This is a genomic window from Ruminococcus albus AD2013 (assembly GCF_000526775.1).
GTDB classification, from domain to species: Bacteria; Bacillota; Clostridia; order Oscillospirales; family Ruminococcaceae; genus Hominimerdicola; species Hominimerdicola alba_A.
In genome coordinates this window covers 1,153,431-1,384,116 of the sequence record NZ_JAGS01000001.1, presented here as the reverse complement: position 1 = coordinate 1,384,116, position 230,686 = coordinate 1,153,431, and the positions used below count along the sequence as shown (strand labels likewise).

The window sequence follows — 230,686 nt, the reverse complement described above, 5'->3', positions numbered from 1 at the left end:
GGCGACAGTTCTACCCCGCTGAACGCCTTGTCTGCGGAACCCGAACAATGAAAAATGCTTTCCATTCTCCTTTTATTTCATATTATATATTCCTTCTGACAGACAGCCGAGAGCTATTTCGGCTGTTTTGTTCTTTTTATACGTAAATTTTTTATAAAATGAGTCCTATAATATGGTCATTTGGCTTGAAAATGTCCACTTTGAATGCTAAGAAACACATAAAAATTGGTCAAAAGTGCTATTGACGTGTGTGCTTGACTGTGGTACAATGCTATTGTATCTTTATATCCAAGAATTGTATTTTTAATTCAAGAAAGGAAATGTATAATGAAAAAGTATATAGCAATTTTATGCGCACTTACTATGTCCTGCGCTATCTTCGCTTCATGTGGTAAAAAGGATAAGGATTCCGATAAGGACAGCAAGGCTTCCAAGTCCGGCGATTCAGCAGTTACTACCGAAGATGAGACCTCCGGAAAGGAAGAGGATCCTGCTGAGCATACCCGTACAAAGGCTTTCTATGATTCCCTCAACGATAAGAAGTTCAAGCTTACTATGGTAAATACTTCTGATATGTATGAGGATTCAACTACCACTGTTGAGATGAATGGTGACAACTATCATATCGACATGAAAGAGGGCGGAATGAACGAAAAAGAGGGCGAAAAGAACGAAAAAGAGGGCGAAAAGAACGAAGAAGAGCATTATGAGATTTTCGTTATCGACGGTGTTATGTATACTCTGAACCACAATCTTAAGACGTATTATAAGAATGAAAATCCCGATCCTATGTATCTGAATGTCGAGCCCGGTATGTACACTATGGGTATCGAATCTGACTATGTATTTGTAAGCAGCGAAACAACTGATGACGGCATGATTTGTGAAAAGTATTATGGTCCCGATATGTTCACTGGACTTGTTGCTACAAGTGAAGAGGACGGAAATGCTACTGTTTTCAAGTACTACTATAATGATGATAGCACTCGCCCCGATAAGATCGAGTACTCCACACATGAAATGTTCCAGACCACTATTTTCACAGAATTCTCTTTTGAGGAAGTTGCTATCGAACTTCCCAGTTTGGAAGGCTGGGTAGATGGAAATGATGCTGATGCTGCAGTTGAAGATTATTCTGTTGCTGATGACACTGTTTCTGAAGAGATCGCTGAATGATCTATACGATGTTTTTGATAAAGCAGTGATTTTATCATAAAAATATAATGCGGAGGAAATTTTATCCTCCGCATTTTTTGATGTATGATCATGAATGTAAGTGTGAAACGCGCCGTTTTTTTCTTTGTTGTGGATCGGTGGAATTATTGTCATATTTTTGCTGCGATTAGATTACGGACAATTCCAAGCTTTTTTCAGAATAATAACAATGTCGGTATGATTATCATGAAAGCTATCTGATAAAAGGTAAATATCATGCTCATTTCGATATCTGCTCATTAAGCTTTAATGCTGAAAAATTGAAATAGTTATATACTGATTTATCCAGCTTTCTGCCTGCGCGGTTGCATATATATTCATCGCCATTGATCTCTTTGTTGATGTAAAGATCCCTGGAAGAGTCGTCATTCATGTATTTGCTGTTGATGAGCTCCTTGTACTGATCTTCGGTTACAACAGCTGAAGCATCAGATGAAAGGTCACACATCTCCTTGATATCGCTAAAAGTAAGCTGCTCTGAGCAATATTCCATGTTGTATCTCGCTATTATCGCATCAGGGCGAGAGAAGCACAGCAGTGCGAACATCAGCGTGAATGTCAAAGCGGCTGCACGCATGAAACGAAAATCAGTCTTGAACTGCCTGATTATCACGTACACGAATATCATTGCAGTCAGAACCATGAACCATGTGGTGTAGACGCGAAGTTGGGTCAGCCCGTAATTCTGGATATAAAGCACCATTTTACTGATTGCTGTTGCTGTGATAAGCAGGGTGAAAAACGATATCATCACAGTGTAAAATCTAAGTGCGCGGGGCTTTTCTTCACCTGATTTTTTAGAGAAAAAGTTGATTGCAAATATAACGCCTGCATTTATAAGCTCTATTGCGAAAAGCTCAAAGAATCCGCGCCTTGCGTACTCTGCATAGCTGTAATCAGCAGGAAGTCTGTTTGAAAAAGCTGACAGAAAATAATTCGCCTGTGAAATGAAGAAAAGCACGTAAAGCAAGCATATTGGCGTTACCGAAATGTACACTGCAGTGTTAGATATAAAACGAAGCTTACTGATAAAAGATGTGCAGTTTTCCTCGTTGAGTGCTTTTGTCTTTTCGGGGTGGGTATGTGAATACAACAGTCCGAATAAATACCCGGCAATCGGAGCTGCAGGAATGATCTTACAGATAGCTGGTATAATATTGGAGAAATTTACAAATCCAGAAAGGTTCGTGAGTATTGATTCTACCCCTTTGTCAGCGGACATCAGCAGTCCGCCTACGATCAAGGTAAGCGGGATAGCAAGAATAAGTCCGCCTATGACAGCCTTGATCTTTGCGCCCGATTCTTTTACGTTTACCGTACTTCCGACGGCTGAGAATTCTTTTCCCGAATGGGATATCGGGTTCTCTATCGAACATTTCAGAAGCTCGAATATTGAGAATTTGCCGAAAAGATCTTTTTCAGCGCACACGCCATATACCAGATACGCACCGGCGGGCAGAAGGAATATCATATCGAGCGTTTTGATGAAGTCGTTTGCTGTCAGTGAAAAAACTGTGGAAAAAGCTATTATCTCAGCTGCCAAGATCTTGTGTGAAGTCATGAATTTGTGACCGGTCTTTTTCAGATATCCTATCACCACAGCGAATAAAAGCAAAAATACTCCTGTTGTGAAAAAGCCTGAGGTGTTTAAAATCGCAAACTGCACAACTCCATAGGCGATGATAAATGCTGTTATAGAAAGGATCTTCTCGGCTTTTGTGAAAACTATCTGTTCCTTTTGAATGACTGAGGGATATTCTCCGAAAGGCATCGGCATTGTCTTTACATCAGACTGTGGGACATTATCCTGTCCGTTTATTGGGTTATTGATCTCCATTTTCGTTCCTCCCGATCTTTTTTCTGTCGATACGGCTTGTATATTTATATATCCGTTTGATCGTTCTTCTTTCTTTTGTTCCCTTTATTCTGTACTTTTATTTTCTGAATTCCAGGATATCTCCCGGCTGACACTCCAGTACCTCGCAGATCTTATCGAGGGTGGAAAAACGTACAGCTTTTGCTTTTCCTGTTTTGAGGATAGAAAGGTTTGCTGCGGTGATACCTATTTTTTCTGCAAGTTCGTTTGATGATATCTTCCGCTTTGCCATCATCACATCGAGGTTAACGATTATAGCCATATTACCGCCTCCTCATATTGTGAAATCATTTTCTGATTTCAGTTCGACTGCTTTTTCCAGAACGTTCTTTAAAACGCGGATTATAAGACCGAGGAACATTGCAAAAAAAGCAGGGAAGAGAAATTCAAATCTCCACAGGCTGAAAAATACCATCGTCAGTCCCGCGAAAACGCAGCACCAGGATATTATCCTGAGGCAGAGTGTGTTCTGTGAAATGAAAACTTCGTCCTTGGAAATGTTTGAAAGCAGTTTGTGAAGTGCGGCTACTGCTATCAGTGCGAAAACATCGCATATGCATATCATCGCTGTAACTGCACCTGTAAGATTGCTTTTTATAACTCCGCTGCCTACCGATATCGCGCTGAACCATCCTGCGATTATGTAGGATGTGAACATCAGCACTATCAGCAGGAAAAACATTCCCAATACCAGAAGCCTTGAAAGCTTCAGCGATTTCATTTCTGACCAGCCTGTTAATTCGTTTACCATGGTAATTACCTCCAGATTCTTATTTTGCCCCGGGCGTCCCCTGAGCTTGATTGTATTATAGCATATATAAATGCGTTTGTCAATACTTTTTTATCGAAAAACAGTAATAAATTTTTGCAGCACGAAAAATCAATATCGTTTTATACCGTGAAAACAGACAGATGTATAGGATAAACAATACTTTACAATCGTTTTGAAATGTGCTATAATACTTAAAATTAAAGATGATTCAGCTATAAAATGAAAGGAGAAAACTGATATGTCGGCAATAAAAAATGATGATGTATCTCTTGGGCGGTTCATCAGTCTGGTACTAAGGCATGAACCTTCTGCGGCAGGAATTGAACTGGACAGCGAAGGCTGGGCAGTTGTGGACGACTTGATTCGAGGAGTCTGCGATACAGGAAGAAATCTGGATATGGAAACCCTTGAACGGATAGTCCGCGAAAACAATAAGAAGCGTTATTCCTTTAATGAAGATAAGACCAAAATAAGAGCCAATCAGGGTCACAGCATCGATGTTCATATCGATATGAAGATAATGAGTCCGCCCGATGTACTTTATCACGGGACTTCTGACAGGTTTATTGAAAGTATAAAGGAAAAGGGCATACTTAAAATGTCAAGGCAGTATGTTCATTTGTCTAAGGATATTGACACTGCCGTTAAAGTCGGGAAACGACACGGAAAACCTGTAGTACTTGTCATAGATACAGCTAAAATGTCTGCTGACGGATTTATTTTCCGCCTTTCAGATAACGGTGTATGGCAGAGTGAGGATATTCCGTGGAAGTACGTCGCTGAAATAAAATATCCATGAAAAACAAAAGTACCGCACTATTCAAAGTACGGTACTTATTTTTGTACAGCTATTATCTTACGTAAGCTTCAAGCCTGTATATCGGCATACCCATATCCGAAAAACGCTTTTCGTATTCGGTTACGATATTGCCCTCAAAACCGCTGTTATGCAGGTCGAGGGAAATGTTTTTGAGACCGTAGCCGTTCTCGGAGAACTGTTCCAGAGAAAACTCGAAAAAGTGCATATTATCGGTTTTCTGATGGATCTCTCCGCCTTCGGCGAGGAGACGCTTGTATATTTCAAGAAACTCTCCGTGAGTCAGTCTGTGGTTAGCGTAGGTGTTTTTGGGGTAGGGACAGCTAAAATTAAGGTATATGCGCTTTATGAGTCCCGCGGGGATAAAGCAGTCCAGGTATCTGGCGTTGCCCCTCATGAAGCGTACATTCTCTATGCCCTGTGCGATGACAGCCTCGGCTGCATCGACGATGACATTTGAGCTGACCTCAACTGCAAGGAAGTTCACATTCGGTTCGCGCTTTGCAAGTTCGCATATGAACTGACCTTTGCCGCAGCCGATCTCCAGTTCAACGGGATTATCGTTTCCAAAGATACCGGCGATATCCAGCAGGTCACGGTCGTCCTTTACAGAAAAATCAAGCACATCGCGGTCAAGATAAAGTATCTTATCGCCGCAGGCTGCAAGTCTTTCTTCGAGGTTGCTTTTTCTTCTCATTCTCATATATATTACTTCTCCTTACTGTACAATAAAATGTACTTGGTTATCTTATCTTCTTTTTTTGAAAACAGATGTCCTTCTGCCCTTTTTTAAGTTGTGCAGGAAATAATCCTGATCGGCAGTAACTCTTTTCCATTCGGTGGCAGAGCCTGTCAGCGGGTCGCCGAAGGGATACACCGACAGCATTATCTCCGGCAGACCATTACCGCCATAAAGGGGAGTGACGCGGAAAGTTAACTGGGCGGAAAGCGCATTCAGAAAATCTTCCTTGGTTGAAACTGTGCTCGGGTCGTATTCGGAAAGTTTGATATCGGTGAATTTTACCTGATATATCATCTTGCCGTCAGATTTTTTTACCAAAGGAAGATCATACCTTTCAGGAATAGCTTTTCCGTTTACATTTTTTATAAAAGTAAAGTCAGTGAAGCGAACGATGCCACTGTTCACAGCTTCACCTGAAATAGTTACGCATATGCCTGCATCAGAGGCTGCACCGATATTCTGCATACTGAAAGAGAATGGCAGCTCGTTTATCATGATCTCACCGCAGCTGACCATTTTAAGGCAGGGTTTGCCTGATGCAACGTGGTCGCCTAAGATCTCTTTTATCTCGTTTATAGCTTTGTTATTACTTTTACTCATACTTCAAACAGCACCCTTGTTCCTCCGCAATCGCGGATAGTCAGTATATGGCAGGCGCCATCGCCGAACACTCTGTCCATTTCTGCTTTGAATTCTTCAAGTTTGTTATTTGGCACGAATGCCTGAATCGTTCCTGCAAAACCGCCGCCGTGTACTCTGCACGCGCCTTCGCTGCCCAGTATCTTTTTTGCAAGATACAGCGCAATAGTCAGACCCTGTTCACGGACATTCACAGCCGAAAAGATATTTTGCAAATATGCCAGCGATGAATCGCCGCTTTCGTTTACAAGCTTTAAAAACTCGCTGAATCTACCTTTTTCAAGGGCGGCTTCCTGCTTTGCGACTCTCTCGTTCTCATCGAAGAAATGCAGAGCCCTCAGCACGGCTCTGTCCCCGCATTTTTCTCTTAGTGTGACGATATTCTCCATAACATCGTCCTTTGTTATTTCACGGAGAACTGTTTTACCGAAATGCTCGGCAATGCTCTTCATCTCGGGTGGGATAGCCGCATATTCGGGGGTAAGATCGGCGTGACTGCCTTTGGTATCGATGATGCAGAGCTTGTGACCACTTTCGGAAAAATCATAGTTTACGCACTGTACCAACGGAGCATCCTTGTCTTTGAAATCAATTGTTATCAGTCCGCCTACAGATGAAGCCATCTGATCCATCAGTCCAGAGGGTTTGCCAAAGTGGACATTTTCAGCATACTGAGCGATCTTAGCAATCTCAACATCGTTGATCTTGCCATCGTTGTAAAGTCCGTTAAGTATCGTTCCGATGATGACCTCATAAGCCGCTGATGAGGAAAGCCCCGAGCCCTGTAATACCTCGGAAGTCATATAAGCTTTGAAACCGCCAAGCTTATGACCGTTCTTTTTGAATCCATCAGCTACGCCTCGTATCAGGGCGGAGGAAGTGTTCTTTTCGTTCTCACGTGGTTCTGTATCGCAGATATCAACTACATCGGTAGGGAAGCCCTCGGATTTTACGGTGATATAGCCGTCATCGGCGGGTATTACCGCTGCGATAATGTCAAGTGAAACACCTGCGGCAAGCACGCAGCCAAGATTATGGTCGGTGTGATTTCCGCCGACTTCCGTTCTGCCAGGTGCGCTGAAAAAGAACTCAGGCTTTACACCAAAATACTTTTTGAATTCAACAGCCGCACTCCCGTAGCGGTGAAGCTGTTTTTCCATATTATCCTTGGTGTATATTTTGCCCATTGAAAGAATTTTCATGCTGATATCCTCCGTATTGCTCCGTATCCGTTACCCTTTTTTGTCATTGAAATGACTATCATTGTAATTATACTATATCCCGCTTTTTTTTGCAAGTATTTTTCCTGAATTAATTGACATTTTATCATGTATGTTTTATAATGGTAAAGAAAGGAAAGTGATAAATATGAAAATTCTTATATTGTTGACATCTGTATGCGTTCTGCTAACAGGATGCGGTAAGGTAAACGATAAAGCATCAAATGATGAAGTATCATCCGAAACAGCGACTCCTAGCGGTCCTTGTGTTATCCGTGATTCGGATCACAGTATCGTGACCTCAGACGGACGTATAAGTGAGAGCTTTGAATATTATTTTAAAGGTAAGAATACTGTTGCAGTTGATGTTACTGTCACAAATAACAGCGATAGAGAAGTAGGTATTAACTGTACTCCTCATTTCTGGGCGGAGACCGATCTCACTCCCGAGGACTTCAGTTTGGCATTTACTCAGCCATATCCGTGTACATATATTGATCCAGGGGAAAGTATTGTCGAAACGTATGAGTACTCTGAGCTTGAAGATGGATGGTCGAGTTGTGATATACATCTCAGGCTTTTTTGTGATCTTAATCACGGATATTATGACCCGAGTGAAATGGATTTCGATTTTACTGTAAATTATGATGATGTAGATTGGCAGGATTAATCATTGTATCTTCATATATTGATTTGTTAGATTGTGGCTTTGCTCGGACAATATGATATCTATTCGGCGGTGCAGGATATGCGCCGCTTTTTATTTACGGAAATGCCATTATTTGACTTTTGATATAAAGTTGATCTGTACCTCTTGCAATTTGGGGTGAAATGTGATATAATCAATTTATGTATTTATATTGTATCACGTATTTGTGAAATGAAGGCTGCTGAGAGCAGTCCTGCATGAAAGGAAAGATGGCTATGAAAAAACTGATGCTTGGTAATGAGGCATTTGCCAGAGGTCTGTACGAGGCGGGCTGTAAAGTCGTTTCGTCTTACCCGGGCACACCCTCTACCGAGATAACCGAGGCTGCTGCTAAGTATGAGGAGATATATGCTGAGTGGGCACCGAATGAGAAGGTCGCTATGGAGGTCGCACTTGGTGCTTCCATCGCAGGTGTAAGAAGCTTCTGCGGTATGAAGCACGTTGGTCTCAACGTTGCTGCCGATCCGCTTTATACTGCCGGTTATACAGGCGTTACAGGCGGTATGGTAATCGCTGTTGCTGATGATCCCGGTATGCACTCCTCTCAGAATGAGCAGGATTCCCGTCATCACGCTGCTGCATCAAAAACTATGATGATAGAACCTTCGGATTCCGCTGAGTGTAAGGAATACACCAAGATGGCATTCGAGCTTTCCGAAAAGTTCGATGTTCCTGTTATCGTAAGAATGTCCACAAGAGTTGCACATTCACAGTCGGCAGTTGAACTCTGCGACAGGGAAGAGAGAGAGCCTATACCTTATGAGAAGAACGCTGCCAAGTACGTTATGATGCCCGGCAACGCTATCCGCAGACATCCTGTTGTTGAGGACAGAATGAGAGCTATCGCTGAGTATGGTGAGAACTGCCCCCTCAATACAGTTGAGTACAATGATACCGAGATCGGTGTTGTTACCGCAGGTATCTGCTATCAGTATGCTAAGGAAGCACTGGGCGACAAGGTAAGCTACCTGAAACTTGGTATTGTGAACCCCATGCCTATCAATATCATCAAGGATTTCGCTTCCAAGTGCAAGAAGATAATCGTTATCGAGGAACTCGACGATGTTATCGAAACACACTGCAAGAAGAACGGCATCGAATGTCAGGGTAAGGAACTCTTCGGCTGGCTTGGAGAGATAAATCAGGTCATTATCAGGGATAAGGTACTGGGTATCAAGCCCGAGTTTGATACATTCGAGGATACTGTTCCCGTTAGACCTCCCGTAATGTGCGCAGGCTGCCCTCACAGAGGCCTGTTCTACTGCCTGAGCAAGCTGAAAGTTACCGTATCGGGCGATATCGGCTGCTATACACTGGGTGCTACCGCTCCTCTGTGCGCTATGGATTCCACTATATGCATGGGCGCATCCATATCCGCACTCCACGGCTACAACAAGGCTCTCGGAGCTGACGCTGAGAAGAAGTCCGTCGCTGTTATCGGTGATTCCACATTCATGCACAGCGGTATGACAGGACTTGTTAACATAGCTTACAACGCTACAAATTCCACTGTTATCATACTGGATAACTCCATCACAGGTATGACAGGTCATCAGCAGAACCCCACAACAGGCAAAAACCTCAAGGGCGACCCTGCTGCTGCTGTAAATCTTGAAGAACTCTGCCACGCTATCGGCATCAAGAGTGTCCGCGTTGTGGACCCCTATCACATGGCTGAAACTGAGGCAGTGATCAAGGAAGAACTTGCTAAGGAAGAGCCTTCCGTTATCATTTCAAGAAGACCCTGCGCTTTGCTGAAATACGTTAAGCACAAGCCTGCACTCCACTGCGATCAGGACAAGTGCGTAGGCTGCAAGCAGTGTCTGAAGATAGGATGTCCAGCTATATCCATACATGACGGCAAGATGGTCATTGACCATACCCAGTGTGTAGGCTGCGGTATCTGCACTGAGATGTGCAAGCTGGGAGCTATCAAAGGAGAAGAGTAATATATGTATTTTGATGACGATGACAGCAAGATAGCAGGCGCTGTCGGGGCTGTCATAGGTGCAGCTCTCGGCGTTGGTTTATGGTGTCTTATAGGGCTTCTTGGCAGGATAGCTTTTATAGGCGGTATCGCTATCTGCTTGGGTTCACTGGGCGGTTACTATCTTCTTGGCAAGGGCATGAGCAAGACTGGACTTATCATATCGCTTGTGATTATAGTTCTGGCAGTTTATTTCGCCACAAGGCTCAACTACGCCATATCACTTTACCGTGCTTTTGATGGCGAGGTCTCTTTCGGAAAGTGTTACAGCGGCGTTATCAAGCTGCTTGCTGCTTTTGGTGAGAAGGGATCTTTCTATAAAGATCTGATTTTCGGATATCTCATAACCATCGGCGGCGGATTTATGGCGCTGATGAAACTCGGTGTCATAGATAGCTGATATTTAAGGAGATGAGCTTGACATGGACTATAAAGTAAATATCGTTCAGGAGATATATCATAAATTTGAAGAGTGGCTCGACAGCCTGCTCGATAATAATGATATGCCCGAAGATACAGCGGCTTATAACTTCAACCTCTACGACGAGGCGATGGAGGGCATTGTCTACGGCATACAGATAGTTGCCTGCGACAAGTTCGACCCCGATGACAAGGGCGGCGACTGGGCTTGTCATATGGTGTGGTATTCCGAGGAAGATATTTTCTGTCTTGACTTTTCCGATGAAGAGGACAGCAGCTTTGAATACGTGCAGGCAGTGTTCACGGCGTTTGTGAAGAAGTACCTCGATGAGGGAAAGCACAGAGAGCTTCTTCTTGCTTCCCGCGGGATAGGCATAGGTCATGTTGAAGGCGATCTTGATATAATATATGTTAACAATAAGGAGTTGTAATAAATGGAAACTAAGTCTATAATGATAGTCGGCGTAGGCGGACAGGGTTCGCTGCTGGCTTCAAGGATATTAGGTAATGTACTGCTCTCGCAGGGCTTTGATGTTAAGGTCAGCGAGGTACACGGCATGAGCCAGCGCGGCGGCTCGGTAGTTACCTATGTAAAATATGGCGATAAGGTATATTCGCCTGTTGTTGAAAAGGGCGAGGCTGATATCATAATCAGCTTTGAGCAGCTGGAGGCTGCAAGATATGTTCAGTTCCTGAAAAAGGGCGGTCATATCGTTACATCCACTCAGCAGATAGATCCTATGCCCGTGATCAACGGCACAGCAGTTTATCCCGATGATATCATCGGCAAACTGAAAAAGCAGGGCATCAGTGTTATCGATGTTGATGCGCTGACACTGGCTGAGCAGGCAGGTACTTCTAAGGCTTCAAACGTTGTCCTGATGGGCGTTGTATCCATGAAAATGGATTTCTCCGAGGACGTATGGCAGGCAGCACTTGAAAACTGCGTACCCGCTAAATTCCTGGAGCTGAACAAGAAGGCTTTTGCTCTTGGCAGAGCAGCAGTCTGAATAATATTATCGGATAATTGCAGTCATTTTTCGTAAAGCTTTGACTGCTCAGGTAAACGGCATAAGTTTCGGAAAATTCGGCATTTGTTCGGATAAAGAGAGATTATGTCGTTTACTAAAAACCAAAGCGATTTAGCGGTTTAAAATATCAAATTTCAAATGGAAATAATCGGTAATTTATGGTATGGCATGGAACGTTCATACATATCTTACCAGAAGGAGTTGAAACCAATGGCTGAGAAGATCTATTGGAACAAGGATATCGAGACTATGGAACTCGATAAAATGAAGGCTCTCCAGAGCGAGAGACTTGTCAAGCAGGTAAGACACGTATGGGATCATGTTCCTTACTATCGTGACCTGATGGAGAAGAAGGGAGTTACTCCCGATGATATTAAGAGCATCGATGACCTGCACAAGCTGCCATTCATATCTAAGGCTGACCTGAGGGATAATTATCCAGACGGTCTGCTGGCAGTACCCAAATCTGAGTGTGTTCGTATACACGCAACAAGCGGTACAACAGGCAAGAGAGCGATTGCTTTCTATACCCAGAACGATGTTGATATCTGGGAAAACTGTGTAGCACGTGCTATCACAGCAGCAGGCGGCACTAAGGATGATGTTGTCCATGTTGCTTACGGCTATGGTCTGTTCACAGGTGGTCTGGGACTTCACGGCGGATCTCATAAGGTCGGATGTCTGACACTGCCTGTTTCTTCGGGCAATACCGAGAGACAGATACAGTTCATGCAGGATCTTGGTTCTACTATTCTCTGCTGTACACCTTCCTATGCGGCATACATTGGCGAGACTTTGCAGGAAATGGGTCTTACTCCCGATGATATCAAGCTCAAGGCAGGTATCTTTGGTGCAGAGCCCTGGACAGAGGAGATGCGCAAGCAGATCGAAGAGAGCCTCGGTATAAAGGCATATGATATCTATGGTCTTACTGAGACTTCCGGTCCCGGTGTGGCTTTTGAATGTGAAGAACAGACAGGTATGCACATAAACGAAGACCACTTCATCGCTGAAATAATCGATCCCGATACCGGTGAGGTACTTCCCGAGGGTGAAAAGGGCGAGCTGGTGTTCACAAGCATCACCAAGGAAGCTTTCCCTCTGCTGAGATACCGCACAAGAGACATCTGCATTCTCAACCGCAAAAAATGTTCCTGCGGCAGAACACTCATCAAGATGTGCAAGCCCATGGGCAGAAGCGATGATATGCTGATAATCAAGGGCGTAAACGTATTCCCGTCCCAGATCGAGACCGTTCTGCTGAAGGACTTCAAGGCTCAGCCCAACTATCAGATCGTAGTTGACAGAATAGGTAATGCAGATACCTTTGAGATCAAGGTAGAACTGACAGACGATATGATCGGTGATACCATCAAGTCCGTATCTGAACTTGAAAAGAAGCTCAGCGCTGATATCGTACAGATACTCGGCATAAAGGCTAAGATAAGCCTTGTTGAGCCTAAGAGCATCCCACGTTCAGAGGGTAAGGCTGTCAGAGTTATCGACAAGAGGAAACTGGTATGAGTTGTCTGGGTGTGCTTTTTGCAGTCCCCGAAGATGTTGTCAGAAAACTCGGAGATATGCTATTGGAAGAACGCCCCGAATATATATCCGAGGAACTGGAGGAGGAGTATTTCGAGGAATATCCAGAGCGTACTTATGAACTCGACAAGTCCTGGGATGCTATGCACCGCTTGCTGACAGACGGAACGCTTTCCTTTGGCGGCGAAGAACCTCTTGCAAAGGCTGTGCTTGGCGGTGAGGTACTTTATTTCGATGAAGATCACGATGACTACATCATTACAGCTAAAACTCCCGATGAAGTCAGAAAAGTATATGAAGCTTTGCAGGGTCTTGAAGACAGTGAGATCAGGCGCAGATACTTTGCTATCCCTGCCGATGAGTACGAAGACAAGGGCGAAGAAGACTACGAGTATACGCTGGAATATCTGCAGGATAGTCTTAGTTTTTGGAGATATGCGGCAGAACATGGTCTGTGGGTGCTTTTTACAGCCGACCAATAGAAAGAGATATTAAGGAGACGATTGAATGATCTTAGGTATAGGGGCGGCAGTGTATGCGATACTGTTCTTTCTGATGCGCAAAGATATTCTTGGAAATGGCGCGAAAGGCATCAGAGTATCCGCTTTCCTTGCTGTGATTATATCCATGGTCTGTTGGGTGGTCAATTCCGCAATTTTGGGAAACACTGATCTTTACTCTGCGACCAATTATAGGATCACTGACTATGATCCTGTAAATTTTCCTGCTTTAGTTGTGATATTTTTAGGCACTTTTATAGGTCTTACAGCATCTACAGTTGAAATGGTAACTAAGAGAAAAGCTGATAACCGCAGGATGTTAAAAGAGATGGAGAAGCTTGAAAAAGACGATCTAAATAATCGATAAACAGCTTGCAGATCTTGTGCAATCATCACATCTAACGCTCCGTATATTTGTTGATAATCACATCAAAAAAATCAATCTCCGAAACGTATATATTATGTGAGCGGCAGGTAGCCGCAGAACTGATACAAAACTATTACGGAGAGAACAACAATGATGTGATTTCACGGCGTTGCTGTTTACTATTAAAAGAACGGAGCAGCATAATAAAGACTATCAAAAAAAACGATAAACAAGAAAGAAGGTTAGAACAATGACTATAAAGCAGTTATCTATATTTGTTGAAAACAAGCCCGGCAGACTGTCGGACGTTACACATACCCTCAAAGACGGCAATATCAATATCCGAGCTATAACTACTGCTGACAGCAGTGATTTCGGTATCCTCAGACTTATCGTTGATGATACCGACAAGGCTATCGAGTGCCTGAAAGAGGCTGATTACCTGGTAAAGGTAACAAATGTCATCGCAGTTACCGCTGAGGACAAGCCGGGCGGAATGGCTTCTATCATGAAGACCCTTTACAAGGCTAACATCAGTGTTGAGTATATGTACTCCGCTTTTCTGAATCCCTCCGAGGTAACAGCCTGCCTTATACTCCGCGTTGACAGCAACGAAAATGCTATCGAGGCGCTGACCGATGCAGGTTACAGACTTCTTGCCGCTGACGAACTTACAAAGTTCTGATGTGAAGAAAGGGTCTGATTTTAATTGAAAAAAAGAATATTTGCGCTGATCACCGTTTTAGTTTTGATCACAGTTACAGCTATGCCTGTATACGCCGATATGGGTCCCAAGCCCAGCATTGATCTTACAGTGAAAAATACTCCCGATGAGGATACCTAGAAGGAAGAGGCGCACGCTATGCGATCGTTGCAAATATTCTAAGCTTTGTGCTGAGTTTGCCTATGTGGTTCATTTTAGAGTTTTTTTCAGGATAAGCATATAGTTTACAGGTGCTTCCGTATTAGGGAGCACCTGCTTTTTGTGTGAATAAAATGTTAATCGAAGCTAACATTTATCTTCCTAATATGCTCGAAAACCAACGGGATATATAGGTTTTATTGAATTTGCAATTCACATCATTTATCTCAAATATTACGTATTTACTGTGTATTTTTAGCTTTCGCAGGCAGTAATGCAATTATAAAAATGATATTATATCAGACTAACTATTGAATTGGTTAGCCGCAACTAATCGTTTATTAATATTTCATTAAATTTTCATAAAATCCCTTGACTATTCGTGAAAATGTGCTATTATATATTATGGAGAACGGAAAAGAAGGCTGTTTCTCCGTTAAGGATTTCAAGGAGGTATATTACTATGGCTTATAAGATCAGTGAAGATTGCATCGGTTGCGGCGCTTGCGCTGCTGAATGTCCTGTTGGCGCTATTTCCGAGGCTGATGGCAAGTATGCTATTGACGCATCTGCTTGTCTGGATTGCGGCGCTTGTGCAGGTACTTGCCCTGTTGGTGCTCCTCAGGCTGAGTAATTATTGCAAAAATAATATCCGTTCCGTTTGGAGCGGATATTTTTTTGTCTGTATATTGCGCAATTTAATGATTTTACTATAAACAAGGAAAACGAGCCTGTCTGTTTTTATCGGATAGGCTCGTTATTATATCTCGAATTATTTCGTATTTCGGTTATTAATTTTAGTGCAGCAAAAAACGGCAGTTTCCGAAGAAACTGCCGTTAAAGATCATTCTATTACCTTACAGTAACTTTTATATAGTTCTTAACAGGATTATTAGGTGTCCATTCGCCGTTGACCTTAGCTGCGATTGCGACCCTATAGGTCATGCCGGGTGTCAGGTTCTTGGGAGTGATGTAGCTGAGAGTAGATGCAGGTATCTTGGATGTCTGAACTCTCCACTTACCAGCAAGATATACAGCTATGCCGTAGTTAGTAGCGCCCTTTACAGGTGACCAGCTGAATCTTATCTGGTGATACTGTTCGCTGTATTCTACTTTAACATTGATCACAGGATCATTTGTAGAACTGCTCTCTGTCTTTGTTTTAAAGGTTATAGCCTTTGAGAAATCTCCGCTGTAGCTTCCGTTCTTATTTGCAAGAACAGCTACCTTGTAGCTTGTGCCTGCCTTCAGACCGCTGAAGTTGTAGGAAGTACTTGCTGTTTCAGCAAGCTTGGACCACTTGCCGTTGGTGTAACCGAATACGCCGTACTTGGAAACACCGTCAACACTGTTCCAGCTGATGGAAGCAGTAGAAGTAGTGGTGGATTTGCAGGTAACGGTAGGTTCGGTAGTTTCTTCAGGCTCGTCAAATTCAGGCTTTGAACCGTCAGGCTCAATACCGCCAACAAGCTTATCTCCGCTGTATACGCAGATATTCTCTGTCTTGACTTCTGTACCTGTTGCGAAGAATGCATCATCTACCTCATAGATCTTGAGATCCTTGTAGCTTGGGTCATCGGTAGGATCCCAATTGTCACCGTAGTAAAGACCAACAGTGAACTGATACTTCTTGCCTGAGTTTGCGATGTTGTAATCGTCCCACTTGATCTCGGCATAGTACATATCGTTCATCTTGTCGTACTTGTAAGGACCGCTGATTGTACCGTTAGCGGGAGCGGCTTCTACAGCAGCCTGATCGTAAAGCTCGGAAACCTTGATATTGTTGGGGTCTTTCATACCCTTTGTGCTGAAGTAGTAACGTACTGTAAGATCTTCAACCTTCTTGGTGGAAGCAGTCATTACATAAAGGGAAACCTTGGTAACGCCTGCGCCGTCAGAATGGAGATCATCGATACCGCAGGCTGTTACCCAACACTCATTGCTGGTCGAACCGCCGTTGGAGCCCGAGAATGTAGGCTTGGGAGGGAAGTTCTTGGTAGGAGCCATCTGAGAAGTACCGTAGTACTTGTAAAGACCTGCGCTTGCGCCTACGAAAGCTGCGTTGTAGTCGATAGTAACTTCGTTGTAGATCCAGTCTTTGGTTATATCATTGTGACGATCCTGATTGTCGGGACCACCTGCAAGTGCGCCAAAGAGTACATATCTCTGGGGATCGGGATCTTCACACTTGGTAAGACCTGAACTTGCTCTGTGGTGAGGATACTGTACAGAATTCTCGTTGAAGCCTACGATGAAGCTTCTGCTTCCGTGAAGTTCGTCATCGCTCCATGGCTTAGGCTCACCGTTCTTCTCAGCTGCATTGTTTTCCTCGATACGCTCAAGATAGGTGATATCATTGTTGCCCATGATGTATTCCATCTGGCTCTTAGCCCAGTCACTGTACTTATTGGGCTTATCACCGTTGTACTTGGTGTATACCAGTGCTTCCAGCTGTGCAGCAGTGTTGTAACGTGCACTGCCCCATGTATCCAGCCACCAGTAACCCTGAGGTGTTACTTTACCTACGCCGCCTGTCATATAATTATTTATAGCCTTCTCAACAGACTCCCAGCAGTTCATCTGCTCATAGGGGCTCTTGTTTGCAGCTTTTTTGAATTCCTCAATGAAATCGGGATAAACGTATTCGCCCTTGGTGTAAGGAGTATCTCTGCATATCTCACCGAGTACGCACTGTACTCCGCCCCATACGTCGTTCCAGCAGTGTACATAGCAGGGTGCTGCATAGAAGTCATAGTTGGGGTAGATCTCTTCGAGATACATATGATCGCCGGTTATCTTGTATAGCCAAGCAGCAGCCCAGCAGTAATCGTCTTCCCATTTGCCGGATCTGTAATAGCCCTTAGGACCGTCGCCGTTATCGGAAAGATCCTTAGGATTATCCATAGCGAACTTGAAGAGTGCCTTTGCGTATTTAAGGCTCTTCTGAGCATAGGTCTTGTCAGTGTCCTTGAAGTTCAGATAGTTGATAGCCAGCGAAGCTGCAGCAGATGCTGCATAGTCAGTCTGAGGCTTCTCGGGTGTCAGGAAGAATGCAGATCTTGCCATTTCGTCCATCTCGGGTGAATTCCAGAAACTGTGATCCAGATCACCATCACCTACCTGATAGCAGTGAAGAACGACATCACCGTTCTTGTCAAGGAAAGTACACTTCATAAGGTAGTCGTTGAAATGACGAAGTATGGTCTCGATGTGATCCTGTTCACCGATCTTGATGTAAGAATCACGGAATTCGTAATAACCCCAGCCAACTGTTGAAGCGGCATAGTTCTCGGGCATACCGAATTTAACGTGGTCACCTGCATCGTGGTAACCGCCTGCTACATCAACATAGCCGTCACCGTCGGGGTCAAGAAGACTCTTGTACTTCTTGATCTGTGATTCGGTCAGGTTTACACCTTCCCAGTCCTCGATTGGGTGGAGCGGAACTTTTGAATCATAGGTATGACAATTTCCTCTCCATTCAAAGCGGTTGTTTCCTTCAACGTCATCACCGCACATATTTGCATCGTAGAAGTACATAGAGTACTGCAATGCTCTTGCGAAGTCGTACTTGACGCTTGAAGAATTGGCAAGTGCATCCTTGAGCTCATCAGCTGCATGAACAGCAGGGGCAAAGTATGCCGCCTGACTCAGCACGAGAGACGCACTTGCTGCTGCTGCCAGCAGCCTGTTTCTTAACTTCATGATATTCTCCTCCTCAAAAGATTTTATATTCTGAATCAACAGCACTATCATAAAAGAAGAGCTTTTCCTGATTTACGGTAAAAGTATGGGGCTTTCTTCGCAGATATTGTTATTGATTATCAGACGTTGAATGATTTGATGATACCTGCCGTGTACTTCTGTATATCAATGGCATCAAGTTCGGTCAGACCATCATCGCTGTTATTGACATCGGCATTTTTCAGACCCTGTGCTGATATAGTATACTTTTTAGGAGCAGCAAGATACTGCTTTACAAGCACAGCATCGGATATATCAACTTCTCCGTCACAGTTTGCATCACCGTAAAGCGCTTTAGCCTTTGCAGTCGTGCTTTCTGCTATAGGATAAGTTTTCAGATTGGGAAGCTCATCGAGAGTTATACAATATTCACTTGTATAAACGTCGATGAGATTATCTACAGGATTGTTTTGTTCACTTGTAAGGTAGTTCATATACCAGGGGCAGAAATAGAGCCAGTGAGCCTTTTCATTCACAAGATTTTCGATAGAAGGTATAGAGTCATTTTCAGACATAGTTACCATCTTTTGACCATCGGTACTCTGGACAAGGCTGTAGAATGTTGCGGAGATAGCGCTGAGATTAGGCAGACCGTCTTTGGCGTTGTACTTGTCGCAGCCAACGATATCAACTACATCATCACCAGGATACCATTCCGATGCAGCAGGTGAAGTTGAACCTGTCCATATCCAGATAAGGTTATCCAGACCGTATACATTTGTAAGCTGATCATAAAGCAGACGGTAGAGCTTCTTGCAGGGTTCTGCACCCTCTGCACCCCACCAGAACCAAGCACCCTCGGCTTCGTGGAGAGGTCTCCACAGAACAGGAACATCGGCATCTTTCAGCTTTTTAAGTTCTCCTGCGATAAGCTTTATATCAGCCATGAGAACTTCATTTTCCCATGTACCTTCCTCAAGGGCTTTTGTTATGCTGAAAGTTGTATATTTATCACTTGCGGATTTAACATAGAACGCAATATCGCTGCTGCCTTTTTCGCAGGGAACGTTCCAGTGCCATGTCATAGTTACGATGCCGTGATACTTGTTTGTCCACTCGATAGCACGCTCGGGAGCATCATCTCTCCATGTGGAGGAGGTGCTGTATGCAAGCAGATCGATACCGCGTATCGCTGGCTGTTTACCTGTCTTGTCGAGGATATACTCAAATTCTGCTTCGTTGTCCTTTATAAATACATCGGGACTGTTCCATGAATTATAGTTGTGAGAACCGCAGTACTCCTGCTGACCTGCGATTATATGTTTGCCATACTGGTCACGCAGATAGCTGTAGAGACGCTTTGTGGAATCCGAAGCATTAGGATTTGAAAGTTCGGTTGTCGGTGAAAGGTTTGCGATATGTTCTGGAGCAGGTTCTACCTTTAAATAGTCAAAATAAGTATAGCCCCAGTATCCTTCTAGCTCGATGGTATTCTTTCCCTTGTTCAGCAGAACGATTCCGCCCGAAACTTCTCCGAAAGATTCGTTGTACGGAAAAGTCAGTTCTCCCTGATTAACACCGTTTACGTTGAGATACTGTACTTTTCTGTTTCTGTCGCTCGGCTGACAGTAGCAGAAAGTCAGCTGATAAAGACCTTTTTCGGGTGCGTTGACTTCAACGCTGACAGTAGTACCTTTCTGGTCGAGATAGGAGAAACCTTTTCCCGAGAAATTCGATAGGTCGGTAGCATCGCTCCAGTCTCCTCCGCGTTTAAGACCCTCAGTTCCGTTGGAAAATATCTTTCCGCCGGATGTTTTGCCGTTTTCAAATTCGTAGATCTGAACGTTTCCGCCTGCTGCTGTAACAGGATAAGTTACGGCAGAAGGTACAACAGCCGAGGCAGCTATGATAGCCGCTACTACTGCTGACACTGTTTTTAATACTTTCTTTCTCATCTTCATTTTCATTCATCCCTTCAGAGCACTTGTGTCTGAGATGCTTAAATTATCTTAATCGAAATAATTTAATTAATCTACAGACAAATCATACCATGTAAACTCCATACTATAATATATCACGTTTCGGGGCAAATTGCAATAGTTTCCACAAAAAATTAAATATTTAATATTGCTGATTTAAAAATATTCCAGTCAAAAGTTGCGAATGCTGTAGATCCAATATTTTTTTTCTTGATTTAGAATGCTTAATGCGGCAGTTAAGCTGAGGTGACAACTTAGTATTATAGAATATGTTAATCAGGTGATGTGCCAAAGGTTAATAATAGTAAAAATGTTACGTACAGATATTATTGACAAAATCTGGAATAATATATCATAAATTGAAACCCAGATATCACAAATGCATATCAAAAAATTAATCTACAAATATAATAAAAAATAACACTTGACAACAAATGATGTCTGTGCTATAATTTTTAACAATAACAATAGCGTATACGAAAATAATATGTATAATGGCTGTGTTTAGGAGAAAATGACAAAATTATATGGACTATTCGGCAATTGGATAAGCTCCGATAATATAATTGACAATGTCTGTTTCAGAAAAAACGAATATAAAAATATTAGTCTGGATATAAGAATATTATTGTATTTTAATGTCATGGCGTAAATACTAAAACTGATATATCGGCTTGAAAAAGCGCCATTACTCGTTAATATTTACGCGCTTAATAAAAAGTCTTATATATTGAGTGTTGTCTGATTAGTATACATGACAAATTCCTAAAGATACCTGAGTTATATTATCAGCATATCTTTATGTTGAAAACGGATATTCATTCGGCATATCACGCAGCCATACCTTAATCAAATCGATAGAGTGCACAAGGAATGCACTTTACGAACAGAAGGACACTTCTGTATAATATGAAATATGGGAGACCAATACAGATTGGAGGAAGACGTTATGTCAAGATCGAAGACGATCACCAAAAGATTATTGTCAGTACTGTCATCAGCGGCACTGGCAGCTTCTTGCTTTGCAGCTGCAGGTGGAGCGATACCGGCTGTGACAGCAACCGCTCTTGAAGCGGGACAGGTAGCAAACCCCGTGATATGGGCAGATGTTCCTGACCCTGATATCATCAGAGTAGGAGATACTTACTACATGGTAAGTACCACAATGTTCTTCACGCCTGGCGTTCCTGTAATGAAATCGAAAGACCTTGTTTCATGGGAGATATGCTCTTATGTATATGATACCATGGCTGACGGTGCTAAACAGACCCTCTCAAACGGTCAGCACGATTACGCTCACGGTTCATGGGCGGCGAGTCTCAGGTATAACAAGGGAACATTCTATGTATTTTTTGGAAGCTACGGCACGAATAAATCCTACATATACAAGACTAACAATATCGAAAGCGGCAACTGGACAAAGAGCGAGATAAGCGGAATGTACCACGATGCTTCGATACTTTTCGATGATGACGGAAGGAACTATCTCGTTTATGGCGGCGGCGGAGAGATCAAGATCAAGGAACTCAATTCCCAGATGACAGGTTTTGCATACGGCGCTCAGGAACGCACCATAATCAAAACTGGTCTTTCTGGACTAGCGGGTGAAGGTTCACACATCCAGAAGATTAACGGTTACTATTATGTCTTCCTGATAGCATGGCCAAACGGCAGCGGAAGAACAGAGCTTTGCTATAGAAGCAAGAGCTTGACCGGTTCATTTGAAGGCAAGACTGTACTCAATTCTGGTCTGGGAACTTACGGCTCTGGCGTAGCTCAGGGCGGCATAGTTGATACTCCCGACGGAAACTGGTACGGTCTTCTCTTCCAGGATCACGGTGCAGTAGGACGTATACCTGTTCTTGTACCTGTTACATGGCAGAACAACTGGCCTATGATGGGTGTTAACGGAAAGGCTCCCGTGGTACTTGATATGTCGGGAAATCATACAGGTACACAGCTTGCTAAAGATGATGAGTTCAGTTACAGCTCCAACAAGCTTAAACTTGAATGGCAGTGGAACCATAATCCCGATAATAATTACTGGTCTGTTACCGAAAGACCGGGCTGGCTCCGCCTTAAAAACGGATACACAGCAAAGAGCATTATCCATGCCAGAAATACCCTGACCATGAGGACAGAAGGTCCGTCATGCTCAGGTGTCATAAAGATGGATGTTTCTCACATGAAGCCGGGAGACTATGCAGGTCTTTCCGCTTTCCAGTATAATTACGGAAATGTCGGTGTACGTGTTACCGACAGCGGTGAAAAGAAGATCTACATGGCTACAAACGGCAATTATAACGGCAACAGCGATGTAATGAACAGTTCGGACAAGATCCAGGAAGAAGTATCTCTCAGCAGTAACACAGTATACCTCAAGACTGATTTCCAGTTTAATACCGTTGACAGCAACTACAATGTATCAAATAATATCGATAAGGTAAACTTCTACTACTCTCTCGATGGCGCTAACTGGAAAAAGATCGGCACACAGGTTGGTATGACCTATGACCTGAAACTTTTCACAGGTTACAGAAATGCTATTTACAGCTATGCTACAAAATCCACAGGCGGTTATGTAGATGTAGACTATTTTGACTACGAGCGTGCAGAGTGGAATGCGCCTTCGATTGTTGAACCCGATGCTGATGGCTACTGGATACATGATACTTTTGAAAGCGGAACAGATAAATGGTCTGCAAGAGGAAGCTGTACAGCTTCTGTCAGCTCGAATTCAAAACTTAGCGGTTCTAAGTCACTCAGTTTCTCCGGAAGAACATCTACATGGAACGGCGGACAGAGATCCCTGAGTACAAGTACATTTATACCAGGAAAGAGCTACGCATTCAGTGCCTGCTTTACAAATCTTGATGGTTCTGACACTACCGAATATAAACTAACATTGCAGTACGATCTGAACGGTGAGACTAATTATGCAAAGATAGCTCAGGCTACAGGCAACCGCGGCAAATATGTTCAGCTCTACAACTCCGCATATACTATCCCCTCGGGAGCTACAAACCTTGTACTTGTGGCAGAGACTACTGAAGACACCTGTGATTTCTATTTAGATGAAGTTATCGTAGCACCTGCAGGAACAAAGATTACCGCATCAGGCACCTCAACTGCACAGACAGTTTCAAGCACCTATCTGTTCCACGATACTTTTGAAAACGGTACAGATGACTGGTCAGCTAGAGGCGGCTGTACAGCCGAGACAAGTTCCGATACAAAGTATAAGGGTACCAGGTCACTGAGCCTTTCGGGAAGAACCTCTGCATGGCACGGCGGAATGAAAACACTGAGCACAAGTACATTCGTGCCCGGCAAGAGTTACGCATTCAGTGCCTGCTTTACAAATATACAGGGTTCAGATCCTACAGAATTCAAACTCACATTGCAGTACGACCTGAACGGTGAGACAAAGTATGACAAGATAGCTCAGACTTATGCAAACCGCGGTGAGTATGTTCAGCTCTACAACGCTAAATATACTATACCTTCGGGTGCTGAAAATCTTGTTCTCATAGCTGAGACTACTGAGGAGACCTGCGATTTCTTTATAGATGAAGTTATTGCCGCTCCCGCAGGAACAAAGATCGACGGACCAAAGTCAAATGTAGTTATTGCAAAGGGTCCTGCAAGAGGCGACATTGACCTCGATGGCGAGATCACAGTTATGGATCTTGTTGAACTCAAGAGAGGTATTTCCAAGGGATTTGTAAACGATACTTCCAAGAAGAATGCAGATATCGATCAGAGCGGTACTATCGACAAAAATGATGTATCTTACCTTGAGTCATATCTTTTAGGCAAGATCACAGAATTCCCTGAGTTAAAACCCGAAAAAGAACCTTACAAATACAACTCAAATCTCCAGTACAAAGAAGCTCCGAGCAGCTACTTCAAACAGCCCTCAAAGCACGGTACCGTTGTCAAGGAATACTATAACGGCATCAACGGAAACAATGTTATGAACGTGTATCTGCCCTATGGCTATGACAAATCGAAGAAGTACAATGTCTTCTATCTGATGCACGGTGGTGGAGAAAATGAGAATACCTGCTTCAACGATACTTCCATCGAGATCGACCTTATGCTGGACAATATGATCGCAAACGGTGATATCGAACCGATGATCGTTGTAACTCCTACCTTTAATAAGGCTTCCAGCGCTGATGGAGTATGGGACGAAATGCGCAGGAGCATCATACCGTATGTTGAAGGCAAGTATTCCACCTACGCTAACGGCAATACCAGCATCAGTAGCCTGAAAGCCTCCAGATATCACCGTGCATACGGCGGATTCTCAATGGGCGGCGGTTCAACATGGGCAAACTTCAATAACAACCTTGATATCATTGCATACTTCATGCCCCTGTCAGGTCACTGCTGGGACGGTGCAGGAAAAGTTTTGAGTTCGGCAAGAAATTCCGGATTTAAGAAAAATGAGTACTTTGTTCTTGCAGCAACCGGTACCAAGGATATCGCATATGAAAACATGGTTCCGATGATAAACGAGCTTAAAAAGAATACCGATGTATTTACTTACACAAGTGACTTCTCAAAGGGTAATCTTTACTTCCTTGAAGCGCCCAACAATACCCACTGGTGGGGCTATGTAAGACATTACATCTATGATGCTCTGCCTTATTTCTTCCATGAGGGTCAGTGATACATTTTAGTGCAAGGTTTTTAAGAATAGCTTTATCCCTATATGGTGTGCTATAACAGAAAGGCAGTCACATTCTGGTGTGACTGCCTTTTCGCTTTTTGGGTTTTTTGGGTTTATATTTATTACGTGATCGTTTTTTATTGTAAATCGAAAAACACATGTGATATCTTTAAATATTCACTCGAATTATATAATCGAGCAGATTACAGCAGAAAAAAACAGCGATATGTCTTATGTCTGGCATGTCGCTGTTATTATGGTATTTTTATTCAATCATCAAGTATCTTAAATGTGAATAAAAGCATACGCAATCCGCCGAAAGATATCATCAATTTGCGATATTCTTCATTGGAAACTCTGCCGCCGATGCCCATAAGGTCGTAGATGACATTTGCTTCCTGCATTTTCTGACCTGTTCTCACAAAACCCGCGCGTTCGTAAAATCGAAGCCTGTTCACACGCTGCTGATAGTTTTCATACTTCTTTTCGACTTCCTCAATAGCAAGAAACAGCCGTCTTCCGCCGTATTTTTTACGAGCCGCTTTTAGTATCGCTGTGCCGTATCCTTTCCCGCGCTGATCATCATCAACGGCAAAATAGAATACATAACTGATGTCGAGATAATTCACAGTATACAGAAAACCTATCCATTTATCGCCGTCACGACAGCTGAAAAAATTAACATTCGGTTTTTTAGCGCCCCTTACAAGTATCCTGAAAGGTGCGCGTTCATCTGAGGGAAAAGCTGTATTATAAAGACGCTCGATTTTTTCAAGATCGGATTTGTCGCGTTTTATGTTTATCAGTCTGATATTCATGGCTGTCACCTGCTTTATGTTTTATTATACTTATAGTGTTAAAAATCTTCATTAAAGAAGTCAGTATCTATTCTTTTTACTTTGTACGTAGATATAGTCGAAACACCGAGATCGAATTCTAATTATTATATACAGTATATCATCATAAAATAATAAAGTCAACGGGTTTATACTTTATTTTAGATCATTGCTATGTTATATAGTGGGATTTAAGCTATCAGTATGTGTCTGTTTACGCTTATAAGGAAACCGACGAACAAAATAGTTCGCCGGTCACTTTTTATTTAACTTCTCTGAACAATATTTCATCATTCAGAAAATCACCTATCTTTACTTCGTTATATTCACTGATCTCAACTATGTTGAAAAACCAACCGCCTCCAAGTGGTCTGGTTCTTTCAGGACTGCGATCATATATCTGAGCGGATGTTTCTATTTTATCACTCAGAAAACTGTTCCTTTTTAAAAGTTTCATATTATTTGATGTAACAGACCAATTACCGAGCATACGTATTGTTTCTTCTTCATCTGTATAATATCCTATTTGTGAGAACCAAATATGTCTTCCGTCATTATCTTTAAATTCTCTGACTTCAAGATTCGGTTTGAATGATATATCAAAAGATAATCCATTAAACAGATCGGTATCATTTTTCCTGTCATCAAATGTCATAATGTATTCTTTTTCAGTATCAATATCGCACACAAAAAGATCTTTCTGCAAGGAGTACTGAGTATCTGTACACACAGCAAAGCTTACTGTTCCTCCGCCTTCAAGAAATTCTTTGTCTACATTGGAGATATTATCTTTTTTTTCGGCTATATACATATCAAAAAAAGGTGTATCTTCGATATAGTCTAAACCTTCGCTGTCAAGACCCTCAACAGTCAGTACCATACTGCCGATATTTCCGTCAGAAAGGATGGTGTCTAATGTGATGCGCAAATGTTCGTTCTCGCTAACATAATTCAGTGCAAGACCTTTGTTTTCGAGATAATCTGCGGTGTTCTCATCAAAGTATTCCCTCACTGCTGCTTTGTGTTCAAACTGAGTATACACAGCCCCCGCAGGTATCGCCAGAGCCACAGCGGCGGCTATACCGATAACGAACCTTTGGAGTGTTTTTGTGTTTGAACCGTGCTTTATGATACGCTCTCTTTTTGCTGATATAACGAATCTGTCTTCTATTCCGTTCATTGATCTCAATATATCATTTCCGTTCATGGCTGTACTCCTTTCTTCTCTAAAAATTTCCTGAGCTTTGCTCTTGTTCTGTGAAGAGTAGTTTTGATCTTGCTTGTTGTGAAGCCTGTTTCGCTTGCTATCTGCTCCACACTTTCTCCGAACCAGTACCTCTTGACAAATATATCGCATTTATCCCGAGGCAGTGTGTCCAGAAACTCGTTCAGCAACGCTGAAATAAATTTGTCATCGGTTGAAGAACTTTTGCTTGGATCGGGTATGCACTCTTCCATTTCATGGGTGAGTTCAACAAGTTGTGCCGAGCGTTTTGCCGTCTGCTGTTTCTCAATAATGTTGTATGCTGTGCATCGGCATAGCCTGGCAAGGTAAGAAAATAGATCATCGGGCTTTTGCGGCGGAATAGAATTCCATGCTTTTAAATATGTATCATTAACACATTCCTCAGCGTCACGTATATCGCTTAAAAATCTCTTTGCAAGTCCCATAAGCCTTTTGCCGTAGTGTTTCTCTGTACATTCGATTGCTGATCTATCTCTTGATAGAAACATTTCTACGATCTGATAATCATTTTTATATTCGTCCATTGGCAAACCTCCTTTCTTTCTTCACTATGATAATCAGGAAATGATTTGAAAAGGTTACACTTTTCAGAATAATTTTCTATGAATTCTGAAAGCTGATCAATAGTTTTTTTGAAAAATATATGTGTCGCAGTCTGACATTTTTTTGCTTTTTCTCAAATGCAGACACCAATTTTCCGATCAGTATGATGTTTTGATTTACTTCGCCGGTGATCAGTTACACATCGACAAATTCCCTAAACTGAAATTACAATTCAACATTTTACCATAGAAAAAGGAGCTATCTTTATAAGTTAACTCCTAAATCTTGATATTGAACCTATTTAAGTACTTTTTATAACTCCGAAATAATTGAAATAGTCCTGTGTGCCGGACTTTTTGGTTTTGTTATTATTTATCGATCTTATGTTACAGCTTTGCATCGTTCATTGACCAGCCGTTGTCTCCGTGGTAGATCATCAGCTTTGTCATACCGCCATCAATGCAGATGTTTTCGCCGGTTATGAAGCCTGCCTTGTCGGAGCAGAGAAAAAGCACCATGTTGGCAATTTCAAGAGGTTTGCCGACACGGCCGCAGGGCTGCTGATAAGCATCTGCACCTTTATATATCATGCCGTCCGTTTCTATCCAACCCGGGGAGATCGAATTCACACGTACTTTACCCGCAAGACTGACGGCAAGTGCGTGGGTCAGTGCGGCGATACCGCCCTTTGCTGCTGTGTAGCTTTCAGTCTGCGGCTGACTCATTCTGTCCCGTGATGAAGATATATTGATTATACTTCCGTTGTTGCCAAAATGTGGTGCAAACAGCTTTGAAAGGTAAAAAGGTGCAGTCACACCCACTGATATGGCATACTGAAATTCTTCATAGCTACATTCATCTATGCCTTTCATGTTCGGCAGTGCATTGTTTATAAGAAAGTCGATATGACCGTTTTCTTTGATGACTTTTGAAGCAAAACGTTCTAGTACTGTCTTGTCTGAGATATTACCGACAAAATGATCTCCTTCAGCTTTGTCGATAACGTACACAACAGCTTCGTTTTTTCTGAACTCATCGGCGATGCATTTGCCGATGCCCTTTGCTCCGCCTGTTATTACGGCAATTTTATCATCTTTCAGCAAGAAGACTCCCACCTCTTAGGTGGGAGATGAATTGCGTTCCTTACTCACCGGACTTATCACTTTACTCATAGCATAAAATATTCAGTCGAATAAAATGGAGTGGTTAAAAAACAGTGGATTTGGATAATAAAGCATTTTCTTGCTTTACAAGAGGGGAGATTTTTTACAGGGCGAGAACACACGTTATTTCAGCTGTGGGATGAAGCCCTGTTTTTTTATTTTTTTTAAATTTTCTTGTATAATAATATTGTAGATAATAATTAATAACTGGAGGTCAGACAGATCAAATAATACTACTAATACAACACTATATAACATAAAGCCATAAAAGGAGTGAACACTATGGCAAACAAAGCATTTAAATTCAGAATATACCCAAATAATGAGCAAAAGGTTTTGTTTACCAAAACCTTCGGCTGTGTGAGATTGGTATATAACTATTGGTTATACAAAAGAATCAAGCAGTATAAAGAATATGAGACAACTTTAAGTTACAATGCTTGTGCCAAAGAAATGGCTGAACTTAAGAAAATGGAGAAATACTCATTCTTACGGGAAGTGGACAGCGTATCATTGCAGCAGTCGCTTCGACACCTGGATACAGCGTTTCAGAACTTCTATAAACAGCCCAAAACAGGTTTTCCCAGGTTCAAATCAAAAAAATGTAAAAAGAACAGCTATTCTACTGTTTGTATCAATGGTAACATAGCCTTATCCAATGGATACTTGAAATTACCTAAAGTCGGACAAGTCAAAGTAAAACAGCACAGGAACATTCCTGATGAATATGTTCTCAAGTCTGTGACAGTAAGTCAGACTCCAAGCGGAAAATACTATGCAAGTATTCTGTATGAGTACGAAAACCAAGTACAGGAACAGGAACTACATGACTTCTTAGGGCTTGACTTTTCGATGCATGAGCTGTACAAAGACAGCAACGGCAACGAACCTGCTTATCCAAGGTATTATAGACAAGCCGAAAAGAAACTGAAAAGAGAGCAAAGAAAGCTATCACTCATGCAGAAAGGCTCTAAAAACCGTGATAAACAACGTATCAAGGTTGCTAAAATGCATGAGAAAGTTGCAAATCAACGAAAGGACTTTCTACATAAACGGTCAAGACAGATAGCCAATGCCTATGATTGTGTATGTATAGAAGATCTTAACATGCAAGCAATGTCTCAGGCACTTAAATTCGGCAAGTCGGTTTCAGATAACGGCTGGGGAATGTTTGTAACATTCCTGAAGTACAAACTAGAAGAGCAAGGCAAAAGGCTTGTAAAGATAGATAAATTCTTTGCGAGCAGTCAGACTTGTTCGTGCTGTGGTTACATCAATAAGGAAACAAAGAACCTTGCTATAAGAGCATGGGACTGTCCCGAATGCGGAACTCACCATGACAGAGATGTAAATGCTGCAATAAATATAAGAAATGAAGGTATGCGTATAGCATTAGCATAGCCTTAATCATAAACAAACCGTGGGACACACGGGGTTAGCTCGCTTATGCTTAGTGCATTAGTACTATCGAACGAGAACCGAACTCGCTGAGGTCAGGGGAAGCCCCCGCCTCTTTAGGCGGGGGAGGATGTCACTTTTGAACATTTATCCCTCCGTTTAAATTCTGATCTTGTTATCTATGCACCAAGCGAATCCTTTTGCTGTTCTTATCTCAGGTTCCGTAAAATGGTTGCCCTCGTTCCATTCAAGGACAACACTGATACCTTGTGATTTTAACTTATCATACTGCCTGCGGATATTTTCACCTACAGCAGCCATTACCATATTTCTGGTTTTTTCTTCTTTTTTGCCTAAGCTGAGGTAAATACTATTTGCAGCAGGGGAGTGATTGTCGGTAAAATCTGACCAGTACTGAAACCACACTGAGGGTGAGGCTGCTGCAACAGCAGAGAAACTATCGGAGGTATATCCTGTCCACAAAGCGAAAAGTCCTGCCAGCGAATATCCGCCGATAACAACAGGCACATCTATGTTCAGTGAAAACTGCTTTTTTAGATACGGTATAAGGATTTCTTTGATGTAGGTGAGTGTTCTGTCTGCGCCGTTTCCGAAAGGCTCTTTCCCGAAAACAGGCGGTGCTGTCCATGGGGAAAGTTCGTTGTTCCAGTCAGTTATCTCAAAAGATGAAAATACGAATGATGTGTCGGTAAGTAACTTGATATGTGCGATCTCTTTGTCAAGTGTTTCTGCTTCTCGTTTGTCCACGGGTTGTATCAGCAGATATCGCGGAGTATCATCGGCATAAATGGCACATGGTCTTCCGCCGATAATTGTATTATTCATTTTCTGTATCTGTTTCAATGTGTTCTCCTTTTCAAAGTAAATGTATCCGCTTTTTCGGATATTGTAAAATTATACTATATAATATAGTATCCATCACGATTATAACACAACTGTAAATTTATTTCCAGAGGTAAAACACATAAAATCCGTGTGCTGCTGTTGTATAAATCAGATAGGCAGAACAGCAGCAGGAAATTATGAACCTAAAATAGTTTATAACAGAAAAACACGCCGCAACTCTAAAGAGTTTTGGCGTGTTTTTCATTTCAGGCTGTCATAACTCAGACACTGCCTTTGTAAACGCAGGGACTTGTGAAGACCCTATAGTTTTCTGTAATTACTTTACAGTAACTGTTGCAGTGTGCTTGAGAGATTCAGTTGCAGTCCATGTACCGTTGACCTTTGCAGCCACAGCGACTCTGTAAGTCTTGCCGGGTGTCAGGTTCTTGGGTGTTGTGTAGCTGTAAGTAGATGCAGAGATAGATGTTGTCTGAACTCTCCACTTTCCTGCAAGATATACAGCGATACCATAGTTGGTCGCACCCTTTACCGGCTTCCATGTGAATCTTATCTGGTGATAATCCTCACTGTAATCTACCTTGATTATCTCGGGATAAACGCCGGTAGTATCTTCATAAGATTCGCTCTTGGTAGTGAATGTCAGAGCCTTGGAGAAATCGGAAGTGTATTTGCCATTTACGAATGCAAGAACAGCTATCTTGTAGCTCTTGCTCGGCTTAAGGCTGCTGAAGGTGTAGGAAGTACCTGTAAGCTCGGTGACTTTCTTCCAAGTTCCTTTTTCGTAGCCGAATATGCCGTACTTAGTAGCACCGCTCACCTTGTTCCAGCTGATCTTAGCAGAGTTGGATGTGGTAGAATCACATTTAACAGTAGGATTAACAGATTCTGTATTGTTGCTGGTTTCATCTGCAGCGGTCTTGCCGTTAGGCTCTGTACCCCAGATGAGCTTGCCGTCAGCGTAAAGTGTGATCTTATCGGTGATAGCTTCTGCTGCGTTATCATCATCAAAGCTTACAAGATCGGGATAGCTGTAGTCGTTTGAAGAATCCCACTCGGGATAAACGTACTTATCTGGATCCATCTTTGTTGTAAGAGCAAACTGGTATACACGGCTGCCGTAGAACTTGCAGTCCTTCCAGGTGATCTCAACGTAGTATGTACCCTTGTTGTCGTACTTAACAGGATCGGAAAGTACAGCGTGTGACTTGTTGTTTGAATAACCTGCGACCTGATCGTAGTCGATACGTGCAGTAATGTAGTCGATGTCGTAACCCTTATCCTGGAGTTCCTTGATGTTGAAGAAATATCTTGCCTTGACATCGCACTCAAATCTCGGAGGATCAACTGTTCTGTTGTGAAGAACGACCTTCAGCTGGATACCGTCTTCCTTCTCCTGAGCTTTACCGCCTGATACAAAGTATCCTACAGGCAGCGGATTGCCATCTTCATCGATCTGATCGAAGCCCTTTGCATTTGAGGACATATCGAAGTTCTCGATTATGTGGTTTTCCTTGGCATCTTTGCCGCCCTTGCGTCCATAGTAGTGGTAAAGACCTGCAAGGTCGCCGCAGAAGCCTGCATTATAGTCATCGGTTACCTCGTTGTAGATGTAGTCCTTGGTAACATCTTCGTGATGGTCTTTAAGATCGGGACCGCCTACCAGTGCGCCCCAGAGGGTGTGTACCTGTGTGATAGGATCATCCATGCTCTGTGTAGCTGAGCAGTGTGATGCACGGTGGTGAGGATGGCTTGCGAAGTTGTTGCCGTAGCCTACCTCATAAGCATAACCCATGGGGTTGTTGCCGAGGATGTATTCCATCTGAGCTCTTGCCCAGGGAAGGAAAGTCTCGTCCTTGGTGGTCTTTGCGTATACGCAAGCGCACAGACCTGCAGCTGTGTTGTAACGTGCGGAACCGTAGCCGGATACGACTGCCCAGCCCTTGGGAGACTTAGCAATGAAGTCGCCGCTTGTTTCGCTGATAGGAAGATCAGCTATCTGGTCAGCGGTCATCTCTGTGTTCCAGAGATAGTCATCCATACCGAAGTACTTGTGACCGTGAACAGGTTCATAGCCCCAGTCGGAAGAATCAACATTTTCAGCACAGCCTGACCAGAATTCAAGGTTGTAGCGGAAGATGTACCAGTCACGTGCAGTGTTGGTAACAGGAGCCAGCTTTGCAAATACGCCGCCCCATACTGTATCCCAGCAGTGAACCCAGATGTTCTGCCAGCAGTTGCCTGTATCGGTGATGATACGCTTCATATATCCGGTGTAGGGATGAGCACCCTTATCGTTTGTTGTAGTTTCGTCAACTGCGATGATATCGTTGATATAATCGTAGTCTTCGGTACAATAGTAGAGCCATACAGCAGCCCAAGCCAGCTCATCGTAGTCATAGCTGGAGGTATAGAAGCCGCCGTCATAGCCAAGGCTGTAGCAGTTGGGCACCTTGCCGGGCTCCCAATCCTCAACATGGGTCTTTACCGCGAAATCGTAAAGAGCCTTTGCGTATTTCAGACACTTCTTAGCGTATGCGGGCTCGGTGTCCTTGAAGTTGAGGTAGTTGATAGCCAGCGATGCAGCTGCGCCTGCACACTGATCGGAAGCAGGCATCTCTTCGGTTGCGAAGTAAGCAGGACGCTTAACTGCGCAGGAGGAAGAAGCTACCATTGTATCCTCAACCTGAAGCTCGGGAGGGCACCAGTAGTTATGGTCGTTGTTACCTTCGCCGACCTGATAGCAGTAAGCAATTACGTTATCATCGTCGTCCATGAAAGTAACTTTCATGAAATAATCGTTGATCCAGTGGAGTTCATCCTCAACGTGCTTGTCGAGTCCAAGCTCCTTGTATGAATCACGGAACTCATAGTAACCCCAGCCTACTGTCGAAGCTGAGTAGCTTCCGGGGAGACCGAACTTAACGTGGTCACCTGCATCGTGCCAGCCGCCTGTCAGGTCAAGAGTGCCGTCACCGTCAGGATCGAGGTATTTCTTGTTCTTATCAATGAACTTCTGCGACATATTGACGCCGACATAGAGTGACGGGTCGGTATCGCCGAGGTTTGGCTTGGTTTTACCGTCATCACCTGTGCCAAGTCCCTGATCCTCCTGCAACTGGTCATCAGTCTTACCTTTGTTGACATTGGGCATCGGACTCATAGGCTGAAGCGGGATGTAGCCATCCTTCACATGGCAGTTATTACGCCAGGAGTAATAACCGTCACCTGTTACCTCGTCGCCGCACTTGTTTGCATCATAGAAGCAAAGTGCGAGCTGCAGAGCCTCTGCGTAGTTGTGGTAGTTGTTGGGATTCTCTTTGTCGATCACAGCGGCATCAGCGAGTGTTACTGCATTACCGGTGAGCATCATTGCTGCTGCGGATACGCTGGCTAGTGATCTTTTGAGAAAATTTCCCTTTCCCATTTAAATCTTCCTTTCTGAAAGTATTTTTTGCGGATCTCTCTTTTCAAATCTTCGTAAACGATTTCACAGCCGTCGCAAAAAATCCGGGTAAAAATTTGCGCGGCTGATAAAAGTGTCTATCTCTGAAATGAATAAAGATCTGGATTATGGCAAACGGAGATCATTAGGCTTCTTGTATATCATCACAAAAGTGTATAATATCATAGCATTTTTCTAAAATGACGAGAACGAAATGACTGCTCTTCAGTTTGCCTACACAATTATAATAACATAGAAATAGTCGTATGTAAAGTAAATTCTTGCGATAGTTAATATTTTTGTTAAATTCAAATAATAAGGATTAATGATTAATGGTCAATTTTACAGATATAGATTTTTCTGAAAAGCTGTGATTTACATTAAGTTAATAGTTACATTAAAAAGTGTGCTAAGTTGAATGTATACGCTGAATAAATTCGACTTTCACTTCAACAAAGCTAAAAGTAATCACAACGGCTGAAAAGTGATATTAGTCTTTAGATAACGAGTTAAAAGCCGACAGATTTTTGAAATCTGCCGGCTTTCTTCGCAGTAGTTAACTAAGAATTACCTTTCTGGTTATCTCGCTAACACACCAAATTAATTGGTGTATATCAGAACCAGAAATAATTGATGGTTATCCCTCTCCCCGCCTGCGGCGGGGGAAGGATAACATCAACACGATGACTCATTGTTATATATCACTTTGTGGTGTGTTAAGGGGACAACCATAATTACCTTTGATTCTTAGGTAGAACTGTTTCGATAGCTGTTTGGGGTAATGCCTGTCAGCTGTCTGAACTGGCGCATGAAATATTTTTCGTCTTTATAACCGCATTTGAAAGATATTGCAGGTATGCCTATGGTAGTAGTGAGCAGGAGATATTTTGCCATGGCGATGCGGCTCATTATCAGATCCTGATGGAAACTTATGCCGAAAATATCCTTGTATGTGGCACGAAAATGACCGTAGCTCAGTCGGAAGTCACGGCAGGTTTTCTGAGCGTCCCACTCATTTCCGGGGTCGCGGTACATGGAGTTTCTGACCTGCAGGTAATCATTGTAGTTTGCGTGATGCCGTTTATCGGAAAGTTGTTTGATCTTTAGGTTGATATTTTCGCTCAGACCTGAGATACATTCATCAATGTTTTCTTCTGCAGAGATCAGTCCTGACGTCATGAATATGGTGTCAATGCCTCTCTCCTGAATATAAAGGGGAGAATGGGATATGATTATCTCCAACTTATCCATGATAAGGGTGATATCCTCCTCCGTGAATTGCCCTTCAAAAGCAACGACATACAACTTGTCTGAAAGTTTTCCGCAGAAACCTTTGATATTGGCGGTGATCTGGTTCAGACAATCTGAGATCTCGATATCCAGTCTTACCAAAAGATTTTTCTTGTCGATACGGCTGTCGTCTGAATAGATGCCCGTACGTACCATTATAAGAGGAAGCCTGTCATTTTCGCCCAGCTTTTTACAAGCGTTTGCAAGTTCGTTGGTGAAGCCTTGTTTATTGTAAAGTCCGGTAGCAGTATCATGATACTCTGACAGATTGGTACATTCAAGCAGGGTGTTGATGTCATTTTTCATGCGGAGCACCTGAAGTGCATTAACGGTTATTTTCAGCCACACGATCATTGCCTGATCATAGGTATCGGGTGAGGTGTACCGGAAAATGAAATGTCCGAGTTCCTTTCCCTCTGAAAACAATGGTACGAAAAAGAGAAACTTTTTGTCTTCTGCACCGATAAGTTCAGAAGGGTACAGCTGACCCCTTGTGAAGAAAGCGGGGTTATCCGTGACTTTGTCGGGGCTGATTATGGTGTAACATATCATAGGTTCATTGTTTGAGAAATCTTTTATAGAAGCCTTGTGTGAACGTGTACACCAATCCTCATACAGGCATAGATATATCCCTGAAACATTTCTTATCATGTTGGAAAAGTTCCGCAGAGTTTGTATGTAATCGGAGATGGATCGGCAGGTGACGGCCTGCTGTTCAAATGTTCCGCAGAAATTCATATCGTTATACTTCTTGATCTGTCTTATCTCCACCAGTTCTTCAAGGAGATATTGTTTCTCCATACCGCAGGAACAGGTGTAGCCAGGGATCATGTATCCGGAAGTGTCGATATCCTGCATTTGAGCCCCTGTGAGCTTTGAATAGATAAGTGCTGCGGCTTTTGCACCTATGGCTGCACGGTTGCGCTGATAGGTGGTCAGAACAGGGGAGTGATAGATCCTTTCTCCGATATGTTCATATCCTATTACTGTAAGGTCATCAGGGATAGATATGTCGTGGTGGAAAAGTTTATCAAGAAGTCCGTAAGCCATATAATCATTTGCACATATCACAGCCTGAGGTATCCTTCGCTTTCCGCTTATGTAATCCTCTGCCAGATCTTCACCCGAGGTGTTCCAGAAGTTGCCGTATATCACATTTTCTTCGCTGAATGGGAGACCTCTTTCCATCATGATCTCCCTCACGCCTTCGATACGAAGCTGTGAGGTCTCAAGATCTTCCTGACCTGTCAGTATATCTATATCTCTGATACCGTGTACATCGGTTAGATGACGGGCGATATCCCTCAGATCACTCTTCACATCTGTATTTATACAGGTGAAGCCGTCTATTTTTGCATCTATCATAACAACAGGTACATCAAGAGCCTTGATATGTTCACAGATGCTCTTCTGCATATCGGGATAAATAAGAGATTCATAAGTGACTATAACACCATCGAGCTGTTCGGAATGTACCAGCTCGTAGACCTTGTTTTCCACCTCAACATCTGCATAGTACTCCGAAATATTATATACATTTGAAAATACAGCGATATCCATGTCAAGCTCATCGGCTTTAGATAGTATGCCTTTGAGCAGCTGCCGCTGTTCAGATTCCGACGCTCGGGCGGTCAATACGCCAATGAGCGGGCGTTTGTTAGTATTCATATTCATACCCCTTCTTACCATTTATATATGGTATCACATCTTACACCCTGTGAGCAGATAAATGCACACATGATAGCTTATATTAAAATATACTCCTGTTATTTCATTCATTCTGTCAGCTTATAATTGATTACTAATTATTATTATAGCACATTAATCACAAAAATCAAGAGCAAATCTGCATTTTTTTCACTTAATCTGCAAATAGTAGGTTGAAAATACGCCCTGATTGTTGTACAATATAGTTAGAAAAAATAACAATATGTTATTTTTGATATTTAAATTTTCACACGTTATTCAACGATTTTATTTTTAAGGAGATGGTCTTTTTTATGAAGAAGCATAAGAAAATTCTGGCATCGCTGATGGCTCTCAGCTGTCTGACAACAGCTATGCCGCAGTTAACTGCCCCTGTTTATGCGCAGGAGATCGTTTACGACAGTTTCGAGATCAACTATGATGGTTGGCACGGTACAGACACCTCAATAGAACTTACTGCTGTTGATAACGGCGGTTATGATTCTTCAAGAGGTATGAAGGTCACAGGTCGTACTTCAACCGAGGACGGCGCTGCTTCGTCAAAGGGTCTTTACCTCTTCGGCGGTGTTGATTACGATTATTCGATGCAGGTACTCAGTGAAAAGGATACCACTTTCAAACTCACCCTGAAGTACATTGATGAAGAGACAGATGAAGTGACTGTTGTAACTCTTGACGAAAAGAAAGTCAAGGGCGGCAAGTGGGCTGAACTTACAGGTGATTACAAGGCACCTGAAAACACCTACGAGTATGAACTGACTCTTACTAACGATAATACTGATGATTTCATCTTTGATGATGTCAAGGTAACTGCTGATAAGTCCGCTGCTATAGCTGCTGCAGCTCCTTACGGCAAGGGTCTGAAAGATGAGTTCGCTGACTACTTCCGTGTAGGTAATATCCTGAACGGAAATACAGTTAATAATTCCGCTATCAAGGGCATAATGCTCAAGGATCACAATGCTATCGAGTGCGAGAACGAGACTAAGCCAGACGCTACTATCGTTCAGAACGGTTCTACCGATACCAATGTAAAAGTATCTCTCAGCCGCTGCGCATCTATACTTGATTTCTGCGCAAAGAACAATATCGCTTTCCGTGGTCATACACTGGTATGGCACAGCCAGACTCCCGAGTGGTTCTTCAAGCAGGGATTCAATAACAACAATGGCTATGTAAATTCCTACACTATGGATCAGCGTATGGAAAGCTACATCAAAAATATGTTCAATGCATACGCTACACAGTATCCTTCTGTAAACCTTTACGCTTATGACGTATGTAACGAGGTAATCTATGACGGAACAGCCAATAACGGCGGCCTGCGTCCTACCAACGGCACTAACGGACAGAACGGTTCTTCTGCATGGGTAAGAGTTTATGGAAACAACTCATTCGTTGAAAAGGCATTCACTTATGCAAGAAAGTATGCACCTAAGGGCTGTAAGCTTTACTACAACGATTACAATGAGTTCGCTCGTGATAAGAAAAACTGCATAAAGAACACTATACTTGTTCCTCTGCACAACAAGGGTCTGCTGGACGGTATGGGTATGCAGTCACATATTGATTGTAGTGCATATAATTCTTGGGGTTCAACTCAGGAATACCTCGCTGCAATGGATGATTACCTCAGCCTGGGTATCGATGTTCAGGTAACTGAGCTTGATATCTCCCGTGACGGCGGAAAGTTCTCGGATCAGCAGCAGGCTGATAAGTACAAGGCTATTTTCCAGCACTGTGTTGACGTAAACAAGAGCGGCAAGTACAAGGGCAAGGTTACGCTTGTTCAGGTATGGGGTCCTAACGATAATAACTCCTGGGTTGGTAAGAATAATCAGGGCAAACCTAACTATCCTCTGCTTTATGATGGAAACAATCAGCCTAAGACCGCATATAACTACATAACTTCTATCATTCCCGACAGCCAGTGGGGCGATGGTTCCAAGTTCAACGGCGGCGCTGAAGTTAAGCCTATTGAGCCCAATCAGTACGGCTGGTACTTCAACTGCGGATTTGAAGGTTCTACCGATGACTTCTCCGGAAGAGGTTCTGCAAAGGTAGCTTCCAGCAACACTACTGCATTCGTTGGCAACAGCTCACTGTATGTATCAGGCAGAGAGAGCGCTTGGAACGGTGCTACTTACACACTTAGTCCTCGCGCATTCCAGCCCGGCAATGAATATAGCTTCAGTGCGATAGTAAAGTATACTGAAGGCGACGCAACCGATAAGTTCCATTTCACAATGCAGTATGATGATGCCAGCGGCACCACAAATTACACAAAGATCGCTACTGAAACTGTAAAGAAGGGTGAGTGGACACAGCTTGCAAACACTAACTTCAAGATCCCCTCTGACGCTTCCAATATGCAGATCTACGTTGAGACTGACAGCTCTACAACTTCATTCTATGTTGATGAAGTTATCGGTGCTGTAGCCGGTACAGGTATCAAGGGACCCGAGAAGACTAATACAAATCCCGATCCTGATCCTCAGCAGACTTCCGGCGATACTTATCCTCAGAATATCAGAGTGAACTACAGCGCTCAGTATCATCAGATCCAGTTCACATGGAGCGCAGTTCCCAATGCTCAGAACTACGGTATCGCAGTTTATCTGGCAGGCAAGTGGAGAATCCAGACTCAGTCCATCTCCGGTTCGACCCTGTCTTACGTAACTCCTAAGAACCTGACACCCGGCTTGAGCTACAAGGTAGCTATCGCAGCTAAGGTAAACGGTACATGGGACGTAAATAACGCAATCAAGAACGCAGTTATTGTAACTGTAATCTGATAAGCTGATTCATTTATCTGAATAAAAACAATACGTGGCTGTTGCAACCAAGCAACAGCCACGTATTGTTATAGGTGCTTTAGCGTAAATAAAAAGCTTAGCTGAACATTTCGTCATCAGCTAAGCTTTTATTTGCTTTGGATTGTATAATCCTTTATTATTATTCTACAGAATAAGTAGTTGAATTGTCGCCCTTTGTAATTATGAGGTAGCCATATGCCATATGTGCCTTATCAACATCTTCAACCAGCTTTTTACCAGTTACCTGATCGAATACGGCTTTCTCCTTATTTGAGAATACCATATTCTTACCGATGTATGTTCCTGAAGGCAGCTTAAGTGCGGGTTCATTCTTTTCCCATACCATGAAATCGTAAGTATCGCTTTCCTTGACATAGCTTGCTGTTTCTGAGAAACCATAGTCCTGATCAGCTACGATAACCTTGCCTGTCTCATCGATGATGTCGGTCTTGCCGTCTTCTTTTTCAGCATTGAAGTAACCGGGTATATCAAAGTCTCTGATGGACTTATAGTCTTCCTTGGTTATCTCTGTGCCGTCGAGAGCAAGCAGACCTACTTTGTCTCCGTATTCACCGTTTGTATAAGTGAAGAAACCGTTGCCTGCATATGTAATATTGCCATATTTAGGTTCGAGGACTATGGCACCGTTCTTGTACATGATACCAGCCTTTTTGGTTTCACCATCGTACAGCATGAAGAAATCCTCAGTGGAAGACATTTCGGAGATCGTATACTTTGTACTGAACAGAGGGTTGAGCTCATGGTCATATACAATTCTACCATCTTCTGTCTGACCTACGAGCATATTGTTGCCTACAGTATTATATTCATATCCAAGTTCAAGTACTTTATCCTCAGAGTTAACCCATACTCTATTATTATCATCGTCAGAGAAGCTTACGAGATCACCATATGCACTGTAGTTTGGAGATGTAGTAACAGTAGTGTTCTCAAGATACTTTTTGCTTTCGATATCGTATACCTTCACCTTGCCCTTGTAGAGAACATCTCCATCATTTACCTTAATTGAGAACTGAGTTGCGGTAACGTAGTAGATAGCTTCGTCCTCATTGTCGGTCTCAGCCTCAGGGAAAAATGCTATAAGGAAATGATCATTGAGGGATTTGTAAAGTCCAACACCATTATCAGCAGCCTGTACAATATTACCCTCAGCATCGATAAGACCGGAGTAGATCATACCGTCCTTTTCTACAGAGTATGTGTAAAGATCTGTATGATCGAGTTTCTCAACATTAAAAGCCTTGCCATCAACGAGCTTTTCACCCTTATAGTTACAGCAAGCTATAGTTTTATCATCTATCTTGGAATAGATCAGGCTGTCTGTATCGCCCCAGAAATCGATATCCTTGCTGGAGAACTTTGCAACTTCCTTGAGTTGTGCTGTTTTGAGTTCAGCCTTTTTGAAATCTGCGGGGTCGAACTGGATATCCTCCTGCGCAGTGACTTCGGAGTCTTTCTCTTCTGGAGTTTCCTCTGCAGGTTCTTCATCAGTAGTGGTCTCATCCGCAGCTGTTGTTGTAGCAGCTGTAGTAGTTGTTGTAGTCTCTGCCTCAGATGAATTATCATCTCCGCTGCTGCAAGCGGTCATGCTTACAGCCATAAGTGCAGCCAGCAGTATTGCCAGCTTTCTGCTGTTTTTATTCATTTTGTTTTCCTCCTGTTAATTTTAGGCTGATCATCACTCAGCCCGATAATATAATGTAGTAATTAAATTATATCACACGCTAAAACCATAGTCAACGATTGTAAATAAATATTGTCACAGAATATCAACAATATTTTATTAAATAATGTTTTTATGGATATTTCGCACAAATCGGATATGGTATCGTTTTCCTATTTTCCAATTACTGTCAAGCATTAAGGATTTACCGTATTATGATATTAGAAATAGCTGTTGAAATCACGTCTTCTATACCACAGACCCTATCCATCTTATCTTTGTCGGGAGCATTTCTTAGTGCTTCGATACCTGCTCTCCACAGAACCAGAGTATTTACCTTCGGTGATTCTATCCGCTGTGACAAAGCACTATTGCGGGCGTACATATCAGATATCATCATAATACACTGTGAAGCTATATTTGTCGAGAGAACAAGGTCATTCAGCCTTTTATCCGCAAGCATATGATAGTATTTCCAGTCAGCATTTTTGTCTTTGGTTTTCATATGCTCACTCAATGCAGCAGAAGCTGTATTAAGCTCTTGAATGCAGCTTCCCAGCAATTGTTTCATGGTGTCAAGCAGCATTTTTTCTTTGTATAATTCGATATATATTTTCTGAAAGTTTTCGGTTATTTTCTGAGATTCTTTGTCTGCTTTTTCAGCTTTGTCAATTGAGACGTGCAAAGATGTAAACCTGAGTTTACATTTGCATGGTTGATTTTGTGTTAAATTCAAGTTTAAATAATTATTTTTATAAAGAAAGTGCTGATTTCTCAAACAGATCATTGACATTTGATACGTTGTATGATAAAGTATATAAGGTCGTGCTACCAAAACATGGTCGATTATATTTTTTGAAAGAAGGATAATTAAATTGAAAAATAATTTATCTGGAAGAGTGACAGCTTTGTTAATGGCTTCACTTATAGCTGCAGTATTTTCTGCCTGCGGCAAAGTCGATGATACTGACGAACGTAATGAAGCCGCGGAAACAACAGCATCTGAAACAGTCACAGAAGAATCAACCGATGCAGAAACAGTTGAATCTATTGCAGAAACAACAGCAGTTACAACTGTTCCCGAACCCGTAGTAACATCAAATATCACTTCTGAAACAGCTAAGGAAGATGATTCAGAAGTGGAAGAAAACAATGCGCAGGTCACTGATGACAGGTTTGATCCGTTTATTGAAGGCCTTTCCGAAGCAATACGTGAAGGTTCCATGTATTATGAAGGTCCTGAGAATACTGACAGTGAATCGACCAGCGTATGTCTTGAACTTTGTACCAAAGGCTTCAGCTATACGTTTACCGACATTGACAATGACGGTGAGTATGAACTTTTTATTGGTAATAAATATACTGACAATGAAGGAGTAACATCCTATATGTGTGAAGGATTTGTTGTGATCACCCCAAACGGTGATTATAAAAATCTTGCTTCAAGCTGGACAAGATCAAGCACTGAATACGTTGGCGGTTTATATTTCCACTCAGACGGATCAGGCGGAGCAGCTCTTCATGAAGCAGAAATCTACCGTTATGATCCTTCTACACAGTCTTTGGCGGTAGAAGCAAATCTTGTAACAGATTATGATGAACCAGATCCCAGTCAGCTTCCTATCGCGTATTACACGCTGTACGAAGGAACAATGTGGGACTTTAGGATCAGTGCCAAAGCCAAAGATGATCCGAATGCACTCCACGGTGATGAAGCTCAGAATAAATGGAACGAATATAAGGCAAAAGCTTATGCCGAAAACAATAAGCTTGCTGATGCACAGTGGATAAGAGTAGATATTTAATGAAACCCTGAATACAGATTTGGTCAGCATTCACTTGGAAAGCGATACGCTATCATAGGGTAAAATATAGATACCTGCATAATCTCCTGATTACCAACGAACATAAATATTCGCCCCGTTTCCGTTATAATACGGTTGCGGGGCGATATTATCTCATAACGTATCCATTAAATCGCGGAAAAAACCTGTCCGATTTTGTCATAAATACGTAAGTCCGCACGTTCATCCATTGGCGTAAGCCCAAGATTGATGATGACAAGGGGCTTATTTTTGAATTCATGCACCAAACTAACTGCTGGATTCACCGTAAGTTATGTTCCACCAACGATCAGCATATCAGCCTTTCTGATATAAGCCGTAGCTTTTTCAAGCAGGTGCTTATCCAGTTTTTCGCCGTACAAAACTGTATCGGGTTTGATGATCCCGTGACATATTTTGCATCGAGGTACGCCTTCTGTTTCCAAGATGGCAGATATTTTATAGGATTTATTACATCTCATGCAGTGGCAGTGCATGGTATTGCCGTGCGGTTCTATCACTTTTTTACTTCCTGCAGCCTGGTGCAGGCCATCGATATTCTGCGTAATTATAGCACGAAGTTTTCCTTGTTTCTCCCATTCAGCCAGTTTCAGGTGCGCAGCATTCGGCTTTACGTCATAGCCCATGACCCGCTTATTACTGCAAGGGCAAGTGCGGTATGAATATCGCTAAGGTGTACGTCGTGGAGCTTTCCGAAGCCCAGGTAGAGGGGCTTCTTGACGGCAAGTCCACAAGCTACACATCTAAAGTCAAAAAGACTATTGTCCGCTCTGAGATCGTGGAGAATCTTTATAATGGCAAGATGTATTATCAGTAGAAAACGGAGAGGAGTAAATAAAAACAGCAAGGGTGTCCTTGCTGCTTGAGGTTAGCTCAATACATGATTAGTCAAACGATAATCTTTTATTATACGCTGTCAGAAACCTTCCTGAATGATCTTCGGTGTGTTCAAATAAAAGCCATTGCTCACATTCCTCGGCATAATGCGGATAAGCATTGGCAACAAAGCATTCTATTCTCACACCATTATCCAGTTCAAGAAACAAATCGTTGGACTTACTAATTGATATATTAGTGACTTTTCCGCCAATTATCTGATCCTTATATTTTTCTGTGTTGAACCATTCATCATTGTGTTTACTATCAGTTTGATCCCATGAGTTGTAATCAATCGTTGTTATTATAAGGTCATCTTTTAGAAAAATGCGGGTTAATCCAAGTCCATGCAAAACGAGATTATCGTTGAAACAGAAATCAAGCATTTCACATATGCAGTTAAGACTTTCAAGTCTTTTTCCAACCCAAAGATTTATAAACGCTTTTATCTCTTTTTCCATTTTACAAAATTCCCGATAATGGTTTTATTGAAAAATACTGATCTTTCAAGCGGTCAAACCGTCCCTTTACATACCTTATTATACCAAACCGCACCGAAAAAGTCAATCGCTTGCGGGGCTAAATCCAGAAAGACGAGGAGTGTTCTTTATGAACAATAACCAGCTTGCGGAAGGCTGAAAAGAGACTGCACCGGAAGAAGCACCAAAGAAGTCAAACAGCAGAAAAAAGAAGAAAGATACCTCTGCGGACAAGTCACAGCCCGCAGCCGTGTAATTATATAATATACTGTGACAAAACCGAGGACGAAATAGAAAGAATCGAAAAAGAGTGATTTTGGTAGAAAAAAGGTAGAAATTTCTGGTAGAAGTCAATTATATGATTTCACGGAAGTTTCGCAAAAGCCGTAATACCGAAAGAAAAAGCATATAAAACGAAAAAGTTCATTTAATGCGCTGTACTTTGAGCCGATTTTATGATATACTGTATTTGAATCTGTAACAAATCACGCAGGGAGGTTACATCTTGAATAAACTGAACTTTTTATTTCTGATACTTCTGCTTCCGTTCATCATACTTATTCGGATTATCACCCCGAACAAAGACCGAAGTGGAAGAAAGATGACTGACACCATTGAACGTAAATACCCCAAATGTAAGATCATTAGAATCGATATGCAATACGATAACGAATCGTCTGCCGCAAGTATAGCAGGTAAAGCTAAAAATGTTAAAGGCGCGGTGGTCGCCATTGAAAATAACGAGGAAAGACGTATTTTATATCTCTCCTATATATATAACAACTGGCATATCACCAAGGACGAAACTTACAATGGCTAAGATATCTTTTGAAAAAACGGCAGGAAGAGTGCTCTCCCTGCCGTTTTATATCTGTCTGGAATAATAAGCGGTTTATCTGTATTTTATTCCTTAATTTCGATCCCATGTTTCTTTAGCCTGCTTATCAGCGTTTTGCTTAGATTTTCAGGGCTGTTTATCAATTGTATGAGCTTTAGATTCGGAAATTGAGAAAGCTCTGCATCTGAAACTCTTTTCAGGTCAAAATAATCATCCTCTCCATCCCAGAACGGATAGATCTGACCGTAGATATCATCGCCGCCATCCATAATGATCTCTTCAATCTCGGGGGCAAGAGATGACGGGATCTCTAGTTTCTTAAAATACTCGATGGCAGGTTTGATCGGATCATAGCCTTCATCATCAATATTTATCTCACGGGGCGGATAGCATTTGGCAAACTCATAAATATCGAATTTAGGTTTAAGAAGCTCCTTCTCATACATAAGCACCTGTATGATACATAATTTGAAATTTAAATTATCAAATTTAAGTGCAGGCTCATTGATCGGCTTTAACTCATAAGGGTTGTCAACGATGACTCTCTTGGGTTTCTTTTCTTTTTTTGCAGCATATGAAACATCTATAGTTTTTCCGTCGGGCATAAGATCTTCGATACGTCCATTCTGTTCAAATACTGCTTTTAAGTAATCCTTTGTATCTACGATACGAAGATCACTCAGTTTTTCTTTGCTCCGCTTTGTCAATATCGGATCATATCCGAAACACTGATCGTATTCTGGTTCCCCGAGTTTGTCTACTGCCTCGGAGTACTTTATGAACGTATATTGTTCTTCATTACCATAAGCCTCGAGGCTGCATAGACCTTTAAAGAAATGATCTAGTGACGGCAGGAAAAAATTGTTACGCATATATCTGTAATATGCACACTCCAGACTCCATTTCAACTTACCATCTTTAAAAGTAGTTATAAAAGCAATAATATCTCCAAAAGCAGTAACTATAACAGGAACAGGTTCCTGTTTGTATAATCTCAAAGTGCTTTCTTTATAAAAATCCTTGTAAACATCAGGAGCGATCACCCTGAAATATCCGTTCATGAACGAACCGTATCCATATTCTTTCCAAAACTCGATCCACTCGGAAGGCAGTTTATCCTCATATTTTTTTATAGTCTCAGGGCTTACATCACTCAATTTTTCAAAATCGTCTAAAACCTTATAATCCATTGATTTCTCCTTTTTCAAATGCTGTCAATTTTCCAGTAATTATGTTATTTCTTATAAATGGATCCGATGCTACTAAAGAGCATGGTCAACGCCGATTTCAAGAGTAAGCATATTACTTGTCCTTATTATTTATTATACTGCATCTTCGCCGATAAGTCAATTGCCTATCAACATAAAGCAAAGTATTATACGATTATCATTTTATCTCATCACTTAAAATGTAAGATCGGCAGGGCTATATTATGTTGAAGATTTTTTGCGTTGTTAAGTCATATGTCTCATTGTGGAAATCATATAAATATTTATACATTTGTATGTTTAAACCATACAGCAAACATTAATCCAACAAATCAGCATTCCGATAAATAAAGCGGCAAAGGACTGTTGTCCCTGCCGCTTGTATGTTTCGTTATATTCGGGTAATTGATGATCAGTCGAGATCGGTATATCACGACCGTAACTGCTTTAGCGGGAGCATGAGCTGTTATCCGTTTAAAGCTTATATTTCCCTAATTGTCCTGTGTACGGAACTTGGGACAGGATATTTATTTCGGGGTCACAGTTATCGCATTGCTGAAATCTGTGTTCCATTTTCCATTAAACATAGCGGATACAGCTACCTTGTATTGATAGCCGGCTTTGAGGTCTTTGAGCACATATGAAGTACCTATGCCCTCAGCCAGTATCTTCCATCTGCCGTTTATAAAGCCTGCAACTGCATATTTTTCAGCACCTTCAACAGCGTCCCAGCTGAGTTTTACAGCGTTATTACCCTTTGCATAGGTAACAGCGGGATTGTCTTTTACAGGCTTGAGTTTCGGTGTAACTACGATTGCATTGGAGGGATCGGTGAACCATTCGCCGTTCAGTTTTGTTGCTACACATACCTTGTATTCCTTGCCAGCCTGGAGGTTTTTAAGCACGTATGAAGTACCCTCACCCTGATCTAATATTCTCCATTTGCCGCTTATAAAACCTGCAACTGCGTATTTTTCAGCACCCTTTACATCAGTCCACTGGAGTTTTACTGCACCATCGCCCTTTAAGCAGGTGATCGTAGGAGGAGTGTAGGTGAGTTTGTCTAAGATCACTGTCTTGTTTGTGGTGTAGGTCTTACCGTTCAATTTTACGGCAGCGGTATAAACTTTCTTACCTTCTTTTACGTAAGTCGGACTGGTTGTCTTTGAAGTGATGGTCGCATCAACAGTCTGAACATCTTCGCAGTTCTCACACTTGAAAGTTGCAGTTGCTGTGTGGTTTTTAGCGTCATACTTCCATTCGGGTCTGCCGTAGCTGTGACCTGACGCGGGGATAATGACGTCTTCCTCGTCTACCTCGTTTTGTGCTTCTTCATCGAGATAATACTTATCGTTGTACTCGTCGTACCAGTGTTCGATATTGCCTGCGTTAAGGCAGCCGGCAGGTACTGCATCAACATGGGTAACGGAGACAGGCAGAACGGCATTGAACTCAATTTCAGACATCTGCTGGATATTATCGGTTGTATCTACGATATCATCGATAATAAGCAGATAGTACTTATATTTTATCCTGTTATGAGGAACAGCATAGGCAAATTCCGTATAATTCACAGGCTGTAAAACAGTATCGTCTGTTACCTGATTTACAAGTGACCAGATATCTTCGTCTATGTCTGTAACTTTATGTTCGGTATAAGAAGGAGTGTAATCTGCTGCCGCTTCGCTGTTGCTTCCGTAGATACGCCAGCTTTTCCAGTTTCTGCCCGGGTAGCGTGAAGTATCATTTGCGGTAGTCAGAACATAGTTATGGATAGCAAAAGGCGTATCAGCCTCGAACAGCAGCCAGTCACTGTCTCTGTTTGCATATACGCCTGAGTTTATAACTCTGCTGCACCACTTGGTATTTTGTTTTTTGTCAAATATCAGAAAAAGGTGCTCATCTGAAGGTGTATGGAGGCCCTGACCAGCGTCAATTATGGAAATACCATCATAACCGCTTCCTACGATATCAAACGATCTTGTTATAACGCCCTGATAATCGCCTATACCCGTGATAACAGCTTTATAGTTGCCTGTTTGTTTCGGGGGTGCAGAAAATTCAGTGATTTTTCCGTCGGAATCGGTCTGGGAATAGGAGACGGTGTAATCGATGTCTTTCTGTAATTTTGTGCCGTTAAGTTCTACGGACTGAACTTTGGCTGAGTGCGCTTTCATTGTTACGGTTGCATTTGAAATGCTGATTTCCGATTCAGCGCTTGCCACAACAGAAATACTGCGTGAAAGATCAAATGCGCCTATGTTTGCTGGTACTGCACCACCAACAAGAGTAATTGCCAGCGATGCGGCAGCTAAACGTTTCCATGTTTTGCGAACTTTCATTTTTTCTTTCCTCCTCAAAAATAGATTTATTCGCGGGATACACTGTGTTACCCTAAGAAAAAATAATATGATGAACCTTAACGTTAATTATTATATCATATTCATTTATTTTCATCAAGCAGTTTAATCATTCTATTTATTTTATACACAAATATTTGTGAATAACAATGAATTACATTATTTGGAATTTAGCAAATATGACGAAGTTAATTTTTATAAGGAAAGTGTAATTATATAACAGTCCTGAAAATATCTGATCTTACTATCACTTATCATACCACTTAAAATACCTGATAGAGAGGGAAAAATTATGTTACATTTTTCCGACTGCGTCGGAGGGGGAAAGCTGCATAAGCAATCTTATTATGGAAAAACAGGCTTTGCCTTGATGAGCCAAAGGGATAACCATATATTGCCATGATACTTAGCTTGATCTGTCCGCTAAATCAGAGAATAATGCTTTCTAGAATTTCAAGAAAACGCTCTAGCTCTTCCTCGGTTGTCAGGTGTGAAAGGCTTATACGCCATGAACTGAGAGCACGCTTTCTGTCGTGAAAAAGCGCCATTACAGACCTAGAGGGCGTGTTCGCCACCGAGCAGGCGGATTTGACCGATACACAAACTCCCTGCTCATCCAGAAGGTGGCGAATATCCTCGCCCTTAATGCCTTTGACGGATATGTTTAGTATGTGTGGGACACCGTCCTCTGGGCTGTTTATCAATATCCTGTCATTTTCTGAAAAATGCTCCCTAAGCTTTCTGTTCAGCTTTTTTACTCTGGCGATGCGCTCATCGTATTCATCAATAGCATATCCGAATGCAGCAGCACAGGCGGCAGCAGCAGGTGCATCTGGTGTTCCGCTGCGGTATATAGTGGTGCTTGCACCGCCGTGAATAAGAGGTTCGAGCACGATGTTTTTAGCTTTGTACAGAACACCGAAGCCTTTAAGCCCGTAGAATTTGTGTGGTGCAAAGCTGGCTGTATGTACGCCTGTCAGAACGAGCTTTGTTTTGCCTATTGTCTGAGTCGCGTCAACGTGCAGAACGCAGTTGGGATAGCTTTTTACTATTTCAGCGATCTCGGAGATCGGCTGAACTGTGCCCAGTTCGCTGTCAACGGCGCATACCGCACAAAGCACTGTGTCATCGCGTATAAGACTTTTCAGATGTTCGGTATCGACTTTGCCGTTAGGCAGGATATTCACCAGGTCTATCTCCCAGCCTTGTTCCTGCAGATATGTAAGCGCACCGCCTACGGAACTGTGTTCAAGAAATGTAGAAACGATGTGCTTGCCTTTGCGCCTGCGGCTATAGGCTATGCCCTTTATAGCAAGATTATTTGCTTCGCTGGCACCACTTGTGAATATAAGTTCATCAGGTGATACACCCAGCAAACTTGATATTTTTACAAGAGAATCGTCCACTGCGGTTTTTGCTTTTTTACCCTCATTGTGGATTGAATTCGGATTAGCGAATGCATTTTTTGCTGTTTCTGTATATACCGAAATGACGCGTTCATCAGGGGGAGTATCAGCTGAATAATCAAGATAGATATCACTCATCGCAAACCTCCGCAATAGTTCCTCTGACGCTTCTTCCATCATTGAAATCATCAAGAAAATGATGGTATTCTTCACCACGGTGATATGAGATGATGGTTTGCAGGTTTACGTTTTCTACACTGCGGAATATGTTCATATCTATGGCAGGACTTTTTGCTCTCAGCTGTTTAAGCAGTGTTTTGACCTCCTGACGCTTAGAACCGCCGCCACCGTTATCGCACATAGTGCAGTTCTCGGTGAACCGGCAGGCGCACTGGATAAACTGCAGGTCGTTGTACTGTTTCCACTTGATTATATCTTCCTCGCGTACCATATACATAGGTCGAATAAGCTGCATACCCTCGTAGTTTTCGCTGTGTATCTTTGGCATCATGGTCTGTACCTGAGAGCCGTACAGCATACCCATTAGGATAGTTTCGATAACATCATCAAAGTGGTGTCCAAGTGCTATCTTGTTGCATCCAAGTTCCTTTGCGGTCTTGTATAGATATCCTCTTCTCATTCTCGCGCAGAGATAGCACGGGTGCTGATCCACCTTTGCAACTGCATCGAAAATCTCAGTTTCAAACACTCTGATCGGTATCTGCAAAAGTTCTGCATTTTCGATTATTTTCTGATAGTTTATCTCGTTATAACCCGGATTCATCACCAGAAAAACCACTTCAAATGGTATCTTTGAATATCGCTGCAGACGTTTCATGCACATCGCCATCAGCATTGAATCCTTTCCTCCCGAAATACAGACAGCGATCTTGTCGCCCTCCTGTATCAGATCGTATTCCTTTATTCCTTTGAGAAATTTTGACCATATAGTCTGACGGAACTTTTTTACAACTGAAAGTTCTATATCGTTGGGTATTTCCATTTATATCACCTTTCGTAAAAAACTTATTATACTTCACGTTTATATATGACACTCAGGCGGCTGATAATTGCAGTCTTCCAGTGCAGTAATTGTCGGGTTATTACCGCATACTGCACAGCCTGTATTTTCTTTCGGCAGAGGAACTTTTCTGAACTCCATAGTCAGCGCGTTATAGGTCAGAAGAGTTCCTGTCAGTAAATCACCCGTGCCAAGAATATATTTTATAGCTTCCAGAGCCTGCAGGCTTCCTATCACCCCTGCCATAGCTCCGATGACTCCTGCTTCCTTGCATGACGGCACAGCACCTTTTTCAGGCGGTTCGGTGAAAACGCATCGATAACATGGTCCTTTGTGAGGAACGTAGGTCATCAGCTGTCCCTGAAAACGCAGTATGCCCGCGTGGGAGAAAGGCTTCTCAGCCAAAACGCAGGCATCATTTATCAGAAATTTTGCCGCAAAATTATCAGTGCCGTCGATGATAAAATCGTAGTCTTTTATTATCCGGAGAATATTCTCCGAAGATATGTATTCGTGATATGTTATCACTTTGACATCGGGGTTCAGAGTATTTATGGTCTCCTTTGCGGAGTCAGCTTTAGGCTTGCCGATATCTTCGGTGCCGTGGATTATCTGTCTTTGCAGATTTGTGATATCAACATTATCGGCGTCGGCTATGCCTATTGTTCCTATTCCCGCTGCCGCAAGGTACATCAAAGCAGGGGAGCCAAGACCGCCCGCGCCTATCACAAGTACCTTGGCTTCAAGCAGTTTTTTCTGACCGCGCACACCTACTTCTTTTAGCAGTATGTGTCTTGAATATCGATCTATCTGTTCATTTGTCAGTGCCATGATCCGCTACCTCTTGTATATTATCGAAAACTGTGATATCGGGCTGTATATCAAGATGTTCGCCTATTGTCTTACCAAGCCATACCATATCATACCACCGCGTGAATTTGTATCCGCTTTTCGGGAAAGTCCCCCTGAGTTCATAGCCCATATGCTTATGAAAATCAAAGCTGTTAAAATCGAGATATTCGTCAGCTTCACCATTCGGCACACCTATGCAGGCGTACAGGTCTATCACACCCATAGCCCGAAGATATTTTTCAAGCTCGCTATAAAGAAATCTGCCGATGCCCTGCTTTTTTTCTCTGTGGTCAACATAAATGGTAACTTCTGCTGACCAGTCATAAGCCTTTCGTGCTATGAATTCGTGGGCATAAGCAAACCCGATCATCCTGCCTTTCATTTCGGCGGCAAGATATGGATAGCGTTTGGTGATATCCCTTATCCTGCACGAAAATTCTTCGATGCTCGGCACTTCATATTCAAATGTGATGGCTGTGTTTTTTACATAGTAGGAATATATATCCAGAAGTTCCTTTGCGTCATTCACCGAAACTTTTCTTATTGTTATATCACTCATATCAGTCCCTCGTTATTTGCCAAGATATACTTCCATATCATAGCTCACAACATTTCCTTTTACAGATTCGGATATGCCGTGGTTTGAATATCCCATGCTCTCATAAAAACCGATAAGAGATTCCTTGCAGGTCAATGATACATGATGTATGCCTGCCGATTTTGCGTAAGAAAGTATATTCGCCATAAGGTTATGTGCTATCTTTTTATGGCGATGATCGGGGTGTACTGCAAGCCCGTATATCAGCAGATGTTCACCGTTATTATCGAACCCGCTGTCCTGTTCGTAGAGGTCATCGGTTATATAAGGCTTGTCTGAACGGCTGCCATCGATAAGACCGACTATATGCCCTGCGGTCTCAGCCTTGAAAAACCACTGGGGAAAATGTGTAAGACGGTATTCAAAAGCTTCTTTAGATGCTGCCTTTTCGGGCGGAAATGCAAGACATTCTATATGGTGAAGCTCATCAAGGTCGGAAAGCTCCGCCTGCTTTATAACGATATCTGCTGACATACATTCATCTCCTTTTCTTTGCCTTGTGATAGCCGGTCGTGATATCTTTTACCACCTCACCGGCAATAAGCAGACCTGCCACCGCAGGTACGAAAGCTGTGCTTCCGGGGATATCCCTGCGCTCGGTACACTTGTGTTTCGCATCAGGGGGACATATACAATGTGTGCGGCAGCTTATGGACATATCCTCGATGGGGCGGGTGGGAATCTCATCCGAGTAAACTACTTTCAGTTCCTGAACACCTTTTTTTCTCAGCTCGTATCGCATGACCCTTGCAAGGGGACATACTTTTGTATCATAGATATCGGCTATCTGCATACGTCCCGCGTCCAGCTTGTTGCCTGCGCCCATAGCGCTTATTATCAGAACTTTCTTCGCCTTTGCACGCATTATGATCTCAAGCTTTGCCGTCACAGTATCAACCGCGTCGATAATATAGCTGTATTCCTCAAAAAGGAAATCATCGGCATTTTCAGGCAGAAAAAAACATTTGTGTATGCGGATATCCACATTGGGATTTATCTCCCTCATCCTCTCGGCCATGACCTCAGCTTTGTATTTGCCTACGGTCTTTCGTGTAGCTAATATCTGTCTGTTAAGATTTGTCAGGCACACCTTGTCATCGTCGATAAGATCGAAAGCCCCAACTCCGCTTCGCACAAGCGCCTCGCAAACATATCCTCCCACGCCGCCTATACCGAACACTGCCACCCTTGCAGAAGACAGCTTGTCAATGCCTTCTTTTCCTATAAGCAGTTGTGTTCTTGAAAACTGATCCAGCATCGGTGATCCTCCTTATATTTAATACCTTAGTATTATATCATTTAAATCATAGTTAGTCAATAGATTTAATATGTTATTAATTCTTTCTTCATTGAAATCCTTTTGGAAAAGGTGTATCCTATATATAATATGTTAATGGAAAGGGAGATGGTGAAATGGAAGAAACTATTATAAAGCATATCTCGGCTGAGGAATTTCTGAAAATCGATAAAAGCGGTATAACTTTGCTGGATATCCGTGAGGAGTATGAAGTGCAGATCAAGCCGATATATTCTGCACTGAACATACCGTTCTCGGAGCTTACTAAAAGGCTTTCCGAGGTGGACAAAAACAAGCCTGTATATGTCATCTGTTCCACAGGCGATCTCAGCGAAGAAATAACAGAAATACTAACTGACATGGGATACGATGCGTACAATATAGATGGTGGATACACCGCCTATAAAGAACAGACAGAAGCAATTCCGCACCGTGAGCTAGACATAAGGGGAGTTTGCTGTCCGGGACCCGTGGTGCGCACTGCTGAAGCGCTTAAAGATATGGCATACGGTCAGCGTCTGGATATTGTTTCGGACGAAGCAGCATTTTCTTCGGACATAGCCGTATGGTGTGAACGTACAGGCAACAGGCTGGTGAGCCTTGAAAACGAAGGCAGAGATATAAAAGCTGTCATAGAAAAACAGCCGCCAAAGAAAATATCGGATATACGCCCAAACGGAAAGACCTTTGTTCTTTTCAGCGGTGATCTTGACAAGACCATAGCAGCTTTTATAATGGCAAACGCGGCGGCATCAATGGGCAGAGAAGTAACTTTGTTCTTTACTTTCTGGGGGCTGAATGTTCTCCGCCGACCCGAAAAAGTAAGGATCGGAAAGAACATAGTTGAAAAAATGTTCGGATTCATGATGCCGAGAGGAACAAAAAAGCTGGGTCTTTCCCGTATGAATATGTGTGGAATGGGCGCTAAAATGATACGCTCGGTAATGAAAAGCAAGGGCGTAAACTCCCTTGAAGAGCTGATTGCTTCCGCTAAAGCCCAGGGTGTGCGGATAGTTGCCTGCCAGATGTCCATGGACATAATGGGCATACATCGTGAAGAACTGATAGACGGTGTTGAGCTTGGCGGTGCAGCCACATTTATAGGTTGCGGCGAACAGAGCGATATGAGTCTGTTTATATAATAAGGAGGAGAAGATAATGATATCAAGAAACGAATCTTTTGAGCTGCTCAGAAAGTACAACAAGAACCATTTCCATCTACAGCACGCGCTTACTGTTGAAGCGGTTATGAAATGGTATGCGGCAGAACTCGGATATGGCGATGATGCTGAATACTGGGGGATAGTTGGTCTGCTTCATGATATAGATTTTGAATTATATCCTGAGGAACACTGCATAAAAGCTCCCGAACTGCTGAGAGAAGGCGGTGTCAGTGATGATATCATACATGGGGTATGTTCTCACGGCTACGGCATAACTGTCGGCTGTGGCGTTACGATAGATGTTGAGCCTATACACGAGATGGAGAAAGTTCTGTTCGCTGCTGATGAACTGACTGGTCTGATTGGTGCTGCAGCTCTCATGAGACCTTCAAAGAGCACAAAGGATATGGAACTGAAATCTCTGAAAAAGAAATACAAAAGCAAGGGTTTTGCTGCCGGCTGTTCGAGAGAAGTCATCGGCAGAGGCGCAGATCAGCTGGGCTGGGAGCTTGACAAGCTGCTTGAACTCACCATGCGGGCAATGGCTGATACTGAGGATATCATAGCTCAGGAAATGAGCGAGCTTTGATAGATCTGATTTAAATATATAAATATAATAGTAAACGGCTTGTTCTGTTAGTGGACAAGCCGTTTTTATGTTGTGATTATCGGGTTTGTGATATCAATTATCATAGATCGGAGATCAAACGTGATCTTCAAAAAGACGATAATCAGTCTAATGTCCTGAAAAGCTTTGTTTCATGTGATGTAACGTTATCACGTATTTAGTTTTTAGCGCATTTTGTGCTACTGTAAAAAACTGTAAATCTAAGGAAATTAACTACAGAGAGATGTTTTGCTCATTGTTCGTTTACAATTATTGGCTTATTAGTTGATGATTATAAAGCGTTGTGATAACGTTGCCTTATATTTTCGTTGACGAAAGAGAATTTTATGATATAATAATAATCAATAAAGACAGATATGACATATAAAATTAATCTATTAGGTATGAATTTTATCAATAACTATAAATGATTTTAATAAGGAGAGTAAAAAATTTATGAGCCAATATCGAATAGCAGTTGCTACGGCGGATGGACATAAAGTGGACCAGCATTTCGGTTCTGCTTCAAGGTTTGATATCTATCGTATCGAAGATAATGTTTCCGCCAAGGAAAAAACTGTATCCTTTGGAAATCAGGAAGGATGCAGCGGAGATCACAGAGGTGCAGAAGCAAGACTTGAACTTGTGGAAAACTGCCAGTATGTTATCGCCGCACGCATCGGGAGCAGGATACAGAGATATTTTGAGACCCAAAGAAAGAAATTTTTTGAAATGCCCGGTTCTGATACGGATTATGTGATCGAAAAGATTGTAGAGTACAGAAAACGGAGCGGTAAGTAAGGAAAGGTGATGTGATCATGTCAAAGGTAGCAGAAAATCTGACAGAGCTTATAGGCAATACGCCGCTTTTGAAAATAAGCAGGCTGGCAGGAGATGACGAACTATATGCAGAGGTGTATGCAAAGCTTGAATACTTCAATCCTCTGGGAAGTGTAAAGGACAGGATAGCTCTGGCGATGATAGAAGATGCAGAGGAAAAAGGACTGTTAAAAGAAGGGTATACCATAATTGAACCCACAAGCGGAAATACAGGCATCGGGCTTGCATTTGTCGGTGCGGTCAAGGGATATAAAGTTATACTGACAATGCCAGAGAGTATGTCGGTAGAAAGACGCAGGCTGGTAACTCAGCTTGGGGCAAAGGTGATACTTACTCCTGCGGCAGAGGGTATGAAAGGTGCTATCCGCAAGGCGGAAGAACTCAATGCGCTGATAGAGGATTCATTTATCCCACAGCAGTTCGATAACCCTGTAAATCCGGAAATACACACAAAAACTACAGCACAGGAGATCATAAGAGATACCGATGGTAAGGTGGATTACTTCGTTGCAGGCGTTGGTACAGGCGGAACTGTAACAGGTACGGGCAGAGCTCTTAAACAGAATGATCCCAATACAAAGGTGATAGCAGTTGAACCCTATGATTCATCTGTACTTTCGGGTGAAGCTCCCGGACCTCATGTGATACAGGGTATAGGAGCAGGTTTTGTGCCGCATATCTTCGACAGAGAAGTAATTGATGAGATATTCAGGGTGAAGAACAAGAAAGCTCTGGAAACTGCACGAACAGCGGCAAGGCTTGAAGGGCTGCTGGTGGGTATCTCATCGGGTGCAGCATTGTTTGCAGCTATCGAACTTGCTAAACGCAAAGAGAATAAAGGCAAGCGCATAGTTGTGCTTCTGCCTGATACGGGAGAACGTTACCTTAGTACCGCACTGTTCGATCAGCCTGCGGAACTTGCCTGATAAGGAGGGATATCATGTCATTTATAGAAAGACCAAGGTTTTCATGTATGCTGGGAGGCGCACTTGCAACTCTCACCTCTCTTCCGAGAGTAATACCTATAATACACGGAGCGCAGGGCTGCGGCGGTCAGCTTACCAATTCATTTGCTTACGGCGGATATCTGGGCGTTGGTTACTGCGGCGGTGCATCTCTTCCCAGTTCAAATGTAAGTGAAAAAGAAATAATTTTTGGTGGTGCTGAGAAGCTCAGAAAAGAGATACTTGCGGCCTACGATGTAATGGACGGCGATCTTTTTGTAGTAGTTACAAGCTGTATGACCGATCTTATCGGTGATGATGTTGAAGCGGTCATCAGCGAGGTAGAAAGACCCGAGTATCCTCTGATATTCGTTGATACAGGCGGATTCAAGGGCAATTCTTACTATGGTTATGATATCGTGATAAAGAGCCTTTTTGAACAGTACATACCCGTAACAAAAGAAAAAGATGAAAAGCTTGTTAATCTGCTTGGACTTGTACCTGCATACGATCCGTTTTTCAGGGGCGACCTTGAAGAGATAAGGAGAATACTCTCACTTATCGGTGTTAAAGCAACTACCTTTGTAACACCCGACCAGACTATCGAGGATATCAGAAATGCCGGTAAAGCAGCTTTGAATATCGTTCTTTCACCTGTAAACGGAATAAGAGCTGCAAAGGCGGCTAAGGAAAAGCACGGTATAGAATATATAGTTACCGATCTTCCTATCGGCAGCAATGCTTCAGTTAAGTTCGCAATTGAAATAGCAGAAAAGCTAGGCATTGACAGGGAATTTGCTGAAAAAGCTCTTGAAAAAGAAGTTGAGCGTTATTACAGCTATGTTGACAGAGCAACCGACGTCATTGCAGATACGGATTTCCAGAACTATGCAGTGGTAGTCAACAATGCGACACAGGCACTGCCTTATGCACAATATCTTGATAACGAGATAGGCTGGCTGCCCGAGTATGTATTTATAACCGATGAACTCAGGGAGAAAAATAAGGAGATCATTCGCCGACATTTTGAAGAACTGCCTTTTGAATATCGTCCAAAGCTTGTATTTGAAACGGATACCTCAAAGATACAGCAGTACATCACACAGAATGACCCTCAGTTTTTGTCGGATACCTATTATGAAAAACTTGAGCCTGCATTCGTGCTTGGCAGTTCTATCGACAGAAAGCTTTCACAGGTACTGAACGGAAATTTCCTGAATATAAGCTTTCCTGCAATGAGCCGTATCATACTCAACAAAACATACGCAGGCTTCAACGGCGGACTTGCACTGCTGGAAGATCTGATAACAGCACAGGTATCGGGGAGGTAAAGATATATGAAATTCGATGTAAATTTTGATGTGCAGGTACCAAATCCCAGAGAGAGGCAGAGAGCCACAGCCTATGCTTTCGGCGGATGTACCAGTGATCTAAGGAGCGGTTCATGCGCAGGATGTCTCGGTAGATGCGACCGCAGCTTTACACAGGCTATGTTCTGCCAGATGGGTGTTTCGACACTGATATCATTCTCGACAAAGGATTCGGTAGTTATAATGCACGGCCCGGTGGGCTGCGGTTCACAGTCCCATGGTATTGATTTCAGCATAAAGCAGTACGGTGCAGCACGCGGAGTGAAGATGGAAGGTGCAAGATGGCTGAGTACAAATCTTACGGAGACCGACGTTATAAGCGGCGGAAATGAAAAGCTTTACGATACCATTATCGAAGCCGACAGACGCTTCCGTCCCACAGCTATATTCGTCTGCAATACCTGTGCCCCAGGAGTTATCGGAGATGATATAGAAAGCGTTGTTAACCATGCACAGGAGCAGGTAACTGCAACAGTTGTACCGCTCCATTGTCCCGGTTTCGGCGCAAAGGTGTTCTCCTCGGCATATGATGTGGTGTACCACGGCATAATGCACAGGTTTGGCTTTGAGCCTAAAAAATATATCGATTATACCCCATTTGACAAGAGCGATCCCGACTACGAGATCAAAAAGCAGCGATATGAATACAAGAAGAGCCGAACAGTGACTCTGTACAATGCATGGTCCATAGGTCCGGGAGACGAAAAGGAGATCAAGAGGCTTTTGAATGCTTTGGGGATAAACGTTAATATATTCGTTGAATACAAAGAGCCCGATGACTGGAGATTTATTACCGAGACTGCACTCAATGTAAGCTTTTGTCATGTACATGATGTGTACTTCCTTGAATACCTGAAGCGGGAATTCGGTATACCTTATATTCTGCCGACTATCCCCATTGGAACCGAGCAGACAGTAAAATTCATAACAGCCATAGCGGAGTTCTTCGGGCTAGAAAAGGAAGCAGAAGCACTCCTGAAAAAGGAAACTGAAAAGCTGAAAAAGGCACTTGAACCCATAAGGAAAAATGTTGAAGGCAAGAGCGTTCTGATAAGCGGCGGTTTTCTGCGTATCGGTGCAACGGGACTTCTGGCAGATGAGATAGGACTTAAAGTTGTGGGTTTCAGAAACTTCAACTATGATGAATTCGGAGATCAGCTGTTCAGCGAGGTTCAGGAAAAGATAGGCGATGTGCAGAATGCGGTATCTACTCAGGCAAACGAGCTGGTGAACATGGTATACAAGCTGAAACCGGATATTGCCATATCTCACCCTTCGGTGGGTGTATGGCTTGTAAAGGCAGGCGTACCTTCGCTGACATTGTTTGCACAGAGATTTACATATTTCGGTTTTACGGGAGCATACTCCCTTGCAAAGAGGATAGAGAGAACTCTGAAGAACACAGCCTATGCACGGAATATTTCAGAACATACCAAACTTCCGTATCAGGAGCAGTGGTATGGCAAGAGCCCATACCATTATATAACGGGTCTGCCCGAAACGGATAAGCCCACTATCTGATTTATGCGAAAGGAAGATATTTATGAAGAAAAGAGTAAGGAAAGCTATTGAAGTAATGATCGCAGCTTCACTGCTTATCAGCACCCTGACTGCCTGCGGAAGTTCATCGGGTAAAAAGTCCTCGGGAAGCGGAGTTAAAAAGGCAAGTGTAGGTACACTTGAGGTCGCATGGTTCCCGTCATCGATAAAGTCTGCGCTGACGACGGTAGCCTACGATCAGGGATATTTTGAAGAGGAGGGCGTGACGGTAAACTGCGATGTTCTTCTCTCCACTGCTGACAGCTTAACAGCACTGTCAACGGGAAAGGTAGATGTGGTACCTGTGGGTATCACATTGCAGTTACAGTTCATGGCAGAGGGTCAGGATCTTATATTCTTCGGCGGTTCGGCACAGGAGGGCGGAGCTATCATCACAAAGCCTGAAAATACTGAACAGTTTGCTGAACTATCCGGCTGGGCTGGAAAGAAATGGGCATCAGCCAGAAGCTACACGGGTGATAACATCATACGTGCAAAGCTGCGTGAGATCGGCATAATTCCCGAACAGGATATAGAGATAGATTACCTCAATGATGATACTTCCATCGTTCAGGCGGTATCAAAGGGTCAGGTCGATGTGGGATACATCACCGCCGATGGCGTACAGACAGCCAAGAATTTCGGACTTGATCTTGGTATAAAGGTCGGAGATATCGACCCCTGCTATCCTTGCTGCCGTCAGACCACTACTTCTAAGGTAGTACAGGAAAAGCATGATGAGCTTGTAGCCTACCAGAGAGGTCTGATTAGAGCTTACAAACTGATACTCAATGATCATGATAATGCCATAGATATCATGGTCAGACAGACGGGGCAGACCGAGGAATATGTTACAGAAGCACTATACGGTGACTATGCTTCAAGGTACAACCCCGACCCCGCCAAAAACAGAGTTGTTGATTATGCGGCGTATCTCATAGGCGAAGGCATAATCAAGGACGCTGACATAAGCGGAAATGTCAACACAGAGATCTTCCGCGAAGCACTGGATCAGATACTTAAAGAATATCCTGATGATCCTGATTATCTGGCACTTAAAGAATTCTCGGACAAATACGATGTATAAAAGATGATATTATAAGGAGGAACCGATAATGAGTAAAATAGAATTTCGTAATGTTTCATTCAGCTATGAAGCTGATAACAAAGCAGTTAATATCCTTGATGGTCTGAACTTTAAGGTAGAAGAGGGAGAGTTCGCTTGCCTTATCGGTCCTTCGGACTGCGGAAAAAGCACGCTTGTATCTCTTCTGCTCGGACTTCAGTTTCCTACAAAGGGTGAGATACTTATAAACGACAAACCTGTTACAGGTCCTGATGTGAACAGAGGAATGGTGTTTCAGCACTATTCACTGTTCCCGTGGCTTACCGCAAAAAAGAATATCATGTTCGGAATTAAGGAAGCCGGTATACTAAAGAACAGAAAAGAGATAGCAAAGAGGGCAGAGGAGTATCTTGAACTGGTTGGACTTGCTGATAGCGCAGATAAATACCCGCACGAGCTTTCGGGCGGAATGCAGCAGCGTGTGGCGCTTGCAAGAGCCTTTACGATGGATACGGATATACTTCTCATGGACGAACCATTCGGTGCTATCGACCCGCAGAAGCGTGTAGAATTACAGGAACTCAGCATAGAACTCTGCAAAAAACGCGGAGAGAAGAAGACTGTTGTATTCATTACCCATGATATCGACGAAGCGCTTGTGCTGGCTGACAAGGTATACTTCATGGAGCCTCATAAGATCAGGACAGAAGTAAATGTAGGTCTTCCCGAGGATACACCGAGGGAAGAGCTGATAAGACTGAACAGATATGATCAGCTTCGCCATGAGCTGCTCGACCTGTTTACAGAAGTGAAGGTGAGAACTGCATGACAGACGCAAGGACATTAAATTCGTTGGAAACACACGGCAGTGAGAAAACATACTCTGTCGGAAAAATAATACTGAACATAGCTGTTGTCACACTCTTCGCGGGAACAGTGATAACACTTTCATTTATAAAAGGAAAGGTCAGCGCACCGAAAAACACCGTCTATGTTGCCATCATGGGACTTATATGGCTCTACCATATTGCTAAGGCAGTTATAAAAAAGGAGGAGTATCATCCCGATATTGCCGTGCTGATATACAGTCTTTTTCTTATATGGGATATATCTTTCCGAATACTCGGCAATGGCAACCCTGTGCTTTCTCCGCCAATGGAGAATGTATTTGAAGTGTTCCTGAAGGACAGCGAATTTATCGCAGATGGTATAGGCCATTCTCTGATGATACTGGTGACAGGTTTTTCAATAGCACTCATATCTGGAAATATCCTGGGCATGATAGTGGGCTGGGTAAAGCGGCTCAATAATGATTTTACACCCATCGCCAAAGTACTCAGTCCTGTACCTCCAATGGTATATACCCCGTATCTTATCGCACTGATGCCCACATTTACCTCTGCATCGATAGCTGTAATAGGCATAGGTATGTTCTGGCCGATATTTCTTGGAATGATAAACAGGGTCGGCAGCATAAACGGAAGACTGATAGATTCTGCAAAAGCAATGAATGTCAGCACACCAACTATGCTTTTCAAGGTGATACTGCCTTACAGTATCCCGTCGATAGTCGGTAATCTTAAAATACAGATATCCACCATATTCATGATTCTTATAATGGCAGAGATGATCGGTGCCACCAGCGGGCTTGGATTTTTCATAAAAAAGTATTCCGACTATGCCGATTATGCCAGAGTGCTTGCAGGTATATTCGTTGTAGGCGCTGTGATAACCATTCTGAATGTTCTGCTGGATATAGCGGAGAAAAAGCTTATAAAGTGGAAAGCTATCTGAAAGACGGATAATATATACGTTTTTGTTCTGTTTTAATAAAATCAAGGAGTTGTTCATATGAAAAAAAGCTTTGAAAAAGGATTTGTAACACCACTACCGGTGTTCATTATTGCAACCTATGACAAGGAGGGAAAACCCAATGCCATGAACGCTGCATGGGCGGGACAGGCAGGCGGAGACCTTATCTCTATAAGTCTCGGAGACCACGTTTCCACTGAAAACATCAAGCTGAATAAGGCTCTAACCGTGAGCTTTGCAACAAAGAAATTCATAGCTGAATGTGACTATGTGGGGATAGTGTCGCAGGCTAATGTTTCGGATAAGCTGGATAAAGTCGGTTTCACTGTAACCAAGTCCGATAAGGTCAATGCGCCGATCATCGACCAGCTTCCCGTTGCGCTTGAATGTAATGTCAAAGACATAATCGAGGAGTACGGCGCGACAAGAGTGGTCGCACAGATCATTGGTTTGAAAGCAGATGAAAGTGTTCTGACTGATGATAAGGTCGATCTTGGCAAACTCAATCCGCTGGTGTTTGACTCGTCCGCATTAGCCTATCGCGTAATAGGTGAAATAGCAGGAGGAGCATGGAACGCAGGTAAAAAGTTTGAGTGAACTATTTTTTTACGGTTATCCCGCTGACACCCCAAATAAATTGGTGTAATATAGGAACTTGAAATTCTTTGGGGCGGTATGATAGACCTTGATACCGGTCGGCATGACCATTGTTCGCAGTCTTGATTATGCTGGTGTAAAGCCTTAATGATATGAAAAACCGATCACATGATTTTTCAATTGCTAAGCATTAAATTTTTGAATTGTGCAAAAACAGCGGCAGAACGCTTTTACACGTTCTGCCGTATGTTTTTTTCATATATTCTTTCGATATCGGGACTCATGCTATCTTAACAGTGAAAGCTCTTTGGTTAATGCAGCCTGTATCCCATTTGCCGTTTACCTTAGCGCAGATTACCACTTTATAAATGCCTGTTTCTACCTTGGGCGATGTGTAGCTTGTAACATTTCCGTCAACCTGGACCTTTACACGCCATTTGCCCGCCTGGTATACAGCTATACCATACTTTTCCGCGCCCGCTACAGCAGTCCATTTAAACCTGAACTGTCTGCCACGAACCTCGGAACTGACAACTGGATATCTGTTTGCATCTCCGTCAAAGGCTATGAACTTAAAACCGTTGTCAAGCGCGTACTCTTCGGCGGCGCTGCCTTTGCCTCCCTTTATTGTAAAGTCTTCAACTTTTTCGGTAAAATAGGATTTATCTATATAATACCCAAAAGCATTGATTGCAATTGTCTTAACGCTGTCAGGTACAGTTATGCTTTTAAGCTTCGGACAATTGTCGAAAGCGTTTCTGCAAATTGAAGTGACACTGTTTGATATAGTTACGCTTGAAAGATTCGTACACTTGTAAAACGTATACTCCCATATGGTTTCAACAGCATTTGGAATGGTTATGCTTGTTAAGCTTGTGCAGCCGTAGAAAGCATTTCTGCCAATGAAATTAACCCTGTCAGGAACGTTTATTTCTTTAAGCTTTATGCAGTCCTGGAAAGCATAAGTGGAGATCGTATCCATGCTATGCGGGATATATATGCTTTCAAGATCGTAGCAGAAACAGAAGGCATAGGAGCCGATTGTCTTAACACTGTCCGAAAGCTTTACTTCCGCAAGTTTGTTACATTTGTAGAAAGCATGATTGCCGATGTTCTTAACGCCACCCGAAACAACAACTTTTTTAATGTCGTCACAGCTATCGAACCACGGGGTCTCTTCAGACCTATAATCAGCCATAGTTCCCTTACCCCAGATAATGAGAGTTCCCTCACTGTCAAGTGTCCATGTTATGTTTTCACCTTTGTTTTCGCTGTATACACCGCAATAGCCGCTTTCAACGATATTTCCGTGTGCGATAAACTCAAAGTCGTTGTCTTTGGCGTATTTTTCGGCGGCGGTGTTTTTTCCGACGTAGAAACTTATGTTGTCATATTTAAAGTCGTTACCTGTATCCATATCAGCAATATAATGATATCCGAAAGCTTTTTCGCCGATTTTCTTAACGCTTGCAGGTACAGTTATGTATTTAAGGCTCTCGCACAGGTTGAAAGCATGATCGCCTATGAGCGTAACGGAGTTCGGAATAACTATGCTTTTAAGGCTTGTGCAGGACTCGAAAGCGTTGCCGCCGATGTATTCAACGCTGTCGGGGAACTTTATGTCCGTAAGGCTTGTGCAGGATGCAAAAGCATAGTCGTCAATGCTTAAAACACTGTCCGGTATAGCTATGCTTTCGAGATTATTACAGCCGGCAAAAGCCATTTCGCTGATGAACTTTATGCTGCCCAGGAGCTTTACGTCTGTAAGATTTACACAGCCTGTGAAAGCACATTTGCCGATGCGCGTAACGCCGTCACCAATAACAACTTCCTTTATATCCTTATAGTATTTATAATACCACGGAGCATTGCGGGTCGCGTAATCCGTCATATCACCCATGCCGCTTATGTAAAGCGTACCGTCGCGTGTTAGACTCCATGTGAGGTTTTTGCCGCAGGTACCTTCGTCTATCGGTTTGAGCGATTCAAAAGAGATGAATTTAAAGCCGTTTTCATTGGCGTAGGTTTCGGCGGCAGTGTCGGTGCTTCCGATTATTGTAAAGTCGTCAACCTTTTTATATTTATAATTATGATAGTAATCATCACCACGATAATATCCAAAAGCATTTTTGCCAATGGTCGTAACGCTGTCTGGAACAGAAACACTTATAAGACTTGTGCATTTTTCGAAAGCCGAAGACCCGATTTCTGTAACGCTCTCAGGGATAGTAATGTCTGTAAGGCTTGTGCAGCCGTAGAACTCATCACTGCTGATACTTGTAATACTGTTCGGCAGTTTTACGTCTGTTAGTATTATACAGCCTTCAAAAGCACTTTCGCCGATGCTTGTAACAGTATCAGGTATAGTAATACTTGCAAGGTTAGTGCATTCTTCAAAAGCACCTTTACCAATGCTTGTAATGCTATCAGGTATAGTATAGCTTTCAAGGCTTTCGCAGCGGCCAAACATATAATTGCCAAGTTTTGTCAAGCCGTCAGGGAGTTTTACGTCTGTAAGGCTTGTGCAGCCGTAAAAAACAGCATTGCCAAAGCTTGTAACGCTGTCAGGAACTGTAAAGCTTTTAATTTTGGAACAATATTCAAAAGCACAGCTGCCAATGCTCGTTACGCTGTCCGGCACAGTAATGTCTTCCAAGCTTTCGCAGCCGCGGAAAGCATCATCGCCGATTTTTGTAACGCTGTTAGGGATAGTAACGTCTTTAAGGTTTGTGCAGCCGCTGAAAGCGTAATTTCCGATACTTGTAACACTGTCCGGGATAGTAACGTCTTTAAGACTTGAACAGTCTTTAAAAGCGTACTCGTCTATGCTTATAAGATTATCCGGGAGCTTTACGCTTGTAAGAGCCTTGCAGCCCTCGAATACTCTATTGTTGATGGTTGTTACGCTGTCAGATATAGTAATGTCCGTAAGGCTTGAACAGTCTGAAAAAGCTCTTATACCGATATTTGTGATACTATCCGGAATAGTGACGTTTACAAGGCTTCTGCATTGGTAAAAAGCATATTCGCCGATCTGAGTCAAACCGTCCGCGAAAATCACGGTTTCAAGGCTAGTACAGCCGTCAAAAGCATTGTTACCGAAGTGCGTCACGCTGTTCGGAATGGTAATGCTTTTAAGGCCTGTGCAGTTTAAGAAAGCATTGTCACTTATAGTTTCAACGGTGTTCGGGATAGTTACACTTTCAACGCCGCTGCTTTCAAGAAAAGCGTAAGTGTCGATACGCTTCACGCCAGCAGAGATAGTTACGCTTTTAAGTTTCGGGCACTGATAGAAAGTATGCGCACCTATGCTTGTAACAGCTTTTCCGTCGATTACGGAAGGAACAGTAACTTTTTCGGCAGTGCCGTAGTACTGGATAAGCTCGATACTACCGTCATCAAGTATTGTATAAGTGAAATCTGCATATTTACCAAATATTTCTGCATTCGCCCTTAGAGAAAAGCCCTCAAAAGTCCCCGCAGGCAGCATCCCCGCACCCGAAAAGACAACAGCCAATGCAGCCAGTCCGCTTAATAAACGTTTATTCATGATAATTGCCCCCTCAAAATATAATCATATAATATTTGATTATAACATATATTATTATATTTTCCAATTACAAAAGCATACAATTATAAAACTTAATTTTTGTATACTAATACGTGAAACATGGTTGCCCCACCCTCGCCAAAATGCTATAATACTATAAATAAGCGTTTGTGGCAGATCGAATATTAAAAACGTTCTTGCTGATACGGGATTATGGATATACTTTCAAGCAGATACTATCAGATATCGATGTGCCATGGGTGTATATCCATGCAAAGGAAAGAACTACTGAATATACTGTTAACAGAACTTAGAAAAAAGCTAATTTTACGACTGTGTATATAAATTAACTAAAAAATTTATTTGAAGTAATTACATAAAAAGTATTGACTTTTTATTGATGATAATGTATAATATATATAACATCGATGTGAAATTAATATCTTTAAAATAATTCGTAGCATTTAATTTTAAAACTATATATTACAAAATTATATATTTTCTATATTGGAGGGTTTATCATGAGCATTGAAAACACAACACTTAAAGGCGGCTGGGTCATCACTCAGGGAGATACAAGCATTGAAAATCATCCCGATGCGCTTGCAGCATTTGAAAAGGCTTCGGCAGGATATGTAGGGGTAAAATTTACACCTTTAGCACTTCTTGCAACGCAGATAGTTTCGGGAAAGAATTACGCCATACTCTGTAAAGCTACCCCTGCAACGCTTGATCCTACAACAACTCTTAAAATTGTGATCGTTTATGAAGATCTGAACGGAAATGCAACTATTACAGGTGTAAGAGATGTATTAGGTACTGATTATCCTATATTCGCTGCAAACTGCGCTTGCTCGGCAAATGAAGCTCCCGTTCTCGGCGGCTGGAATATCACTATTGGTGATACGAGCATCGATAAGCATCCTGATGCACTTGCAGCGCTGGAAAAGGCTACGGCAGGTATGCTTGGTGCAAAATATGAGCCTATCGCTCTGCTTGGCACTCAGATAGTTGCAGGAAAGAATTACTGCATACTCTGCAGGGTCACTCCCGTCACACTTGATCCTAAGCCAACTATGAAGCTTGTTTATGTTTACGAAGATACTCAGGGCAACGCTGTTATCACAGATATCAAGGAGATAATCGGCACTCCTGTTCCCGGTGGATTTATTGCCAATGACGGTGCAACAGACCTTGACAGCAACCCTGAAGTAAAAAATGCTTTTGAAAAGGCTACAAAGGATGTCTTCGGTGTAGACTATGAGCCTATCGCTTATCTTGGCTATCAGATAGTTGCGGGCAAGAATTATCTTATCCTCTGTGAAAGCAAGATAGTTGTTCCCGATCCCATTCCTTCTCTTACGCTTGTAACTGTCTATGAAGATCTTGACGGCAATTGCAAGATCATAAATACAGAACCTGTAGTCCTTTAAGTTTTAAGATATAAGGTGAAAATGTAAATATCCCCCTGATCTATGGCATTATGTTAAAGATCAGGGGGATAGTTTCTTTTGTGCGTGATCTTTATTTATAATACCGAATAGCATTATCACAAGTGTTCAATTGAATTCTAAGAACATGATTTTTTTGTCACACAAAAAATCAAACGAGAATATCAATAAGATCAAATGTATTATCAATTTCAAGCTATTATTTTTTTGAGTTTCTTCACACTATTATGCAACCATATTTAAACCACTGTCACTATTACATAAATAACTGCCCCGTTCCAATTATCATACAGGAACGGGGCGATAGTATAACATTTTGTCATTTTATGATATTAGCAATGGCTGCGGAGATCACATCTTCTATACCACAGACCTTATCCATGTTATCTTTGTCGGGAGTATTTCTTAGTGCTTCGATACCTGCTCTCCACAGAACCAGAGTATTTACCTTCAGTGATTCTATCCGCTGTGACATTTCGCTGTTGCGGGTGTACATACCGGATATCATAAAAATACTTTGCGATGCTATATTTTTAGATAAAATAAGGTCGTTGAGCCTTTTATCTGCAAGTATTTGATAGTATTTCCAATCAGAGTTATCGGATATGTTCTTCATATTTTCGCTCAATGCCTCAGATGCTGAATGAATCTCATTTATACAGCCCTCAAGCACTTTTTTCATGGTGTCCAGCAGCATATTTTCTTTGCATAATCCGATGTATAATTCCTGAAAGCTTTCAGATATTCTCTGAGCCTCTTTGTCCGCTTTCTCAGCTTGGTCGATGAGCCTTGCGTAACCTATAGCCCCCACATATCCCTTGTATCGTGCGAGACCGTTTATTTGCAGCTGCTGCGAAGCGAGAGTAAGTATGTTTATCGCCTTATCAGGCATAAGATCCTGTTGAAGTTTAAATATCATTTCTGATGTATCTGCTATCCGCTGCTGAACATCTAAGGCATAGGATGGCAGAAGCTCAAATGACATCATATCGGCGGTATATGTTCTGTTAAAGTTCAGCATGGCTTGTTCACCTTAGCAAGCTTGATATACTTATCAAGATCTATCTTCTTAAAAAAATTATAACTGTCACAATTTATATCCTGACCAAATATACCCATCTGAACTGGTGATGAAATGACTATATCAGTATCGGGTATATTGAAGATAGCACGGAACTGGTCTTCCGTAAGAGGCTGACCATAATAGGGATACCAGTTCTTTTCGTGGAATGACATGGACTCCATCACCCTCAGTACGACACGTCGTAAAAACATTACCGAGCACATGGGGTAGAAGCATTTTTTCATATTAATAGGTTCCGACGGGCTTTTCAGCCTTATCTCGGAGTTGAACACCTCGTCATTGCTGTAGCATGAGCTGAACACTTTAAGGTCAACACCTATGCCGTATTCTTCAAGCAGTTTTATCAGACTGAGAGTCAGCGCGCCGCGGTTGGTGACTGCCTGCTCTAAGGTGTGAATTGAATATGCCAGATTGAACCATATAGTAACGAATTTTTTCTCTCTTGCTCTTGTGAGCCTGTACATTGTCTTCGGAGTACCTGCCACGTACGCGGGAATATTTGGGTGAGAGCCTGCCATTGCCTTTTCCTGCCTGCGTCTGTAAGTTCTTATCGGCATAGTCTTTTCAAATTCCTTCAGCATTTCCAGTGTAATGTCATAATTACCCGTATATCCGCCGATAAGATAATCTACAGCATTATCAAAGGTATCCTCGGGAAAATCCGGACGTCTGATGAGACTGTGCTGTTTGAGAAATATTTTGTCGTTTACTTTAGGTTTGCTGAGTATATACATCTGCATATCACTCAGACTGTTGAACGCCGCATTGTATACAGTCATTTTTTTGTATTGGTATACTTTGAGGTTCATAAATTCTGTCATCTTCTTGTATCTCCGTTTCGTATTTCGAAAACTATCTTGTTGAATACGCTGAATATCCCGCTGCTTTTTCTTTCATTGCCGTTGTAGTATTTTGCCATTTCTCTCTGCAGGAATGCCAGATATTCGTTGTCCTTGGTCTCAATGAATTCATACCTGACGATCGCCTCGACATCGTAACTCTGGTGATCGAGGTACTTCTTTATGCTGGTAGCATCACGGGTGGTGAATATACCCGGAGCTGCTGTCTGATTTTCTTTGCTCCATGCAGTTGTTGCATTACGGAAGATCGCAGCAAATTCAAACCACTGGGGATGATCACGAAGTATGTTCTCTTCAAGCCTGTTATCGTAATCAACGTAAATCGCAGTGAATCTCTGCATGAGAGATTCCTCTATCTTCTCACGTGTGCTGTAATTTCTGTCGGCACCGTCGCCAGCGGTGTTGCCTGCTGCTATGATACGGAAATTCGGGTGGCGCATTACTCGCTCGCCGTTAGGGAAGCAGTAGCTTGCATTTTTGGAATTGGACATAAAGCTGTTTAGCTTTACTGCTGCCCTGATATTGCCGTTATCGAATTCATCGCAGAAAACTATACCGCCGTATTTGTATGCTCGGTAGAATGCAGGATAGTTGTATCCGCCGTCCGCTGTCTGGAATCCCAGCAGGTCATATTCCTCGTTTATGTAGCCGATATCCAGATATTCCAGCCCCAGCAGCTTGGCTATCTGTCCTACAAGAAAGGTCTTTCCGCAGCCCGAGGGACCTATCATATATGGATTGGAGTCTTCTATTACAGCGGTGATTATATCATCGAAATGCTCATGATAAAGAGCATTGTTTGTTTCGATATCCTCCTGCTTTTTCTTCATGAGCTTTTCAAATCTGTCTTTGAATGGATAGGTTTCGTCAAAGAAGAAATTCGGAGTCATATCCGCAGGTTCGGTACATCTCTGGGCATTTATCTGAACTATGGTGGGACGTACTCCTGCCGTCACCTGAACAGGTGCGACTGCTACTGCTTCAGCTGCAGCTTCTGCTTTTTCGGTATCGAAATTCTTGCTGAACTCATCAACGCGGATTATCCTGTTCACCAGATCGCTGCTCTTGTTCACCTCTGATATGATACTTTTCAGTTCGCCGTTGTTAAGCATCGACGAGGCTCTGTCAATAGCTTTGTTAGCCTCCGTGTTTATGCGGAAGAGTTCAGCGGAAGTGCTGTCCTTGATGCCTGCGGCTATCATTTTAAGCTCTCTTATCTTGCTGTCCGCTGATTCGATGACCTCTCTCACCAGCTTATCCTTTTCAAATACTATATTGTCATGCTCTTCGTTGAGAAAAGCATCAAAAGCTTTCCTTAATTTGAATTCAGCATTCTTAGCTTCTCTCGTGAGCTTTTCAGTTTCACTTAGTGTGAGATCCTTGATGGTCTTTTCATTTTGCTCAACAAAACTTTTGAAGCTGTCAAGACGATCTTCTGTAAGGTCGAGAGTGTGCTTTGCGTTCTCAAGGTTTTCCTTGCTGTTTTTCAGCAACATCTCAGACCTTGCAATCCTTTCTTCACTGATATCGTATATACCGCAAGCCATTCGCGCATAGCTGAGAAGCTTTTCACATTCGGTCTCTTTGCCATGAGCGCTGCATATCTTGATAGCACCGCTTATAAGCGATGAGGCAAAGCTTTTCTCATTGTTGTGGTACTGTCTGAGCTCGCAGCTGAAAGTATTGATATAGTAGATGTTTTTTTCTGCTGCTGGTATATCTGCGATGGTGCACATTGTATCGATGTAGATCTGCTTGTCGCTGAAACATAGATACAGCTCTTTTGTGAACATTCCTGAATGATAAATGCCATCCTTTTCAAATATCTTCAAAAATACTGCATTTGCAAGCCTGAAATCTTCTGTTGCTTTTCCGAGGGGAAGTACAGTGCGGTAGATATCCTCTGCATCTTTCATCATTTCTATCGGTGCTTTGTCACTGTGTGAATTGATAATGCTGTTCACCAGATAATAAAGTGTTTCTTCCGAGCCGAAAACATTTTTCTCCGGATCCCGGTTTATCTCACTGAGGTATGTACTCAGCGGAACATATTTATCGTCTTTCTTTAATGCCGCCTTTACTGCCTGTAATATTGCATCTATCCTGCGTTTTGCCATTTCTTTTCCTCTATTCGTTATCTTTATGTAAGTATCTGTCAATAATCATAGCGGCGGGTATACCAAATAGATCTTCCTTGATATTTTGGATCTCTCCGCTATTTATCTGTCGGTAATAATATCCTTCCTGTGAACTATCCAGACTTTTTATCAGCCTTGTGCAGTGCATTTTTGACTGTACAAGCATCCTGTTTTTATGTCTGAATATCTCATGTACTACCGATATCTCGCTTTTTCTGCCATCACAGAGTTCTTCTTCACATATCTGAGTTATTAGTTCGCTGCAAATGTCGTAAACTGTTTCCTTTTCCGTCATGAAGATCTTTTCGCCCCAAGGCAGCAAAGTTCCCTGTACATTATTGCTGTCGATTTCGCATATCAGCCTCACATCCTCAGATATTTCAGTTTTTTCAAGCTCGGGAGAGATCTCCTCACAGAATATCACCTGACCATCATCGATAATCCTGCTTCTGAGATCATTATGCTTGATATCGTACAGATATTCATGCTTGATCTCTCTGTCTGTAAAGCTTTGAGTAATTACTTCTATCTTTCCGTGAGTATACCTCAATGTGACAATAGCTGTGTGCCTGCTATCGAAGAGATTTCCGAGAGTGTATACATATTGGTCATCCTGCGAAGTAAAGCTGCATGGAAGAATTTTTTCATTGCCATTGACAGTACATGATATCATATATCTGTTTCTGTTCCCTTTGATGCTTGAAAGCGTGAATGTTGCTTCTGCATCACTATATATCTTTGAAAGAAAGTATCCGATGAAATTTTTGGAAAACATACCCGTGCCGAACGTCAGTACTTTTTCTTCATGCTTCCTGCACTCAGCAATAAAGCTGAAACGCGCGGGAAAACTAAGTTTTTTACGGCTCTCAATTATCTCGGAAGTATAGTCGTCGAAACAGCTTTCCGGGTAATTGAGATACAATCTGTCTGCTGATTTTGCCAGCATGGAGAAACAGTCGTCATATTCACATAGATTGATATACTTATTTCCGTTATACATCACTATCAGTGCCTGTGTGTTATCAGGCATGGTGTAATACCTTATCAGGTCTGCTTTTTCGATCTGAGATATCTCCACCTGGGTCTTGCTCATGAATGGTTTCATAGTTTACGCACTCCTGTACGCATATAATGATTTTCAAGGAATATTATACCATATCTTTTAACGAAAGTAAAGCAACTGAGACGTGCGAAGATGTAAATTTGAGTTGACAGTTCTAAAAGCTCTGAAAAAGTTTACCAAGGGTTCACATTGATGCTGTTCCTTTTTTTCTTTAGAAATTCAGGACTAACATTATCATAAGCATAAAGGATATGTCTTCCGAAAGTGAGTCACTGAAGGCATATGCGGTATGACTACGAAGAAATACCGAAACCAGCCTCACTAAGGAGTTATCACAATTGAAGATAAGTCCAAAAGCAAGAGCCAGCTGAACTACATTTTTGAATATGCAGGCGAATATAAGGCTTCTGTATATCAAAAGCCTTGATTCGAGACAATGATAATCACCGTTAATTTTTTTCTGCGTATTGACATTTATCATTTTTTTGTGGTATAATGTAAAAAAATTAAAAAAGAACAATAAAAAGATTAGGAGGTAAATTATCATGTTGACGGTTATATTTAGTGTTCCTGTATTAATAGGCGTATTCCTTGTTGCTCTTTTCTTTTTTGCAGCAAGTAAAAGTAAAGCCGTTAAGGTAGTGTCAGCAATCGTCATGGTGCTTACGGTTTCGTCGATTTTAAAGCTTCTTGTATTTACGCTTTCGATGATCCTAAGGATTCTCTTGCCCATAATCATTATCATAAGTATCATATATTTTATCCATCTTATAAAGAAAAAGAAGTGAAATTCAAAGGCAAGTTTGCAGCTTGCCTTTTCTTTTTGTAACCGAAATATCGCAGAATGGTGATCTATAATAAAATCAAAGTGGATATCGGAAAGATACTGAGAAATTTGTGTGATCAAAAAGGAGTTAAAATGATCGAAGCAGAGGCATGTCCTGATCATATACATATGCTGCTGTTTATTCCACCCAAATACAGTGTAGCAGAGATAATGGAATATTTGAAAGGCAAGAGAATTTTGATGATATTTGACAGACACGCAAATCTGAAATATAAGTATGGCAACAGTCGCTTCAGGTGCAGAGGATACTATGTAGATACAGTAGGAAAGAACAAGAAAAAGATAGCAGAGTACATCAGGAATCAGCTGCAGGAAGATATAGTGTGCGACCAGATCAGCCTGTTTGAGACGGTAGACCCATTTACAGGAGAAAAATACAAGAAAAAGTAGAAAACGAACACAAAATACCCCTTGAGGGGTTGCACGGGAATGAAATGCGGTTGAGAGACCTTTCCCGATCCCTTTAAGGGGTAGTGTCAGTATCATGCCCTTATAGGGCTGGTTTTGATTAGTATATGTTGACAGTTTACGCTTACAAAAGCAAAAAGCTCCGTCCGAATATCAAAATATCACACAGCTGCAAAATCTCAATGAGGTCGTACTTCGTATAAAGAATAATCTCGCATAATACGTATCTATTAGAATACGAAGCATTAAAATGGACAATTCGGGTCATTCTTTCCTACATCCAGCCCCCAAGCCTTGAACATTCTATTGTAAAATGCCGGACGGACAAAATCATATTCCATCCCCGGCTGGAAGAAGCTGTGTACCATGCCCATCTGCGCCAGTGTTTGAAGTCCCTTTTCAAATTCTGCAAACCGAGCTTTCGGGACTGCAAATATTACATCATCCTCACTGGTATGTGCTCTTTGAAAATCACCCGGATCTGGAAATGAAACGCGGTATTCACCTTTTGTGATAGCCGGAATAATGCCCCATACGCAAGAATCGATCGCATCAAACTCTGTTTTCATTGTCTGACCGGTCTGCGTCTTGATTCCAAACAAAATTGTACGCAATTCCGCATTGCGGCAATTGATCACGATCACATCCGGTTCAAATCCTGCAGATCCAAGAGGGGCTGTCAAAATGCCTTGATAAACACCGGTCGGCAGATGCGGGATATTCTCAATAAATGCAGCAGCAGCTTCAGGATCTGGAATGCCGATCACCGGAAGAAGTGCATTGAAAGCTTCTGAATCCTTATGCAGTTCATATTGTCCGTAAGCAATCAGAGGGGCCCAGCACCAGTGGTCCTGTTTTTGCATATAAACAGTTTTGCCTTCACGTCTTGAAAGCGCGAACGCCTGACACAGTGCAAGATGCTGTTCGAGATCACGCAGCGGATAAACAGCATTTTTGGGGATTTCTGTTTCATCTGCGATCATTTTTAATGCAATAGCATCATAGCGCTGACCGATTGTGTTTTTTAGTAATTCCGAAAGACGATTATTTTGTTCCATAGTAAATCTCCTTATATTATTCCGAATGAAAGAATTTTACATCGGCCGCACAGCAAATGCGTCAATAAACTGCGGCAAGTTCTCACAATATAATAAATATTCTATCCGATTTGGACGAAATTGTCAAGCCTTTTCTGTGTTCGCAACTGCCGGAAAAGAGTTGGATTTCAATTGAGGCCAATACTTTTTACTTAGTTGGGTTATCAATATTATGTAGTCCTAAGCAAGTTTTTGAACTATTTTAGACCATTTGAAGTGGGATTGGTATATGAGATATTTATTGCAAATATAGAAGCAATTAATGATAAACAGCTTATCAACAGAGAACTTGTGAATTCGTTTATACTATTGTAGTATGTGTACTGTGAAGAAGACGAATAACCGACGTAAGAGCTTTGTAACGATGCAAAGCCTTTTATTGTATACTTCGGTGAACGGAAATGCTCCTCAGCGCCGTCTGAGTCTAACGTATAGAAATAACCACATGAAAAACAAAGCCTCAAGAAATGCTTGTCAGCAGATCTTGGGGCTTGATTGTTATTCAGTTTCAATCGGTCGCGCTGTTATTGTTACGCAACATAATGATTAAATGGACTTGTGCAGAACGGTTTACAGCTGCGCATTGAAATACTTAGCATCAAGCGTGAACATTCCGTTTTGATAAATCTTCGTAAAGTTCTCGTTCATTCGCAAAAAACGTCGTCATTTCAATATGCTGATAAGTTGGGTAGTACCACAGAAATATTAAAACACGAACACCCGACAGACAAGACAGCAAATCTAAAAGCACCGATATCGTGAAGATGTTGGTGATCTTACTGTTATAAATTGAAAACGTTCCTGTACATTTTATTTTATACTGTCATGGGAGAGCGCTTCATATGCAGTCAAAGCCGCTTCTTTATCCATATTGCAGCTAAGACGATATAAAGGAATTTTTATACCGAGCCTGCCTAAGAGGTTCAGTGTCTTTTCGAGATCGGCTTTATTGACTGAGCGGTAGCTTTGCTGTATAAGAGTAGGTAAGCTTTTTGAAAAGCTTTCGCGCTTAATGTGGTTTTTGATAGCTCTTTCAAGAAAAACAATACCTGCGAGCTCAACACCAACATTCTTCTGCATACCTTCCTTGCCTGCCCAAGGCGTACCATAGACCGTGACTTTTTCACCAACATGAATAAGCGGCTTGTCACCGTTCACAACATAGCTGCCCTCGATATTTTCAAGCCACAGGCGGATATGCGTGGTTTTGCCTGTGCCGGAGGGTGCAGTGAACAGCCAGGCTTTGTTTTTTACAGCCACGACCGCACCGTGCATGAGAAATGTGTCAAATTTCAACATCAGGGCGGCTATTTTGCGGTATATAGCCAGCGTTTCAAGATACCCGTCGGGATAATTGATAATTGGGATACCCTCTGCGTCGGCTTCGCATTTGTTAATTTCACGCTCATAAGCGATATCTTCAGCATAGGTTGAAATGCTTAAATCGGGCTTTCTGTCGGTGATATAATCACTGCAAAGTCGGTACACATTTTCATAAATGCTGTTTACTGCAATGTTCACGTCGGCAAGACGTATCGTAAAATCCATGCTATCTTCTCCATAGTGTATTTTTTTCTGGCTGAGAATGCGCCTTATCACGGCGGTGCAAAATCTTGAAGCGTATTCTGTAAGGCTTGCACCAAAGCTTTTCATAAAGAGCATACCGGAGTCCACACAGCCACAGCATTTCATTCGCCGTCAAGCTCCATGACTGCCACTTCCACCGCTAATTTCATAAATATTTCTCCAAAAATGAACAGAAAACGCCGATTGATATTTAATAGTATAACACATGATAGTTGCGCGGTCAAGCGTTTTTGCTTATTTAGCAAATAAATTATGGATAGAGGTCAATTAAAAATATTTTCAAATGAACTTGACAATTATAGGTAAATATGGTAAAGTAGCACAAAAGCCGTAATAGAAATTTCATTTTTAAATTCATATAAAAAGGGCAGATGGATATGACGAAGCGTGTTATAATTTCACAGCTATGGTGTGCAATGGTTTCTGTTGTATAATTCTTGTTTTTCTTAACCCAATGCTTCTCCGGGCGCGGGAATATATTTGTTCTTTATCATTTCTTCCCAATATACATATCCGAAGTACGGTCTGATCCACTCAGCCATATATTCCAGCTTGGCATTGATATGAGCATACTTCGGGAGTTCCTCTTCCATATCGTAAACTCCTGACTTTGTAAAAGACGGATAAACAAATTCCATAATAGTCGCCCTGTCCTCATGTGGATTTATCACACTGTAATCTCTTACAAAATAACCGTTCTCATAGTTATGATTTCTGCTTGCCCAATGGGTCAGATACTGTTCAAATTCTTCGTCCCAGGGCATATCACCGGCGAAGTAATCTCCTGTGAAGTATTCAAAACCTTCGGGGTTGAGCTTTTCCCATTCGTCCTCGTCAAAAGGATCTTCCAGCCCTACCAGATCTTCAACAGCGTGCCATGTTTCATGATCCATTACTCCATCTAAATTACCACAGTATTGGCTCACTGCAATATCAATATAATCGTCAGAAGCCCTGAATGTCCGACCTGCTACCTGATTTACTAATCCATCATTTTCATTAAAATCATCTATCAGAAGAAGCCTGTATCCCTCAGGATTGTCTTCCGTTTTGAACTTCTCAAAGAATCCCTCGGGATATACCTTCAGCCATTGCTCCAGCTCGTACAGGGTACTATCGAGTATTTCCGGATAATGAGGATCCATATTTTCCTCAGTGGAGCTCCATGAATAACCATAATTCTGAACATTCAGCACTTCATTACCGATAAGTATGGTTATTCCGTACTCGTCTTCCAGCCTGTCAGCCGTTTTGCGCTGTTCTTTAAGCTCATCGCCAAGTGTCTTTGGCTTAAAAACATCGGAAGTTTCAACATCAATGCCATCGGGAAGCTTATTGTACTCCAGCTTGGAAGTATCAAGGATAAAAACATCTTGCTTTGATTTTTCTCCATCCATATAAGCTATAACCAATGCCGCTGTGTCCTCGTCGAGGAATACCGCATTACATAAAGTCATATTCTTCAAACCTGTATCAATACACGCCATCCCGCCGTTACTCGGATCGAACACCAGAACCTTACAGAAATGGTCATCAAAAATGAACTTGTCGCTTTTTTCAGAAGAGTACATTATCGGCTCGTAGTCGTCATATTTGTATATGCCCAGCTTCTCACCGGTCTTTGTGTCATAGCATCGCAGAGAAGTTTCAATGCCATCGGTTTTATCTATAATATCGGTCACTACCGTGTATCCCTTTGAAAACGTTGTGCTGCCGCTGTGCTGCACTGTATTCCACAGTGTCTTTCCTGTTTGCAGTGAGATCACACTGAGATCACCAAGGAAAGGGTTTTCCTTACTGTCAGATCGCAACCCGATCATTTTGTTTTTGAGATCACAGCTAATATAATAATCATCATCTTCTGAGAAAGGCGATATATCTTCCATCTCACCCTGCGCAGTCAGCTTGTATATCCTGCCGTCATACAGATACACCTCGTCATTCTCCTCATTATACGTTACATCGGGATAAAACAGTTCTGTTTCAACTACCTCGGGCTCGTCCTTGTCGGGGTGATAGAAGCATATATTCGCGCTATTACCGGAAACTTCATCAACGATTATCAGTGTGCCGTCTTTCTTTATTCCTGCCACCGCTACATAGTGATCAAAAGAAAGAACGCGCTCTATTTTCTCTGTTTCTATATCAGTCACCTTGACATCATACACGCCATTTGACGGGTCATTTTCCTGCGGCGTAAAATTTACCGTTACCAACTTTCCGTTGGAAGCAGCTCTAAGTGTCTCACCCGTCAGCGAACTCAGCTTACGAAACTCGGGTTTGTTCACCCTTGGCAGCATTTTTTTGCCCTTGCATTGTGCGGCGATCAGTGTGATATCCGATATATTTACCTTACCGTCGCTGTTTACATCAGCAATGAAAGCTTGCTTTTCGCTAAGTAACTTTTTGCCCTTAACATGAGCCGCTGTGATAATAATGTCCGTTACATTTATCTTTCCGTCACGATTAACATCACCGCAAATTGACGGTGTTTCGGCAAATGCGGTAAAGCACTGTGCCGCCAGCAGGATACCTGTTGTCATCGCGGATAATCTGCTGATGATACTTCTTTTATTTTTGTACATTTTTAAAACCTCCTTGGTTATTTGAGCTTAGTGTATTAAGAATATCGGGTCATATAATAATTGCAATTTTCAGACACCCGAAAGATCAGAGCATCTTTCTCCGAGTGATATTTCCACCGTGTCATACGACCCCTTGTGAACATATATGTCAATACCGATATTGAAAACTTCTGGGTCATTTTTTTAGAGTTATGTCCCTCCCATACATGACATTTCTTTGCATTTTCGACTATCGCGTCAATAGCCTCTATCCTGTCTATATCTGTGATGGTGTAAGAATTGCCGTCCTGTTCGGTAACGGTCATCACGATTTTGGATGTACTGCCTTCATCTTTTGTAACTGTCTGGTTGTCTGTGGTCATGCGGTCCTGAGTTGTCACCGGCAGAGGCTTTGAATTCTTCTCGTTCATGTTGACCACTGCTATACCTATAACGACAGCCGCACAGGCAGCAGCTGACATGGAGATCATCGGGAAACGTTTTGTTACTTTTGCTGTCTCATTTATATTGAGCGCATTCATATGTAACTGCTCTTTATCTATTTGTCTGTTATACGTTGTTGTCTTTTCACTGCCGAAGGTCTTTATGCCCGTTTCAAGTGAGAGCAGAGCATCGAGGCTATGACAACGTTTATGGTTCTGCCGTGTTTCTCCATTACAAACTCCGGAACTTTCTGTTCATCGGTTATCTGACTCACCGCCTTTCACTGTTGTTATTGAATGCATTCATATACTAATGCTGATTTTAGAAAAAAAGTAACGCTTTTTGAATAAGAAGTTTTTTACTTTGTATCATTGCATAAATTTAAGGAGCTAAACTCGTGCAAATTTAGTGCTTATTCGGTAAACGTCAAGGGCCCCACAAGTAACGCACTTAGCTTTTGATCAGCAAAGAAATATAGTCGCTTAATAGGGTGATATTACGGACACTTGTAATAGCTTTATAATCAAAAAAGATGATTTTAATTGCGCTTTTTATATCAATTCTTAGTTCAGATTGATAGAAGTATTATGAAAACGCTTGATGAGGAAGATATTTCAACGATTCTGACGTACTGTACAGATGCTTTTAAAAGATATTGGAAGTTTGATTTTTTTGAAATTCTTCTATATGGTTATCCCATTAACACGTTTGTCGATATCTTCAAAGGCGGTTAAGCAAAAGTGGTTGAATGGAAACAACGTAAGGCTACTGTAAATCAGGAGTTTTGTAAAGTTGGTTGAACCTCCGTGTACCGTACAATGCGCATGGTGATGTGAGACGTCATCTGCTCATTTGCCGCCTCCTACTCGATTCTGGCACATTTTTAGTCGGTATTTACGTCAGCAGTCAATATTAACAATTCAATTATTGCGTTTATTCTTATATGAAAACCAAAAATTGCGATTTTTTAAAAGATGGCTTGACTAATAATTGTGCAAATGTTATAATTAAATCACACCTAGATAAGAAACTATTATTTAGGTTTAAATTAAATATATAGCTATTATTTAGGTGAACAAATTTGCAAAACTAAAATACTAAAATCAAAGGAGTAATAACAATGAAAAAGCGCATAATCGGCGGCATTCTTGCCGTAGCAATGGCAATCGTTTCTTTCGCAGGCACAGGTATCGAAGCCGTAGATAAGGCTATTCAGCCTACATCTATCACTGCATCTGCCAGCGGCTTCTCATATGTACTCTATTCCACATATGGCACTTATATAGGCGGACAAGTTGTTGTTAAGTATACATACAAGGAGTATTATTGCGGCAGATTTACCGGCAATTATAAGGTTGAATACAAATATATGTAATTAGTACACCTGATACTATCAGATAAGAATGCCGAGGTCATTGCCTCGGCATTTTCGTATATAAAGCAAAATCGCTCTGAGATCTGATCTAAAACAGGCATAGATTCAGGAACAACGAGATCATGTTATTCAAGAGTGGTTTATTTCACTTCTATGTTAAAATAAACAATTCATTTATTGCGTTTGTGTTTTGCTGCGGCATCGATAAATGATATTCTTTTAATAATAGCTAATATATTATTGTACAAACAGTATAATTTGATAGAGTGTAACCGAGAGCAATATTTAGTCAATACTTGGAACTAATGAGTTGATAACAATGAAAAAGCGTATAATCAGTGGCGTTCTTGCCAATGCACTTGCGATCGTATCTTTCATAGGGACAGGTAACGAAACCGTCGATAAGGCTATCCGAATTGCTATGATCACAGCATCATCCACCCGTTTGCATATCGCTGCGTCGGTACGAGCTATGTTAATGTAGCTCTGGCTTCTTCATCGATTTCATGACCATCCTTAAAAATAACTTTTATCTCCGCTTTATTTATTATTTTCACACACTCAATAAGTTTTCTAACTATGATAATGTAGGTTGTTTCAGTCGGTGTGCAGCCTTCAAGAACTTTTGTGAACGTTTATGCCTTGAGCATAAAATGAAGTGTCTGGCAGATACACGCTTCTTTGGTTCTTTTCATTATGATCTACCTCCCCAAAAAAATAAAACGAGTAGCAATAACCGGACTTACGCAGGATCGCTACTCGTTATGTACTAATTATATCAAATTTTTCAGCATTTTTCAAATTGTGTTTTTTCACAAATTTCATGCGATATGCTTTTCGATATATTCAACAACTTCGCTTTTGTCGATATCAAGAGCGTAGGCAAACTCTTCAAAGAGCATATTTTCAGCAAGGTTAAGATAGTTCTCGTCGGTGGAGCGCAGCTTCTTTCCGTTCTTCGCCAGCTCCTTACGGCGAAGGTACAGCGTTTTGATAAGTCTTATGATCTCATGCTTGTCGGCATCTTTAATAATGCGGCTGTATTCTTCCTTGCGCTTGATGTCGTTGTCAATCCATATAAGCCCCTCAGAGTTCATGTGGGAGATCAGCTCATCGACCTCAGCCTTTGAGCATATCCGGTGCATCTTACTGAGAGCCTTGTCATTATTGGTCGGTACATAGAAGATGTTTTTCTCAGAGTTTATATGTTTAAGAATGTAATATTCCTGTTCTTCTCCTGTAAGATCACGCTTTTCTATCGCTGTGACCTTACATATACCGAATGAGCCGTACATTACCATATCGTCAACTTTATACACAAGTATCACCTCGCAAAAAAATAGAACGTGAAGCAAGTAACTGGACTTACGCAGTAACTGCTACACGTTCTCTTGTTTTATTATATCACTTTTTATGTGAAAAAGCAAAGGGAGTTTTGCACAAAGTTCACGCCTTTACTGCCTGAGCTGTTTCGGATTTCTTCTGAATATAGCTTTGAAGCACGTTCTGATCAGCGGTTGGATAAAGAATAGCTGTGAGAAAAATGCGAACGGGAAATTAAAGCATACAAGCTTGATCCAGTTGGCGAGGAATGTAAAGATGTTGAATCCTGCATAGTAGGGATAGTAGAGGAAAGCCGCAAGGAAGCTCATCGCAGGACACATGATGCCGACTGTTGCACAGATGATCGCAGTTTCAAAGAGTACAGGGTGTGTCTCTCTCGGATCAAAAACCTTACAGGCGAGCTTAAAGGACAAGGGGCTGCCAACCGTGATTTCAAGAGTGTATGCAAGGATAAACTCTGTGATCACAACTGCCCAGATAGGCAGATTTCTTCCGAACATATAGACACCGCCCATAGCATTTACTGCACCGAGCACACTGTTTTCTCCCGTAACACTCATAAGCGTGGAGCTGTTGACAACATACAGACTGTAAAACACATAAGCGTGTACCGTCACGATAACAGTCATCAAAGCGAACATCATTCTCTCAAATTGGTTTCTTGGCATAGTTTTCTCCGTTTCCGCACAAAAAAACACGCTGTACTCAAAGGATACTTCATCTGCGGATAGCATTCCGTGATCAGATTTACGCATTCCTGAGAATACAACGTGTGTCAGTGCTATAATTATGATATGATTACCTGAATATTATAGCAAAATTATTATGTTGTGTCAAAGGCGATATTCAACAAAGATTATCTAAAATATGATTTGACGTTCTGTAATGCATTGCCTGAAAATAGAAAACTCTAATGAGAAGTCACATTTTGAGATTTTTTTCTTCAAGCAAATATAAAACACTATTATACGTAAATGGATGTTTAACAACCAGATTATTATAAGAACCTCAATCACATAATAAGACCGAGCAGAATAATATGTTTTTTTAACTAAGATAACGTTATCACAAATTTATGATAAATATCTCTGAAAAACGTGGTATGAATCATCGGAGCACCAATAAAGCACGCCGTTGTGTGTGATATCGTTGTCGCATTTGGACCGATATTTTTTTTGCTTTCAAAAAAAACAATATCTTAATACCTATCATTTAACTTTTGGGTGAGGAATAGTTAACAGTTTGTCAGCAATTTCGTAGTGTTCCTGCATTTAAGTGATAACGTTATCTCATTTATTTGTTGATTATATCCGAAATATATGCTATAAATATATTCAATGAATCAAGAGGGAAGTTATAAAAATACCATATAGAGCGTTATAAGCAAAGGAGATATGACAAGATACCATGAGTTCATATATAAGAATAGAAGGGCTATACAAGTCATTTAAAAACAGAAAAGAAGAAAATACAGTCCTCAAGGGTATCGACCTTGAGATCGAAAAGGGTGATATCTTCGGGATAGTCGGTTTTTCAGGGGCAGGCAAATCCACACTTGTCAGGTGCATCAACCGCCTTGAAGAACCCGACAGAGGCAAAATATTCATCGGTGAAACCGAGATACTTTCACTGAATAAAAAACAGCTCACCGAACGCCGAAAAAAAATAGGCATGATATTCCAGCAGTTCAATCTTTTTGATTCCATGACGGTATTCAAGAATATCGCATATCCGTTGAAACTGCTGGGGGTATCAAAAAAGGATATTGAGACAAAGGTCAATAAGCTGCTGGAGCTTGTGGGTCTTTCCGATAAGAAGAATGCTTATCCCGGTTCGCTTTCGGGCGGACAGAAACAGCGCGTAGGCATAGCAAGGGCACTTGCTACCGACCCCGATGTGCTTCTCTCCGATGAAGCCACCAGCGCCCTCGACCCTGTTTCAACCCTTTCGATACTCGACCTGCTTGAACATATCAACAAAGAGCTTGGCGTTACCATAATAATGATAACCCACGAGCTTGAAGCGGCAAAGCGCATATGCAACAGGGTTGCAGTTCTGGAAAACGGCGTGATAACCGAAACAGGCACCACAAGGGATATCTTCCTTGACCCCCAGAGCAATACGGGTAAAATATTCCTTGAAGTATACAAAGAATTCAGACATGATAATTCATTTACAGGAGGTGAGGGAATTTGAGTTTTTTGAAATTTCCTTTCTGGGAAGTGGTAAAGCACGCATTCAGCAAAGAGGTCTGGGACGTACTGCTCCCAGCTGTGTGGGATACTCTTTACATGGTGGCACTCAGCGCAGTGATAACCCTCGTGCTGGGAGTACTTCTAGGCATAGCACTTTCAGTTATATCCAAGGAAGGCGTTAGACCCGTACCTGTACTGAATGAAACGGCAGGCACGATAGTCAATTGTCTCAGGTCACTTCCCCAGATGATAATGATAATCATAACACTCCCGCTGGCACGAATGTTGCTGGGGCAAAGCTACGGTGTAAATGCTTGTATAATCGCACTGGCGGCAAGCTGTATACCCATGTACGCAAGACTGGTGCAGGGTGCATTCGTTGAGATACCCAAAGGCAAGATAGAAGCCGCAAAGGCAATGGGCAGCAGCTCGGCGGCGATAGTTTTCAAGGTGATGCTGCCCGAAGCTATACCTTCTATAATAAGAGGGTTCACAGTAGCACTTATAGGTATAATCTCCATGACAGCACTGGCAGGAAGCTTCGGCGCGGGCGGTATCGGCGATATAGCAGTGCGCTTCGGCTTCAACAGATTTTACCACGATATGCTGATAGCTTCTGTGCTGGTACTTATAGTCATGGTTGAGATAGCACAGATATTCGGCGACCTGATATCAAATCTCATACTTAAAAAGAGACATCTTATATAAACTATCATAATATAAGTAAAAGGAAAAGTTAAAATGAATTTTTAGGAGGAATCAATTATGAAAAACAACAGACTTTATTCGGCAGCCATAGCAGCAGCACTTATCTCGGCAGTACTTACAGGCTGCGGCGGAAATGCAAAGGCAGATTCACCCGAGAAAAAGAGCAAGACCAAAACAGCTGACGGCAAGGAACTCACCACCATAACAGCACTGGCAGACCTCACCCCACACAGCGAGATACTCGAATACGTAGAGCCTAAGCTGAATGAGAAAGGCTATACCATCGATATAGTCAGCACAGCTTCAGATGCTACATGGAATGAAAAGACCCAGAACGGCGAGGTAGATTTCAACTTCAATCAGCATGAACCTTATCTTATTGAATGGAACGAGATAAACAACGGTACACTGGTAAATATCGGCGGTGTACACGTTGAGCCTATCGGCGCATACTCCGAGAAATATACTTCCGCAGACGAAGTACCCGACGGTGCAACAGTAGTTCTGCCAGATGATGCCACAAACGAATACAGAGCTCTCCGTATTCTTGAACAGCAGGGCTGGATAAAGCTGGGCAATACCGAGAACGCGCGTGCAAGTGTAGCTGATATCGAAGAGTACATCAAGCCCATCGAGATAACCGAGCTTGACAGCTATCAGATAAATGCACATATCAATGAGTTCGATGTGTACATAAACAACACCAACAAGGTAATCGAAGCAGGTCTTGACGCAACAAAGTATCTGTTCCGTGAAGGCGAGGATTCACCCTATGCCAATATTATCGTGACCACCCCAGATAAGGCAGATGACCCGGGCCTGAAAGCACTGGTCGAGATACTCCAGTCCGAGGATACAGCGAAGTTCATCCTTGATAAGTATAACGGCGCAGTGATACCTGTGACCAAGGTCTCCGAGTGATAAAAACAGTACAGCTATCCCATTGAAAGGCTGAAAAATACCCATACAGAAGTTTTGCCCCTGAGCACATCAAGTGCTCGGGGCATTGTGTTTATGTTGATAGGACAAACCTGATGATCAGAATTTAGCATTCAAGCATAAATATAACAGACGGCTATAAAGCTGTAAAATATAATATATGATTAATTTTCACCGCTTACTAGAGCACGGATTGAAGCATCGTCAAAATTGTAAAGATATCCACATATTGTTTTAGAGAGAAAAATCTTTATGTATTTTTGAACATAGCGCATATTTCTGTTTTTTTTCGATGATATGCAAGTAACATTGCCATTGTAGGAATTGTATGTTACATCAATAATTTCACTGCCGTTGGAGTTGAAGTGTTAAAGAAATGCTTGTAGTCGGGCAGCACTGGCAGAAGCTATGAAGATTGCTGCCCGACCATCAGCCTTCCACACTCATACTCACTGTAAAATAACCGCCAACTATTCCACACCCCATAATCAATTAACAGCCAATCTCCTAATAAAAGAAAATGATTTATAATCAAATCCATTCAAGTAATCCAAGTGGTAACTTCTGCTTTTCATTATACCATACCGCCCCCCCGAAAAAGCAATCCCATTTCTGAGAAATCCACCCTATGAAGTCACCGTCATCATCAACAGAAATCCCATGTTGAAACTATGCAAGAGGGAGAATCACCACCGCAGGACACTCTTTTGATGCTGTAACAGCAGAAGAGCCGGATGCTATCTATAAGGATCTTTCAAATATAAATCAATTTGATCGATTTAGCTGAACTGAATTAGCCGATATTGCTTTTTTGCTATTGCCTAATGGCACAAAAAAATATTCCGCATAAGACAAAAAACATTGTGGTACATACCATTATCAGGTTATTTTCTATTGGAACTGAATATTTAAAACAGCCTTCAATAATTCTGATGGCTGTTTTTTTAGGGTAAATTGATTTGAATTTATATTGTCAACTTTTAATGTAATTGTGGTTGACAACAGAGCTGTGCTGTGCTATAATATTGAACGGAGCTTCCTGTAACCAAACAAATCAAGGGGTTGCAAAAAAGAACACCTCAGTGTAGAATGTAAATACTGACGATGCGAAAGTTAGTAATACAAACTACAGAAAGGTGTCCTCTATATGTATTATACACAAAATGAAAAGATTTTGCAAGTAGGAGAAGAAAAAATAATTGTCGGGATCGATGTAGGCAGCGAAAAGCACTATGCCAGAGCATTTGACTGGAGAGGGATGGAATATTCAAAGAAGGCCTATGTGTTCACAAATGACGCAGAAGGATTCGCAGGCTTTTTTGAATGGATCACCGGGATCATGGAAAAGAGCGGAAAAGAAACCGTTATGCCGGCTATGGAGCCGACAGGACATTACTGGTTCGATCTCGCTAAGTTTATTCAGGATAACGGAATGCAGCCGGTACTGGTCAATCCGCTCCACGTTAAGCGAAGCAAAGAACTTGATGATCACCTTCCCAGCAAGAACGACAGGAAGGATCCCAAAACAATTGCGAAACTCGTCATTGAAGGCAGATACGCTTATCCGTATATGCCTGAGGGTATATACGCCGAGCTAAGAAACGCAACCGTTCTTAGGTTTCAGGCAGAGGCAGAACTCACACGGATCAAAAATCGCATACAGCGCTGGTTTGCGATATACTTTCCGGAGTATAAAGACGTTTACGGTAGTTTCAGTGCAGTCAGCAGTATGATGATACTGAAAAAAGCTGCACTGCCGTGTGACATCATAGCGCTCGGAGAGGAAAAGATCAATGAGATATGGCGTGAAGCCAAGCTGAGAGCAGTCGGTAAAAAGAGGGCTAAGACCCTGGTAGAGGCTGCAAGGCGAAGCATAGGTCATACCGAGGGACATGAAACTGCGAGGTTTGAGATAACTCTGCTGCTTGAGGACTACGACAGACTTCAAAACCGACTTGAACAGATAATGGAGCTGATCGAAACACTGGTCAGTAAGGTGCCATATGCAAAGAAGCTGATGCAGATAAAGGGCATCGGGATAAAGACCGTATCAGGATTTATCGCAGAGGTCGGAGATGTAAGCAGATTTAATGACCCCAAGCAGATACAGAAGCTTGCAGGGCAGGCAATAGTTGCGAACAGCTCGGGCAAGCACAAAGGGCAGTCAAGGATAAGTAAGCGAGGGCGGAAGCGGCTTAGGTTTCTTCTGTTTGAGGCAGTCTTATCACTGACAGCGACAAATCCGGAATTCAAGGAAATACATCACTATTACACAGGCAGAAAAACGAATCCGCTGAAAAAGAAACAGTCGCTGATGGTACTGTCAAACAAGCTGATACGAGTGTTTTATGCCATACTGAAAAGTGGTGCTGACTATGATCCTGAAAAACTGTTAAGAGACATCAGGCGTCCCGAAGAGCTGCAAGCAGCTTAACGGGTGTAAGACCTACAAGCTGAAACTGCAGGCAGCGTCCGCCGAAAGGTGCTGCAGAGGAAGCAACACTAAGAAAACAACAAAGGATGAGCCGGCAGTCGGCAGGAATTATTACCAAGGGGCATGACCTCGAAACGGAGCTGCGCCGACGCCCTGTTATGGATAGGCAGAACGAAGGAAGTTGGGACTTCGCGTGACGAATGATCCCGTTGGACAGAGGAGGTTTGCTGCCGTAACGGATATGGGTCGCATCAAGGCTGTCAAAACAGATCTCTCAAGACGTTTTGTTTGCCGTACCCTGATAACGTTAAATCCGGCATTCAATGCTTTGGATCATCCATAACTTGGTTCATTTCTTGAACTTATCATTATGAAATACTGAGATTTCGCGAGTATTTATGAGATTTTACAAGATATTTTGAGGAGGAAGTGATTGACATTAACAATATAAACAAAACAAAAGGTATGGTTCTGATATCAATGTTTACCGCGCTGATAACAGCAGGCGCATATATTCGTATCCCTGTTCCTGTTTGCCCGTTCACACTGCAGTTTCTGTTCACCACTCTTGCAGGGATCATTCTTGGAAAAAACAAAGGTGCTGCGGCAACAGCTCTGTATGTTATTCTTGGGCTTGCAGGATTGCCTGTTTTTACAGGCGGAGGCGGTATAGGTTATGTGCTGCAGCCGACATTCGGCTATCTTGTTGGTTTTATTGCGGGATCGTATATTACGGGAGCTATTGCCCACAGCGCAAAACCTGATACAAAACGCATACTGATCGGCTGTTTTGCAGGACTTGCGGTTGTTTACGCTTTTGGAATGCTCTACTACTATATTATAAGTGCAGTATATTTGCATGATCCCATAGGAATAGGTACTTTGTTTTTGTACTGCTTTGTGCTTGCAGTTCCGGGGGATATTGCACTTTGTTTATTATCTGCAATATTAGCTAAAAGGCTTATGCCTGTAATTCATGAGAAAGGAACAGTATAATGGATATTAAGAAAATTACGGAGAAGATAATCAATGGAAAAAGGCTTACAAAAGAAGATGATCTGAGTTTTCTTCTTAGCACTGAATTAGAAGAACTGACAGAATGTGCCGATAAACTGCGTAAACATTTCAGCGGCAGCAGAGCCGATCTTTGCAGTATAATCAACGGAAGAAGCGGTCGATGCTCCGAGGACTGCAAGTTCTGTGCGCAATCGTCCCATCACTGTACGGGTATCGAAGAATATGCTTTTCTTGATAAGCAGAAGATCACGGCTGAATGTCAGCATAATGAAGAACAGGGCGTACATCGCTTTGCGATAGTTACCGCAGGACGCAGACTGAGCGGTAATGAATTTGAAAAGGCGCTTGATACATATCGTACCCTTTCATGTGAACATCATGTGGGTTTATGTGCCTCATTCGGTCTGCTTGAAGTAGAGCAGTTCTCTATGCTTCGTCAGGCTGGAGTTACAAGGTATCATGCGAATATAGAAACTTCGAGAGCAAATTTCAAAAATATCTGCACAACACACACTTTTGAGGACAAACTTGAATGTATACGCAGAGCGAAGGCGGCAGGACTTGAAGTATGTTCTGGCGGTATCATAGGTATGGGCGAAAGCTGGCAGGATCGTATCGATATGGCTCTTACACTTAGTGAGCTTGGCGTAAGTTCGATACCGATCAACGCTTTGATGCCAATTAAAGGAACACCTCTTGAAAATATCGAACGGATCAACGAGTCTGATATTCTGCGGACTGTTGCGATATTCCGCTTTATCGTTCCCGAAGCCGATATCCGCCTTGCCGCAGGTCGAAACCTTATGACAAATTGTGGTGAAAGAGCTTTTCTTTCTGGTGCAAATTCGGCTATCACGGGTGATATGCTGACTACATCGGGAAATCGTATACGTGAAGATATTGCTATGCTGAATCGGATCGGATATTCTACGGGGAGGGATAACAATGCATAAAGGAATATTTGTTACAGGCACGGGGACGGATATCGGAAAGACATTTGTCACAGCACTGCTTGTCAAAAAACTTAGTGAAATAGGTTGCAACACTGCCTATTTCAAAGCGGCAGTCAGTGGAAACAAACGTGATGAAAACGGCAGACTCATACCAGGTGATGCTGCTTATGTAAAGAAAATATCGGGAATAACACAGCCGCTTGATACAATGTGTCCTTATATTTATGAAACGGCAGTATCTCCTCACCTTGCTTCAAAGATAGAGGGTGATCCTGTGGAAATCAGTACGGTCAAGACACAGTACAAAAAGATCTGCGATGAATATGAATACGTTATCTGCGAAGGAAGCGGCGGTATCGTATGTCCCATTCGTTATGATGATAAAAAGATAATGCTGGAGGATATTATCAAAGCCCTCGGACTTCCCACGATCATAGTGGCAGATGCAGGACTTGGAACGATCAACAGCGTGGTTCTTACATGTGAATACATGAAGGCTCACGGTCTGGAGATACGGGGATTGATATTGAACAACTTCCACCGGGGCGATGTAATGGAAGAGGATAACAAGCTGATGTGCGAAAAACTCACAGGGGTGCCTGTTATTGCCTGTGTCGGTAAGAATGATACCGATATTGACATTTCAGAAGACGCACTGAAAAGAATATGTGACAGAGGAGAGAAAAAATGATCTGGTATCCATATGCTCAGATGAAAACACTTGATGCACCCATAAAAATATCCCATGCAAAGGGCGTTCATCTTTACACAGAGGACGGTCATGACCTGATAGACTCGGTATCTTCGTGGTGGAGTGTTATTCATGGCTACAATCACCCCGAGATCAATTCCGCTATCAGCGGTCAGCTTGAAAAATTTGCACACGTTATGCTTGGTGGAATGACACATGAACCTGTCCGGAAGCTCTCTGACAAACTGGCGCAATGGCTGCCCGGGGATCTGGACTACTGCTTTTTCTCAGACTCAGGCAGCGTAGCTGTGGAAGTCGCACTGAAAATGGCATTGCAGTTCAATACAAACCGAGGCTCTGAACGGGATATGATACTCTCGCTTGAACACGCCTATCACGGAGATACATTCAAGGCTATGGAAGTCGGTGATGATGAGGACTATCACTTTGCCTTCGGCGTTAACAGCGAGAAAAAGCGTGGTGTTGTCCATATACCTACGGAGATACCTGCACTTGAAAAGGCGTTTGAAGAATATGGAGACCGCCTTACCTGTTTTATCGTTGAACCGCTTCTTCAGGGTGCAGGCGGAATGCGTATGTATGATATTAGTTTTCTTGAAAGAGCAAGGCAGTTATGCGATCAATATGACGTATTGCTGATCTTTGATGAAGTCGCAACAGGCTTCGGTCGCACAGGAAACCGCTTTGTAGCTGATCTTGTTCTGCCGGATATACTTGTTCTCGGAAAGGCTCTGACGGGCGGATATATAGGTCATGCAGTTACAGTAGCTAACCGCAGAGTATGGGAGGGATTTATGAGCGATGATCCTACTCATGCTTTCATGCATGGACCGACATTTATGGGAAATGCTCTTGCTTGCTGCGCAGCATTAAAATCCATAGAGCTGTTTGAACGAGAGGATTACATTTCTAAAATACGTCGTATAGAGGAGATCACCCGCCGTGAAATGTCGGGATTTACCGACCATCGCATAAAAGAGGTACGCATCATGGGCGGCTGTGTCTGCATTGAGGTATATGACTCAAAGGTACTTGAAGGATTTAAGAAATTCGCATACGAACACGGAGTATTCAGCAGGACTTTCCTGAAATATATGTATGCTATGGTCCCTTATGTAATAAGCGAATCCGAGCTTGTTCAGGTACTTGGCACCATGAAAATGTGGTTCAGGTGAACATCGTACATACCAATATATTCGGTTCAATATGCTTATGCGGAAGTTTGATCGGTGATGTGGTGAACAGTCTCATACTCATGGATACGGCGGTAAATGGTGTTTGTACCTGACAGCTTCCGGGAGAAGATATGGTCAACATGATAATCGAAGACTATCTGCCATTTTCTTCATTTGTCATCGACGACAGTGTATTTGTCGTAGGTACCGCCCACATGTTCTATATCACCCCAAGAACTTTTTTAATTGCTTTAGCAGCTTCACACCGAGTTATGCCTGTCATCTCGATATCGATACCAAATTTTCTATTTTTTATCCCATCAAAATTTCCCGGCATTCTTTCACCTCCGTTCTTCTGTATTTAAAAATAAAAAAAACGAATTCAGTGTTCTCACATTTCGTGAAAAGCACCAAATCCGGGCTGGAAAGTTTGTGAAACTTTTTGATGTAAATTTGAGTTATTTCCCTTCAAAAAAATCTTTCATTCTTCCGAAAACGATCCAAAAAAGAGTTCGAATCCCTTCAAACGGTATTTGAGATCGAAAATCATCTTCGGTTTTCATATAAAAAATTTCTGCTTCAGGGCAACAAAAAAGCGCGTAAATACGCGCTTTTAAGTGAAATCATCTTTTTTGACTTCATAGGTTGCAAACGCAGTTTAAAAAAGATGATTTTTTCGAGTGATTAGTCTGTAGTGATATTCCAGTACTAAGGCGGTATTACCGGATAAAGTGTTTATACGATTCTACCATCTTCTATAGTTACAACTCTGTCAGCGTACTGTGCGATATGCTAATGTTAGCGGTTTTGGTAAGAGTATGTATCACATTCACAAAATTTATCCGGAAAATTCAGATTTTTTGCTCTTGAAAAACTGTTACGGTTGAAGTATAATACTGTTAATGCATTATTTACAAACAAAAGGACTGATACGATTATGAAAAAAAGAATTATAAGCGGACTGGCGGCACTGGCAATTGTGCTTTCGGGCAGTGGCGCGGTCGTTGGGAACGTGGTCGATTTGCAGTTTGATATTGCGGCAAGCGCCGAAAGCGTTGCAAGCGGCACCTGCGGTGAAAATCTGACCTGGAGCCTTGATAACGAAGGCACACTTACGATCAGCGGTACGGGAGAAATGAATAATTATGTCCATTCTTATGATTCAGATATCGGGAAGGGTTACAGCAACTCCATAAAAAGAGTTGTTATTGAAGAAGGTGTTACAAGCATCGGAGACAACGCATTTACTACCTATTGTGACGGCATTACAGATGTAACCATCCCGGAGGGTGTTACGAGCATTGGAGCTAATGCGTTTGAACTTTGCCGTCTGACAAGCATAAATCTCCCCGACAGTGTCACAAGCATCGGAGATTTTGCGTTTGCAGACTGCACTAAGCTTAAAAGCGTAACTATTCCCCGCAATGTTTCGAGCATTGGTAAGAATGCATTCAAGTCGTGGTTTGAATCCGATCTTGAAAGCATAAATGTTGATCCCGACAACAGTTACTATTCCTCGGTAGACGGTGTTATGTATAATAAGGACATGACAAAACTCGTGACTTTCCCGTGCGGCAAAACAAGCGTAACGCTGCCTGACACCATCACGAGTATAGATGAAAATACGTTTTACGAATGTGAAAAGCTTGAAAGCGTAATTATCCCGAACGGCGTTAAAAGTATAGGTGAATCCGCTTTTGAGGGCTGTAGAAAGCTCAAAAGCGTAACTATCCCGGAAAGCGTTGAGAGCATTGGAAAGAATGCGTTTTTTGACTGCATCGCTATGACAAGCGCGACTCTGCCGAAGAGTAATATAAAAATTGGCGATTACGCTATCGGTTACTACTATCATCTCGCGGAGGGGTATCCTTGGTCTCCGAATTTCGTCCAGGACGGAGCCCGTGTGATGGAAAACTTCAAGATATACTGCTATGAAGGCACAAGCGGCGAAAAATATGCCAAAAACAACAAGATCGCCTATGAACTGTGCGAAGATATCGAACCTGCCAATCCCGTTGTTACATACACCCCGGGCGACGGCTGTGTCACACTCAAGTGGAAAGCTGTAAAAGACGCTGAAAAATACGCTGTCGCAGTCGAGGTCGATGGCGAATGGACTATTGTTGAAAATACTTCCGATACTTCCTTTGTGCTTAGAAATCTGAAACCGGGTGAGAATTACAGCGTTGCCGTGTTATCAATGTTTGACAGCGAGTGGTACGACAATTACTCGAATATGATAACCGTCACACCGTATGAGAAAACACCCGTGTACCCGATCGTTACCAACACCGAATACAACAAAACATATAACCAGTTCATGATCCACTGGTCGGAAGTTGAGGGTGCAGAAAAGTACGGCGTTGCCGTATACATCAAAGGCAAGTGGAAGATCGCAGATCAGAATATCCCCGCAACAAAGACCTCATTCACCTCGCCCAAACTCACACCGGGACACAAATACACGGTTGCAGTCTGCGCCAAGGTTAACGGCAATTGGCAAACCGACAAGATCAAAAGTAGAGCGGTAACAGTTACTATAGAAAAGGGAACGACGTTATCAAAAGGTGATGTTAACGGTGATGGAGAGTTAACTGTTACCGACGTTACTAAGGTTGCAGCTCATATTAAAGGCAAGAAGCTACTGAGCGATGATGAAAAGTTACGTGCTGATGTTAACGGCGATGGAATTATAAATATTACTGATATTTCAAAAATAGCAGCTCATATAAAAGGGGAAAAATTACTGAGTTGACGATAAATCCAATATAGCGCATCCTTTTTTTATAAACGGATGCGCTTTTTTTGTAATCGAAAATCCCCGGCTATTCCTTATTTTAAGAATGATATCCGGCGTGCGCCTCACAAAAGCATAGAACGCCTTTTCGTTTGGAAAGCTGTTCTTACCCTTGCAGCTGATAAGCAGTATGGGCTTGCGCACAACATAACAGATGAATCCGTTATCTCAGAAATGCTGAGACTGGCTACAGAACTTCGGCAGATGATAGATGAACACAAGGAGAAAGGCATCACGACTGAATATGATCTTTGACCTCTGACATTCTGATATCGGCGCATCCGGCTTTGGAGTTGCAGGTTTCACTGGTATTTTATGCTTTACATAATCGGGATTATGCTTTATTACCTGCCTGTGCGGCATCGGCTCCAGAATGGAATCAGATAAAGCTTTAACAATAGCATCCTGAAGTCTAAGATCTCAGAAAACCGGCTTGGAATTTCTCTTTTTGAACTGAAAACGGCATAAAAACAAATAGAACAAAACACCCCCGAGTCCTCTTTTTTGAAGAGGGCTTGGGGGTGTGCGCACTGAAACAGCTTATTTCACCAGTTAATATGTTTTTTACTCTGATGTTCGGATATGGTTAGAGGGTGCTGCGGTTGCAACAGCCCATTTTCTTGTCTTCTCTTTACAGAATCAATAACAATATACTTATAGATAGTCGTTTGTTGATTGCGTGCATTGATCAATGCTGTATCATTTTATAGTAACAGTACCCGCGTGTTTGATAGCATTTGCGGTATCCCATTTGCCGTTTACTCTTGCTGCTATAGCGACCCAGTATGTCTTGCCGGGGGTGAGGTTTATAGGAGAAGTGTAAGATGTATCGGTAATGTTCTGTGCCTGAACTCTCCATTTTCCTGCCAGATAAATTGCGATTCCGTATCTGTCAGCATTCTTTACCTTGTCCCATGTAAATCTTACTTGGTGATATTCCTTGCTGTATTCGACTTTGATGTTAGTGGGATATGTAAGTGTGTTTGTGTTGACTGTTGTTTTATTTGGGGTCACAGTTATCGAATTGCTGAGATCCATGTTCCACTCACCGTTGAACATTGCGATCACCGCTACATTATAGTTCTTGCCGGCAGCGAGGTTTTTCAGCGTATATGATGTACCTGTCGTCTTATTCAGCAGCTGCCACTTTCCGTTTACCAAACCTGCGACTCCGTATTTTTCTGCGCCAGATACCTTAGTCCAGTTGAGCTGTACAGAGCCGTCGCCTGGTTTATAAGAAACAGTTGGATTAGGAAGCATAGGTGAAACTACATTATCGAAATCCAGCCAGAGCTGAACGTACTTGCTGTTGGCACCGTATGCAGGTGAAGATGTATTCTGCGAAGAAAGTTCGCTTTCGGTGAGTGCTTTGCTGTAGACACGGAATTCATAAAAGTCTGCCATGGATGTACGTCCTGTTTCGGGGCAGGCACCTAGTGTAAGGTCATAGGAAGACGAGGCTATACCCGCGGTGGTGCCTGTGCTCTTTTCTGCCAGTATCTTTCCGTCGCAGTATATCTTTATGGTATCTGTATCAGCGTCGTATATACCTGCCATCTGATGCTTCTTTCCTATCCAGCCCGAGGATTCGTCCGTACCTGTTCGGTATGAGACTGAACGCCATGCTCCGCCTGCATAAACAAAGAAGTAAAGTACGCCTTTTTCTGTTCTGAGACCGAAAGAGTAGTCGCCCTTGCTTGCTATCATGTTGAATTCTGGATTGCCTGTGGGGACAAATTCAGCTTCAACAGTAAATGAGTGTTTGCCTTCAAGGGAACTTCCGATACTGTTGGATGAAGGTATTGAAAGCGAACCCGATACTGCATTTCCATAGGATGTCTGCTTTAATGTAGCAGGTGATTTTACGGGGATGGTCAGTGCATTGGAGCTCTTGTCCTTTACGCTTACACCGTCTGAACGGAGCTTTGCAGCAGTCGCGGACATGGATTTGCCATCTGCGTCTGTGGCTACGGGAATGATAGTGTAGTTCCAGCTGTAAGTTCTGCTTGAAGGAAGACGGTACTTTTCAAGTGTACCCTGTCCGCAGGTAGCGCTTCCGGTACCCATTGAGCCGTAGTCAACGCTGAGTACAGTCTCTTTTCTAGGTGAAAGCTTGTATACGTGATCAGCCTTCTGAAGGTCTTCGGGATAGAAGTGGAGAGCACTTGCTTCAACAGTACCGTTTGCAGCGATAAGAAGGCTCGACTTGTTATTCTTGTCTTTGACGGATATCCACTTTACATCGGTCAGGTTTCCGCAGTCGTCAGCTTTTAGATAGGGGAAATACTGCTCTGAAACGGTACTCTCCCATATGCCCTGACGTCCGCCTGTTTTACGGTCATTGAAGCTTTCGGTCTTATTGCCGTACCATGAGAGCTGCTCCGAACCTTCGGGAAGGGTCATCATTGAGCCCACACGGATGAAGTTGCCCAGACCGGATTTTGTTGCGTCAACATTGAAGCTGCAGTTTACACGTCCGTCGGGGTAGATAGTATATATGATATCCACCTTTGTGCCGCCCGCATTTGGAAGTTCAAGGTGTGAGGTAACGGTCTTGGCTCCGTCAGCTGCATCGCCTGTTTCCATACCTGTGACCTTTGCGCCGTACATAGCATTTTTCCAAGCACTGTCATAGAGACCTTTTGCACCCCAGCCTGTATCGTTTTCAACGTTGCCGCGCCAGAAATTAGGAGTCGGGCCGTTTTCGATGAGGAGAGTGCCCTTATAGGAATACATTTCAATAAGGCCTGTGGACTTGTTTATGGAGAAGTTGAAGTCGTTATGATTATTGGTAGGTACGTATGCGCTCGGAGTATCGACTATGGTAAGAACTGCATCGCCGCCGTCATATTTAACTGAGCTGCCAGCAGAGACCAGGTCAATCTGCTCATATGCCACCTCGGTTCCTGAAGGGAGGAGGTCTGTAGCATTCTTGGTCTTTACCGATATATCAAGTATGAATTCGTCACCTGAGTAGTAATTCTGAGGAAGCTTGAACGGCACAGTGATAGTATTCCTTGACAGGGGAGCGCACTTAGCGTCCTTGACAGTGCCGCTGCTTATTGCAGAACCGTTTTTCAGTAGCTTCCACTCAACGGTGAAATCGCTGAGGTCTAGGAAGTTGTTCTCGTTGTATACCGATACGGTGTTGTTGGCGAGCTGTCCCGCATTTGCAGAGAACCAGAAGCTCTGGTACTGGTATCTTACCTCGTCAGCTTCGGGCTGAGGTGTTCTGTCGGGGCATATTATGCCGTTCTCGCAGAAGCTGTTGTCGTTGGGCTTGTCGCCCCAGTCACCGCCGTAGCCGAAATATTTGCCCTTGCTCTCATCAGAGTAGAGGTTCTTGTGAGCGTAACTCTCCGAGTAGTAATCCCAGCCGCCGTAAGGCAGTGCTACAGCTCTTGACTGGTCTACCCAGTCCCAGATGAAGCCGCCGAGCATATTGTCAGCGCTTCTTATATTGTCCCAGTACTCCTTGAGAGCGCCCAGTGAATTGCCCATAGCGTGGTCGTATTCGCACATTACATAAGGCATCTTGCCGTCACCTGCATTGTAGCGGATAACGTTCGAGCCGGGATACATATCACTTCCCATGTCAACACCCATACCGAAGTGCTGTCCTTCACTGTGGACGGGACGGGTAGGGTCGTTTTTCTTGAAATACCATATCATATCCCTGAACATACCGCCTGCATCACTGGGATTGGTGGTGTAGCCCATTTCGTTTCCTATTGACCATGAAACAATAGCAGGATTGTTTTTCAGACGTTGGTAGGCAGTTTTGGTTCTGTCCATAGCCAGTTCGTAGAACAGAGCCTTGGAGTCATTGTACTTTCCGTCCTGGAGGGCGTGGCATTCCATATTGGTTTCACCCATCATGTACATGCCATACTTGTTGCACAGCCAGTAGAGGTAGGAATCGTTGCTGTAATGGGAGGTGCGTATGGCGTTGATGTTGTATTTCTGCATCAGGCGAACGTCCTCTTCCATTGTCTTCTGAGGAACAGCCTTTCCGTAGAAGGGGTCGGAATCGTGGCGGTTCACTCCTTTCAGCAGGAGACGCTTGCCGTTGATAGTTATGGGCTGCCACTGTTTTGTGGTGACATTGTAAGAGCCGTCAACAGCTGTGGGAGTAAAGCCTATCTCACGGAATCCCAGCTGTGTGGAGACTTTTTCTTTTACATTCCCTCTGTCGTCCTTGAGGGTCAGGACGAGAGCGTATATATTGGGAGTTTCTGCAGACCAGAGCTTCGGAGCTGTAACCGTTGTATTGATGGCGTAGGTGCCTGTTTGGCCTGCGCCGAGAGCGTACACGGATGTATATGCACCGCTGAGGATATTCTTTCCTGCTTCGTCAAAGGCAGCAGCTTCCAGAGTCCAGCCGCTCTTTGAATTTCCTGTAAGGTTCCTTACGTCGATACTCAGCTGCAATTCTGCATTCTTGTAGCTGCCGTCAAGGTCTGTGCGGACGGTATAGTCGCTTATCTGCACGTCGGGACTGCTTACGAGGAAAACGTCACGGAAGATACCGCCGTCATATATCATGTCCTGATCCTCGAACCATGTGCCGTCGCAGAATTTATGTACTTCAACAGCGAGGATGTTTTCGCCGTCGGTAAGGTAGTCGGTGATATCAAAACGGTGAGGGCTGAAAGTATCCTCGCTGTATCCCACTTCCTTGCCGTTGATGTATACGTAGTAAGCGGATTCTACGCCGTCGAACTGGATGTATATACGTCTTCCGCTGCCCTTCATGGAGCTGTCGAGAGTGAATTTCTTGCGGTAAAGTCCCACAGGATTGTACTTCGTAGGAGCTGACGGACAGGTAACCCAAGGGTCGTAATTGCTCTGCCATGGTTCGTTGATATTTGTATATATTGAGTGGTCGAATCCGAGAGCAGTCCAGCTTTTCGGGAGCTGAACGGTTTTCCAGCCGTCGCTGTTCTGTCCCTTGTAGCTGACATTCATGAAGCCGCCCCAGCGGTAGGGTGCAGCCTGATCGTCGTTCTGCACGACGTTCAGTTCCCAGTTCTCGTTTTCGCCGGTGAGCATCTGGAGATAGTCGGATTTTTCACGGTCGTTGTAGTTCCATACAGCGTTTACCGCGGAAGCATCGTCCTGAAAGGGAATGGGGTTCACGGAAGCAGCTTCACGATTAACAGCGAAAACGTCCTCTGCACCCGATTGTCCCGTCCATTCCTTGTGAGTGAAGGTCACACCTGCCGCAGCAGCTTTCTGCGGAGTGAGACAGTTCAATGACTGTGTCAGCATAAGGGCTGACACAAAAACTGTGATCTTTTTTCTCATACATATATACCTCCTTAAATTATGAGCCATAAGCTGTCAGCGTGTCTGTCGGCTTTGGCTCATTGTTACCCAGCTTATTATTTACCCATCCAAACCCATATATGCATATTATTATAACTTCTAATATTGTACAAAAAATCAAGTGCGAATACAACTGAAAAAATGAAGAAATGGTGTAAAAAATATATAAAATGTGCACAAAATCTATATCGTGAGTTAAAATAATGAACATTTGCAGAGTGCTCTCATTTGTAAACTTTAGGTGATGAGTGAAATGGATAGCCAGTTATTATCGGGAAGCTATCTGTTTTATGTTGTGCAATGATATCTGTAGCTTACGATATTTAGATAAAATCGAGTGACTGAGAAAGCGGATCAATGCTTTGTCAAAAACATAAAAAATCATTTTTTCTTTTATTGATAATAAACAAATATTCAAAAAGATATATCGTAATTGTTGACATTCTTTGTGATGTATGCTATCATGATTTTTAGAATAATTATATATTTTATCCTATTAAAAATTGAAAATTTTGGAGGTAACAACAATGCGAGTAAAAAGATTTTTAGCAGTAGCAGTGTCACTGTGTATGGCAGCAGGAACTATCAGCTGTGGTGTGCCGTTATTCACACAGACCATAACTGCGCAGGCTGCAAATGCTAAGACGAACAATGTTTCTTATGATGAAAAGTTAGGCGTGCTGCTTCTTAGGGGCAAAGTCGATAGCGAATCTATAAAACATTATAGATACTGGTCGATAAAGACCGTTGTAGCTTTAGAGGGAACTGTTTTGCCTGAAGATTGCAGCGAGCTGTTCAGTGATTTTAATAACTGTACTTATATTGATCTTTCAGATGCTGATACAAGCAATGTTACTGATATGAGCAATATGTTCTCTGGCTGTAGAAAACTGAGTACCCTTAATATCAGCGGATTTGACACAAGCAAAGTTACAAATATGAATAGTATGTTTTATGATTGTTCCGAACTGACTACACTTGATGTAAGCGGATTTGATACCGGCAATGTTACAAATATGGGTTGTATGTTTTTACGTTGTTACAAACTGACTGCACTTGACTTTAGCGGATTCGACACAAGCAATGTTACAAATATGGCTGGAATGTTTTTGGGGTGTATCGGTCTGACATCACTTGATGTAAGCGGATTTGATACCAGCAATGTTACAAATATGGCTGGAATGTTTTCGGGGTGTACTGGTTTGACATCACTTGATGTAAGCAGATTCGATACCGGCAACGTAACAAATCTCGGTTGTATGTTTGAAAGCTGTTCAAAACTTACTTCGATCGATGTAAGCGGTTTTGATACCAGCAATGTCACGAATATGAGCGGTATGTTCAAGGAATGTAAGAAAATATCATCACTTGATATAAGTAACTTTAATACCGAAAATGTCACGGATATGTGCGGTATGTTCTCATCCTGTTATGGCTTGACTACGCTTGATCTGAGCGGTTTCGATACAAGCAAGGTCACAAATATTGGATGGATGTTCTATGGATGTAAAGGTTTGACTGAACTTGATGTAAGCGGATTTGATACGAGTAATGTCACAACTATGTCCTATATGTTTGGTGGCTGTAAAAATCTGAGCGAACTTGATGTGAGTAATTTTGACACAAGTAATGTTACATATATATATGGAATGTTCCGTTACTGTTCCGGTTTGAAAAGACTTGATGTAAGCGGCTTTGATACTAGCAAGGTAAAAGATATGAACAATATGTTCAGTGATTGTTCAAATCTTATTTCGCTTGATGTGAGTGGATTTGATACAAGCAGTGTCGATAGTTTCTCTTTTATCTTCAGTCATTGTACCAGCCTTACCTCAATTGATGTAAGCGGATTTGATACCCGAAATGCGAAAGATATCTCCGGTATGTTCCATGATTGCTCCGCTTTGACAACGATTGATGTAAGTTCAATTGATACAAGCAATGTAAAAATAATGACCAGTTTGTTCAACGGCTGTTCGTGTCTGACGTCGATAGATGTTAGCGGATTTGATACAAAAAATACCACAGGTATGGGTTGGATGTTCGGTGGTTGTTCAAGTTTGACCGAACTTGATCTGAGCAATTTTGATACAAGCAGTGTAACAGAAATGCATTCAATGTTCAACGGATGCTCCGGTCTGAGTAAACTTGATCTGAGTAGTTTCGATACAAGTAATGTCAAATACATGAGTGATATTTTCTTTGGTTGTTCCAGCCTGGAAGCACTTGATCTGGGTGGATTTGATACCAGTAAGCTCACAAGTATGAGATTAATGTTCCGTGATTGTAATAATCTGAAAAATCTTACTCTTGGAGAGAATATCACAAACATAAATGTTGAAGCAGAGCTTCCCAACGGCTACGGATGGGTGAATATTAATGAACCCTCAACAGTTGTAAGCGGCAGTGGAGAATTCGCAGATATCAAAAACGATGGTACCAACACCTACGAGCGTCGTACTTCAGATACAGATGATTCGCTCACATATCCTACCAATATCAAGGTTGAATACAGTGAGAAATATCATCAGGTAAGATTTACATGGGATAAAGTCGAAGGTGCAGACAAATATGGCATCGCTGTATATCTGGCAGGAAAGTGGATAGTTCAAGCACAGGACATAACCGACACAGTTTACACTTCTCCCAAGAACCTCACCCCGGGTAAGACCTACAAGGTCGCTATCGCGGCAAGAGTAAACGGTAGCTGGGATACAGCAAATGCAATCAAAAATGCAGGAATTATTACTATAAAGTGATAGGCTGAATTTGTTATAATTTGATAAATGCAAAACGGATAGAACGTCAGTATCAGACGACTATCCGTTTTTTATTATACTTGCGTAAATGAGGTAAACGTCAATACCTCGCGCCTCAAAAATATAAGACCCTGCAAGGAATCAAAATCCCTGCAGGGTCTTATTGGTGCTTTAGCGAAAATAAACGTCAGCGTATCCTTGAAATTCTTAAAGCCTTTAATTTCAAATCGTTTTAGTATATACTACATATATTGATCGCCTTTTTTACTGTGCAAATTAACTTTTTAAAAAATCAACAATAATAGATATTGACAACACCACGAAATAATGGTAAGATATAAGTCGTGGATTTATACTAATACACTAATTGTAAATATTTAGGAGGATAAAATTATATGGTTATCCCCTTAACACACCACAAGTAAGATCACTGAACCAAAGCAGCCAAGAGCCTTAAATACGCACTGTTTCCCAGCTTACGGCGGTTGAATTTGTAGCAGTATTCGGCAGCATACAACGCTGTATGGATCTTTTCGTTTCCGTGATAAGTTCCCATGATCATTGCTTTGAAGTTTGATATAACTTTATGCATCCAATTCAGCTGACCGCTTGTCGGATCATATGTCTCAAAAATATGGAAGTATTTCTGTGCCAGCGGCTTCTTGTAACTTCGGGCATTATCACTCTCGATCTTAGAACCTGCGCGGATATTATCCCTGGCAAATCTACCCACAGTTATACCCTTTAAATTCGGCACATCGCTCATTTTAACGTACTCGGGATTTCCTGCTGCGTTCTTTGATAAAGCTACGATCATCTTGACTTTTTCAGTTCCTCTGCCACGCTTTTTACCGTGAGTCGGAGCACCGAGATACGTGTCATCAAGTTCAACGATCCCGTCGAGCAAATAGCGTTCTTCACGGCATTTCATGGCTTTTCTGATGCGATGAAGGATGTACCAGGCAGTCTTGTAAGTCACGCCAAGAGTTCTCATTAGAGTAACAGCGGACACGCTGCATTTGTTGCTCATAACGAGGAATGCGGTGATTATCCACAGTCTGAGCGGAATATGTGTTCTGTGCATAAAAGTTCCGTTTGTGGCGGAAATATCTGCTTTACATAACTTGCAGCGCAGCAGATGACGTGACCTTATCCTGCGGTACTCAGAGCCACCGCAAAACGGGCAGGCAAAGCCCTTTTCAAAGCGGATATCAAGCAGAAAATCCTTGCAAAAGTCATCGTCTGCGAACTTTGAGTATATCCCATCAAGTGTGATCTCAGGTTTCGGAAATCTTTTTGACATAGCGACAGCTCCCTTCGGTTTCTGTCACTATTATACTATATTTTCTGGTTTTTGAGGTCTGTTTATTTGGACAGCATTGTAAATTATCTGTGGTGTGTTAAAGGGATAACCATGTAAAATTATGCAATTAAAAAAAGTTTTAGCAGTAGTAATGTCGTTATGTATGGTTGCAGGTGCAGTAAGCTATGGTGCGCCTGTTATCTCGCAGGCTATCGCGGCACAGGCAGCCGAGGCTGAGGAAGAATGCTGCTTTTTTGATGAAACAACAGGTGTGTTTACTCTCAGGGGTGAGGTCGATGATCTCGCCGTGAAGAGATTGAGTGAGAAAAACTGGAATAAAGTATCTGTTAAATCCATTATAGCCGAAGAGGGAACAGTTTTACCCAAAGATTGCAGTAAGTTGTTTTCAGGCTTTGTATATTGTGAGTCAATTGATCTTTCTAAAGCAGATACAAGTAATGTAGAAAATATGCAAGGAATGTTCGAATTATGCTACGATTTGAAAGACTTAGATATAAGCGGTTTCAATACAAAAAAAGTTGAAAATATGAGTGGTATGTTCCTATCCTGTAACAAGTTGAGCTCACTTGATCTGAGCGGATTTGATACAGGCAAAGTCACAGAAATGCAAGGAATGTTTGCTTATTGTAACGGATTGACTTATCTTGATGTCAGCAGCTTTGATACAAGCAACGTAACAAAAATGAACGGTATGTTCGATTCCTGTTACATTCTGAACGAGCTGACCCTCGGTGAGAAGTACCCCCTCATTCCCGATACAGCTTGCCTTCCCAAAGGCAACGGCTGGGTAAACACCAAAGACCCTGCAGCCATCATCAGCGGTGAACGTGTGTATGCTGTCATCGAAAACAACGGCAGGAACACCTACGTTCAATATACCAACAAAAAGCCAACTTGTCCCACAAAAATCAGGGTGGAGTATAGCGAAAAATATCATCAGGTAAGATTCAAATGGAATAAGGTGGAAGATGCTGACAGATACGGCATCGTTGTATATCTTGCTGGCAAGTGGAGAATACAGACACAGGATATCACTGATAATGTCTACACCTCACCCAAGAACCTCCTTCCCGGCAAGACCTATAAGGTAGCCATCGCTGCAAGGGTGAACGGCAGCTGGGATACCAAAAGCGCTATCAGAAATGCCGTAACTATCACAGTAAAGTAAACCGAACATATTTCAGAGCTTAGTGCCTACAGCAGGGCACTAAGCTCTTTTTATGCTCGTGCTTTATGTATAGAATATGTGTTGACTTTTTCTGTCACATAAAGTATAACATGGTTATCCCTTTAACACACCACAGATAATTTACAATGCTGTCCAAATAAACAGACCTCAAAAGCTGGAAAATATAGTATAATAGTGACAGAAACCGAAAGGAGCTGTCGCTATGTCAAAAAGATTTCCGAAACCTGAGATCACACTTGATGGGATATACTCAAAGTTCGCAGATGAAAGCTTTTGCAAGGATTTTCTGCTTGATATCCGCTTTGAAAAGGGTTTTGCCTGCCCGTTTTGCGGTGGCTCTGAGTACCGCAGGATAAGGTCACGACATCTGCTGCGCTGCAAGTTCTGTAAAGCAGATATATCCGCCACAAACGGAACTTTTATGCACAGAACACATCTTCCGCTGAGGCTGTGGATAATCACCGCATTCCTCATTATGAGCAACAAATGCAGCGTTTCTGCTGTTACACTTATGAGGAATTTGGGGGTGACCTACAAGACTGCATGGTACATCCTTCACCGCATCAGAAAAGCTATGAAATGCCGTGAAGAACGCTATTTGCTCGACGGGATCGTTGAACTTGATGACACGTATCTCGGTGCTCCGACTCACGGTAAAAAGCGCGGCAGAGGTACTGAAAAAGTCAAGATGATCGTAGCTTTATCGAAGAACGCAGCAGGAAATCCCGAGTACGTTAAAATGAGCGATGTGCCGAATTTAAAGGGCATAACTGTGGGGAGATTTGCCAGGGATAATATCCGCGCAGGCTCGAAGATCGAGAGTGATAATGCCCGAAGTTACAAGAAGCCGCTGGCACAGAAATACTTCCATGTTTTTGAGACATATGATCCGACAAGCGGTCAGCTGAATTGGATGCATAAAGTTATATCAAACTTCAAAGCAATGATCATGGGAACTTACCACGGAAACGAAAAGATCCACACAGCGTTATATGCTGCCGAATACTGTTACAAATTCAACCGTCGTAAGCTGGGAAACAGTGCGTATTTAAGGCTTTTGGCTGCTTTGGTGCAGTGATCTTACTTGTGGTGTGTTAAGGGGATAACCATATTTTTATTTGTTATTCTTTTACAAATTCAAAAAGATCTCCTGGCTGACAATCGAGTGCATCGCATATAGCGTTCATAGTTTCAAAACGTATGCCTTTCATCTTGCTGGTTTTAAGGTTGGATAGGTTGACGTTTGACATCCCGACTTTTTCTGCCAGCTCATTCAAGGACATTTTGCGGTCAGCCATTATTCTGTCAAGTCTGATTATTATAGCCATATAGTACCACCTTTACGCAATAAGGTCGTTTTCCTGCTGAAGTTTGAGACCGTAAACGAAAACTTCGGATATTAAACCGATGATTATACTTATTCCGATGACCAGGATGTTCATTGTATTATAGTTAAGCGCTCTGCAATATTCATGTTCTGAGATCGGTGTTGTAGTATAGGGCGGAACTAATGCACCGGTAACAAACAGGATAAATCCCATAACACGCAGCTTTGTGATTATCTTTTTTGAAAAAGGCTTTCCTGTTTTGCGTATCTCAAGCAATATCATCGCGAGAAGTCCCAACTCTGAAAAAATCGCTAAAGTGTAGATCCCATTTATCAGTAGTTCGATCATTTGAGGATTGTTGATGTAGCTGATAAACTCACATATAGCTACAACTAATGATGTAAAGCATAAAAGACCGATCACTACTGAGTTAATGATAGAACGTTTTTTTAGTTTTCCGGATATTTTGGGGTTCATAACAACATCTCCTTTTAAAGTAACACTTTAATTATTTTAAGTTTTCCTCGGCCGGTGAGTATATTGTATCACAAGAATTAAAGCGTGTCAATAAGTATTTAAAGCAATACTTTAAATAACATGATAATGTACAATTAGTGCAGCTAATATCAGTTTGGGATTGTTTGATATCACAAGAACGGTAAGTGCTATAATCGAAAACAGTAGTAATATGAAATCTGATTATCCAGTTTAAACATCATTAATTTGGTTTAATATCAGAATTAGAAATGTAAGGACGAAAGTCTTGCTTAATGTAATTGACAGTAAAAATCAATCAACGCTAAAAAAACATACAGCCGTGCGGTTTCAAAAGCATTCGGGGGTGTACTGTTCTTTATTAGTTCGATAATATAGTATGTCGTTTACTACAATAAAAACAATACTCTCCGACAGATGGATATTTGTCGGAGAGTATTGTTTGAGAGAAGGAATCGCCTATGAAGAAAAGAAAGCGATACCTATTCTGATTAGATCTTTTATAATAGTATAGTATTGAAAACTTTGAGGTATGCTGATATGACGGTTACTTAACGGTGACTGTTACAGCGTGCCTGATAGCTTCATTTGCAGTCCATACACTGCCTGCCTTAGCTGCAACAGCTACCTTGTAGCTCTTTCCGGGAGTTAGATTCTTAGGCGTTGTATAGCTTGTAGCAGAGGCAGGGATGTTCTGAGTCTGTACCCTCCATTTTCCTGCAAGATATACTGCTATGCCATAATTTGAAGCACCCTCAACAGGCGACCATGTAATTCTGATCTGATGATATTTCTCGCTGTATTCAACTTTGCTGACAACGGGATATTCAGCAGATGGGTCAACGGGAGTTTTGCCGTTAAAACCTGTGATCTCGTCAAAAGCTTTTTTCAGATCGGGGTTACTGATCCTGCAGGCGTTTCTGTCATAGTGACCGCCGTATTCACCATCATTTTCGCCCTTCGGTGTTGCCCAGAGGACGGGACACATCTGACGGTCATATGCAGCTTTGCATACAGCACTCAGGAAACGAACGACCGACTCTGTTTCCTTTCCCTTAGTGGGACAGCCGTACTCGCCGATTATCACAGGGATACCCTTGTCTGTAAAATTAGTCTTCATCATGTCCATGTTGGCATTAAGTTCACGGTAGTCCTCGTCTGTACCCCATGTTGAACGCGCCTTTGCCCAGGATTCGTCCTTGTCTTCAAGAATAGCAAAGCCCACAGGTGTGTAATAATGCACCGATATCGCCATACGGTTCACAGGGTCGTAAGGCATCCTGAACAGCGAATCACAGGTTCGGTCAATACCGGTATTATATCCCGAAATTAGCAGATGGCGCTTGGGATTATTGACGCCGGACGTACGGATGACATCTACAAATTTCTGATTTATGCGGTTGCACAGCGCATAGGACTTTTCTTTCTGCGACTGCGTCCCGCTCCAGGGGTTCCAGATAGACTCCCAGCCAAGTTCCTCGTTCTGCGACTCAAATATAAGATGATCGTCATAATCCTTGAATGCATAAGCGATCTGCTTCCACATAGTCTCATAACGTTTCATGGAGCCTTCTTCATCATAGGGGAAATTGTTTACCCATCCGTTGTCATAATGGATATTGATTATGCAATACATATCTGCGTCAATCACCCAGTCAACTATCTGCTTTACACGGGCAGTATAAGCAGGGGAGATAGTATAGGTGCTCTTATCCATCATATTTGACCAAGCCACGGGAACACGTACAACTCCGAAACACTCGTTTGACATGCCCTCGATCATTTCCTTTGTAATGATCGGGCTGCCCCATGCGGTCTCATATTCCTTTGGTTCGAGTACACCGTCGCCCCATTTTGTATCTACTTCTTCTATCCAGTCACCGCAAGCTTCCATCGTGTTTCCGAGATTGATGCCGATACCCATTTCACCCACGATCTCCGCTGTCGATACATTTCGCATCGTGCCGTTTTTACTCGGCAGAGCACTTGCCTGAATGTTTCCTGCCATGCTGCATACCATCACGCATGACAGAAAAGCTGCTGTCAGTTTGCTTTTCATTGTAGACCCTCCGTTTTCTTCTTCCTTACAGATATGTATATTCCTTCAGCACACCGCTATATTCTGTATACTAATAACATTTACCTGAATGTATTCTTCCCCAGTCTTATGCGTGGGGAAGAATAACACTAACTATTAATACCCATTAAACGGTTGTATAATTCGATGTGTCAGAGTAAGAACCATAAACAACAATTGCATTACAGTTGATTTTTGTTATGAACTATGTTATAGTAATAATAGCACCTATCTTATCCGATTTCAAGAAAATTACTGCCACAAAACAGGACAAAACCGACACGAGACTTCCAATTGAAAATCAGGTGATATTTATGTTTCGTATGCCCTTGGAAGCTTTTACGCAAGATGAAAATTTTCCGTTTTTTATACAGTACGGAGAACATGACGAGCCCCTTTATCTGCACGCCCACGATTCCTATATCGAACTGGTGATCGTACTGTCGGGGAGTGCCGTGCATATCGTTGACGGTGAGAAATATCCTATTCAGAAAGGAAGCGTTTTCGTCATCGCCGAGGATATCAAACACGGCTATGATGATCCGCAGGATTTTCACATATGCAACATAATGTTCCGCAAGAGGTTCCTTGATCTGAGTTCCTTTGACATAGCAGGGGCGCCCGGGTTTCAGGCTCTGTTCGTTCTTGAACCACAGCAGTCAAGAACCAAAGGCTTTACGAGCTATCTTAAACTGCTCCCCGATGAACAGCTTAATATAGAGGAAATGATCGCGGCACTTCATACCGAATATACCGTCAGGGCGGCAGGTTGGCAGACAATGGTTCGCGCGGGATTTATCCGACTTGTTGTCGAGCTTTCACGAATGTATGATACGAACCGCATCGAAAACGACGCAGGCATTGTAAAGCTTGCGCCTGCCCTTGCGTATATCGAACGAAATTTTCAGGAAGAAATGACCATTACCGAACTTGCTGCGCTTACTCATTATTCAGAACGTCAGTTTCTGAGGTTGTTCAAGGAAGCGACAGGCTGCCGTCCGATGCAGTACATAACAAAACTGCGTTTACATACCGCCTGCCGTCTGTTACGCGAGACAGAGCTGTCTGTGGCGGAGATCGCTGAGCGGTGCGGTTATACCGACAGCAGCTATTTCAGCAGAGTATTTCTGCGCAAGTGCGGTATATCACCCAAAGCGTACCGAAAGGATTCGACGTCTAACAGTGCGTACTGATCTCGCGATGCATAGCTGATCCGTATGAAATGATCCGATAAAGTCGAATATTGCTTTTTATGGTTATCCCGCCAACACACCAAATTAATTGGTTTCATATCGGAACTATATATACTTGGGGGATAACCATTTTTAATTATTTTCCGGAGTACAATGTCCTTTGCCAAGGACAGAACCTTCGTGGAGAGCGAAGAAAAATAATTCCTAATAGTGGAGTGTCTGTCGGAAATCATCAGCATTGCTTGTTCCTTTATATGGATTTCAAATCATCTATGATTCCGTTACGAAGGACATAGCCATTAGGAGAATCCGCACCCGGCTCCCTCTTTTGAATTACAGTGCAGAAAACACCTTTCCAATTTTATCATAAATCCGGATATTCGCCCGGCCATCCAGGGGAGTCAGTCCGAGATTGATGATCACAAGCGGTTTATCTTTGCATTCATGTACCAGACTGACAGCAGGATTGACTGTAAGCGATGTGCCGCCGACGATCAGCATATCCGCCTTTCTGATATGGTCCGCTGCTTTTTCCAGCAGGCGTACATCCAGCTTTTCGCCGTACAAAACCGCATCTGGCTTGATGATGCCGCGGCATATCTTGCAGCGCGGTATGCCTTCTGTTTCCATTACTGCGGATATTTTATAGGATTTATGACATACCATACAGTGGCAGTGCTTTATATTGCCGTGCAGTTCGATCACTTTTTTACTGCCCGCTTCCTGATGAAGCCCGTCGATATTCTGTGTGATTATTGCACGCAGTTTTCCCTGCTTTTCCCATTCAGCCAGCTTCAGGTGTGCTGCATTGGGTTTTACATCATAGCCCAGAATTCGCTTCCGTTGGAATTTGAAAAATTCTTCCGGGTCGTATTTAAGCAGCCGCAGGCTGAAATAGGATTCCGGCGGCAGACCGTATTTTTGGCGATACAATCCCTGTTCGCCGCGAAAATCCGGGAGTCCGCTTTCCGTTGATACACCTGCTCCGCCGAAAAACACAATGTTTTCAGCATTATCAACTGCTTTGCGCAGCGCTTCGATTTTTTCTTCGTTGATTTCCATTACAATACTCCTTTCTGCTCAGCTTGTCTGTTTCATGCACGCACGAATACTGAGTTTTCCGTATTTCAAAAGAAACTGTCCGATTTCCTCGATCGTTATCAGACCGAGTTCATAACCGTTATACAAATCGTTTCGGTTGAGCTTCACGGTCCTGCCGTCAGACAGCCGGAATTCAGCGCGTTTCTTCGATCTCATATAATATCCTACGCACATACCTTCCCAGCGGAGTGTTTCCAGCTCCTCACAGCGGAATTCAGTTTTCGCCTTGTAAAGTTCAATGATCTTGAATGCTGCAACAAACTTCATTTCATATTCCCCGAACCCGAACAAATCTCTGCTGCGGATTTGCGCCTTTCCTCTTTTCAGTTTCCGGCGCAGGTCATCAATTTCATTCTGCATCCGCTGAAATGCATTCCTCCGATGCCGGGTTATCATTTCTCGTTCATAATGACTTATTTTGGCATATTCTTTTTCATATGCCGTAATTTCTTCCAAAGATGTATACTGCTGCGTATGCGGTTCACTGTATTCGCCGTAATAATGCAAATACTCTTTGTGCGACAGATACAGCGTCATAAATCTGCTGACGTCCGAAACAGAAAACATATATACTCCGTCGCAGTAATCCATCAGATAATACTCACCGAATTCCGGCGTATCATAATTATATGTTTCAGTGAAGATATGCAGCTTATTGTCTATGATCTTTGCTGAGATCCGTTTGCCGGTATTCCGGCTGTCCAGCAGAATATCCCATATCCTTCTGAACTCTTTTTCATCTGCGGCATCCAATTCACCAAAGAGTTCATGATATTTGCAGTCCGCTTCCGGTGCAAGCCGCTGCAGCGAATGCACGCCGTTTTTGTCCCTGACACTTTCATTCAGAATGTGGTACTCTTTCGGCAGCCGTTCGATTCCTATATGACTGCGGTCAAATCCGATACTGTGAGGGTCACGGTGATAATTTTCTGTGCGTGAAACCCTGAGTCGTATGATTTGTCCTGCATCGTTCAGCGTAAGGGATCCTGAATCAAAACTAATGCTGTCCGGATCATACAGCAGAGATAGATTCTGCTCCGGATGATCGAACTGATTGAAGTGATAGAGCACACAGCATTTTTTTCGGCTAAGAATCTCATACATAGCTTTCAGCTCCTTCCGATTCCTGTAAAGATAATACTTCATTGATTTTCAGGCTGCCGTTTTTCTGTAAAAATGCTCCGATCTCATCAACCGTGCGCAAACCGAGCTCAAAAGCATCCTGAAATTGCGCCGCCGAATATCCGGCTTCATTGTTTTCGATATCCGGCAAACCAAAATACGCGGCGATCAGCCTGTCAGCAGCATCACAGAGCAATTCACGATTGCAGATATGTGCTGTTCCTGTTTTCAGTTTGCTCATCATGTCGTCTGTCTGCGCTTTCATTTTTCTGTAGGCTTTGAGCCGCAGTTTCGTGATTGCATTCTCGCCGTATGTCTCAAAGGTGCCGATATCGCGTGCTTCATAAGCGGAATCCTCGATCTCTTCCTCTGAGGAATACCGATCAAGCACAGGGGCATTCAGCAAATCGGCTTTCGTGCAGAACGCATCATCCATTGTTTTTCGTATATGCAGCAGCCGGAATGCAGGCTGTTTTCCGTAAATCTGCTCATATTTTTCTGCACTGAGATCCATCTGCATAAAGCAGCTTTGGTTCAGAACATACAGCGTATATTCACCGCCGCAGAAATCCATCAGATAATACTCCGAAAGTTCCGGTATGTCGCTGTTATACATCTCGCAGAAAATATGCAGCTCGCTGTCAATGACCTTTGCCGAAATGCGGCTGCCGTAATTACGCGTATCATTGACCGTATCACAAAGCCGCTTTTTTTCTTCACGTTCCTTTTTTTCGATTTCAAGGAAGCATTCACGAAATGCGCCGGTATCATCAATCCGGTCATATTCATACAGTTCCGATTCTTGTTCTTCTGTCGGATAGGTATATACGATATATTTTTTGCGTTTCGGGCAAATTCTTCTCCGGATGCCGGTCTGCCATATATTTTCTGACAGATCGCTGTGCGGTTCTTCATGTTGTATGCAGAGTTCAAACCGCCTGCCGCCGCTGAGATATTCAAAACAGGTTCGCATATTATAGTAGCAGTCAACATCATATAGCAAATCCAGAAAGCTGTCCGTATCACTGCTGCGCCCGATGCCTTCGATCGTACACTGAAAATGCCGCCGAACCAGCTTGAACGGAACCTGAGGTTTATCCTGCGTCTGTTCCTTGTTTCTGTGATTATGAATGTCCAGCGGCGAATATCCCCCTGCGTCAAGCGCCTCATTGATTTGCGCAACAGAAACCGGAGTACCCGGATTGGCTACAAGCAGATCCCATATAATCTCATCTCTTCGATAATACTCATCCAACTCTGGAAATCCGTACAGTTTCAAAGCTTTATTTGTATCGTCCCTATCGCATCCCATCACAGCACAGACCGCAATGATGAAGTCCCGTTTTTTGGTTGTTCTCTGATTGTAAATGAACTTGCGGAACGTACTGTAATTCAGTCCGATCATCAGCCCGATTTCTTCGGTCGAGATTTTGCTTCCGTCTTTATTTGTGAGCGACTGTTGTTTGCTTTTGAACCATTCCGGAAAAGATTCTTCCGGAATGATCTCTTCTTTGTTGATCGTGGCGCCGTGATTGCTGTTAGAAGTGCTCATTCGATCCCCTCCCGTTTTCTGGCGTATTTGCTTTTCTGAACCTATCTTACCATAATCAGAGGCACTTGTCAATTGTAATTGGGACAAAATAGTCCCAAATCGCCATAGGCGGGACAACGGTCTCTTATCAAATTTCAGGAAAATGCCCAATGAAAAAGTATCGTTATACTTGCGGTTAGGCAAGGCGTTAAGTAAATAGGAAGATATAACAAGGGGACTTTTGCTCATCCTGAACTTTTCACTATTTTTCTGGTGCTTGGTGTTCTGCCAATATTTTCAAGCGCATATTCATCAACATAACTTCGAATCTTTTTCATTAGTTCCTTATCTTTACTTCTCACAGGTTTCATCTCCGCTCTATCAGTAACAGTGTGTTTCCTTTGATTGTTTTATAGCATATTTGTTCTTGATCGTAAAGATAAAATAATACCCTTTTCGTTCGTGCACAATATTTTGTGCGTGTATTGCAACAAGGGTAAAGAGAAATGGAGAAATCAAAGCCAGAATATGATGTTACAGCCGGGTGTTATCTGCCCGGCTGTTTGCTTTTATGATGCGAGGGTTATACGCTTACACAGCTATATAAAATCCACGTTAAATACATAGGATCAATGATGATCTAAAAGTAAATTCTTTATTTTATGCAATTTCGGTTATTATCAACAATTTACTCCAACTAAAAAGTGCATATTCGAAAATCTTACACAAATAATGTAAAAGGTTCTTGACATTTATTGCAACTCGTACTATAATCAAAATGTAAAGAGCTCTTGACAAATTTTGATTATGAGGAGGAACAAAATGGTCAAAAATAAAAGCAAGGCAAGTATAAAAACAATTTATGTGACAGCATACATGATAATGTTCATTTTTGCTGTAAAGATACGTCTTTTGGTTTTTCATAACAGATATTATTCGTTAATGTGTCTGATAATCGCTTATTGCATACTTGGTGTTATTGGTATATATCTTTTTCGGAAAGAAATCAGAAAAGGTGTAGCTGAATGGAAAGAACATTTTACGAATGGTATTATATGGTCAATAGGAGCTTATATTACGGATATGATATTATCTAGCCTGGCCAATTATCCATCTATGGCACTATATCCTAATTATGACGGAATGAATGATATCAGCATTTCTTCAGCTGCAAAACTGGTATCAGTGCCTTTGTTTGTAACTGCTGCAGGCATATTGGGACCAATAACCGAGGAATTGATCTTCCGTTTCATTCTTGTGGATAAACTGAGGACCAAACTTCCTTCAATTATATGTGTTATCTTATCATCTGTTTTGTTTATGGTTTGGCATATGCACGCTTTAACTTTACCGGAGCTTATGATAAATCTGCCGAAATTATCTACAAGCATAGTTTACTGTGTCATTATTCTTTACTCGAATAATCCAACTATCCCGATACTACTTCATGTGTTCAATAATACAACTGCTATATTTATGATGCTAATGAACGGAACTATATGATATTTTTTTACACTCAAATGTAAAACACTCTTGACATTTTTAAGATTTCAAGTATAATAGAATATATTGAATTATATTTTTGGAGGTCTTTATTATGTTCAAGAGAAACAAAGCGGACGAAATGGACAAAGAGATCCGCAGTAAAAGCATTATCACAGCTCATTACTATACTCAGTTCATGCTGATAGTATGGATCATCATATACACAGTAAAAAACCGAACCATACTGATGCCGATGTATGTACTTCTTGTCGGCTTACTGGTTAGGGGTGCTTCTTCTTTAATATTCAGACATGATTTCGGAGATGAACGCTGGAAAAAGGGGCTCGTGATCCTGCTTTCTGCTACAGCAGCAGTAGTTTTTCTGTTTATGCTCTCCTTCGGTAAGACGAAAGTAGGTATATAAAAATGAAGAACAGGATAAAGGATCTTCGTAAGTCACAAAAACTTACTCAGGATGAGTTAGCAAATGCTGTGGGAGTCTCAAGGCAGACAATCAATGCTATTGAAAATGATAAATATAACCCCACACTTGAACTTGCTATAAAATTGGCAAGATATCTCAGGATGCCTGTGGAAGATCTGTTCATACTTGAATAATTATTGTTGAATTGTCCGCATTCTACAAATACGGAGGTATTATAATGGAAATTTCTGAAAAACGTGTATCCAAAACCAAGGTGATCGTAATATATCTGATCGTATTTTACACGATCTGGGCTCTATTTGAATTTTTTGCAAAACCTTTCATCGATAAAACTTTCACAGGAGACATAATCTCACAGATAATAAAAACAGTAATTATAAAAAATTTAGTATGGGTATTCCCCGCTGCGATTCTGATACATTATTACAAAGACGATGTCTGTGTCGGGTTAAAGGAAATGTATACCACGAAGATCAAATGGCTTGAATACTTACCGGTATTACTATTATTTATTATGGTTATCCCCTTAACACACCACAAGTAAGATCACTGAACCAAAGCAGCCAAGAGCCTTAAATACGCACTGTTTCCCAGCTTACGGCGGTTGAATTTGTAGCAGTATTCGGCAGCATACAACGCTGTATGGATCTTTTCGTTTCCGTGATAAGTTCCCATGATCATTGCTTTGAAGTTTGATATAACTTTATGCATCCAATTCAGCTGACCGCTTGTCGGATCATATGTCTCAAAAATATGGAAGTATTTCTGTGCCAGCGGCTTCTTGTAACTTCGGGCATTATCACTCTCGATCTTAGAACCTGCGCGGATATTATCCCTGGCAAATCTACCCACAGTTATACCCTTTAAATTCGGCACATCGCTCATTTTAACGTACTCGGGATTTCCTGCTGCGTTCTTTGATAAAGCTACGATCATCTTGACTTTTTCAGTTCCTCTGCCACGCTTTTTACCGTGAGTCGGAGCACCGAGATACGTGTCATCAAGTTCAACGATCCCGTCGAGCAAATAGCGTTCTTCACGGCATTTCATGGCTTTTCTGATGCGATGAAGGATGTACCAGGCAGTCTTGTAAGTCACGCCAAGAGTTCTCATTAGAGTAACAGCGGACACGCTGCATTTGTTGCTCATAACGAGGAATGCGGTGATTATCCACAGTCTGAGCGGAATATGTGTTCTGTGCATAAAAGTTCCGTTTGTGGCGGAAATATCTGCTTTACATAACTTGCAGCGCAGCAGATGACGTGACCTTATCCTGCGGTACTCAGAGCCACCGCAAAACGGGCAGGCAAAGCCCTTTTCAAAGCGGATATCAAGCAGAAAATCCTTGCAAAAGTCATCGTCTGCGAACTTTGAGTATATCCCATCAAGTGTGATCTCAGGTTTCGGAAATCTTTTTGACATAGCGACAGCTCCCTTCGGTTTCTGTCACTATTATACTATATTTTCTGGTTTTTGAGGTCTGTTTATTTGGACAGCATTGTAAATTATCTGTGGTGTGTTAAAGGGATAACCATGTTATTTATTATTTATCCTTTGATAACTGCGTATATAAACAAAGGATCCATTATTATAAATGAAGAATTCGGAGTGAAGCAAGTAATTACTTATACCTTTGTTGGAATTACCGAGGAAATGGTGTTCCGTGGCTGGCTTTTGAATGCAACCGTCGGCAAAGAGCAGCAACATAAATGGAGAGCTATACTTCTGACTTCATTTCTATTCGCGGCAATACACATACCCACATGGATAACTCACGAACAATTAATTGATAACTTTGTTCATTTAAAATTTTTGTTTATAGTTGTTCTGAGTATAATATTCAGTATTACATTTCTTAAAAGTAAAAACATCATTGTTCCGATAGTACTTCACATGATATGGGATTTTCTGATTGATATGTTCTGCTGAAACAAAATATCTTCGTCATCGAAGATCATAATACTTTAAAACTGTTATTTCACGAATAATATTCAGGAAAAAAAATATATATTTGTTGGTTTGTCAATGATGTGATACAAAGATTTCAAAAACGTTCACCATTGGAAAGGAATGCGCTGATATAATCGGCAGAAGACTTCCAGTTCAATGGACGCATGGGGAATAACTGCCTGCAGAAATGCCGCAGACGATATGCTCGGTACCGTCGGATATCCATTCATCGAAAACATTTCCTTTACTGTCAAGGATCTGCATTGCAGCACCCGAGAGTTCGTTTACGTAAATATCCTTCTTGAAAACATGAAGCTCTGTTTCCTTGTTTACAGCAGTGATGAACACATCATCACCGTCTTCGTCGATGAGGAATTCGTATCTTTTATCGCTTAAAACATATCTATTGGGAGACGAAATCTCCGTAAGGATATATGATCCGTAGGGGATACCTGTTAGTCGGGCATTATTCTCCTTATTACCGGGATAAGAACCGATTTCCCGCCTATCCACGGAATGGGAGGGTCACAGACGCCGTAATACTGATTACTCATTTTTTTCCTTTCCGTCATCTTTGCCGATGACGAAAAAGAGAAAAGCCGCTTTGCCGCCATCGGCAAAACGTCTGTTTGTAAATAATATTTTAACTTTGCAAAAAATAGGTTGAATTTATCCTAATTCTATCGTATAATAAAGATAGTAAAGGAGGTCTGAACTATGAACGTTAACACTAAAAATCTTGTATCCATAACCGAAGCAAATCAGAATTTTTCACGTGTTGCCCGCATGGTCGATGAAAACGGATCTGTTGTTATACTTAAAAATAATACACCTCGCTATCTGATAATTGAATTTGATAAAGCCGAAAATGAACAGTTAGCAGATAATGAAGACCTCATGGAGATTTCTAAGCGCCTTATCGCAAAAAATCGTGAGGCTTACGAGGAACTTGCCAAATGATAATTCTTTCAAAAGAACAAGTCTTTAGTCTACATTCATAGCTTATAGGTGAGACCGGCGGAACTGACGGTCTGCGTGACGAAGGCATGCTTGAATCAGCTCTGAATGCACCGTTTCAAATATTTGATGATACGGAGGTCTATCCATCTATCCAGCAAAAAGCCGCACGGCTTGGATTCGGACTTGTCAAGAACCACCCCTTTGTTGACGGCAACAAGCGTATCGGCGCTCACATTATGCTCGTATTTCTGATGTTAAATCATGTTGAGCTTGAATATACTCAGAAAGAACTTTCCGACACGATACTAAAAGTTGCTGACGGAACATATTCCTTTGATGATCTTCTAAACTGGATACTTGAACACCAACTGTAAAAGCTGCTTTTTTGAGCAGCTTTTGCTATTTTATACATCATCCTTAGTCCTGAGCACCTTTTTTAGCCTTTTTATTTCCTTGTTCGCATAATACCATGCAGCTGAAAAACCGCCAATAAGCATGCCGATCATACAGCCGATGATCATACCTGCAAACAGTATTGTCATTCTGTCATTCCTCCCTTGATATCCAATGTTTCATCTTCCATTTCATCCTCGGAGCATATTTCAACATACTCGCCAAGGATGTTGAGTGCTTCATCGTAACTTCCCGAACTTGTAACACGCTCAGACATTTCCTTTGCTTCATTACTCATTCCATTTCTTCTGAGAGTTCTTGCTGCGATCCCCAAAAGGTTGAAAATATGATTCCTTTTCTTCTTTGGTCATGCACACCTCAATGAATCCTTTACTTGATTTATCATATATTTCCATTTTGCAACTCTTTTCAGTTAGTCAATGTTTATAAGCCGTATTTCTTTTAACGGTTTCCATATGCATTTTTCAACGACTTTAGATCTTTCTTCAAAAGGAAGATTCATAAAGTCGATTATTTTTTCATTGGGAAAATATCCTCCGCAGTATAACGGTATGACTCCTATGGGAACGATTCCTATTATTTCGGTTTCGTTCAATCGAGCAATAAGTTCTTCGGCATTAACAATATTTACAGGATAACCAGCCCTCTTTAATGCAAGATAAAACTTTATAGCCTCTATACATCTGGCGATAGAACCTCCCTCAACATATAAGCAAAAGCCCTTGTCATTATGATCAACATATAACGAAACATGAGTCGAATTCCCGCCTCTGCATACTTCCCACGGATGCCCGATCTGTGACCGATGATACCATTTTATAAATTCTTCGACCGAATCACCGTCTATCTCGCTAAGTCCATCATCTCTCCCATCAGAATGCTTATAGTACTGCTCTTTCGGGGGCAGATCGGTAAAGTCGTATCCATTCTCTTCATAACCCAAAGCACAGCACTTATAAAACTCATTTGCTGTAAATCTATGTATTCTTTGATTATCTCGGTTTCTGCTCTGTTTTGAAGCCAAGTCAATAAATTCGGAAATTTCTGTTTTAGAAATATCTGCAAAAAACTGCTCTCTCAAATCTGGAAATATGTCATACAAGTCATTGCGAACTATCGTTCCTATCCTATACTCATAAGGGACACCCTTATTTATGCGTTCATTATATGTCCCATCTTTCAGCTCATCTATACATCTCTTTACAGCAGAAAGCATCCACTCAAGGAACTCAGATATATCATGCTCATATCCATGTTCTTTGGTGCTGTCAACCTCAATTATTTGACGGTTGTTTATAAAAATGGATCTATACCCTATATCATCTGCTTCTCCTGCCATCAAATGATACCACTGCTCTTCTTCGGGAAACAGATCAAGCCACCAATCATTTAATTCCTTTGCATTTTTGACTGCTCCATCTGCTATCGCCTCATCAAGATCTTCAAAATCATCGATCGTCCCTCTTTCCGAAGTCAGCCAAAGTTCCTTTGTTCCATGCTCATTTATAGGTTCCAGCATTCTGAGATATGTAAATAACTCATCTATCAGCTCATACGATCTCTTGTTGTAAGTGAATGTGTTATCAACATTCCTATATTCTATCCGACCAAGCCAGTCAAGGTAATTACTTATTGCAGGTGATTTCATTGACATTTACTTCCACTGTCCTTCCTTATTCCGTAGTTCTTTTTCATCTTCAAGTCGAACCATAATTTCTGATTCGGGAGATCAGCCTTATAGTATCTCAACTCTTTCTCAATATCCTTAATTATTACGTCTATAGCCTTATCATCAAGCATTGACATATATTTCAGTGTAAAGTTACATACTATCTTTGGAACATATGTCTTTCTTCCTATAGCGTATCTGACTGCAGCAATAATGATATGATCGAACTCACTGTTCCTATACGGTTCGAACCAAGCAAATGGACACAAGAGCAGGTCGTTATTACTACCATCAGTTATAATAGAGCCTATGCTTTCTTTTTCAACTCTGTCAAGTATGTCATACAGCTTGTAAGATAGTTCTAGACGTGAAATTTTCGGCATATCATCGATTTTCAAATTTATCCTATTACCCATAGACATAATGCTCCTTTTCATCATTGGTTTACCGGCAAGATAATTATATCACTTTTTTTACTCGTAATAAAGGAATTTGGCCACATGATTTTTTCTGATCAAAATCATGTTAGAAACCTCAAAGCGCTTAAAATGGCGCATCTTACAAAAATCGCATAGTTTTTCTATCAATTGGTCATCTTATTTTTGATAACCATTGACTATGTGTTTATTGTAATTGGGTCATCAATCCTTTATACTTGACTTAACCTCATGTATTATCAAAGGCGTTTTTTTTAGCAGCGTACAAATAGAGCTCTTTCCAATGATGATGTTTTCGTTTTTTAATAACCTACTGGAACAAACAGAACTCATCTCAGAAGATGTTTTTAGTATTCTTTCGATCAGACGATTTGTCTTTTGTGCATTTGGATTTACAAACGGATGTCGTTCTGCAAAAGTGCTATGTCTGCACTCAGGATTTATGCATTTCATTTTACGTGTGGTCACTATAAGGATTGTCTTCCGGTCAGAGATAGGTAGATCCTGTATTTCTCGCGTATGATAAGAATGCACTCTACCGGTCATCGTTCCACAGTATGGGCAGCATAATTTTTCCAGAGTTGAAGTTATATATAAAATGATTTCTGAATCGGTAATACGTGTATCACACAGTCTGTAGTTTCTATCCAATGAACTGATTACAGCATTCATTTCGCATCCCTCCGATAGTATTTGACATCTATATTATATCACTTTAATGATTTAATGTCAACTAACATTGGAAAGAGCCTATTTGACGGTTACGAATTGTCTGGTCTATTTCAAGGAATTGTCCCTGTAATAATCTTACTTTATTTCAAGATTGTCAGCCATCAAATATGATACGACAGACGGGGCTGTTGCAGCCCCTTTTGGCATTTATATATATTGATGATTAAGAATCAGACGGTTATCGGATCAAATCCTATATCCGTACCGGAATAGGGCTTTTAGGTTACAATAAAAGACAGGCACTTTATTGAAGTACCTGTCTTTTCGTCGTTATGTATTTACGTTATATGCTTATAACCGAAATTAATAATTAGAGTGTGTGTGAGATGCCAAAGAATATGATTTATTTCTGTTTGCATTGATCTCGTTTACGTAATTCTGGCAGTTTGTGCAGTTGTAAAGACCTGCAGGAAGGTTGGTGTAGTAGCCGGGATCAAGTCTTGTACCGTAGTAACTGCCTTCACGGATCGAGAAATCGAGGTGGGGACCGGTGCTATTGCCGGTGCTGCCAACTTTACCGATCTCTGTTCCGGCGGAAACGGTTGCACCGTTGGCAACAGTGATCTGGCTTAAGTGCATATAAACTGTCAGGTAGGTTGCTCCGTTGATTTTATGAGTGATCACAACGTAATTACCCGCACCGCCGTTATAGCCGTAATAGGTCTGTACTGTTCCTCCGGCTGCTGCTTTAACAGATGTACCTGCTGCTGCTGCAATATCGATCGCACCATGATTTCTGCCGTCATTGAATGCTGAGGAAATTGCCTTGCAATCCGGAACAGGCCAGTTAAAAGGTCTTTCATTGATGCTTATGCTGTAACCGTGGTTATTTTTGCTTGACCATGTGGTAGCATTGTTAGAATTTCTGGAAATGATCTTGATCTCACCCCCATCACTTATTGTAAGATAAGCGCCCTTTTTGCCGTTTGTCTGAGTGTTCCAGATAGCCTTTCCGTCGGATCTGTAGATAACAAAGTTGCCGTCACCCTGAAGAACGCACTTTGTACCGCCTCTGTTCTCGGTCTGAGAGCTCCATATAGGTGAATAAGCCTTGTCAGTGGTCTTGTTGTAATGGTATATAACGAGGTTGCCGTCGCCCTGGAAAACAAGTACATAATTCTGAGAAGGTGATTTATAGAATTTACCCTGTACCAGATCTGCGTTGCCGTTCTTTGCGTCAACAACTGTGTTTACGCTGATAACTGCTGCGTCTGCAACGACTGCGTTACCAAGTACAGCACTGCCAATTGTGCTGTTTGCGGGTATAGCAGCTGCCATTGAGAACATACAGCCTGTAGCTGCCAGAGTGCTGATGACCTTCTTCATTGTTCCTGTTACGTTGTTTGTTTTCATTTTGTTTCTTCCTTTCAGATTTTAAAAATTTTAGGTTCCAACTCAAATGCAGTTTACAAAATCCGATAATTTTTCCTGTTCAGACTGAACCGATAATCAAGTGAATTACCCAAATGCTCTGCTTGGAAATTACGGATTTTAGTTTGCTGCATCTCGTTGTTTGACTGTACTTGAAGTATAGCACACCGTGGCAGGAAAGTCAGTTTTTTGTGAGTGAGCGGTAGAAAAATCGGAGTGAGCGGAAATATACTTTATAAATAAAAAAGACCGTGCAGGGATATTATCCCGTACACGGTCCGTATTGGTGCTTTAGCGTAAATAAACCCCGGTTCTACCGGGGGAGATAAAAAAGCTTTAGCAAGAGATTTAAAATAACCTCCGATTATGATACAATAGTAAATGGTTTGGCGACCGCATTACTAAAGTAAAATAGACGGAGGTTATAAAGCATGAAGAACGAAATAAAACATTTGACACACACAACATACAGATGTCAGTATCATATAGTGTTTGCGCCAAAATATCGAAGAAAAGTGATCTATGGACAGTTAAGAGCAGACATAGGTTAGATACTCAGAAAGCTATGTGAGCAGAAAGGAGTAGAAATAATAGAGGCAAATGCAATGCCTGATCATATTCATATGCTTGTGAGTATCCCACCGCATATAAGTATATCACAATTTATGGGATATATCAAGGAAAAAAGCACATTGATGATATTTGACAGACATGCAAACTTGAAATACAAATATGGAAGCCGACATTTCTGGTGTAGGGGATATTATGTAGATACCGTAGGACGTAATGAAAAAGTAATCAAAGAGTACATAAAGAACCAAACGGAAGAAGATTACATGGCAGATCAGATAAGTTTCAAAGAATACATGGACCCGTTTGCGGGTAGTAAGAATAAGTAGGCAAAAAAAAGGCTGTTGCAGCCCCAACAAAGAAAAAGAGCCTGGCACAGACCATCACTTCGATAGTATTTGACATCTATATTATATCACTTTAATGTCAACTAATATTGGAAAGAGCTGGTTATACGCTTACCGGTGATCCATACAAGATAGCTAAATTGGATCTTACAAAAATGATTATGGAAAGGTTGTAGACAATTTTAAAGACACTTACTAAACGTAAAAATCTCCTATGGAACAATGATCCATAGGAGATTTTTCTATCAGAAGAAATACGTGTATTTATTCTGTCAGTAGTTTTTTGCCTTTGATGTGAGCTGCAATTTTTGTTATGTCAGTAACATTTATCTTGCCGTCATTATTAACGTTGGCAAATTTCTGAGCATAATAATCAAGAAGCTTTTTGCCTTTGATATGTGCTGCCACCTTAGTTATGTCAGTGACGTTTATTACACTATCTGTATTTACATCTCCAATCATAAGCGGCTTAAACACACGTGAATCGGTGTCTTCATTAAGTATATAGGAATAAGTGTTGATATATGCATATTTATTTGAATATGCTTCTGCCGTACTGCCTTTATAGCCTAAAATATACTTGAAATCAAGTGCGTATGCCATAGCATATATATTTACATATTCTATCTGTTCGATTTCACAGTCCTTTGAGTATATGATAACCGTTGATTTTTCTTTATGATTGACTAGACCCGAAAATGCTCCATCACCTATAAATTTAACATTTTCAGGGATAACTACTTTAGTCAAACCTTTACAGCCTTTAAATGCTTTTGCACCTATATATTTTAAACCATTAGGGAAGTTTACCGTTTTTATTCCGGAATTTTCAAATGCACTTGGGTAGATAGCTTCGAGGCTTTCGGGAAGAAGTATTTTTTCCTTTTTTTGTCCCGCAAAAGCATTTGAATCTATGTATTTCAGTGTAGAGGGGAGCTTGAATTCGGCAGTTACGGGTATCCCGGGAGAATCAGCTATACCGAGGGTACCTTCTCGAATGTCTATATAAGATGGGTTATTGCCATTGATTTTATAAAGCCAGTTTCCAAGATAAAGTGCCTTTTCAGCTGATGAGTCAAATTGCTTTTCAAACGGTGTATTCTTGAATGCTCCGTTTCCCAGTCTTTCAAGAGAATCAGGAATAACTACTTGTTCTGATATCGAACATCCATCAAAAGCATTATGAGATAATGTACGGAGACCATCATTCAAAGTAACACCTTGCAATCTCTTGTTTCCACTAAAAGCAAAGGCGCCGATTCCTTTTACGTTTCCGGGAATATCAATATCTAATGCCTTTACAGTATCATTAATATTATCGCTAAATGCATCGCTGAATGCATAGCTGTCTATATATAAATCGTTTTCGGTTGGCAGTTCCAGACTCTTGAGTTTCATCTCTGCTTCATTAAAAGCGCCATAATTGATGTATCTGAGAGTATCCGGAAAAACTATTTTTTCAATGTTTTTAAGTCTGTAAACAAGGCTGTAATTAACAGTCAACTTTTTAAATGCTTCTGTACCTATTCCGACACATCCATCTGGGATGACGAGTTCAGAGATGTCTTCGCCTTTTTTTGAATAATCAACTACCCAATCTTCGACCATTACTAATTCATTAGCATTTTCTTTTATCTGTTCGTTGTATAGTTCAGTGCCGACAAATGCGTTTCTGCCTATAAATTCAAGACTATCAGGGAGTTCTACTTCTTTAAGATTTGTGCAGCCAAAAAAAGCGTTATGGCAAAGTGATGTTATGCCCTCACCGATAACAACTTTTTCAATAAACGTATCTCCTTTAAAAGGTGAATCGTAATTTCCTGAAGCATCAGTGTTTAAAAGTTTTCCATGTCCAGTTATAGTTACTGTTGCCGTATCATAGTCAATGACATAACTTGCGTTATTTCCCCACTGTTTTTCTTCTGAAATATACGCATAGGTCGTTATGTTCATTAAATTTGTGCTTAGCATCAATGCTGAAATTATTCCTGAAATCGTTTTTTTGAATTTCATTAGATCACCTCCTACTATAAATTATAACACAAAGTCAAATCGAAAACAAGACTATATTTTAACAAAACAATCATCGAATATTTGCGTATATTAAGGCGCACAAACTAACTGTTATTGATTTTGCACCAATACTATGGTATACTGATAATGCAAATTTAGAAGGGGGATAGCAGTTAAGCGATATTTATCTCAAATTACCTGCTAAATATCGTAAGACTTGCTGTAAACCACTCTCGTAGCCCTCATACATTATTATATATACTTTAAAAACGACGAAAATGAGATTTGGATTTATCAAATCGATAAGAAATCTTATCTAAGAGATTATCTTTTTATCATCAAAAATCAAGGTGTTCATTGTTTGGTGGAGTCCTTATTTATATAGCGAGGAAAAAATATACAAACAAGCAGTAAGTGCTGTTTAGGGATAACACAGATCTTTCGGAAATTAACCAGGAGGAATGAAATATGGATGCAATTGCAGAGATTCGTGCGCTAGCCGAAGAATATGCGATGTGCGGCGGGAATGAACGCAGTGACGGCACAAAGTTTGAACTGTTTGCGCCGCCTGCTACAGTAGAACAGGTACGTGCTTTCGAGCAGGAGATGCATATTACGCTGCCGAATGATTTTGTACGCTATCTCACTGAACTTGGTAACGGCGGTATCGGTCCGGATTACGGTATCTGGTCGCTGGATAAAATGCGTGAGAATAATCCGTATGCGCCTAAAAGCGGCGATTTGCCGCCGATGATCGGCGGTGGGCTTTCCGAGAAAGCATGGAAGGCATTTGCTCATGAGGCAGAAGCAGCGGAAGATGAAGAAACGTTTGAGCAGCGACTAGTCGCTGGAGGAATTTTCATTAGTACACCGGGTTGCACAATGGATACACTGCTGATGTGTAAAGGTGCGGCGGCAGGCGGTGTTGTAACCATTGATTTTGACTTTCTTTCTTATTATGATAAACCCATGGAGCGCAGTTTCTCTTTTGCAGACTGGATGATCGAAGGATTGCATGATAAGATCGCATATCGTAAAAATGGTATATATATCAATCAGGTCACGAGGTATAATGAAAACGGTCTCGGCATGGCAGGCGAGAAGCTGACAGATCTTCTGATAGAGCTGCGTATTGCACAGCTGATCGAAGAAGGCGATGCAGATGCAGCTGTCCTGGCACCGGAGATACGCGCTTTCTATGAGCGTGCATTCGGGAACGGAACATTCCGTATGTGGATTGCGATTAGTGGTAGGAATGTTATCGGTACAGTCGGGCTGACACTAACCGAAAAGCCGCCCTATTCTGCTAATCCGACCGGTAAGATTGGAGTGCTTTCGAGTATGTATGTTGCACCTGAATTCCGGCGACGCGGAATTGCAAAGTGCTTGCTAGGGTATGTCATGCGCTGGGCAAGGCGAAATGGAATAGGTACGATTCATATCACTGCCTCGGAACAAGGTATGAAGCTTTACGAGTCGTGCGGATTCACACACAATGAAAGGTTTATGAAGTATGATCCATAAGTACTTCTTGTAAAACCTATATATGAGAACCAAGCTAAACTCCTAGTGCTTTATTATTTTCATATAATATCATTGTCAATACCCATTTGGATTATTTCGCACATATTTTTTATATGCTGTCAAAAATACACATTAATATACTTTTCTAATATGGATAAATAACAAACGATTAAGAGAGTATGTCAAATTTATTGACAATAGTATTTCTGCATGTTATAATAATTCTGTATTTTATTGATATATTATCATATTCAACATAATTGAACGGGAGGGCATATTTATGAAGATGAAAAAAGTTTTAGCAGTAGTGATGGCATTTTGTATGACAGCGGGTGCGGTCAGCTATGGTGCGCCTGTTATAACACAGAGCATAACTGCACAGGCGGCTGATCTTGAGACAGATTGTTATTATTTTGATGAAGCGACAGGCGCGCTAACGCTAAGAGGAACGGTAGAACGTTATACATTAAGAGATTTTAGCAGTAATTATAAGGATACAGTCAAATCGGTGGTCGCTGAAAAGGATACAATTCTTCCCGAAGATAGCAGCGAGCTGTTTTATAATTATACCAATTGTGTTTCTATCGATCTTTCATGTGCAGATACAAGCAGTGTCAAAGATATGAGATTTATGTTCTTGGGGTGTTCCGTCATGACCGAACTTGATCTGAGTGGATTTGATACCAGTAATGTAACTGATATGCGTGGGATGTTTGGTGGCTGTACAAGTCTGACATCACTGGATGTAAGTTCGTTTGATACGGGCAAAGTAACAGATATGATAGATATGTTCTTTTCGTGTAGTAAATTGACCACGCTTGATGTAAGTAGATTTGATACAAGCAATGTTAAAAGTATGCATTGGATGTTCGGAAAATGTTCTGGTTTGACCTCGATCGATGTTAGTGGATTTGATACAAACAAGGTATCAGATATGAGAACTATGTTTTACGACTGTTCCGGTCTGACAACACTTGATCTGAGCAGTTTTGACACAAGCAACGTTACACGTATAGGCAATATGTTCGAGCTATGTTCAGGCTTGAAAGAACTCACTCTCGGCGAGAAATTTTCCGGCATACCAAAAGGTGCCGAACTCCCCAACGGCGACGGCTGGGTCAATGCCAATGCTCCCACAACTGTCATCAGCGGTGACGGAGAATATGCAGTTATCACCAACAACGGCAAGAACACCTACAAGCGCTGTACTGCCAACACGCCAACATACCCCACCAACATCAAGGTAGAATACAGCAAGGAATATCACCAGGTAAGATTTACATGGGACAAAGTCGAAGGTGCTGACAGATACGGCATTGCTGTATACCTGGCAGGAAAGTGGAGAGTACAGGCACAGAATATTACCGGAACTGTTTACACTTCTCCTAAAAATCTCACACCCGGTAAGACCTACAAGGTAGCAATCGCTGCAAAAGTTAACGGAAAATGGGATACTGCTAATGCTATCAAAAATGCTGTGACTGTTACCGTAAAAGGCAATTCCTATGTCAAGCCTGACATAGAGCTCAAATATAGTTGGGACTTGTATGTTATAGCCGATGAGATCACTATGTATCTCGGACCCGATACAAGCTACGGTAAAGTTACTACGATCCCTAGAAAAACTGTCCTTGATGAACTCGGCATTATGAATGATAATGACAACTGGGCATTTACAAAGTATAACGGACAGTATGGCTGGGTACAAATGGTTAATGAAAAAGGTATAATGGAGGTTCAAATTTGGGGTCCCGTGGCTGCCAAGCCTGTTATCTACCTCTATCCCGAAAAGGAGACAGATGTTCATGTTGAGGTTGAGCTGACCGAAGCTGAACTTTACACTACCTATCCTAAGTACAACAACGGCTGGGATGTAGTAGCTAAGCCTGACGGTTCACTTGTTAACAAGGTTGACGGCACTCATCACAGATATCTGTTCTGGGACGCTGTAAACTGTCGTACAGAATTTGATCTCTCCAAAGGATTCTGTGTAGCAGGCAGTGATACCGAGAGCTTCCTCAAAGAAAAACTCAGCTATATGGGTCTTACCGAAGATGAGATGAATGAGTTTATCGTATATTGGCTGCCTAAAATGGAGCATAACAAGTATAATCTAATTTCTTTCCAGAGTGATAAATATACAGATTCCGCAAAGCTGAACATCACACCCACACCCGACAGTATGCTGCGCATATTCATGACCTATGTACCTCTTGAAGAGGCTGTGGAAATCGATCCGCAGGAGCTCTCCACATTTGAAAGAAGCGGCTTCACAGTCGTTGAATGGGGCGGTTCCGAATTATAAAATAAGAGTGTTAACTTGATACATTTAGATAAATTATATGATGAGACCGATTGTAAAAGCAGTCGGTCTCATCTTCTGTAACTGGTTATCTCTTGAAGCGTTAAGTCTGTATTTCTCAAATATCGTATTATTAATACTTTTATACCTTACAAACATATTTGGGTATTAGGTTTTTATCAAAAATAAAACAACAGGGGAGTGCTAAGATGATTATTCCACGTCCCGGAAAACACCAATCCGCAAAAATGAAAACGGCAAATGGGATACAACTAACGCTATCAAAAAATGCTGTAATTGTTACCGCTCATAGATCTCCCGCAAAAGTCTGTATGGGGGGAGATAAATTAGCAGATATACAGAAAATGATATTGATTATGATTAGCCTTTATTATTGTTTATCCAACTGCTTCACGGGTTGGACAAATGTTCGGACGAGGAGTGATGATAGGTTATTTACATATAAAGTAAGGGAAATGCTATAGTCGTCATATATTTACCTCCTGTCTAATCTACTTCAATGAACTTTATTGACCAATTTGGAATGTCCAATTTACTTCATGGTGTTCCTTGGAGTTTATTATACTTTATTAGACATTGGTGAGCTAGGTGCGGAGAGTTTCCCTTCAAAAAAATCTTTTATTTTTCAGAAAACGCTCCAAAAAAGAGTTCGAATGTAAGCGTATAACCCCCCGCATCATAAAAGCAAACAGCCGGGCAGATAACACCCGGCTGTAACATCATATTCTGGCTTTGATTTCTCCATTTCTCTTTGCGTCCATGTATATTTCTTTGAAATCAGCTTTGCTGTTAGGACCGAATATGATCGGAATAACAGATACAAGTCCATCGGAAATGATCGCATTTTTAAATGGCAGAAGCGTTGCATCAAGCAAAGTTGGCATCGGTGCATTTGTCAGCATTTCCTCCCAACTGCTGACAATGCCGTTTACAAGAAAAACAGAATTGTCATCGATCGAAATAAATACCGATCCCTTTTTCAAATGTCGCTCAATGATAAATCTGCCGGTGATGCACCCTTTCCAGCTTTTAAGTATCTCCATGTGTTCTTCGGGCAGATCCGATCGCTCAAGATAATCATCAATGATCCATGTCCGTTCCCATAAAAAGTGGGCAACCTCCACAGCATCCTGTGGGTCGATCATTCCTTGCCCGAAATAATCTTCCTCAGGAAGTATATGATATTCTTTGTTCACATAGTCAAGCAGTGGAAAAAACAGTTCATAAAACAGCTTTGCATCTTCATTACTAAGTTTCATTTTCTTCCCTCCATGGTAATAATATCGTTTCTGCAGGCTGTGAAAACAGCTCGGTCAGGTATTTCTCCGCATCAAGACCATTAGCTTGCGCAGTTGAAATTATCGAATACAGCGCCGCGCTCGCTTTCGCTCCGTTGGCTGTGTTGCTGAATAGCCAGTTGCGTCTGCCGACAGCAAACGGTCTTATCGCATTCTCAGCCCTGTTGTTGTCAATAGGAACATCTCCGTTTTCGAGAAATGTATACAGATACTTCCGTTCATTCAGCGCATATCTTACTGCATCTGTCAGCTTGCCCTTACCGCTGACCTGAACATTTTCAAGCCACGCAAAAAACTCGTCAAGCAAAGGCTTTATCTTTGCAAGGCGCTGTTCATATCTGTATTCTGTGGAGCTGTCGGCAAGCAGATTTTCTTCGTGATATATCTTGTTGAAATATTCTACTGCCTTTGCCGCAACAGAAGTGTTGTGCAGCTTTTGGTTGTTCGGAAGAGCCTGAATAAAACCACGCCTTGCATGAGTCATACAACCGCATCTTTTCGCGCCCTCTACCGCATTGTAGGCATCATATCCGTCACAGACCAGATATCCGATAAAGCCTTTAAGGAAATTCGAGGGATGCTCGCCTTTCCTTGTGGGCTGATAATCGAAAATGATGATGTTGCGGTCGTTCATCTTGCCGTTGCAGTACACCCACATCCTCGATACCGATGTGGCTTTTCTGCCTTCCTCGTGAAGAACTTGCACTGTTGTCTCATCAGCGTGGATGATCTGTCCTGCGATAAGCATTTCATGCATTTTCTCGACGACCGGCAGACACCATTTTTCAGCGGCAGCACCTACCCAATTAGACATAGTCGCTTTTAGCAAAGATATCCTCTTTGAATTAAAGTCTTTTTCTTGACGGTGCAGCGGAACAGCTTTGCCGTATTTCTCATAGACGATATGCGCCAGAAGCTCGGGCGAGCAATAGCTTCCCGGGATCATAGCGTGAGGGTACGGCGCACGGATGATATGACAAGGTTCGTCTCTTTCTTCGGGCTTTTCTCCGCACTCGGGACACTTGAATTTATGTACGATATGTCTGCGGATATAGAATTTGGCGGGTGAATATACAAGCTCATTATAAGCCTTTTCATCACCGATCTCCACCATTTTCGCGCCGCATATCTCACAGACGGGATCTTTGATCTCATGATGTTCCTCTTTAACAGGAAGACTGCTCATCCAGTCATCATAAGTTCGCTTTTTCTTGCGCTTGTGTTCGGGAACAGTTATTGTTCCATGCTCTTTATATACAGACTTTTCTTCTTTCCCGAACATCGATAGCTGAACACCGAATTCTTTCTCCATGACAACAGCTGTCTGCTCCGTTTTTCTTCCGAATATCTGCTTTCTGAACCATTCCAACTGCTGGTTGGCGAGGGCTAGTTCTTCCTTGAGAACAGCGTTTTCATTACGGAGCGATACTATTTCCGATGTCATATTCTGTTCGGACATAAAGCACCCCTCCATTCGTGATGATACATTCATGATACCACGAAAGAAGGGGCTTTTCAAGCACATATTCTGAATATTCGGTAAGTATTGCCTTAATACAGCGCGCCCGGTTTTCCTTCACGGATAGCTTTGGGCTGCTCTATTTTCAAACCTTCTAAAAGCCAGCGAATTTGCTGAGATGTGAGCTTTACAGCTTCGGTCTCACTGCGCGGCCACTGAAATCTTCCGTTGTCAAGTCGTTTGTACAACAGCAGAAAACCGTCGCCTTCTTATCCGAATATTCGGATAAGAGGGCTTATCCGCAGGTTTTTGTTATCCGAACATTTTTATGGAACAAGGCTTGATGCTGATGATCAAGCCTTGTTCCTTCAAAAAAATATGCGGATAAAAATTTACCTCAAGCCGCAAAGCCGTGCAAATTCATCCTCGTCATCGGGCCATTCTGGTACCTCATTGCCAGAAGATATTACAGGGTTCCCTATTTCCATGGCCTTGCGTTTTTGTTCCAAAGATGGAAATGCGTAATGGTCCTTCGTGGTCTGGATGCTCGAATGCCCCATTGCCACAGCAATCGTCTCTATTGCCACTCCATCACGATAAAGGTATGTTCCCCGTGTTCTTCGAAGCATATGTGGATAAACTGGATTGGGCAGGTCTGGATGATCCTTTCGGACAATGTCCGCATATTTTTTCACTATGCGCTCCACATTCCTTTCCGACATAGAATGTATCTCACCATGGGACACTGTGTAGATAAATGGGACGGAAGACCCAGCTGACTCCCCATCATGGTATTCTGCCATGTACGCTTCAATGAGAGACACTACATTTTCAGAAATAGGGACTGTTCGTTCCTTGTTGCCCTTACCCTTAATTAGAATATAGGGTGCAGCAACCTTCAGATTAACATCTTTCAACCGGATATTTATGAGTTCGTCCGCGCGTATCATCGTGTCAAACAGAACGGAAAGCATCATCGTGTCCCTGCATCCCGTCCTTGTATTGGGCGGAGCATCTAAAAAAGCTTTGAGCGTTGAACGTTCCTCGATTATGGGTCGCATCTTCTTTTCCACGCGCAAAAATGGAACATCGGTAATGCTCAAATATACCTGCTGGAGAGAAACATCGCGTGATGAAGCGTACCGGACATATGACTTTATTGCCGCAAGCCTGTTGTTGACTGTGCTTCTGGTGTGTTTCTTGTAGTCGAGCAACCAGTTCCGGTAGTCAAGGAGAAAGTCAAAAGTGCAATCCTCAAAAAGGAATCGTTTCATGGATATCCCTTTTTCGTCCGAGACATACCTCCTGAAAATGCTAAGTCCGTCCCTATATGTTTTTACCGTTTTCAGGCTTGGACTGTCCTGGGGTATATAGGTTTCAAGGAAGTCCAACGTCATGGAAAAGAAGAGCTTCTTTTTAACCGTATTATTCATCTGACCCTCACCTCCGGAAAAATCTCATACGCGAGGCTGTCTTTTTCCCGTATAATACGGAACGTCTCTTTGACCTGGTGGTAATAATAGAAGGTCTCATTGGACGATTTGTGTCCCAACGCTCTGCTGAGGTAAGGCAGCATGACATTCAGGTCGATTCCCTCGGATATCCATGCATTCATGCGCATAACAACATAAGTGTGACGCAGTGAGTGGATTGTCGGGGGCTTTGCGCAACTCGGCGCATATACGGTTTCTTTCCAAAATTGCCTAAAGCGTATGGAAAGTGCACCACTGGAAAAATGCCTGGCGGGATCAAAGGACGGGAAAACCCACTCAGTGTCCATTAGGCGTAGATTGTCACTGGTGTATTTTCTCATGACTTTCGTAAGATCCCCAGACATGAAAACCACCCTGTCCTTATGACCCTTTGCATTATAAATGGTAATGGAACCGTTCTTCCAGTTGATGTCATCAAGCCGGAGGCACACCGCCTCGCTTCTGCGCAGACCCGTTGCAAGAATCAGTCGAAAAATCACCCTGTAACCATACGCCATCCTTGTCACTTCCGTGGATTGCTTTTTGGGAACATACCCGTCAATCACACGGAAGAGATCAGCAACCTCTTCTGGTGACAGAACGTGGACAACAGGGCGGCTGTAACGTATAACATCTATAGGAACATATGAAATCTTGCCGAGGCCATTCATGTACAGAGTCAGCTGCCGTATCACAGATATCCGCCCAGCCTGGGATGACTTTCCCTCTGTCGGAAGCAGTCGCGTCCATCCTTCAAGAGATTCCATTGTCACGTCATCCGAATCCCCATTGGTCTCCAGCCAATACTTGTCAAAGCGTGCGAGTATATATGCCTCGTTGTCATACTTGAAGCCAAGTGCCCTTTTTTGATCCAGTAACCCTTGTATGTATGGGGCCAGGACGCTCTTGAAAGCGATATTCATCATAACGCATCGCTCCCTTCCATTTCAAGGCGAAGATCCGCAAGGGAGAGCGGACATGCCGCCATGCGTTCATCGTCAAGGGAAAGGTAATGCTTCAGGCTTTCCGTGTCCCTGTGCCCGATTACATCTGCTATGCTTTCGGGACGAACTCCGTTTCTAAGCCTGTTTGTCGAAAATGTTTTTCGGGTGACGTGAAAACCTGATCCCCTTACATCGCGGTCAGGCAAAGCTCGCTTTAACGCACTGTAGCATATGTTTCGGCTCATGCCGCTAAACGGAGCCTTGAAATCAACGAATACATTTCTGCATACCGCCATTCTTGGACGTGCCATCTTCAGGTATCTGAAGATGGCATTGCCTACCGCCACTGGCATCGGTACCCATACATCAGCATCTGTCTTGTTCTGCCTGTACAGAATGGAACGGTTTTCCCAATCAATGTTCTCCAGCTTCAGGTTTGCAATATCGCTGCTGCGCATTCCCATTTCAAGTCCGAGCATTATGACTGCACTGTCGCGGATCTCAAGATCCGTATATGCATTGCCAACAAAAGTTTTGATCTCCTCGATCTCACTGGAAGTGAGTACTACCACAACGGTCTCCACTGGTGCCGCCGAGCAGCCAAGAGCCATATACAGCGATGGGTTTGCGTTGAGACCTTTACGATACAGGTACTTAAGGAACCGCTTCACCCGGTTGTTGCATGCATTTTTGCCCTCTGGGGTTCCATGGTGGTCTGCAAGGTTGAAATCAGCAAGATGACTTCCGTTAACATCGCCATACGATGACAGGCCCTCACCGATTATAAACCGGCAAAATCTGAGTATGGAGTAAATATCGTTTTTAACGGTGTTCTCATCCAGTTTCATCTTGCGGCGGCTCTCGGCAAAGTCAAGCAGTGGTGTCAAGCACCATTCTGGAATGTTATTTATGCCGTTGATTCCCCTCGGCAACTTCTTCTCGAAATGGACTGACCCGGATGTAACATAATCGGAAAACATGAACAGTATGTGCCGCGCTGTATTCCACGAACAGCCTTTGAACAGACGTTTTTTTACGCAGTCCGAATGAAGCCAAATGTCTGCCATGTCTGGGTCATACCACAGATTGTGGTAATCAAGGAACAGGTATAGCTGAAGAATTGCCCTTTTAGATGCTTCTGTATATTTCTGGACATAGCCTGCCTCTTGATGGAGTCTGATAAGTTCCAGGCCCTCAGACAAAAACCTTTCAGGCGACAACCGGACTTGTCCCTCAGAGCTATTCTTTATAAGCCTGGATTGTTCATCAGGTGGAAAATCGTCCAGGTTGACGGAACATTCCGTCTCCAATGCATATATTCTCAGATATAGACCGTAAGGAACCTTTCCCGATTCGGCCAGGAATTGCAGGAACTGGTGCAAAGTTGACTCTTCAATAACTCGGGAAATCCTTTTCAAGTGCGCAAGCTCCTCATGGTATGAATCTATGTCACCGTAGGTTATCTCAGATGGATCCATCCTTCCCTTGGATTGCATACACTTCAAGAACAATGAGCACCTTCGTTTGACATTTGCTATTTGCGATTCTGTAAAAACATTTTCGCGAGAACGCAGGAATCTTGTGATGTGGTTTTCAAAGTTGCTGTTAAGCGATAGCTTGGAGTAACTCTTCCTGGGTGATGCCTGGGCATTGATGATGCATCCGTGGATATATGCATCATCAAGTTTTGAAATGCAAGCCGCATTTTCTATACGGCTTTTAGGGAGCCATGCAGGCACCGGTAATGTGGATAACAGAGCTTTTCCGTATTCTGGTGAATAGGTTATATCCTTAGCCGCAAGATCGTCAGCCAGCAGAGTGTAAAACCGTTCATGATTTTTAACTGTGGATTGCGCATACCCCCTTTCTTTCAGAAAGTTTAAAACAATAGTAACATTTTTGCGATATTCGTTCATTGTGTATCACCTCCTGAGATAATGATACACCCAAATATTGTTATCCGAACATTTTTTTTCGGAATTTATCTTAAACAGCAGGAACACGCCTTATCTCTAATAAATGTTCGGATAACAAAAACCTGCGGATAAGCCTTCCCAAAGAAGACCTTTGATGCGGTCACAGCGTCTTCCGCAGAACAAAAACAGAGCCTTTGAGAACGGATCAAGATTCAACTGCGCCTGGATGATCGTCGCAAGGCCGTCAATACCACGCCGAAGGTCGGTGTATCCTGTCACAAGATAGACCTGTGCGTCCGCTGCCAGATCATTCAGCATAGCTCATGCACCAAAGCGGTCAGAGTATCCGCAGATATATCTGCCGGAAGAGATATTTGAAGTCCGTTTTTCTCGATGCGGATATTTTCGTTTGAACAAGGAACTGATACAGGAACGATGGTCGAAGAATTCTCGATATACTGTTCACGGACTTTTCTTAAGCGGTTGTAATATGTGTTAGGCTTGATCCCATTTTCTGCGCACCATTCCCGGATCGTCAGACCGCTTGCCTGCTGCGCTTTGATCTGCGCAGACCATTCCTGAAGCTGCATTTCTTTTTTGATTGTTGTGATGGATGTTGTTTTGTCCATACCTGTTACCTCCTTGTCTAATCGACTCCAATGAACTCCACGGATCAATTTGGATTATTCAATTTACTTCATGGTGTTCCTTGGAGTTTATTATACTTCATTAGACTTCGGTGGGGTAGGTGCTGGGGGTTATACGCTTACGTTCGAATCCTGTCCAAAGGCATTTTATACCAAAAATCATCTTCGGTTTTCATATAAAAAATTTCTGTTTCAGGGCAACAAAAAAACGCGTAAATACGCGCTCTTAAGTGAAATCATCTTTTTTGACTTCATAGGTTGGCGGAGAAGGAGGGATTCGAACCCTCGATGAGCTATTAACCCATACACGAGTTCCAGTCGTGCGCCATAAACCGGGCTAGGCGACTTCTCCATCGGTTTTTGTTCTCTGTGTTTCTCACAGCTTAATTATTATAGCATATCAAGATGCATTTGTCAAGTACTTTTTCAAAAAAATTTCTGCTTTTTTGATATTATTTTTTAAATCAAGGTCCGTGTGTTTTTAAAAACCTCTGAAATGCTGAAATTTCGGGTTATATAATGTTTTTTTATGAGCAGGGAAGTTTGACAAATTTCGTGTGATGCTGTATAATTAATAAAAATTTGCTATTGAATGTGCGAAAAAATACGGAGGTGTATCGTTTGCTCTGGGTGATTCTGTTTGCTGCGGCGGGTATCGGTGCTTTGCTGGCGTTGATATATCTTGTGACAAGGTTTCACAAATTCGGTTTTATGCAGAAGCTTTCCGAAAATCGAAAATGGCTATCATGGGGGCTGTCAGCTTTGCCTGTTGCCGGACTTGGGATTGTTACTGTAATTAATTTGTATATTGGTATCATCATAATTCTGCACCTTGCGCTCATCTGGGCGTTGTGTGATCTTGTGACTTTCATTCACCGCAAGCGCAGACATAGCTGGTCTTCACGATATGTGACGGGTGTCGCGGCAATTATGATAACGGCAGTCTATCTGGGAGCAGGCTGGTTTTTTGCCCATCATGTATTTGAAACGGACTACCGACTTAAAACAAAAAAGCAGTTAGAAAATTCGCCGCTTCGTGTTGCTATGTTTGCCGATTCTCATCTGGGCGTCACTCTTGATGGTGAAGAATTCGCTGAACAGATGAAGCGGGTAGATGAACAATCTCCCGATGTTGTTATAATCGCAGGTGACTTTGTTGACGATGACAGCAAGCGTTCGGATATGGTACTTGCTTGCAGTGCATTGGGGGAAATTGATACTAAATACGGCGTGATATATGTAGACGGCAATCACGACAAGGGATACGGCAACGGCAGGGATTTCACCATAGACGATCTTTATACCGAGCTTGAAAAGAATGGTGTCAAGATACTTCGTGACGAAGTTTTTGAAGCAGGTAACGTAAATTTCATAGGCAGGAAAGATCATCACGATGAGGATAGGTTATCTGCAAAGCAGCTTATGGAACAGGCCGATGAAGAAAAGTACACTATTATAATAGATCATCAGCCCAGAGATTATTATGCTGAAGCTGCCGCAGGTGCTGACCTTGTGCTTTCGGGGCACACCCATGGCGGGCACATTTTCCCCTCGGGATTTGTGGGGCTGGCTATGGGTTTCAATGATAGGGTCTACGGCAAGGAAGTACGTGGTGATACTACATTTATCGTTACATCTGGTATTTCAGGCTGGGCTATACCTTTTAAAACAGGGTGTATCTCGGAGTATGTTATCATTGATATCTATGACAGGTAAAGTATTATATCTTGATAGAAACCAGCCCGCGGGTTATTATCCGCGGGCTGTGATCATATCTTTTTAGGTTTTGCAAAATTAGCGAATATCTTTTTGGTGCCGACCTTCTCAAAGGCTATCTCCAGCATGGTATCGCCTGCCATTGGTGTAACACCGACTATCGTGCCTTCGCCGAACTTTTTGTGAAGGACTCTCTCTCCTACGCTGTAAGTCTCGGCGGGTTCACTTGATTTAGCTTTTGCCGAGTTATACATCGCCATCTGTCTGCCAAGGGAGATATTATCCGAAGGGCGTCCCATTGGCTTAGTGTCAAGCTTAGGTACTTGCTTGTCGATGTTCTCAGCGGGAAGTTCTTTGATGAACTGAGATTCGCGGTTGTACTGGGTACTGCCGTAGATCATACGCTCACCTGCGTATACAAGATGGAGCTGTTCCTTGGCACGGGTTATTGCCACATAGGCAAGGCGGCGTTCCTCTTCAAGTTCAGATTCGGAATCTCTGCTTCGGCTTGACGGAAATACGTTGTCCTCCATGCCTGCCACAAATACAACAGGAAACTCCAATCCCTTTGCGGCGTGCATTGTCATCAGTGCTACATAATCGCCTGTTTCGTCAAGGGTGTCTATATCGGTATAGAGTGCGACTTCTTCAAGGAAACCGTCAAGAGAAGGGTCTTCCGCATCTTCTTCGTATTTTGCCATTGTGGATTTAAGCTCGGCAATATTTTCAAGACGCATCTCACCCTCAACGCCCTGTTGTTTCATCAGTGCGCCGTAACCTGTTTTTTCAACGACTGCATCAAGCAGGTCGGGCAGCGTCACCGCTTCGGAAAGTTCGGTCAGATCATCTATCATGAATGCAAATTCTGTCAGTGCTTTGGATTTTTTTGCTAGCGGAACATATTCGGTAGAATGTTCCATTACGTAGATAGGATCTTCACCCAGGTCGGAGGATACCTGCAAAACTGTCCGTACAGTCGCATCGCCCATTCCGCGCTTGGGTTCGTTGATGATCCTCTGGAGCCTGAAAGTATCGGCGTGATTTGCGATGATTCCCAGATATGCAAGGATATCCTTTATCTCTTTGCGCTCATAGAATTTCAGTCCGCCGAAGATCTTATAAGGTATGCTTGCCTTTATCATTGCCTGTTCAAGGGCGTTTGACTGGGCATTCATTCGATATAGGACGGCGTGGTCGCCCCAGCGTCTACCGTTATCGTTGTTTTCTGTTATCGTCCTTGCGATATAGGAAGCTTCGTCACGCTCGTTCATAGACTTATGTACAATGACTTTTTCTCCGTCGCCGCAGTCTGTCCAGAGATTTTTGCCCTTTCTGCCAACATTATTGCTGATGAGCTTGTTGGCGCAGGTAAGTATATTCTGGGTGGAACGGTAGTTCTGTTCAAGCTTGATAACATCATCTGCTGTACAGCCGAATTCTTCCTCGAAATTCAGGATATTTTCGATAGTCGCACCGCGGAAACGGTAGATACTCTGGTCATCATCACCTACAACGCATATATTCCCGAACTTTTGTGAAAGCAGAGAGACCAGCCTGAACTGAACACGGTTGGTATCCTGATATTCGTCTACCATTATATATTTATACAAATTCTGGTAATGGTCGAGTACATCGGGGCAATTTTCAAACAACGTCACAGTATGGCAGATTATGTCATCGAAATCCATGGCATTGTTGGCAAGAAGTTCCTGCTGATACTTTTTGTATACCTTAGCCACCGAGCTTTTGAAATAGTCACCAACAGCATCTTTTGAAAATTCCTCGGGAGTAATCATTGAGTCCTTTGCGTGAGATATCTCGCTCATGATAGTTTTCACGGGGAACATTTTTTCATCTATATCAAGTGATCTCATAGCGGCTTTTATAACGCGCTTTGAGTCGTCTGTATCGTATATGGCAAAGCTTGAAGTGAAGCCGATATTCGCACACTCACGCCTTAGAATACGTACACAAGCCGAATGGAAAGTTGCGGCAACTATGCCCCTGCCTTCCTCGCCGAGTATTTTTTCGATACGCTCTTTGAGTTCGCCTGCCGCTTTGTTGGTGAAAGTTATTGCCAGGATATTCCAGGGACGAACCTGCCTTGTGCCTATTATTGCGGCGAGACGTTTGCCGTCATCTGTCCTTCCCTCGGCATAATCCTGAATAAATGCGGATTCTTCTTCGGTGAATATCTGCCCTGTGGTGTTGTAAGCGTCACCGAAATGTATCATATTGGCTATCCTGTTGATAAGCACAGTAGTCTTTCCGCTGCCTGCACCAGCAAGTATCAGCAGAGGTCCGTTCACGCGGAACACAGCTTTCTGCTGCATGGGGTTCATTCGGCTGAAAAATCTTTCAAGTGCCTGTTTTTTCAATATATCAATATCTTTCATTTGTATACCTCCGTTATCTCAGACATATATTATAACACATCGGCAGGATTTTGAAAAGGGGGCAAATGAAAATTTTTGGAGCCTGAGTTTTTGAGTACATTTATTTACCCTTATGCAGACTTTAGAGAATATGCACTTGACATTCGGTCAAAAATAGAGTAAAATATAATAAGATATTTTTGTTCGGATACAATCCCGCCTGAAACATGGCGGACTCTGTCGGCGGTTTCGTCTAAACAGTCATCTATCAAGGGGATATCCATTCATCCCAAAACTGCCGCTCATGTCCTTATATAAAATGGGACTGCACTTATTCTAACGGAAAAATCAAATATCGGGCGGGATACGTTTTCCCGCGGGAAAGGAGCTTTTTGCGCTCCTGAAGCAAACGACAGATATTCATTATCGGGCATTAATATTTTCTTGTGCTGGTGTGAAAATATATGTCGTTTACTATGGTGCGCATTTTTGCAGATCATGAATAATAACAATTCTAACAACGGAAAAAGAAAGCCATCAAAACGTTACGTACAAGGTAATGGAAAACTGAGAGGTGTGCCGATAAAACGCGGTGCAGAAAATAAACAGAGCGCAGAACCTTCTCAGGCTAAGCTTCGTCCCAACGGCAGGGGACAGCGCGGCAATAACAACAAACAGCAGGAACAGCGCCGTACTCCCGTTAAGATCATTCCTCTGGGCGGTCTCAACGAGATAGGCAAGAACTTTACTGTCATCGAATGTTCAAACGATATGTTTATCATCGACTGCGGCCTTGCATTCCCTGACAGTGAGATGCTTGGTGTTGATATCGTTATACCTGATTTTTCCTATGTTGAGAAGAACATAGAAAAGCTTCGCGGCGTAGTTATCACTCACGGACACGAAGATCACATCGGCGGACTTCCTTATTTCCTGAAAAAATTCCCCAATACTCCTGTTTACGGCACAAGGCTGACTATCGGACTTATCGAAGGCAAGCTTCGTGAGCACGCTCTTCTGGACAGTGTAAAGCTGAATACAGTGACACCGCGTCAGACCATCAGAATGGGCTGTATGGCAGTTGAATTCATCAGAGTGAACCATTCTATACCCGATTCTGTGGGAATGGCTATCCATACACCTGCAGGTGTTCTGATCCACACAGGTGACTTCAAGGTAGACTATACTCCAATCGAGGGCGGTATAATCGATCTGCCCAGATTTGCGGAACTCGGAAATAAGGGTGTTCTTGCACTGATGTCAGATTCCACCAACTCTGAGCGTCCGGGCTATACTGCCAGTGAACGCAAGGTCGGGGATAATCTGGAAATGCTGTTTGCAAAGGGCGAGGGCAAGCGTATAATCATTGCGACCTTCGCATCGAATATCCACAGAGTTCAGCAGATAATCAACAACGCTGTAAATACAGGCCGTAAAGTTGCTGTATCGGGCAGAAGTATGGTGAATGTCATAAGTGTTGGCATCGAGCTTGGCTATCTTAAAGTGCCCGATGGCGTGCTTATCGATATCGATATGATAGGCAGATATCTGCCCGAGCAGATAGTTCTCGTTACAACAGGCAGTCAGGGCGAGCCTATGTCTGCACTTTCAAGAATGTCCATGAACGAGCACCGAAAAGTCAGCATAACTCCCCAGGATTTCATAATAATCTCGGCTAACCCCATACCCGGCAACGAAAAGCTGGTCACCAGGGTCGTCAACGATCTTATGAAGCTGGGTGCTGAGGTAGTATACGAAAAGATGTACGAAGTACACGTTTCGGGACACGCTTGTCAGGAAGAGCAGAAGCTTATGCTCTCTATAACAAAACCCAAGTTCTTCATACCAGTACACGGCGAGTTCAAGCACCTGATGAAGCACAAGCAGACGGCTATGAGCGTGGGCATACCCGAGGAGAATATCATTATCGCCGGTATCGGTGATGTTATCGAGACTGACGGTGTTGATATGAATATCACGAGTGAAGTTCCTGCGGGCAGAGTTCTTGTTGACGGTCTGGGTGTTGGCGACGTTGGTGCTATCGTGCTGAGAGACAGAAAGCATCTGGCTGAGGACGGTCTTATAATCGCTGTTGCCACAATAGACAGGACAGTTGGCGAGATACTTGCAGGTCCCGATCTTGTTTCGAGAGGCTTTGTCTATGTTCGTGAGAGCGAAGAGCTGATGAATGAAGCGAAAGAGCTTCTCACCGAAACCTTGCAGAACTGTCTTGACAGCAATATGCATGAATGGAATGCCATTAAGGGCAGGATGAAAGACAATCTTTCTGATTTCATTTTCACAAAGACGAAGAGAAGTCCTATGATACTGCCTATAATCATGGAGATATAGATACTGTCAATTGTCGAACAAATAAAGGATCAAGCAAAGGAGTTGACTGGCAGTGAAAAAGAACAAAAGCTTTCTCATGCTGTTGTCCGCGACGATGGGTGTCATCTCGCTGACATCGCTGATAGGAGCTTTTATGCTGCGCTCGACTGAGGAAAAAAAAGGAGCGGGAAGCGTACTGATACTGATATGCGTAGTGAGCATATTGCTGCTACTGCTGGAAGCTTTCATTTTCAGAAATCAGACTGCAAAATATACCACAAAGCTCGCATCACAGCTGATAAGAACTCAGCGTGATTCGATGCTGCATTTCCCAGCGCCCTGCGTTATACTCGACAGCGATGAAACTATCATGTGGTACAATAGATTGTTCGAGAAGCAGGTATATTCCGAGGATTCATACGGAGATCATCTGGAAAATATCATGAATATCGACCTTGAACGCGCCTTTGAAGAGGACGGCTGTCAGATATGTGTGAACAAAAGGTACTATATAGCCAAGGCTGTGCGCACCGATCTGAAAAACGGTCTTTCTATGGTGTATTTCAAGGATATCACAGATTATACTGAACTGAGATACGATGCTTATCAGTCTCACAACAGCGTGATAATAATTGTTATAGATAACTATGATGCTATGATGTCGGATATCAGGGATACTGAAAAGGCTCACGTTGCGGTTGAGATAGAAAAGCTTATGGAAAGTTTTCTTGAGGGAACGAATGCCATTGCAAAAAAGATATCAGACGACAGGTTCTATGTTTTCATGGAGGAGAGATATCTTTCAAGAAAGATAGAGAACAGGTTCAGGATACTTGAGGAAGCAAGGCAGATACGCATTGGCGGAAAGTCCAATGTTACGCTTTCTATAGGTGTCGGCAGAGAAGGCAAGGGTCTTGACGAGTGTGAAAAGCTGGCTAAACAGGCGCTGGAGCTTTGTCAGGGCCGAGGCGGAGATCAGGCGGCTTATCGTGATAACGGCGAGTTCAGGTTCTTTGGCGGCGTTTCAACAGGCGCTGATAATAATAACAGAGTCAAGATCAGGGTGTTTGCCGAGACTCTCCTGGAGATAATAAGACCCGGCAGTATCGAGAGCATAGGCAATTACAGAGCTGACGGGGATGCGGGACAGGGCTTCCGCAGAGTGCTGATAATGGGTCACAGGTTCGGTGACCTTGACAGCGTGGGCTCGGCAACGGGTCTGTGCTGTGCGCTTAGAAAGCTGGTCAGTGAGTGCTATGTTGTTGTCGATAAGGAGAAGAATCTCGCACGTTCACTGATTGATTATATCGACGATAATGAGGATCTTCCTTACTATATAACACCTCAGCAGGGTCTTGACAGACTTGACAGCGATACCCTTGTGATAGTGGTGGATACTCACAATCCAGAGCTTGTCGAATCAAGGGAAATGATAGAACGTGCTAAGAACATTGTCGTGATAGATCATCACAGACGTATGGTCAACGGCATCGAACCGCTGATAGCTCAGTGTCTTGAACCCGGTGCATCCTCGGCGGCAGAACTTGTCACAGAGATAATCGAGCTGTGGGGCGACAGGACAACTATCAATGCTTATGCAGCAGAAGCTCTGCTTTCGGGCATAATGCTTGATACTAAGTATTTTGTAATGAAAACGGGCGTCACAACCTTTGAGACGGCTGCTTTCCTTAAAAAGATGGGAGCGGATACCATTGCTGTAAAGCAGATGTTCGCAAATTCCATCGAAACTTATCATGAAAAATCCAAGGTCATCAATTCGGCGGAGATATACCGCGGATGTGCTATCGCACGGGCTGACGGCAGCTTTGCAAACGTCAGGGTCGCAGCCTCTCAGGCGGCGGATGAAATGCTGGGAATAACTGGAGTATTTGCTTCATTTGTTATGTACAAGCAGGGTGATTTTGTTAATATCTCGGCCAGAAGTATGGGCAAGTTCAATGTCCAGGTGATAATGGAAGCACTGGGCGGCGGCGGTCATCTAACAATGGCGGCGGCTCAGTTAAAGACCGATATAGAGTCTGCTGACAGGCAGCTTCGTGAGGTCATTGATGATTTCATCAAAAATATGTAAACCAGAAAGGTGTGTTTGAAATGAAAGTAATTTTACTTAAAGACGTTAAAGGTTCGGGCAAGGCAGGAGATACCCTGAACGTTGCTGACGGATATGCAAGAAATTTCCTTATCGCAAAGGGTCTGGCAGTTGAAGCTAACTCCAAGAACCTCAATGATCTGGCAGGCAAGAAGGCTTCGGCACAGCATAAGATAGATGTGGAGACCGCAGATAACAAGGCTATCGCCGATAAGATCGCTGATAAAGAGGTAGTTATCAAGGCTAAGGCAGGTCAGGGCGGCAAGCTTTTCGGCGCTGTAACATCAGGTGTTGTGGCTGAGGCTCTGAAAGACCAGTACGGCGTTGATGTTGACAAGAAGAAGATCGCGCTCAGCACGGATATCAAGGCTTTCGGTGATTTCACTGCGGCTGTCAAGATGTCTCACGGCGTATCATGCAGCATCAAAGTTAAAGTTGTGGAGGAATAAATGGCTGACATAAGCGATTTCAATGCAGTCAGCGGTTCTGATCTGCCCGGGAGGTCGCTGCCGTACAGTCAGGAGGCTGAAGAAGCAGTCATAGGCTGTGTTCTGCTTGACCCTGTGGAATGCCGTGAAAAGGCGATGGAGATGCTCAAACCCGAGCATTTCTACCGACCCAAGCACCAGCAGATATTCTCCATAATGATGAGAATGTTCACCACAGGCAAGGCAGAGGACGTCGTGACTGTCGTTGATGAGGCTGTCAATGCGGGTGTTTTCGAGAATTCCGCAATGGCGATGAAGTACCTCTACGGGCTGATGGACAACGTTCCTTCAACCAAGAATATCGAGAGCTACTGCAACATCATTTTGCAGAAGGCACAGCTGCGTTCTCTGATGAACGTAGCGAATGAGATAATCGCAAGCGTCAGTGATGGTGCGGGGGATCCGAAAGCTTTACTTGACAGTGCTGAACAGAAGATATTCAGCATAAGGCAGGGCAGGGACTTACAGGGTCTGACCAGGATAAGCGATGTAATCGTTGAGAATTTCCATCATCTGACAGAAATTTCAGGTCCCGATGCCGAGAAGTATCAGGGTGCAAGATCCGGATTTTCTCAGCTCGATCACGTTACTACAGGTCTGCAAAAGACCGACCTTATCGTGCTTGCAGCGCGTCCTGCGATGGGTAAGTCGGCATTTGCGCTGAATATCGCGGTAAACTGCTGCAAAGCTACCAAGAGGGACGTTGCCATATTCTCACTCGAAATGGGTAAAGAACAGCTGGTTGGCAGAATGCTGGCTTCAGAGGGTAAGGTAAACAATACTTTGCTGAGAAACGGCGAGATGAAGGACGAGGACTGGACAAAACTTGCCGAAGCTGCCGATGTTCTTTCACAGCTGCCGATCTATCTCGATGATGGTGCGGGCGGCGTTACTGTGCCGCAGATGAAAGCAAAGCTCAGAAGACTGAATAATCTGGGTCTAGTAGTCATAGACTATATACAGCTGATGGAATCGCCAAACAAGCACAGCAGCCGTGTTAACGAAGTATCTGAGATAACGCGACAGATAAAGCTTATGGCTAAGGAACTCAGTGTTCCTGTTATCGCACTTTCGCAGCTTTCACGTAACGCCGAGAAGCGTGACGATAAGCGTCCTCTGCTTTCAGACCTGAGAGAATCGGGTTCTATCGAGCAGGATGCAGATATCATACTGTTTTTGTACCGAGATGCTTACTATTCCGACTCAAAGGAAGACCAGACAGTGGCTGAATGCATAGTGGCAAAAAACAGACATGGTCAGCTTGGTACGATCAAACTCAGCTGGATAGGCGAGTATACATTGTTCAGAGGATTGGAATTCAGAAAAGATGAAAAGTGAGCTTGTTCAGAGAGTCGGTCGGACGATCGAAAAATACCATATGGCTCATAAGGGCGAGCGCTTGCTGGTCGGGCTTTCGGGCGGGGCAGACAGCGCTGCGCTCCTTTTGTGTTTGCATGAACTGGGATATGACATTTGTGCCTGCCACGTTAATCACTGTATACGCGGTGAGGAAGCTGATCGAGATCAGCATTTCTGTGAAGAATTGTGCCGAAGTCTGGGTATTGAGATCACCGTGAAAAGGGTGGACGTTCCTGCCTATTGCAGGGTCAATCCTGTATCCGAAGAGGAAGGCGCCCGAATGTTAAGGTATAAAGCTTTACAAGAGATAACGGCTGATAAGATATGTACAGCTCATAACCTTGACGACTGTCTTGAAACTACGCTGTTCAATCTTGCGAGAGGTTCCGGACTTAAAGGTATAGCTTCGATACCGCCTGTAAGGGATAACATAATCCGACCGCTGATAGAGTGCAGCCGAGCCGATATCGAGGATTATCTTGCAGAAAAAGGGCAGAACTTCGTCACGGATTCGACTAATCTTCTGGATGAGTATTCACGCAATAAGCTACGGCACAAAGTTGTTCCTGTGCTGCGGGAGCTAAATCCATCACTCATGGACACTTTCGCGAAAACCCTTGGATTTCTGCGGGAAGACAGCGCATTCCTGGAAAAACTCGCAGATGAAGCCTATGAAAAAGTCAACTGCGGAGACGGTTATTCCTGCAAGCTGATAAGAGAGCTGGATTATCCCGTAAGGCGCAGAGTTATCATGCGCATACTTTCAAAGTATGATATCGAAGTCGGACAGGATAAGATAGAGATCATCGAAAAGCTTATTAATGAAGGCGGCAAAGCTAATGTCAAGGCGAAATGCTTTGCATACACCAAATCAGGAACTCTGTACATTTTCACTGAAAAAGATGGTGAAAATATACTGCAAGACGAAGTGAAAGTAGTACCTGAAAGCATCATTAACTGGCAGGGCAGGTCTGTAAGTTTTAAATTGGTAAAAAATGACGGGAAATTTGAAAATGTTAATAAAATGTTTACAAATTCTTGTCTGGATTATGATAAAATAAAAGGTGTTATTGTATTGAGAAAACGCAGGGCGGGGGACAGGATTCGTCTAGTCAACCGTCAGCACAGCTCTGATGTCAGGGTGCTGATGAAACAGGGCTTTCCCGTTCATAAGCGTGATTCGGCTGTTATACTGGCTGATGATGAGGGAATAGTTCTTGCAGAGACTTTCGGTGCAGCTGACAGAGTAAGGATAGACAGCGATACAAAACGTGTGCTGATATTTGAAGTTATTGAAGAATAACTGCATTTTATGACAATGCTTTCACGCTGTTTTCACAGAAAGGGTCTATAATTATCCGATAAGGCTGATAATAACACAAATTTAGAACAAAAGGTCGTGATAAATTGAAAAACGGAGGAAAGTCTCTTTTGATCTACCTTGTGGTTTCCATTTGTATAATCACAGGTCTGGTCTATATGCTGATGAGCATGAGCACCAAGAATGATGAGGTCAAGTATTCCGATGTAATGGGACATTTTGACGCTCTTGAAGTATGCGAGTTCAAGCTCGATCTCGGTTCGGGTGAGCTGAAATACAAGCTCAAGGAAGATCCCGAAAAGGAGGAAACCTATAAAGTGCCCAACGTTTCACTGTTCGTTAACGAGGTGCTGGGCGGAGAAGAAGCTGTTAACTACCGTCTGAAATATGACGCAGAAAACCCAAAAGATCCATTGGTATACGATCTGGTGCCTATATCGGACAACAGCTTCTGGCTGAATCTTATACCTACATTCCTGATGCTGGGCGTGATGATCTTCTTCTTTGTTTTCATGATGAAGAGCGCAGGCGGCGGAAAAATGTCAGGCTTCGGCAAGACCAATGCAAGACTTGCTCCCAGCAGCAAAAAGGCTACTTTTGCCGATGTCGCAGGTGCTGACGAGGAAAAAGAAGAACTGAAGGAGATCGTTGATTTCCTTAAAGATAACAGAAAATATACCGAGATAGGCGCTAGGATACCCAAAGGCGTTCTGCTTCTGGGACCTCCCGGTACAGGTAAGACATTGCTTGCAAGAGCTGTTGCAGGTGAAGCTAACGTGCCTTTCTTCTCGATCTCGGGTTCCGATTTCGTTGAGATGTTCGTCGGCGTGGGTGCATCCCGTGTACGTGACCTTTTTGAACAGGCTAAGAAGAGTGCACCGTCTATCATTTTCATAGATGAGATCGACGCTGTCGGCAGACAGAGAGGTGCTGGTCTTGGCGGCGGTCACGATGAACGTGAGCAGACCCTTAACCAGCTGCTTGTTGAGATGGACGGCTTTGAAGACAACGAGTCTGTCATCGTTATGGCAGCTACCAACAGACGCGATATACTCGACCCCGCTCTGCTGAGACCCGGCAGATTTGACAGGCAGATACTTGTCAGCTACCCTGATATCAAGGGCAGGGAAGAGATACTGAAAGTTCACACCAAGAACAAGCCCCTTGCTCCTGATGTTAGTCTGGAAACTATTGCCAAGACGACAGTTGGATTTACAGGTGCTGATCTTGAAAATCTTGCTAACGAAGCTTCGCTGCTGGCTGCAAGAAAGAATAAAAAGGCTATCACCAAGGCTGATATGGAAGAAGCTGCTATTAAGGTAGTTGCAGGTCCCGAAAAGAGGTCAAAGGTGGTTTCCGAAGCCGAAAAGAGACTTACTGCTTACCATGAGGGTGGTCACGCTATCTGCACATATTATTGCCAGAAGGCTGATAAGGTGCATCAGGTTACTATCATACCGAGAGGTCAGGCAGGCGGCTTTACAATGAGTCTTCCCGAGAAGGATAAGGCTTTCGTAAGCAAGAACGAGATGTACAATAATATCGTGGTACTTCTTGGCGGCCGTGTTGCCGAGAAACTGATACTCGATGATATCTCTACAGGCGCTTCAAACGACCTGGAAAGAGCAACCGCTACCGCAAGAAATATGGTAACAAGGTATGGTTTCAGCGATAATCTGGGCCCTGTGGTTTATGGTCAGGGCGAGCACGAGGTATTCCTGGGAAGAGATTACACCAATACTCCCAGCTATTCCGATAATGTTGCTGCCGAGATCGATAATGAGATCAGGACTATCGTTGAAACAGCTTTTGAACAGGCTGAAACTCTGTTGAAAGAGCATATCGATCAGCTTCATCTGGTAGCTAAGTATCTTATGAAGAACGAAAAGATCGATGGAATCAAGTTTGAAAAGCTGATGAAGGGTGAGCTTCCCGCTTCTGATTTTGAGGACGATGTAAAGGATACTGTCGAAGATATCGAGGTCAAGGATACAGTTGTGACCGAGGATCCTAAGGATTCTGTTGAAGATATAGATATCCCCGAGAGCACAAGCGTTTCTCTTGGCAAGGATGATAAGGACAGCATCGAATAAGATATTTATAAGCCGATATCGGGAACGGTATCGGCTTTTTTTCTGACTTCTATTGATTTTTTTGCTTGGAAGTAGTATAATATTTTTATTCCATGCTAGACGAAATGATGAGGTAAGTTTATGAACCTATTATTTATTGGCGATGTCGTAGGCAGTTCGGGTACGGATTTTCTTGAAGAACAGCTTTACGGTATTAAAAGAAAGTATAATATTGATGTGACGGTTGTCAACGGTGAGAATTCGGCTCAGGGAAACGGTATAACTCCCGAGTCCTTTGACAGACTGATGCGTATGGGTGCTGATGTTGTCACAACCGGCAATCATTGTTTCCGTCGTCGTGAAGTTATGGAGCTTTATGACAGCAGTGAATTTCTGCTGCGTCCTGCGAATTTTCCCGAAGGTGTTGCGGGCAGGGGAGTTGCTGTCATCGATTTTTGTCCTATAAAGATAGCAGTTGTGAATCTTATGGGCACGATGTATATGGAGGCGCTTGATAATCCATTCACGGAGATAGACAAGATACTTGCGGGTATCGATACTCCCAATATCTTTGTAGATTTTCACGCTGAGGCTACATCCGAAAAAAAGGCGATGGGACACTATCTTAAAGGTCGTGTGACTGCTGTTATGGGTACTCACACCCATGTGCAGACGGCTGATGAAGTTATCCTCGGCGGACATACAGCTTATATAACCGATGTTGGTATGACAGGTCCCGAACTTTCTGTGCTTGGCGTTGACAGTGATATTGTTATAGATAAGTTCAGGTATCACCGCCCCGTTAAGTTCACAGAGAGTGATTCAGCTTGTTTTCTTAATGGTGTGGTTGTCAGCTTCGATGAAAAATCGGGAAAATCTACAAATATTACACGTATTATTAGTCGCAAATAACAAAAAAGACGAATTCCTATTGCAAAAATTACCAATATGTAGTATAATGGTATTGCTGTGAAGCGCAAAACGTTTTCATAAAAAGGAGGGATAGATGGTGGAGGTTTTGAAAGTTTCATCACGATCTGTACCTAATTCAGTAGCAGGCGCTATTTCAGGCGTGATAAGGGAGCAGGGCTCGGTCGAGGTTCAGGCTGTCGGCGCAGGCGCTGCAAATCAGGCGATCAAGGCTATAGCAATAGCAAGAGGTTATCTTGCACCTGTCGGCATTGATATGATCTGCGTTCCCGCATTCGCTAATGTTGTTATCGATGGCGAGGAAAGAACAGCTATCAAGCTTATCTGTGAACAGAGATGATAATTACAGCACGGGGGTTTCTCCGTGCTTTTGTTTTTCAGTCGGATATATCAATGTGAAAACGGCATACCGTGTCTGGTATGCCGTTTTTGTTTACCAAAGAAAACCGCCGTCAGATGCACCGACGGCGGAAATATATTCATTATATTACTTGGAGATCAGTGCGAGAGTATCTCTTGCGATGAGCAGTTCTTCGTTGGTAGGTATTACATATACCTTAACCTTGGAATCAGCAGTGGAGATCTCAACCAGTTTGCCGCGGCAGTTGTTCTTCTCTGCATCGATCTTGATACCCAGGAACTCCAGACCCTCACAAGCGTCAGCTCTTACCTCGGGAGCATTCTCGCCGATACCGCCTGTGAACAGAACAGCATCAACGCCACCCATAGCAGCCGCATAAGAACCGATGTACTTCTTGATCTGATATGTAAGCATCTCGTTAACAGCCTGAGCCTGCTCATTGCCTTCAGCGGCAGCCTTCTGGATATCTCTGTTATCGGAGCTGATACCGGAAACGCCAAGGAAACCTGACTGCTTGTTCATGTAAGCTGTCATCTCATCGGGAGTGAAGCCCTTCTTCTTAGCTACGAACTCTACAGCGGAGGGGTCAACAGCACCGCAGCGTGTACCCATTACAAGACCGTCCAGAGGAGTGAAGCCCATTGAAGTATCAACGGACTTGCCTCCGTCAACAGCTGTGATGGAAGAACCGTTGCCAAGGTGGCAGGAAACTATCTTCAGTTCCTCGGGTTTCTTGCCCATTACCTTAGCCAGCTCGCCGGAAACGAATCTGTGAGATGTACCGTGGAAGCCGTATTTTCTTACGTGCAGATCCTTGTAGCACTCATAGGGCAGACCATAGAGGTAAGCCTTTCTGGGCATAGTTGCGTGGAAAGCAGTATCGAATACAACTGCCTGAGGTGTGCCCGCGGGAAGAACTGCTTTACAAGCTCTCAGTGCAAGTGCATGAGGATGATTGTGAACAGGTGCCAGCTCTGCCAGGCTGTCGATCTTGTCGATAACTTCATCGGTTACAGCGCAGGTCTCTCTGAATATCTCAGCGCCCTGTACTATTCTGTGTCCTACAGCAGAGATCTCGTCCATCGAATCGATGACCTTGGTCTCACCGCTTGTCAGTATCTCTACCAGCTTCTCAAAAGCTTCGGTGTGGGTAGGGAAGTTGCAGTCAGCTTCATAGCTTCTGCCGTCGCCTGTCTTGGCGCTTACATGACCATCGATACCGATACGGTCACAGTTGCCCTTTGCTATAACGCTCTCGTCCTCCATGTTCAACAGCTGATACTTCAGCGAAGAAGAACCGGCATTTACTACCAGAATTTTCATTGGAAAAAAACTCCTCTCAATTTATAGATGGATATTATATCGGGCTTGACAATCCTGCCCTGATATCATATAATATTAGTATAACAATTTTTGTGATAAATTGCAATACTGTTTTGCTTAAATATACATATTGCACAATATTTATTATGTGAATTTGTTAACATGAACCCCGGGAGGTGAAGCTATGAAAATTGCAGGAGTAGTAGCCGAGTATAACCCTTTTCACAACGGACACAAATATCATCTTGAAGAGACACGACGAATGGGCGCGACGCATATCGTTGTGGTTATGAGCGGTGCCGTCGTTCAGCGGGGAGATACTGCGATAGCAGACAAGTATTTCCGTGCAAAGACCGCTGTTGAAAACGGTGCAGACCTTGTGATCGAGCTTCCTTGTCCCTATTCATGTTCAAGCGCTGAACGTTTTGCAGGAGCAGCTGTGCAGATACTTGCAGGTTTTGGCGAGGGTGGAGTATCCATGCTTTCCTTTGGCTGTGAGGACGATGATATCGCACTGCTTGATAAAGCGGCAGAGATATCATCTGAACTTGATGAGTCGGACTATGTAAAGGAAATGCTGGAAAATGGAGTGCCCTATCCTGCGGCAGTGGCTTCGGCGGCGGGGATACCGGAAATAAAGGCTTTATTTGATAAGCCCAACAATATGCTTGCTATTGAGTACATAAAAGCACTGAAAAAATATGCCCCTTGGATAGCTCCAACGGCAGTGAGGCGAAAAGGTGCCGAACATGACAGCGGTATCGTTTCGGCGGATATCGCCAGTGCTTCACATATCCGCAGGCTTATTTCGGAGGCTGAGGACTATTCGGCTTATGTTCCGAAGACCCTTGAAAGCGAGCCATATCTTATAAAAAATGCGGACAAGGCAGTGCTTATGAAGATAATGACTGCTTCATCTGCCGAGATACAGCGAATGCCCGATGTATCCACTCATGTGGCCAGAAGATTTGTCAATACCCGTGAGACAAAGTGTGAGCTGATACGCACTCCCGATGATTTTGCAGAACAGTTCAAGCACAAGGCGGTGACTCTTGCAAGGGTCAGGAGAATGATGATGTATCTTGCACTTGGAGTAACTTCACACGACTTTTTCGATGTACCATATGGCAGGATACTTGCCCTGAATGACAGGGGACGTGAGATATTCTCAGCCTGCGGCAATATGACGATGAAGTATGCAACTTCTATGGCTGAACTTGAAAAGCTTTCATCAAGGGCGGCAAGGATATCCGAACTTGAAAGGAACGCGGCTACATTCCAGCAGATGTGCGTAAGCGGTAGTCCCGAATTTAAAAGCGAGTATACCAGAAAAATAGTGCTTACACGGTAATTTTCGCGTTAATAGAATGTTTATAAAATATCCTATTGGCAAAATAGTTATAATGTGTTATAATTAATAGGTTAAAAAAGATATGACAGAAAGGCGGTTTTATATATGAGAGCAGTTGTAACTGTTATCGGCAAGGATACTGTTGGTATACTTGCAAAGGTCAGCACCAAGTGTGCAGAGCTCAATGCAAACGTGGAGGAGGTAACTCAGTCCGTTCTGCAGGAGCTTTTTGCTATGATCATGGTAGTTGATATCTCTAAGCTTACTTCGGATTTTGCTACCCTCAGCGACAGCCTTACAGCCCTTGGCGACGAACTGGGTGTTAAGGTACACGTTATGCACGAGGATATTTTCAACTGTATGCACCATATTTGATAAGGGGATATCTGTAAAATGATAAATGTATATGACATTCTTGAAACCATACGCATGATACAGGACGATTGTCTTGACATACGTACTATAACCATGGGCATATCCCTGCTTGATTGTATCGACAGCGATATCGACAAGGCTTGCGAAAAGGTCTATGAGAAGATAACCACCAAGGCTAAAGACCTTGTTAAGGTGGGCGAGCAGATAGAGAAGGAGCTTGGAATACCGATAATCAACAAGCGTATCTCCGTTACTCCTATCGCTATAATCTCCGCAGCCTGCAAGGGTTCTCCCGTTAAGTTCGCACACGCTATGGACAGGGCTGCGAAGACTGTTGGCGTTAACCTTATCGGCGGATACTCAGCACTTGTGCCCAAGGGCTTCTCTGCGGGCGATGTTGAGCTTATCAAATCCATACCCGAGGCACTTGCCACTACCGAGAGAGTTTGCTCTTCCGTTAATATCGGTTCTACCAAGACAGGTATAAACCTTGACGCTGTAAAGATGATGGGCGGTATTATCCGCGAGTGCGCTGAAAAGACTGTTGATCAGGCTTGCTTCGGTGCCGCTAAGCTGGTAGTATTCTGCAATGCCGTTGAGGATAACCCCTTTATGGCTGGTGCATTCCACGGTGTTGGCGAGCCCGACTGCATGATAAATGTCGGCGTTTCCGGACCCGGCGTTGTAAGAGCTGCACTGAAAAAGTATCCTGATGCTGATATCACAGGTATCGCAGATGTTATAAAGGAGATCTCCTATAAGATAACCCGCGTTGGTCAGCTCGTTGGTACCATCGCTTCTGAAAGACTGGGCGTACCTTTTGGTATCGTTGACCTTTCGCTTGCGCCTACTCCTGCTGTTGGTGACTCTGTTGCTCATATACTGGAAGAGATAGGTCTTGAAAAGTGCGGTACTCACGGTACTACTGCCTGCCTTGCTATGCTCAATGATGCAGTCAAGAAGGGCGGCGTTATGGCTTGCTCGCGTATCGGCGGACTTTCAGGCGCATTCATTCCCGTATCCGAGGACGCAGGCATGATAGCTGCCGCAAAGAGCGGTGCGCTGTGCATCGAGAAGCTTGAAGCTATGACCGCAGTATGCTCTGTTGGTCTTGACATGATAGTTGTTCCCGGCGATACTCCTGCTGATACACTCTCTGCTATAATTGCTGACGAAGCTGCTATCGGTATGGTGAACTGCAAGACTACTGCTGTCAGAGTTATCCCCGCTATCGGAAAGGACGTTGGTGAGGAACTTGACTGGGGCGGTCTGTTCGGCTGCGGACCTGTAATGCCGCTCAAAAAGGAATCTGCAAGCAAATTTATAAACAGAGGCGGTCAGATACCTGCACCTCTGCATTCACTGAAAAACTAACATATCCCGAGGGGCTTTGCGCCCCTCTTTTTGTATTCGACAACAGATTTTGCAGGGAGGGAAATATGAAGCTTAATATGTTCGCGGATTTTACTTCCGCAATACCGCTTGAAGAACGACTTGGAATTATTAAGGAACATGGCTTTGACGGCGTTATGCTTGGTTTTTCCGAGGAATACAAACATATTCAGTTCGAGCTTGCCGATAAGTTCGGTCTTGCGGTGGAAAATGTCCACTCGCCCTTTGACAGAATGAATTCTCTGTGGGAAAAGCGCAGTGACAGCACCGCTATATACAATCGTACTGCGGATTGCATCAGGATATGCGCAGAAAACAATGTCAGCAAGATAGTTGTTCACCCGACGGACGGTCTTGTGCCGCCACAAGTGACTGTCTTTGGCATGAAAAATTTTGACGGACTGATCTCCACAGCGGCGAATTACGGTATCAAGCTGCTGTTCGAGAATATACAGCTCCCTGATTTCCTTGATGTACTGTTCGGCAAATTCGGTGTCAGCGAGAGCGTTGGTTTCTGCTACGATGTGGGTCATGAAAACTGCTTCACCAAAGGTGATGACAGGCTGATGAAGCACGGCAGTCTTCTTGAGGCTTTGCATATCCACGATAACGACGGTAATTCCGACTCTCATATGCTGCCATTTGACGGTAATATCAACTACGAGCCTTTCGCAAAAAAGCTTAAAACTCTGGGCTATGAGGGTGCATTATCGCTGGAGGTCTTCAAGGACAGGTCTGAGAAGTATGCTCAAATTTCTCCCGCCGAGTTTGTTGAAAAGGCTAAACAGGCGGCTCAGAAGCTTGATTTACTTATCGCGGAGGCTTAGTTCATGGAAAAAATATTGCTTGATATGCACACTCACAGCAGCTTTTCACCTGATGCTGAGGACAGCGCCGAGGCTATGTGCCTGCGGGCGGCTGAATTGGGTTTATCTGTGTTTGCTCTGACAGACCATTGCGATGTTAATTTCTGGTATCCGGCTGAGCATTATTTCGGGGACAGGGAAGATGTCACCGATGCTATGATGTACGGCGCGGGGAAGTATGCCCTTGACAGTATTGCTGAACAAGTCATTTTGCGTGAAAAGTTCCGCGGAAAGCTTGATATCATTGTTGGAGTTGAAATGGGTCAGCCCATGCAGGATAAGGAAAGGGCGGCTGAACTATCTAATGATGAACGGCTTGATTTTATAATCGGTTCCCACCACATGAATGCAGGTGTTGATGATTTCTATTATCTTGATTACAGCAAAATGACGGACAGTGAGATAGACGCTCTGCTGAAAGATTGCTTCTTGCAGACGCTCGATATGTGCCGTTTTGCAGATATAGATGTCCTCGGTCACCTTACTTATCCGCTTAGGTATATCTGCGGCGAGCACGGAAGAAAGGTAGATATATCCTCTTATGACGAGATCATCAGGGAGATTTTCAAAACCCTTATATCACGCGGCAAGGGTATCGAGATAAACACCTCTGGTCTGCGCCAGAAGTACGGCAGGACTTTTCCCGATTTTGAAACAGTGAAGCTTTACCGTGAACTTGGCGGTGAGATACTCACCATAGGTTCGGATGCCCATAAAACTGCCGACCTCGGCAAGGGAATACATGAGGGCATAGAACTTGCAAAGGCGGCAGGATTTGAGTATTCGGCGTACTTCAAGCGTCATGAACCGCAGTTTTTAAAAATGTGATTTGATCTTATCCAGAGCATTCTTTTCAAGGCGAGAGACCTGTGCTTGTGATATGCCGATTTCTTTGGCAACTTCCATTTGAGTATGCCCTTTGAAATATCGAAGAAAAAGGATATTTTTCTCGCGTGGCTTCAGGGAACGCAGTGCTTCTTTCATGGTGAGTTCTTCCAGCCAGCTTCGGTCGTCTGTGCCGTCGCATATTTGATCGGCTATATATAATGAATCTCCGCCTTCGGTATAAACAGGTTCGTAGATGGATACAGGGTCGGTGACAGATTCAAGTGCTGTGACGATACCTGCACGCTTTTCACCTGTTATCTCTGCGATCTCGTCAATGGAAGGTTCACGCTGGTTTTCTACGATGAAGTTTTCTTTTGCCTGCATGACCTTATAGGCGAGGTCGCGGAGAGAACGGCTTACGCGGATAGGTCGGAAATCCCGCATATAGCGTTTTATTTCTCCCAATATCATTGGCACTGCGTTGGAAAGTCGAAATAGTATTATGAGCAGTTCATGGATCTCCATGGACTGCTTTTTTAGCAATATCTATGTTGACATATTATCTATGAGATTGTATAATATTAACAATATTAAAGGATATCACTTTTGGATAATATTGAATATCACGATTGATGTAGTTCTCTTGCTGAAAAGATTTAGTGAATTGTATATTATGCCTGATGTGCACAAAATGGTGTTTCTAAATTTGTTGAATAAGTCCTGTTGACAAAAGGGGAGTATAGTGCTATAATGATAACAACAAAAAGATACAAACTAGAGGTTACTAAGAAAAATGAAAGGACGGTATCATTATGAAGATCTTAGTTGCGATTGACCTGCAAAAGGATTTTACAAACGGCGTTCTCGGTAATGCCGAATGTGATGCGGCTGCCGACAAGGCTGCAAAGAGGATAGCTGATTTCCGTGAGGAGCAGCCGGATGTCCCTGTGGTGTTCACTCTTGATACTCACGCTGAGAATTATATGGAAACACAGGAAGGCAGGAATTTACCGGTCGTACACTGTGTACGCGGTACTGAGGGCTGGAAGCTTGATCCTCGTATAGAAGCCGTAAGAAAGGAAAATGATATCCTTGTAGAAAAGCCTGCATTTGGTTCTGCGGAACTTACCGAAGTCCTGAAAAAAATGGCTGACGGAAAAGATATCGATGAGATCGAATTCATCGGGGTATGCACCGATATCTGTGTTATCTCCAATGCGATGATAGTAAAAGCGGCATTTCCCGAAGTACCCATAGTTATAAATGCTGAATGCTGTGCAGGTGTAACTCCTGAAAGCCACGAGAACGCTCTCAGCGCCATGGCTGTATGTCAGATGAAGATAGAAAGGAATGGTAACTGATGCTTAGCTACCGTATAGATAACGGCGGATATATTCAACTGAAAACCGAAAATTATCCTGACGGTACCATGAAGATTGACCTTGTGCCGTCGGATGTGAGCGCAAGCGTAGATATCCGCTGGCATTACGAGAACGAACTTGAACAGATACAGCTGTACTATATTGTCAGCAACCTGAAAGAACGCTTCCCGAAAGCAGAATTCACGCTGTTCATGCCCTATCTTCCCAATGCCCGCATGGACAGAGTTTACGCTGATATGGAAGTATTCACGCTGAAATACTTTTGCAGGTTCATAAATTCTATGGGCTTTGATAGGGTGACTGTTCTGGACGTTCATTCTTCTGTTGGCGCGGCGCTTATCGACAGAGTTGTTAATCTTTCTCCTAAGGATTATATCCTTAAAGCTATGGAAGAAGCAGGATTCTCCTTTGATGATGACTATCTGTTCTTCCCCGATGAGGGTTCGATGAAAAGATATTCTTTAATGTTCACTGCAAAGCACGTAGGCTTTGGTATAAAGAAGAGAGATTGGTCAACAGGCAAGATTCTCGGTCTTGAAGTCGAGGGCGATGATCCCGCCGGCAGGAACATTTTTATCATCGATGATATCTGCGCTTATGGCGGTACTGTATACTATTCGGCACAGAAACTGAAAGAACTTGGCTGTAATGATATCAGCGTATTCTTTAGCCACTGCGAAAATTCGATCGCAAAAGGCAAGCTGTTTGAATGTGGCATGATAAAGAATATCTACACCACCGATTCGATATGCACCCTGCCCGATAACGATATACTCAAAAAGATAAAGCTTGACAGATAAGAAAGAAGGATAACTATGAAAGGCATTAACGCTGCACTGATGTGCGATTTCTACAAAATAGTCCACAGAGATATGATCAATCAGAAGATGACAAAGTCTATGTCTTACTATACTCCCAGAATGAGCCGTGTTAAGCGCTGGGACAAGGTAGTTATGTTCGGTTTGCAGATGTTCTGCAAGACCTGGCTTATCGACTATTTCAACGAGAATTTCTTTGAAGTTCCCGAGGAAGAGATAGTTGCCGATTATCAGAGGATACTCGATAATTCTTTCGGCAAGGGGATATATAATACCACTTCGATCGTTGAGCTTCACAGGCTTGGTTATCTGCCGCTGGAGATCATCGCACTGCCCGAGGGTACTCTCGTACCTATACACGTCCCCATGTTCGGCATAACCAACACTCACCCCGATTTTGCATGGCTGCCACAAGCGCTTGAAAGCCTTATTTCTGCTGAAATGTGGTATCCACAGATAACGGCAACTGTTGGCAAGACCTACCGCGATATCGTTGATAAGTACTACGGTCTTACCTGTGAAGATGATATCCCACGCGCTAAGGCACTTGGCTCTTTCGACTTCCGCGGCGATCAGGGACTTGACGCGGCACTGAAAGCTGCTGCAGGCTGGTGTATGTCTTTTGTGAATACTGCTACCGTTCCCGCTATACCCTATCTTGAAAAGATGTTCGGGGCAGACTGCACAAAAGAACCTGTCGCATATGGTGCTGTCAGCACAGAGCATTTTGTAATGTGCTCGAACTTCGCTGTTGACGGTGATGAGGAAACATTCCTCAGAAAAATGCTGACAGAACTCTACCCCAACACGAGCTTCTCGGCGGTGCTGGATTCTTACGATTACTGGAACGTCATTGACAATATCCTGCCGAAGCTTCACGATGAGATAATGGCACATAATGGCTGTATGCTGATGAGAGGCGATTCGGGTGACTGCGTTGAGGTAGTAACAAAGACTGTTTTCAAGCTGTGGGAACAGTTCGGCGGAACTGTAAACAGCAAGGGCTTCAAGGTGCTCGACCCTCACGTAAAGGCTATATACGGCGACAGCATCACTGTTCAGCGCTGTGAGCAGATATACGAGATACTCATGCAGAACGGTTTTGCCTGCTCGAACGTTGCTTTGGGCGTAGGTTCGTTCTCGATGCACTGCATTGAGGAAGTTGAAGAAATGGCACTCACATCTGAGGACGGTCAGAAATGCGTCGGCAGGACTACACTGCTCAAACCCTTTACCCGTGATACTTTTTCAAGCTGTATAAAGGCTTGCTATGCCGAGATAGATGGAAAGGAATATCCGATATTCAAAGACCCCAAGGAGGGCGGTTTCAAAAAGAGCCAGAAAGGTCTGTGCTATGTTTACCGCAATGATAATGGCGAACTTGCATACAAGGACGGCTACGTAGGCAGCGATATCCCCGAGGGAAATCTGCTTGAAACTGTATTCAAAGACGGCAAGCTTGTCAAGGAGTATACACTCAGTGATATCAGGAACAGGCTAAACAACAATGCATTTTAAGTTATCTGAAATGACTTTTCAAAAGGACACTGCAAATAAATACTTTTATAATTGCTGATAAAAATGCGCAGAGCTGTGAAGATCCCGCTATGCTCTGCGCGTTTTTCTATTTGATCTCCTTGGCTATCTTTACTGAAAATTTCAGCACATACAGCATAGCACACATCAGGACTGCGCATATTGGCAGTATGGTTATCGCTTTTCCATATCCGATCATTTCCACCAGTGAACCGAAAAATGCATTGAAGCCGATATCGAAAAATGTGGCGATGCTGAGTATTGTTCCTGTTGCCGTGCCTGCTTTTGATGGGTCGTAAAACCGTCCGATCAGCATAACGAGGAGGGGATAGATGACCGAAAAAGCCAGACCCGATGCGCCGAAGAAAAGCAGTCCGTTTCTGCCCAAAGCCACACCGAGAGTGTGGAGTACAGCTCCCAAAGAAGAGCATATCAGCAGCATTCTGAATACACCGACTTTATCCACAAAGGGAGCAAGGGCGAGTCTGGCTATGGTAAGTCCGCCATAGAATAACGACAGATACATAGCCGCTTTCTGTACTGTGAAGCCGAGATGTTCACTGCCGTAGGAAGTCAGCCAGTTCATAAGTCCGTGTTCTGCGATAAAGTAGCAGCCGCATATCAGTATTAGCAGATAAGTCGTGGGATTTTTGAGTATTTCAGAGTATCCGCCGCTTTTCTTTTCAGACTTTTCGGCATCGGGAAGTTTCAGCGTCATCAGCAGAACAAAGCTGATCATTGCTATGCTGAGAATGATCGCATTTGCGGTATGCCATGCTGTCAGCTTTTCGGCAAAGCGTCCGCCTACGTTCTGTGAGGTGAATATACCCACACCTTGCAGAAAGTTGAAGATATTTACGAAAAGTGCAGGCGGTGCGAATAGCAGGGGAGTTATCAGATTTATCGATGTCGATAGCATGGTGGAGCCGCCCATTGAGAATATCATGGCAGCGAGAAGTATATAATAGTTCTCGGTGAAAACATAGGTGGCAAGTGCCAAAGACCATAACAGTAGTACTCCGCCAATGAAACGTTTGCGTGGAAGTCTGTCGGAAAGATATCCGCCGATAGACAAGAAAAGCAGATTTCCGATGTAGCTTACCATTATTATCCGTCCTGCCTGCGGTTCCGTCAGCGAGAATGATGTGCGGAACTGAGGAAGAAAAACTCCTCTGAGTGCATCGGAAGCAGCTGTTATTGTCATGACCATTGCACAGAAAAGCATGGCTGACAGCCTGCGTTCTTTTTTCTCCATAAAAACCCTCCATATCATTGTATCATTTTACCCGAATAAAGATTATATCACCCGCTGTTTTGTAAGTCAATAGATGATAAGGTCACAAAGCGTTAAATTTCTGTGCGCACTGATTATCCTGATGTATGAAGACCATAATAACACGGGGTGATATTATGCTTAGGATAAGGAATACCTATTACAAAAGCGGAGAAATTCTTGGGCGAAATTCTGAAATCAAAAATCGCGAACTTTCGGGGCTTTTGGGAGAAGTAGTTTCCCGCAGGAAGGACATTGAATGAAAGATCGCAGGACGGCATTGTATATCAGGGTATCAACCGATGCACAGTTTGAAGAGGGATATTCAGTTGATGCACAGAAAGAAAAGCTGGCGCAGTACTGCAAGCTTAAAGATATCGAGGATTATGAGTTCTACATTGACGGAGGCTGGTCGGGGAGCAATATAGAACGACCCGAGATAAAGCGGCTTATAACGGATATCAAGGCGGGAAAGATCAATGCTGTTGTGGTCTATAAGCTTGACAGACTTTCGCGTTCTCAAAAGGATACAGTATTTCTGCTTGAAGATGTATTCATACCCAACGGCTGCGCTTTCATCTCGCTTAATGAGAACTTTGATACCTCGACTCCATATGGAAAGGCGATGATAGGCATACTATCGGTATTTGCCCAGCTTGAAAGGGAAAATATCCGCGAAAGGACACGTATGGGAATGTATGAACGTGTGAAATCGGGATTGTGGATGGGCGGAGGTCGGGTGCCTTTCGGTTATGACTACGACCGCGAGAAAAACACACTTGTTCCCAACGAAAAAGCAGAACAGGTCAGGCAGATCTATCAGTTGTATCTGCAAGGCTACTCCACAACTCAGCTGGCAGGAATGTTCGATGTTTCGGGCGACCAGCACATATCGGCGATACTTGACAGGGAAACATACCTCGGTCGGATACGATTCCGCGGAGAAGTTGTTGAAAGCTGTCACGAAGCTATCATCGACGAGGAAACATGGCGGAAAGTTAGAGAGGAAAGGAAAAGACGTTCACGAGGTGCGGCAGGGGATACTTCCTATCTTCTGACAGGGCTTTTAGTCTGCGGAAAATGCGGAGCAAAAATGCGCTACCAGAAGTGGGGCAAGGGCTTGAAGATATACTGCTATTCACAGCAGAAAAGCAAGCCTTTGCTGATAAAAGATCCCGAATGCAGCAACATGAGATACGATGCTGAAGAAGTCGAGCGAGCGGTGATAGCTGATGTATTCGAGAAAACCCGTAGTATCATCGCAAATGGAAACAGCCGCAAAGAGATATCGGCAGAGGAAGTTCTGAAACGCAAATACGATACTGCCGCAGGAAAGCTGAAAAGGCTCTACGAACTTTATGCCCGTGATGGTGAAAAAGTTCTGCTTGAAACGATAAATGAATACAAGGCACAGCTTGCCGAGATATCATCTGCAATAGAGAACGAAAAAAAGACAAAGGCAGTTGAAGCTGAACTTGCCTACAAGCGGGGAGTCCTCGAAAATCTCAGCGGGCTTTGGGATGAAATGACCGTTGCTGAAAAACGTCGGGCACTTAGGATCTGTATAGATAAGATAGTTCTGACCGATGAGAATATCGATATAGTATACTCGGTCTGATTTTCGACTATCCTATGCTGTCGGCACTGCGTAGGTAGAAAATCTTACATTGAGTCCAACATCAAAATTGTCGATGGCTTTGATAAGACCCACAACACCGACTTGAAATAGATCATCGGGATTTTCCCTTACCGCAGAATACTTTTGCAGTACGCTGAGCACCAGTCTCAGATTGCCGTTTATAAGCTGTTCGCGGGCTTTCTTGTCACCTGCGCGGGTCTTTCTGAGAAGCTCCTGCTTTTCATTTTCCGTCAGTACTTTCAGATTTCCTGTGTTCACTCCGCTTATCTCAACTTTATTGTATTGCATTTTTATCCTCCGCTAAATTTTTTTGCCTGAATTGTCAGTCCTTTACAGAAAGTTTACCCTTTGATGGCCGGTATATTCATTAGAATGGTGTATCATATAGTTCTCAGGCATACTTCGGTCGAAATACGCATATCATAAAGTATCGTGAATGTGGGCACGCGGCTTACAGTCAGGGGGGATAAGTATGATATGCAGTTTTTCGGGACTCAGGAACAAGGAAGTCGTGAATGTGAGGAGCGGCGAGAAGATAGGCTATGCCGATGATATCGAACTCGATACCTCTGAGGGCAGGGTCATATCCATTATAATCTACGGAAGATCACGGGCTCTCGGACTGATGGGCAGAGATGACGATGTTGTCATCAGGTGCAGTGATATCAGGCTTATAGGTGAGGATACTATATTGGTAGATATAGGTGATACGGCAAAACCATCAAAAGAACCGAGATACAAAGTTGATAATTTGTTGAAAACATCGAGATAAAAACACTTGCAATCACGAGAAAAGTATGCTATAATATTATGGTAATTCGCACGGACGAAGTATGGCTTTTGGTCCCTATGCGCAATGGCGTTGCATGACGCTATGTGCCGATCACGGCATTCAGCGGGGTTTGAGTCAGCAGTATCGTCCGGAGGTTATGTATCATCCGTATAACGGAAATTTTAAACCAAACAGGAGGTTACTACCATGGCAGTAGTATCAATGAAGCAGCTTCTTGAAGCAGGTGTACACTTTGGTCACCAGACAAGAAGATGGAACCCTAAAATGGCGCCTTACATCTTTACAGAGCGTAACGGCATCTACATCATCGATCTCCAGAAGACAGTTAAGAAGCTGGAAGAGGCTTATATGTTCATCAGAGAGATCTCCGCAAACGGTCAGGAGGTACTGTTCGTAGGTACCAAGAAGCAGGCAGGCGACTCCATCAAGGAGGAAGCACTGAGAGCTAATGCTCACTACGTAAACGCTAGATGGCTCGGCGGTATGATGACTAACTTCAAGACCATTGAGCAGAGAATCAAGAGACTTGAGCAGCTGCACGCAATGGAAGAGGACGGCACTTTCGAGCTGCTCCCCAAGAAGGAAGTTACCAAGCTGAAGCTCGAGATCGAGAAGCTCGAGAAGTTCATGGGCGGTATCAAGAACATGAAGAAGCTCCCCGGCGCACTGTTCGTTGTTGACCCCAGAAAGGAAAAGATCGCAGTAGCTGAGGCTAAGAAGCTGGGCATCCCCGTAGTAGCTATCGTAGATACCAACTGTGATCCTGACGATGTTGACTATGTTATCCCCGGCAACGATGACGCTATCAGAGCAGTTAAGCTGATCGCTGGCTGCATGGCTAACGCTATCATCGAAGGCAGACAGGGCGAGGACGCTACTGCTGCTGAAGAAGCTGAAAAGGCAGAGGCTGAGGACGCTGAGTAATTTCTCGGCTGACTAATACAGAATTTTTCAAGGCAGGCAATAAGATGATTTGTCTGCCTTGTTGTGAGTAATATAACAGAATCGGAGGAATTTAAAATGGCTAACGTTACAGTTCAGGCTATAAAGGAACTTATGAGCATTACAGGCGTCGGCATGATGGACTGCAAGAGAGCACTCGTTGCAGCTGACGGCGATCAGGATAAGGCTATCGAGGCACTGAGAGAAAAGGGTCTCGCTACACAGGCTAAGAAGAGCGGCAGAGCTGCTGCTGAGGGCGTTGTTGCTACTGTTGTTAACAACGGCGTAGGTGTTATGGTTGAGATCAACACCGAGACTGACTTCGCTGCTAACACCGATGATTTCAAGGCTTTCGCTGCAAGCGTAGCTAACACCATCGTTGAGAAGAACCCTGCTGACGTTGACGCTCTGAAGGCTACAACAATCAGCGGCGGCGACAAGACTGTTGACGAAGTTCTGACTGAGCTCGCAGGCATGAAGATCAGAGAGAACATCGTTATCCGTCGTTTTGTAAGACTCGAAGGCACTGTTGCTTCTTACGTTCACAACGGCGGCAGCATCGGCGTTCTGGTTAAGATGGATACCGATATCAAGGACGATGCAGTTCTGACTGTTGGTAAGGACGTTGCAATGCAGTCCGCAGCTCTGAACCCTGCTTACCTCAAGAGAGACGAAGTTCCCGCTGAGGTTCTCGATAAGGAGAAGGAGATCATGATGGCTCAGATGGCTGAGGATCCTAAGATGGCTAACAAGCCTGAGCAGGTAAGAGCTAAGATCGTTGAAGGTAAGGTAGGCAAGTACTACAAGGAGAACTGTCTGCTGGAGCAGGCTTTCGTAAAGGACGACAAGGTTTCCGTACAGGAGTACGTTGCAGCTGAGGCTAAGAAGCTGGGCGGCACCATCACTGTTGCTGAAGTTGTTCGTTTCGAGAGAGGCGAGGGCGTTGAGAAGAAGGAAGAGAACTTCGCAGACGAGATCGCAAGCATGATCAAGTAATTGAAACATCTTCAATAAATATGACCGCAGCTTATTTCGGTATGCTGCGGTCTTTTTGGCTTAATCGGCTTATCAAAGAATGATATCATGTGGTTCAAACGCAGGTATAGCGCCATCGCGTAAGAGTACGCTTTGTCCTTTATAGATCTCGTTGAAAATGTTTGCAGGGGGTATACAGTAAACATCCTTACCTTGGGAAATTGCATGGCTGGCTGTGTTTATCGAACCGCTGTGTACTCCTGCCTGAACAACCAGCACAGCTTTGGACAGCCCTGCGATAAGACGGTTACGTATGGTGAAATACTCCTTTGCAGGGCTTTCTAACGGAGGGTATTCTGAAATAACTGCGCCTTTTTGTGCAATTGAGTTTTTCAGCTCTGCGCTGTTTCTTGGATAATCATAGTCAATACCACAGCCGAGTACTGCTACTGTCGTGCCTTCGGCTTCGATGGCACCCGTGTGAGCGGAGGAGTCTATTCCTCGTGCAAATCCGCTGATTATCGTATGACCATCTCTGGCTTTGGTTCGTGCAAAGTATTTTGCAACATCAATTGAATATGGCGTGGCTTCCCTCGAACCAACGATCGTCAATGAAGAACGCTCTTTCAGAACTTCCTTATCTCCAAGGCAGTATAACACTAAGGGTGGGCAGTCGATCTCGAGAAGGTTTTCTGGAAAATCCAGGTCATAGCAAGTTATTACCCCGATGCCCCTTTCGTCACAATAGCTCTGTATCTGCTCTGTCAGCGAAAAATCAAAAGCTTTTGCAGCGGCAGAAAAGCTGTGCGGGATATCTTCGTCAGTATCGTTTTGCAGGGCGTACAACAGCTTTACGGGGTCGTCGTATCTCTGCATCAGAGAATCTATACCTGCCTTACCCGGTGTATAGATCAGCGAAAGTGCGAACAATGCTTGTTTGTCTGTCATTGACATATCATCACCCCTTATGTTTTGTTTTATTTTATTGTATCATATCTTATTGTATATTTCAACAGAAATTTTGAATTTTCCTACGAAGTTTAAAGTTGTCCTTGAAAATCAGAATATATTATGCTATAATATATTTATATTATAGGGGCGAGAGGTGATATGCTTGATAGGAAAAATCAACCTTCATGGGATATGGGAACTGTTTCTTGACTATAACTGTACAGGTGAAAATGTCACATATAATGAAAATATTAAACTACCGAATACGACTTCAAACGCCCATAAAGGTAAGTTCAACGAAGAACGTGCAACAGGTCATCTTACTGATACTTACAAATTTGAGGGCTGGGCGTGGTTCAGACGGAAGATAGATACTAATGCTCTTAATTGTACATCACTAGAGCTTTTTCTTGAACGCACACGTATCACCGAAGTTTTTGTTGATGGTGTTTCTCTCGGAATTCAGGATAGCTTTTGTGCGCCGCATATTTACGACCTTACAGAATTCATAGGTACAGGTGAGCGTGAGCTTGTCATAAAAGTGTCTAATGTTGGCTACAAGACGAAGGGCTGTCACATGACTTCCCGTGATACACAGACGAACTGGAACGGTATACTGGGCAGGATTGAACTTATAGGCTACGGTGCGGCACACTGCAAAAATGTTGTCATCACTCCCGATATACATTCAGGAACAGTTAATGTTACTGCTGATATCATTGGTGTTGAAAGTGGAACTGCGGTCATCAAGGCAGTAAATTATCCTGATGGGGCACCTGCCTGCGAACCTGTTGAATTTACTTATATCAACGGCAGACTGATCGCTGAGTACCCGATGTGTAAGAATTTTAAACTCTGGAGCGAACACTCTCCCGAACTCTATGAGCTTGTTATTGATATCGATGGTGACATTTCAAAGCACATTTTTGGTATGCGGGAATTTTCCGTCGCAGACGGTAAATTCATCGTAAACGGCAAGCGTACTTTCCTGCGGGGCAAGCACGACGGCATGATCTTTCCGAAGACAGCTTACGCACCCTGCGATGTTGATGAGTGGCTGCGTGTTATGAAAATATCACGCAGTTTCGGTATAAATCACTATCGTTTCCACACCTGCTGTCCGCCCGAAGCAGCATTTATCGCCGCAGATATTCTGGGTGTTTACATGGAACCTCAGCTTCCGTTCTGGGGTACTGTCCATGCTCCGGATGAAGAGGGCTACAATGCTGAAGAACAGGATTTTCTTATATCAGAGGGCTTTACTATGCTGCGGGAGTTCGGAAATCACCCGTCCTTCTGCATGATGTCCATGGGCAACGAACTCTGGGGCAGTAAAGAACGTATCAACGAAGTAATGGGTATGTACAAAAAAACGGACAAAAGACATCTTTATACACAGGGTTCTAACAACTTCCAGTGGACTCCCTGCGTGGTGGAGAACGATGATTTCTTTGTTGGCGTCAGGCTCGCCAAAGACAGACTGATACGCGGTTCTTACGCTATGTGTGATGCACCTCTCGGTCATATACAGACTGATAAGCCGGGCGCTTATCTTTCTTATGACAGCATTATCAGGCCTGAAAAAGCTTCTGCCGCATCAGCTGTATCAGAGGACGGAACAGTGCAGATACAGTACGGCACAACAATGAAAACCGTCAAAGCTACTGAGGCAGATGCTGACCTTGTACCCGATATCCCCATCGTCACTCATGAGATAGGGCAGTATGAAACTTACCCTGATTTTGATGAGATAGAAAAGTACACAGGTTCTTTGAAAGCCCGCAACTTCGAGGTATTCCGCGAGCGTCTTGAAGCAAAGGACCTTGCTCATCTTGCCAAGGATCTCTTCTATTGTTCCGGTCAGCTGGCGAAAGCTTGCTACAAGGAGGAACTTGAATCTGTCTTCCGCTCAAAACTGCTCGCGGGATTCCAGATACTGGATATTCAGGATTTCACAGGGCAGGGAACTGCGCTTGTTGGTATGCTTGACGCTTTCATGGATAATAAGGGTATAATTAGCCCTGAAGAATGGCGGGAATTCTGCAATGATGCAGTGATATTGGCGATCTTTGAAAGCTACACTCCGCTGGCAGGAAGTGATTTCAATTTTGAAATCAGGCTGGTCAACTATCGCCCTGAATCGCTTGCAGGAAAAAATGTTGTCTACCGTTTTGAGTGTGGAGATATTTGTGAAACAGGCAGTGCCATTATAAATTCCGATGAAAACTATGTTGATGTTTGTCATGCGGTCGTTCATCTTCCTGCGGTCGATAATATAACCGATGCTGTGCTGACTGTTGAAGTTGAGGGCACGGATATCCGAAATCACTATGAGTTAGAGATCATTCCCGATGTAAGAAAAGTTAGCCCGGAGGGCGTTCATATCTTCTCCGAGGTCAGCACCGAAGCTGAAAAACTGCTTGCCGAGGGTAAAACAATACTGATATTCCCGAATCTTGATAAGCTTGAAAACTCTATCGAAGGCTTTTATTGTCAGGATTTCTGGTGCTATCCTATGTTCCGTGAGATTTCAAATATGATGAAAAAGCCAGAGCCGGTGGGAACGATGGGACTTATAAATGACATATCTCACTCTGCGCTGAAAGGCTTTGCCTGCAAAAAATACTCTACACCCGCATGGTGGGATATCGTGATGTCATCGAAGTGCGAGATACTTGACGGAAATTCTGCGGATAAACGTGTGATAGTCCGTATGATAGACAACTTTGAAAGAAATCACGACCTTGCTATCCTGTACGAATATGATATGGGCGGCGGCAGGGTAGTTGTCTGTACAAGTGACTTTGAAAAGCTCATGTCTTCACCTGAGGGCAGGGTGTTTTTACGGTCAGTTGCGGATTATGTACGCGATGTTCCGTGAGTCTTGTGCTTTTGTACAAATTGCTACGTTTCAATTTGTATTTAGTGATGAAAGTGTGAGTTAAGTTCATTAAAATGTTGAAATTTGACAAAAAGATGTGCTATAATTGAATAAACAATTATGAAGGCGGTGCAGCTTTATGTCGGATCTTAACAGGATAAAAGTATACAAATATAAAAATATTGCAGCGGCATTGGCTGTGATGCTTTTGGCTCTTGTGGCGCTTTCCACCTCCTGCGGCAACAGTGCATCAGGTAAAAAGGCTAACAGTAATAAGAGCGATACAGCTGAATCATCCGTTGTTGCGGAAGATAATAAAGACAGTGTCAGAAGCAGCAGGCTGACTAAAAATTACAAGTATAAAGAAATGAAAAACGTCGGTGAAGGTCTGCTGGTACAGGTTGACAATGCCCACCCTTTCAACGGAACTGTGGGTGAGACCGAGCCGCTCTATTCGTACCTTTTTGGAAAAGATGGCAGTATGCTGATGGCTGCGGCATATCCAAATGATGAAGCCAGAACCGAAATGCTCATACAGCTGAATAATCTTGCTGTTGATTTCAAGGGGTATTGCGGTCTTGATACGCTGATGATTACATCGCTTATGCCCGATGATGAAAGTTCAGCTAAGACCGATGAAACCTGCATAGGTTCATGTGCTGACCTTATGCTGAATCTTAACGGCGAGTACAAGGAGTTTACAGGTACTGAGGATTATGCATGGATACCCAACAACTGCTATAAGTACGGCTTTGTTATGCGGGGTACTGACAGACTGCGCTACATAGGCAAGGAGGCTGCTGCCTGCATCAGGGATATGGGTAAGGCTGACGGTCCTGCCGATCTTGATACGATGCTTGCTGATATCAAGGATTACACTTTTGAAAAGCCCTTGTACTTTACAGCTGACAATGGCTTGGAGTACGCAGGATATTTTGTACCTCTCGGTGATGGTGCGACCACCAGTATCCCGGTACCTACAAGGGCTGACGAATCTGAATATAAAACTTTTATATCGGGTAATAATGTTGACGGCTATATTGTTTTTGCGGATCTTTCAGGTGAAGTTGAGCATAATCAGGATAAGGACGCAGAGTGAATTCTGCTTTCGGCCGTCGGATAAGGAGAATTTTTTATGCAGAAGGAAACCATCGAACTAAGTTTTGACTACGATAAGGCAGGCATCAGGGATATCGGTGACAGGGCTGCGCTTGACTGCTACTATCACACCCTCACCGAGGAGATAGGCAGAAAGAAGCACCGAGCTATGATAATCTGTCCCGGCGGTGGATATGATTTCTGTTCCGAAAGGGAAGCCGAGCCTGTTGCATTCAGGTTCATAGGCTACGGCATATGCTGTTTTGTGCTGCGATACACCTGTCAGAGGGCATTCCCGCAGAACGCCCTTGAATGTGCGGCGGCAATAAAGTATGTCAGGGAGAATGCTGAAAAGTTCGATATCGACCCTGACAAGATAATAGTTGCAGGTTTTTCCGCAGGCGGACATTTAGCGGCTACTGTGGCAAATCTCTGGAACGATGAGATACTCACCAAGCCACTTGGCTGTAATGCCGAGGACATCAAAGTCAATGCTTCGATGCTGTGTTATCCTGTTATCACCAGCGACCCCGAATTTACCCATGAGGGTTCGATACTCAACCTTATGAGGGGCAGAGAGGATGATAAGGAACTCAGGGAATATCTTGCTATGGAAAAGCACGTCGGAGGACAGACTCCCCGTACATTTCTCTGGCACTGTTCGGATGACGGCTGTGTAAGGGTTCAGAATTCTCTGTTATACATGACAGAACTTGCCAAGTACTGGATCCCTTTTGAATCTCACATCTACGAGCGTGGCGGACACGGTCTCAGCCTGTGTGATGAATCCACCGCTACATGGGAGGGACATATCCAGCCCATATGCGAAGCCTGGACAGACGCAGCGGTAAAGTGGGCGCTGAGGATTTAATCTGATCTCTTCTTTGTTTCATATAAAGCACAATGCCCGAAAGCAGTACAAAGCTGTTTTCGGGCATCTTTCTTCAGCTTTTAACATCATTGGAAGTTACGGCATAATATGTACCATGATCGACAGGAGGTGCATTTATGTCGGAAAAATATTTTCTTGGCTGTATGACACAGCAGGGATTCTCAACAGAGTTCGGCAGGCTGATGGAGGAAAAAGACCGCTTTACTTATATCCTCAAAGGCGGTGCAGGCACTGGCAAATCATCATTGATGAAACGCATAGCCAATGAATTTGAGAAAAGCGGGCACGTAGTGAGATTTTACTGTTCCTCAGACCCCGAATCTCTGGATGCAGTCCTTATTGAAGAGATGGGAGTTCTTATTGTTGACGGTACGTCTCCCCATGTTTTTGACCCTGTTTATCCTGCAGTAAGTCAGAGGATAGTTGACCTGGGACAGTTCTGGGACGCTGAAAAACTGATGATGAACAAAGATGATATCATCGAAGTTACGGATAAGAACAAGTCACTTCTGGCAAGGGCTAAAAGGTTTACGACGGCGCTATCAAATGTCTGCGGTGACAGTTTCAGTTGTTCCCGCGGGTGCATAGACGAAGAAAAGCTTGATGCTTTTCTGATGCGCTTTTATAAGAAGATACTTCCACGCAAAGGCAGCGGCACAGGCAGAAAGGATATCCGTCAGCTGTCCGCACTCACCGAGTATGGCTGTTTGACGCATACAGAGACCATCGACTGTTATATCGAAAAATATCTTCTGCATGACGATGATTTCGCCTGCGCTCATCTTATATGCGAAAAGACTGCGGCAGAAGCTGTTCGTCGTGGATTTGACGTTATACTCAGCCCATGCCACGGACTAAATAATACCGCTTACGAACATCTGCTTATACCCGAACTCGGGCTTGCACTGTTATCCTCAACGCCATTGAACAAGTTAGTTCCTGAAAATTGTGCAAAAATAAATCTTTCGAGATTTTACGACAGGTCAGCAATAGCACGATATCGCGGAAGACTGAAAATGAACAGGCTGACCATGGAAAGTCTTGCAGAGGAAGTTTACGAAACTATAAAGTCAGCCAAAGCTGTACACGATGATATAGAAAAATACTATATCTCCGCTATGGACTTCGATGGGCTTGATAAACTCGCCGAGAAACTTATATCAGAGATAAAACACAGATAAAACGATACAGGCACTTTTGTCGTTAATATGGCAGAAGTGCTTTTTCTTTCCTTTTGTTATATATAATAATAAATTTAATTAATTTACTCTTGTAAAAATCTTTAAGATATGGTATAATTTATAGAAAACTATTTTAAAATGGGGGTAGTATTGATGTTCAAGTGGAGGATAGGCAAGCCCGATGCCGAAAAGGTCGAATATTTCCTGAAAAAGACCGATCTTAACAGGCTGGTGCTTGAGATTCTTTCCGCCCGTGGAATAGATGATGAGGATAGTATCGTAAGCTTTTTTACCGAGCAGGAGCTTGAAGACCCGTTTGCGATAAAGGATATGGATAAGGCTGTAGCGACCATAGAACAGGCTGTTGATGCCTATGAACTGATTTGCGTATACGGCGACTACGACTGCGACGGCATAACCTCAACTTCGATACTTTTCAATTATCTTGAGAGCATGGGCGCTAATGTCATGTACTATATCCCAGAGCGAGAAGCGGGCTACGGTATGAATATCGCGGCGATAGAGGAGCTTGCCGATAAGGACGTAAAACTCATAGTTACGGTGGATAACGGTATATCTTCAGTTGAAGAAGCTAAGCGCTGCCGTGAGCTGGGTATCAAGCTTGTGGTCACCGATCACCATCAGGTGGGCGAAGCCCTTCCCGATGCAGAAGCAATAGTTGATCCCCACCGTCCTGACTGCCCCAGCAGTTTTAAAGACCTCTGCGGTGCGGGTGTTGCGCTGAAACTTTGTGCGGCACTTGACGGCGGTAATTATGACGCAGTCCTGGAGCAGTATTCCGATCTTTGCTCCATCGGCACAGTAGCTGATATCGTTCCACTTAAAGGCGAGAACAGGACCCTGGTGAGATCGGGATTCCGATATCTGCCGAATACCGAAAATGCAGGTCTGGGAATACTTCTTGATAAATTGAAGATAGACAGATCAAAGATAGTTTCAGACCATATCGGATTCAGGATAGGGCCCGTTATAAATGCTTCGGGCAGATTCGGTTCACCGCTGACAGCTGTAAAAGCTATACTCAGTGAAGATCCCGAAGACGCTGAAAGCTATGTAGATACCATGATAACCCTGAACACACAGCGCAAAAAGTGCGAGCAGGATATCATGAAGGATATCGAGGGATACATTAGAGATAACCCGGGCGTACTTGACCACAGAGTCATCGTTCTGGCAGGAAAAGGCTGGCATCACGGTGTTATCGGTATTGTGGCTTCAAAGATACTGGATAAGTACAGCAAGCCTGCCATAATAATCTCCATTGAAGAGAGCGGCATGGCGAGAGGTTCTGCAAGGTCGGTAAAGGGGCTGAATATCCACAGCTGTCTGACCTATTGCGCCGACCTGCTGACAAAATTCGGCGGGCACGAATGTGCAGGCGGATTTTCACTGAAAGAAGAGGATATCGAAAAATTCAGGGCAAAGGTCTATGAATTTTCGGCAGGCATTGAAAAGCCTGCGGTCAAGACACTTTATGCGGATAAAGTGCTGATGCCTGCGGATATAGATGTTGAGATGGTCAAGGGGCTAAGTGTTCTTGAGCCTATCGGTGAGGGCAATCCCAAGCCGCTGTTCGCCATACTCGGGGCAAGAGTTACCGACATCATCGGGCTGAAAGACAATGCCCACACAAAGGTGGCTTTCAGCTACGGCAGAACTAATGCCTATGCACTGATGTTCGGACAGGACCCCACAAAGCTGTGTTTTGCCAAGGGCGACCTCATCGATATGATGGTTGAACTGGATATAAATGTGTTCAATGCAAAGGAATCGGTTTCGGTTAAAGTTGTTGACCACAGACTAAGCGGAGTCAAGCAGGAGAGATACTTCGCCGCAAAGGATACATACGAAAAAATAATCAACGGAGAGGAAGTACCCGTAAGTTTTATAAAGAAGGTCATACCCGAGCGAGCTGAACTTGTTGGGGTATACAAGTATCTCAACAGTGTCAGAGAGATAAGCCTTGATGCGCTGTTCATGCGTCTTTCAAGCGACAGCATGAATTACTGCAAGCTTAGGATCATTATTGATATTTTCAGGGATAAAGAGCTGATATCCTATGACGGGGCGACTATGATGATCAATTTGCTTCCCGCACACAAAAAAGTGGAGCTGGAAGAATCGGATACACTTGTAAAGTTAAGGAAAATGACTGAAGAAAATGAATGAGAGGGTGTAAAAGCTTATGTCTGAGAACAATCGAACCAACGGTGAGGAAGTGCCGAGAAAAAGCACTTACGAAACAGCAGAGGGAAGTCTGCCTATACCTGCGTATATACTGAAAGCCAGCAAGCAGGTATATACCATCGATATGATGATACAGAAAGTGATAGACAGTGAAAAGCAGTACGACCTTTCAAAGATAGTATCTGCATACGAGCTTGCCGAAAAGTATCATCATGACCAGAAGAGAGAATCGGGAGAACCCTACATATCCCACCCCATAGCAGTGGGCTATATCCTGCTTGAACTGGGCATGGATACCGATACCGTCTGTGCGGCACTTCTGCATGATGTTGTTGAGGATACGGACTGCACTCTCGAACAGCTGCACAAGATGTTCGGCATAGATGTTACTATGCTAGTAAACGGCGTTACAAAGCTGGGCGAGGTGGAGATATTCACCAAGGACGAGCAGAAAGCCGAGAATATCAGAAAGATACTCCTTGCCATGAGCGAGGATATCCGAGTTATCATAATCAAGCTGGCTGACAGGCTCCACAATATGCGCACGCTGAATTTCTGCCGTGATGACAAGAGAAGAACTATCGCCCGCGAGACCATGAATATCTATGCACCCATCGCTCACAGACTCGGTATACGTTCCATAAAGGACGAACTGGAAGACCTTGCCTTTTTCTACCTTGACCCCTTCGCACATGAGGAGATAGAACAGCTGATGGCTATGCGCCGTGACAGCCGTGAAGCCCTTGTCGAGAGCATCAAGGACAAGATCGCTGAGCGCCTTGCCAAGGAATTCAAACCTGCACCTACGGTTTCTGGTCGTGTAAAGAGCAACTACGGTATCTATAAAAAGGTCTACCGCGACGGCAAGGATATCGATGAGATATACGACAGATACGCTGTCAGGGTCATTGTGAATACTGTCAACGAGTGCTATAACGTTCTGGGTATAATCCACGATATGTTCAAACCCATACCCAACAGATTCAAGGATTATATATCAACTCCTAAGGCGAATATGTATCAGTCACTTCATACCACCGTTATCGGCAGAGAGGGCATACCCTTTGAGGTACAGATAAGAACATGGGATATGCACCGTCTGGCTGAATACGGTATCGCCGCCCACTGGAAGTACAAAGAGGGCGTAAAGAGCAACGCCAAGGACGACAAGCGCCTTGCTTGGATAAGACAGATAATCGAGAACCAGAAAGAATCAAATGACGTTGAAGAGATAGTAAGGGCGATAAAGAGCGACCTTTCTCCCGAGGACGTTTTTGCTTTCACACCCAAGGGCGATATGATAACCCTGCCTGTTGGTTCAACTGTCATTGACTTTGCATACGCTATACATACCGAGGTCGGTCACCGCATGAGTGGCGCAAAGGTCAATGAAAAGATGGTGTCCTATGACCATAAGATAAGCACAGGCGAGATAATCGAGATACTGACTTCAAATGTACCAGGTCACGGACCCAGCAGATCCTGGCTGAACATCGCCAAGACTAACGAAGCTAAATCCAAGATACGCTCATGGTTCAAGAAAGAGCGCCGCGAGGAGAATATCTTCGAGGGCAGAGCAGCCCTTGAAAGAGAGTTCAGAAAGCACATGATACGTGTGCCCGAGGACGAGCTTGAAGAGTTCCTGCGCCTTGACATGAAGCGCCACAACTGTGAGACACTGGATGATTTTCTTGCGGCTATCGGCTACGGCGGAGTACAGCTTTCAAAGCTGATGCAGAGGCTGAAGGACTCCTATAACAAAAAGTACGGCGAAAAGGCAGAAGAGTCCGAAGAACAGCTGGTAAAGCCTGTAAAATCCTCTTCTGGCGTTGTGGTTGACGGCATAGAGGACTGTATGATAAAGTTCGCCCAGTGCTGTAACCCTCTGCCGGGGGACGAGATAATCGGCTTCATCACCAGAGGACACGGAGTATCTGTTCACAAAAAGGACTGTGTGAATTATCTTACTCAGCTTGAAAAGGGTGAGAATACCGAGCGCTGGGTGAATGTCACCTGGGCACAGAACAGCGGCAAGAACAATACCACGTATTTCAAAACAACACTGGATATCATTGCTGTTGACAGAATAGGTCTGCTGGCTGATGTATCCTCAGCACTTGCGATGATAAACGTGTTCATATACGAATCCACTTCCCGTGAGCTGAAAAACGGCAATGCACTTATGTCGATAACCGTAAGTATAGCGGGCATGGATCAGCTGAAAACTGTTATGAGCAAGCTTCAGAAGATAAAGAATGTCATCTCTGTTGAGAGAAGCGGAAAGTAGGTCGGAATGAAAGTAATAAAATTAAAGCCGCTGAGTATATGCGAGACCAACAGCTATCTGGTCATAAGTCAGCAGAACAACGCGGTGCTGATAGATGCGCCATTTGACGCACCTTATATATTAGAAGAAGTAAAAGCCAATAACTGCACACTGAAAAAGATATTCCTGACTCACGGTCATTTTGACCATATCGGCGCGGTTGCAGATCTGGTCGAGGCTACGGGCTGTGAGGTGTATATCCACCCGCTGGACGAAAAAATGCTCCGAACAGGTGATGAGATGCTGGCGACGCATTTCAGGTCACGGGGTTACAAAAGCTATAACGGAGAAGTTAAGCTTTTCACGGAAAATGATATTCTTCATCTTGATGAACTTGAATTCGATATACTTGAAACTCCGGGACACACTCCCGGTTCGGTATGCTATATATGCGGTGAAGCTATGTTCTCGGGGGACACCCTGTTCAGCAGGTCGATAGGTCGTACCGACCTTGAGGGCGGAAACTTCCAGCAGATGAAAAAATCTCTGCATCGCATAGCTGAACTTGGAGGCGACCTCACCATCTATCCCGGGCACATGGGTACTACCACCCTGGATACCGAGAGAAAGTATAACCCTTATCTCAGGGAGAATTCGGGCGGTGGCTTCTGATGACGTTAATTCTCAGCGGTAACGACTACAAATACGAACTTGAGGGCGTGCTAAAACTTTTCATACCTGCCACTAGGTTCGAGCATATGTATGCGGATAATACAGATGTTTCCGATGACTACGTGTTTGCAAGGGTCAAGGAAACGGAAAAGACCGTTCTGATGTACGTGATATGCAGTTATAAAGGCGTAAAAAAGCGCAAAGGAAAACTGCTTTACAAGAAGACCTCTTTCAATATCGACAAGGAACTTTGTTTGTCACGCATACTTTACAAAGTTCTGTCGGAGATAACAGGCATTGTGCCGAAATGGGGCGTGCTGACGGGCATACGTCCCGTAAAAAGGGTAAATACATTGCTGAATGAGGGCTGTGACAAGGCGGAGATATACTCACGGCTGCAAAATGAATACCTTTGCAGCAAGGAGAAATGCGATATCGCTTTCGCCACCGCCAACACCCAGAAGCAGATACTTGACACTCTTGATAAGAAGTCTTTCAGTCTTTATGTGTCCATACCGTTCTGCCCAACACGGTGCTCATACTGCTCGTTTATCTCTCAGACCCTCGACAGCGGCAGAAAACTGATACCCGAGTATATCGATAAAATGTGCCGTGAGATAAGGCATACTGCGCTGATAACAAAACGCCTTGGGCTGAAATTGGATACAGTCTATTTTGGCGGCGGAACACCTACTTCCATAGAAGCCTCTCAACTGGCGGCACTGATGAAGTGTATCGAACACAGCTTTGATATGTCGTCTGTGAGGGAATATACTGTTGAAGCTGGCAGACCCGATACCATCACCGAAGAAAAGCTGAGGACTATCAAGGAAAATGGCTGTACACGCATCTCGATAAATCCCCAGAGCCTTAATCCCGATGTTCTTACAGCGATAGGACGTTCTCACAGTGTCGAACAATTTTACGACAGTTACGATCTTGCAAGTAAAATCGGTTTTTCCTGCATTAACACCGATATTATCGCAGGTTTGCCGAATGATACATTTGAGAGCTTCTCAGATACTGTTGACAAGTTACTTGACTTGTCACCTGAAAACTTCACGGTTCATACCCTCTCGATAAAGAGAGCGGCACTGCTTAATCAGGGTGACAAGGAAGTTCTTAAAAACCCGACTGATGAAATGGTGGACCATGCGACGAAACGCCTGTGGGATTGCGGCTATCTGCCATATTACCTGTACAGGCAGAAAAACATGGTCGGTAATCTTGAAAATATCGGCTGGTCAAAACCGGGGCATGAAAGTCTTTACAACATCTATATCATGGAGGAAGTACAGACTATCCTCGCTATCGGTGCGGGGGCATCTACCAAGCTTGTAGACTATCCCGACAGGCTGGAACGTGTTTTTAACTATAAATTTCCGCTTGAATACAACAAGCATTTTGATCTTATGCTTTCCAGAAAGGATGTAATTGAGGAATTTTATGGAAATTCTCAGAAAAAATGATATAATAGAACTTGAAATAACAGATATTTCCAACGACGGCAACGGTGTCGGGCACTACAACGGCATCACGATATTTGTTCCAGCGGTGGCTGTCGGGGACGTCATCTCCTGTCGGATAGTTATGGTGAAAAAATCATTCTGTTATGGCAGGGTAGAAAACTTGATAAATCCTTCCGAGGACAGAATAGAGTCTGATTGCCCCGTCAGCAAATACTGTGGTGGCTGTTCTTTCAGGCATATCAGTTACGAGGCTGAATGTCTTGCCAAGGATAAGTTTATCCGTGATTCATTCGAGAGGATCGGCAAGCTTTCTCCTGAATATCTGTCATTCTGTGGCTGTAAAGATACTGACCTTTACAGAAATAAAGCTCAGTATCCTGTTGCCGATGATAACGGAAAAGCTGTGTGCGGATTTTATGCAAGACGTTCTCACCGCGTTGTCGAGTATACGAGATGTCGATTACAGCCCGAAATATTCTCGTATATCGTCGAGTTCATAATGGCTTTCGTTAATGAGAATCACGTTCCCGCATATAATGAAGTCGCGCTGAAAGGGCTTTTACGGCACATCTATTTAAGACGCGGTGCATACTCGGGACAGATAATGGTCTGTCTTGTTGTGACTGACTTTAAAAAGGCGAAAGTTTTTGGCAGGCTGGCAGTTCTTCTTACTGAAAAGTTTACCGACATAAAAACCGTCGTACTCAATGAAAATTCAAAAAATACCAACGTTATCCTTGGTACAAAGATGAAAGCACTGGTAGGCGATGGTACTATAACCGATACCATGTGCGGAAATACCATCTCTATCTCACCGTTGTCCTTCTATCAGGTCAATACTCAGCAAGCTGAACTCCTGTACTACAAAGCCGCTGAATTTGCTGGGCTTACCCCTGATTCGACACTGCTTGATCTTTACTGCGGAACAGGCACCATAGGACTGTCAATGGCAAGACAAGTAAAAAAACTTGTCGGAGTTGAAGTCATTCAGGCAGCTATCGATAATGCCAATGTCAACGCGAAAACAAATGGTATAACAAATGCTGAATTCATCTGCGGTGATGCGGGCACAGTGGCGAAAGTCCTTTATGAACGCGGCGAACGCCCCGATGTTATAATCGCCGACCCAGCACGTAAGGGCTGTGACAGGCCTTCACTTGAATATATGGCGAAGATGTCACCCGACAGGATAGTGATGATATCCTGCAATCACACAACTGCCGCCCGCGACTGTGCTATCCTCGGCAAACTTGGTTACAGCTGTGATAAGGTCATGGGATTTGACCTTTTCCCACGTACCACGAGCGTTGAGACACTTATCCTGCTGACCAAAAAGAATTAAAACTGAACGCAAAAAGTTCCGATAGACTGAACTATCGGAACTTTTTATTTTTTCTGCGAGCCTTTTTTCTGCGCCGGTGCAAGAAGTTCAAGCTTGTCCGAGGCATAGTATGTGTAGCCTTTTTTGGTGCAGTAATCGTCTATACGGCTGATAATCTTGCTGTCCGTGGTGTATTCCAGCAGGTAGACATCTTTTCCGTAACTGCTGACCATGTCAACGTATTCCTGAAAATACGTGGTTTCTGAACTGTCATTAGATGTGAAAGTCTCATCGTCCCAGTTTATCTTACTGAATATTGTCTCCTGATTTTCAGCGTCCATTATGCTGTCAAGCTCTGAATATCGCTTTGCATACTCGGTGACATAGGTATCGCCGCCGTTGATTATTACGTAGGTATCCAGATTTTTGAAACCTTTAAGGATATTCGTTACTCCATCGAAGATCTCAGCGGTAGGATAGTGGTAGTACACATCGGTATTGTCAACGAATAAGCCGTCAACGCCTTTATCAATGATATCTTCTGCAAGTTCATCTACTACGAAACTTTGCCATTCAGCCTTAGATACATCGACCCATTTTTCTTCTTCCCAGTTTTCGTAAACGTCCAGCGTTATGCTTTCATGATCCTTGTAATAGGGGCGGAAATCCTCTATTGACCCGAGATTGATGTAGCTGTAAACCGTGTGTCCCGAATTTTTCAGGGCGGCTATTTCCTCCGTGGTGAAATACTGGGCGTCGATAACGATCTTTTCGTATTCTTCCATGTACTTTACATCTTCAGGAGAAGCCCCTAAAAACACACCGTAGCGGTATTTTATCTCACCGTCGCTGCTGCAGGCGGAAGTCACCGATACCACCGCGATACAGCATACCACCGCACGAACAAAGTTTTTAAAATGCATTTTTTTCAAAATCCAAGTTCCTTTCTTATTTCCTTGAAATGTTCAAATTCCTTGGTCAGGTCGGCGATGCATGATTCAAGACCCTCAGCCGAATATTCCTCAGAGTACTGTGCCACCAGTTCCTCGGTTATATCGAAGCACTTTGTCCCGTACCATACATCGACTTTCAGCTCTTTCTTTTCGTCAGATTTTATCGGTGTTATGCGGTAGTTGAAATTTGTATACAGACTGCCTGTCCAGATGTTTTTTTCTTCAAAAAAATAGAAAGTGGGCAGATCGAAATATCCGTGAAGCATTTGGTATCCTCCTGATGACTATTAATCGTTAAATTAAATTATACCACAAAATCCTGTAAATGTAAAGCCGCTGTGATACAAATCCCGATCGTGATTTACCAGATCATACGACCGTATATTTTGGTAAAAAAATATTTGCGTAAATGATTTAAATAAATTAAATTTTGTTTGACAAACTGTGAATGAATGTGTTATAATTAATTAGTATAGTTTAATAGACTGGGATTATAATATAGTTCATTCATAATGGAGGTGCCATACTGAATGTTAAAACGGAGATCCGCACCTGTAAATAACAATAAACATAATCTGGCGCCGCTTATACTTTGTATAGCCTGCGTATTTATAAATCTTTTGTTCAACAACCTGATCTCAAGAGCCGAACTGCCTGTGCCTCTGTATCTTGATACCATCGGAACAGTGCTTGCCGCTGTTCTGGGAGGTACGCTCCCCGGTGTGCTGGTGGGTTTTTTTACTAATTTTTTCATAAGTTTCATTCGTCAGGAAGCGTTGTATTATGGCGTCATCAATGTGATGATCGCCGTTTCGACTTCGTATCTTTACAATCGCAAAAAACTTAAAAAGCTCTGGGGACTGATAGTCCTTGTATTAGTGCTCACTTTGATCTCAGGAATAGTTGGTGCTGTCATACCATGGTATATGGAGGGTCTTGCTCTTGAAAGCGCATCGCTTTCGGGTGAGATAAATAAGATCGGGATCTTTGGACCATTCGTATCTTATATGATATCCAACATTGTTACGAACTTTTTTGATAAGACCCTCACTGTCATTATCGCACTTTTTCTGTATCGGCTGATACCGGATAAATTCAGAGGTAAGTTCAAGTTCACGGGCTGGCGGCAGACTCCCTCAACAGGAGAGGAATTAATAAGCAAGTACAGGTCAGAGAAACGGGCTTTTTCAATGCGTATAAAAATGCTGATCGTTCTGATGATAGCCCTTTCTACCGTGGCGGCTGTGGGAACTTATATAAGTGTCAGGGTGTACTACAAATCAATGATAACCCAGCACACAGCCTTGGCACAGGGTACTGCAAAGCTTGCTGCCAGAGAGATTGACGGCGATAAGATAGAGGATTATCTTGCATCTGATGGCGATTCCGAGGATTACCGCCGATCGCATCGGCTTCTCGAAGATATCCTTTACAGTTCTCCCGAGATAGCATACCTGTATGTATATCAAATGAAGCCCGATGGATTCCATGTGGTATTCGATATCGATACCGAGGATATCCCCGCTGATAAGATAGGTGAAGTTCTGCCCTATGATGACGGATTTGAACCTTATCTCTCTGAACTTCTGTCAGGAGAGCCTGTTGAGCCTGTAATCACTGATGACGAGTATGGTCATCTGCTGACAGTTGCTGAACCTGTATATGATTCTGCGGGGGTATGCCGATGCTATGCAATAGCTGATGTTGATGTTGAAATGCTTATCAATAATATGCATAGTTTTCTTATGGAGATGATAGCTGTATTTTTCAGCTTTCTTATACTGATATGCGTATTCGTCATATGGCTGACGGATTATCATATCATCTTCCCGCTCAGAGCTATCACTATGCAGATAGATAAGATATCAAAATCGGGCAACGATCAGGAAACCCTTGACAATGATGTCAGGAAGATCAGGAAACTGAAAATAAATACAGGTGACGAGATAGAACAGCTTTACCGTTCACTTTGTACAATGACCCTGAACCAGTCCGAGCAGATGCGAAGCATACGAAGACTTTCGGACTCCACCGTGAAGATGCAGGACGGTCTTATCATAACAATGGCTGATATGGTGGAAAACCGCGATTCCGATACGGGCGCTCATATCCAGAAGACTTCTGCTTATGTAAAGATAATCGTTGAGGGTCTTAAAGAGAAGGGTTACTATCCTGAAAAGATAACGCCCAAGTTCATGTCGGACGTTGTGCGCTCAGCACCTCTCCATGATGTGGGAAAGATAAATATCCCCGACGGAGTGCTTAATAAGCCCGGCAAGCTGACACCCGAGGAATACGAGATAATGAAGACTCATACCACTGCAGGCAAGAATATAATGGAACACGCAATTGAGACTGTCGAAGGCGACAGCTACCTGAAGGAAGCGAGAAATATGGCGGCATACCACCATGAGCGCTGGGACGGCAAGGGCTATCCAGAGGGGCTCCACGGTGAAGTTATACCACTTTCTGCAAGGATAATGGCTGTGGCAGATGTTTTTGATGCTCTGACTTCACCCCGTGTATATAAGCCCGCGTTCCCGTTGGATAAGGCGCTTTCCATAATCGAAGAAGGGAACGGCACACAGTTCGACCCAAAATGTGTTGAGGTATTTATTGATTCTCTTGATGAAGTCAAAAAGGTACTGAGGAAGTATGATCAGGCATAAGGGAGGGTCCGTCATGCATACAGTGATAATTATCCTTATTGCCGCAGCTGCGGCAGGGCTGCTGGTGTGGCTGGTCATGATGGCTTTTGTTATACGCAGACAGAACGAAGAGCTTGCAAGAGTCAAGGAGGAGGTAAAAAACGCTAATGCCGCCAAAACACGATTTCTTGCAAATATATCTCACGAGCTTCTTACACCTGTGAATACAATTGTCGGAATGAACGAGATGGCTATGAGAGAAAATGCAGAGAATGTTCCTACCGGCTACTTCATGACGATTATGAATTACTGTTTCGATATAAAAGAAGCTTCCGAATCACTTGTTGACCTCATCAACGATCTTCTTGCCATGTCTGATATCGAATCAGGCATGGCTCATCTTGAAGAACAGGAGTATGACACAAAGGATATGCTTCGTTCACTGATAAATAAAGTTCAGGGCAGATGTTCTGAAAAAGGTCTGACTTTCAAGGCTGATATAGATGAACTTCTCCCCGCAGTGATGTACGGCGATACAGACAAGATGAACCAGATACTTACCAATCTTCTGACCAATGCGGTGAAGTATACCGAGGTCGGCGGTGTTACATTTTCGGTATCGATGCTTGAAAGAGAGAACAGTATCTGTAAAGTGCAGTACTCCGTAAAGGATACAGGCAGAGGGCTCACAGCGGAAGAATCGGAAAATCTGTTCGTTGTTTATGAGCGTCTTGATGAAAGTTCGGAGACCGAAAATACCGGTACAGGTCTCGGAATTGATATATCCCGTAAATTTGCGGAGCTGATGGGCGGCGAGCTTATCTGCAAAAGTGAATTCGGAAAGGGTGCTGAGTTTATACTTACCCTGACCCAGAAGATGAAAGACCAGACTCCCATAGGTGATATCAGCGGTACCAATGACATAGCCGGCAGAGGTCCGTATGTTCCTCAGTTCATAGCACCCGATGCGGATATCCTTGTTATCGATAGTGATCCCGTAAGCGTGAAGATAATCAAGGGGCTGCTGAAAGATACCGATGTGTTCGTGTCATCTGCATTAAATATCAAGGACTGCATAGATAGGATAAAGGATACGGGATTCAGTGTGGTTTTCATAGATCAGATGCTGATAACCGAAAACGCTGCTGAGATAATAGAAAAGATGCGCTCTGCAGATCCTGATCTGCCAATATATCTTCTGACATCCAATTCAGCATCAAGCGAGATGTACTATACCTCATTAGGGTTTACCGGATATCTGCCCAAGCCTGTTGACGGCGTGACACTTGAAAGGACGATACTCAGGCATATCCCCGCCAGGATGCGGCAGGACGCTCCCTGCCAGCATGATGATTCTGACAGCAGTGATAAGCTGCAGGGACTGGACTGGCTAGAGGATACCGAAGTCAAATCCACCGTTGACGGTATCAGGAATACAGGAAGTATACATACCTACATTACAGCCTTGAGAATGTTTGCAGAGACCATCGATAACAATATCAAGACCATACGAGAGCTTTACGAAAAAGATGATATAACGCATCTGAACGTCAAGATACATTCGATGAGCCGTTCCGCTAAGATAATCGGAGCATATGAACTTTCAAAGTATGCCGAAGAGATCGGGCAGGCTGTACATAACGGCGATAAAGAATTCATCGATTCACATATTGAAGAATTCCTGACAATGTACGGATCCTTCAAAGAAAAACTCAGCAGAATCAGCGAATAACGTCTATCCGAAGGAGTTGTATCAAATGATAGAGCTTATAAGAGATCATCAATTGAATATAATGCTTTTCCTATGCGGTTCCTGCGGGATACTCATATTCCTTCTGCTGCTGACAAGGTCTATCTCTGCGCGGCGCAAGCGTGATATACTCCTTATGGAAGTCATAGCACTGTTCCTGCTGTGGTTCGACAGGCTTGCATACTTATATGCAGGCAGCGCTGGTATAACTTCGTACTACATGGTAAGGATAAGCAACTTCATGGTATTCTTTCTGACACCTGCGATAGTATTTGGTTTTTACAGGTACCTTTGCGGTATACTCATTGAAGAAGGCAAGATAAAGAAACTTCCCAAACGTTTGAAGATAGTTGCCGTTATAACAGTCATAGGCATGATGCTTGCATTGATATCTGCGGTTACTGATCTCTACTACTATTTTGATGAAAGCAACCTTTATCATAGGGGCAATGGATTTCTTATAGCCTATATCACACCTGTGGTCACACCCGTGATACTTTATACGGTCGTCGTTCAGTACAAATACCTTTTCAGCACACAGATGTTCATAACCATTACCCTTTATCTCTTTGTTCCGATAATGTGCGGTGTTTTGCAGATATTCACCTATGGTATCTCGATAGTCAATATGTCCATGGTGGCGGTTTCGGTATCCCTTTATATCTCCACTTATATCGATATCAACGACACTGTCGAGCGTATGCATGAGATGGAGATAGAGTATATGCAGAACGAACATAAGCGTATGCAGAAGATATTCGACCAGACAGCCACAGCCTTCGTTTCAGCAGTCGAGAAAAAGGACGACTACCTTAAAGGCAGTGCTGTCCGCGTAGCTGAATATGCCCGCATGATCGCCGAAATGAGCGGTAAGAGCGATGAGTACTGCGAAAAGGTCTATTATGCGGCGCTGCTGCATGATGTGGGACTGATAGGAGTTCCCGACAGTGTTATAAACAACTCTTCACCGACCGAAGAAGACAATATGCTGATAAAATATAAGCCCCTTATTGGCAGAGAGATACTCTCAAGTATCACAGAGTACCCATATCTCGGCATAGCCGCTTATTACAGCCATGAAAGATACAACGGCACAGGTTATCCCGAAGGGCTGAAAGGCACAGATATCCCCGAGATAGCACGTATAGTTGCTGTGGCTGATGCATATGTCACGATGACCACGAAAAAAAGGTACCGCGGCGCACGTCCCGATTTTGTAGCTCGTGAAGCTTTCGTAAAAGGTTCGGGTGAAGAATTTGACCCTGCTTTTGCGGAGTTAATGGTCAAGATAATCGACAATAATATCAAAAGCAATGATAACAGCCTCAAACCTGAAATGGAAACTTCTTTGTCATGCGGTGAGTACCGTGATAACACCTCTCTGGGCATATCCGTTGAAAATGATACCAAGATAATCAGCTTTGACTGTGTACCCAACAAAAGCGGAGAGAATATATTCAGTGCGCCGTCAATTATTCTTTTTGATTCTTTCGATGACCGCGTTCATCGCGACGAGAAAACCATCAAGGAATATCATTACTTTGAATACGGAGAATTCTGGTTCGATGACCATATGATATCCACAGGTACCCGCAGGATAGAAATAACAAAGATGGATAAAAAAGAAAATGCGGGCGGAAGCAGGTACAATGTTACAGCGGCAAAATATGAAGACCATATTCGCCTTGTGATGGGCAGTCCCGAACTTACCAAAGAGATGATAATCGCTCTGCCCGACGGTTCAAGGTCGGCGTACATAGGTATTACAGGCGAACATTGTGATATTACTGATATAAAAGTTGAGACCACAGGATTTATAGTGTCCGAAGGTGATATCCCAAGGATAGCCCGGACTATCAGTTATACCGATCATATTGAATCTGATTTGAAGAATATCCAGATAGACCGTACAAGGTCGGTATCAACCGAGGGCATTGAGATAGACCATAAGTTCAGACTCTCTTTCCATACCATGAGTCTCCCAGGTGCAAATCTCATATGGCACTGCCCATATATAGTCCTGTTCTATTCAGATGACGGCATAGTGAACGGCACAAATTACTTTGAATATGCCCTTATAAAACTGAATGGTGAAAACGAAGAGATAAACAGCCTTGGTCAGAATAGCTTCAGCGTGAAAAAGAAAGAGGATTTTCCAGGCTGGGACATTTGGAAAGAAAACAACCGTAAAGGCTTGGAATGTGAAGTGACTTTTGAGCGAAAAGATAATAAAGTCATAGTCAGAACGAATAATCTGGGCATTGAGATAGAATGCATCACAACAGTTGATCATTCTGATAAGATCTATGCCGCACTGACAGGGGATCAGGTGGCGCTTACAGATATAAGATTCTTGTAAATAAATGTTCTCTGTTCTCAATATGACTATAAGGTTTTTAAAACCTCTGTAAGCATAAAATACGGGACGGCCAAATCGGTCGTCCCGTATCATTTTATGCTCTATATATTTGTGTGACTGATATTACTTGATAGTAACACTTACAGCATTCTTGATAGCATTAGCGGTATCCCACTTGCCGCCTACTCTTGCTGCTATAGCTACCTTGTAGCTCATGCCGGGAGTAAGGTTCTTGGGAGTTACATAGCTGTTTGTTGTAATGTTTGAAGTCTGGACTCTCCACTTGCCTGCAAGGTATACAGCGATACCGTATTTGTCAGCACCCTTGACCTTATCCCAGACGAACTGAACCTGGTGATACTTCGAGCTGTAATTAACCTTGATGTTTGTAGGATAGGTAACTTCCTGAGGATCGCTGTTGCCGCCGTTATTTCCGCCGTTTGTATAAAGATCAACAGGCAGTTCATCAAGAGTAATGCAGTAATCGCTCTGGTAGATCTTTTTCAGCTCGTCCATATCCTGATACTTGGGTCCAAGGAAAGGCACACCGCCGTCTTCGCCGCCGTCATACCAGGGGCAGAAGTACAGCCAGCCTGCGTCCTCAACTACAAGATTATCAACTGCGGGGATAGTGTCGTTTTCAGCCATAGCCACCATCTTCTTGCCGTTTGTCAGCGCATACAGCGAATCGAATTTTGCAGGTATAGCCAGAAGATTGGGGCCGCTTGTCTTTCCGTCGCCGCGGTTGTATTCAACGTTGTATTTGTCGTAAGCTACGATATCAACATACTCATCACCGGGATACCATGTAGCTGAATTTGTATAGTCATAGCTGTTGTATTCCCAGATGAGGTTATGCAGACCGTATTCCTCGGTAAGTGTCTTATACAGCAGTTTCCAGATCTCCTTGTAGGTCTCAGCGCCCCTGTCGCCCCACCAGAACCATGCAGTTCCGTCGGAGTAGTTGCCCTCATTGCCCTGTGCTTCGTGCAGAGGTCTCCAGATAACGGGTACACCTGCGTCCTGAAGCTTCAGCAGCTGTTCGGCAAGATCCTTCATAGCCAGCTGGAAATAATCGTATTCCTTGGTACCCTTTACGACAACGTTTCTTGTATCAAAGCTCATCGAGCCCTCGCCGCTCTGATAATTCTTGTAGCTGCACTGCTGCCAGCCCACAGGTTCACCGAGAACGTAGTTGTCAAAATCCTTGGGTATATTTATGTGCCACGAAGCTGTGATGATACCGTTTCTCTTGGTAGCCCACTCGATGCAGCGCTCGGTAGTGCCGTCATCCCAGCCGTACAGCGGATTGTAGTTCATGAAATCTACGCCCTTGATAGCAGGTACTTTGCCTGTCAGGTCTTTAAGATATTCATTTTCCCATTCGTAGTTATTGCTGTGACCGCTGCCGTATATCTCCTGCTGACCTGCGATTATGTGGCTTCCGTAAACGCTTTTGAGGTACTTCATCAGCGCCTTGGCTTCGGGAGTAGCTTTCTTGTCGGTGAGTTCATCGGTAGCCAGCGTATAATCATGCTTGGGAGTAACGCTGACAGTTACCGTATCGATAGCCATATAGCCGTATTCGCTGACGAATTCGATGGTGTTTTCACCTTTGTGAAGTCGGAAACTGCCGAAGCTCAGATCAGTCCATTCCTCGGAGTAAGGCATATTCTTCGAGCATTTGATGCCGTTGACAACAACTGTCTGCATTCTGCCTTCCTGATTGAGTACCTGTGCGCATCTTGCGGTTATTGTATACATACCGTCTTCGGGAACATTCACAGTGAAAGAACCCGCGCTGTTTGTCAGGTAGAAAAATCCTTCACCTGAACTGTTCTTTGGTGACGGACCGTAGTTCGCAGTCCACACCGATGCACCTTTCATGTTCTCGGCTTCGATAACGAACGGGAAAGTATCAGCAGAAGAACCTGCTGCTGCCGCACTCAGCGGCATTACTGATGACATTGAGGCAGAAGCAACTGCGCATACTGCCAAAGCTGAAACAGCCTTTTTAAGATTGTTTTTCATGACATATATCCTCCATTAAAATAATAATAACAATAAAAAATTGTTATAATTGCCTCTTTTTTTGTATTATACAACGAAATTTGTATTTTGTCAATTTATGTAATCGATTAACAATTTAAACATTTTAAGTATCTTAGGTAAAAATTGATTGAATATAATAACAATTCATAGAATTATCAATAATTTTACAAAATGTTACATTTGGAGCGTTTGTTTTGATATCGAGGAATGTCGTGAAAAAAAGCTGCGGAGCGTTTGTTCGCTCCACAGCTTAGGGTCTGTTCTTATGGTTTGACCGAAATGAATATATTCCAGAAACGTGTCTCATAATGAGCACATTTTTCAAATATCATGCACAGCTTTTCTTCTTCCGCAGATGAGATATCCTGCACAACGCGGTCAAGGATATCTATCCAGCGCTGATTTGCTTCCTGATATTCGTCAGATGTGTATGCGCTGAACCATTCCGAATAAGGTGAACTTTTAAGCTTGTCACCGTACCTGTCAGAAACTTTCTTTGCGATGTAGGCATAGCTCCATGAACACTGTAAAAGGGCTGTAATACCGTATACCAGGCTTTCACGGGCTTTGCCCATCATATAGTTCAGGTATTCCTCGCTGTCGGGAGCTTTTTTGGCAACGCTTATTTCTTCGTCAGATATGCCCAGTTTTTTCATGTTTGGGATATGGACAGTGTCCTTTTCATACCGTGTGCTGTCAGCGGCGTTTTTCAAAAACTCTGCGACCTCATTATCCTCTGCCTGTCCGTGCATCCATTCCAGTATATCAATATAGTCTATCAGATAAAAGTAGTCCTGCAGCATATAGGCACGGTACTTTTCTTCTTCAAGAGTTCCCTCAGCCATTGCGGCAACGAATTCATTTTCCGATTCTTTGTCCCAAAGCGGCTTGGCTCTTTCATATAATTTTTCGGATAACTTCGACATCGTGAGCACCTTATTTTTCAGCGATTATCGCAACATATCCGCCGCTCTTGTAGCCCTCGGAAACCTCTTCGGGTTCTTCGTTGGTGTACATGGGGTTCTTCACAAGGGTCTGGTAGAAGGAGAATTTTGTTACACCCAGATCTTTGAGAACGCCTATCTTCTCCTCGGTGGAATGCCATACACCCGATGAAGCCAGTTCGATGGGGTAGGGAAGTCCCGGCATTGTTCCCTTGAGATACTCGTGGTCATAGGTTCCAAGGCTCTTGCCAAGCAGATACATAAATCCGAATGCGCTCTCCTTTGGAACATCGAGAAGTATCAGCTTGCCGCCTTCTTTAATGGCTGCAAGGCTCTTCTTGTATACGGGAGTCAGGTCTTCCATATAGCTTGAACTGCCGTTGAAATAGATGATATCGTACTTTTTTTCGGGCAGGTCGATATCCTCGATAAGTCCGTAGCAAATAACGTTGACGCCGCGCTTTTCAGCTATCTGTCCCATATCCTTTGAGGGCTCGATACCTTCGATATTTGAGCTGTCGATGAAGCTCTCAAAAAGACCGCTGCCGCAGCCTACCGATAACATTTTCTTGCCTGAATAGTCACCCAGCACCTTTTTGAAGAGTCTGAGTTCGCTCTCAAATAGGTTGGAGTTCTCCTTGAACCACAGATCGTACTGATCTGCATATCCGTCAAATTTCTGCTTGATGTTTTCCATTGTGTATTCCTCCATGTGATCTTAATTCAATATAAATGCGTGATCCATAGGACCGCTGCCTTTTCCGAGATCCAGCTGTGCGGCAAGTGCTCCCGAAATATAGTTTTTAGCGTTCTCAACTGCCTTTTCAAGGCTCTCGCCTTTGGCAAGATTTGCGGCTATTGCACTTGAAAGGGTACAGCCTGTGCCGTGGGTGTTGGGATTATCTATCCTCTTGCCCCTGAACCATTTTGCACCATCTGCATTGTAAAGCAGATCGTTTGCATCGTTGATGGCGTGTCCGCCCTTGCAGAGTACAGCACAGCCGAATTTCTCAAAGATAAGCTTTGCTGCTGCTACCATATCATCTTCGCAGGTGATCTTAATATCGGCAAGAACTTCTGCTTCGGGGATATTGGGTGTGATGACGCAGGCTTTCGGGAGAAGGTTCTTTTTCAGTTCTTCGATAGCACTGTCATCGATAAGCTTAGCACCGCTGGTAGCCACCATAACGGGATCGACAACTATATTTTTTGCCTTGTAGTGTTCAAGTCTTTCTGCTATCACACGGATAAGGCTGACCGTTGATACCATACCGATCTTTACCGCATCGGGGAAGATGTCCTCGAAGATAGCGTCTATCTGCTGCTGTAAAAATTCGGGAGTGGATTCAAGTATTCCTGTTACGCCTGTCGTATTCTGGGCGGTAAGAGCGGTGATCGCACTCATGGCGTACACACCGTTCATGGTCATTGTTTTCAGATCAGCCTGAATACCGGCGCCTCCGCTGCAGTCACTTCCTGCAATGGTCAATGCTGTTTTCTTTTTCATTTTCAGAACTCCTTTCAGATTTAGCATTGTTTTATATCGCGGCATAGAGTGGTGCCCCCGATATGCCGCCGTATACATTAGTATCGTTTAGTTATAGGTCTGAATACCAAACAATACGGTCGTATGTTTTCGTATCGTTTCGTATAAATTTTTATACCAAATAGTACGTCCCTTTAGCCGCGTACCATTTCTTCCGATAATTTTCTCAGCTCACGGCATTCGCTTTCAATATCCTCAGCTGAGAATATAGCGCTTACCAGAGCAACTCCGTCAACGCCTGTGCCTTTGAGTTTATCGATATTCCCCTTGCCGATACCACCGATGGCGACCACAGGGATATCCACCGCATTACAAATATCACGCAGGGTATCCTTTGGAAGTACACTTGCATCTGCTTTTGTGGAGGTGGAGAACATTGCCCCTACACCGAGACAGTCAGCGCCTGCAGCTACGGCTTCAAGGGCTTCGCTTACGGAATGTACCGATACACCTATCATCATATCCTCGCCGACACGTTCACGGACTTTTGCAGCAGCCATATCCTCCTGACCGACATGGATACCGTCTGCCTTGCACTTTACGGCTATATCCACGTTATCATTTATGAAAAACGGTACTCCGTACTTTTTGCAAAGGGCGGATATCTCGATAGCTTCGGCAAGAAAATCCTCATCGGAAAGCTCCTTCTCGCGCAGCTGAACACAGGTAACACCGCCTTTGAGGGCGAGTTCCACCTGCTGATAAAGGGTCATATCTCCGAGCCATGCTCTGTCTGTAACAGCGTAGAGCAGCATAGTATTTTTATCGCACTTCATATTTTGCTCCTTTCTCCAACGCTTCGGGTGTCATATTGTATACAGCGTCGATGATGCAGTTTCTGTAAGTTGAGTTGCCGTCCTTATCTGAAAGTCTTTCATGAGCGACTTCGCCTGCATATCCCATAGTGCATACAGCGGCTACGACAGCTTCAAGAGTGTGGTCGGGGTTGGCAGTGATGAAAGCAGTGGTCATGGCAGAAAGCTGACAGCCTGTTCCTGTTATGGAAGACATCATCGGGTGTCCGTTGCGTATGATGTATGCTTTTTTGGCATCGGCAACAATATCTATAGCGCCTGTTATGGCGATCACAGCACCTGTCTTTTCAGCGAGTTTCTTGGTGAAAGCGATAACGCTTTCGAGGTTATCCTCGGTGACTTTATCGGCTGCATCAGCATCAACGCCCTTGGTGGTACCGCCAACGGAAGCAAGGGTCTTTATCTCGGAAATGTTTCCGCGTATGCAGGTGAATTTTATCTCATCGAGAAGCTTGCAGGCTGTTTCAGTCCTGAGTTTAGATGCGCCTGCACCCACAGGGTCGAGAAGAACGGGATGTCCCAGTTCATTCGCCTTTTTGCCTGCAAGGAACATCGAGGGTATTGTATTGTGGTTAAGTGTACCGATATTGATATTCAGACCGCCGCAGATAGCGGTTATCTCGGCAGCTTCGCCCTCGTCATCAGCCATTATGGGTGATGCCCCGCAGGCGAGTACGATATTTGCGCAGTCATTGACTGTGACATAGTTTGTGATGTTATGTATCAGCGGACAATTTTTTCTGACATTTTCCAGCATAGTCCCAAGCATATTGATACCTCCGGATAATATGATACAGCGGATAAGTGACGCACAAAAAACAGAAGGTACCTGTATGATACCTCCTGTAAAAAATCGCATTATGACTTCCTACGGCGGCATTATCCGCACCAGGTCTAAGGGTTCTCAGCCCAACGATATGATCTTCCCTTTATATATAACATTACTATTATACCGCTATCCGAAGGAAAAGTCAACACATTTGTATTAACAATGATATTTGATACACGTTCACGTTTTTTAGTTTACCGTATTGAAAAGAAGGGACGATTATGGTATAATCGGTAATATGGTTATCCCCTTAACACACCACAAGTAAGATCACTGAACCAAAGCAGCCAAGAGCCTTAAATACGCACTGTTTCCCAGCTTACGGCGGTTGAATTTGTAGCAGTATTCGGCAGCATACAACGCTGTATGGATCTTTTCGTTTCCGTGATAAGTTCCCATGATCATTGCTTTGAAGTTTGATATAACTTTATGCATCCAATTCAGCTGACCGCTTGTCGGATCATATGTCTCAAAAATATGGAAGTATTTCTGTGCCAGCGGCTTCTTGTAACTTCGGGCATTATCACTCTCGATCTTAGAACCTGCGCGGATATTATCCCTGGCAAATCTACCCACAGTTATACCCTTTAAATTCGGCACATCGCTCATTTTAACGTACTCGGGATTTCCTGCTGCGTTCTTTGATAAAGCTACGATCATCTTGACTTTTTCAGTTCCTCTGCCACGCTTTTTACCGTGAGTCGGAGCACCGAGATACGTGTCATCAAGTTCAACGATCCCGTCGAGCAAATAGCGTTCTTCACGGCATTTCATGGCTTTTCTGATGCGATGAAGGATGTACCAGGCAGTCTTGTAAGTCACGCCAAGAGTTCTCATGAGAGTAACAGCGGACACGCTGCATTTGTTGCTCATAACGAGGAATGCGGTGATTATCCACAGTCTGAGCGGAATATGTGTTCTGTGCATAAAAGTTCCGTTTGTGGCGGAAATATCTGCTTTACATAACTTGCAGCGCAGCAGATGACGTGACCTTATCCTGCGGTACTCAGAGCCACCGCAAAACGGGCAGGCAAAGCCCTTTTCAAAGCGGATATCAAGCAGAAAATCCTTGCAAAAGTCATCGTCTGCGAACTTTGAGTATATCCCATCAAGTGTGATCTCAGGTTTCGGAAATCTTTTTGACATAGCGACAGCTCCCTTCGGTTTCTGTCACTATTATACTATATTTTCTGGTTTTTGAGGTCTGTTTATTTGGACAGCATTGTAAATTATCTGTGGTGTGTTAAAGGGATAACCATGATCGGTAATGTAAGCAATAAATAAAATCACTTGTACTTGACGCAGTTTGTATATAGAGGTAGAAATTAATTATGAGTAAGTTCAGGATACCTAAGATCAATTCCATTCATTTTGGGGCGGCATGGATAGTATTATCTTTGGTCGTCGGGTTACTGCTACCTGCTGTTATCAGGATAATTACAGGTATTTTTTATTGGAAAATCAGTATTATCGGGGGAGTTATCCTTTTAGGATTCATCATAGTATTCTGCATTGAAATGAAACAGGATCATGGCAAGAAACCTTACTACGAGCGATACCTCAGCGAAGACATACCATTTGACCCCGATAAACAGACAGCTGTGATAAAATGCAGTATCTGTACAGGTGAACAGATAGCAGGTTTCAAGAATAAAGAAGATGGTCATTTCACTGAGGTAATGCTGATAAGAGATGCTGATGATCTGGCAAAGTTTAAGGAAATATACAAAATTGAAGAGATAAAAAAGGTATACTGAGAAACCGGTCGTTTCATGCATAGCGTATGTGTGAAAATGTATCACGGCGTCTTTACTTTTGAGTTGAAGTATGGTATAATACGAATTAATAAATGAAGGATATATGATACTACTGAAAGGAGTATGTTATGAGCGCTACTATCAAGGACGTTGCAAGAGAAGCAGGGGTATCTGTTGCTACGGTTTCAAGGGTACTCAACGGAAACTGTAATGTTTCAGAGGATTCGGCTTCCAGGGTAAATGACGCTATCAAGAAACTGCATTATTCTCCGAATTTTCTCGGCAGGAACCTGAGAAAATGCGAGACGAATGTTATTCTCTGCATAATGCCTACATCTGAACACTCGCTGTATTCAAAAATTGTTACGGGTATGCAGAGGTATGCTTCAAAGCTGGGTTACGATATCATCACAGCGTTTTCGGATAACACCGCAACTGCCGAGGCAAGGCAGATGAATATGCTTTTCAACAGGACGGTTGACGGCGTGGTTCTGCTGGGTACGATGTACGATGCGGACTCACTGAATAAACTTGCACAGAATTACGATATCGCCCTTTGCTGTGAGGGCGTGCCCGGGGCAGATGTGCTGACGGTTGCTGTGGATGATGAAAGCGGAGCTTTTGATGCGGTTACTGCCCTTATCGAAAAGGGTCACAGGGATATCGCTTTTCTTGGTACGAAATCGGAGGCTATATCTTCAACTGCCCGCGAGAACGGCTACAAGAAAGCACTTGAAAAGGCGGGGATACCTTTCCGCGAGGAACTTGTTTACCGTGACAGCTATGAATATAACTGCGGCACTGATGCTATGAACTATTTTGCAGGTCTTGAAAAAAGACCCACTGCTGTATTTGCTGTATCCGACCTGCTGGCTATTGCGGTTATACACCGTGCTTACGAACTTGGCATAGAGGTGGGCAAGGATATCTCTGTCATGGGATTTGACAATATCACCATGTGCGAGATGATGCTGCCTACCGTATCGACTGTTGAACAGCCATGTTTCAAGATGGGTGAGCTTGTCATCGAGAAGCTTATAAAGAATATCCATTCTGCCAAGAAGGACAATAACTATTACACCGTTGACCACAAAGTTATAATGAGGCAGTCCACAGGGGACTGACAATTTCGGAATGATAAAAAGCTGAGGGCGTTCAAGAACGTTCTCAGCTTTTTTGACGGTATTCAGTTCTGTGATCTCAGTTTTTCACGCATCACATGGGTATCAAGATCGGCGAGCCTTGTGGGTATGGGGATATGGCTCTCTTTGTCGGTGAGATCAAGTGCGATATTGCAGGCACTATCAAGTGATATATTATTGCCGACAGATACGAAAACAGGGCGTACACCTGTATGTGTCCTCAGTGCTCTGCCGTAGACCTCGCCCCCTATCACGATATCGGTGAAGCTTCCGCTTTCGGGTGATGGCTCGGTATAATCGGTCTTTTTGTCGGCACGGAAATATGTTTTGGCTATGCCGAATGTCGGTCTTTCAAGATAAAAGGAAGCATGAGAAGCTATGCCCATGTGCCGCGGGTGAAGATACCCGTTGCCGTCAAAAACGTATATATCGGGGATGTTTTCAAGCAGTTTCACCGTCTCCAGTATCAGCGGGAGTTCTCTGAATGCCAGAAATCCGGGCATATACGGAACGTCGATCTTTCCGCCGAAATGCTTTTTTTCAATGACCTCATGAGTTTTATAGTCTATGACCACGATACAGCAGACAGCCTGTTCACGGTCATTTTCATCTTTCCAGTAAGCAAGGTCGATGCCTGCAACAGTCTTTATTCTATTGATATCGAAGCTGTCAGTGCATGATATCTTTCCGCCTAGTTCTTCCTGTACGGCGCGGAATTTTTCCTGCATCTGTTCCATGTCTTCGGTATTTATCTCTTCTGACATATCCAACCCTCACTCTCTGTATAAAGCACTACTTTTTCTGTATCTTTTTGAGGTCTATCATTATCCCTACTTTAGCCAGCAGTTTAACCGCGGTATCCGTGTCAACAGGGAATATATCGCTTTTCCCTGTCTGACGTTCGCCCTCAAAATGCAGAAGCTGTATGAAATTCTCGGAAAAATCTTCTTCGGAATACAGCATACCCATGATGTAGCTGTTCTTTATCGCATAGTAATTCACGGGCTTCAGGCGCATCAGCGCTTTGCAGTCCGTTTTCATATCTGCGCACAGTTTGTCAAGATCATCGTCCACAAAATTTATCTTGCGGCACTTCATCTTCTCTACACGCTTTTTCAGCGGCGGTTCGTTATCAGCGGTTCTTTTTCTGAAAAGTGAGAACATCGGTCACCTCTTAGTTTTTGAGAAGCCTTTCCAGAAGCACCTTGCGGCACTCGTCTTCAAGCTTATCGTTTATGGGTGCGGGAGTGTATGCACTGCCTGTTTTTCTCGTCATGCAGTAGGATATTATATGGTCTGCAAGCTTGGGATTTTTCGAGAGAAGCGGTCCGTGGAGATAGGTAGCGGTGACATTTTTCTCAGTGTAGCCCTCGATACTGCTTGCAAATTCGTTACCGTTGCCCGCGAGAACTTTACCGAAAGGTGAAGTCACATTCGTAGTCTGTCCGCCGTGATTTTCAAAGCCGATGACCTTATATTTTTCATCGCCGAGAGTGGTCTCAACTACGATATTACCTATGCATCTTTCACGCTTGTTGGTGGAAGCCACGGTGTAATAATCGAACAGACCCAGACCGGGTATCTTCTTGCCGTTTGAATCCTTATAGTATTGACCCATCAGCTGATAGCCGCCGCATATCATCAGGAAGTACACGCCGCTTTCGTAAGCCTTGCGTATCTCGTCTTTCAGACCCAGCAGGTCATCTGCCAGAAGCTGCTGTTCAAAGTCGGCACCGCCTCCGAGGTATACTATATCCACACCCGAAAAATCGGTGTTTTTGTCACCCAGGTCGTGCTTGAAAACTTCGGTCTCAATACCCCGCATTTTGCAGCGGTAGGAAAGTATTTCAACATTTCCGCTGTCGCCGTAAAGGTCGAGCATGGCGGGGTACATATGCAGTATTTTCAGTTTTTCCATCAGCCCTGCCCTCCTTCGGTCTTTGCTTTATAGCGCTTTATCGCTGCGCGTGTGGGCTGTATAGCGGTGTAATTTGCTATGGCATATTTGCAGCCCTTGTTTTTGAAAAACTCGTCCATTGCATCGTCAAGGTCGGGTCTTACGACTATCTTGTCGGGGTCGTATCCCGAGCATTTTATCCTGATAGCGATATCATAAGCCCTTGTGCCGCTGGTGACAACTCGTGAAACATCGTTGAATACGGAGAAATTTATATCCCATATCCACGAAACGTCATGACCGTCCGCAAGGTTATCGTTGAGTACGAAAAGCAGTTCTTTTTCACCCTTGTGCTCGTTCATAACTCTCAGGGTCATGTTTGCACCCACGGGATTTTTCGCAAGATTTACAAGAAGCTCACTGCCGTCAACGCTGAATTTTTCAAGTCTGCCGTTGTTGACTTCAAACTTCTCGAACGTCTCATGAAGGACTTTTTTATCGAAATTATAAAGGTTAGCCGCGGTGTAGACAGCAGAAAGATTATAGACGTAGTAGATGCTGTTGTGGCTTATCTTGTACTCCTCGCCCTCGAATTCAACCGATGGGACATCAAGCTTGACATTCTTTGCGGTGATGTAGGGCTTTACATCGCCAAAGCCGCATTTGGGACATTTGAACTTACCCACATGGGAGTACTGGTAGTAATCGTAAACAAGTTCGGTGCCGCATTTCGGACAGAATTTTCCCTCACCGACTTCATATGGTTTATCGGTTGCGCCTGCATAGCGGTCAACGCTGAAATAGTAGATGTTCTTGTTGTTAGGGTTTGCAAGACCAAGTCTGGAAACATTTGGGTCGTCCGCATTCAGCACCACATTGCCCTCGTAGGTCTCCAAAAATTTCTTTACTTTAAGTATAAGGGTCTCCACCTCGCCGTTTCTGTCAAGCTGGTCACGGAAGAAATTCAGCAGTACCAGCGTTTCAAGCTTCATCTTCGAGAAAATGACGGGCACATGGCTCTCATCGACTTCAAGCACAAGATAATCTGCCTTTACCCTGCCTTTCATATCGCAGTTCTGTAAAAGCAGTGAGGTTATACCCGTGTCAAGATTATTGCCCTGCTTGTTTGTGATTATTTTCTTGCCTGTGCTTTCAAAAATGTGGTTCAGGTAATTTGTAACGGAAGTTTTTCCGTTAGTGCCTGTTACTGCTATTATGGGGCAGTCAACCTTGAAAGCTTTAAGACAGTCTTTATTCAGCTCCCAGAGCACGAGACCCGGTGCGTTGCCCGCGTCCCTGCCCAGCAGGTGCAGTGTTTTTACCATAAGTTTGCCGAACCAGATGGTCAGCGTATTTTTTATACTCATATCATCTCTCCGTAATTTTTCTTTCTAAAGTATCCCGCTCAGGTATTTTTCAAAAACGGGACGTATGGGCGGGGATATCATATTAAGGGTTATTTCCTCGGGGCGGAAGAACCGGAGTTCTTCTATCTCTTCTTCCTGCGGTCTCAACTCACCGTGATATTTTTTGCAGATATATATTATCTCGACGTTTGAAACTTCATCGCCGTTGGGGTAGATGTAGTGCGCCTCTTTGCCCGAGTTGATGCAGAACAATTCAAGCTCGTCGGCGATGATGCCTGTTTCCTCGAAAAGCTCACGCTTTGCGCAGTCTTCGATCTTTTCATCTATCTCAACAGAACCCCCTGCGTATCCCCACAGATGATTGTCGGTGCGTCTGCCAAGGAGAAGTCTGCCCTTGTCATCAACACATATCACGCTTCCGGCACACTGGATCAGTGTCCTGTGCCCTACTAGCTTTCGCATATCGGAAATATAACCGCTCATAGAATACCTCCGCATTATAGTACGGCGGCGGGATTTGATACCCGCATTTCTATCATTCACGTACAGCTGTGAATTACGCCGTCTTTGAATTTTGTCGGAACAGGGCTGTACACTTGACGACAAAACACCATTATTAATAATATAACAATTCACACCAAATGTCAATAGCGAAAATCGCCCAAAAATCCAGAGTTATGAGCTTGTTTGTCTATCTCGGACGGTCATAATCCCTGTCCGCGTGAATAGACTTATAGTAGCGCCGCGCCTGCTGTGAAGTTCAGCGGGGCGGGAATATGCAAAAAAGTCCTGATGATGAAAGGAAGATCGATATGTACGGGATACTGGATAAGAAACTTGAATGTACCAAAATTTCAGATGAAGAAGTGCCCGGTCTGTCCTCGGCGGAGGCTGAACAGCGGCTTGAAGCTGAGGGCAGGAACGTGCTGGGCGGGAAGCGGCACAAGGGTGCTATGAAGATATTTCTGGGGCAGTTTCACGATGTTATGGTGATGATACTTCTGGGGGCTACGGCGGTATCTGTTCTTATGGGGCAGTATACGGACGCTGTACCAATTATCGCGGTGGTGGTGATAAACGCCCTGCTTGGGTTCATTCAGGAATTCAGATGTGAGAAAACTCTTGAAAAGCTTGAAGCAATGACTGCCCCGACCGCACGGGTCTACCGCGATGGGATTCTTAAAACTCTCCCCGCTGAAATGCTGGCTGTCGGAGATGTTTTCACTCTTGAAGCGGGGGACAAAGTTCCTGCTGACGGTTACATCATAAGTGCTAAAATGCTTTGCTGTGATGAATCAGTACTTACGGGTGAAGCAGAACCTGTAAGCAAGCAGGTGCGCAGTGACGAAGTGGATTTTTCCTCTCTGAACAAGTCATATATGGCGTATATGGGAACTGTGGTCACAAAAGGAAGTGCAGTTGTCAGAACAACAGCAACAGGCAAACGCACGCAGATGGGCAGGGTGTCTGTCATGCTTGAAAGCATTGAGGAAGAACTCACACCGCTTCAAAAAAAGCTTGCGGAACTAGGGCGTACTCTTGCGGTGATATGCATTGTTATCTGCTTTATCGTGTTTATCGCGGGACTTCTTCGGGGCGAACCGCTTTTTGATATGGCAATGACAGGCATAACCGTGGCGATAGCCGCTATCCCCGAGGGCCTTCCTGCCGCTGTGACCATAGCACTCTCCCTCGCGGTACGGAAAATGCTTCGGCGGAATGCACTTGTACACAAGCTTCATTCTGTGGAAACACTTGGCTGTGCAACTGTTATCTGCACCGATAAGACTGGTACTGTCACGCAGAACAAGATGAAAGTAACGGCGGTATCCGATGGCAGTGGTAATGTCATCGAAACGGCTAAACTGACTTCCGAACTTCCCGATACCATTAAAGAACTTATGGTATGCGGAACACAGTGTTCGAATGCGGTGGTAAAAGAAGCACCGACATCTATTCTGAAATCAAAGAAAAATACCACACGGTACACTGCGGAAGGTGACCCCACCGAATGTGCAATAGTTTTAGCGGCGGCAGACTTTGGTATAACTTCGTATAATTTGGAATACGCTCGTAAAGATGAGATACCATTTGACAGTGAAAGCCGTTCCATGACAGTGATATGCCGCGGCACAAAGGGTAATGCGGTATCATTCAAAAAGGGAAGTCCCGATGTTATAATAAACGAGTGTACCGCAGTGCTGACGGCGGCAGGGGTGAAGCCTTTCGGCAGTAAAGAAAAGCTTTCTGCCACTCGTATCGGAGACAGGTTTGCGGCTGAGGGTCTGCGGGTGCTGGCGTTTTGTCGAATTGCCGATGGAAGTGCAGTATTCCTCGGGCTGATGGGTATGCAAGACCCTCCCCGACCCGAAGCGGCAAAGGCAGTACGGCAGTGCGGCAGGGCTGGTATCAGAACTGTTATGATAACAGGCGATCATAAGCTTACAGCTTCGGCGGTAGCAAGACAGGTGGGTATTTTGAAGCAGGGAAGTCTCGTGCTGACAGGCGGTGAACTTGACGGAATGAGCGATGAACGTCTTGCAGAGGTCATCGAGAATTGTTCGGTATTCGCTCGTGTGACTCCTGCACATAAAATGCGGATCGTCAGGGCGTTCAAGGCAAAGGGGCATATCTGCGCAATGACAGGTGACGGCGTGAACGATGCGCCTGCTGTAAAGGAAGCTGATATCGGCGTATCTATGGGGATACAAGGCACGGAAGTTACAAAGCAGGCGGCGGACATGATACTTCTTGATGACAATTTTGCCACCCTTGTAAATGCTGTTGAGGACGGCAGGACTATCTATTCAAACATACGAAAATTCGTGCGTTACATGATAGCCAGCAATATTGGTGAAGTTGTGACCATGTTCGGGGGACTGCTGATGGGTCTGCCTATGGTGATGCTGCCGGCACAGATACTTCTGGTGAACCTTGTTACGGACAGTCTGCCTGCGGTGGCACTGGGGCTTGAACCGTCCGAAAAGAATATCATGGAGAAAATGCCCCGCCGTGAGAACGACAGCTTTTTCAGCGGGGGACTGCTGTGGCGTATGCTGATAAGGGGCGTGCTTATCGGCATCTGCACTCTTGGTACTTTCTCCGTTCTGCTGAGATCGGGGGCGGCACTTCCGGTGGCTAGGACGGGTGCCCTTATCACGCTGGTGCTTAGTCAGCTGATACACGTTTTTGAATGTAAATCCGAGGATAAGACGCTGTTCTCGGTGCCGCTGTTCAACAATACTTTTCTGCTGTTCGCGGTGACTGCTTCGGCGGCGGTGCTTTTCGCGGGGATATACGTTCCTGTGCTGTCGAAGATATTCAGCACGGCAATACCTGATATCAGGTGTCTTGCGGTTTCGGTTGGCTCGGCATTTCTTGTGCCGGGGCTTTCGGGTGCATTTGAAACTTTGAAAAATATATGCAGGCGCAAGACTTTTGATATACCTGCAAAGGGTCAGAACTAGATCAGTATAAAAAATCAGCCCCCGTGCATTTAGTGCTGCGCTGATACAGGAGTTTTTCGCCATAGTATTTCTGATATTCAGTCAGATGTACTATGGCGTTATAATTGACAATACAGCGATATCGTGCTATAATTACTGACATAAATCGGAATTTGGAGGGGTTATTTATGCAATGGGTATTTTTAATTGGTGATGATTCATTCACATTAAATCATTTTTCAAAAATGCATTTTAAAGATAGCAAAAAAATAATACTGAATGACGAACAACTGGAAATCCAATATGATAATAATGACTACGCTATCTTTTATAAAGAAGAGAATGCAGATGATATGAAAAGCAACTTTGCTCCCTCTGAGTTTGAAGAATATCTGCAAAAACTGCCTTTTGATGTTCCTAAATGGATTATGCTGAAATATAATAATGTCTCGATACTTAGAAAAATCGTAAGTGAAAAGGAATTTCCGACAGATGTTATAATAGACTGTGATGGGGTAGATTTAGGATTAGAAGAAGTATTTGATAAAAGAAGGATAATTGAAATCGAATCGCCTAAGTTCTGATTTATCTTATGAACCGTATAAAATACAATGCCCCGAAGCCTTTTGAAATGCTTCGGGGCAAAACTTCTATATCAGTACCGACCTTTCGCTGCCTGGGGGCATTTGCTATATCTCAACCTAAGTGAAGATACGGGTCATCCAGACCTTGTTCAACATCATGTACAGCCTTTTCCCAGAGTTCTAGCCTTTTGCGGGCTTCCATATCTTTAAGTATCTCGCCTATCTCATCGATGTAGCCGATATCCAGATATATCCTCAGAAACTGCATACCTATCATGTATGCATCATCGGGGTCGGTTACCTGTCCGACTGCATCGTCCCAGTCATATTCGTGGGCAGGGTCGGCTGTACTGCCATCGGGCAGCCAGCTCATCTGACTCAGTAATGCGCCTAACCAGTCGTGCTCTTCCGAGTTCCATATATTATCGAGATATCTGTAAAATGTACGGTAGGCTTTTATGTTTTTCATATGTATGCTCCTTAGTCGATTTATAGATATTATATCCGAGCGAGAAAGAAATGTCAACAGAAAAGCCGCAGTATTTCCATGGCTTCGGGAATACTGCGGCTTGATATTCTATGCTCTTTCAACCTTCATAAGGTTGGTGGTACCGCTCATTCCGAGGGGTACACCTGCGGTGATAACTACAAGGTCGCCCTCTTTGAGGTAGCCCTTTTCAAGTGCGACTTTGATAGCGCGGGAAATCAGTTCGTCGGTGTTGTCCATTTCCTCCACAAGACCAGGGAGAAGTCCCCATGACATATTCATCTGGTGGCAGGTGACAGGGTCGGTGGTCAGACCGATTATGGGACAATCGGGTCTGTACTTGGAAAGGATACGTGCGGTAGCACCGCTCTTGGTAACAGTAAGTACAGCCGCCGCTTTAAGGTCGTGGGCTGTGGTAACTGTTGCGTGGCAGATAGCATCGGTTATGCTGGGATGGTCGATATCGTCACGCTTCTGGAAACGGCGCACATAGTCGATATCGCCCTCGGTAGTCTCGGCAATAAGGCTCATTGTCTTTACGACCTCAACAGGGTACTTGCCTGCTGCGGTCTCGCCCGAGAGCATTATTGCGGAAGTGCCGTCGTAGATGGCGTTTGCAACGTCGGTTATCTCGGCACGGGTAGGTCTGGGATTGTTTATCATGGATTCCAGCATCTGGGTGGCAGTGATGACCTGCTTGCCTGCGTTGTAAGCCTTGTGGATAAGGTCTTTCTGTATCGCGGGTATCTTTTCAAAAGGTATCTCAACGCCCATGTCGCCTCTTGCGACCATTATACCGTCAGCGGCTTCGAGTATCTCGTCGATGTTCTCAACGCCCTCGGCATTTTCTATCTTAGCGATAATTCTCGGATTGAACCAGCCGAGGCTCTGGGTGAATTTTCTCAGGTAGGTGACATCTGCGCCTGTTCTTACGAAAGAAGCCGCAATGAAGTCAAAGCCCATTTTCGCGCCGAAAGCGAGGTCTGCCATATCAGCATCGGAGATATAGGGCATTGAAAGCTTGACACCGGGAACATTTATGCCCTTGTGGTCGGATACCACACCGCCGTGGATTATCTCGCACTGGATATCGGTGGAGTCTATCTTAACGGCTTTCAGCTCGATAACACCGTCATTTATAAGGATCCTTGTGCCTGTGGTGATATCCTGCGGGAGCTTTGCGAAAGTGATGGAGCATATGGTCTCATCGCCCTCAACATCTCTGGTTGTCAGTGTGAACATATCGCCGTCCTTGATGGTGACAGGCTTGTGGTCCTTGAAATCTTTAAGTCTTATCTCGGGACCCTTGGTATCCATCAGTGTTGCGATATTTAGACCCATTTCGTCACGCAGACGGGTTATAGTCTCAAATCTCTGCTGATGTACGGAATGTTCAGAGTGTGAGAAGTTGAAGCGGGCAACGTCCATGCCGTTTTTCATCATATCTCTGAGGATATTCTCATCATCTGTTGCGGGACCTATGGTGCATACTATCTTGGTTTTGCGCATAATATCAGACTCCTGTTAAATTAAGCAAACATCCCTGAAACGGTGAGTTTCAGGTCAATTGTACGGATGCCGCAAAGATATTTTTCGGGATAAAATATCATGTGCGGCAAGTTTATCAAAATCAATTTCAATTATACTACATCAAAAATTGCTTGTCAAGTTCATTTTTGGCAAACCTTAAGCATGGATTGACAAAAAATTGTCAAAAAACACAAATTGCCAAAATCTACTTGACAATTGTATAAAAAAATGCCATAATGTATTTACGGTGTATTGCAAAAATGTAACATGAGCACGATTTTATGCGTGTATCGTGATAGTAGTATACTACGATATCCAAAAATGAGAGCGGTGGAATTTTTATGGAAAAAAAGATAAAGTCACAGATGAGTATAATGATGGGGATAACGCTTAGTCTGTGTTTGTCTTTCATCGGAACATTCTCTTCGGGGAATTTTACACCTGTGGAATTTTTGAAAAGCTTTCTGGAAAGCCTTGCGATAAGCCTTGTTATCGGGTGTTTTGTGCCTATGAAGCCGCTTGAAGACAAGGCCTGTGAAAAGGCTGGCATAACAGGGAAGCCCTTTGCCTGTCGTGCGCTGGGAAGCCTTATTTCCGACCTTATTTATACACCGATAATCACCATATGTATGGTAACGATCAATTTTGTGAAGATACCTGCCGCACACAGACCGCCTTATGTTATCATGCTTGGCAAGTCAATGATGATAAGTCTTGTGGTAGCGTATCTGCTGATATTTCTTGTGGGAGATCCTTTTATGAAGCTGATACTCAAAAAGAACGGTGTGGGCGGACCTCCCGAGGGAAGAAAATGATCTTATATGATACATAGGCTGTCGATCTTCGGCAGCCTTTTTTACGGTCGTATGAGATGGTATACGGTGGTATACACTGGTATAAACTGTATAATTAATATATTCCGTTTTGTCGTAAATTGTAGAAGATATCTGAAAACACTTGACAACTGTGCTGAAATGGGCTATATTATACTTGCGTGATGTGAATGGTCGTCGTTTGTTTTTGCAAACAGGGACCTCCTTTAATGAAAGATTGGTGTGATGACCGTCGGAGTGATCCGGCGGTTTTTGCTTTGTATTTTTTGGTATACGAGGTCATACGACTTTATTCTGTGGAATAGGGTCGTATGATGTTTCGTAAGGAGAAAATTCTTTGGAATATAATTTTTATCACTTCCAGACTGCTTTTATTCCGGACAGCCTTTTTTGTCGTATTAGCGCACTTTGAACGGCGAATTGTAAAATGTGTACAATATGCTTTCGATGGAACATACAAGTTTGGTGAAAATAAATTCCCAAAGGACTTGACAAAATGAGCGAAAAGGTATAAACTATAATTAGCACTCGAGGAGAATGAGTGCTAACACCTGAAAGTTGCGAGTGCTAAACAAGCTGAACTCAGGAAAGGCGGGACGGTGAGCTGATGGACGACAGAAAACTTAAAATATTATCTGCGGTGGTAGATGAATATATAGTATCGGGTGAGCCTGTTGGCTCAAAGGCTATAATGGCTCATGTCAAGGCATCTTCCGCCACGATACGAAATGAGATGGCTGAACTAGAAAAGCAGGGCTATCTTGAACAGCCCCACACTTCGGCGGGGCGTGTACCTACTTATAAAGGGTACAGACTTTATGTGGATAAGCTGATGGAACAGAATCCTCTCAGCGAGGAAGAGAAGAACAAACTGGATTCCATGCTTCCCGATGACTTCGTCACCGAGAAAGATCTGGTGGAAAGCGCTTCTCTTGCGTTGGCAGAGCTTACAAAGTGCGCTACGGTGGTAGCAAACTCCACACCTAAATTTTCGCTGATATCCAAAGTCGAGGTAATACCTACGGGTAAGAGGATGTACGTCATACTGATGATAACCTCAAACGGCGAGATCAAAAATAAGGTCTGCCGCCTGGAATTTGATCTTACCAATGAACAGCTTGAATTCTTTGATAATTTCGTTAAGCAGAACCTGAACGGTGTTCCGATAAGCGAGATATCAGACGCTAATATGGAAAAGCTGACGGAGGCTATGGGGGCTTACATGATGACCCTTTCTCCGCTGGTCTCCGAAGTACTGAAAATGACAAAAGAGCTCGATCGCAGCGTGAGCCTGAACGGTCAGAAAAATCTGCTGACCTGCAAGGATCTCGATCAGACTGAGATAATATCTTTCCTTGATAATGAAAAGGAACTCATGGCATTCATCGACAGCACATTCTCAGGATTGAATGTAATGTTCTCACCCGAGAACGACGGATTTGTGATACACAATTCATCGATGATAACCGCGCCGTTTTCAAAGGACGGACAGATGGCGGGTGCGCTGGGACTGATAGGACCCATGAGGATAGATTACGCAAAATTCATACCATATCTTGAATACTTCACATCGAGGATAACAGACCTGATATCCGAGAGAGATGATGATGACAATAACGACTGAGAAAGGCAGGCGCAGAAATGGCTTTTGATGAAGAGATAAAGGAAGAGCTGGAAGAGGAAGCAGCTGAGGCTGAGGAAACATCCGAAGAGGCTGCGGAGGATACGGAGAAGGAAGAAAACGCAGATAACGCTGCTGAGGAGAACACTCAGAGCGAGGAAGAAAAGCTTAAAGCTGAACTGGCTGACAGCAAGGACAAGTACCTCAGACTTATGGCTGAGTACGATAATTTCCGTAAGCGTTCGGCTAAGGAGAGACTGGATATTTCCGCTTCTGTAAAGGCTGATACTCTTTCCGACATACTTCCCGTACTTGACAATTTCGAGAGGGCACTGGGTACAGAAACTCAGGACGAAGCCTACAAGCAGGGTATAGAGATGATATTCAAGCAGTTCAGCGATGCACTGACAAAGCTTGGGATCGAAGCTATCGATCCTGTGGGCGAGGTATTCGACCCGAATATAGCTAATGCAGTAAACCAGATAGAAGACCCCGAGCTTGGCGAGAACGTTGTGGCTCAGGTATTCCAGAAGGGTTACAGGATAGGCGACAAAGTCATCAGATATGCGATGGTAGTTGTGGCTAATCCGTAGTTAAATTAGTATTGAATTATAAGATCACTTAAACTTCATATGAACTGAAAGGATGATATTTTATGGCAAAGATAATCGGTATTGACCTTGGTACTACAAACTCCTGCGTAGCAGTTATGGAAGGCGGCGAAGCAGTAGTAATCCCTAACAGCGAAGGCGCAAGAACTACTCCTTCCGTTGTCGGTCTTTCAAAGACAGGCGATAGACTTGTAGGTCAGGTAGCTAAGAGACAGGCAGTTACAAACTATGAGAACACTGTTATCTCCATCAAGAGACACATGGGTTCTGACTATAAGGCAAGCATGGGCGGCAAGGAGTATACTCCTCAGGAGATCTCCGCTATGATACTCCAGAAGCTGAAGGCTGACGCTGAGGCTTATCTGGGTGAAAAGGTAACAGAGGCTGTTATCACAGTTCCTGCTTACTTCACCGATGCTCAGAGACAGGCAACAAAGGACGCTGGTCAGATCGCAGGTCTGACTGTTAAGAGAATCATCAACGAGCCTACCGCTGCTGCACTTTCTTACGGTATCGATAAGGAAGAAGACCAGAAGGTAATGGTATACGACCTGGGCGGCGGTACATTCGATGTATCCATCATCGAGATGGGCGACGGCGTTACAGAAGTTCTTGCAACAGCAGGTAACAACAAGCTGGGCGGCGATGACTTCGACCAGAGGATCATCGACTGGATGGTAGCTGAGTTCAAGACTGCTGAGGGCGTTGACCTCACAGCTGACAAGCTGGCTATGCAGAGACTTAAAGAAGCTGCTGAAAAGGCTAAGATCGAGCTGTCTTCTACTCCTTCTTCCACAATTTCTCTGCCTTTCATCACTGCTGATTCCACAGGTCCCAAGCACCTGGAAATGACACTTACTCAGGCTAAGTTCAACGAGATGACTGCTGATCTGGTCGAGTCCACAATGGGACCTGTAAGACAGGCACTCAGCGACTCCGGTCTTTCCGCAGGCGATCTCCAGAAGGTACTGATGGTCGGCGGTTCTTCAAGAATCCCCGCAGTTCAGGAAGCTGTTAAGAGATTCATTGGCAAGGAGCCTTTCAAGGGCATCAACCCTGATGAGTGCGTAGCTCTCGGTGCTGCATATCAGGGCGGCGTTCTCGGCGGCGACGTTAAGGACGGTCTGCTGCTGCTGGACGTAACTCCTCTGTCCCTCGGTCTTGAGACCATGGGCGGCGTATGCACCAAGATCATCGAGAGAAATACAACTATACCTACCAAGAAGAGCCAGATCTTCTCCACCGCTGCTGATAACCAGAGCGCTGTTGATATCAATGTTCTCCAGGGTGAAAGAGAGTTCGCAAGAGATAACAAGCAGCTGGGTATGTTCCGTCTTGACGGTATCGCTCCTGCTCCCAGAGGTATACCTCAGATCGAAGTAACATTCGATATCGATGCTAACGGTATCGTTCACGTATCCGCTAAGGATCTGGGCACAGGCAAGGAGCAGAACATCACTATCACTTCTTCCACAAATATGTCCAAGGAAGACATCGACAAGGCTGTTAAGGAAGCAGAAGCTTTCGCAGCTGAGGACGCTAAGAAGAAGGAAGAAGTTGACATCAGAAACAACGGCGACCAGCTCGCATTCCAGGCTGAAAAGGCTCTGAACGACTTCGGCGATAAGGTAGATGCTGCTGACAAGAGCGACTGCGAAGCTAAGATCGCTGCTCTGAAGGAAGCTCTCAAGGGCACCGATACAGCTGATATCAAGGCTAAGACCGAAGAACTGCAGAAGACATTTGAGGGTATAGCTACAAAGGTTTACCAGCAGGCAGGCGCACAGGGCGGCGCACAGGGCTTCGACCCCAATAACATGAACATGGGCGGCGGAGCTTCCGCAGGTGCTGCTGACAATAACAAGGGCGGCGATGACGTTATCGACGCTGAGTTCACTGATGCAGACTAATTCGATATGATGACGGCAGCCTCCGTTCCGTATGCGGGACGGGGGCTATACCGATATAGGAGCGATATATATGGCAGATAAAAGAGATTACTATGAAGTCCTCGGCGTGCAGAAAGGTGCATCGGAGGACGAGCTGAAAAAAGCATTCCGTAAGCTTGCCAAGCAGTATCACCCCGATCTTCACCCGGGAGATAAGGAAGCAGAGGAGAAATTCAAGGAGATAAATGAGGCTTATGAAGTCCTCTCCGACCCTGACAAGAGGTCGAGGTACGACCAGTTCGGCCATGCAGGCGTTGACCCCAATTACGGCGGCGGTGCAGGTGCGGGCGGCTTTGGCGGATTCGGCGATATGGGAGATATCTTTGATTCCATATTCGGAGGTTTCGGTTTCGGTGGCGGCGGCGGACGTTCTTCCAACCCCAATGCACCCAGACGCGGCGCAGATATCCGTGCTAATCTCACCATTGATTTTATGGAAGCTTGCTCGGGCAAAAAGGTGAAGATGAAGTACGCAAGGAACGAGACTTGTCCCGATTGTAACGGCACAGGTGCGGCAGCAGGTTCTTCACCCAAAACCTGTCCCGATTGCCACGGTACGGGTACAGTAAGAATAAGCCAGAGAACACCTTTCGGCAATATCTCCCAGACAGCTACCTGTTCACGATGCGGCGGCAAGGGCAGGATAGTTGACAACCCCTGCAAGACCTGCGGCGGACAGGGTATGGTCAAGAAGAGTGTCGAGAGAGATATCGATATCCCTGCAGGTATTGATGACGGTCAGACACTGAGAGTTGCAGGCGAGGGTCACAGAGGTACTAACGGAGGACCCAGCGGCGACCTGCATATCAATGTAACAGTACGTCCCGACCCGATATTCGAGCGTGACGGTTTCGATGTATGGACTGATATCCCGATAACATATGCACAGGCAACTCTGGGTGACGAGATAACCGTGCCTACTGTAGGCGGCAAGGTGAAGTACAATGTTCCCGAGGGTACACAGAACAACACAGTTTTCAGGCTGAAAGGAAAGGGCATCAAGCGTCTTAACCGCGCTGATTACGGTGACCACTACGTGCGCATAAACGTTGAAGTGCCGCGCAATCTGAACCGTGAGCAGAAAGAAAAGCTCCGCGAGTTTGAACGTTCACTGAACGAGAAGAACTACGCTAAGAAGAACACCTTCAAGGAGAAGCTGGACAAACTAAAGGATATTTTCAAATAAGAATTTGAACTCAAAAAGCTATAAAATATCATCAACTGACTTCGCTTATGCGGGGTCAGTTTTTTGTATGTATCCTTTGGTATGTCACCCGATAAAGTTCGTATGCTGTGGTATCGGTTCGTATACTTTGGTATTGGTTCGTATACTTTGGTATATGAATGTATCTAACGGCATATCATGTTTGCTATTTGGAAAAGTTATATTTATCGAATCTTTACAAGGCTGATGGTCGCACGGAAATCAATTTTCAAAAAATCAGGTTTCAAAAGTTACATTTATATTTCAGATTGTACAAATTACTGGACAGAGCACCTGGAAAATGATATAATATAGGCATGAATAATGGAATAACCGAGTATTTTGAAGATATTGAATTATATGAGGAATATGACGGCTATTTTTGCAGTATCCCCGATATCATTACAATAGCAATTCTTGGAAGTATCTGTGGACTTAGAAACATTCATCAGATTCATCAATGGGCGACAAATGACAGAGTAAGCGAATTCTTAAAGGAGAAATTCGGAATCGATCATGTCCCTTGCTATTATTGGATATTGAGCCTGCTGAAATATGTCAAGCCCGAATCGCTCAACCGCTGTTTTGCGGATTGGGTCTATTCATTTATGCCCGAAAAGTCCAAAAGTATGACGATCTCTCTTGACGGGAAAACTGTTTGTTCGACACTTAAAATGAGTAAGATCGAAAGTCCTCTGCACATCATCAGCGCACAGGTATGCGAACTTGGATTGACCCTGGCACAACGCAGCACGGACGATAAAAGCAACGAGATACCTGCGGTGCAGGAGCTTCTGAAAGAACTGAAAATAAAGGGTAATATAGTTGTTGCGGATGCACTGAACTGTCAGAAAGAAACTGCTGAGATTATCGTAAAACAAAAGGCAGATTATCTGCTTTGCGTTAAGGATAATCACCCAAATTTGAAGAAAGATATCGAGGATTATGTGCAGGACAGTTCTCTCAGAGACACTATGCAAACAGTTTCAAGAACGGAGAAAAACCGTGGCAGAGTTGAAACAAGGACAGCGTATGTAACAACAGATATCAACTGGCTGGAACAGAAAAAAGAGTGGAAAAATCTGAAGTGCATAGGAGCCATTCATACTGAATTTGCAACGAAAAAAGGCACTTCGAGCGAATGGCACTATTACCTTTCAAGCCGCGAAATGACAGCGGAACAGCTCCTTCATCATGCAAGAATGGAATGGTCAGTTGAGTCAATGCACTGGCTGCTTGATGTTCATTTTGAAGAAGATTGGTGCAGAGTCGAAAACAAAGACGTTCAGCAATGCCTGAATATGTTCAGAAAAGCTGCGATAAATTTAATCAAGAACTTTAAAAATCGGAACAATTCTAAAGCCGCCATATCCAAACTTATGTTTGAATGTCTTATGGAGCCGCTGATGATTTCGAGGGTGATTTTTGAAAATTGATTTCCGTGTGATGGTCGTAGGGTATCTTTACTTTTCGGGTGAAATGTGCTATAATGGTAAAAATATGTAGTTTGGAGGACGGCGGTTTGAACGGTCAACTGCAGGTAGTACTTGAAAATCTCAATAAAAATGAAGCACTGCGCTATATGGGCTATGGGGATACTTCTCCCGATGAAAATATACTTTCAATGATGAACGAGTGCGAAAAGGCTCTGCTTGCGGTGATAAAGCCATGCTGTGTCTACCATGTGTTCGATATTGAAGAGGTCGGCGAGGGTGTTGCGGTCTACGGGACTTCTCTTGTGCTGAAGGGCGATGCCATCAGGGAACATCTTGCGGGGTGCTGCAAAGTGGTGCTTATGGCGGCGACTTTATCCGCACACGCAGACAGAGTGATACGCCGTTATGAAGCCACCGATATGACCCGTGCGGTCATGGCGGATTTTCTTGCCAGTGCAGCTGTTGAACAGGTATGCGATGCGGCTGAGGATTCCATAGGGCAGGAGTTTTCGGCATACTATCGTACATGGCGGTTCTCTCCGGGCTACGGCGACTTACCGCTGGATATCCAGGGCAGTTTTCTCGATGTTTTGCAGGCACAGAAGCGTATAGGGCTGAATGCCACAGAAAACAATATCCTTACGCCGAGAAAATCCGTCACGGCGGTGATAGGTCTTAGTGAAAACGAGATACAAAAGGGCAGACAGGGATGTTCTGCGTGCAATATGAAAGATGTTTGTCAGTTCAGGAAAAGAGGGGATCACTGTGGGGTTTAGAGAACTATTAAAAAACAAGGAATTTGTGATACTTGACGGTGCCATGGGCACTATGCTCCAGGCAAAGGGTCTGAAAATGGGTGAAACGCCCGAGGTCATGAATATCGAAAAGCCCGAATGGCTGCTGGATATACACAGGCAGTACATCGAGGCGGGTTCGGACGTAATTTATGCCAACACTTTCGGCGGAAACAGACACAAGCTTGCCAAGTGCGGATATTCTGTTGAAACACTGATAGGTGAGGGCATACGTCTGGCGAGAAAGGCGGCTGAGGGTCATGATACCCTTGTTGCACTGGATATCGGTTCCATAGGACAGATGCTTGAACCTACGGGCACGCTGACTTTTGAAGAAGCTTACGACATCTTCAAGGAAATGGTCATCGCAGGCAGAGAAGCCGACGTTATCGTCTTTGAGACCATGACCGACCTTTACGAGCTGAAAGCGGCTATCCTTGCGGCTAAAGAAAACAGCGATCTCCCGATAATGTGTACCATGACTTTCGAGGAGAATATGCGTACCTTTACGGGCGTTGATATAAGCGCAATGTGCCTTACTGCCGAGGGTCTTGGAGTTGATGCTCTGGGTGTCAACTGTTCTCTGGGACCTAAGGAGCTTTATCCTGTTGTTGAGAAGATATGTCAGTGGACGACCCTGCCTGTTGTGGTAAAGCCCAATGCAGGTCTGCCCGACCCTGTTACCAACGAATACAACTGTTCAGCTGAAGAATTTGCAGAGTTCGCCGAGAAGCTGATACCTCTGGGCATCAAGGTAATAGGCGGCTGCTGCGGTACCAATCCGACTTACATCGCGGCGCTGAAAAAGATGCTGGAAGGTAAAAAGTACATCGAGAGGGAAGTTCATATTCCTGCTGTGTGCTGTTCACCTACGGAAACTGTTGTTATCGACCAGCCACGAATCATCGGTGAGAGGATAAATCCCACAGGTAAAAAGCGTTTCAAGCAGGCACTGCTTGAGGGAGATATCGATTATATCCTCGGACAGGCTATGGAACAGATAGACGCAGGTGCGGATATCCTTGATGTCAATGTAGGACTTCCCGCCATTGACGAAAAGGCGATGATGGTAAAAGCGGTAAAGGCTTTGCAGGGCGTTTGCGATGTTCCTCTGCAGCTTGACTCCACTATCCCCGAGGTAATGGAAGCGGCGCTGAGGGTATACAACGGCAAGCCCATTGTAAACTCTGTAAACGCTGAGGAAAAGTCCCTTGAAACGGTGCTTCCTCTGGTAAAGAAATACGGTGCAGCTGTGGTGGGTCTTACCCTTGACGAAAACGGCATACCAAAGACCGCTGACGCGCGTTTTGCACTGGCTAAGAAGATACTCGACCGCGCCATGTCGATAGGAATACGCAAAGAGGACGTTTATATCGACTGCCTTACACTGACGGCTTCTGCGGAACAGGAGAACGTTATGCAGACGGTCAATGCTGTATACCGTGTAAAGCATGAACTGGGTCTTAGGACTGTTCTCGGTGTTTCTAATATAAGCTTCGGTCTGCCAAGCAGAGAGATCGTCAACCACAACTTCCTGATGATGTGCCTGACAAGCGGTCTTGACCTGCCTATCATGAATCCGAATATCGATTCCATGACAGCGACTGTAAGGACTTACAAGCTGCTGACCAACATAGATAAAAATTCCATGGATTTCATTGCCCACTACGGTGCAGATACTTCTTCGCCTGCGCCCAAGGCAGAGAAGAAGTCCGACATGGACTTACCATATGCCATTGAACACGGTCTTAAAGGTGAGGGTGCCGAGATAACAGCGAAGCTTCTGGAAACTACGGATTCCATGACCATAATCAATGAGATGCTTGTTCCTGCACTGGACAAGGCGGGCGAACAGTTTGAAAAGGGCAAAATATTCCTGCCCCAGCTGATACAGACCGCAGGTGTTGCACAGGGCTGTTTTGAGGTCATCAAGCAGAAAATGCTTGCAGAGGGCGGCAGCAGTGTTTCAAAGGGCAAGATAATACTTGCGACGGTCAAGGGCGATATACACGATATCGGCAAGAACATAGTTAAAGTTCTGCTTGAAAACTACGGCTACGAGGTCATCGACCTTGGCAAGGACGTTGACTATCAGACAGTTGTTGACGCGGCTATCGAGAACGATGTTCATCTGGTCGGACTTTCAGCGCTGATGACCACTACTCTGGTCAGCATGGAAGAAACTATCAAGCTTCTGCGTGCCAACAATGTTGACTGCAAGATAATGGTGGGCGGTGCGGTTGTCACACCCGATTATGCGGAGCAGATAGGTGCTGATTTCTACTCGAAGGATGCCAAGCAGTCTGTGGATATTGCAAGACAGGTTTTTGGTAACTAACTGAATAAACTATTATTTTCCTCCCATGATAAGTGTGAAAGCTTATTATGGGAGGAATTTTTATGACAAGAGGTTCAAGACTTTACATCGCGGCAGTATCGGCGTTTATTTTCGCTTTTGGGAACGGCAGATTTTTCAGCGGCATACAGAATGCATTTTTTCCTGCGCAGGCTGTTCATTTTGAAGAGGAAAAGACGAAGATCGGGGAGCTGACAGTGATAAATGGTGAGGGCGAGATAGAGATATCTTTTAGGATAGCCGAGTTTATACTGGAATTGATGGACTAGTACCAAAATTTGTACATCTTTGATTTGACAAAAATCTTCCGGGGTGGTATACTGTTAATGACTATATCCTACGGGGAGGAATGATCATGACAGAGATCATCACAGGCGGTGTGCGCAGCAGCCGCGAAAGCCTTTTTATACAGCGTATATGTGAAGCCGCTTCTTCGGGAGAAAAGGTGCTTGTCATCGTGCCCGACCAGTTCTCTTTTGAGTATGACAAGACTCTGTATGAAGCTCTCGGGGCGAGACTTTTCAACAGTATCGAGACCGCGGGCTTTCAGCATCTTGCAGAGGATATCTCAGCAAGATACGGCAGCAAAGCAAAGGACAGCGCCAATGCCAATGCCCAGATGATACTCATGTTCCTCGCAGTGAAAAAAGCCGTTAAGGACGGCGTTATAAGGTACTACAAGAACAGCACTGCCAAGGCTTCATTTATCGGTGAGCTGACTGAACTTCTGCCCCGCCTGCGCCAGAGCGGTGTGACTCCGCAGGCTTTGCAGATGGCTTCGGCAAAGCTGGAAGGCTCTATCTCCATGAAGCTTTCCGATATCGGGGCTATATTCGAGAATTATAAGCAGGAACTTGAAAAAGCCGATATGAAAGATCAGCTCTCACTGATGGAAGAAGCGGCTGAACTTTCAAAGACCTGTGATGTTTTCGACGGCAAGAGCATATTCGTTTCGGCGTTCACTGATTTTTCCTACGATGAAAAACGTATGCTTGAACAGTGCATCGTCAAGGGAAAGTCCCTGACAGTATCACTGCTTATCGATGATGCTTTTGTTTCCCGATGCCGAACTAATCCCTTTGATATCACTGTGTCCGTAAGGCAGATGCTGAGAGATATGACAATGAGCCACAACAAGCAGCTGAGGGAGACTTCCGCTCCCGAAATATCAGGCGACCACCCCGATATCCTACAGCTGAGCGAGCATCTTTTTGACTACAACAGGATACCCTACAAAGCTTCGGGGGACTGCGTGAAAGTCCTTGCGGCTGATGATGTTTATGAAGAAGCAGATTACATCTGTGCAGAGATATGCAGGCTTGTCCGTGAGGAGAATTATAAATTCAACGATATAGCTGTCACCGTCCGCGACCTTGAAAGCTTCGGCGCGGTTATCTCGGGGGCGATGGAGAGATATGATATCCCGTTCTTTCTTGATAAGCGTGACAGTATCGATGCATCGGCGATAGTGCATTATATAAACACTATTTTCAAGACCGTTCTCACCGGAAAATTCAGGACTGATAATATCATAAAGCTGATAAAATCGCCGCTGTACGGGCTTTTGAATTACGAGATAAGCGATCTGGAGGACTACTGCGTGCGCTGGGGCGTTGACGGCGATATGTGGACGGAGGATTTCACTGCCGCACCCGACAGCGGCGTTGACCTCGGGCGCATAAACGATATGAGAAGACAGGTCATCGAGCCACTTGTGAATTTCAAGGAGGCTTGTTCAGGTGCGTCTGCCGCACAGATATCAAGGGCATTTTACGACCTGCTTGATGCCCTCGACCTTTCAAGGCAGACCTATTCGCTGGTAAAGCGCGTCAGCTTATCGGACAACGACACGGAAATCGAGATGTCAAGAGGGCTGAAACAGCTATGGACAATGAGCCTTTCTGCTGTCAGGTCGATATACGAACTGCTTGGGGAGGAAAAGATAAGTCTGCGCAGTTATTACGACCTTTACAGCCTTATGCTCTCGCAGATGAAAGTCTCCGAGCCGCCGCAGAAGCTTGACTGTGTCCGCATAGTTGATGCTTCACATTCGAGGTTCAGCGGTGTAAAGGCTCTGTTTGCGGCGGAGGTCAATGACGGCGTATTTCCTGCCTCGGTTAAAAGCAGGGGACTTCTCAGCGAACACGAAAAGGAACTTTTAAAGCTTGAAGAGGATATCGAGATAGCGGATAATTCGCTGAATACCCTCAAACGCGAAAGACTTGCCGCTTACACCGCACTTTGTACGCCTACGGACAGGCTTTATGTGCTGTATTCCCGTTCCGACCTGCTAGGTACGGAGAAGCGTCCATCGGTGCTTGTTAAAGAAGTGCGTGAGATACTGGGTCTTGGGGTGGAGAGTATAAATCAGCTGCCCTCCGACTTTTTCTGCACTTCATACAAGACGGCTTACACTGTGTACATAGAACATTCCCGGGATAACACCGCTTCTGTCAGCAGTATACGTGATTCCCTTATGGGCTCGGCTTACTATTATGATAAGCTTAGGACTCTCAGTGAAGCCTGCAAGGATAAGCCTTTCAAGCTTTCGGAAGAAAGAGCAAAGGAAGTCTTTTTTGCGGCTGAAACAGCGGAAGTTTCACCGACCAAGCTTGACAACTATTTCAAATGTCCATTTATGTACTTCTGCAATTACGGGCTGAGACTTTCACGTTCACAGAAGATGGATATGGACGGTCTTAACAAGGGTCTGATGATACACGATGTTCTCGAAAAAGCCATAGGTTCGGAAGAACGCACTCCCACCGAGAACCGCGAGCATTTTCTTGCCATGACCGAGGAAGATATAACGGGGCTGATAGAAGAACGTTTCGGCGACTATTACAAAAACGTTTTCTGCGGAGATTTCGGCAAGAACAAAACATTCCTCTACCGATTTGAATCGATGAAACAGCAGGCGTTCAACATCGTTAAGTATGTTCAGCGGGAACTTTCAAACGGCGGATTTGCGCCCGCAGTTACCGAATACAGGCTGACCAGAGATAACGGTGCCGACCATCTCGACCTGACGCTGAAAGACGGCAGACACATTGTTCTTATCGGCACTATCGACCGCGCCGACATCTACGAGGATGAGAACGGCAGAAAATTCGTGCGAATAATCGACTATAAATTCCGCAAACAGACAGCCTTTGACCTTGGCGAACTTTTCTGCGGGCTGAATCTGCAAATGCTCATATATCTGTCTGTTCTGCTTGAAACGGGCAATCCCGTCAACCCAGATATGGAGCTTGAACAGGCGGGAGTATTCTACCTGAAACTGATAGGCGACGGTCAGAAGCTTTCCGAGGACTGCGAACTTTCGGAGGACGCACTTTACACCGCTGCCTGCGAATCTGCCATCGATGCATTTTCCCGAAAGGGCAGGATATCCGATGCGGATGGCATAAATGAGAAGCTTGACTCGACTATCAGCAAAGCTTCACTCAGCAGCTGTACCATGAGCGATGCTATGTTCACTGCCATGAGGATATTTGCGAAACGCAAGGTCATCGAGTACGGAAACCGTCTGCTAGATGGTGACATCGATGCCGACCCGCTGGAGAATATATGCTCATACTGCCGATTCGGCGGCATATGCGGAAAAGCCTTTCCCGATGAGCCGAGAAAGGGAAACAAAGAGCAGATGAAAGAAGCGCTTGAAGAGATAATGAATGAAAAGGGGGAGGGAGAAGAATGAGTGTCAGCTGGACAGCCGATCAGCAGAAAGCCATAGATTCATACGGCAGGGGAGTTACCGTATCCGCGGCGGCAGGAAGCGGTAAGACCGCGGTACTTATCGAAAGGATAATCCGACTGCTGACGGACAAGGAGAAGAATATCCCCGCGGACAGACTTCTTGCCGTTACATTCACCATAGATGCCGCCGCGCAGATGCGCGACAAGCTGAATGCGGCTTTTGAGAAAAAACTCCGTGAAGACCCCGAAAACGTCTGGGTGCTTCGTCAGCAGGATCTTGTACAGCTTGCGAGGATATCCACCATAGATTCTTTCTGCTTTGATATGGTCAAGGAGAACCTGAATAAGTTCGAGTTTACGGGCAACCTGAAGATACTTGGCGAAGCAGAGTGTGAGATGATATTTGATACCGCCTTTGAACAGGCGGCGGAGGAACTCTGTGCTGAAAATATAGATGAGTACAGATTTCTCGATAACTTTTTCTCGGTGGACACAGGCGAACTGAAATATGTGGTAAAGGAGCTTTACAGCCATCTGCGTTCGATATGCCATACGGAGAAGTGGATCCGTGAAACTTCGGAAAACTGCGTAAGCGATGAGTTTTTTGAAATGCTCTACGAGATCGCATTTTCGCGGTTTGAAGATAAGCTTGCAGAGGCTGAGCGCTTTGTGGAAGATGCACGCTACTGCTTCAATTATATTATTTCGGCAGGCGGACAGGAGTTCAGATTTAAAGATCACGTTAAGACCGCCGAGGAAAATATGACTATCTGCGAGGCTGTTTTCACAGGTTATAAACTTGCCGCCGACCACCGCGACAGCACAGCTTTCGGTAAGATAGAAGCCGAAAAATTCAAACCTCTTCGTCTGTCGGGAAAGCCCCCCGAGGACGTAAAGGCTATATTCAACGATGTTAAGGAATGCTTTAAGCAGGATATCAACGCGGTAGGTACACTTTTGTATTCGGCTTCCCGCGGGCTGGCATTGTCGCGCGAACATCTCAGAGAAAACCTTGCGCTGGCACAGAAGCTTTTCTTAGCTGTATGCAGGCTTGAAAAGCGGGTGGAGGAAGTCAGCTTCGATATCAAGCTTGAAAAGAATGCCGTAGATTTCGGCGATATCGAGCTTATGACAAAGAATCTTCTCGTGCGTGAAACAGATGATGGTTTCGAGAGGACAGAACTTGCCGAGGAGATACGCTCGGGTGGATTTTACAAACTTATCGTCATCGACGAATATCAGGACGTCAATGATATACAGGAGATGATATTCAAGGCTGTATCCGATACCGACGACCTTGAAGTTATGGGTAATAATACTTTCATCGTGGGTGATATGAAACAGGCTATCTACGGCTTCAGAAAGACGAATCCCGAGCTTTTCAAAAACTGTATCGACCTTGCCGTAAAGTACGGCGATGAAAAACAGCTGGAGCATATCGGTCTGCAAAAGAATTTCCGAAGCAGGGGCGAAGTCATCGCTCTGTCGAATTTCATCTTTGAAAGACTAATGAGCGTTGGCTGCGGTCAGGTGGATTATGACGGAAATGAACGTCTTGAAGCGGGTGCAGTATATACCGAGAGAAGCTGTCCCGCCGAAGTGATGCTGGTGGACGCTCCCGAGGAAAAGAGTGCAATATCAAAGGAATTCCGTTGTACCGCTCAGCGTATCAGAGAGATGATAGACAGCGGCGAACCTGTGTGTGACGGCGGTATTGACAGACCTTGCAGACAGTCGGATTTCTGCATACTTGTGAACACCAACGACAATATCAGGCAGGTGACGCAGGCGCTCAATAATGCAGGTCTGAGGGCATTCTGCGAGGACACCGATGGCTACATAAAGTCCCGCGAGATTTCCCTTGCCCTTGACCTTCTGCGCACCGTTGACAATCCCATGAACGATATCGCCCTTGCGGCGGTGATGATGTCTCCCGTTATGGGTTTTACACCCGATGAAATGACCATTATAAGGCAGAAATGCACAGCGGTCAACCCGAGAAAACCCGACCACATCTATCAGATACTGGCAGGTGCTTCAAGGGAAGAGGGCACTGATGAAAAGTACGCAAAATACGTAGATATGGGCAGTGCAGTGCTTCAGCAGAAATGCCGCTCAGCCTTTGAGATGATAGAATCACTGCGCTACTGCTCAATGAGTATGAGTTTAGAGAAGCTCATAAGGCGGATATTCGATGTTGCCGACCTTATGGGGCTGACATCATTATACCTTGATTCGGCGAAAAAACGGGCAAATCTACGTCTGCTGATGCAGTATGCAGGGGACTACGAGCGCAGCGGAAACGAGGGCGTTACGGGCTTTCTGCGTTTCATAGATTCCGTTTCGGGCAACGACAAAGCTTTCAGGAACGCGGTTTCCGTCACGGCAGGCGGCGATTCCGTCAATGTAAAGACCTACCACAAATCTAAGGGTCTGGAGTATCCCTTTGTTTTCATGTGTACTCTTTCAAAAGCCCTTGTCCGCGATGATTCCCGCGAACTTATAAAGCTTCACAAGACCATGGGCTGTGCTTTCACACTTAAAGACAAGCGGCTGAACGTCAAGCGTTCCGACCTTTACTACGATTATCTCGATGACGTTATCACCCGTGAGCAGAAAAGCGAGAGGATGCGACTTTTCTACGTGGGCTGTACGAGAGCAAAAGAGAAGCTGATATTCGTCCTTTCAAACGAGAAAACAGGCCATGTCACCCGCGATAAGCTACTCGAAAAACTGCGTGATGCTGTCAAAGCATCGGCAAGGTACGACCGCATACCTGCGGATATAACCTCCGCACAGGAGAGTATCCTCGCATGGACGGTGATGTGTCTGGCGAAGCTTCCCGAGCGTTCACAGCTTGAGGACTGGCTTGGTATGCCGCTGGATACGGTGCCTGTTTCCGAAAGTGCCGAGGGTGTCAGCGTGACTTATCACGTATGTGAGGATATCGCCGAGGCAGAAACTTCCGAAGAAACCGAAAAGACCGTTTATGCATCTGCCGACCCTGCAATAGTCGCAAGGCTTCGCAAAAAGTACGATATGGGTACAGAACGTCCCGAGACACGTCTGCCCTCAAAGCTGACGGTAACAGAGATAGTCGCCGCAGAAAAGGCGAAAGATCAGGGTGAGAAGAACACCGAATTCTTCCCGAACCTGCCGCGTCTCAGCGACGAACTGGACAAACTCACCGCAGCGGAAAAAGGCACATTCACCCATAAATTCATGGAGCTTGCTGACTACGACAATATGCGCAAAAGCGTTGATGCCGAACTTGACAGGCTTGTGAAATGCGGCGGTCTTACTGCGAGAGAGGCGAAAGGGGTTTACAAGGACAAGCTGAAAACCTTTGCCGAAAGCGAGCTTTTTAACAGAATGATGTCATCACCCGACCTGCGCCGCGAGCAGAAATTCTTAGCAAGCGTAAAAGACCTTGGTCTGACGGAAAAATTAAGTGAGTACACCACAGGAGAGGGCTACATACAGGGTATAGCCGACTGTATTTTCAAAGAATCCGACGGCTGGGTGCTGGTGGATTACAAGACAGACAATTTCAAAAACACCGAGGAAATGAAGCGTTATAAAACTCAGCTGATGCTATATAAAGCCGCCTTTGAGCTTATTCTTGGCGAAAAGGTGAAGAGCAGTTACATCTACTCGTTCAAGCTGGG

The 230,686-nt window shown here is 43.6% G+C and carries 186 protein-coding genes, 1 tRNA gene and 4 pseudogenes (1 of these 191 running past the window's edge); 104 read left to right on the top strand and 87 right to left on the bottom strand.

What is annotated here, in order from left to right:
* Positions 1-327 precede the first annotated feature (327 nt).
* On the top strand, positions 328-1,176 hold the full coding sequence (locus tag N773_RS0106185; protein ID WP_024856975.1) for a hypothetical protein: 849 nt from the start codon (positions 328-330) through the stop codon (positions 1,174-1,176).
* A 259-nt stretch (positions 1,177-1,435) separates the two neighbouring features.
* On the opposite strand, the gene N773_RS19860 is transcribed toward N773_RS0106185, so the two are convergent.
* From N773_RS19860 to N773_RS0106165, 3 genes are all read right to left on the bottom strand, one after another.
* On the bottom strand, positions 1,436-3,052 hold the full coding sequence (locus tag N773_RS19860) for a DUF4153 domain-containing protein (protein WP_024856974.1): 1,617 nt from the start codon (positions 3,050-3,052) through the stop codon (positions 1,436-1,438).
* A gap of 97 nt (positions 3,053-3,149) precedes the next feature.
* Positions 3,150-3,353 (bottom strand): helix-turn-helix domain-containing protein, encoded by a 204-nt coding sequence (locus N773_RS0106170; RefSeq protein WP_024856973.1) that lies wholly within the window; start codon positions 3,351-3,353, stop codon positions 3,150-3,152.
* Between the two features lie 12 nt (positions 3,354-3,365).
* Complete coding sequence (locus N773_RS0106165) at positions 3,366-3,842, bottom strand: DUF2975 domain-containing protein (protein WP_024856972.1); 477 nt, start codon at positions 3,840-3,842, stop codon at positions 3,366-3,368.
* A gap of 259 nt (positions 3,843-4,101) precedes the next feature.
* Here N773_RS0106165 and N773_RS0106160 point away from each other — a divergent pair, with 259 nt between their 5' ends.
* A complete protein-coding gene (locus N773_RS0106160) occupies positions 4,102-4,662 on the top strand; it encodes an RNA 2'-phosphotransferase (RefSeq protein ID WP_024856971.1) in 561 nt (186 codons plus the stop codon).
* Positions 4,663-4,714: 52 nt separating this feature from the next.
* Here the strand turns inward: N773_RS0106160 and trmB are convergent, their stop codons facing one another.
* The 3 genes from trmB to N773_RS0106145 are packed head-to-tail and all read right to left on the bottom strand — an operon-like array spanning position 4,715 to position 7,263.
* Entirely contained in the window at positions 4,715-5,383 is a 669-nt protein-coding gene (gene trmB, locus N773_RS0106155) for a tRNA (guanosine(46)-N7)-methyltransferase TrmB (RefSeq protein WP_024856970.1), read from the bottom strand.
* A 45-nt stretch (positions 5,384-5,428) separates the two neighbouring features.
* Positions 5,429-6,022: a hypothetical protein gene (locus N773_RS0106150; RefSeq protein ID WP_024856969.1), complete on the bottom strand. Its 594-nt coding sequence runs from the start codon at positions 6,020-6,022 to the stop codon at positions 5,429-5,431.
* Positions 6,019-7,263, bottom strand: coding sequence for a galactokinase (locus tag N773_RS0106145; protein WP_196231607.1), 1,245 nt, complete (start codon positions 7,261-7,263; stop codon positions 6,019-6,021). Before N773_RS0106145 ends, N773_RS0106150 begins: the two co-directional genes overlap by 4 nt.
* Before the next feature lie 166 nt (positions 7,264-7,429).
* Between N773_RS0106145 and N773_RS0106140 the strand changes: the two genes are divergently transcribed.
* The 10 genes from N773_RS0106140 to N773_RS0106090 all read left to right on the top strand — a co-directional run bounded on the left by N773_RS0106140 (position 7,430) and on the right by N773_RS0106090 (position 15,333).
* A complete protein-coding gene (locus tag N773_RS0106140) occupies positions 7,430-7,951 on the top strand; it encodes a hypothetical protein (protein ID WP_024856967.1) in 522 nt (173 codons plus the stop codon).
* A gap of 254 nt (positions 7,952-8,205) precedes the next feature.
* Complete coding sequence (iorA, locus tag N773_RS0106135; RefSeq protein ID WP_024856966.1) at positions 8,206-9,939, top strand: indolepyruvate ferredoxin oxidoreductase subunit alpha; 1,734 nt, start codon at positions 8,206-8,208, stop codon at positions 9,937-9,939.
* A gap of 3 nt (positions 9,940-9,942) precedes the next feature.
* Entirely contained in the window at positions 9,943-10,377 is a 435-nt protein-coding gene (locus N773_RS0106130; protein WP_024856965.1) for a hypothetical protein, read from the top strand.
* Positions 10,378-10,399: 22 nt separating this feature from the next.
* Positions 10,400-10,828, top strand: coding sequence for a hypothetical protein (locus N773_RS0106125; RefSeq protein WP_024856964.1), 429 nt, complete (start codon positions 10,400-10,402; stop codon positions 10,826-10,828).
* 3 nt (positions 10,829-10,831) lie between these two features.
* Entirely contained in the window at positions 10,832-11,407 is a 576-nt protein-coding gene (locus tag N773_RS0106120; RefSeq protein WP_024856963.1) for an indolepyruvate oxidoreductase subunit beta, read from the top strand.
* Positions 11,408-11,638: 231 nt separating this feature from the next.
* Positions 11,639-12,952: a phenylacetate--CoA ligase family protein gene (locus N773_RS0106115; RefSeq protein WP_024856962.1), complete on the top strand. Its 1,314-nt coding sequence runs from the start codon at positions 11,639-11,641 to the stop codon at positions 12,950-12,952.
* Positions 12,949-13,452, top strand: coding sequence for a DUF1877 family protein (locus N773_RS0106110; RefSeq protein WP_024856961.1), 504 nt, complete (start codon positions 12,949-12,951; stop codon positions 13,450-13,452). The genes N773_RS0106115 and N773_RS0106110 overlap by 4 nt, the downstream gene beginning before the upstream one ends.
* A 25-nt stretch (positions 13,453-13,477) precedes the next feature.
* Positions 13,478-13,837, top strand: a complete 360-nt coding sequence (locus tag N773_RS0106105) for a hypothetical protein (RefSeq protein WP_024856960.1) — start codon at positions 13,478-13,480, stop codon at positions 13,835-13,837.
* 250 nt (positions 13,838-14,087) lie between these two features.
* Positions 14,088-14,522 carry an ACT domain-containing protein gene (locus N773_RS0106100; protein WP_024856959.1) on the top strand — a complete coding sequence of 145 codons (435 nt, stop codon included), beginning with the start codon at positions 14,088-14,090 and terminating at the stop codon, positions 14,520-14,522.
* Between the two features lie 640 nt (positions 14,523-15,162).
* Entirely contained in the window at positions 15,163-15,333 is a 171-nt protein-coding gene (locus N773_RS0106090) for a DUF362 domain-containing protein (RefSeq protein ID WP_024856958.1), read from the top strand.
* A gap of 218 nt (positions 15,334-15,551) precedes the next feature.
* On the opposite strand, the gene N773_RS19855 is transcribed toward N773_RS0106090, so the two are convergent.
* Together N773_RS19855 and N773_RS0106080 are read right to left on the bottom strand one after the other, a co-directional pair.
* Positions 15,552-18,404: a glycoside hydrolase family 9 protein gene (locus N773_RS19855; protein WP_024856957.1), complete on the bottom strand. Its 2,853-nt coding sequence runs from the start codon at positions 18,402-18,404 to the stop codon at positions 15,552-15,554.
* 119 nt (positions 18,405-18,523) lie between these two features.
* Entirely contained in the window at positions 18,524-20,350 is a 1,827-nt protein-coding gene (locus N773_RS0106080) for a glycosyl hydrolase (protein ID WP_242840358.1), read from the bottom strand.
* A gap of 961 nt (positions 20,351-21,311) precedes the next feature.
* On the opposite strand from N773_RS0106080, the gene N773_RS21100 reads away from it, so the two are divergent.
* Positions 21,312-25,040, top strand: coding sequence for a family 43 glycosylhydrolase (locus N773_RS21100; RefSeq protein ID WP_024856955.1), 3,729 nt, complete (start codon positions 21,312-21,314; stop codon positions 25,038-25,040).
* Between the two features lie 269 nt (positions 25,041-25,309).
* Here the strand turns inward: N773_RS21100 and N773_RS0106070 are convergent, their stop codons facing one another.
* From N773_RS0106070 to N773_RS0106055, 4 genes are all read right to left on the bottom strand, one after another.
* Positions 25,310-25,858, bottom strand: a complete 549-nt coding sequence (locus tag N773_RS0106070) for a GNAT family N-acetyltransferase (protein WP_024856954.1) — start codon at positions 25,856-25,858, stop codon at positions 25,310-25,312.
* Between the two features lie 280 nt (positions 25,859-26,138).
* Complete coding sequence (locus tag N773_RS0106065; protein WP_024856953.1) at positions 26,139-27,083, bottom strand: hypothetical protein; 945 nt, start codon at positions 27,081-27,083, stop codon at positions 26,139-26,141.
* Complete coding sequence (locus N773_RS0106060; RefSeq protein WP_024856952.1) at positions 27,080-27,646, bottom strand: RNA polymerase sigma factor; 567 nt, start codon at positions 27,644-27,646, stop codon at positions 27,080-27,082. Before N773_RS0106060 ends, N773_RS0106065 begins: the two co-directional genes overlap by 4 nt.
* A 405-nt stretch (positions 27,647-28,051) precedes the next feature.
* A complete protein-coding gene (locus N773_RS0106055) occupies positions 28,052-28,765 on the bottom strand; it encodes an SDR family oxidoreductase (protein ID WP_024856951.1) in 714 nt (237 codons plus the stop codon).
* A gap of 345 nt (positions 28,766-29,110) precedes the next feature.
* Here N773_RS0106055 and tnpB (N773_RS0106050) point away from each other — a divergent pair, with 345 nt between their 5' ends.
* Positions 29,111-30,229 (top strand): IS200/IS605 family element RNA-guided endonuclease TnpB, encoded by a 1,119-nt coding sequence (gene tnpB / locus N773_RS0106050; RefSeq protein ID WP_024856950.1) that lies wholly within the window; start codon positions 29,111-29,113, stop codon positions 30,227-30,229.
* 156 nt (positions 30,230-30,385) lie between these two features.
* Here the strand turns inward: tnpB (N773_RS0106050) and N773_RS0106045 are convergent, their stop codons facing one another.
* The 3 genes from N773_RS0106045 to N773_RS0106035 all read right to left on the bottom strand — a co-directional run bounded on the left by N773_RS0106045 (position 30,386) and on the right by N773_RS0106035 (position 37,493).
* Positions 30,386-31,072, bottom strand: coding sequence for an alpha/beta hydrolase (locus N773_RS0106045; RefSeq protein ID WP_043538083.1), 687 nt, complete (start codon positions 31,070-31,072; stop codon positions 30,386-30,388).
* Positions 31,073-31,409: 337 nt separating this feature from the next.
* Positions 31,410-34,517, bottom strand: a complete 3,108-nt coding sequence (locus N773_RS0106040) for a glycoside hydrolase family 9 protein (RefSeq protein WP_024856948.1) — start codon at positions 34,515-34,517, stop codon at positions 31,410-31,412.
* A gap of 765 nt (positions 34,518-35,282) precedes the next feature.
* Positions 35,283-37,493, bottom strand: a complete 2,211-nt coding sequence (locus N773_RS0106035) for a substrate-binding domain-containing protein (RefSeq protein ID WP_024856947.1) — start codon at positions 37,491-37,493, stop codon at positions 35,283-35,285.
* A gap of 332 nt (positions 37,494-37,825) precedes the next feature.
* Between N773_RS0106035 and N773_RS19845 the strand changes: the two genes are divergently transcribed.
* Positions 37,826-40,327 carry an endo-1,4-beta-xylanase gene (locus N773_RS19845; RefSeq protein WP_043537819.1) on the top strand — a complete coding sequence of 834 codons (2,502 nt, stop codon included), beginning with the start codon at positions 37,826-37,828 and terminating at the stop codon, positions 40,325-40,327.
* A 160-nt stretch (positions 40,328-40,487) separates the two neighbouring features.
* On the opposite strand, the gene N773_RS0106025 is transcribed toward N773_RS19845, so the two are convergent.
* A complete protein-coding gene (locus N773_RS0106025) occupies positions 40,488-42,014 on the bottom strand; it encodes a hypothetical protein (RefSeq protein WP_024856946.1) in 1,527 nt (508 codons plus the stop codon).
* 223 nt (positions 42,015-42,237) lie between these two features.
* On the bottom strand, positions 42,238-42,603 hold the full coding sequence (locus N773_RS22175; protein WP_196231606.1) for a hypothetical protein: 366 nt from the start codon (positions 42,601-42,603) through the stop codon (positions 42,238-42,240).
* A gap of 343 nt (positions 42,604-42,946) precedes the next feature.
* Here N773_RS22175 and N773_RS0106015 point away from each other — a divergent pair, with 343 nt between their 5' ends.
* Positions 42,947-43,837, top strand: coding sequence for a hypothetical protein (locus tag N773_RS0106015; RefSeq protein ID WP_024856944.1), 891 nt, complete (start codon positions 42,947-42,949; stop codon positions 43,835-43,837).
* A 311-nt stretch (positions 43,838-44,148) separates the two neighbouring features.
* On the opposite strand, the gene N773_RS19840 is transcribed toward N773_RS0106015, so the two are convergent.
* A complete protein-coding gene (locus N773_RS19840) occupies positions 44,149-44,502 on the bottom strand; it encodes an SIR2 family NAD-dependent protein deacylase (RefSeq protein WP_051454260.1) in 354 nt (117 codons plus the stop codon).
* 32 nt (positions 44,503-44,534) lie between these two features.
* Between N773_RS19840 and N773_RS22170 the strand changes: the two genes are divergently transcribed.
* Complete coding sequence (locus N773_RS22170; protein WP_155250859.1) at positions 44,535-44,693, top strand: hypothetical protein; 159 nt, start codon at positions 44,535-44,537, stop codon at positions 44,691-44,693.
* A gap of 67 nt (positions 44,694-44,760) precedes the next feature.
* Here N773_RS22170 and N773_RS0106000 read toward each other — a convergent pair whose 3' ends face one another.
* Entirely contained in the window at positions 44,761-45,213 is a 453-nt protein-coding gene (locus tag N773_RS0106000) for a hypothetical protein (RefSeq protein WP_024856943.1), read from the bottom strand.
* A 523-nt stretch (positions 45,214-45,736) separates the two neighbouring features.
* Here N773_RS0106000 and N773_RS0105995 point away from each other — a divergent pair.
* The gene (locus tag N773_RS0105995) at positions 45,737-46,051 is read left to right on the top strand and encodes a hypothetical protein (protein ID WP_024856942.1); all 315 of its coding nucleotides are present in this window, start codon (positions 45,737-45,739) and stop codon (positions 46,049-46,051) included.
* Positions 46,052-46,134: 83 nt separating this feature from the next.
* On the opposite strand, the gene N773_RS21095 is transcribed toward N773_RS0105995, so the two are convergent.
* The 8 genes from N773_RS21095 to N773_RS0105955 all read right to left on the bottom strand — a co-directional run bounded on the left by N773_RS21095 (position 46,135) and on the right by N773_RS0105955 (position 54,772).
* Entirely contained in the window at positions 46,135-47,259 is a 1,125-nt protein-coding gene (locus N773_RS21095) for a DUF6892 domain-containing protein (protein ID WP_024856941.1), read from the bottom strand.
* 545 nt (positions 47,260-47,804) lie between these two features.
* Positions 47,805-49,619, bottom strand: coding sequence for a hypothetical protein (locus N773_RS21090; protein ID WP_024856940.1), 1,815 nt, complete (start codon positions 49,617-49,619; stop codon positions 47,805-47,807).
* 446 nt (positions 49,620-50,065) lie between these two features.
* Positions 50,066-51,181 (bottom strand): cysteine desulfurase family protein, encoded by a 1,116-nt coding sequence (locus tag N773_RS0105980; protein WP_043537818.1) that lies wholly within the window; start codon positions 51,179-51,181, stop codon positions 50,066-50,068.
* Positions 51,174-52,046 (bottom strand): tRNA 2-thiocytidine biosynthesis TtcA family protein, encoded by an 873-nt coding sequence (locus N773_RS0105975; RefSeq protein ID WP_024856938.1) that lies wholly within the window; start codon positions 52,044-52,046, stop codon positions 51,174-51,176. The genes N773_RS0105980 and N773_RS0105975 overlap by 8 nt, the downstream gene beginning before the upstream one ends.
* Positions 52,047-52,085: 39 nt before the next feature.
* Complete coding sequence (locus N773_RS0105970) at positions 52,086-52,895, bottom strand: HesA/MoeB/ThiF family protein (protein WP_024856937.1); 810 nt, start codon at positions 52,893-52,895, stop codon at positions 52,086-52,088.
* A complete protein-coding gene (locus tag N773_RS0105965; protein WP_024856936.1) occupies positions 52,879-53,475 on the bottom strand; it encodes a GNAT family N-acetyltransferase in 597 nt (198 codons plus the stop codon). The genes N773_RS0105970 and N773_RS0105965 overlap by 17 nt, the downstream gene beginning before the upstream one ends.
* A 12-nt stretch (positions 53,476-53,487) precedes the next feature.
* The gene (locus tag N773_RS0105960) at positions 53,488-53,988 is read right to left on the bottom strand and encodes a GNAT family N-acetyltransferase (RefSeq protein ID WP_024856935.1); all 501 of its coding nucleotides are present in this window, start codon (positions 53,986-53,988) and stop codon (positions 53,488-53,490) included.
* 4 nt (positions 53,989-53,992) lie between these two features.
* Positions 53,993-54,772: a tRNA threonylcarbamoyladenosine dehydratase gene (locus N773_RS0105955; protein WP_024856934.1), complete on the bottom strand. Its 780-nt coding sequence runs from the start codon at positions 54,770-54,772 to the stop codon at positions 53,993-53,995.
* 155 nt (positions 54,773-54,927) lie between these two features.
* Here N773_RS0105955 and N773_RS0105950 point away from each other — a divergent pair, with 155 nt between their 5' ends.
* From N773_RS0105950 to N773_RS0105905, 10 genes are all read left to right on the top strand, one after another.
* On the top strand, positions 54,928-55,953 hold the full coding sequence (locus tag N773_RS0105950; RefSeq protein ID WP_024856933.1) for a DsrE/DsrF/DrsH-like family protein: 1,026 nt from the start codon (positions 54,928-54,930) through the stop codon (positions 55,951-55,953).
* 16 nt (positions 55,954-55,969) lie between these two features.
* The gene (locus N773_RS0105945) at positions 55,970-56,563 is read left to right on the top strand and encodes an HD domain-containing protein (RefSeq protein WP_024856932.1); all 594 of its coding nucleotides are present in this window, start codon (positions 55,970-55,972) and stop codon (positions 56,561-56,563) included.
* A 474-nt stretch (positions 56,564-57,037) separates the two neighbouring features.
* Entirely contained in the window at positions 57,038-57,382 is a 345-nt protein-coding gene (locus N773_RS0105940) for a NifB/NifX family molybdenum-iron cluster-binding protein (protein WP_024856931.1), read from the top strand.
* 17 nt (positions 57,383-57,399) lie between these two features.
* Positions 57,400-58,347, top strand: a complete 948-nt coding sequence (gene cysK, locus N773_RS0105935; protein WP_024856930.1) for a cysteine synthase A — start codon at positions 57,400-57,402, stop codon at positions 58,345-58,347.
* A 14-nt stretch (positions 58,348-58,361) separates the two neighbouring features.
* Positions 58,362-59,696, top strand: a complete 1,335-nt coding sequence (locus N773_RS0105930) for a nitrogenase component 1 (RefSeq protein WP_024856929.1) — start codon at positions 58,362-58,364, stop codon at positions 59,694-59,696.
* A 6-nt stretch (positions 59,697-59,702) separates the two neighbouring features.
* Positions 59,703-61,256: a nitrogenase component 1 gene (locus tag N773_RS0105925; RefSeq protein WP_002852632.1), complete on the top strand. Its 1,554-nt coding sequence runs from the start codon at positions 59,703-59,705 to the stop codon at positions 61,254-61,256.
* Positions 61,257-61,278: 22 nt separating this feature from the next.
* Positions 61,279-62,361 carry an ABC transporter substrate-binding protein gene (locus N773_RS0105920; RefSeq protein WP_024856928.1) on the top strand — a complete coding sequence of 361 codons (1,083 nt, stop codon included), beginning with the start codon at positions 61,279-61,281 and terminating at the stop codon, positions 62,359-62,361.
* Positions 62,362-62,389: 28 nt separating this feature from the next.
* Positions 62,390-63,169: an ABC transporter ATP-binding protein gene (locus N773_RS0105915; RefSeq protein WP_024856927.1), complete on the top strand. Its 780-nt coding sequence runs from the start codon at positions 62,390-62,392 to the stop codon at positions 63,167-63,169.
* Positions 63,166-64,134, top strand: coding sequence for an ABC transporter permease (locus tag N773_RS19825; RefSeq protein ID WP_024856926.1), 969 nt, complete (start codon positions 63,166-63,168; stop codon positions 64,132-64,134). The genes N773_RS0105915 and N773_RS19825 overlap by 4 nt, the downstream gene beginning before the upstream one ends.
* Positions 64,135-64,191: 57 nt before the next feature.
* Positions 64,192-64,749, top strand: a complete 558-nt coding sequence (locus tag N773_RS0105905; protein ID WP_024856925.1) for a flavin reductase family protein — start codon at positions 64,192-64,194, stop codon at positions 64,747-64,749.
* A gap of 280 nt (positions 64,750-65,029) precedes the next feature.
* Here the strand turns inward: N773_RS0105905 and N773_RS21085 are convergent, their stop codons facing one another.
* Positions 65,030-68,299, bottom strand: coding sequence for a leucine-rich repeat domain-containing protein (locus N773_RS21085; RefSeq protein ID WP_024856924.1), 3,270 nt, complete (start codon positions 68,297-68,299; stop codon positions 65,030-65,032).
* 170 nt (positions 68,300-68,469) lie between these two features.
* Here N773_RS21085 and N773_RS22535 point away from each other — a divergent pair, with 170 nt between their 5' ends.
* Both N773_RS22535 and N773_RS21080 read left to right on the top strand, forming a co-directional pair.
* On the top strand, positions 68,470-68,613 hold the full coding sequence (locus tag N773_RS22535; protein WP_196231605.1) for a hypothetical protein: 144 nt from the start codon (positions 68,470-68,472) through the stop codon (positions 68,611-68,613).
* Between the two features lie 207 nt (positions 68,614-68,820).
* Positions 68,821-69,732 (top strand): hypothetical protein, encoded by a 912-nt coding sequence (locus N773_RS21080; protein WP_024856923.1) that lies wholly within the window; start codon positions 68,821-68,823, stop codon positions 69,730-69,732.
* A 337-nt stretch (positions 69,733-70,069) separates the two neighbouring features.
* Here N773_RS21080 and N773_RS22530 read toward each other — a convergent pair whose 3' ends face one another.
* From N773_RS22530 to N773_RS0105875, 4 genes are read right to left on the bottom strand one after another with little or no spacing between them, the layout of a single operon-like run.
* Positions 70,070-70,771: a hypothetical protein gene (locus N773_RS22530; RefSeq protein ID WP_024856922.1), complete on the bottom strand. Its 702-nt coding sequence runs from the start codon at positions 70,769-70,771 to the stop codon at positions 70,070-70,072.
* Positions 70,765-71,655 carry a DUF7192 family protein gene (locus tag N773_RS0105885; protein ID WP_024856921.1) on the bottom strand — a complete coding sequence of 297 codons (891 nt, stop codon included), beginning with the start codon at positions 71,653-71,655 and terminating at the stop codon, positions 70,765-70,767. Before N773_RS0105885 ends, N773_RS22530 begins: the two co-directional genes overlap by 7 nt.
* Positions 71,652-73,811 (bottom strand): AAA family ATPase, encoded by a 2,160-nt coding sequence (locus N773_RS0105880; RefSeq protein WP_024856920.1) that lies wholly within the window; start codon positions 73,809-73,811, stop codon positions 71,652-71,654. Before N773_RS0105880 ends, N773_RS0105885 begins: the two co-directional genes overlap by 4 nt.
* Before the next feature lie 10 nt (positions 73,812-73,821).
* A complete protein-coding gene (locus N773_RS0105875; protein WP_024856919.1) occupies positions 73,822-74,937 on the bottom strand; it encodes a hypothetical protein in 1,116 nt (371 codons plus the stop codon).
* A 787-nt stretch (positions 74,938-75,724) separates the two neighbouring features.
* Here N773_RS0105875 and tnpA (N773_RS0105860) point away from each other — a divergent pair.
* A pseudogene (gene tnpA / locus N773_RS0105860) lies at positions 75,725-76,132 on the top strand (IS200/IS605 family transposase); the annotation flags it as partial.
* A gap of 263 nt (positions 76,133-76,395) precedes the next feature.
* Here the strand turns inward: tnpA (N773_RS0105860) and N773_RS0105855 are convergent.
* From N773_RS0105855 to N773_RS0105840, 4 genes are all read right to left on the bottom strand, one after another.
* Complete coding sequence (locus tag N773_RS0105855; protein ID WP_024856915.1) at positions 76,396-77,208, bottom strand: DUF169 domain-containing protein; 813 nt, start codon at positions 77,206-77,208, stop codon at positions 76,396-76,398.
* Positions 77,209-78,057: 849 nt separating this feature from the next.
* Positions 78,058-78,909 (bottom strand): hypothetical protein, encoded by an 852-nt coding sequence (locus N773_RS0105850; RefSeq protein WP_155250858.1) that lies wholly within the window; start codon positions 78,907-78,909, stop codon positions 78,058-78,060.
* Positions 78,910-79,280: 371 nt separating this feature from the next.
* Positions 79,281-81,419 carry a dockerin type I repeat-containing protein gene (locus N773_RS21075; RefSeq protein WP_024856913.1) on the bottom strand — a complete coding sequence of 713 codons (2,139 nt, stop codon included), beginning with the start codon at positions 81,417-81,419 and terminating at the stop codon, positions 79,281-79,283.
* A 35-nt stretch (positions 81,420-81,454) separates the two neighbouring features.
* Complete coding sequence (locus tag N773_RS0105840) at positions 81,455-81,940, bottom strand: hypothetical protein (RefSeq protein WP_024856912.1); 486 nt, start codon at positions 81,938-81,940, stop codon at positions 81,455-81,457.
* A 1,022-nt stretch (positions 81,941-82,962) separates the two neighbouring features.
* Between N773_RS0105840 and N773_RS0105835 the strand changes: the two genes are divergently transcribed.
* On the top strand, positions 82,963-83,217 hold the full coding sequence (locus tag N773_RS0105835) for a hypothetical protein (RefSeq protein WP_024856911.1): 255 nt from the start codon (positions 82,963-82,965) through the stop codon (positions 83,215-83,217).
* A gap of 821 nt (positions 83,218-84,038) precedes the next feature.
* On the opposite strand, the gene N773_RS0105825 is transcribed toward N773_RS0105835, so the two are convergent.
* Positions 84,039-84,536, bottom strand: coding sequence for a CarD family transcriptional regulator (locus tag N773_RS0105825; RefSeq protein ID WP_024856910.1), 498 nt, complete (start codon positions 84,534-84,536; stop codon positions 84,039-84,041).
* 135 nt (positions 84,537-84,671) lie between these two features.
* Positions 84,672-85,229 carry a hypothetical protein gene (locus N773_RS0105820; protein WP_024856909.1) on the bottom strand — a complete coding sequence of 186 codons (558 nt, stop codon included), beginning with the start codon at positions 85,227-85,229 and terminating at the stop codon, positions 84,672-84,674.
* Between the two features lie 739 nt (positions 85,230-85,968).
* Here N773_RS0105820 and N773_RS0105815 point away from each other — a divergent pair.
* From N773_RS0105815 to bioA, 8 genes are all read left to right on the top strand, one after another.
* The gene (locus N773_RS0105815; RefSeq protein ID WP_024856908.1) at positions 85,969-86,757 is read left to right on the top strand and encodes a methionine ABC transporter ATP-binding protein; all 789 of its coding nucleotides are present in this window, start codon (positions 85,969-85,971) and stop codon (positions 86,755-86,757) included.
* The gene (locus N773_RS0105810; protein ID WP_024856907.1) at positions 86,754-87,464 is read left to right on the top strand and encodes a methionine ABC transporter permease; all 711 of its coding nucleotides are present in this window, start codon (positions 86,754-86,756) and stop codon (positions 87,462-87,464) included. The genes N773_RS0105815 and N773_RS0105810 overlap by 4 nt, the downstream gene beginning before the upstream one ends.
* A gap of 57 nt (positions 87,465-87,521) precedes the next feature.
* Positions 87,522-88,385 (top strand): MetQ/NlpA family ABC transporter substrate-binding protein, encoded by an 864-nt coding sequence (locus N773_RS0105805; protein ID WP_024856906.1) that lies wholly within the window; start codon positions 87,522-87,524, stop codon positions 88,383-88,385.
* Positions 88,386-89,550: 1,165 nt separating this feature from the next.
* Positions 89,551-90,837 (top strand): IS110 family transposase, encoded by a 1,287-nt coding sequence (locus N773_RS0105800; RefSeq protein WP_024856905.1) that lies wholly within the window; start codon positions 89,551-89,553, stop codon positions 90,835-90,837.
* 465 nt (positions 90,838-91,302) lie between these two features.
* The gene (locus N773_RS0105795; protein WP_051454313.1) at positions 91,303-91,833 is read left to right on the top strand and encodes a biotin transporter BioY; all 531 of its coding nucleotides are present in this window, start codon (positions 91,303-91,305) and stop codon (positions 91,831-91,833) included.
* Positions 91,834-91,838: 5 nt separating this feature from the next.
* The gene (bioB, locus tag N773_RS0105790) at positions 91,839-92,807 is read left to right on the top strand and encodes a biotin synthase BioB (RefSeq protein ID WP_196231660.1); all 969 of its coding nucleotides are present in this window, start codon (positions 91,839-91,841) and stop codon (positions 92,805-92,807) included.
* Entirely contained in the window at positions 92,800-93,498 is a 699-nt protein-coding gene (gene bioD, locus N773_RS0105785; RefSeq protein WP_024856902.1) for a dethiobiotin synthase, read from the top strand. Before bioB ends, bioD begins: the two co-directional genes overlap by 8 nt.
* Positions 93,495-94,694, top strand: a complete 1,200-nt coding sequence (gene bioA / locus N773_RS0105780) for an adenosylmethionine--8-amino-7-oxononanoate transaminase (protein ID WP_024856901.1) — start codon at positions 93,495-93,497, stop codon at positions 94,692-94,694. The genes bioD and bioA overlap by 4 nt, the downstream gene beginning before the upstream one ends.
* Before the next feature lie 220 nt (positions 94,695-94,914).
* Here bioA and N773_RS22160 read toward each other — a convergent pair whose 3' ends face one another.
* Entirely contained in the window at positions 94,915-95,031 is a 117-nt protein-coding gene (locus N773_RS22160) for an amidoligase family protein (protein WP_155250857.1), read from the bottom strand.
* 600 nt (positions 95,032-95,631) lie between these two features.
* Here N773_RS22160 and N773_RS0105770 point away from each other — a divergent pair.
* Positions 95,632-97,449: a leucine-rich repeat protein gene (locus N773_RS0105770; RefSeq protein WP_024856900.1), complete on the top strand. Its 1,818-nt coding sequence runs from the start codon at positions 95,632-95,634 to the stop codon at positions 97,447-97,449.
* 39 nt (positions 97,450-97,488) lie between these two features.
* Complete coding sequence (locus N773_RS22525) at positions 97,489-97,746, top strand: hypothetical protein (protein ID WP_024856899.1); 258 nt, start codon at positions 97,489-97,491, stop codon at positions 97,744-97,746.
* 444 nt (positions 97,747-98,190) lie between these two features.
* On the opposite strand, the gene N773_RS0105760 is transcribed toward N773_RS22525, so the two are convergent.
* Positions 98,191-102,798, bottom strand: a complete 4,608-nt coding sequence (locus tag N773_RS0105760) for a glycoside hydrolase family 2 TIM barrel-domain containing protein (RefSeq protein WP_024856898.1) — start codon at positions 102,796-102,798, stop codon at positions 98,191-98,193.
* A gap of 548 nt (positions 102,799-103,346) precedes the next feature.
* Between N773_RS0105760 and N773_RS21070 the strand changes: the two genes are divergently transcribed.
* Positions 103,347-105,578, top strand: coding sequence for a BspA family leucine-rich repeat surface protein (locus N773_RS21070; protein ID WP_024856897.1), 2,232 nt, complete (start codon positions 103,347-103,349; stop codon positions 105,576-105,578).
* Positions 105,579-106,005: 427 nt separating this feature from the next.
* Here N773_RS21070 and N773_RS0105750 read toward each other — a convergent pair whose 3' ends face one another.
* Entirely contained in the window at positions 106,006-106,881 is an 876-nt protein-coding gene (locus N773_RS0105750; protein ID WP_024856826.1) for an IS1595 family transposase, read from the bottom strand.
* Between the two features lie 151 nt (positions 106,882-107,032).
* Here N773_RS0105750 and N773_RS0105745 point away from each other — a divergent pair, with 151 nt between their 5' ends.
* Together N773_RS0105745 and N773_RS0105740 are read left to right on the top strand one after the other, a co-directional pair.
* Complete coding sequence (locus N773_RS0105745; protein ID WP_242840357.1) at positions 107,033-108,070, top strand: BspA family leucine-rich repeat surface protein; 1,038 nt, start codon at positions 107,033-107,035, stop codon at positions 108,068-108,070.
* 223 nt (positions 108,071-108,293) lie between these two features.
* On the top strand, positions 108,294-109,169 hold the full coding sequence (locus tag N773_RS0105740; RefSeq protein ID WP_024856895.1) for an IS1595 family transposase: 876 nt from the start codon (positions 108,294-108,296) through the stop codon (positions 109,167-109,169).
* A 43-nt stretch (positions 109,170-109,212) separates the two neighbouring features.
* Here N773_RS0105740 and N773_RS0105735 read toward each other — a convergent pair whose 3' ends face one another.
* From N773_RS0105735 to N773_RS19800, 3 genes are all read right to left on the bottom strand, one after another.
* Positions 109,213-109,419: a helix-turn-helix domain-containing protein gene (locus N773_RS0105735; protein ID WP_013498228.1), complete on the bottom strand. Its 207-nt coding sequence runs from the start codon at positions 109,417-109,419 to the stop codon at positions 109,213-109,215.
* Positions 109,420-109,431: 12 nt separating this feature from the next.
* Positions 109,432-109,896, bottom strand: coding sequence for a DUF2975 domain-containing protein (locus tag N773_RS0105730; RefSeq protein ID WP_024856894.1), 465 nt, complete (start codon positions 109,894-109,896; stop codon positions 109,432-109,434).
* Between the two features lie 565 nt (positions 109,897-110,461).
* On the bottom strand, positions 110,462-111,973 hold the full coding sequence (locus N773_RS19800) for a cellulase family glycosylhydrolase (protein ID WP_024856893.1): 1,512 nt from the start codon (positions 111,971-111,973) through the stop codon (positions 110,462-110,464).
* A gap of 347 nt (positions 111,974-112,320) precedes the next feature.
* On the opposite strand from N773_RS19800, the gene N773_RS0105720 reads away from it, so the two are divergent.
* Complete coding sequence (locus N773_RS0105720) at positions 112,321-113,184, top strand: AraC family transcriptional regulator (RefSeq protein WP_196231604.1); 864 nt, start codon at positions 112,321-112,323, stop codon at positions 113,182-113,184.
* Between the two features lie 333 nt (positions 113,185-113,517).
* Here the strand turns inward: N773_RS0105720 and N773_RS0105715 are convergent, their stop codons facing one another.
* The 3 genes from N773_RS0105715 to N773_RS0105705 are packed head-to-tail and all read right to left on the bottom strand — an operon-like array spanning position 113,518 to position 116,959.
* Positions 113,518-114,246: an NAD-dependent protein deacylase gene (locus N773_RS0105715; protein WP_043537810.1), complete on the bottom strand. Its 729-nt coding sequence runs from the start codon at positions 114,244-114,246 to the stop codon at positions 113,518-113,520.
* Between the two features lie 18 nt (positions 114,247-114,264).
* Entirely contained in the window at positions 114,265-115,389 is a 1,125-nt protein-coding gene (locus tag N773_RS0105710; RefSeq protein WP_024856890.1) for a hypothetical protein, read from the bottom strand.
* A complete protein-coding gene (locus N773_RS0105705) occupies positions 115,382-116,959 on the bottom strand; it encodes a hypothetical protein (protein WP_024856889.1) in 1,578 nt (525 codons plus the stop codon). The genes N773_RS0105710 and N773_RS0105705 overlap by 8 nt, the downstream gene beginning before the upstream one ends.
* Positions 116,960-117,760: 801 nt before the next feature.
* Here N773_RS0105705 and N773_RS0105700 point away from each other — a divergent pair.
* From N773_RS0105700 to N773_RS0105685, 4 genes are all read left to right on the top strand, one after another.
* On the top strand, positions 117,761-118,441 hold the full coding sequence (locus N773_RS0105700; protein WP_024856888.1) for a CPBP family intramembrane glutamic endopeptidase: 681 nt from the start codon (positions 117,761-117,763) through the stop codon (positions 118,439-118,441).
* A 94-nt stretch (positions 118,442-118,535) separates the two neighbouring features.
* Positions 118,536-118,847, top strand: a complete 312-nt coding sequence (locus N773_RS0105695) for a hypothetical protein (protein WP_024856887.1) — start codon at positions 118,536-118,538, stop codon at positions 118,845-118,847.
* Positions 118,848-118,849: 2 nt separating this feature from the next.
* Positions 118,850-119,041, top strand: a complete 192-nt coding sequence (locus N773_RS0105690; protein WP_024856886.1) for a helix-turn-helix transcriptional regulator — start codon at positions 118,850-118,852, stop codon at positions 119,039-119,041.
* A 44-nt stretch (positions 119,042-119,085) separates the two neighbouring features.
* Positions 119,086-119,412, top strand: coding sequence for a hypothetical protein (locus N773_RS0105685; RefSeq protein ID WP_024856885.1), 327 nt, complete (start codon positions 119,086-119,088; stop codon positions 119,410-119,412).
* 2 nt (positions 119,413-119,414) lie between these two features.
* Here the strand turns inward: N773_RS0105685 and N773_RS0105680 are convergent, their stop codons facing one another.
* Positions 119,415-120,290 carry an IS1595 family transposase gene (locus N773_RS0105680; protein ID WP_024856826.1) on the bottom strand — a complete coding sequence of 292 codons (876 nt, stop codon included), beginning with the start codon at positions 120,288-120,290 and terminating at the stop codon, positions 119,415-119,417.
* Between the two features lie 111 nt (positions 120,291-120,401).
* Here N773_RS0105680 and N773_RS0105675 point away from each other — a divergent pair, with 111 nt between their 5' ends.
* Positions 120,402-120,797 carry a CPBP family intramembrane glutamic endopeptidase gene (locus N773_RS0105675; RefSeq protein ID WP_278245370.1) on the top strand — a complete coding sequence of 132 codons (396 nt, stop codon included), beginning with the start codon at positions 120,402-120,404 and terminating at the stop codon, positions 120,795-120,797.
* Positions 120,798-120,971: 174 nt separating this feature from the next.
* On the opposite strand, the gene N773_RS0105670 is transcribed toward N773_RS0105675, so the two are convergent.
* Entirely contained in the window at positions 120,972-121,331 is a 360-nt protein-coding gene (locus N773_RS0105670) for an MSCRAMM family protein (RefSeq protein ID WP_024856883.1), read from the bottom strand.
* A 204-nt stretch (positions 121,332-121,535) separates the two neighbouring features.
* On the opposite strand from N773_RS0105670, the gene N773_RS0105665 reads away from it, so the two are divergent.
* Both N773_RS0105665 and N773_RS19795 read left to right on the top strand, forming a co-directional pair.
* Positions 121,536-121,778, top strand: coding sequence for a type II toxin-antitoxin system Phd/YefM family antitoxin (locus N773_RS0105665; RefSeq protein ID WP_024856882.1), 243 nt, complete (start codon positions 121,536-121,538; stop codon positions 121,776-121,778).
* Positions 121,779-121,822: 44 nt separating this feature from the next.
* On the top strand, positions 121,823-122,152 hold the full coding sequence (locus N773_RS19795; protein ID WP_242840426.1) for a type II toxin-antitoxin system death-on-curing family toxin: 330 nt from the start codon (positions 121,823-121,825) through the stop codon (positions 122,150-122,152).
* Between the two features lie 30 nt (positions 122,153-122,182).
* On the opposite strand, the gene N773_RS22155 is transcribed toward N773_RS19795, so the two are convergent.
* From N773_RS22155 to N773_RS22520, 6 genes are all read right to left on the bottom strand, one after another.
* Positions 122,183-122,320: a hypothetical protein gene (locus N773_RS22155; protein WP_155250856.1), complete on the bottom strand. Its 138-nt coding sequence runs from the start codon at positions 122,318-122,320 to the stop codon at positions 122,183-122,185.
* Positions 122,317-122,469 carry a hypothetical protein gene (locus N773_RS0105650; RefSeq protein ID WP_242836178.1) on the bottom strand — a complete coding sequence of 51 codons (153 nt, stop codon included), beginning with the start codon at positions 122,467-122,469 and terminating at the stop codon, positions 122,317-122,319. The genes N773_RS22155 and N773_RS0105650 overlap by 4 nt, the downstream gene beginning before the upstream one ends.
* A 135-nt stretch (positions 122,470-122,604) precedes the next feature.
* Entirely contained in the window at positions 122,605-123,846 is a 1,242-nt protein-coding gene (locus tag N773_RS0105645; RefSeq protein WP_196231603.1) for a hypothetical protein, read from the bottom strand.
* Entirely contained in the window at positions 123,837-124,277 is a 441-nt protein-coding gene (locus N773_RS0105640; RefSeq protein ID WP_024856879.1) for a hypothetical protein, read from the bottom strand. The genes N773_RS0105645 and N773_RS0105640 overlap by 10 nt, the downstream gene beginning before the upstream one ends.
* 225 nt (positions 124,278-124,502) lie before the next feature.
* Entirely contained in the window at positions 124,503-124,970 is a 468-nt protein-coding gene (locus N773_RS23470) for a transposase family protein (RefSeq protein ID WP_080678307.1), read from the bottom strand.
* A gap of 363 nt (positions 124,971-125,333) precedes the next feature.
* On the bottom strand, positions 125,334-126,383 hold the full coding sequence (locus tag N773_RS22520; RefSeq protein ID WP_024856878.1) for a peptidoglycan DD-metalloendopeptidase family protein: 1,050 nt from the start codon (positions 126,381-126,383) through the stop codon (positions 125,334-125,336).
* A 449-nt stretch (positions 126,384-126,832) separates the two neighbouring features.
* Between N773_RS22520 and tnpA (N773_RS19780) the strand changes: the two are divergent.
* Positions 126,833-127,300: pseudogene (gene tnpA, locus N773_RS19780) on the top strand (IS200/IS605 family transposase).
* Between the two features lie 282 nt (positions 127,301-127,582).
* Here tnpA (N773_RS19780) and N773_RS0105625 read toward each other — a convergent pair.
* A complete protein-coding gene (locus N773_RS0105625) occupies positions 127,583-129,331 on the bottom strand; it encodes a leucine-rich repeat protein (protein WP_024856877.1) in 1,749 nt (582 codons plus the stop codon).
* 468 nt (positions 129,332-129,799) lie between these two features.
* Here N773_RS0105625 and N773_RS21775 point away from each other — a divergent pair, with 468 nt between their 5' ends.
* Together N773_RS21775 and N773_RS21770 are read left to right on the top strand one after the other, a co-directional pair.
* A complete protein-coding gene (locus N773_RS21775; RefSeq protein ID WP_024856876.1) occupies positions 129,800-130,855 on the top strand; it encodes a GNAT family N-acetyltransferase in 1,056 nt (351 codons plus the stop codon).
* 280 nt (positions 130,856-131,135) lie between these two features.
* A complete protein-coding gene (locus tag N773_RS21770; RefSeq protein WP_024856875.1) occupies positions 131,136-133,160 on the top strand; it encodes a BspA family leucine-rich repeat surface protein in 2,025 nt (674 codons plus the stop codon).
* 737 nt (positions 133,161-133,897) lie between these two features.
* Here the strand turns inward: N773_RS21770 and N773_RS0105605 are convergent.
* The 9 genes and pseudogenes from N773_RS0105605 to N773_RS0105570 form a co-directional block, all read right to left on the bottom strand.
* Positions 133,898-134,437 carry a hypothetical protein gene (locus N773_RS0105605; protein ID WP_024856873.1) on the bottom strand — a complete coding sequence of 180 codons (540 nt, stop codon included), beginning with the start codon at positions 134,435-134,437 and terminating at the stop codon, positions 133,898-133,900.
* A complete protein-coding gene (gene tnpC / locus N773_RS0105600; protein ID WP_024856872.1) occupies positions 134,427-135,935 on the bottom strand; it encodes an IS66 family transposase in 1,509 nt (502 codons plus the stop codon). The genes N773_RS0105605 and tnpC overlap by 11 nt, the downstream gene beginning before the upstream one ends.
* A 92-nt stretch (positions 135,936-136,027) precedes the next feature.
* Positions 136,028-136,192, bottom strand: a pseudogene (tnpB, locus tag N773_RS23465) (IS66 family insertion sequence element accessory protein TnpB); the annotation flags it as partial.
* A 135-nt stretch (positions 136,193-136,327) separates the two neighbouring features.
* Complete coding sequence (locus tag N773_RS0105595; protein ID WP_024855854.1) at positions 136,328-137,368, bottom strand: tyrosine-type recombinase/integrase; 1,041 nt, start codon at positions 137,366-137,368, stop codon at positions 136,328-136,330.
* Positions 137,365-138,333 (bottom strand): tyrosine-type recombinase/integrase, encoded by a 969-nt coding sequence (locus N773_RS0105590; protein WP_024856871.1) that lies wholly within the window; start codon positions 138,331-138,333, stop codon positions 137,365-137,367. The genes N773_RS0105595 and N773_RS0105590 overlap by 4 nt, the downstream gene beginning before the upstream one ends.
* The gene (locus N773_RS0105585) at positions 138,330-140,267 is read right to left on the bottom strand and encodes a tyrosine-type recombinase/integrase (protein ID WP_024855856.1); all 1,938 of its coding nucleotides are present in this window, start codon (positions 140,265-140,267) and stop codon (positions 138,330-138,332) included. Before N773_RS0105585 ends, N773_RS0105590 begins: the two co-directional genes overlap by 4 nt.
* A 96-nt stretch (positions 140,268-140,363) precedes the next feature.
* Positions 140,364-140,585 carry an IS66 family insertion sequence element accessory protein TnpB gene (tnpB, locus tag N773_RS0105580; protein ID WP_024856870.1) on the bottom strand — a complete coding sequence of 74 codons (222 nt, stop codon included), beginning with the start codon at positions 140,583-140,585 and terminating at the stop codon, positions 140,364-140,366.
* Complete coding sequence (gene tnpA, locus N773_RS0105575) at positions 140,579-140,896, bottom strand: IS66 family insertion sequence element accessory protein TnpA (RefSeq protein ID WP_024856869.1); 318 nt, start codon at positions 140,894-140,896, stop codon at positions 140,579-140,581. Before tnpA (N773_RS0105575) ends, tnpB (N773_RS0105580) begins: the two co-directional genes overlap by 7 nt.
* Positions 140,897-141,173: 277 nt before the next feature.
* Positions 141,174-141,266 (bottom strand) — tRNA-Ser (locus N773_RS0105570).
* Between the two features lie 260 nt (positions 141,267-141,526).
* Here N773_RS0105570 and N773_RS0105565 point away from each other — a divergent pair.
* Entirely contained in the window at positions 141,527-142,630 is a 1,104-nt protein-coding gene (locus tag N773_RS0105565; RefSeq protein WP_431602476.1) for a metallophosphoesterase, read from the top strand.
* Between the two features lie 53 nt (positions 142,631-142,683).
* Here N773_RS0105565 and N773_RS0105560 read toward each other — a convergent pair whose 3' ends face one another.
* Positions 142,684-145,026: an ATP-dependent helicase gene (locus N773_RS0105560; protein WP_024856867.1), complete on the bottom strand. Its 2,343-nt coding sequence runs from the start codon at positions 145,024-145,026 to the stop codon at positions 142,684-142,686.
* Between the two features lie 477 nt (positions 145,027-145,503).
* Here N773_RS0105560 and N773_RS0105555 point away from each other — a divergent pair, with 477 nt between their 5' ends.
* From N773_RS0105555 to N773_RS0105520, 8 genes are all read left to right on the top strand, one after another.
* Entirely contained in the window at positions 145,504-147,357 is a 1,854-nt protein-coding gene (locus N773_RS0105555; RefSeq protein WP_080678380.1) for a ribonuclease J, read from the top strand.
* A 52-nt stretch (positions 147,358-147,409) separates the two neighbouring features.
* Complete coding sequence (locus N773_RS0105550) at positions 147,410-149,428, top strand: DHH family phosphoesterase (protein ID WP_024856865.1); 2,019 nt, start codon at positions 147,410-147,412, stop codon at positions 149,426-149,428.
* Between the two features lie 20 nt (positions 149,429-149,448).
* Positions 149,449-149,895: a 50S ribosomal protein L9 gene (gene rplI / locus N773_RS0105545; protein WP_024856864.1), complete on the top strand. Its 447-nt coding sequence runs from the start codon at positions 149,449-149,451 to the stop codon at positions 149,893-149,895.
* A complete protein-coding gene (dnaB, locus tag N773_RS0105540; protein ID WP_024856863.1) occupies positions 149,896-151,272 on the top strand; it encodes a replicative DNA helicase in 1,377 nt (458 codons plus the stop codon).
* On the top strand, positions 151,262-152,596 hold the full coding sequence (gene tilS / locus N773_RS21065; protein WP_024856862.1) for a tRNA lysidine(34) synthetase TilS: 1,335 nt from the start codon (positions 151,262-151,264) through the stop codon (positions 152,594-152,596). The genes dnaB and tilS overlap by 11 nt, the downstream gene beginning before the upstream one ends.
* A gap of 104 nt (positions 152,597-152,700) precedes the next feature.
* Positions 152,701-154,707: an ATP-dependent zinc metalloprotease FtsH gene (ftsH, locus tag N773_RS0105530; RefSeq protein WP_024856861.1), complete on the top strand. Its 2,007-nt coding sequence runs from the start codon at positions 152,701-152,703 to the stop codon at positions 154,705-154,707.
* A gap of 120 nt (positions 154,708-154,827) precedes the next feature.
* Positions 154,828-155,598 carry a TIGR00282 family metallophosphoesterase gene (locus N773_RS0105525; RefSeq protein WP_024856860.1) on the top strand — a complete coding sequence of 257 codons (771 nt, stop codon included), beginning with the start codon at positions 154,828-154,830 and terminating at the stop codon, positions 155,596-155,598.
* 97 nt (positions 155,599-155,695) lie between these two features.
* Positions 155,696-155,956, top strand: coding sequence for a stage V sporulation protein S (locus N773_RS0105520; protein ID WP_024856859.1), 261 nt, complete (start codon positions 155,696-155,698; stop codon positions 155,954-155,956).
* A gap of 147 nt (positions 155,957-156,103) precedes the next feature.
* Here N773_RS0105520 and N773_RS0105515 read toward each other — a convergent pair whose 3' ends face one another.
* Positions 156,104-157,300, bottom strand: a complete 1,197-nt coding sequence (locus tag N773_RS0105515; protein ID WP_024856858.1) for an acetate/propionate family kinase — start codon at positions 157,298-157,300, stop codon at positions 156,104-156,106.
* A 184-nt stretch (positions 157,301-157,484) separates the two neighbouring features.
* On the opposite strand from N773_RS0105515, the gene N773_RS0105510 reads away from it, so the two are divergent.
* The 5 genes from N773_RS0105510 (at position 157,485) to N773_RS0105490 (ending at position 162,112) form a co-directional block, all read left to right on the top strand.
* Positions 157,485-158,651 (top strand): tRNA(Met) cytidine acetate ligase, encoded by a 1,167-nt coding sequence (locus tag N773_RS0105510; protein WP_024856857.1) that lies wholly within the window; start codon positions 157,485-157,487, stop codon positions 158,649-158,651.
* Between the two features lie 105 nt (positions 158,652-158,756).
* Positions 158,757-159,026 (top strand): ACT domain-containing protein, encoded by a 270-nt coding sequence (locus N773_RS0105505; RefSeq protein WP_024856856.1) that lies wholly within the window; start codon positions 158,757-158,759, stop codon positions 159,024-159,026.
* An 18-nt stretch (positions 159,027-159,044) separates the two neighbouring features.
* Positions 159,045-160,400, top strand: coding sequence for a PFL family protein (locus tag N773_RS0105500; RefSeq protein ID WP_024856855.1), 1,356 nt, complete (start codon positions 159,045-159,047; stop codon positions 160,398-160,400).
* Positions 160,401-160,465: 65 nt separating this feature from the next.
* The gene (locus N773_RS0105495) at positions 160,466-161,245 is read left to right on the top strand and encodes a sugar phosphate isomerase/epimerase family protein (protein ID WP_024856854.1); all 780 of its coding nucleotides are present in this window, start codon (positions 160,466-160,468) and stop codon (positions 161,243-161,245) included.
* A 3-nt stretch (positions 161,246-161,248) separates the two neighbouring features.
* On the top strand, positions 161,249-162,112 hold the full coding sequence (locus N773_RS0105490) for a histidinol-phosphatase HisJ family protein (protein ID WP_024856853.1): 864 nt from the start codon (positions 161,249-161,251) through the stop codon (positions 162,110-162,112).
* Here the strand turns inward: N773_RS0105490 and N773_RS0105485 are convergent.
* Entirely contained in the window at positions 162,101-162,637 is a 537-nt protein-coding gene (locus N773_RS0105485) for a sigma-70 family RNA polymerase sigma factor (protein WP_024856852.1), read from the bottom strand. The genes N773_RS0105490 and N773_RS0105485 overlap by 12 nt on opposite strands.
* Before the next feature lie 287 nt (positions 162,638-162,924).
* Here N773_RS0105485 and N773_RS0105480 point away from each other — a divergent pair, with 287 nt between their 5' ends.
* The 3 genes from N773_RS0105480 to N773_RS0105470 are packed head-to-tail and all read left to right on the top strand — an operon-like array spanning position 162,925 to position 165,830.
* The gene (locus N773_RS0105480) at positions 162,925-163,473 is read left to right on the top strand and encodes a cysteine hydrolase family protein (RefSeq protein WP_024856851.1); all 549 of its coding nucleotides are present in this window, start codon (positions 162,925-162,927) and stop codon (positions 163,471-163,473) included.
* On the top strand, positions 163,473-164,294 hold the full coding sequence (locus N773_RS0105475) for a ribose-phosphate pyrophosphokinase (protein WP_024856850.1): 822 nt from the start codon (positions 163,473-163,475) through the stop codon (positions 164,292-164,294). Before N773_RS0105480 ends, N773_RS0105475 begins: the two co-directional genes overlap by 1 nt.
* A 15-nt stretch (positions 164,295-164,309) precedes the next feature.
* Positions 164,310-165,830, top strand: a complete 1,521-nt coding sequence (locus N773_RS0105470) for a nicotinamide phosphoribosyltransferase domain-containing protein (protein ID WP_024856849.1) — start codon at positions 164,310-164,312, stop codon at positions 165,828-165,830.
* Between the two features lie 106 nt (positions 165,831-165,936).
* Here N773_RS0105470 and N773_RS0105465 read toward each other — a convergent pair whose 3' ends face one another.
* On the bottom strand, positions 165,937-167,103 hold the full coding sequence (locus tag N773_RS0105465) for an MFS transporter (RefSeq protein ID WP_024856848.1): 1,167 nt from the start codon (positions 167,101-167,103) through the stop codon (positions 165,937-165,939).
* 277 nt (positions 167,104-167,380) lie between these two features.
* On the opposite strand from N773_RS0105465, the gene N773_RS19760 reads away from it, so the two are divergent.
* The gene (locus tag N773_RS19760; protein WP_043537806.1) at positions 167,381-168,739 is read left to right on the top strand and encodes a recombinase family protein; all 1,359 of its coding nucleotides are present in this window, start codon (positions 167,381-167,383) and stop codon (positions 168,737-168,739) included.
* Positions 168,740-168,760: 21 nt separating this feature from the next.
* Here the strand turns inward: N773_RS19760 and N773_RS19755 are convergent.
* Positions 168,761-169,048, bottom strand: a pseudogene (locus N773_RS19755) (sigma-70 family RNA polymerase sigma factor); the annotation flags it as partial.
* 184 nt (positions 169,049-169,232) lie between these two features.
* Between N773_RS19755 and N773_RS0105455 the strand changes: the two are divergent.
* The 3 genes from N773_RS0105455 to tsf all read left to right on the top strand — a co-directional run bounded on the left by N773_RS0105455 (position 169,233) and on the right by tsf (position 171,491).
* Positions 169,233-169,532, top strand: a complete 300-nt coding sequence (locus tag N773_RS0105455) for a YlmC/YmxH family sporulation protein (protein WP_024856847.1) — start codon at positions 169,233-169,235, stop codon at positions 169,530-169,532.
* A gap of 207 nt (positions 169,533-169,739) precedes the next feature.
* Positions 169,740-170,477: a 30S ribosomal protein S2 gene (gene rpsB / locus N773_RS0105450; RefSeq protein WP_024856846.1), complete on the top strand. Its 738-nt coding sequence runs from the start codon at positions 169,740-169,742 to the stop codon at positions 170,475-170,477.
* 96 nt (positions 170,478-170,573) lie between these two features.
* Positions 170,574-171,491, top strand: a complete 918-nt coding sequence (tsf, locus tag N773_RS0105445) for a translation elongation factor Ts (RefSeq protein ID WP_024856845.1) — start codon at positions 170,574-170,576, stop codon at positions 171,489-171,491.
* 72 nt (positions 171,492-171,563) lie between these two features.
* On the opposite strand, the gene dprA is transcribed toward tsf, so the two are convergent.
* Positions 171,564-172,424: a DNA-processing protein DprA gene (dprA, locus tag N773_RS0105440; RefSeq protein ID WP_024856844.1), complete on the bottom strand. Its 861-nt coding sequence runs from the start codon at positions 172,422-172,424 to the stop codon at positions 171,564-171,566.
* Positions 172,425-172,584: 160 nt separating this feature from the next.
* Here dprA and N773_RS19750 point away from each other — a divergent pair, with 160 nt between their 5' ends.
* The 9 genes from N773_RS19750 (at position 172,585) to rlmD (ending at position 186,430) form a co-directional block, all read left to right on the top strand.
* Positions 172,585-175,302, top strand: a complete 2,718-nt coding sequence (locus N773_RS19750; RefSeq protein ID WP_051454256.1) for a glycoside hydrolase family 2 TIM barrel-domain containing protein — start codon at positions 172,585-172,587, stop codon at positions 175,300-175,302.
* 139 nt (positions 175,303-175,441) lie between these two features.
* Positions 175,442-176,401, top strand: coding sequence for a hypothetical protein (locus N773_RS0105430; protein WP_024856843.1), 960 nt, complete (start codon positions 175,442-175,444; stop codon positions 176,399-176,401).
* A gap of 36 nt (positions 176,402-176,437) precedes the next feature.
* A complete protein-coding gene (locus tag N773_RS0105425; RefSeq protein ID WP_024856842.1) occupies positions 176,438-177,271 on the top strand; it encodes an alpha/beta hydrolase in 834 nt (277 codons plus the stop codon).
* 137 nt (positions 177,272-177,408) lie between these two features.
* The gene (locus N773_RS0105420) at positions 177,409-178,473 is read left to right on the top strand and encodes an ATPase (protein ID WP_024856841.1); all 1,065 of its coding nucleotides are present in this window, start codon (positions 177,409-177,411) and stop codon (positions 178,471-178,473) included.
* A 138-nt stretch (positions 178,474-178,611) separates the two neighbouring features.
* Positions 178,612-180,663 (top strand): single-stranded-DNA-specific exonuclease RecJ, encoded by a 2,052-nt coding sequence (gene recJ, locus N773_RS0105415; protein ID WP_242840356.1) that lies wholly within the window; start codon positions 178,612-178,614, stop codon positions 180,661-180,663.
* 16 nt (positions 180,664-180,679) lie between these two features.
* A complete protein-coding gene (locus tag N773_RS0105410) occupies positions 180,680-182,968 on the top strand; it encodes a RelA/SpoT family protein (protein ID WP_024856839.1) in 2,289 nt (762 codons plus the stop codon).
* Positions 182,969-182,974: 6 nt separating this feature from the next.
* Positions 182,975-183,619, top strand: coding sequence for an MBL fold metallo-hydrolase (locus tag N773_RS0105405; RefSeq protein WP_024856838.1), 645 nt, complete (start codon positions 182,975-182,977; stop codon positions 183,617-183,619).
* Complete coding sequence (hemZ, locus tag N773_RS0105400) at positions 183,619-185,088, top strand: coproporphyrinogen dehydrogenase HemZ (protein ID WP_024856837.1); 1,470 nt, start codon at positions 183,619-183,621, stop codon at positions 185,086-185,088. The genes N773_RS0105405 and hemZ overlap by 1 nt, the downstream gene beginning before the upstream one ends.
* On the top strand, positions 185,066-186,430 hold the full coding sequence (rlmD, locus tag N773_RS0105395; protein ID WP_024856836.1) for a 23S rRNA (uracil(1939)-C(5))-methyltransferase RlmD: 1,365 nt from the start codon (positions 185,066-185,068) through the stop codon (positions 186,428-186,430). Before hemZ ends, rlmD begins: the two co-directional genes overlap by 23 nt.
* Before the next feature lie 44 nt (positions 186,431-186,474).
* Here the strand turns inward: rlmD and N773_RS0105390 are convergent, their stop codons facing one another.
* Both N773_RS0105390 and N773_RS0105385 read right to left on the bottom strand, forming a co-directional pair.
* Positions 186,475-187,332, bottom strand: coding sequence for an endo alpha-1,4 polygalactosaminidase (locus N773_RS0105390; RefSeq protein ID WP_024856835.1), 858 nt, complete (start codon positions 187,330-187,332; stop codon positions 186,475-186,477).
* 5 nt (positions 187,333-187,337) lie between these two features.
* Positions 187,338-187,628: a hypothetical protein gene (locus N773_RS0105385; protein ID WP_024856834.1), complete on the bottom strand. Its 291-nt coding sequence runs from the start codon at positions 187,626-187,628 to the stop codon at positions 187,338-187,340.
* Positions 187,629-187,892: 264 nt separating this feature from the next.
* On the opposite strand from N773_RS0105385, the gene N773_RS0105380 reads away from it, so the two are divergent.
* Genes N773_RS0105380 through N773_RS0105370 form a run of 3 tightly spaced genes read left to right on the top strand, consistent with a single transcriptional unit; the run spans position 187,893 to position 194,119 of the window.
* Positions 187,893-190,031, top strand: a complete 2,139-nt coding sequence (locus tag N773_RS0105380; protein ID WP_024856833.1) for an HD domain-containing phosphohydrolase — start codon at positions 187,893-187,895, stop codon at positions 190,029-190,031.
* A gap of 13 nt (positions 190,032-190,044) precedes the next feature.
* Positions 190,045-191,742, top strand: coding sequence for a hybrid sensor histidine kinase/response regulator (locus N773_RS0105375; RefSeq protein WP_024856832.1), 1,698 nt, complete (start codon positions 190,045-190,047; stop codon positions 191,740-191,742).
* A 25-nt stretch (positions 191,743-191,767) separates the two neighbouring features.
* A complete protein-coding gene (locus N773_RS0105370; RefSeq protein ID WP_024856831.1) occupies positions 191,768-194,119 on the top strand; it encodes an HD domain-containing phosphohydrolase in 2,352 nt (783 codons plus the stop codon).
* 123 nt (positions 194,120-194,242) lie between these two features.
* Here the strand turns inward: N773_RS0105370 and N773_RS0105365 are convergent, their stop codons facing one another.
* The 7 genes from N773_RS0105365 to N773_RS0105335 all read right to left on the bottom strand — a co-directional run bounded on the left by N773_RS0105365 (position 194,243) and on the right by N773_RS0105335 (position 201,451).
* Positions 194,243-196,150 (bottom strand): glycosyl hydrolase, encoded by a 1,908-nt coding sequence (locus tag N773_RS0105365; protein WP_024856830.1) that lies wholly within the window; start codon positions 196,148-196,150, stop codon positions 194,243-194,245.
* 284 nt (positions 196,151-196,434) lie between these two features.
* Positions 196,435-197,097, bottom strand: a complete 663-nt coding sequence (locus N773_RS0105360) for a TenA family protein (protein ID WP_024856829.1) — start codon at positions 197,095-197,097, stop codon at positions 196,435-196,437.
* Positions 197,098-197,107: 10 nt separating this feature from the next.
* Positions 197,108-197,812, bottom strand: a complete 705-nt coding sequence (locus N773_RS0105355; protein WP_024858916.1) for a class I SAM-dependent DNA methyltransferase — start codon at positions 197,810-197,812, stop codon at positions 197,108-197,110.
* A 21-nt stretch (positions 197,813-197,833) separates the two neighbouring features.
* A complete protein-coding gene (thiD, locus tag N773_RS19745) occupies positions 197,834-198,622 on the bottom strand; it encodes a bifunctional hydroxymethylpyrimidine kinase/phosphomethylpyrimidine kinase (RefSeq protein ID WP_037289541.1) in 789 nt (262 codons plus the stop codon).
* 173 nt (positions 198,623-198,795) lie between these two features.
* Complete coding sequence (gene thiE / locus N773_RS0105345) at positions 198,796-199,437, bottom strand: thiamine phosphate synthase (RefSeq protein WP_024856828.1); 642 nt, start codon at positions 199,435-199,437, stop codon at positions 198,796-198,798.
* Positions 199,424-200,245: a hydroxyethylthiazole kinase gene (gene thiM / locus N773_RS0105340; protein WP_024856827.1), complete on the bottom strand. Its 822-nt coding sequence runs from the start codon at positions 200,243-200,245 to the stop codon at positions 199,424-199,426. The genes thiE and thiM overlap by 14 nt, the downstream gene beginning before the upstream one ends.
* 330 nt (positions 200,246-200,575) lie before the next feature.
* Positions 200,576-201,451 carry an IS1595 family transposase gene (locus tag N773_RS0105335; RefSeq protein ID WP_024856826.1) on the bottom strand — a complete coding sequence of 292 codons (876 nt, stop codon included), beginning with the start codon at positions 201,449-201,451 and terminating at the stop codon, positions 200,576-200,578.
* 185 nt (positions 201,452-201,636) lie between these two features.
* Between N773_RS0105335 and N773_RS23390 the strand changes: the two genes are divergently transcribed.
* Together N773_RS23390 and N773_RS0105325 are read left to right on the top strand one after the other, a co-directional pair.
* Positions 201,637-202,062 carry a hypothetical protein gene (locus tag N773_RS23390; RefSeq protein WP_347495398.1) on the top strand — a complete coding sequence of 142 codons (426 nt, stop codon included), beginning with the start codon at positions 201,637-201,639 and terminating at the stop codon, positions 202,060-202,062.
* A gap of 128 nt (positions 202,063-202,190) precedes the next feature.
* Positions 202,191-203,186, top strand: a complete 996-nt coding sequence (locus N773_RS0105325) for a LacI family DNA-binding transcriptional regulator (protein ID WP_024856824.1) — start codon at positions 202,191-202,193, stop codon at positions 203,184-203,186.
* Between the two features lie 62 nt (positions 203,187-203,248).
* Here N773_RS0105325 and N773_RS0105320 read toward each other — a convergent pair whose 3' ends face one another.
* From N773_RS0105320 to N773_RS0105295, 5 genes are read right to left on the bottom strand one after another with little or no spacing between them, the layout of a single operon-like run.
* Positions 203,249-203,968 carry an endonuclease V gene (locus N773_RS0105320; RefSeq protein ID WP_024856823.1) on the bottom strand — a complete coding sequence of 240 codons (720 nt, stop codon included), beginning with the start codon at positions 203,966-203,968 and terminating at the stop codon, positions 203,249-203,251.
* A gap of 28 nt (positions 203,969-203,996) precedes the next feature.
* Positions 203,997-204,368 (bottom strand): hypothetical protein, encoded by a 372-nt coding sequence (locus N773_RS22875; protein WP_242836184.1) that lies wholly within the window; start codon positions 204,366-204,368, stop codon positions 203,997-203,999.
* A 10-nt stretch (positions 204,369-204,378) separates the two neighbouring features.
* Positions 204,379-205,122, bottom strand: a complete 744-nt coding sequence (locus N773_RS0105305; protein ID WP_024856822.1) for a type 1 glutamine amidotransferase — start codon at positions 205,120-205,122, stop codon at positions 204,379-204,381.
* Complete coding sequence (locus N773_RS0105300; RefSeq protein WP_024856821.1) at positions 205,122-206,468, bottom strand: MurT ligase domain-containing protein; 1,347 nt, start codon at positions 206,466-206,468, stop codon at positions 205,122-205,124. The genes N773_RS0105305 and N773_RS0105300 overlap by 1 nt, the downstream gene beginning before the upstream one ends.
* Positions 206,469-206,492: 24 nt before the next feature.
* Entirely contained in the window at positions 206,493-206,951 is a 459-nt protein-coding gene (locus N773_RS0105295; protein ID WP_024856820.1) for an NUDIX hydrolase, read from the bottom strand.
* Between the two features lie 293 nt (positions 206,952-207,244).
* Between N773_RS0105295 and N773_RS0105290 the strand changes: the two genes are divergently transcribed.
* A complete protein-coding gene (locus N773_RS0105290) occupies positions 207,245-209,935 on the top strand; it encodes a cation-translocating P-type ATPase (protein ID WP_242840355.1) in 2,691 nt (896 codons plus the stop codon).
* Positions 209,936-210,102: 167 nt separating this feature from the next.
* Positions 210,103-210,498 (top strand): hypothetical protein, encoded by a 396-nt coding sequence (locus N773_RS0105285; protein ID WP_024856818.1) that lies wholly within the window; start codon positions 210,103-210,105, stop codon positions 210,496-210,498.
* Positions 210,499-210,610: 112 nt separating this feature from the next.
* Here N773_RS0105285 and N773_RS0105280 read toward each other — a convergent pair whose 3' ends face one another.
* Complete coding sequence (locus N773_RS0105280) at positions 210,611-210,967, bottom strand: hypothetical protein (protein WP_024856817.1); 357 nt, start codon at positions 210,965-210,967, stop codon at positions 210,611-210,613.
* A gap of 108 nt (positions 210,968-211,075) precedes the next feature.
* Positions 211,076-212,494, bottom strand: coding sequence for a pyruvate kinase (gene pyk / locus N773_RS0105275; protein ID WP_024856816.1), 1,419 nt, complete (start codon positions 212,492-212,494; stop codon positions 211,076-211,078).
* Positions 212,495-212,856: 362 nt separating this feature from the next.
* On the opposite strand from pyk, the gene N773_RS0105270 reads away from it, so the two are divergent.
* The 11 genes from N773_RS0105270 to N773_RS0105210 form a co-directional block, all read left to right on the top strand.
* On the top strand, positions 212,857-213,330 hold the full coding sequence (locus N773_RS0105270) for a hypothetical protein (protein WP_024856815.1): 474 nt from the start codon (positions 212,857-212,859) through the stop codon (positions 213,328-213,330).
* Between the two features lie 625 nt (positions 213,331-213,955).
* Positions 213,956-214,972 carry a heat-inducible transcriptional repressor HrcA gene (hrcA, locus tag N773_RS0105255; protein WP_024856813.1) on the top strand — a complete coding sequence of 339 codons (1,017 nt, stop codon included), beginning with the start codon at positions 213,956-213,958 and terminating at the stop codon, positions 214,970-214,972.
* Between the two features lie 17 nt (positions 214,973-214,989).
* A complete protein-coding gene (gene grpE, locus N773_RS0105250; protein ID WP_024856812.1) occupies positions 214,990-215,562 on the top strand; it encodes a nucleotide exchange factor GrpE in 573 nt (190 codons plus the stop codon).
* A gap of 62 nt (positions 215,563-215,624) precedes the next feature.
* On the top strand, positions 215,625-217,490 hold the full coding sequence (gene dnaK / locus N773_RS0105245; RefSeq protein ID WP_024856811.1) for a molecular chaperone DnaK: 1,866 nt from the start codon (positions 215,625-215,627) through the stop codon (positions 217,488-217,490).
* Positions 217,491-217,560: 70 nt separating this feature from the next.
* Complete coding sequence (gene dnaJ, locus N773_RS0105240; RefSeq protein ID WP_024856810.1) at positions 217,561-218,715, top strand: molecular chaperone DnaJ; 1,155 nt, start codon at positions 217,561-217,563, stop codon at positions 218,713-218,715.
* Positions 218,716-219,050: 335 nt separating this feature from the next.
* The gene (locus tag N773_RS21760; RefSeq protein WP_024856640.1) at positions 219,051-220,169 is read left to right on the top strand and encodes an ISAs1 family transposase; all 1,119 of its coding nucleotides are present in this window, start codon (positions 219,051-219,053) and stop codon (positions 220,167-220,169) included.
* Between the two features lie 86 nt (positions 220,170-220,255).
* Positions 220,256-220,945 carry a vitamin B12 dependent-methionine synthase activation domain-containing protein gene (locus tag N773_RS0105230; RefSeq protein ID WP_024856809.1) on the top strand — a complete coding sequence of 230 codons (690 nt, stop codon included), beginning with the start codon at positions 220,256-220,258 and terminating at the stop codon, positions 220,943-220,945.
* A complete protein-coding gene (locus N773_RS0105225) occupies positions 220,935-223,301 on the top strand; it encodes a homocysteine S-methyltransferase family protein (protein ID WP_024856808.1) in 2,367 nt (788 codons plus the stop codon). The genes N773_RS0105230 and N773_RS0105225 overlap by 11 nt, the downstream gene beginning before the upstream one ends.
* 62 nt (positions 223,302-223,363) lie before the next feature.
* On the top strand, positions 223,364-223,588 hold the full coding sequence (locus N773_RS0105220) for a hypothetical protein (protein ID WP_024856807.1): 225 nt from the start codon (positions 223,364-223,366) through the stop codon (positions 223,586-223,588).
* A gap of 86 nt (positions 223,589-223,674) precedes the next feature.
* On the top strand, positions 223,675-227,019 hold the full coding sequence (locus tag N773_RS0105215) for a PD-(D/E)XK nuclease family protein (RefSeq protein ID WP_024856806.1): 3,345 nt from the start codon (positions 223,675-223,677) through the stop codon (positions 227,017-227,019).
* On the top strand, positions 227,016-230,686 hold the 5' portion of the coding sequence (locus N773_RS0105210; RefSeq protein ID WP_024856805.1) for a UvrD-helicase domain-containing protein. 25 nt of this gene lie beyond the right edge of the window; only the first 3,671 of its 3,696 coding nucleotides appear in the window; it begins with the start codon at positions 227,016-227,018; its stop codon lies beyond the right edge, outside the window. Before N773_RS0105215 ends, N773_RS0105210 begins: the two co-directional genes overlap by 4 nt.

Excerpts from the sequence above, each read along its gene's own strand:
- grpE (WP_024856812.1), top strand. The coding sequence starts at position 214,990 with ATGGCTTTTGATGAAGAGATAAAGGAAGAGCTGGAAGAGGAAGCAGCT.
- N773_RS0105525 (WP_024856860.1), top strand. The coding sequence starts at position 154,828 with ATGAACCTATTATTTATTGGCGATGTCGTAGGCAGTTCGGGTACGGAT.
- N773_RS0106110 (WP_024856961.1), top strand. The coding sequence starts at position 12,949 with ATGAGTTGTCTGGGTGTGCTTTTTGCAGTCCCCGAAGATGTTGTCAGA.
- N773_RS0105465 (WP_024856848.1), bottom strand. The coding sequence starts at position 167,103 with ATGGAGAAAAAAGAACGCAGGCTGTCAGCCATGCTTTTCTGTGCAATG.
- N773_RS0106090 (WP_024856958.1), top strand. The coding sequence starts at position 15,163 with ATGGCTTATAAGATCAGTGAAGATTGCATCGGTTGCGGCGCTTGCGCT.
- N773_RS0105745 (WP_242840357.1), top strand. The coding sequence starts at position 107,033 with ATGTCGTTATGTATGGTTGCAGGTGCAGTAAGCTATGGTGCGCCTGTT.
- tnpC (WP_024856872.1), bottom strand. The coding sequence starts at position 135,935 with ATGTCCGAACAGAATATGACATCGGAAATAGTATCGCTCCGTAATGAA.
- N773_RS0105595 (WP_024855854.1), bottom strand. The coding sequence starts at position 137,368 with ATGAATAATACGGTTAAAAAGAAGCTCTTCTTTTCCATGACGTTGGAC.
- N773_RS21095 (WP_024856941.1), bottom strand. The coding sequence starts at position 47,259 with ATGGATTATAAGGTTTTAGACGATTTTGAAAAATTGAGTGATGTAAGC.
- N773_RS22525 (WP_024856899.1), top strand. The coding sequence starts at position 97,489 with ATGCGCTTTTTTTGTAATCGAAAATCCCCGGCTATTCCTTATTTTAAG.
- N773_RS0106000 (WP_024856943.1), bottom strand. The coding sequence starts at position 45,213 with ATGGAAAAAGAGATAAAAGCGTTTATAAATCTTTGGGTTGGAAAAAGA.
- N773_RS0105360 (WP_024856829.1), bottom strand. The coding sequence starts at position 197,097 with ATGTCGAAGTTATCCGAAAAATTATATGAAAGAGCCAAGCCGCTTTGG.
- trmB (WP_024856970.1), bottom strand. The coding sequence starts at position 5,383 with ATGAGAATGAGAAGAAAAAGCAACCTCGAAGAAAGACTTGCAGCCTGC.
- N773_RS19760 (WP_043537806.1), top strand. The coding sequence starts at position 167,381 with ATGAAAGATCGCAGGACGGCATTGTATATCAGGGTATCAACCGATGCA.
- N773_RS0106125 (WP_024856964.1), top strand. The coding sequence starts at position 10,400 with ATGGACTATAAAGTAAATATCGTTCAGGAGATATATCATAAATTTGAA.
- N773_RS19855 (WP_024856957.1), bottom strand. The coding sequence starts at position 18,404 with ATGAAGTTAAGAAACAGGCTGCTGGCAGCAGCAGCAAGTGCGTCTCTC.
- N773_RS0105915 (WP_024856927.1), top strand. The coding sequence starts at position 62,390 with ATGAGTAAAATAGAATTTCGTAATGTTTCATTCAGCTATGAAGCTGAT.
- N773_RS21770 (WP_024856875.1), top strand. The coding sequence starts at position 131,136 with ATGAAGATGAAAAAAGTTTTAGCAGTAGTGATGGCATTTTGTATGACA.
- N773_RS22175 (WP_196231606.1), bottom strand. The coding sequence starts at position 42,603 with ATGAAACAATTGCTGGGAAGCTGCATTCAAGAGCTTAATACAGCTTCT.
- N773_RS22160 (WP_155250857.1), bottom strand. The coding sequence starts at position 95,031 with ATGCCGGGAAATTTTGATGGGATAAAAAATAGAAAATTTGGTATCGAT.
- N773_RS0105585 (WP_024855856.1), bottom strand. The coding sequence starts at position 140,267 with ATGAACGAATATCGCAAAAATGTTACTATTGTTTTAAACTTTCTGAAA.
- N773_RS19845 (WP_043537819.1), top strand. The coding sequence starts at position 37,826 with ATGAAGAAGCATAAGAAAATTCTGGCATCGCTGATGGCTCTCAGCTGT.
- N773_RS0105945 (WP_024856932.1), top strand. The coding sequence starts at position 55,970 with ATGATATCAAGAAACGAATCTTTTGAGCTGCTCAGAAAGTACAACAAG.
- rplI (WP_024856864.1), top strand. The coding sequence starts at position 149,449 with ATGAAAGTAATTTTACTTAAAGACGTTAAAGGTTCGGGCAAGGCAGGA.
- N773_RS0105365 (WP_024856830.1), bottom strand. The coding sequence starts at position 196,150 with ATGAAAAACAATCTTAAAAAGGCTGTTTCAGCTTTGGCAGTATGCGCA.
- N773_RS0105665 (WP_024856882.1), top strand. The coding sequence starts at position 121,536 with ATGAACGTTAACACTAAAAATCTTGTATCCATAACCGAAGCAAATCAG.
- N773_RS0105960 (WP_024856935.1), bottom strand. The coding sequence starts at position 53,988 with ATGTCAGCAGATATCGTTATAAAGCAGGCGGAGCTTTCCGACCTTGAT.
- N773_RS0105555 (WP_080678380.1), top strand. The coding sequence starts at position 145,504 with ATGAATAATAACAATTCTAACAACGGAAAAAGAAAGCCATCAAAACGT.
- N773_RS0106185 (WP_024856975.1), top strand. The coding sequence starts at position 328 with ATGAAAAAGTATATAGCAATTTTATGCGCACTTACTATGTCCTGCGCT.
- N773_RS22875 (WP_242836184.1), bottom strand. The coding sequence starts at position 204,368 with ATGTTCTCACTTTTCAGAAAAAGAACCGCTGATAACGAACCGCCGCTG.
- dnaJ (WP_024856810.1), top strand. The coding sequence starts at position 217,561 with ATGGCAGATAAAAGAGATTACTATGAAGTCCTCGGCGTGCAGAAAGGT.
- N773_RS21760 (WP_024856640.1), top strand. The coding sequence starts at position 219,051 with ATGAATAATGGAATAACCGAGTATTTTGAAGATATTGAATTATATGAG.
- N773_RS0105965 (WP_024856936.1), bottom strand. The coding sequence starts at position 53,475 with ATGAGTGATATAACAATAAGAAAAGTTTCGGTGAATGACGCAAAGGAA.
- N773_RS0106140 (WP_024856967.1), top strand. The coding sequence starts at position 7,430 with ATGAAAATTCTTATATTGTTGACATCTGTATGCGTTCTGCTAACAGGA.
- N773_RS0106105 (WP_024856960.1), top strand. The coding sequence starts at position 13,478 with ATGATCTTAGGTATAGGGGCGGCAGTGTATGCGATACTGTTCTTTCTG.
- tsf (WP_024856845.1), top strand. The coding sequence starts at position 170,574 with ATGGCTAACGTTACAGTTCAGGCTATAAAGGAACTTATGAGCATTACA.
- N773_RS0105285 (WP_024856818.1), top strand. The coding sequence starts at position 210,103 with ATGCAATGGGTATTTTTAATTGGTGATGATTCATTCACATTAAATCAT.
- N773_RS0105820 (WP_024856909.1), bottom strand. The coding sequence starts at position 85,229 with ATGCCAAGAAACCAATTTGAGAGAATGATGTTCGCTTTGATGACTGTT.
- N773_RS0105560 (WP_024856867.1), bottom strand. The coding sequence starts at position 145,026 with ATGAAAGATATTGATATATTGAAAAAACAGGCACTTGAAAGATTTTTC.
- N773_RS0105510 (WP_024856857.1), top strand. The coding sequence starts at position 157,485 with ATGAAAATTGCAGGAGTAGTAGCCGAGTATAACCCTTTTCACAACGGA.
- N773_RS23470 (WP_080678307.1), bottom strand. The coding sequence starts at position 124,970 with ATGAATGCTGTAATCAGTTCATTGGATAGAAACTACAGACTGTGTGAT.
- N773_RS0105480 (WP_024856851.1), top strand. The coding sequence starts at position 162,925 with ATGAAGATCTTAGTTGCGATTGACCTGCAAAAGGATTTTACAAACGGC.
- N773_RS0105905 (WP_024856925.1), top strand. The coding sequence starts at position 64,192 with ATGAAAAAAAGCTTTGAAAAAGGATTTGTAACACCACTACCGGTGTTC.
- N773_RS0105930 (WP_024856929.1), top strand. The coding sequence starts at position 58,362 with ATGTCATTTATAGAAAGACCAAGGTTTTCATGTATGCTGGGAGGCGCA.
- N773_RS0106015 (WP_024856944.1), top strand. The coding sequence starts at position 42,947 with ATGGCTTCACTTATAGCTGCAGTATTTTCTGCCTGCGGCAAAGTCGAT.
- recJ (WP_242840356.1), top strand. The coding sequence starts at position 178,612 with ATGGGGGTAGTATTGATGTTCAAGTGGAGGATAGGCAAGCCCGATGCC.
- N773_RS0105885 (WP_024856921.1), bottom strand. The coding sequence starts at position 71,655 with ATGACAGAATTTATGAACCTCAAAGTATACCAATACAAAAAAATGACT.
- N773_RS0105375 (WP_024856832.1), top strand. The coding sequence starts at position 190,045 with ATGCATACAGTGATAATTATCCTTATTGCCGCAGCTGCGGCAGGGCTG.
- N773_RS0105940 (WP_024856931.1), top strand. The coding sequence starts at position 57,038 with ATGAGCCAATATCGAATAGCAGTTGCTACGGCGGATGGACATAAAGTG.
- N773_RS0105305 (WP_024856822.1), bottom strand. The coding sequence starts at position 205,122 with ATGGAAAAACTGAAAATACTGCATATGTACCCCGCCATGCTCGACCTT.
- N773_RS0105735 (WP_013498228.1), bottom strand. The coding sequence starts at position 109,419 with ATGGCTATAATAATCAGACTTGACAGAATAATGGCTGACCGCAAAATG.
- N773_RS0106040 (WP_024856948.1), bottom strand. The coding sequence starts at position 34,517 with ATGGGAAAGGGAAATTTTCTCAAAAGATCACTAGCCAGCGTATCCGCA.
- N773_RS0105925 (WP_002852632.1), top strand. The coding sequence starts at position 59,703 with ATGAAATTCGATGTAAATTTTGATGTGCAGGTACCAAATCCCAGAGAG.
- N773_RS23390 (WP_347495398.1), top strand. The coding sequence starts at position 201,637 with ATGAGTAAGTTCAGGATACCTAAGATCAATTCCATTCATTTTGGGGCG.
- N773_RS0105955 (WP_024856934.1), bottom strand. The coding sequence starts at position 54,772 with ATGCTGGATCAGTTTTCAAGAACACAACTGCTTATAGGAAAAGAAGGC.
- N773_RS0105690 (WP_024856886.1), top strand. The coding sequence starts at position 118,850 with ATGAAGAACAGGATAAAGGATCTTCGTAAGTCACAAAAACTTACTCAG.
- N773_RS0105215 (WP_024856806.1), top strand. The coding sequence starts at position 223,675 with ATGACAGAGATCATCACAGGCGGTGTGCGCAGCAGCCGCGAAAGCCTT.
- N773_RS0105715 (WP_043537810.1), bottom strand. The coding sequence starts at position 114,246 with ATGGAAATCAACGAAGAAAAAATCGAAGCGCTGCGCAAAGCAGTTGAT.
- N773_RS0105475 (WP_024856850.1), top strand. The coding sequence starts at position 163,473 with ATGCTTAGCTACCGTATAGATAACGGCGGATATATTCAACTGAAAACC.
- tnpB (WP_024856870.1), bottom strand. The coding sequence starts at position 140,585 with ATGCTGAATGATCTGGCAGCGGACGCACAGGTCTATCTTGTGACAGGA.
- N773_RS0105835 (WP_024856911.1), top strand. The coding sequence starts at position 82,963 with ATGAAAAAGCGCATAATCGGCGGCATTCTTGCCGTAGCAATGGCAATC.
- hemZ (WP_024856837.1), top strand. The coding sequence starts at position 183,619 with ATGACGTTAATTCTCAGCGGTAACGACTACAAATACGAACTTGAGGGC.
- N773_RS0105970 (WP_024856937.1), bottom strand. The coding sequence starts at position 52,895 with ATGGCACTGACAAATGAACAGATAGATCGATATTCAAGACACATACTG.
- N773_RS0105370 (WP_024856831.1), top strand. The coding sequence starts at position 191,768 with ATGATAGAGCTTATAAGAGATCATCAATTGAATATAATGCTTTTCCTA.
- N773_RS0105710 (WP_024856890.1), bottom strand. The coding sequence starts at position 115,389 with ATGTATGAGATTCTTAGCCGAAAAAAATGCTGTGTGCTCTATCACTTC.
- N773_RS0105335 (WP_024856826.1), bottom strand. The coding sequence starts at position 201,451 with ATGTCAAAAAGATTTCCGAAACCTGAGATCACACTTGATGGGATATAC.
- N773_RS0105515 (WP_024856858.1), bottom strand. The coding sequence starts at position 157,300 with ATGAAAATTCTGGTAGTAAATGCCGGTTCTTCTTCGCTGAAGTATCAG.
- N773_RS0105410 (WP_024856839.1), top strand. The coding sequence starts at position 180,680 with ATGTCTGAGAACAATCGAACCAACGGTGAGGAAGTGCCGAGAAAAAGC.
- N773_RS19840 (WP_051454260.1), bottom strand. The coding sequence starts at position 44,502 with ATGGGCTATGACGTAAAGCCGAATGCTGCGCACCTGAAACTGGCTGAA.
- N773_RS0106060 (WP_024856952.1), bottom strand. The coding sequence starts at position 27,646 with ATGGACGAATATAAAAATGATTATCAGATCGTAGAAATGTTTCTATCA.
- N773_RS0105800 (WP_024856905.1), top strand. The coding sequence starts at position 89,551 with ATGTATTATACACAAAATGAAAAGATTTTGCAAGTAGGAGAAGAAAAA.
- tilS (WP_024856862.1), top strand. The coding sequence starts at position 151,262 with ATGAAAAGTGAGCTTGTTCAGAGAGTCGGTCGGACGATCGAAAAATAC.
- N773_RS0105280 (WP_024856817.1), bottom strand. The coding sequence starts at position 210,967 with ATGAAAAACATAAAAGCCTACCGTACATTTTACAGATATCTCGATAAT.
- cysK (WP_024856930.1), top strand. The coding sequence starts at position 57,400 with ATGTCAAAGGTAGCAGAAAATCTGACAGAGCTTATAGGCAATACGCCG.
- N773_RS0105420 (WP_024856841.1), top strand. The coding sequence starts at position 177,409 with ATGTCGGAAAAATATTTTCTTGGCTGTATGACACAGCAGGGATTCTCA.
- N773_RS0105470 (WP_024856849.1), top strand. The coding sequence starts at position 164,310 with ATGAAAGGCATTAACGCTGCACTGATGTGCGATTTCTACAAAATAGTC.
- N773_RS0106070 (WP_024856954.1), bottom strand. The coding sequence starts at position 25,858 with ATGAATATCAGACTGATAAACATAAAACGCGACAAATCCGATCTTGAA.
- N773_RS0106080 (WP_242840358.1), bottom strand. The coding sequence starts at position 20,350 with ATGAAAATGAAGATGAGAAAGAAAGTATTAAAAACAGTGTCAGCAGTA.
- N773_RS0105290 (WP_242840355.1), top strand. The coding sequence starts at position 207,245 with ATGCAAAAAAGTCCTGATGATGAAAGGAAGATCGATATGTACGGGATA.
- N773_RS0106025 (WP_024856946.1), bottom strand. The coding sequence starts at position 42,014 with ATGAATAAAAACAGCAGAAAGCTGGCAATACTGCTGGCTGCACTTATG.
- N773_RS0105295 (WP_024856820.1), bottom strand. The coding sequence starts at position 206,951 with ATGAGCGGTTATATTTCCGATATGCGAAAGCTAGTAGGGCACAGGACA.
- N773_RS0105760 (WP_024856898.1), bottom strand. The coding sequence starts at position 102,798 with ATGAGAAAAAAGATCACAGTTTTTGTGTCAGCCCTTATGCTGACACAG.
- N773_RS0105705 (WP_024856889.1), bottom strand. The coding sequence starts at position 116,959 with ATGAGCACTTCTAACAGCAATCACGGCGCCACGATCAACAAAGAAGAG.
- N773_RS0105980 (WP_043537818.1), bottom strand. The coding sequence starts at position 51,181 with ATGAGTGATATCTATCTTGATTATTCAGCTGATACTCCCCCTGATGAA.
- N773_RS0105685 (WP_024856885.1), top strand. The coding sequence starts at position 119,086 with ATGGAAATTTCTGAAAAACGTGTATCCAAAACCAAGGTGATCGTAATA.
- N773_RS0105490 (WP_024856853.1), top strand. The coding sequence starts at position 161,249 with ATGGAAAAAATATTGCTTGATATGCACACTCACAGCAGCTTTTCACCT.
- N773_RS0105950 (WP_024856933.1), top strand. The coding sequence starts at position 54,928 with ATGGAAGAAACTATTATAAAGCATATCTCGGCTGAGGAATTTCTGAAA.
- N773_RS19825 (WP_024856926.1), top strand. The coding sequence starts at position 63,166 with ATGACAGACGCAAGGACATTAAATTCGTTGGAAACACACGGCAGTGAG.
- N773_RS0105495 (WP_024856854.1), top strand. The coding sequence starts at position 160,466 with ATGAAGCTTAATATGTTCGCGGATTTTACTTCCGCAATACCGCTTGAA.
- N773_RS0105425 (WP_024856842.1), top strand. The coding sequence starts at position 176,438 with ATGCAGAAGGAAACCATCGAACTAAGTTTTGACTACGATAAGGCAGGC.
- N773_RS0105650 (WP_242836178.1), bottom strand. The coding sequence starts at position 122,469 with ATGAGTAATGAAGCAAAGGAAATGTCTGAGCGTGTTACAAGTTCGGGA.
- tnpB (WP_024856950.1), top strand. The coding sequence starts at position 29,111 with ATGGCAAACAAAGCATTTAAATTCAGAATATACCCAAATAATGAGCAA.
- thiM (WP_024856827.1), bottom strand. The coding sequence starts at position 200,245 with ATGCTTGGGACTATGCTGGAAAATGTCAGAAAAAATTGTCCGCTGATA.
- N773_RS0105680 (WP_024856826.1), bottom strand. The coding sequence starts at position 120,290 with ATGTCAAAAAGATTTCCGAAACCTGAGATCACACTTGATGGGATATAC.
- N773_RS0105430 (WP_024856843.1), top strand. The coding sequence starts at position 175,442 with ATGTCGGATCTTAACAGGATAAAAGTATACAAATATAAAAATATTGCA.
- N773_RS0105625 (WP_024856877.1), bottom strand. The coding sequence starts at position 129,331 with ATGAAATTCAAAAAAACGATTTCAGGAATAATTTCAGCATTGATGCTA.
- N773_RS0105640 (WP_024856879.1), bottom strand. The coding sequence starts at position 124,277 with ATGGGTAATAGGATAAATTTGAAAATCGATGATATGCCGAAAATTTCA.
- N773_RS0105855 (WP_024856915.1), bottom strand. The coding sequence starts at position 77,208 with ATGGAACAAAATAATCGTCTTTCGGAATTACTAAAAAACACAATCGGT.
- N773_RS0105320 (WP_024856823.1), bottom strand. The coding sequence starts at position 203,968 with ATGTCAGAAGAGATAAATACCGAAGACATGGAACAGATGCAGGAAAAA.
- N773_RS0105325 (WP_024856824.1), top strand. The coding sequence starts at position 202,191 with ATGAGCGCTACTATCAAGGACGTTGCAAGAGAAGCAGGGGTATCTGTT.
- N773_RS21070 (WP_024856897.1), top strand. The coding sequence starts at position 103,347 with ATGCGAGTAAAAAGATTTTTAGCAGTAGCAGTGTCACTGTGTATGGCA.
- N773_RS0105645 (WP_196231603.1), bottom strand. The coding sequence starts at position 123,846 with ATGTCAATGAAATCACCTGCAATAAGTAATTACCTTGACTGGCTTGGT.
- N773_RS0106035 (WP_024856947.1), bottom strand. The coding sequence starts at position 37,493 with ATGAATACTAACAAACGCCCGCTCATTGGCGTATTGACCGCCCGAGCG.
- iorA (WP_024856966.1), top strand. The coding sequence starts at position 8,206 with ATGAAAAAACTGATGCTTGGTAATGAGGCATTTGCCAGAGGTCTGTAC.
- N773_RS0105875 (WP_024856919.1), bottom strand. The coding sequence starts at position 74,937 with ATGAAACCATTCATGAGCAAGACCCAGGTGGAGATATCTCAGATCGAA.
- N773_RS0105390 (WP_024856835.1), bottom strand. The coding sequence starts at position 187,332 with ATGCATTTTAAAAACTTTGTTCGTGCGGTGGTATGCTGTATCGCGGTG.
- N773_RS0105975 (WP_024856938.1), bottom strand. The coding sequence starts at position 52,046 with ATGGAAATACCCAACGATATAGAACTTTCAGTTGTAAAAAAGTTCCGT.
- N773_RS21075 (WP_024856913.1), bottom strand. The coding sequence starts at position 81,419 with ATGTACAAAAATAAAAGAAGTATCATCAGCAGATTATCCGCGATGACA.
- N773_RS0105485 (WP_024856852.1), bottom strand. The coding sequence starts at position 162,637 with ATGGAGATCCATGAACTGCTCATAATACTATTTCGACTTTCCAACGCA.
- thiE (WP_024856828.1), bottom strand. The coding sequence starts at position 199,437 with ATGAAGTGCGATAAAAATACTATGCTGCTCTACGCTGTTACAGACAGA.
- N773_RS0106150 (WP_024856969.1), bottom strand. The coding sequence starts at position 6,022 with ATGAGTAAAAGTAATAACAAAGCTATAAACGAGATAAAAGAGATCTTA.
- tnpA (WP_024856869.1), bottom strand. The coding sequence starts at position 140,896 with ATGGACAAAACAACATCCATCACAACAATCAAAAAAGAAATGCAGCTT.
- N773_RS0105355 (WP_024858916.1), bottom strand. The coding sequence starts at position 197,812 with ATGGAAAACATCAAGCAGAAATTTGACGGATATGCAGATCAGTACGAT.
- N773_RS0105740 (WP_024856895.1), top strand. The coding sequence starts at position 108,294 with ATGTCAAAAAGATTTCCGAAACCTGAGATCACACTTGATGGGATATAC.
- N773_RS0105730 (WP_024856894.1), bottom strand. The coding sequence starts at position 109,896 with ATGAACCCCAAAATATCCGGAAAACTAAAAAAACGTTCTATCATTAAC.
- thiD (WP_037289541.1), bottom strand. The coding sequence starts at position 198,622 with ATGAAAAAGAAAACAGCATTGACCATTGCAGGAAGTGACTGCAGCGGA.
- N773_RS0105805 (WP_024856906.1), top strand. The coding sequence starts at position 87,522 with ATGAAAAACAACAGACTTTATTCGGCAGCCATAGCAGCAGCACTTATC.
- N773_RS0106170 (WP_024856973.1), bottom strand. The coding sequence starts at position 3,353 with ATGGCTATAATCGTTAACCTCGATGTGATGATGGCAAAGCGGAAGATA.
- N773_RS0105300 (WP_024856821.1), bottom strand. The coding sequence starts at position 206,468 with ATGAGTATAAAAAATACGCTGACCATCTGGTTCGGCAAACTTATGGTA.
- N773_RS0106115 (WP_024856962.1), top strand. The coding sequence starts at position 11,639 with ATGGCTGAGAAGATCTATTGGAACAAGGATATCGAGACTATGGAACTC.
- rlmD (WP_024856836.1), top strand. The coding sequence starts at position 185,066 with ATGGAAATTCTCAGAAAAAATGATATAATAGAACTTGAAATAACAGAT.
- hrcA (WP_024856813.1), top strand. The coding sequence starts at position 213,956 with ATGGACGACAGAAAACTTAAAATATTATCTGCGGTGGTAGATGAATAT.
- N773_RS21085 (WP_024856924.1), bottom strand. The coding sequence starts at position 68,299 with ATGAATAAACGTTTATTAAGCGGACTGGCTGCATTGGCTGTTGTCTTT.
- N773_RS22155 (WP_155250856.1), bottom strand. The coding sequence starts at position 122,320 with ATGACAATACTGTTTGCAGGTATGATCATCGGCTGTATGATCGGCATG.
- N773_RS0106130 (WP_024856965.1), top strand. The coding sequence starts at position 9,943 with ATGTATTTTGATGACGATGACAGCAAGATAGCAGGCGCTGTCGGGGCT.
- N773_RS0106065 (WP_024856953.1), bottom strand. The coding sequence starts at position 27,083 with ATGAACGGAAATGATATATTGAGATCAATGAACGGAATAGAAGACAGA.
- N773_RS0105750 (WP_024856826.1), bottom strand. The coding sequence starts at position 106,881 with ATGTCAAAAAGATTTCCGAAACCTGAGATCACACTTGATGGGATATAC.
- N773_RS19860 (WP_024856974.1), bottom strand. The coding sequence starts at position 3,052 with ATGGAGATCAATAACCCAATAAACGGACAGGATAATGTCCCACAGTCT.
- N773_RS22520 (WP_024856878.1), bottom strand. The coding sequence starts at position 126,383 with ATGAAAACAAACAACGTAACAGGAACAATGAAGAAGGTCATCAGCACT.
- N773_RS21090 (WP_024856940.1), bottom strand. The coding sequence starts at position 49,619 with ATGAAAGTTCGCAAAACATGGAAACGTTTAGCTGCCGCATCGCTGGCA.
- N773_RS0106145 (WP_196231607.1), bottom strand. The coding sequence starts at position 7,263 with ATGAAAATTCTTTCAATGGGCAAAATATACACCAAGGATAATATGGAA.
- N773_RS0105605 (WP_024856873.1), bottom strand. The coding sequence starts at position 134,437 with ATGAAACTTAGTAATGAAGATGCAAAGCTGTTTTATGAACTGTTTTTT.
- N773_RS0105920 (WP_024856928.1), top strand. The coding sequence starts at position 61,279 with ATGAAGAAAAGAGTAAGGAAAGCTATTGAAGTAATGATCGCAGCTTCA.
- N773_RS21080 (WP_024856923.1), top strand. The coding sequence starts at position 68,821 with ATGAGCATTGAAAACACAACACTTAAAGGCGGCTGGGTCATCACTCAG.
- dnaB (WP_024856863.1), top strand. The coding sequence starts at position 149,896 with ATGGCTGACATAAGCGATTTCAATGCAGTCAGCGGTTCTGATCTGCCC.
- N773_RS0105380 (WP_024856833.1), top strand. The coding sequence starts at position 187,893 with ATGTTAAAACGGAGATCCGCACCTGTAAATAACAATAAACATAATCTG.
- N773_RS0105455 (WP_024856847.1), top strand. The coding sequence starts at position 169,233 with ATGATATGCAGTTTTTCGGGACTCAGGAACAAGGAAGTCGTGAATGTG.
- N773_RS0105850 (WP_155250858.1), bottom strand. The coding sequence starts at position 78,909 with ATGCTCTTTATGAAAAGCTTTGGTGCAAGCCTTACAGAATACGCTTCA.
- N773_RS0106045 (WP_043538083.1), bottom strand. The coding sequence starts at position 31,072 with ATGAATAATACAATTATCGGCGGAAGACCATGTGCCATTTATGCCGAT.
- N773_RS0105500 (WP_024856855.1), top strand. The coding sequence starts at position 159,045 with ATGATAAATGTATATGACATTCTTGAAACCATACGCATGATACAGGAC.
- N773_RS0105405 (WP_024856838.1), top strand. The coding sequence starts at position 182,975 with ATGAAAGTAATAAAATTAAAGCCGCTGAGTATATGCGAGACCAACAGC.
- N773_RS0105770 (WP_024856900.1), top strand. The coding sequence starts at position 95,632 with ATGAAAAAAAGAATTATAAGCGGACTGGCGGCACTGGCAATTGTGCTT.
- N773_RS0105505 (WP_024856856.1), top strand. The coding sequence starts at position 158,757 with ATGAGAGCAGTTGTAACTGTTATCGGCAAGGATACTGTTGGTATACTT.
- dnaK (WP_024856811.1), top strand. The coding sequence starts at position 215,625 with ATGGCAAAGATAATCGGTATTGACCTTGGTACTACAAACTCCTGCGTA.
- dprA (WP_024856844.1), bottom strand. The coding sequence starts at position 172,424 with ATGTCAATGACAGACAAACAAGCATTGTTCGCACTTTCGCTGATCTAT.
- N773_RS0105880 (WP_024856920.1), bottom strand. The coding sequence starts at position 73,811 with ATGGCAAAACGCAGGATAGATGCAATATTACAGGCAGTAAAGGCGGCA.
- N773_RS0105795 (WP_051454313.1), top strand. The coding sequence starts at position 91,303 with ATGGTTCTGATATCAATGTTTACCGCGCTGATAACAGCAGGCGCATAT.
- bioA (WP_024856901.1), top strand. The coding sequence starts at position 93,495 with ATGATCTGGTATCCATATGCTCAGATGAAAACACTTGATGCACCCATA.
- N773_RS0105815 (WP_024856908.1), top strand. The coding sequence starts at position 85,969 with ATGAGTTCATATATAAGAATAGAAGGGCTATACAAGTCATTTAAAAAC.
- N773_RS21100 (WP_024856955.1), top strand. The coding sequence starts at position 21,312 with ATGTCAAGATCGAAGACGATCACCAAAAGATTATTGTCAGTACTGTCA.
- N773_RS0105590 (WP_024856871.1), bottom strand. The coding sequence starts at position 138,333 with ATGATGAATATCGCTTTCAAGAGCGTCCTGGCCCCATACATACAAGGG.
- N773_RS0105675 (WP_278245370.1), top strand. The coding sequence starts at position 120,402 with ATGTTATTTATTATTTATCCTTTGATAACTGCGTATATAAACAAAGGA.
- N773_RS0105700 (WP_024856888.1), top strand. The coding sequence starts at position 117,761 with ATGGTCAAAAATAAAAGCAAGGCAAGTATAAAAACAATTTATGTGACA.
- N773_RS0105840 (WP_024856912.1), bottom strand. The coding sequence starts at position 81,940 with ATGAATGCGCTCAATATAAATGAGACAGCAAAAGTAACAAAACGTTTC.
- N773_RS22530 (WP_024856922.1), bottom strand. The coding sequence starts at position 70,771 with ATGCTGAACTTTAACAGAACATATACCGCCGATATGATGTCATTTGAG.
- N773_RS0106160 (WP_024856971.1), top strand. The coding sequence starts at position 4,102 with ATGTCGGCAATAAAAAATGATGATGTATCTCTTGGGCGGTTCATCAGT.
- bioD (WP_024856902.1), top strand. The coding sequence starts at position 92,800 with ATGCATAAAGGAATATTTGTTACAGGCACGGGGACGGATATCGGAAAG.
- N773_RS22170 (WP_155250859.1), top strand. The coding sequence starts at position 44,535 with ATGAATATCGCTAAGGTGTACGTCGTGGAGCTTTCCGAAGCCCAGGTA.
- N773_RS0106100 (WP_024856959.1), top strand. The coding sequence starts at position 14,088 with ATGACTATAAAGCAGTTATCTATATTTGTTGAAAACAAGCCCGGCAGA.
- N773_RS0106120 (WP_024856963.1), top strand. The coding sequence starts at position 10,832 with ATGGAAACTAAGTCTATAATGATAGTCGGCGTAGGCGGACAGGGTTCG.
- N773_RS0105220 (WP_024856807.1), top strand. The coding sequence starts at position 223,364 with ATGACAAGAGGTTCAAGACTTTACATCGCGGCAGTATCGGCGTTTATT.
- N773_RS0105695 (WP_024856887.1), top strand. The coding sequence starts at position 118,536 with ATGTTCAAGAGAAACAAAGCGGACGAAATGGACAAAGAGATCCGCAGT.
- N773_RS21775 (WP_024856876.1), top strand. The coding sequence starts at position 129,800 with ATGGATGCAATTGCAGAGATTCGTGCGCTAGCCGAAGAATATGCGATG.
- N773_RS0105270 (WP_024856815.1), top strand. The coding sequence starts at position 212,857 with ATGGAAAAAAAGATAAAGTCACAGATGAGTATAATGATGGGGATAACG.
- N773_RS19800 (WP_024856893.1), bottom strand. The coding sequence starts at position 111,973 with ATGAAAAGCAAACTGACAGCAGCTTTTCTGTCATGCGTGATGGTATGC.
- rpsB (WP_024856846.1), top strand. The coding sequence starts at position 169,740 with ATGGCAGTAGTATCAATGAAGCAGCTTCTTGAAGCAGGTGTACACTTT.
- pyk (WP_024856816.1), bottom strand. The coding sequence starts at position 212,494 with ATGCGCAAAACCAAGATAGTATGCACCATAGGTCCCGCAACAGATGAT.
- N773_RS0105385 (WP_024856834.1), bottom strand. The coding sequence starts at position 187,628 with ATGCTTCACGGATATTTCGATCTGCCCACTTTCTATTTTTTTGAAGAA.
- N773_RS0106165 (WP_024856972.1), bottom strand. The coding sequence starts at position 3,842 with ATGGTAAACGAATTAACAGGCTGGTCAGAAATGAAATCGCTGAAGCTT.